Source organism: Enterobacter sp. RHBSTW-01064, assembly GCF_014103035.1.
In the GTDB taxonomy this organism is placed as follows: domain Bacteria; phylum Pseudomonadota; class Gammaproteobacteria; order Enterobacterales; family Enterobacteriaceae; genus Enterobacter; species Enterobacter mori.
Map to the genome: position 1 here is coordinate 806,250 of NZ_JABXOU010000001.1, position 230,686 is coordinate 1,036,935.

Consider the following 230,686-nt stretch of genomic DNA (forward strand, 5'->3'; position numbering starts at 1 on the left):
AACTGGTCGCCGCACTCGCGGTAGTTTTTATGGTCCGGCGCGCGCATCATGGCGGTCACTTCCGGCACCGACACGCGGTATTTTTGCTCGGTCATGATCGCGACAATATCGTCCGTTTTCAGCGAGAACGCGATGCGCAGCTTTTTCAGCACCGTGTTGTTGTTCACGCGACGCTCCAGCGCCAGCTCGGGCGCGGCCGGATCTTTGCCACGCTTATCGTAAATCAGGCCGTTCAGGAAACCCGACAGAATGATGTCGGGGCAGCGAACAAAGCCCTCTTCGTCTTCTTTGGTCATCCAGGTATCGAAACCCGCAGACGTGGCTTCCATGTCGGACAACGCAAGAATGCGCACCATGTCATTATTGTTTGCTTTCAGGGTGTAGCGCAGGCTACGAAGAATGTCATTACTAATCATGAGTGCCTTTAACTGTCGATGATGCAATGGCGCGCAGTGTACCAGTTTTACAGACCAATCGCCTCTTTCAAACTCTTCAGGTAGCGACGGCTGACGGGCACCGTATGCCCGGCACGCAGCACCAGTTCGGCCTGACCGTTATCTTCCAGGCGGATTTCCTTCAGGTGCGCCATGTTCACCAGATACTGACGATGGCAGCGGATCAGCGGCGTGCGGCTCTCCAGGGTGCGAAGCGTCAGCTCGGTAAAGCCTTCATTTCCCTCCGCGCTGGTGACATATACCCCGCTCAGACGGCTGCTGACAAAGGCCACGTCATCCATCTGCAGGAGATAAATGCGGCTGTGCCCGGTGCAGGGGATAAACTTCAGCGGCTGCTGGTTTTCCGGCAGCAGCGTCATATCCTGCACGGTGCGCTCCTGGCGTAAACGGGTGAGCGTTTTATCCAGCCGCTTCTCTTCAATCGGTTTCAGCAGATAATCAAAGGCATGTTCTTCAAATGCCTTCACGGCATATTCATCAAACGCTGTCAGAAAGACGATATAGGGGCGGTGCTCAGGATCAAGCATCCCGACCATCTCCAGCCCGCTGATGCGCGGCATCTGAATGTCGAGGAACAACACGTCCGGACGCAGTTTGTGCACCGCACCGATGGCCTCAATGGCATTTGCGCACTCACCGACCACCTCGATATCACTCTGCTCCTGCAGTAGCACGCGCAGGTTTTCCCGTGCCAGCGGCTCGTCATCCACAATCAGCACTCTCAGCATGCGTTTTCCTCCAGCGGCAGTCGTAAGGTGATACGGGTAAATCGGTCGGGTTCACAGGCGACGGTAATGCCACAGTCGTCACCGAAGTGCGCACGCAGGCGTTTATCCACCAGGCTCATCCCTAACCCGCCCGAGGCGGAAGGGACGTAGAGCCCGGCGTTATCTTCAATATCCAGCACCAGATGGTGGTTAAACTGGGTAGCAGAAATGGTGATCTCCCCGATGCCCAGCAGCTGCGATGTACCGTGCTTGATGGCATTTTCTACGATAGGCTGAAGGGTAAAAGCCGGAAGATGCTGGTACGCCAGCGCGTCCGGAACGGAGAGCGACACCTGCAGGCGAGACTGAAAGCGTGCCTGTTCAATCTGCAGGTACGCGTTAACATGCTCAATCTCGTCGGCAAGGGTCACGATTTCGGAAGGCCGTTTAAGGTTCTTGCGGAAAAAGGTCGACAAAAACTGCACCAGCTGCGCGGCCTGATCGCTGTCGCGGCGGATCACCGCCTTCAGCGTATTAAGCGCGTTAAACAGGAAATGCGGATTGACCTGGGCGTGCAGGAGTTTGATCTCTGACTGCGTCAGCAGCGCTTTCTGCCGTTCGTACTGCCCCGCCAGAATTTGCGCGGACAGCAGCTGGGCAATCCCCTCCCCCAGCGTGCGGTTGATCGAGCTGAACAGACGGTTTTTCGCTTCGTAGAGCTTAATCGTCCCCATCACCCGCTGATTTTCACCGCGTAGCGGGATCACCAGCGTCGAGCCAAGCTTGCACTGCGGATGGAGCGAACAGCGGTAGGGGATCTCATTCCCGTCCGCATACACCACTTCACCGGTTTCAATGGCGCGCAGGGTATAGGTTGATGAGATCGGTTTGCCCGGCAGATGGTGGTCGTCTCCGGTACCGGTAAACGCCAGCAGCTTTTCGCGGTCGGTAATGGCGACGGCACCGATATCCAGCTCCTTGTAGAGCACCTGCGCCACCTTCATGCTGTTTTCTTCATTGAATCCCTGACGCAGGATCCCCTCCGTTGAGGCTGCAACTTTCAGGGCCGTCGCGGAAAACGCCGAGGTGTATTTCTCAAACATGGCGCGCTTGTCGAGCAGAATACGCATAAACAGCGCCGCGCCCACGGTATTGGTCACCATCATCGGAGCTGCGATATTGCTCACCAGGTGCAGCGCATCGTCAAACGGACGGGCAATCAGCAGGATAATCGCCATCTGCGCCATCTCTGCCACGAAGGTAATCGCACCGGCGGTAAGCGGGCTAAATACCTTATCCGGACGGCCGCGTTTGATCATGTAGCTGTGGACAAGGCCACCCAGTAGCCCTTCGACGATCGTGGAGATCATACAGCTCAGCGCCGTCATGCCGCCCATAGAATAGCGGTGCAGACCGCCGGTAAGCCCCACAAGGCCGCCGACAACGGGACCGCCAAGCAGGCCGCCCATCACCGCACCGATGGCGCGCGTATTGGCAATGGAATCTTCGATATGGAGACCAAAGTAGGTCCCCATAATGCAGAAAATGGAGAAGGTCACATAGCAAAGCAGCTTGTGCGGCAGACGGACGGTGACCTGCATCAGCGGAATGAACAGGCGCGTTTTACTCATCAACCAGGCGATGACAAGAAACACACACATCTGCTGAAGCAACAACAGCACCAGATTAAACTCGTACATACAAAAAACCGCACATTCTAAAAACGCGTAACATACACTGATGCAGGTAAACTTTCTTTGAAGCGCGCCAAAAAAGCTGCAAATCGTGTCGGTCATCACAGCTTTTGCCGAACATCGCGCATGCTTCGCATTATTTGTTCAAAAAACGATCAATCCTTCCTGGTTCGGCAAAGTGGGTCTACAGTTAAGCTGGGGACGCGTAAGCCAGGGGGCGAATATGGCGCTTTACACAATAGGTGAAGTGGCACTCCTTTGTGATATCAATCCCGTTACCCTACGGGCGTGGCAGCGACGGTATGGATTACTTAAACCGCAGAGAACGGACGGTGGGCATCGTCTGTTCAACGAGGCCGATATCGACCGGATCCGCGAGATAAAAAGCTGGATCGACAACGGTGTGCAGGTCGGCAAAGTGAAATCCTTGCTTAGCCATGACGATCCGGACACCCAGCATCTCTGGCGTGAGCAACAGGAAGCACTGCTGCGGCTCCTGCAGGCGGGTAACCTGCAGCGCCTGCGCGCGTGGATAAAAGATCAAGGGCGTGATTATCCCGCGCAAACGCTGATCACCCATCTTTTCATTCCGCTCCGTCGACGCCTTCAGTGCCAACAGTCTACCCTGCAGGCGCTGCTCAGCATGCTCGACGGCGTACTGATCAACTATATTGCCGTCTGCCTTGCCTCGGCGAAGAACAAGGCCGGAAAAGATGCGCTGGTGGTTGGCTGGAACGTGCACGACACCACGCGTCTGTGGCTGGAAGCCTGGATTGCCACCCAAAAAGGCTGGCGCGTGGATGTGCTCGCGCACTCGCTGGCCCAGCTGCGGCCCGAGTTTTTTGACGGTCAGACCCTGCTGGTCTGGTGTGGCGAAGTGCCGTCCGCCTCGCAGCAACAGCTGCTGACGGAATGGCGCGAGAATGGTTATCCGGTTTATTCCCTGGGCCCGGATGAGCCATAACGGCATTTAATGGTTCATTAACAGCTGCGCTTCACCGTATAATTGTTCCGTTAACAACAGGAGCACATGATGAAGGCAACTAAACTGGCGGTAATTACCCTTTTTGTCCTGATGGCCGTAAGCGGTATCGGCGGCGTGATGCTGGCGGGTTACTCGTTTATCGTCCGTGGCGGTGTCGGCTGAGATACAGCGCCAGGCGCTCGAAAAGGCGATCGACCACAATCGCCGCCAGCGCAACCAGTAGCGCGCCCTGAATAATGTAGGCCGTATTAAATCCGCTTAAGCCGATAATAATCGGCGTCCCCAGCGTGTTTGCCCCCACCGTCGAGGCGATTGTCGCCGTACCGATGTTGATAATCACCGACGTGCGGATCCCGGCGATAATGACCGGTGCCGCGAGCGGGAGTTCAACCTTGCGCAACCGCTGCCAGGCGCTCATGCCCATCCCTTCTGCTACGCTCAGCACCGATGCGGGCACCGCTGCCATACCGGCCAGGGTTCCCTGAAGTATCGGCAATACCCCGTATAAAATCAGCGCAATAATCGCTGGCTGCTGCCCAAAGCCAATAACCGGTACCGCAATCGCCAGTACCGCCACCGGCGGAAACGTCTGACCGATCGCCGCAATCGTCTCCACCAGCGGACGAAACTCACGTCCCGATGGCCTTGTCACCGCGATCCCTGCCCCCACACCGAGGACGATGGCAATGACGCTTGAGATCGTCACCAGCCAGGCGTGCGCCAGCGCAAGGTTAATAAAACTCTCCTGCTGATAGACCGGTCGCGGCAGGCCAGGAAAGAGCGAACTGAACAGCGCCGCACTGTGCGGCATCAGAAAGAGCAGGCCGACGAAGAGCAGCGCCAGCCAGAGCAGCGGATCACGCATGACCTTCACGCGTCACCTCCCCGGCCAGCAAATCGCGAAAGTGCAATGCACCACAGGTTGTTCCCTGGCTGTTGGTCACCGGCAGGATCTCACATTGTCTGGCGACGAAAGCAGACAGCGCATCCCTCAGGCTCATCTGCTCCTGTAACGGTTCTCCGCTTAGCGGCGCATCCTGTCGGCGCATATAATCGCCAACGGTGCGCAAAGAGAGCAGCCTGACGCCCAGCTCGCTGCGGCCAAAAAATTCGCGCACAAAGTCGTTCTTCGGCTGGCTCAACAGCGCAAGCGGCGTGCCCTGCTGTACCACCTCACCGTGGTCCATCAGCACCAGATGGTCAGCCAGGCGCAGCGCCTCATCAATGTCGTGCGTCACAAGGATAATGGTGCGCCCCAGAATGCGGTGGATGCGGGTCATCTCCGCCTGCAGCGCACCGCGTGTGACCGGATCCAGCGCGCCAAAAGGTTCATCCATCAGCAACACCTGCGGATTGGCCGCCAGCGCGCGCGCGACCCCAACACGCTGCTGCTGTCCGCCGGAAAGCTGATGCGGGTAGCGGTCACGCAGTGTCGGCTCTAATCCCAGCAGGGCCATCAGCTCTTCCACCCGCGCATGGGTTTTCGCCCGCGTCCATTTTTCCAGCTGCAGCACGGTGGCGATGTTCTGCGCCACGGTCCAGTGGGGGAACAGCCCGATAGACTGAATGGCATAGCCCATACGACGGCGCAACTCCAGCACCGGCAGGCTGCGGATCTCTTCCCCGGCAAAGCGAATCATCCCGCTGTCGTGCTCAACCAGCCGGTTGATCATCTTCAGGGTAGTGGATTTTCCCGACCCCGATGTGCCGATCAATACCGAAAATGCCCCCTCGGCAAAATGCAGATTCAGGTGGCTTGCCGCCGGACGACCGGCAAAGGTTTTACTGACATCATGAAATTCAATCATTGGCTCTTCTCCCGAGCAGCGCGAGCCACAGGGCAAATAACGCATCCAAAACAACCGCCAGCGCGATAGTGGGCACAACGCCCAATAAGACCAGGTCCAGCGCGCTGCTGAGCAGCCCCTGGAATACCAGCGCACCAAAACCGCCCGCGCCAATGAGCGCTGCAATCACCGCCATCCCCACGGTTTGCACCGTCACCACCCGCAGGCTGCGAATTAACAGCGGAAGTGCAAGGGGTAACTGTATTTTCCAGAAACACTGCCGCGCGCTCATCCCCATCGCATGGGCGCTTTCCAGCACGTCCGGCGCAACCTGGCTTAAGCCCGCCACCACACCGCGCACCAGCGGCAGCAGCGCATAGAGCACCAGCGCGATCAGCGCGGGCGTGAGTCCGGTACCGGCAATGCCGATGTCCCCCAACGCGGGAAATGACCTCGCCAGACCGGCCAGCGGAGCAATGAGCAATCCAAACAGGGCCACGGAGGGGACCGTCTGAATGACGTTGAGAACGGTGAACACGCTCCCCTGTCGCGCCGGATGGCGATAGCACCAGATGCCCAGCGGGACGCCCAGAAGCAGCGCCGGGAAAAGCGTGCCAAAGAGGATCGTCAGATGTTGCGAGAGTGCATCATCAAACACCTCCTGGCGATTGGCGTACTCTTTTAACAACGAGAGATTATTCAGCTCACCGCTAAACAGGAGGACCAGCGGGATGAGCCAGATTTGCGCGTTCAGCAGCCAACGCCAGACGGGTACTGGCGTCAGGCGGCGAATGGCATCGCTACAGGCCAGCAGGCAGAGCGCCAGCCACAGCCACAGACCGCTGCCGATGGACGTACGCGCCAGCGGGCTTTCCGCAGACATCATGAGCGTCGCCGACTGCCCTGCGCTCCAGAACAACCCCAAAAAAAGGGCTTCACAGAGGAGCAGCGTCAGCCAGTGCGCGGCACGTCCTGACCAGATCGACAGGACGACGGCCGCGCCCAGCGCCACCGCCAGCAGCGCGGGCGAAAACGACCAAATCTGCCAGAGTGCGCGCCCTTCACCCGACATCAGCCGGTTAGGCGCAACGTTCACAAAAGGTAACGCGACCGCCGCGATGGCCACACAGGCCAACAGCAGCAGCACGCGGTTATGACATTGTATTGGCACAGCTTTATCCTGTTACTTCACAAGCCCTTGTTGTTTCAGGAAGTCGGCCGCCACTTTTTTGGCATCCAGTCCCTCAACGGCAATGCTGGCGTTCAGCTGCTGCAGCGTTTTTTCATCCAGTTTTTCAAAGACCGGTTTGAGCCATTCTGCAATATCCGGGTAGGCTTTCAGCACCGCTTCGCGCACTACCGGGGTCGGGGCGTAAATCGGCTGGACGCCTTTCGGGTCGGTCAGGGTTTGCAGTCCAAGGGCCGCAACCGGGCCGTCGGTGCCGTAGGCCATCGCGGCATTCACGCCGGAGGTTTGCTGCGCGGCGGCTTTGATGGTCACTGCCGTATCACCGCCGGCCAGAGAGAGCAGCTGGGCCTGGTCAAGCTTGAAGTCGTAGGCTTTTTCGAACGCAGGCAGCGCGTCAGGACGTTCGATAAATTCAGCCGACGCAGCGAGTTTGAAATCGCCCTTCTCTTTCAGGTAGCGGCTGAGATCCGCGAGCGAGGTCAGCTTGCCCTTCTCCGCCACGTCCTTACGCACCGCGATGGTCCAGGTATTGTTCGCAGGCGCAGGCGTCAACCAGACCAGCTTGTTCTGCTCCGCGTCCAGCTTTTTGACCTTCTCATAGCCCGCTTTGGCGTTTTTCCACGCCGCATCGTTCTCATCTTTGAAGAAGAATGCGCCGTTGCCGGTGTATTCCGGGTAGATATCCAGCTCGCCGGAGGTAATCGCACCGCGCACGACGGGCGTTGTACCGAGCTGAACTTTGTTGACCGTTTTGACCCCGTGGCTCTCAAGCACCTGCAAAATAATATTGCCGAGCAGCGCCCCTTCGGTATCAATCTTTGATCCCACTTTGACAGGCTCAGCCGCCTGAAGCGGCAGGCTAAGCGCGGCCAGTAACACCGCAGAGCCTAACATCCCCTTTTTAATCGTCATTCCGCTGTCCTCATTTTTTTATCGCCTTTTTCAGAGGCTTGAGAGAAAAGCGTAGCTTAAAACGGCGTGTTTAACCGTCAAAATGCCTTTTTAGCATAAGGTAAGACGCATCCCCCGTGAGGTGGGGGATGCGAAGGAAGGGACGATTACTGCAGTTCGAACTCGCCTTTATTCACCCGGGCAGAATCCACGCCGATGAATACGTTAAACTTGCCGGGTTCCACAACGTATTTCATCTGCTGGTTCCAGAACTTCAGCGCATCGACGTCAATCGGGAAGCTTACGGTTTTGGTTTCGCCAGGCTTGAGTGACACCTTGTCGAAACCGCGCAGCTGCTTCACCGGACGGCTCATGGACGCGGTAACATCCTGAACGTACATCTGGATCACCGTCGCGCCTTCACGCTTGCCGGTATTGGTCACGTCCACGCTGGCGGTGACCTTGCCGTCACGCTTCATCGTAGGCGCTGACATTTTCACGTCAGAGACCTTAAAGGTGGTGTAGCTCAGACCGTAACCAAACGGATACAGCGGGCCGTTGGCTTCGTCGAAGTAGCGCGAGGTGTACTTGTTCGGCTTGTCGGCGTTATACGGACGACCGGTGTTCAGGTGGCTGTAGTACACCGGGATCTGCCCGACGGAGCGCGGGAAGGACATCGGCAGCTTGCCCGACGGGTTGTAATCGCCAAACAGCACGTCAGCAATAGCGTTACCGCCTTCAGTACCGGCGAACCAGGTTTCCAGAATCGCATCAGCCTGCTGGTCTTCTTTCACCAGCGCCAGCGGACGGCCGTTCATCAGCACCAGCACCAGCGGTTTGCCGGTGGCCTTCAGGGCGGCGATCAGATCGCGCTGGCTTTGCGGAATGGTGATATCGGTACGGCTGGAGGCTTCGTGCGCCATCCCCTGCGCTTCCCCCACGACCGCGACAACGACGTCAGACTGTTTGGCGGTGTTAACCGCTTCATCGATCATCTCTTTCGGCGTGCGCGGATCGACCTTCACCGCTTCCTCGTACTGATTGAGGAAGGTGACGATGTCTTTATCGTCGGTGACGTTTGCGCCTTTGGCGTACACCACTTTCGCGTTTTCACCGACGGCATTTTTAATGCCGGTCAGCACGGTGACGGACTGATCCGCCACGCCAGCCGCAGACCAGCTGCCCATCACGTCGCGCTTGCTGTCGGCCAGCGGGCCCACCACGGCGATGGTGCCGGATTTTTTCAGCGGCAGCGTGTCGAGGCGGTTTTTCAGCAGCACCAGGCTTTCGCGCGCAACTTCACGCGCCTCTTTGCGGTGCAGACGGCTTTCGGCATTGGTGTCAGCCGGGTCAGAGTCCTTCGGTCCCAGATGGCTGTACGGATCGTTAAACAGCCCCATGTCATATTTCACGTTCAGCACGTGGCGCGCGGCATCGTCCAGCTCCGCCATCGTCACCTTGCCGCTCTTCACCAGCCCCGGCAGGTATTTGCTGTAGTACTCGTCGCTCATGCTCATGTTGATGCCGGACTTGAGCGCCACGCGCACCGCATCTTCCGGATCGGACGCCGTGCCGTGTTTAATCAGCTCTTTAATCGCGCCGTGGTCAGAGACGGTAATGCCCTTAAAGCCCCACTGGTCGCGCAGCACGTCTTTCAGCAGCCAGGAATCGGACGTCGCTGGCGTGCCGTTCAGCGAGTTCAGCGCCACCATCACCGCGCCGCTCCCCGCATCCAACCCTGCCTTGTACGGCGGCATGTAGTCGTTGAACAGGCGCTGCGGGCTCATGTCGACGGTGTTGTACTCTTTACCGCCTTCAACCGCGCCATACGCGGCGAAGTGCTTCACGCTGGTCATCACCGAGTAGCGGTCGGCCGGGCTTTTGCCCTGCATCGCTTCCACCATGGTTTTACCCATTGTGGCCGTTAAATACGTATCTTCACCAAAGCCTTCCGACGCGCGGCCCCAGCGCGGATCGCGGGAGACATCGACCATCGGCGCCCAGGTCATGTTCAGGCCGTCGTCCGCCGCTTCATACGCCGACACGCGCCCGACGGTTTTCACCGCGTCGAGGTTAAAGGAGGAGGCTAACCCGAGGCTAATCGGGAATACGGTACGCTGGCCGTGCAGCACGTCGTAGGCAAAGAAGAGAGGGATCTTCAGGCGGCTGAGCTCCATCACCTGATCCTGCATTTTGCGGATATCCTGACGGGTGACGGTGTTAAAAATCGCCCCCACCTGGCTCTCTTTGATCATCTCACGGATGGCCTCTTTCGGGTTATCCGGGCCGACGCTGATAAGACGCAGCTGACCGATTTTCTCATCAACCGTCATCTTTTTGAGCAATTCCGTGACAAACGCGTCGCGGGCTTCAGGCGTGAGCGGGTGATTACCAAACAAATCTTCTGCGAGCGCAGGTTGCAGCGCCAGGCTGACGGCGACACCTACAGAACATAGCCATTTCATGTCGTTATACTCTCTCATCAATAACCGCCGGACGATCTCGGCCATACCGTGCGAAAAGCGCAGTGTGCCACAAACCCTTTGAACCTTGCAGGGTTATTCTCTGATTTTTCTCGTGAATACTCGACCGCTTAACAGTTAATCGCGCTATGCTTACAGCGAGAAATTTGCCCCACCACAAGGAGTGGAAGATGTCTTCTGTTCGAACTGACGATAACAATACTTTTATTAACGAACTGTCGCGCCTGGTTGGTCACTCTCACCTGCTTACTGACCCGGCTAAAACCGCCCGCTACCGCAAGGGTTTCCGTTCCGGCCAGGGCGACGCGCTGGCGGTGGTCTTCCCCGGCACGCTGCTTGAGCTGTGGCGCGTGCTGAGCGCCTGCGTCGCCGCCGACAAGATTATTTTAATGCAGGCCGCCAATACCGGCCTGACCGAAGGCTCCACGCCGAACGGCAATGATTACGATCGTGACATCGTGATTATCAGCACCCTGCGCCTCGACAAACTTCACCTGCTGGACAAAGGCGAACAGGTACTGGCCTTCCCCGGCACCACGCTCTACTCCCTCGAAAAAGCGCTTAAGCCGCTGGGACGCGAACCGCACTCGGTGATCGGCTCCTCCTGTATTGGCGCGTCGGTGATCGGCGGGATCTGCAATAACTCCGGCGGCTCGCTGGTGCAGCGCGGCCCGGCGTATACCGAGATGTCGCTGTTTGCGCGGATCGATGAAAACGGCAAGCTGACGCTGGTGAACCATCTGGGTATCGATCTCGGCGTGACGCCGGAGCAGATCCTGAGCAAGCTTGACGATGACCGCGTGAAGGACGAAGACGTTCAGCACGATGGCCGCCACGCGCACGATCATGATTACGTCACCCGCGTGCGGGATATCGACGCCGACACCCCGGCGCGCTATAACGCTGACCCGGACCGCCTGTTTGAATCCTCCGGCTGCGCGGGCAAGCTCGCTGTTTTTGCCGTGCGTCTTGATACCTTCCCGGCAGAGAAAAAGCAGCAGGTGTTTTACATCGGCACCAATCAGCCCGAGGTGTTGACCGAAATCCGTCGTCATATTCTGGGCGAATTTACCCACCTGCCGGTCGCGGGCGAATATATGCACCGGGATATATACGATATCGCCGAGCGCTACGGGAAAGACACCTTCCTGATGATCGACAAACTCGGCACCGACAAAATGCCGTTCTTCTTCACCATGAAGGGCCGCACCGACGCGATGCTCGATAAAGTGTCGCTGTTCAAACCGCACTTCACCGACCGCTTTATGCAGAAGCTGGGCAACGTTTTTCCGGCGCATTTACCGGAGCGAATGAAAACCTGGCGCGATAAGTATGAGCACCACCTGCTGCTGAAGATGGCCGGAGACGGGATTGCTGAAGCACAAAACTGGCTGACCGAGTTCTTCAAGACGGCTGAGGGTGATTTCTTTGCCTGCACGCCGGAAGAAGGCAGCAAGGCCTTCCTGCATCGTTTCGCCGCCGCAGGCGCAGCCATCCGTTATCAGGCGGTGCATTCCGAAGAGGTGGAAGATATTCTGGCGCTGGATATCGCCCTGCGACGCAACGATACCGAATGGTTTGAGCACCTGCCGCCGGAGATCGACAGTAAGCTGGTGCACAAGCTCTATTACGGCCACTTTATGTGCTACGTCTTCCATCAGGACTACATCGTTAAAAAAGGCGTCGACGCGCACGCGCTTAAAGAGCAGATGCTCGCCCTGTTACATGAACGTGGCGCGCAATATCCTGCAGAACACAACGTCGGGCATCTTTATAAAGCGCCTGACGCACTTAAGCAGTTTTATCGCGAGAATGACCCTACAAATAGTATGAATCCCGGCATTGGTAAGACAACGCGGAAGAAATACTGGAAAGAAGAGGCAGATGCGGAGCAGCCCATAACGCAAGCATCTGATTAATTCATACAGCCATATTTGAGAGATTGTTAAGCGCTCCTTAATCGTACTAGAGTAGCGATCTGTCGCCGGAGAGACGTTTCTCCGGCATTCTACGATAAGGAGCGGGCACATCATGTCGGCTGTAGATATTTTATCCGAAACCGAACTGGAGGTGCGTGATGCCCTGCCAGATGATGCGCATGCCATCTCGGCCATCTATGCATGGCATGTACTCCATGGTCGCGCATCCTTCGAAGAAGTTCCTCCCACCGTAGACGAAATGCGTAAGCGTATGAGAAACGTCATCGATAGCGGTTTGCCGTGGCTGGTCGCGCTGTACCGCGGTATCGTCGTCGGCTATTGCTATGCCACTCCGTATCGTCCGCGACAGGCTTATCGCTATACGCTGGAAGAATCAATCTATGTGGATGCCAGCACCACGGGCCGTGGATTTGGCTCGACGATGCTGAGCGTGCTGATCGCACGCTGCGAGCAGGGCCCGTGGCGGCAGATGATTGCCGTTGTGGGTGACGGGAATAACAACTCGGGCTCGCTGCGCTTACATAAAAAGCACGGTTTTGATGTCGTGGGTCAATTGCGAAGCGTTGGGTATAAGAAAGGCGACTGGCGGGATACGTTGATAATGCAGCGCCCGCTCAACGACGGTGACTGGACGCTGCCGGAGTAAAACGCGGTGCGGTCTGGTGCCCTCACCCCGGCCCTCTCCCACAGGGAGAGGGTGCAAACACTAAAAACGGCAACCAGGTTGCCGTTTTGCTTTTATCTAATCGTTCTGCGCCGTCGCCATCTGTTCCGCTTTCTGCTTTTTATACGTCAGCGCCGCGGCCGGAACCGGCTGCACTTTCCCGGTCTCAATCCACGTCCGCAGGCGGCTGGCATCCGCGAAGTGGGTATATTTGCCAAAGGCATCCATCACCACCAGCGCAACCGGCTTGCCGTTAAACACGGTGCGCATCACCAGGCAGTGGCCTGCCGCATTGGTAAACCCGGTTTTGGTTAACTGGATATTCCAGTTCTCGCGATACACCAGATGGTTAGTGTTGCGGAACGGCAGCGTGTAGGACGGGTTAGAGAACGTCGCCATGTCCTCACGCGTGGTGCTGAGCTGGCCAAGCAGCGGGTACTGCTTGCTGGCAATCAGCATCTTCGTCAGGTCACGCGCCGTTGAGACGTTATGAATCGACAGCCCGGTCGGCTCCACATAGCGGGTATTGGTCATCCCCAGCGATTTGGCTTTGGCATTCATCGCACGAATAAACGCATCATAGCCGCCCGGATAGTGGTGCGCCAGGCTGGCTGCCGCGCGGTTTTCGGAGGACATCAGCGCCAGCAGCAGCATGTCCTTACGGCTGATTTCACTGTTCAGACGCACGCGGGAGTAGACGCCTTTCATTTCCGGCGTGTGGCTGATATCGACCTTCAGTTTTTCATCCAGCGGCAGTCGTGCATCAAGCACCACCATCGCGGTCATTAATTTGGTAATGGAGGCGATCGGACGCACCAGATCCGGGTGGCTGGCATAGATCACTTTGTTAGTGTTGAGATCGACGATCATCGCGCTGCCGGAGGCAATTTGCGGTTGTGCCGCCGCGGAGGTCACCGCAGGCGTTTTGGCGATGGCTGGCGCGGCAGCGGACGCACCCAGCAGCAGCGCCAGGCTCAGTAATGAAACTCGGAATTTCAGCATGGTGAGACTTCTGATAATTATTCACGCACGTTATGACGTACACCGCCTGCGTCAACGGATAAACGCAGGCTGGCATCGGCATCATAGCGGTCACCGTGCGTTGTCGCCAGCGGAGAATCGTGAACAGATGCTGCATTGCTGGCATTTACGCCAGCAATGCAGTGAGCTTAAAAGAGACGGTATCCATAACCCCACAGAATAACCGTCAGAGCCAGTAACGCCTCCAGGACCAGAACCCCGATGGCAAGCGTGGAGCTGGAGAAGCTCAGGCCCTCTTCTTTATTGATATTCAGGAAGGTTGGCACCCCTACATACAGCAGATAACCGGTGTAAAAGAGGGCAACAGTACCGATCAGCGCGCACAGCCAGACCAGTGGATAGAGCGCAACAATACCGCTTAAGAACAGCGGGGTCGCGACATATCCGGCAAAGACCATACAGTGGGCCAGCGACGGACGCTGCGGGTAGTTTCGCGCCATCCAGTGAATAACGCGCCCCATCACCGCCACACCCGCCAGCATCAGGCCGTAAAAGATGACGGCAAGATACAGCCCGGTAAACCAGGAGAGCTGGACCACGGTGCCATCACCAAAGTTCCAGCCGATTTGTGTTGTGCCTATAAACGCACAGATTACCGGCACCGCTGCCATCAGCAGCACATGGTGCGTGTAATGATGCGCGACCGTTTCGTTCTCGCTTCTGATCACGTGCATTTCACGATCGGGATGGGAGAAGAGTCCCCAGACATGGTTCATAGCGCCCCCTTGTTGTCGGCCCGTCAGCGATACTCTAAGTATAATGCAGGCTTTAGATTATTTTATGTACAGCGGGAAAATTCCGTTGATTGCCGCACGGTTGATTCTGGGGGTATATGATTAAAGCAGGCTCGAACAGGGAGATAACTCAGACGTAATGGATATCAACGGACTCATTGAACAATATGGATATGCCGCGCTGGTCATCGGTAGCGTGGCAGAAGGCGAAACCATCACGCTGTTAGGCGGCGTTGCGGCGCATCAGGGATTGCTGAAATTCCCGCTGGTCGTCGCCGCGGTCGCGCTGGGCGGGATGATTGGCGATCAGCTGCTCTACTTTTTGGGGCTGCGCTTCGGGCCGAGGCTGCTTAAGCGTTTCGCAAAGCATCAAAAGAAAATCCGCCGCGCTCAGCGCCTCATTCAGCGTCATCCCTATCTGTTCGTCATTGGCACCCGCTTTATGTACGGCTTTCGCATTATCGGGCCGATTCTGATCGGTGCCAGCCGTCTACCGCCCAAAATATTTCTGCCGCTCAATATTGTAGGCGCGATTGCCTGGGCGCTGATCTTCACCACGCTCGGCTACGTGGGCGGAGAGGTGATCGGACCGTGGCTGCATAATCTCGATCAGCATATTAAACACTGGGCGTGGCTGATTCTGGTGGTTGTGGCGGTGATTGGGGTCAGGCTGTGGATGCGGCACAGGGAGAAGAGGCGGGATGAGGATTAGCTTAGTGCGGTCTGTTGCCCTCTCTCACAAGCAGAGGAGGTTTTTAGTTCCCTCTCCCCTTGGGAGAGGGTTAGGGTGAGGGGGAAAACTACCCCTCCGGCTTAAACTGCGGATTCGCCAGCATAAATCCGCCGTCAACGATAAAGGATTGCCCCGTCGTGTAGCTGGCGTCGCTGTCGCACAGCCACGCCACCAGGCTGGCGATCTCTTTGGTATGCCCCGGCCTTGCCAACGGGATTTCCGGCATTGAGCCTTCTTTCACTTCGCTATCATCCATGTCGTTCATCGGCGTGGCAATCGCACCGGGCGCAACAGCGTTCACCAGAATCTTGTGCTTAACCAGCTCCAGCGCCATGGATTTGGTTAAGCCACCGAGCGCATGTTTTGCCGCAGTATAGGCGCTGGCGTCAGGCAGCGGCGTGTGCTCATGCACCGAGGTGATGTTCACTATTCGCCCCCCTTCCCCCTGCTTCACCATCTGCCGCGCGGCAATCTGCGAACAGAGAAACGCGCCGTCCACGTCGACGGTGAAAATGTTCCGCCAGTCGTCAAACGGCATATCAAGGAATGGCGCTTTGGCCATCGCCCCGGCATTGTTGACCAGTACGTCAAGCCGACCGAAACGCGCAATCAGCGTATCAATGGCCTTTGCACCGTTCGGCAACGTGCTCAGATCAAGCTGGATAGCCTCTGCACGTTGCCCCCTCGCCTCAACCTCGCGACAGGTTTCCCGCGCGCCGCTTTCATCGGAATGCCATGTGACACCGACATCAAAGCCGCGCTCTGCCAGCATCAGCGCGGTGGTTTTACCGATACCGGAATCCGATGCCGTCACAATTGCTACTCGGGTCATACTCACCTCCTGAAAATGTGCGAAGAGGTAAGTATAGATAATCACCTTTTTAGCCGTGATGATAGCCACCGCCCAGCGCGGACGTCAGCTGTAGCGTGGCATCCACGTACTGCCCTTTCAGGGTTAGCGTAGCGATATGTTCCTTGAGTGCCGGAATTTTGGCCTCGCTGACGCGGGAACCGGCAATAATCCCGGCGCTAAAGCGCGCCTGTGCCAGTGCCACCACGCGCGCAGCATCTTTCTCAACCTGCTGCTGTTGCTGGTTTTTGGCGGTCAGGGTTTCAACTTCACTGGCCGTGCGCGCCACCTGGTTAACGGCATCGACCACCGCTTTGTTGTAGTTCGCCACCGACAGGTTGTTCTGCGCCTGGGCGATATCCAGATTCGCATTCAGCCTGCCGCTGTCGAAGATCGGCAGCGTCAGCCCCGCGGTGACGCCCATTTGCTGGGCGGAGGAGCGGAACAGATCGCTCAGATGCAGGGCATCCTGCTGCAGGAATGCCATCAGGTCCACGTCGGGATAGAAGGCGGCTTTGGCGGCATCCACTTCGCTCAGGGAAGCTTCAATGTACCAGTGCGCCTCCTGCAGATCAGGGCGGCGAGCCAGCAGTTCGTATCCCAGCGTGGCGGGCAACGCCGCTTCCGCTGTCGGTAAAGCATGGCGAGTCAGCTTCATCGAGGAGGTATTGGTCAGGGCCTGCAGACGTGCCTCAACGGCTTTCATTTTGCCTTTTACCCCGGCAAGCTGCTCTTCGGTTTTGCTGGCATTGATATCGGTTTCGACACCTTCTACCGAGGAGGTGATCCCGTGCTGATACAGCTCGCGGTCGGCACCGATGATATTGTCCTGCTCGTGTTTAATCTCTGCGAGAACCTCCCCCACCGCGGCCTGGGTCTGCCACTCCCAGTAAAGCCGCGCGACGCTGCTGGCCAACAGCTGACGCGTCTGCTCCATCTCGGCTTTCTGGGCGTTGACCTTGCCGATGCGGGCTTCAACCTGCGCGCGGTTTTTGCCCCACAAATCGAGATCCCAGCCCGCTGTCAGGCCAAATGTTCCGTTGGTGTACCACGGCCCGGTCGTACCCGCAGCCGGATCGGTAATGGCGAAGGGTCCCATCAACCCTTCCGCAGACATTTTTTGCCGTTCCGCATCGGCTGAAAAATCAATCTGTGGGCCATCTGCCGCCATGGTGGCTTTCGCCTGCGCTTCCGCGAGCGTAATACGCTGTCGGGCGATTTGCATATCCGGCGCATCATTTAGCGCCTTCGCGATCAGCGAATTAAGCTGCGGATCGTTATAGTCTTTCCACCATTCGTTTTTCGGCCAGCTGGTTCGACTTAGCCGTGTATTCACCGACGCCGCAGTGGCTTGCGCGTTAATTGGCGATACGCTGGCATGTTCCGGCGCGCAGGCAGCCAGCATTAAGACAAGAGGGGCACTCAGAGATAAAATAAGAGAACGTTTCATGACGCCATAACTCAAAAAATTAAAGGCGCAAATTACGCTTGATGCCATTCTGTTTTTTAGTAACGCGTGGCAATCCGCAAATTGTCATACATTTTCATATTCGGCAATTTATTCCCAATCACAATGAATAAATTCAACATATTCATGCCAATTATGAATTGACTGCTACACTTACTCATTGTCATACACGGGCAGGAGAAGGGAATGAAAATATTACTGTGGGTTATTTTAATTATATTTTTGATAGGGCTGTTAGTGGTTACCGGCGTATTCAAAATGATTTTCTGATCTATTTGCCCGGCATTGCGCCGGGCGACGTTATTCCTGTCAGGCTTTCAGCGATGCCCCCTTCGTGGCAATCACCTCTTTATACCAGTAAAAACTCTTTTTGCGGCTGCGGGCCAGGGTGCCTTTACCGCTGTCGTCGCGGTCCACGTAAATAAAGCCATAGCGCTTGGACAGTTCCGCTTTGGACGCGCTCACCAGATCGATCGGCCCCCAGTTGGTGTAACCCATCACCTCGACGCCGTCGTCAATGGCCTCACGCACCTGCACCAGGTGGTCGTTAAGGTAGCTGATGCGGTAATCGTCCTGCACTACGCCGTCGGCGTCCGGTTTGTCCTTCGCGCCAAGGCCGTTTTCTACAATAAACAAGGGCTTCTGATAACGATCCCAGAGCACATTCAGCAGCGTGCGCAGACCCACCGGGTCAATCTGCCAGCCCCACTCGGAGCTTGCCAGATGCGGGTTTGGTACCATGCTCAGGATGTTGCCCCGCGCCTGCTGGTTCAGTTCTTCATCGGTCGTTACGCAGCCGGTCATATAGTAGCTGAACGAGATAAAATCGACGGTAGATTTTAGCGCCTCGCGGTCGGCGTCGGTGATATCAATCTGGATGCCGCTGTCGCGGAAGAAGCGCAGCATATAGCCTGGGTACGCCCCGCGGCACTGCACGTCGCCAAAGAACTGCCAGGCGCGGTTCTCCTGCAGCGCTTCCAGCACGTCTTCCGGTTTGCAGGTGAGCGGGTACATCAGGCCGCCCAGCAGCATGTTGCCAATTTTTGCATCCGGGATGATCTCGTGGCAGGCTTTCACCGCCAGCGCGCTGGCCACCAGCTGATGGTGGATCGCCTGATACACTTCCCCTTTGCTGCTGGTTTCCGGCAGGCCCACGCCGGTCATCGGCGCGTGCAGAGACATGTTGATTTCGTTGAAGGTCAGCCACAGCTTCACCTTCTCCCCGTAGCGCGCAAACACGGTGCGGGCGTAGCGCTCAAAGAAGGTAATCGTCTGACGGCTGCCCCAGCCGCCGTACTGCTTCACCAGCCCCCACGGCATCTCATAGTGCGACAGCGTGACCAGCGGGGTGATGTCGTGCGCGGCCAGCTCGTCAAACAGCCTGTCGTAAAACGCCAGCCCCGCTTCGTTTGGCGCCTGCTCATCGCCGTTCGGGAAGATACGCGTCCAGGCAATGGAGACGCGCAGGCAGCTAAAGCCCATTTCGGCAAAGAGTTTGATATCTTCCGGGTAGCGGTGATAGAAGTCGATGGCGACATCCTTAATTCCGCTGTCGCCCGCCACGCGCTCCACCACCGGGCCAAACACCCCCTGCGGCTGGACGTCTGAGGTGGACAGCCCTTTTCCATCCTCCAGATACGCGCCTTCTACCTGATTCGCGGCAACCGCGCCGCCCCATAAAAAATCGTCCGGGAAAGTCTTCATCACGTTCTCCTGTTATTGATGGCTTACGCTGAGCAGCGGTGCACCGGCGTTAACGGACGCTGCCGCCACGGTCGCCACCTCGCGATACTCGTCGCTGTTACTGATAATGATCGGCGTCGCCAGGTCGTATCCGGCATCGATAATCGCCTGACGATCAAACTCCAGCAGCAGGTCGCCCGGCTGCACCCTGTCGCCCACCTTCACGTGGGCGGTAAACGGTTTACCATCGAGCTTCACGGTGTCGATTCCCACGTGGATTAACACTTCAATCCCGCTGTCGCTGAGCAGGCCAATGGCGTGTTTGGTCTGGAAAAGAGAGGCAACAACGCCCGCAAACGGGGCAACCACCCTGTTGTCGGAGGGAATGATGGCAGCACCGCTGCCCAGCAGGCCGCTGGCAAAGGTGGTATCGGGCACCTGATCGAGCGCCAGCACGGTACCGGTCATCGGAGCCAGCACATCGTTTTCACCCGCTGGCGCAACCGCCTCGGGCGCTGAGCGTGCTGGCATGCCCGCCACAAGCGTCAGGACGCAGCTCAGCACCAGCGCCACCACGGTGCCGATGATGCCGCCCCACAACGTGGCATCTACCCCACCCGGCGGGATCATCTGGGCGATGGTAAAGACGTTGGCAAAGCCGAAGGAGTACACGTGGGTGTCGCTGAAGCCGACAACCGCGCCGCCGATTGCCCCCGCCACGCAGCCGAAAATAAAGGGTCTGCGCAGCGGCAGGTTAACGCCATAGACCGCTGGTTCGGTGATGCCGAAAATCCCCGCCGTTACGGACGACCCGGCCAGCATTTTCTGACGCGCATCGCGAGTGCGCAGGAAAATCCCCAGCGCCGCGCCGACCTGGCCGAACACCGCAGGCAGCAGCATCGGCAGCATGGAATCATGCCCCAGCACCGCCAGGTTGTTGATCATCAGCGGCACCAGCCCCCAGTGCAGGCCGAAGATGACGCAGACCTGCCACAGCGCGCCCATCGCCGCGCCCGCCAGCCACGGTGCCAGGACGTAAATCCACTGGTAGCCGTTGGCCAGCAGCTGGCTGAGCCAGGTTGCCAGCGGGCCAATCACCAGGAAGGTCAGCGGCACGGTCACGCCTAAGCAGATCAGCGGCGCGAAGAAGTTTTTCATTGAGGATGGCAGCAGCCTGGTGCTCTGTTTTTCCAGCCAGCAGCTGACCCACGCGGCAAGAATGATGGGGATCACCGACGAGCTGTAGTTGAACCAGGTCACGGGGATGCCGAGAAACGCCTCGGAAACCGCCCCCGGCTGCTGGCTGGCGTTAAACGCCGCAATCATCATTGGGTGGGTGAGTGCCCCACCGATCACCATGGTAATAAAGGGGTTGCCGCCGAATTTCTTGCCCGCGGTATAGCCCAGTACCAGCGGGAAGAAGAAGAACAGCGCGTCGCTGGCCGCGAACCAGATTTTATAGGTGCCGCTTTCAGGGGTGAGCCAGCCGCAGACAACCGCCAGCGCCAGCAGCCCTTTCAGAATACCGGAGGCTGCCAGAATGCCGATAAACGGGGTGAAAATTCCGGAGACGATGTCAATCAGGCGGCCCAGCAGGTTGCCCTTGTCGCCCTTCTCTTCCACGGCTGGCGCATCGTCAGTGAGCCCGGCCTCTTTGCGCACCGCCTGCCAGACGTCATGCACGTGGTTGCCAATCACCACCTGGAACTGGCCGCCGCTTTCGACCACCATAATCACGCCCGGATTTTTCTTCAGCCCTTCGGCATCCGCTTTCTGGTTATCTTTCAGTTTAAAGCGAAGCCGGGTCGCGCAGTGGACAAGGCTGACAATGTTCTCTTTTCCGCCAACGTGGCCGAGAATATCCGTCGCTAAAGCCTGGTATTCCATCTCGATTTCCTTACATCCGATGCCCGCAGGCACCTGTTGACTGAGTATAAAAATAAAAAAACCCGAGAACGTCCTCCTTTCGAAGGCCGCGCTCAGGTTTTGCCTGCGTTATGCAGTAACAATCCAGATTTGAGGCTTAACGCCCCTCTTTTCTCACCCGTTCAATATGAATGGCGAGGAACATAATTTCTTCGGTCGTCAGCTCGCGCTGATAGATTTTGTTCAGGTGCTGCGCGATTTTCTCGGCGCATTTCCATGCTTTCGCGTAGTTGTCCTTTACCGCGGTATGCAGCGAGACATCGTCATCGTCCACCACGGTGCGGGTCAGCATCCGCTGGGCAAAAAACTTCAGATGCGTGACAAAACGCTGATAGCTGAGCGACTCTTCGTCGTACTCCAGCTGCAGCTGATACTTCACCAGCTGCAGGATCTCCTGCATCACCCTTGTCACGTGCATCACTTCCGGCATTTCGCTGTTCAGCTGCGCGGTGACCAGATGCAGCGCGATAAACCCCGCTTCGTCCTCAGCTAGCTCGACGTTCAGGCGTTTGGCGATAATGGCCCTTGCCTCCTGCCCCAGCTCAAACTCCTTCGGATAGAGGCGCTTGATGTCCCACAGCAGCACGTTTTTGATCGCCAGCCCTTTCTTCTGGCGCTCAATCGCGAAGTAGCAGTGATCGGTCAGGGTGATATACAAACTTTCCTGCAATTTCCCCAGCCGCTGCGCCGCCAGCCCAATTATGCGGTCGCAGGTGGTCATCACCTCCAGCGGGATCTGGCTCAGCAGCTCACCGAGACGCTGCACCAGCTCATCGCTCTGTAACGCAAACACCTTTTCAATCAGCGCGGTATCCAGCGCGTCACCCACGCGCCTCTGAAAGGCCAGCCCGCGGCCCATCACCACCTGTTCGCGCCCGCGCTCATCCTGAACAACCACCACGTTATTATTGAGTATCTTGGCGATTTTCATCGGAACCCCAGAAACAAAAAAACCTGACCTCCGGCAGAAGCCAGAAAATCAGGTTTTGCCTGCCGAAGCAGTAACAATCCAGTTCTGGCACTCTATCAGTTTCATTCGTAGCCTCAATACGTCACGCATCAGAAACGTGATGCGGATCGACATTGCTAGAACGTCACAACGGTTTTCAGCTCCGTTACCCAGGCATCCTGCGTCCGGGACACACCGCCCGGATGGTGCCAGTACTGAATGCCCGGCTGCAGCTCCAGCCACGGCACCGGACGGAAGCGATAGTAAAACTCACCGTTCAGGGAGTGGCCCGGCACCGGGTGATACGCCGGATCGTTATAGTCCGACACGCCGCTCAGGCTGTTCATATAGCGCTGGTTGCGGGCGTACTGGCTACTCATATCAATCCAGGTTATCCCGAAGCCAATCCAGTCTTCCGGGCGGGCGTCAAACAGCCCGCGATAGCGCAGCGAGGCGGCATACACCTGATGCATGTAATTGCTGCGCTGATCCGCAAGACTCATGCTGACCGAGGTGCTCAGCCCACGATTCGGATCGTCCCTGTGCTGCGTGATTTGCTGGTTAAGCCCGGCGTACATGAACCACGTGCGGTTATGCTTCTCGTAACCGTCCGGATCGCTCGCCCCAGCCCCGCCGGATTTTCCGCGGTAGAGATCGGTTTGCGGCGCGTTGGTAAAGACCACGCCGAGGTTATAGGCGCCCGGCAGACCGTTAATCAGCGGACGCGCTTCGATTTCGACCGGGAGCAAGACCCCTTTGCTGCCCTTCGTCGACCAGCTCCACGCGTGGCTGCGGCTGGAGGCGTCCGGGTTTTGCTCCATCACGCCGCCTTTTAAGGTGACGGTTGGCGTGAGCTTATACTCCAGCGTGGTGCCCCAGGTGTGAACGTTCCAGTTGTTCCAGGTCAGCGAGTTGGCCGATTTCCCGCCGCACTGGGAGAGCAGCTGAAAGTCGCACGGGATGATCTGGTCGAAGGTTTGCACCTTGTTCATCATCCCGATGCGCCAGGTCAGACGCCGGTCATCAAAGCTGCGGGCAAACGTCAGCCAGCCCAGACGAGTAATGGATTGCCCGCCCCAGCTTTCCTGGGTCAAATCGTTGAAGTTCACGCGCGGATCCTGCACGCGTTTGGTGGTGAGGTCGTCGTTGTGGTTGCGGTTGACGATGTTCCCCTCGATACGCGCATCCGGGATACCCGTCCAGCGCTCCAGATCCTGGTTGAAGGTCAGCGCGAACTGGTCAATATAGGCCACGTGGGAGTCGTGGTTATATCCGCCACCGCCGTTCCAGCCAATTTCATTCAGGTATCCGAGGTTATAGGTAAAACCGTTATCGTTAAGGATTTTACGTATGCCGAGCATTTCGCCCAGAACAGGCTCCGGCGGGGCTTCAAACCCTAATACCGTTCCATTCCACTCCTGCGCCATTGTTAAAGGCGATATCATCAATAAAGCGAGGGCATAGAGATTATTTTTATTTGTCATAATAGCAACCTGTAGCTGAGTATTAGTGCGTAACCGTTCGCAGGAAATTTTTCTATTTCCCGTCGTGTTTTAATTATTCGTTCCAGCAAAAAGCGTTAGGCCAAATGGTTCTCCTGCGTGAATGACAGGCAAAAAAAAACCTAAGCGCTCCACAGCGGTTAATGCTGTGAAACGCTTAGGTTTTGCCTGTTAACCAGTAACAATCCTGCGTTGAAAACAGTGGCACCTTAACACCGTCACGCCACCTTGAAAACCTGCATCGTTTTATATTTTAAAAAAGTGTGAGCAAATTAACGCTTATTATTTTGACTGGATCACGCGTGCAATATCCGCAGAGGTCTGTAGCGTACGGATCTCCTGAAATAAACCTAACGCTTCGCTATATTCCTTGCGCAAATAACTGAGCCACTGCTTAATACGCGCAACGTGATACAAACCGGTGTCGCCCTGCTTTTCCAGACGGCTGTATTTTTGCAGCAGCGTGACCACGTCTGCCCACGGCATACGCGGTTCATTATATTTCACCACCCGGCTGAGGTTCGGCACGTTCAGCGCGCCGCGGCCTATCATCACCGCATCACAGCCCGTCTCCTTCATGCAGGCCTGCGCGCTTTCGTAGTCCCAGATTTCGCCGTTGGCGATAACCGGAATGCTGAGGCGTTTGCGGATCTCACCGATTGCCTGCCAGTTAATGCGGTCCGCTTTGTAGCCGTCCTCTTTAGTACGCCCGTGCACCACCAGCTCGGTGGCACCGGCCTGCTGCACCGCATCGGCAATTTCAAACTGACGCGCGTCGCTGTCCCAGCCCAGGCGCACTTTGACCGTCACCGGCAGATGCGACGGCACGGCCTCACGCATCGCCTTCGCGCCGCGATAAATGAGTTCAGGATCTTTCAGCAGCGTCGCCCCGCCCCCGCTGCCGTTCACCATCTTCGACGGACAGCCGCAGTTGAGATCGACGCCATAAGAGCCCAGCTCAACCGCACGGGCGGCGTTCTCCGCCAGCCATTCAGGGTACTGCCCCAGCAGCTGAATACGCACCAGCGTACCGGAGGTCGTCCGGCTCTGGTTGTGCAGCTCGGGGCACAGACGGTAGAAGGATTTTACCGGCAACAACATATCGACCACGCGCAAAAACTCCGTCACGCAGAGATCGTAATCGTTCACCTCGGTCAGAAGCTCGCGCACGAGGGAGTCGAGCACGCCTTCCATAGGGGCCAGTAAAACACGCATAGCAGTACCTGTGAAAAAAGACGCGCTATAGTAGCTGCTCTCTATATCGCTGGGAAGCGCTTCTGTTCAGGGAGAAAGTCAGCTGGCGTTGCTCCCACTACAGCACGAAACGCCTCCGCAAATGCCGCCGGGCCGGAAAATCCCAGCATCCAGGCCACCTGCTTAACGGGGTATCCGTTTGCGAGCAGGTCCAGCGAGGCACAAATCCTTGCGCGCTGTCGCCAGGTCCGGAAGCTAAAGCCTGTATCTTTGATAAACGCGCGTGAAAATGTGCGTTCAGACATAGCGGCCTGCTCCGCCAGCCTTTCCATAGAAACACCCCACAGATTGTTGGCAATAATGTCACAGGCAACACGATGTAACCGTTCATCAATAGGCATCGGCAATTCGGCCGAGATCTGCTGCGTTTCACTAAGAATGTCGAGCAGCAAAACAGCCATGCTTCGCTGACTTGCCGGCCGGTATTCCGAACTGAACAGTCCAGCAATCAACTCTTTGAACAACGCAGTCGCCTTAATCACGTGAATATCCTCTTTCCGCTTAAACGGTTTGCATTGCGTTATTAATTCCGGGCTAAACCAGACCGCGCGGAGTTCTGTTGCGGATAACACGCTGTAGGTGTGTTCCTGAAAGGGAGGGATCCACAGCGCACGCTGTGGCGGTATTACCCAGCGTTTGCTGCCGGTTTCGACCAGCATGACGCCTTTGATGGCAAACAAAAGTTGACCTTGTGAATGCTGGTGGGGCGGATCCACTTCGCCGCGCGTATAGCTAATTGCCCCTCTGGACCATCCGATAGCATCGTCGTGAATTGGCGTTTTATCGATAACGGTTGGCATTTCACATTCCTCCCTTCCTCTTATGATGCTGCTTGTACACGTAACCGGAGAGAGAAGCAATGCACATTCATTTTATCATTCATGAACATTTCGAAGCGCCAGGCGCCTATGAAATCTGGGGGAAAAGCCGCGGCTGTAGTCTGAGCTACACCCGGGTTTATCAGGATGACCCTTTACCTCAGGAACTGGAGAGCGCAGACATGCTTATCATTATGGGAGGCCCGCAATCACCTGCCACCACGCTTAAGGAGTGCCCCTGGTTTGATGCGCAAGCGGAAATGCGACTCATCGGCCGCGCAATAGAGGCGGGTAAAACGGTGATTGGCGTTTGTCTGGGCTCGCAGCTTATCGGTGAAGCGCTGGGCGCAGCGTTTTGCCACAGCCCGGAAAAAGAGATCGGTAAATTTCCCGTCAGGCTCACGGATGCAGGCCAGGCGAACCCGCTTTTTGAGGATTTTGGCGGTGGGCTGGACGTCGGTCACTGGCATAACGACATGCCAGGGTTGACGCCTCAGGCAAAGGTGCTCGCTTACAGCGAGGGCTGTCCTCGTCAGATCGTGCAGTACGGCGAACGGGTTTACGGTTTTCAGTGCCATATGGAGCTAACGTCGGATGTGGTTGAGCTGCTTATCGAACATTCGCAGAACGATCTCCGCCGTGCGGGAGAATTCCGTTTTGTCGAAACGGCTGAAAAATTACGCTCGCATGATTACCGTGAAATGAATCAAGTGCTGTTTTCTTTTCTGGATAAACTCACCGCCCAATGCAATGCCTGACTCAGAGGCATTTCTCTGGCTCGTCACTTCGCCACTGTAATTCCTTTCCTCTAAACTGTAGCCTGTCCCTGTGCGGTGATACCAGACGTTCCATTCTGGAATGTCTGGTATGCTCAAATTTCATGATGTGATCCGTGGCACATTTCTGGGTTTAATTGTATGATGAATGCGTTTCATCAAGGACTTTCACCATGAGCAAATCACTGAATACAATCTGGCAGTATCTGCGCGCATTCGTCCTGATTTACGCCTGCCTGTACGCCGGGATTTTCATCGCCTCGCTGCTGCCGATCGTCATTCCCGGCAGCATTATCGGGATGCTGATCCTGTTTGTGCTGCTGGCGTTACAGGTGCTGCCCGCGAAGTGGGTCAATCCAGGCTGCTTCGTCCTTATCCGCTACATGGCGCTGCTTTTCGTGCCCATCGGCGTAGGCGTCATGCAATATTACGACGTGCTCAAAGCGCAGTTCGGCCCGATTGTCGTCTCCTGTGCGGTCAGTACGCTGGTGGTATTCCTGGTGGTGAGCTGGAGTTCGCACATCGTGCATGGCGAACGTAAAGTGGTCGGGGAGAAAACAAAAAAATGATGGCCAATATCTGGTGGTCGCTGCCGTTAACCCTGGCGGTGTTCTTCGCTGCACGTAAACTTGCCGTACGCTTCAAAATGCCATTGCTCAACCCGCTGCTGGTGGCGATGGTGGTGATTATTCCGTTCCTGCTGCTCACCGGCATCCCCTACGAACGCTACTTCGCAGGGAGCAAAATTTTAAACGATCTGCTGCAGCCTGCCGTTGTTGCGCTGGCATTTCCTTTATATGAACAGCTGCACCAGATCCGCGCCCGCTGGAAGTCCATCATCACCATCTGCTTTATCGGTAGCCTGGTGGCGATGATCACCGGCACCTCGGTGGCCCTGTTAATGGGCGCCTCTCCGCAGATTGCCGCCTCTATTCTACCGAAGTCCGTCACCACACCGATTGCGATGGCCGTGGGCGGCAGCATCGGTGGCATTCCGGCCATCAGTGCGATGTGCGTGATTTTCGTCGGGATCCTGGGCGCGGTGTTTGGCCATACCCTGCTGAATCTGATGAAGATCCGCACCAAAGCGGCACGTGGTCTGGCGATGGGGACTGCGTCTCACGCCCTGGGCACCGCGCGCTGCGCCGAAGTGGACTATCAGGAAGGGGCGTTTAGCTCGCTGGCGCTGGTGATCTGCGGGATTATCACCTCCCTGATTGCCCCCTTTGTCTTCCCGATTATTCTGGCGGTGATGGGCTAAAATTTGCGATGCGTCGCGCAATTTTCATTTTGTTTTCATAAGTTGCATACATAATGAGAATTGGATCACATATAAAGCCCTAACGGCTCCGTACACTACCGATCCATTAACCTTTATGAGGCAAACGCCATGCACCCACGTTTTCAAGCTGCTTTCGCCCAGCTTGCCGAGAATTTGCAATCAGCCCTGGCTCCGGTTCTGGCGGATGCGCATTTCCCCGCCCAGCTGACGGCGGAGCAGGTCACGACGCTGAAACAGGCAACGGGACTGGATGAAGACGCGCTGGCTTTCGCACTGCTGCCCCTGGCTGCTGCCTGCGCGCGTGCCGACCTTTCCCACTTCAACGTCGGCGCCATTGCACGCGGCGTAAGCGGAACCTGGTACTTCGGCGGAAACATGGAGTTCCTCGGTGCAACCATGCAGCAGACCGTTCACGCCGAGCAAAGCGCCATCAGCCACGCCTGGCTGCGCGGTGAAAAAGCGTTGAGCGCCATCACCGTTAACTACACCCCTTGCGGTCACTGCCGTCAGTTTATGAACGAGCTGAACAGCGGGCTGCAGCTGCGCATTAACCTGCCGGGCCGCGCGCCGCATACGCTGGGGGATTACCTGCCGGACGCCTTCGGTCCGAAAGATCTTGAGATTAAAACGCTGCTGATGGACGAGCAGGATCACGGTTTCGCCCTGTCCGGCGATGACCTGAGCGAAGCGGCCATTCGTGCGGCGAACAAGAGCCATACGCCGTACAGTCAATCGCCAAGCGGCGTGGCGCTACAGTGCCGTGATGGCCGCATCTTTACCGGCAGCTATGCGGAGAACGCTGCGTTTAACCCTACGCTGCCTCCACTGCAGGGCGCACTTAACCTGCTGAGCCTGAACGGCTACGACTATCCGGACATTCAGCGCGCCATTCTGGCAGAAAAAGCCGATGCGCCGCTGATTCAGTGGGACGCCACCGCCGCGACGCTGAAAGCGCTGGGCTGCACCACAATCGACCGCGTGCTGCTTGCCTGAACCTTCCGGCGGGCAGAAATGCCCGCCAGTTTGCTGAAAAAGCCCTCAGTTGATTCACCGTTTCTTGCGCTAACCAGGCGGGTACAGTAGCCTGAGTGAACTTTCATCCACGAACGAGCCATCTCCATGTTAAAGCGCGTTTTTTACAGCCTGTCTGTCCTGGTCGGCATACTGCTGTTGATCGTGCTCGGTCTCGACCGCTGGATGAGCTGGAAAACCGCCCCCTACATTTTTGACGACCTCCAGGATCTTCCCTACCGTCAGGTTGGCGTGGTGCTCGGCACCGCCAAGTATTACCGCACCGGCGTGATCAACCAGTATTACCGCTACCGCATACAGGGTGCGCTGAACGCCTATAACAGCGGCAAGGTGAATTACCTGCTGCTGAGCGGCGATAACGCCCTGCAAAGCTACAACGAACCGGTGACGATGCGTAAGGACCTGATTGCCGCAGGCGTCGATCCTGCCGATATCGTGCTCGACTACGCCGGGTTCCGCACCCTGGACTCCATCGTGCGCACCCGCAAGGTGTTCGACACTAACGATTTCATCATCATCACCCAGCGCTTCCACTGCGAGCGCGCGCTGTTTATTGCGCTGCATATGGGTATCCAGGCGCAGTGCTACGCCGTGCCGTCGCCAAAAGACATGCTGAGCGTGCGCGTGCGCGAGTTCGGTGCCCGCTTCGGCGCATTAGCCGATCTCTACATCTTCAAACGTGAACCGCGCTTTTTAGGCCCGCTGGTGCCGATCCCGGCAATGCACGAAGTGCCAGAAGATGCGCAGGGTTATCCGGCGGTGACGCCAGAACAGCTGCTCGATCTGCAGAAAAAAGAGAAAAAATAGCCTCCGTTTATAGTTTCTTTACGCCGGGTGCTACGCTTTTTATCCCCTCTTTACACCTGACCTTTTACGCTGAGTTCATTGCCGCTACGGCTTCATTGAAGACTGACTATGAACTCGATAATGAACGCGTTTTTCCTGAAAAGTATCCGCCCGTACTTTACTTTCCCGGGTTTATCGCTGCCGACCGCGCTAAATTCCGGCCTCTATCTTGAGGAGAAGCTTGCCTCTCTGAAGCAGAGCCTGTCGGTGGAAGTGGCGGATTATCTCGAGCGTTACCCACAAACCAAACACATCGATGTCTGTCTCAACGATATCAACGGCATTATGCGCGGTAAGCGACTTTCCGTAGACAGCATGCTGAGTCTGGAGAAAGGCTGCTATTTTCCTCTCTCGGTCTATTCGATGGATCAAAAAGGGAAAGTCGCCGCGTCACGTGACGATGAGCCAGACCGACTTTGCATGCCGGTTGCCGGTTCCCTCCGCCCCTCTTCACACGATCCGCTGCATACCGCGCAGATCCTCCTGACGATGAAGGACAGCGACGGGCAACCTTGTCCCCTTGAGCCACGCGTCATATTGCAGAACGTTCTCGCGCGTTTTCATCAGCACGGGCTGAACCCGGTTATGGCACCGGAAATTGAGTTCTACCTGACGGGGCCTGGCACTCAGGCGCTTCAGAATCAGGGCTGCTTTCATATGGATACGTCATCAGCCCACGCTGCGCTGTTTGACGAGCTGGAACAGCTGGCACACCGGCAGCATATCCCCCTGACCGGCATTGTGGCAGAGGCTGAATCAGGTCAGTTCGAGTTAAACCTGAAGCACAGCCATCGGGTCGTGGAGGTATGTGACAATATCCTGGCACTGCGTCGGTTAACGCGGTTTGTCGCTGAAAAGCACGGCCTTCAGGCTAACTTTATGGCCAAGCCGTTCAGCCTCTTGTCCGGCAGCGGCCTGCATTTTCATTTCAGCCTGAATGATATTCACGGTGAAAACGTATTTACCTCACCGGCTGATGAACTCAATAGCATGATGCGCTTATGCATCGCAGGTCAGCTGGCGCTGATGCCCGCCTCCATCGCCATTCTGGCCCCCGGCGTTAACGCTTTCCGGCGCCTTCGTAAAAACCTTACAGAGCCATTATTCCATTCATGGGGTTATAACACCCGCACTGCCGCGCTGCGTATCCCCTGCTCTGATGAGAGCAACCGTCGTATTGAGTACCGTCTGGCGGGCGCTGATGCCAACCCGTATCTCGTTGCGGCAACCATCCTGACAGGTATGTTGTACGGTCTGGAAAATGTCGATGAGGATGATTTACCGGAACCGCAGTGTGATGAGCCAGAACTTCCACTGTTCCAGCAGCAGGCAATCGAGGCGTTTTCCCGCTGCCAGTATCTCACCGACAGCTTAGGCGAAGCCTTTTCAGAACAGTGGATAGCCTGCAAGCTTTCTGAACTTGACTGGTTCGAGAGCATAGTCACCGGACAGGAATCCACGCTAGCGTAAAAAAAAGCCCGCTCAATGAGCGGGCCGGATAATGCGAGATGCCATTATTTCTTACGTGCGTATTTCAGTGAGTCCAGCGCAACCGCGAAGATGATGATGGCGCCCTTAATGATGTACTGCCAGTAAGGGTTCACGCCGATGTAGGTCAGACCGTAGTTGATGACGGTAAAGATGATCACACCGGTGACCACGCCGAGCACGGTACCCACGCCGCCGCTGAAGGAGACGCCGCCCACCACGCAGGCCGCAATCGCATCCAGCTCGTACATGAAGCCAAGGTTGTTGGTGGCAGAGCCGATACGGCCCGCTTCCAGCATCCCGCCGAAGGCGTAGAACACACCGGACAGCGCATAAATCATCAGCAGGTTCAGGGCAACGTTAACGCCGGAGACTTTCGCCGCTTCCGGGTTACCGCCGATGGCGAAAATGTTTTTACCAAAGCGGGTTTTGTTCCAAAGCACCCAAACGAAGGCCACGGCAATCAGCGCATAGAAGGTGATATAGGACAGGCGGAAGCTGCCCAGCGCGATAAATCCTTGCGTAAAGGTCGAGAAGCCGCTGTCAAAGCCCGAGATTGGCGACGCGCCCACGAAGTCGTAGTACAGGGAGTTGATACCGTAAACGATGATCATCGTACCCAGCGTGGTGATAAATGGCGTCACGTTCAGGTAAGCAATGATGATGCCGTTGATCAGGCCGATCACCGCACCGATGGCGCAGACAATCAGGATCACCACGAAAATCGGCATGGTGGCCATTTCCGGGAACACCTTGTTGGCGTTTTCCATCGACTGCAGCAGCGTTGCCGCAATAACCGCCGCCAGCCCTACCTGACGTCCTGCTGACAGGTCAGTCCCCTGGGTGACAATCAACCCCGCCACGCCCAGTGCGATGATGATACGCACGGAGGACTGAGTCAGAATGTTACTCAAGTTCAGCAGGCTTAAGAACGTAGGGTCCTGGAAGATAATAATGGCCAGTAATACTAAAAGAACAACGTAAATACCGCCTTCTTTCAGATAAGTGAGAAAACTTTTCTTATTTAACGCACTCATGAGGAGCCCCTGATCTTAAAGGTGCAAAGACGCAAGACGCAAAATTTCGTTTTGCGTTGTCGTTTTGGTGTCAACAATACCGGCAACGAGACCATTGCTCATAACCAGAATACGGTCTGTGATCCCTAACAGTTCCGGCATTTCGGAAGAAATAATAATGATCCCTTTATTCTTTTTCGCCAGCTCAGCAATCAGCTGATAAATTTCAAATTTTGCACCCACATCAATACCGCGGGTTGGTTCATCCAGCATCAGAATTTCTGGCTGGGTTAATAACCAACGGCCGATAATGACTTTCTGCTGGTTACCGCCCGAAAGCGAACCAATCTGGGTGCGATGCCCTGGCGTTTTGACGCGCATGGAGTCAATTACCCACTGGGTATCGCTCTTCATGCGGGAATTATCCAGCAGACCGATTTTACTTTTATAGTTACGAATGTTCGAAATTAACGAGTTAAAGTTAATATCGAGATAGGCATAAATACCGGTCGAGCGACGCTCTTCCGTCACCAGCGCGAAACCGTTATTAATGGCTTCGTTGGCGTTATGGTTGTTAATTTTTTTACCGTGCAGCGTAATGGTGCCGCCCGATTTTTCCCGGATACCAAACAGGGTTTCAACGATATCGGTACGTTTGGCCCCTACCAGTCCGGCAATGCCCAGAATTTCGCCTTTGTGCAGGTCGAACGAGATATCGCGAATGGACGGCTGGCGCAGCGAGGTGAGATTGCGCACTTCCAGAATCACTTCACCCGGCTTGTTTTCTTTGTCCGGGAAGCGCTGGTTCAGGGAACGGCCGACCATCATGGCGATGATCTTGTCCATGTCCAGCCCTTCCAGCGGCTGAGTGGCAATCCACTGGCCGTCGCGCAGGATGGTAATTTCATCGCACAGCTGGAAGATTTCTTCCATTTTGTGCGAGATATAGACAATGCCACAGCCGCGATCTTTCAGCTTGCGAATAATAGTAAAAAGGTGATTAACCTCTTTTTCCGTTAATGACGACGTGGGTTCATCCATGATGACGATCTTCGCGTCATAGGAGAACGCTTTGGCAATTTCGATCATCTGCATCTGGGAAACGGATAATGTCCCCACGCGGGCGCGCGGATCGATATCAATATCCAGCTCATCGAAAATCGCTTTGGTGTCGCGATACATTTTATCCTGATCGACAAACACACCTTTGGTTGGGTAACGTCCCAACCACATGTTATCCATTACCGAGCGTTGCAGTACCAGGTTTAATTCCTGGTGAACCATCGAGATACCGTTTTCCAGTGCTTCTTTCGCTGAATGGAAATCGATCTCTTTCCCCTGAAAAAGAATGCTGCCAGAATCTTTTTGATAGATCCCAAAAAGACATTTTAATAATGTTGATTTACCCGCACCGTTCTCCCCCATCAAGGCATGAATAGAGTGAGGACGCACTTTTAAATTAACATTATCGAGTGCCTTAACACCGGGGAAAGACTTGTTAACACCGGTCATTTCCAACAAGTATTCACCGGACGACTGAGTAGTTGTGCTGACCATAATTATACCTTGTTGGCCTCGCATATCGCGTTATAAAAGGGCGCAACAAATTGCGCCCAGTGAAGACAAAACAAAGATCTTATTTACCGATAAACTCAGCCAGGTTGGACTGGTCTACGCCCACGTATGGCACGCGAACGATTTTGTTTTCAATTTTCCAGGTCGTGCCGTCAGCAGCACCTTTACCGTCGGCCAGGTTTTTCGCCAGGTCGAAGGTGGCTTTCGCCTGGTTGTTGGCATCGTTCAGAACGGTACCGGCCATCGCACCGGATTTAACCAGCGCCAGCGCTTCTGGCAGCGCATCTACGCCGAACACAGGAATGGAGGATTTGTTGTGTGCTTTCAGGGCTTCAACGGCACCCATCGCCATCGCATCGTTGTTCGCGATCACGACTTCGATTTTGTTGGCGTTCGGGCCAGACAGCCACGCGTCCATCTTATCTTTCGCCTGAGCGGTATCCCACATGGCGGTATCTAACGCCAGCTGCTGGGTTTTCAGGCCCTTGTCGTTCAGCTCTTTAATAACGTAGGTGGTACGGGCTTCAGCGTCCGGGTGGCCTGGCTCGCCTTTCAGCAGAACGAACTGAATTTGACCGTCTTTGTTCAGGTCCCAGTTCGGGTTCGCCGCCCAGTGTTTCGCGATCAGATCGCCCTGAATAATGCCGGACTCTTTGGAGTCAGTACCGACGTAAAACGCTTTGTCGTAGCTATCCAGCGCCTTACGGGAAGGTTCTTTGTTGAAGAAGACGATTGGCACGTTCTGGCCGCGCGCTTTCTCAATAACCGTGCCTGCTGCAGCCGGGTCAACCAGGTTGATCGCCAGGGCTTTCACGCCTTTCGCCAGCAGAACGTCGATCTGGTCGTTCTGTTTGGACTGGTCGTTCTGGGAGTCGTTCATCAGCAGCTGAACGTCTGGCGCTGCTTTCGCATCTTTCTCAATTGCTTTACGCACAACGGACATGAAGTTGTCGTCGTATTTATAGATGGTCACGCCAATACGGGTATCCGCAGCGTGCGCTGCTGCACCAAAAAGCATGCTTGCCATTACAGCAGACAGAGTCAACACCTTCTTATTCATGGTATCTCCGGTTTTTTTTATGCAGGGTAGTTCTTGTGAATAACGGTCGGCGGGCAGGTGTTAATAAAACGTTACTGATCGCCGAAGTTCACTTATAAAATTTCTATCTTCCGTGTTCGGTAACGCTCCAGAAATGCGTTTTATTCGTTGTTTTCGGCTCACTGGCTATAGTGAAAATGATTAATCACCGTTACATAGCGTTTCAGCCTCTAAAACGCTGACATCATAGTCAGCGGCTTGTTAAGATACTGTGAATTTACTCACAGATTGAAAACGGTTACATCACGCCACATAATTAGTTAGTGATCGGAGCCACAGTTTGCCGAATAGAGACAGAATGCCGCCTGACTAAAGTTGGCATGAAACAGTGTGTTGCCTCCGGATCCAGCAGGCCTGCGGCACCCTGTAACGCCAGTTCTGTTGCCAGTTTCGCCATCGAGGCAATGGGGTAACGCACGGTGGTTAACTGCGGGTCGGTGTAACGGGCAATCGGGATATCATCGAAGCCAATCAGCGACAAATGCTGTGGCACCGCAATTCCGTTGTCTTTCAGCGCAGTCAGCGCCCCCGCCGCCATGCTGTCGTTATAGGCAAACACGGCGGAAAGTTGCAGATTACGGCCCAGCAGCTCGACCATTGCGGCTTCCCCGCCCTGCATATCCGGCGTACCGGTTCCTACCCAGCTTTCCAGCGGGACAATGCCGTGCTCTTTCAACGCATTCTGCCACCCTTCCCGACGCATTCCGTCGTCTTCAATCTGGTGGCTGGAAGCAAGATACCCGATGCGCTGATGGCCGTTGCTGATGAGCATCCGCGTCGCCATCATCGCGCCGCTGACGTTATCCAGCCCAACGCAACGGTGCGCGTAGCCTGGGACAATCCGGTTGATTAACACCATCCCGGGGATCTGCTCCATAAACCCGGCCAGCTCTTCGTCGCTTAACGCTTTTGAATGCACAATCAGGGCATTGCAACGCTGGCGTATCAGCACCTCAATGGCATGACGCTCTTTTTCCGCCTCGTGATAGCTGTTGCCAATCAGCACGTATTTCTGGTGCTGCTGGGCGACAACATCCACCGCTTTAACCAGCGCGCCAAAGAAGGCATCCGACACATCCATCACCACGACGCCAATGGTATCGCTCACCTGCGTCGCCAGCGCCTGCGCGTTGGCATTTGGCCGGTACCCAAGCTGGGTCACGGCTTTCATTACGGTTTCACGGGTTTCAGGGCTGACCAGCGCGCTGTTATTCAGCACGCGAGAGACGGTAGCCACGGAAACGCCCGCCAGGCGGGCGACGTCACGAATGGTGATCATGTTCACCATCCTTCATAGGATTGCAGCAACTCACAGACACCCCCTGTGTTTAGCAAGGAGGCTATTTTGGCAGCGAGAAAGAGGGGACTACGTGAAGAAGCTCACACAGATGAAAACGCTTACATCCGTTTTGTTAATGATTGTGATCCAGATCGTTATCCGGATGTATTACGCAATGATACACCCGAAGCATGTGCGGTTAATTTTCGCCAGACCCACTCCAGCGGTCCCTGGCGGAAATAACGCAGCCAGATAACGGAAAACGCCAGGTTAACCATCCAGACCGGAATAACAAACGCCAGCAGCGTGAGTCGGTCGAATTTCATAAACAGGCCAAATCGGTAGAACAGCGTGGTGCAGATCAGCGTTTGCAGGATGTAATTGCTTAACGCCATGCGGCCAACGCAGGCCACGGCGCTGACAATCCACAGGCGGGAAAGCTGCGGCCAGAAGCCGTAGATCAGCGCCGCGTAGCCAATGGTCTGGAACGGGGCGCTAAGCTCACGCGGCACCTGAAGCAGGAAGGCGCACCAGCGGTAATCCCAGTGAAGATGCCACTGCATTATCACCGCCGGGAGATTAATCAGCACGCCGAGCAGGACCAGACCCGCGCCCGTGCGGCGATAGTGGCGCAGGCTGAATTCGCCCTTCAGCCAGCCGGTGCGCATCAGGGATGCCCCCATCAGCATCATCCCTGCCAGCTGCCAGCCGTACTGCGCGCCCAGCGCAAGGAGATTATCACCGAGCATATCGGCCCGATTACCGATCGCCTCAGCCCCCCCTTTCAGCTTCCAGAACTGCTCATACTGCAGGTTGGCCGCGTCGGGGATCCACGAGCGGTTTGTTGAATCGCCAGAGATAACGCCCAGCAGAAACAATACGCAAAGCCCCATGGCATAGAGCATCACGCCGGTGTTGAACAGGCTTTTTACGCTGGGCGCATCGCGGATAAGACGCCAGCAGATGAGCCCAACTAACCCGTAGGCGAGCAGAATGTCGCCATCCCAGAAAAACAAACCGTGAATAAAACCGAGGATAGCCAGCAGCGTTAAACGAGACTGGATCCAGCGCGTGCCGCGTTTGAGCAGAAGCTGCAACCCTGCGCCAAACAGCAGCGCAAACAGCGTCAGGAATTTAACCTGCGCAAAGAGATCGAGGATCGCCCATGTCCAGGCATCGCTTCGGGTGATATCGCCGTACCAGGCGGGATTGAGATAAGCGGCCTTCGGCAAACCGAAGGCGCTAATATTGAGCAGCAGGATACCGAGAATGGCGACGCCGCGAACAAAATCGAGCGTGACGTTTCGCTCCATGGTCCCTGCCCTGTCTGATTAATTGTGGTGACGCACGGCGCGCAGGAACTCCTGGCGGGTGTTCTGGCTCGATTTAAACAGACCGCCCAGCGACGTGGTGGTGGTTGCGCTGGTCGCATCACGCACGCCACGCGCTTTCACGCAATAGTGCACAGCGTCGATAGAGACCGCCACGTTACTGGTGCCCAACAGCGTTTGCAGCGCGGTCAGGATCTGCTGCGTCAGACGCTCCTGCACCTGCGGACGCTGGGAGAAGAATCGCACGATACGGTTGATTTTGGACAGGCCGATTACCGTATCTTTTGGAATATACGCCACGGTCGCTTTGCCATCGATGGTCACGAAGTGGTGCTCGCAGGTACTGGTGAGCGTGATATCACGCACCGTCACCATCTCATCGACCTTCATTTTGTTTTCAATGACGGTGATTTTCGGGAAATTGGCGTAATCAAGGCCAGAGAAGATCTCGTCTACGTACATTTTCGCGATGCGCTGAGGCGTCTCCATCAGGCTGTCATCGCTCAGATCGAGATTCAGCAGTTGCATGATCTCGGTCATATGCCCGGAAATCAGACGCTTACGGGTTTCATTATCCAGTTCCTGAACCGGTGGACGCAGTGGCGTTTCAAGACCGCGCGCAACCAGGGCTTCATGGACCAGAGCAGCTTCTTTACTGAGTGATGACATTCTTTTCTCCTGCAGGTGTGGCGTCTTTTGCCCTCGTTGTGGCAAAAGTGTGCGCTCATTGTGCGTGAGGCGGCGCACATAATCCAGTATTCACGACGATAATTATTGCAATTGCTGCTGCCTTTCAGCCTGACGGTTCCAGACCAGTGCCCCGCCGATGAACAGCGCGATGCCCGCCAGCCCCAGCGCAGGCTCCAGCCGATGCGTTAACCAGGTGGAGAGCGCGGACGTCACAGGGCCAATCAGCTGGCCGATGGCATAGCCGGTGGTGAGCAGTCCCGCCATATAGCGCGTGTGGTTCGGTGCCAGCTCGCGACCGTAGAGCAGAGAAAGCTGCACGGCACATAAGAACCCGCCGCCGACCAGCAGACCGCCCGTCAGCAAACCGCCAATGCCCGGCAGAAGCCAGGCGGCCAGCACGCCTGCACCCTGTAACCACAAAACAATCGCCAGCCTGCGGTTAGCCGTGGAGGTATGGCGCAGTAGGATGCTGAGCACAATGCCGATGACGGCAGCGAAACCGAAAATCGGCCAGACAAACTGGGCAAACAGGCTGCCGGGAAAACGCACCGCCGCCATTTGCGACAGGAAGGTCGCCGGGAGGATATAGCCAAACCCCGCGAGGCTGTAGCTCCAGACCAGGCGCTTTAAATCCGCCGTCAGCACCAGCGGTTCCGGTGCGGTGCCGGGTCGATGAAGTTGACCCGCACGCGGTAGATAGCGTGCCACCAGCGCAATCAGCACCAGCGCCAGCACGCCGTAAATCTGCCATGCCGCCCCGGCAGAGAGCGCCTTCGCCTGAATATAGACCGCGAGCAGCCCGCTCAGGGCAATGCCTGCGCCCGGCCCGGCAAAGACAGCGGCGCTAAGCCCCGGTTTGCCCAGCTGACCCAGCCGTTCGTTGGTCCAGGCGGCTATCAGCACCATAGACCAGCCGCTCATGCAGCCGATCACGAAGCGCAGTAAACCATGAACCACGGCGTTATCCGCCGCAGCCGAGAGCAGCGTCAGCGCAACCGCGCCAGTGATGCCCAACCAGAGGCGTGTTTCCACAAATCGATGGGCGCGCATGGCATCCCACGCCCCGACCAGATAGCCCAGATAGTTCATCGCCGCCACCAGACCCGCACTGGTTAGCGTGAGTTGCCCGGCGGCAATCATCAGCGGTACCTGAGGCGTAAAGGCAAAGCGCCCGATCCCCATTGCCACCACCAAAACCACAAATCCGCTGAGCGCGATACGCAGCGCCATGACCGCTCCAGTTGTTAAAGAAAAGTAAATTTATGATGCAGTATCTGAGCGTAAGGGGAAAGTGAAAGTTACTCCAGGTCAATGAAAACTCTGTATTATGGATTTTATGAATACGTATCATCATTAAGGAGCCTTGCATGGAACTGCTCGAAGAGCATCGTTGTTTTGAAGGTCGACAGCAGCGCTGGCGGCACGACTCCACCGTACTGAACTGTGCGATGACGTTCAGCATTTTCCTGCCGCCGACGGAAAAACCGCCGGTTCTGTTCTGGCTTTCTGGCCTGACCTGCAACGACGAAAACTTCACCACCAAAGCGGGTGCGCAGCGTATTGCGGCAGAGCTTGGCATTGCGCTGGTGATGCCAGACACCAGCCCGCGTGGGGATGAGGTCGCCGACGATGCCGGATACGATTTAGGCAAAGGCGCCGGATTTTATCTCAACGCGACCGAGCAGCCGTGGGCGAGCCACTACCGCATGTATGACTACATTCGTGACGAGCTGCCTGCGCTGATTCAGGCGGAGTTTGCAGTGAATGACCGTTGCGCCATCAGCGGGCACTCAATGGGTGGTCACGGTGCGCTTATCATGGCGCTGAAAAACCCTGGGAAATACACCAGCGTGTCGGCGTTTGCGCCGATTGTGAACCCAACGCAGGTACCCTGGGGGCAAAAAGCCTTTACTCACTATCTGGGCGATAATGCAGAAACCTGGCAGGAATGGGACTGCTGCGCGCTGATGCTGGCAAGCCAGACAGAGGATGCGATACCAACGCTTATCGATCAGGGTGATGCGGATCAGTTCCTCGCCGGACAGCTACAGCCTGCGGTGCTGGCTGAAGCGGCTCGCCAGAAAGACTGGCCGCTGACGCTACGCATTCAGCCGGGGTATGACCACAGCTATTACTTCATCGGGTCTTTTATTGAAGATCATCTCCGCTTCCATGCGGAGCACTTGTTCGCATAAGTGCGTGCGATTGCCGGGTGGCGGCTTCGCCTTACCCGGCCTACGTTCGCGGGTTTGTAGGCCCGGTAAGCGAAGCGCCACCGGGCATAAAGGTTACATCAGAACGTATAATCCACGCCCACAAAGTAGCGACGACCATCTTCCGTATAGCTGTAATCGTCACGGCTCAGGTCTTTATCCAGCAGGTTCTGCACGCCTGCGCGCAGCTTAACGGCTTTCGTTGCCTGCCATGCCGCACCGGTGTTCCAGATAACGTAGCCGCCCGGCGTCGGTTCACCGCTGGTAAGCGCGCGTTTCTCGCCTTTATAGTTACCCTGCACATAGAACGACCAGTCCTGAGTTGCCTTCCAGTCAACGGTTCCGTTGGCGGTGTGGAACGGCAGTTCGGAGAGCGGCTTGTTGCCGCCGTTGCTGATATCACGGCCATCGTTGTAGGTGTAGTTCAGCGTGACTTTCCAGTCTTCCGCAATCGGGAATTTCAGCTCGGTTTCCACCCCACGGATACGCGCCTTGTTGACGTTGTAATAGCGGAAAATGGGTTCGCCGTCGGCGTTCAGCCCAACATAGTTCGGGTAGCTTTGCGCCTGGTTCACGTTAGCCGTACGGCTGATGCTGATGCGGTCGTCCACGTCGTTCTGGAAGGTGGTGATGCTGGCCTGCACGCCCTCTAGCCAGCCCTCTTCCCCGCTGTAGTAAAGGCCAAGCTCGAAGCTTTCGCTGGTTTCCGGCTTCAGATCCGGGTTACCGACAATCTCGCAGGCGCCGCGGCAGGAACCGGTGATCCAGTCCGGGCTGAGCTGCAGCAGCGATGGCGCTTTAAACGCGGTGGCCCAGCCGCCTTTCACCGTGACGGTGTCGGTCGCGTTGTAGACCAGATAGGCACGCGGGCTCCAGTGGTCGCCGTAGGTTTCATGGTCATCCATACGGATGCCGGTGGTCAGCGCCAGCGGCTCGAAGATACGCCATTCATCTTCAAGGAACAGCGCGTACTGGCTTGCCGAGGTCGTGCTGCTGGTACTCCCTGTCAGGTTGACCGGATCCTTCAGCTTATCGTGACGCCACTCGCCGCCGAAGGTCAGCAGCTGATTGATTTCGCCCAGCGGCAGGACGTATTTCCCGTCAACCGCGTTGCTCTCGGAGGTAATCGGACTGCTGTTGCCCGGGTTTTTGTTGTCGACCTTCTCGCCGTACACCTTCAGTTCACTGTTGCCCACGCCCCAGCGGCCGTTGTGGCTCAGGGAGTAGTTCTGGCGCTCAAGGCGGTTTTTGTCGAGGGAGTCAGAGTCGCGATCCTGGCGGTCGAAGCCGTATCCCGCGGTAAAGTCATGATTTTCCGTCGGCGTCCAGGCGAATTCGACGTTGGCATCGCGGCTGGTGAAGCCTTCGATACGCGGCGTTTCACCGTTCGCAGAAGTAGAGGAGCGTTGCTGATCGTCTTTTTCACGTTTAGACACGCTGCCGTAGGCTTTAAGCCCCAGCACGCCGTCCACCAGCGGGCCGCTGGTGTAGAACTGACCGTTGTTGGTGTCACCGCGGTCGCGGTGTTCCTGAATGGTTGAATCCGCGCTCAGGGTTCCGGTCCATTTCTGACCGATTTTTTTAGTGATGATGTTGACCACGCCACCCAGCGCATCGGAACCGTAGAGGGAGGACATCGGGCCGCGCACCACTTCGATCCGCTCGATGGCGTCGACAGGCACCCAGTTCAGGTCAAAATCGTTGTGGCGGAATACCGCATTGCGGGAGCTAACGCGTTTGCCGTCGACCAGAATCAGCGTGTAGCTGCTGTCCAGACCGCGAATACTGACTCCTTTGCGGTTGTCCCCTTCGTTTGTGAGCTGCACGCCGGGCACATCCTGTAACACATCTTTCAGGTTCTGAACGGGCTTACGCTTCAAGTCTTCCTGAGTAATGACGCTAATGCTCGCCGGTGCGTCTTTCAGGTTTTGCTCGGTCGCGGAGGCCGTTACAACCAGTGTGTCGCCAGATTCCGCAGCGATGACAGGCAGTGCCAGGGACATTGCGGACGCACAAAGTCCTCCCCTGACGAAGGGATTCAACCTAAACATTCCATATCTCCATGAGGTAAATACAACTAAATCAACTGATTATTGCTCACAACGCCTTAGGGGCCGCCCGCATCTTCGGCAGGTCGGTGTGCTGCTTATTATTTCGTAACGATAAAGCAAACGATAATTATTATCAATTCAATTGTTAAAAATTATATCCGTTCTGCATACTGTGGAGATAAAAAAGCCCGCTCAGGTGAGCGGGCTAAAAGAGAGGAACTGCGGTTATTGTTTAAATCGTTCCGGGAAATCCATTTCACTGTAGCGAACGAAGTGGGTTCCTTTCGTCAGTTTGTAGCCAAACCAGATGATCAGGAACAGCGGAATTCCGATGTAGGTGGCCGTGACAGCGCCCCAGTCAATGGAATCCGCAAGGAAGGCTTCATAGTTCTGCCCCAGGGTAATAATCAGGCACAGAATGAAGGCGAAAATCGGCCCCAGCGGGAAGAACCCTGAGCGGTACGGCAGGTTATTCAGGTCATGGCCCTGCATCACATAGCCGCGGCGGAAGCGGTAGTGGCTGATGGCAATCCCCAGCCAGGCGATAAAGCCCGTCATCCCGGAGGTATTCAGCAGCCACAGGTAGACCGTCTGATTACCAAACATAGAGGTCAGGAAGCACAGACCGGCAATCACCGTAGTTGCATACAGCGCATTACGCGGTACGCCGCCACGTGACAGTTTGGCAAAAATACGCGGGGCTTTACCGTCGCAGGCCAGGGTGTACAGCATACGGGTGGATGCATACATGCCGGAGTTACCCGCAGACAGCACCGCCGTCAGGATCACCGCGTTCATCACCGCCGCCGCCGAGAGCAGACCCGCGTGCTGGAAGACCAGCGTGAACGGGCTGACGCTGATGTCTTTGACATCGTTACGCAGCAGGCTCGGGTCGGTATACGGAATAATCAGGCTGATAATCAGAATAGCGAACACATAGAACAGCAGAATACGCCAGAACACCTGACGCACCGCGCGCGGAATGTTCTTCTCCGGGTTTTCAGACTCGCCGGCCGCAATACCGATAAGCTCGGTTCCCTGGAAGGAGAAGCCGACAATCATCGCCACGCCAATCATCGCCGAGAAGCCCCCGGCAAACGGCGCATCGCCTATCGTCCAGTTACTCCATCCGGCAGGCTGAGCGCCTTTAAAAATACCCACGATCATCGCCACGCCGACAACGATAAAGATGATGACGGTAGCCACTTTAATTAAAGAGAACCAGTATTCTGCTTCGCCGAAACCGCGCACGGAGATGTAGTTCAGCAGGAAGATGACGGCCAGGAACAGGGCGCTCCAGATCCAGCCCGGCGTATCCGGGAACCACCAGTTCATCACCAGCTGTGCGGCGACCAGGTCAACGGCGATAGTGACCGCCCAGTTGTACCAGTAGTTCCAGCCCAGCGCGAAGCCGAAACCTTCTTCAACGTATTTTTGCCCGTAGGTTGAAAACGAGCCGGACACCGGCATGTAAGCCGCCAGTTCGCCCAAACTGGTCATCAGGAAGTAGACCATCAGGCCAATCAGGATATAAGAGAAGAGTGCCCCACCCGGGCCTGCTGCCGAAATCGTTGCGCCAGAGGCAACGAAAAGACCTGTACCGATTGAACCGCCGATAGCGATCATCGTCAGGTGACGCGCCTTAAGTTCGCGACGTAGCGCGGGCGCTTCTGTGGTTTTAGTTTCTGAAACCATGTGAAAATGCTGTCCATTTATTAAATGAGGCGCGATTGTAGCAGACGATCTCCGTTCCTTCCGGCAGAAATACCCAGTTATAAGAGAGCTTCATGACTCGGCCAGGATTATAAGTAAAGCATAAAAATGTGGGGTGACGGGCGCGCGTAGCCCCGGTAAGCGAAGCGCCACCGGGGAACGTTAAATGGCGCAGTAGCGCAGAAAACGCTGCAGCGAGCTGGAAAGGTGTTTCTGGCGATGGTGAATGCACCACAGCGTGCGCACCAGCTTCGGCAGAGGAATGGGAATTTCGACCAGCGATCCGACCTCAAGCTGTTCAGCGATCACGCGCCGCGAAAGACAGCTGATGCCCAGTCCATGACGCACCGCGTGCTTAATGGCCTCTGAGTTGCCCAGCTCCATCCCCAGCTGGAACTGCGGCAGATGGGAGAGCAGCAGGTAATCGACGATTTCACGCGTGCCGGAACCCTGCTCGCGCAGGATCCACTGCGCCTGCGCCAGACGTTCCAGCGTCACCTCGCCCTGTAATAAAGAAGAGGCCGGGGAGGCAAACACCACCAGTTCATCTTCCAGCCAGGGTTCGGCAATGATATCCACGTTGTGGCACGGCCCTTCAATCAGGCCGATATCGACGCGGAAATCGATCACCGCGTTAATCACGTCCTGGCTATTGCCCACGCTCATCTCCAGCGGCAGCGTCGGGAAATCACGGCGGTAGCGGGCTATCACCTCCGGCAGGATGTAGTTACCAATGGTGCTGCTGGCAAACACGCGGATCGCGCCGTTGTCTTCGCGAAACAGCTGTTCAATTTCGATGGCCTGTTCCAGTAATGCCAACGCGCGCGGGTAAAGCAGACGGCCATGTTCGTTGACCACCAGCCGCTTCCCTACCCTGTCGAACAGCTGCACGCCCAGCTGCCCTTCGAGATCGGTCAGCGCCGCACTGACTGCAGACTGCGAGAGCGCCAGCATCTGCGAGGCCTGGGTCGTCGATCCACTCTTCAGCACTTCAGCGAAGACTTCCAGTTGACGCAATGTAATGTGCATGGTTGTTTACCACTTATATAGATTAATTATAAATATATAATCAATTTTATTTTTAAGCCAGTGCGCCGTAACCTTTAAGCCAGACAAAGGAGAAGGTTATGTCAGAACTCGCCTTACAACATCATCGTACAGTGTGGCACTTCGTGCCGGGTCTTGCGCTTAGCGCCGTGATAACCGGCGCAGCATTATGGGGCGGCAGCATTCCCGCTGTTGCGGGCGCAGGTTTCAGCGCCCTAACGCTGGCCATTTTGCTCGGCATGGTCGTGGGAAATACCGTTTACCCGCATATCTGGAAATCCTGCGACGGCGGCGTGATCTTTGCCAAACAGCACCTGCTGCGTCTCGGGATCATTCTTTACGGCTTTCGCCTCACCTTTTCGCAGATTGCGGATGTGGGTGTGAGCGGGATTGCCATTGACGTCCTGACCCTGACCAGCACCTTTTTACTGGCCTGCTTTATCGGCCAGAAAGTCTTTGGGCTGGACAAGCACACCAGCTGGTTGATCGGTGCCGGGAGCAGTATCTGTGGGGCAGCGGCGGTGCTGGCAACAGAACCGGTGGTCAAAGCAGAAGCCAGCAAGGTAACCGTGGCGGTGGCGACGGTGGTGATCTTCGGTACGCTGGCGATCTTCCTCTACCCGGCGATGTATCCCCTGGTCGCCCACTGGTTTAGCCCGGAAACCTACGGCATCTATATCGGTTCGACCATGCACGAAGTGGCTCAGGTAGTCGCAGCAGGACACGCCATTAACCCGGAAGCCGAAAACGCGGCGGTGATTGCCAAAATGCTGCGCGTGATGATGCTGGCCCCGTTCCTGATTTTCCTGGCCGCGCGGGTTAAACAGCTGGCTCCGGCTGGCGGCAGCGAGAAGAGCAAAATCACCATTCCGTGGTTTGCGATCCTGTTCATCGTGGTGGCAATCTTTAACTCCTTCCACCTGCTGCCGAAAGCGGTGGTGGATATGCTGGTGACGCTGGACACCGTGCTGCTGGCGATGGCGATGGCGGCGCTGGGTGTGACCACTCACGTCAGCGCGCTGAAAAAAGCCGGTGCGAAACCGCTGCTGATGGCGCTGGTGCTCTTCATCTGGCTAATTATCGGCGGTGGCGCGATTAACCTCGCCGTGCACAGCCTGATGGCATAAACCACTACATCCTTCTCCTGTTAACCCGCTATCATAAGCATTTCGGGTTAACAGGAGTCCCTTTATGAAATACGTTGGAGCGCACGTTAGCGCCGCCGGTGGCCTTGCGAATGCCGCCATTCGCGCCGCCGAAATCGAGGCAACCGCTTTCGCCCTGTTCACCAAGAACCAGCGCCAGTGGCGCGCCGCCCCACTCACTACAGGCGTGATTGATGATTTCAAAGCCGCCTGTGAGAAATACCACTACGGGCCTGGCCAAATCCTTCCCCACGACAGCTACCTGATTAACCTCGGGCACCCGGTTCAGGAAGCGCTGGATAAATCACGCGAGGCGTTTCTTGATGAAGTGCAGCGCTGCGAACAGCTGGGGCTGACGCTGCTGAACTTCCATCCCGGCAGCCATCTGATGCAGATTGACGAAGATGCCTGTCTGGCGCGCATTGCCGAGTCCATCAACATGACGCTGGACAAGACCCAAGGCGTCACCGCGGTGATTGAGAACACCGCCGGTCAGGGCAGCAACCTCGGCTTTAGGTTCGAACATCTGGCGGCCATTATTGACGGCGTGGAAGATAAATCCCGCGTCGGCGTGTGCATTGATACCTGCCACGCGTTTGCGGCCGGGTATGACCTGCGCACCACCGAGGCAACGAAAAACACCTTCGAAGAGTTCGAGCGCATCGTGGGCTTTCAGTACCTGTGCGGCATGCACCTGAACGATGCAAAAAGTGCGTTCGGCAGCCGCGTTGACCGCCACCACAGCCTGGGCGAAGGCAACATCGGCCATGATGCGTTCCGCTTTATTATGCAGGACGCCCGCTTCGACGGTATTCCGATGGTGCTCGAAACCATTAACCCGGATATCTGGGCGGAAGAGATTGCCTGGCTGAAGGCGCAGCAAACCGCTGAACAGGCGGCATAAAAAAAGCCGGGAGCGTAACGCAACCCGGCTTTTTTGTTGTTTATCGCTTACGCTGCTTTTGCCACAACTTCCGCTTCCGGACGCTTCAGCACCGCATAAGACAGCCCCGCCACCAGCGTACCGGCAATAATCGCCAGCAGATAGCCCAGTACCGGAGTGATTGCGCCTGGGATCAGCAGCACGAACAGACCGCCGTGTGGTGCCATCAGCTTAGCGCCAATCGCCATAGAGATTGCCCCCGTTACCGCGCCACCGACGATACAGCATGGCAGAACGCGCATTGGGTCACGTGCTGCGAACGGAATCGCGCCTTCGGTAATGAAGCAGAGGCCCAGAACCAGCGCCGCTTTGCCGCCTTCCTGCTGTGCTTTGTCGAACTTACGACGGGCAACGATCGTTGCCAGACCGAGCGCCAGCGGTGGCACCATTCCTGCCGCCATGATCGCCGCCATCGGCGCGTAGGTCTGGGTACTCAGCAGGCCAACGCCAAAGGCGTACGCCGCTTTGTTCACCGGGCCACCCATGTCGGTACACATCATGCCGCCGAGGATCGCGCCCAGCAGAACCGCGTTAGCGGTGCCCATGGTTTGCAGCCAGTGGGTCAGACCCGCCAGGATGCCCGCAACCGGCTTACCAATCAGGTAAATCATCGCCAGACCGACTACCAGGCTGGAGATCAGCGGGATAATCAGGATCGGCTTCAGCGCTTCCATACTCTGCGGCAGCTTCAGCTTAGAACTGATGAGCTTCGCGACGTAACCCGCCAGGAAACCGGCAATAATACCGCCGATAAAGCCAGAACCGGTGCTCACCGCCAGCATACCGCCGATAAGACCCGGCGTCAGACCCGGACGGTCAGCAATGGAGAAGGCGATAAAACCTGCCAGTACCGGTACCATCAAGGCGAACGCGGAGCCGCCGCCGATCTGCATTAACGCAGCCGCCAGCGTGCCTTCTTCTTTAAACGCGGTAATACCAAACGCGAAGGAGAGCGCGATACACAGACCGCCAGCCACCACCATCGGCAGCATGTAGGACACGCCAGTCAGCAGGTGGCGATATGCGCCAGCAGACTCTTTTTTCCCTTCGGTCGGGGTTTTCGCTGCACCGGTCGCCTGATACGGCCTGGCTTCCACCAGCGCCTTATCAAATTCCTGAGCGGTCTTTTTCAGCGCCAGACCGGTAGAGGTGCGGTACATTGGCTTACCGGCAAATTTCGCCAGATCCACTTCGATATCCGCCGCCACGATCACCAGATCGGCTTCCGCCACTTCTTCAGGGGTAATCGCATTGCCCGCGCCAACCGAGCCGCGCGTTTCAACTTTCACCCACCAGCCGCGTTTTTTCGCTTCGGTTTCAATGGCTTCAGCCGCCATAAAGGTGTGCGCAACGCCTGTCGGACAGGCCGTAACCGCGACAACGCGTTTCGGACCGGTAGCCGCAGCCGGGGCCGCCGCCACAGGCGCACTGTACACAGTGGCGTGACCTTTCGCTTCGCTCAGGAACAGCTCAGGATGTGCCACCGCGCGATTAATATCGCCTAGCCACACTTTTTTGCCGTTCAGCGCGCTGTCTGCGGGGATTTTATCACCCAGGACAATCGCCAGTTCGGCATCGCCCGGGTTATCAATGATGTCCAGGTGTGCTTTTTGTGCCGCCGCGCCCAGCAGGGTCTTCGCCATGTAGGCGCGAGCCTGTCCGAGACCGGAGTCAATGATCAGCAGCGTTTTCATTATTCCTCTCCTGCTGTTAGTTAAAAGGTTTTAAGTCAACGCGCGCCATCATCGCGGCTAACTGGGTACGATCGGTAATACCGACATTGCTCTGGCTCACGGCCAGGGCAGCAACGGCGGTGGCAAGACGTAACGTATGTTCACTGGATTCACGCATCAGCAGACCGTAGATCAGGCCACCAACCATGGAATCCCCCGCGCCAACGGTACTCACGACTTCCATTGACGGCGGTTTGGCAATCCATTCACCTGAAGCGTTAACCCACAACGCCCCTTCTGCACCCAGCGAAATCACCACATGAGCGATACCCTGCTCGCGCAGCGCATGGGCAGCTTCAATCACATCCTTTAATTCTGGCAGCTTACGGCCTGCCCAGATCTCCAGTTCGCGACGATTTGGTTTCACCAGCCACGGAGAGGCTTTAAGACCCGCCACCAGCGCATCGCGGCTGCTGTCAAAAATAATGCACGGGCACTGGCTGCGCAGGCGCGTCATCCAGTCGGTGAAGGCCTCCGGGCTCACGCCGGACGGCAGGCTGCCGCTGACGCACACCATGTCGAACTGGCCAAGCCAGGTCAGGGAATCGGTGACGAAGCGTTCCCAGTCAGCAGGCGTCACTTCGAAGCCAGAGAAGTTGAGATCGGTGACTTCGCCGTCTTTCTCCGTCAGCTTAACGTTGATGCGGGTACGGCCCTGAACGACCTGGAAACGGTTGGCAATGCCCAGCTCGCTGAATAGCTGCTGGAAACCGTCCTGGTTATCTTTTCCGAGGAAGCCGCCGACGGTGACGTCGATACCGAGGTCTTTCAGCACCTTCGCGACGTTAATCCCTTTACCTGCCGCATGCAGGCCCGTGGTACGCACGAGGTTCACTTCGCCGCGTTCAATTTCCGGGCAAAAGCCTACCAGGTCGTAAGCCGGGTTCAGCGTAATAGTCGCAACACGTCTGCTCATTATGCGCCCTCCCCCAGACCTGCCGCGATGGCATCGCCAATCGCTTTCAGCGCCTGTTCAGCATCGGCACCCTGTGCGGTGAAGCGCAGACGGTGGCCTTTCTTCACGCCCAGCGCGACAACTTTCATCAGGCTACGGCCATTCGCCGGTTTGCCTGAGCCATCCAGGTTGGTCACGGTAATCTCGCTTTCAAATTGTTTAATGGTGTTCACCAGCATGGTGCCCGGACGAGCGTGCAGACCGTGTTCATTACGCACCACGAACTCTGCGTTCAGCACGTCCTCGGTCAGCGCATCGTCGCTGGTCAGCAGCGCAAGTACGGTGGCTGCATCAGCGTTCAGCAGTTTTTCAGCTTTGTTGTTCAGCAGCAGATCGCTCAGGCGCTTCAGTACCGCAACCGGCTGGTCATCGACCATTGCCACGGTGACCAGCATCGCGGCGCGCTCGCCATCTACGTCAAACGCAGTAGCGGCGCGGCTGACAGCAACTGCGCTGCGCAGGTTGCCTTCAGCACTGTCGTTCAGCCAGACACCCTGGCCCAGATTCAGCGGCTTATCATTGATAGCGCGCGTAACGAATGTCGCATCGGCCGCTCCGGCTTCCTTCAGGCGACCCGCGTTCAGCGCTTGCAGGGTCACCAGGTCAGAGGCTGCAACATCCAGCGTCAGGGTTTCATTATCCAGTTTCAGCGCTTCGCTCTGTTTTTCACCCATCAGCAAGGCGCGCAGCTCTTCAGCCGTGGTGACAGACTTCAGCTGTTCCGCCACCGAGTCATCGCTCAGCACGTGCGTCAGCTGGCGCAGCAGGCCCAGGTGTTCGTCGCTGCTGGCGGCGATACCGATAGCCACATAGGCCACCTGACCGTCACCCCAGAGCACGCCCTGCGGGAACTGATAAACCTGCACGCCCGTTTTCAGCACCTGGTCGCGGGTGTCGGTGGTACCGTGTGGAATAGCGATGCCATTGCCGAGGAACGTTGAGGTCTGCTGCTCGCGGGCCAGCATGCCGTTAACGTAACCCTCTGCCACGTTACCTGCCTGCACGAGGGCAACGGCAACCTGGCGAATAGCCTCTTCTTTCGTCCCGGCCTGTGCGCCCGGGTGAATATCCTGAACAGATAACTGGAACATGGTTCTCCTCTCCTGCTGAACTTGAATCGTTTCAGCCTTAATGAGAAAAAATGCGCTAACCTGCTCCGTCAGTTAAAACAAGATAGCGCTGAAACGTTTCAAAAAGTCTTGCTCTTTCTGTATAGCGTTGCAAGGAAAGTTACATTTGGCTGTTCAGAATTTAGAGTTACAGCACATTTCTCCTTTCTTCAGCTGAATATTGCTGACGTTCAGCACATCAGTTTCAGCTAAGTTCAGCAACCATTTTCAAATTGAAATGCCATTTTGATTTTTTGTAGCAAAAGTGACCGCACCCTCTGTTTATTTAATGACTGGCGGCGTAAACTCCGCGTCTTTCTGACCCACGCTGATCCTGATACGAAAACATGCATAACACCCCCGCTGCCGCCTCACCAAAGCCCCTTGATTTGACGTCAACGGCGTTTTTGATCGTTGCTTTCCTTACCGGGATCGCCGGGGCCTTACAAACGCCCACGCTGAGTTTATTTCTGACCAATGAAGTCCACGTCCGTCCGGCGATGGTCGGCTTCTTCTTTACCGGCAGCGCCATCATCGGCATCCTGGTCAGCCAGTTTCTGGCAGGACGTTCCGACAGAAAGGGCGATCGCAAAAGCCTGATTGTCTTTTGTTGCCTGCTGGGGGTATTCGCCTGCGTGCTGTTTGCCTGGAACCGTAACTATTTCATTTTGCTTTTTGTTGGGGTATTTCTGAGCAGTTTTGGCTCTACCGCCAACCCGCAGATGTTTGCCCTTGCCCGTGAGCATGCCGACCAGACCGGACGCGAGGCGGTGATGTTCAGTTCAATCCTGCGCGCTCAGGTATCGCTGGCATGGGTTATTGGTCCGCCGCTGGCATACGCGCTGGCGATGGGCTTTGGCTTTACGGTGATGTATCTGAGCGCGGCGGTGGCCTTTGTCGTGTGCGGCACAACGGTGTGGTTCTTCCTGCCCTCAATGCGTAAAGAGCCGAAACTGGCGACAGGCGCTCTGGAAGCACCGCGTCGTAACCGCCGCGATGCCCTGCTCCTCTTCATCATCTGTACGCTGATGTGGGGCACTAACAGCCTTTATATCATCAACATGCCGCTGTTTATTATTGATGAACTGCACCTGCCGGAGAAGCTGGCAGGCATCATGATGGGGACGGCCGCTGGCCTTGAGATCCCGACCATGCTGATTGCTGGCTATTACGCAAAGCGCTTTGGGAAACGTTTTTTGATGCGCATCGCGGCGGTCGCCGGGCTGCTGTTCTATGTCGGGATGCTGACGGTGCATACGCCCGCGCTGCTGCTGGCTTTACAGCTGCTGAACGCCATCTATATCGGCATTCTCGCCGGGATTGGCATGCTCTACTTCCAGGATTTAATGCCGGGTCAGGCAGGCTCTGCCACCACCCTTTATACTAATACCACCCGCGTGGGCTGGATTATTGCGGGCTCGATGGCCGGTGTCGTGGCGGAGATCTGGAACTACCACACGGTATTCTGGATTGCCCTGGTGATGTGCGTCCTGACAATCACCTGTCTGACGCGGATCAAAGACGTTTAGGGCGCGGTGAGCGCTTCCAGCTCAAGCAGGTACGTCATCGCCTGCGCTCGCGTACTGCCGCACATGTCCGCGGAAGGCTGAAGCCCGGAGCACACCTTCGGGCGCAGGGGCGACCCAAAGATCATACAGAGATTAGCGTCAGAAAGCTGAACGCAGCGGGTATTGGCAGGCTTGCCCTCCGGCATTCCTGGAATGGGGCTTGAAATGGACGGTGCAGTACAGCACGCGCCACAATCTGAACGACAATCCATAAATGCTCTCAGTCAGTGATGAACGCCCGCGCAGTCGGGCATTGGGCGCACAGTAACACCTTTTTTGTATTGATAGCAAAAGCCACGAATTCCGCTTGCCTGAAAGGCCGCGCGCGAGTAATTTGGCGCGATATTTTTTACCTCCCGTAAACAGGATTACTGCAATGCCAAGAGCGAACGAAATTAAGAAAGGTATGGTACTGAATTACAACGGCAAACTGCTGATTGTGAAAGATATCGATATTCAGGCACCTAGCGCCCGTGGAGCAGCGACGCTGTATAAAATGCGTTTCGCCGATGTGCGTACCGGCCTCAAAGTGGAAGAACGCTTTAAAGGTGACGATATCGTCGATACCGTGACCCTGACCCGTCGCTATGTTGATTTCTCCTACATCGACGGCAACGAATACGTGTTCATGGACAAAGAAGATTACACCCCGTACATCTTCACTAAAGATCAGATCGAAGAAGAACTGCTGTTTATCCCTGAAGGCGGTATGCCGGATATGCAGGTGCTGACCTGGGACGGCGTGCTGCTGGCGCTGGAGCTGCCTCAGACAGTGGATCTGGAAATCGTGGAAACCGCACCGGGCATCAAAGGCGCGTCAGCCAGTGCGCGTAACAAACCGGCTACCCTGACTACCGGTCTGGTTGTGCAGGTGCCAGAATACCTGTCTGCTGGCGAGAAGATCCGCATCCATATCGAAGAAAAACGCTATATGGGTCGCGCTGACTGATTGCGGCGTTTGTCGGGTGGCGGCTTCGCCTTACCCGACCAACAAAAACACAAAAACCGGCCCTCAGGCCGGTTTTTTATTGTAGGCCCGGTAAGCGCAGCGCCTCCGGGCAACAGAGCTTACAGAAGCTCCGGATACTTCGTCATCTTCAGCGCCAGCTCAACGCCGCGCACTTCTGCCATCCCTTTCAGGCGACCAATCGCCGAATAGCCTGGGTTGGTTTTCTTACGCAGATCGTCCAGCATCTGGTGTCCGTGATCCGGACGGAACGGAATGGGACGCACATCGCCCGCGTGCTTACGGCGCACTTCTTCCGCCAGAATGGCGTCCACCACCGCCACCATATTCACGTCACCGTTCAGGTGCGCGGCTTCGTGGAAGGTTTTTGGGTTCTCTTCGCGGCAGGTTGCACGCAAATGCGTGAAGTGAATACGATCGCCAAAGGTTTCAATCATCCGTACCAGGTCATTATCCGCACGCACGCCGTAAGAACCGGTACACATCGTAAAGCCGTTATAGATACTGTCTACCGTCTCTTTCAGCCACTGCATATCTTCAATCGTCGACACGATACGCGGCAGGCCGAGGATAGGACGCGGAGGATCGTCCGGGTGAACAGCAAGACGCACGCCGGACTCTTCTGCCACAGGTACTATCGCGCGCAGGAAGTACGCCATGTTTTCGCGCAGCTGGTTCTTATCGATATCACCGTATTCCGCCAGACGCGCGCGGAACTGGTCCAGCGTGTAGCCTTCTTCAGCACCCGGCAGCCCGGCAATGATGTTGCGGGTCAGCTTTTCAATATCCGCTTCACTTGCCGCGTGGAACCACGCGAGCGCCTGCTGCTGCTCTTCTGCGGTGTAATCCGCTTCAGCACCCGGACGCTTCAGAATGTGCAGTTCAAACGCCGCAAACGCGATCTGGTCGAAACGCAGCGCTTTTGAACCATCCGCCATCTGATATTCAAGATCGGTACGCGTCCAGTCCAGAATCGGCATAAAGTTATAGCAGACCGTATCAATGCCGCAGGCCGCCAGATTACGGATACTCTGCTGATAGTTGGCAATCCAGGTCTGGTATTCACCCGAATGGGTTTTGATATCCTCGTGGACCGGAATACTTTCCACGACTGACCAGGTTAACCCCTTCTCCGCCAGCAACGCCTGACGCTTTTGAATTTCCTCAACCGGCCACACTTGCCCGTTAGGAATATGATGCAGTGCCGTGACAACGCCTGTCGCGCCAGCCTGACGTACATCATCAAGAGAAACCGGATCGTTCGGCCCGTACCAACGCCAGGTTTGTTCCATTGCCTCACCCTCTCAAGTTGTTATACCAATATGGTTTACTGCAATGACGACTACCATACATGTTTACCGCGAAGGGTCAACACAGCGCCACACATTGATTGATCAAACTCACAGAACGGGGATATTTACGGCTTACCAATTCAATTTGTTGTCATATAACTTTACACTACCATTGTTAATTAATGGTTAATCAGGTGTGTATTTCATGAAGACAATTGCTTCCACCTCGCTTCCTGCCCGCGTGCAGCAGCCTCGCTACGATCGCCAGCAATTACGCTCGCGCATTGTCCATTTTGGCTTCGGCGCATTTCACCGCGCGCATCAGGCGTTGTTAACAAACCGGGTGCTGAATGAGAAAGGAGGCGACTGGGGTATTTGTGAAATTAGCCTCTTCAGCGGTGATGTGCTGATGAGCCAGCTGCGCGCGCAGGATCATCTCTTTACCGTGCTGGAGAAAGGTGCGGAGGGGAACCAGGCTATTGTTGTCGGCGCGGTACATGAATGTCTGAATGCCAAACTCGATTCGCTGGCGGCCATTATTGAGAAATTTTGCGAACCGCAGGTTGCGATTGTCTCCCTCACCATCACGGAAAAAGGCTATTGCATCGATCCGGCGACCGGCAAGCTGGATATGCACAATACCCGCATCCTGCACGATCTGGAAAACCCGACCGAGCCGCATTCCGCGCCGGGGATCCTGGTCGAAGCCCTTCACCGCCGTCGCGAGCGCGGCCTGCCGCCGTTTACCGTTCTCTCCTGCGACAATATCCCGGACAACGGCCACGTCGTAAAAAATGCCGTGCTCGGGATGGCGCAAAAACGTTCTGCTGAGCTGGCCGGGTGGATTGATGCTCACGTGAGTTTCCCGGGCACGATGGTCGACAGAATTGTCCCCGCCGCAACGGAGACCTCGCTTGCGGAAATCACGCAGGAACTTGGCGTTGAAGATCCCTGCGCCATCAGCTGCGAGCCGTTTATCCAGTGGGTGGTCGAAGATAACTTTGTCGCCGGACGCCCTGAGTGGGAAGCTGCAGGCGTGCAGATGGTGAAGGATGTTCTACCGTGGGAACAAATGAAGTTGCGGATGCTTAACGGTAGCCACTCTTTTCTGGCTTATCTGGGATACCTCGCCGGATACGCGCATATCAATGAATGCATGGAGGACGCGAGCTTCCGCGAAGCCGCCCGCCGCGTAATGCTGAACGAGCAGGCTCCCACTTTGCGCATCACAGACGTGGATCTCACGGCCTATGCCGACAGCCTGATCGACCGTTTTGCCAATCCCGCATTGCAGCATCGAACCTGGCAAATCGCGATGGACGGCAGCCAGAAGCTACCTCAGCGCATGCTGGATGGGATCCGTGTCCATCTCGAACGTAACAGCGCTTGGCCGCTGCTGGCGCTGGGGGTTGCAGGCTGGATCCGCTACGTCAGCGGCACGGATGAGCGCGGAGACGCGATTGATGTTCGCGACCCGCTTAGTGATAAAATCCAGTCAATCGTCAAGGCCAGCAGTGAAGCGGAGCGCGTGAACGCCCTGCTGACGCTGAGCGAAGTCTTTGGACAGGATCTGCCTCATAACAGCGTCTTTGTAGATGCGGTAAACGAAGCCTATCAGCGCCTCACCCGCTACGGTGCGCGTCAGGCTGTTATTGAAACGTTAAAAATTTAACCATTCTTGCCCTTAAGGCGAACGGAAAACCTCTCCGTTCGCCCTTCCCCCTTCTCATGACGCTTTTTTTTCGCCAGGATGATGACTAATTGTTATAGCATCACAGTCAGTCATGGGAGCGCATGTGACCAAAACCAACCTCATCACCGGTTTTCTCGGCAGCGGAAAAACCACCTCAATTTTGCACCTGCTCGCGAATAAAGATCCGGCAGAAAAGTGGGCCGTACTGGTCAACGAATTCGGCGAAGTGGGCATCGATGGCGCATTGCTGTCTGACAGCGGGGCAATGATCAAAGAGATCCCGGGCGGCTGTATGTGTTGCGTGAATGGTTTACCCATGCAGGTCGGGCTGAACACGCTGCTGCGCCAGGGTAAACCGGACCGTCTGCTGATAGAGCCGACCGGGCTGGGCCACCCTAAGCAGATCCTCGATTTGCTGACCGCCCCGGTTTACGAGCCGTGGATTGACCTGCGCGCCACGCTGTGTCTTCTGGATCCGCGCCTGCTTCTGGACGAGAAGGCCGTGGCCAATGAAAACTTCCGCGATCAGCTCGCCGCAGCAGATATCATCGTGGCGAATAAAGAGGATCGTGCAACGGCTGAAAGCCAGGCCGCGTTCGATGCCTGGTGGCAACATTTCGGCGGCGATCGTCAACGGGTTCACACCACTCAGGGCAAAATTGACAATGCCCTGCTCGATCTCCCCCGTCTGAACCTGGCGGAACTGCCCGTCAGCGCGGAACACGCGCATAGCCACGCGGTGAAGCAGGGTCTGGCTGCCCTGAGCCTGCCGGCACATCAGCGCTGGCGTCGTAATCTCAACAGCGGTCAGGGCTACCAGGCTTGCGGATGGATTTTCGATGCCGATACCGTTTTCGACACCATCGGGATTCTGGAATGGGCCAGACTTGCTCCGGTCGATCGCGTCAAAGGCATTATGCGAACCCCGGACGGGCTGGTACGCATCAATCGCCAGGGCGCAGATTTCTTTATCGAAACGCAAAATGTTGCCCCCCCGGACAGCCGGATAGAGTTAATTAGTGCGGTTAACGCCGACTGGAACGCGCTGCAGACCAACCTGTTGAAGCTTCGTTTAAGTTCCGACGGCTAACGTTGCCCCAGATTTCAAACGATGCTGAACGTTATGACGACTCGATTTCCCTTAATACTGCTGCTGAATGCTGCCGGTCTGGCACTCTTTTTATCCTGGTATCTGCCGGTGAACCATGGTTTCTGGTTCCCGCTGGATTCCGGTATTTTCCACTTCTTCAACCAGGCGCTGGTGAAGAGTGAAACCTTCCTGTGGCTGGTCGCGATTACCAACAATCGCGCCTTCGACGGCTGTTCACTGCTGGCCATGGGCTGCCTGATGCTCTCTTTCTGGCTGAAAGAAGATAAAACAGGACGTCGCCGCATTGTGATCACAGGCCTGGTCATGCTGCTGACTGCGGTAGTGATTAACCAGCTGGCGCAACATTTGATGCCGGTAAAACGCGCAAGTCCTTCGCTCTATTTCCCGGATATTCACCGCGTAAGCGAATTACTGCATATCCCGACTAAAGATGCGTCAAAGGACAGTTTCCCCGGCGATCACGGTATGATGCTGCTTATTTTTTCAGCATTCATGCTGCGCTATTTTGGCAAAAAAGCCTTTGCGACGGCGCTGGTAATTGTGGTGGTGTTTGCTTTCCCGCGCGTCATGATCGGCGCTCACTGGCTGACGGATATTGTTGTGGGTTCGCTCTCTGCGGTGCTGATTGGTTTGCCATGGGTGCTGATGACGCCGTTAAGCGATCGATTAATAGCCATTTTTAATCGTTACCTGCCTGGCGATAAGTAACAAGTTCTAAACAAATAACCCATCGTAATTAACGCAAACTATCGGGGATCATTTCGTTCCCTGATAGTCCCCTCTCTTCAATTGCCCCGCGCCGTCATATTCTTGTCATCTCATTCATGTTGAAAATGAAGCAATTGCCTGAGTTGGAGCCGCTTCTGACGGCATTTTGGGGCATTTACGTTTTTTTACTCTCGGTATCACAATTTCTTATAAAAAATCGGACTTTTTTGCTCGCAATGCCCCTTGCAATCGGTTAATCTCGAACTCGTTTTGCCCCACTGAGATAATTATTATCATGGTGAATAAATTTGTGCACTGCGCCACAAATCTGACCAGAAAGAATTGTCTCAATGTGAACAGCTAATTAGTCTCGTCACGTTTGGCATTTTTATAACGATATTTATCGTTAAGGACTTCAAGGGAAAATAAACAAAATGGTCAAATCTCAACCGATTTTGAGATATTTCATGCGGGGGATCCCGGCGATAGCAGTAGCGGTTCTGCTTTCGGCATGTAGTACATCGAACACCGCTAAGAATATGCATCCTGAGACGCGTGTTGTGGGAACAGAAGATTCCTCGTCACTGCAAGCCTCTCAGGATGAATTTGAGAATATGGTGCGTAATCTGGACGTGAAGTCCCGTATTATGGACCAGTATGCTGACTGGAAAGGCGTGCGTTATCGTCTTGGCGGCAGCACGAAAAAAGGCATTGATTGTTCCAGTTTCGTACAACGAACCTTCCGCGAACAATTTGGGTTAGATCTTCCGCGTTCAACCTATGAACAGCAGGAGACGGGCAAGTCGATTTCACGTTCCAAACTGCGTACCGGTGATTTAGTTCTGTTCCGTGCGGGTTCTACGGGTCGACATGTTGGCATCTACATTGGCAACGACCAGTTCGTTCATGCTTCCACCAGCAGCGGTGTGACCATTTCCAGCATGAATGAACCATACTGGAAGAAGCGCTACAACGAAGCGCGCCGTGTATTGACCCGCAGTTAATATGATGATTGTATCGTTGGTTATCCCTTGGCTGGCGATATAATAAAAAAAAGCACTGCTTCGGCGGTGTTTTTTTTTGCCCGTTACACTGAATACATTCAGCGGCTACTCAGGAATCACGATCTCTATGTTCACCCGCTACTTTTCCAGTCATCGCAAGATACTGTTTCTCAGTATTGTCACAGGGCTGTTTGTCGCCCTGCTCCTGGGCTCATTGCAGTTTTTCTGGAGTTACCACAAGCGGGAAGTCAGATTCGATACCCTGATTGAAGATGTGAGCATCTACATGGAGAGCTACTTCGGGGAGCTAAAAGAGTCTATCGATCTCCTCCAGCCGCTTACGCTGAACAATTGCCATGAGGTTAACGCTGAACTGACTTCACGCGCTGCCTTCAGTATTAATGTGCGCGCCTTCCTGCTGGTCAGAGACAAAATAGCGTTCTGCTCTTCCGCCACAGGGCCAATGAATTCCCCGATGGAAGCGCTTATACCCGAGCTGCACATCAACAAACCGATCGATATTGCCCTGCTGTCCGGCACGCCCATGCTGCCGAATAAACCGGCCATTGCCATCTGGTACCGTAATCCGTTGGTTAAGGACGGCGGCGTCTTTACCTCGGTGAATCTCAATCTGACACCGTACCTGCTCTATGCCGCGCGTCAGGACGAGTTCGCGGGTATTGCCATCATCATTGGCGACAACGCGTTGTCGACAATGTCCAGCACGCTGGTTAAGGCGGAAGATCTCCATGAACACGCCGCCCGCACCGCCACGCTGAAAGACATTCCGCTGACCATCAAGATCTATGCCGAAGCCTGGACCAGCGAGGAAATCCTCTTCGCCCTCTTCTTCGGGCTGGTGTGCGGCATAGCCGCCGGAACGCTCAATTTTTATATCCTGACCATACGTCTGAATCCGGGTAAAGAAATTTTAACCGCGATTAAGCACAATCAGTTCTATGTGGTGTATCAGCCCGTGGTCGATGCTAAAGAGCTGAAAATGCGCGGTGTGGAAGTGCTGATGCGCTGGAAGCACCCGACGATGGGCGAAATCCCACCGGATGCGTTTATTAACTTTGCTGAAGCGCAAAAGCTGATTGTTCCTCTGACGCTGCATCTTTTTGATCTCATTATTCGTGACGCACCGGTATTACAAAGCGTATTGCCTGCGGGAGCCAAGCTGGGGATAAACATTGCGCCAGGGCATTTGCATGCGGAGAGTTTTAAAGAAGATATGCAAAGCTTCAACGCCTCGCTGCCGCCCGATCATTTCCAGACGGTACTGGAAATCACCGAGCGCGACATGATTAATCAGCGCGAGGCCAACCAGCTTTTTGAATGGCTGCACAATGAAGGCTTTGAAATCGCGATTGATGATTTCGGGACCGGCCACAGCGCCCTGATTTATCTCGAGCATTTCACAATGGACTACATCAAAATCGACCGGGGTTTTGTCAATGCCATTGGAACCGAAACCGTTACATCGCCCGTACTTGATGCCGTATTGACCCTCGCAAGGCGACTGAACATGTCCACCGTCGCCGAAGGGGTGGAAACGCCTGAGCAGGCGGCCTGGCTGCGCGAGCATGGCGTTAACTTCCTGCAGGGATACTGGATCAGCCGCCCTATGCCGCTGGCGCAGTTTCGCACATGGCAACCCGATATGATGTCCGGTGAATAATTTCACAATGGCGGCGACGTCACTTATTATTCAGTTTTAATGTGAACGAAGGATCCGCCACGAGATGTTTATGCGCGTCGTAGTGATGTTAATGGCGGTGGTGAGCCTGTCCAGCCAGGCGCAGACCATCAAAGAGAGCACGGCATTCGCGGTGATTGGCGAACCTAAATACGCGGTTAATTTTACCCACTACGATTACGTCAACCCCGCCGCGCCTAAAGGCGGAAACGTGACGCTCTCGGCCACGGGCACCTTCGATAACTTTAACCGCTTTGCCCTGCGCGGCGTGGCGGCGGCGCGTACGGAGTCCCTCTATGACACGCTGTTTGTGACGTCAGACGATGAACCGGGCAGCTACTACCCGCTGGTGGCGGAAAACGTACGTTACGCGGATAACTTCGCGTGGGCCGAAATTTCACTCAACCCGCAGGCGCGTTTTCATGATGGCACGCCGGTTAGCGCCCGCGACGTGGCCTTCACGTTTCACAAGTTTATGACCGAAGGGGTCCCGCAGTTCCGTCTGGTGTACAAAGGCACCACCGTAAAAGCTATCGCCCCGCTGACCGTGCGTATCGAACTGAGCGAACCTAACAAAGAGAATATGCTGAGCCTGTTCTCCTTGCCCGTCATGCCTGAGTCCTTCTGGAAAAACCACAAGCTGAGCGACCCGCTCTCCACGCCGCCGCTGGCGGGTGGCCCGTATCGCATTACCGACTGGCGTATGGGGCAGTATGTGGTCTATTCCCGGGTCAAAGATTACTGGGCTGCAAATCTTCCGGTAAACCGTGGCCGCTGGAACTTTGACACCCTTCGCTATGATTATTACCTTGACGATAACGTGGCGTTTGAGGCGTTCAAGGCGGGTGCGTTTGATTTGCGCGTGGAGAGCAGCGCTAAAAACTGGGCTACGCGCTATATCGGGAAAAACTTTGCCAACGGTTACATCGTTAAAGACGAGCATAAAAATGAATCTGCCCAGGATACCCGCTGGCTGGCGTTTAACATCCAGCGCCCGGTATTCAGCGACCGTCGGGTACGCGAGGCAATTACCCTGGCGTTTGATTTCGAGTGGATGAACAAGGCGCTGTTTTACGGCGCCTACAGCCGCGCTAACAGCTATTTCCAGAACACTGAATATGCCGCTCGTGACTATCCTGATGCCGATGAGCTGGTCTTGCTGGCTCCGCTGAAGGCGGAACTCCCGCCAGAGGTCTTTACGAGCGTGTTTGAACCGCCTAAATCCGACGGTAAGGGTTTTGACCGTGACAACCTTCTGAAAGCCAGCGCGCTGCTGGATGAGGCGGGATGGCACCTGAAAGATCAAAAACGGGTGAACGTGCAAACGGGCAAACCGCTGAGTTTCGAGCTCCTGCTCGCTTCAGGGGCAAATGACCAGTGGGTACTGCCGTTTAAGCAGAATCTCGCCCGGCTGGGGATTACTCTGAATATCCGCCAGGTGGATATCGCTCAGCTCACCAACCGCAAGCGCAGCCGGGATTACGATATGATGCAGAGCCTGTGGGCCGCGCAGCCGTGGCCCAGCGGCGATTTGCAAATTTCATGGGCCTCCAGCTATATCAACTCCTCCTACAATGCCCCCGGCGTTAAGAGCCCGGCGATCGACGCGCTGATTGAGAAAATCGTGGCCGCGCAGGGCGATAAAGAAAAATTGCTTCCGCTTGGCCGCGCGCTCGACAGGGTGTTAACCTGGAACTACTACATGCTGCCAATGTGGTACATGGGCGAAGATCGCCTTGCCCGTTGGGACAAATTCTCGCTGCCCTCTGTACGCCCTGTCTATACGCTGGGTTTCGATACCTGGTGGTATGACGTGAACAAAGCCGCCAAACTGCCCGCAGAGCGGCGTTAAGGAATAACAATGGGTGCTTATCTGATCCGCCGCTTGCTGCTGGTTATCCCGACGCTGTGGGCCATCATCACGATTAACTTTTTCATCGTCCAGATTGCCCCTGGCGGACCGGTGGATCAGGCTATCGCCGCCGTGGAATTTGGCCACAGCGGGGGAATGCCCGGCGGCGGCGGTGAAGGGATGGGCGCAAGTCACGCAAGGACCGGCGTGGGTAATATCAGCGAAAGCCACTACCGCGGCGGGCGCGGGTTGGATCCCGAGGTGATCGCCGAGATCACCCATCGCTACGGCTTTGATAAACCGCTGCATGAGCGTTATTTCAAGATGCTCTGGGATTACGTCCGCTTTGATTTTGGCGATAGCCTGTTTCGCAGCGCATCCGTGCTGACGTTAATTAAGCAAAGCCTGCCGGTTTCCGTCACCTTGGGTCTGTGGGGAACGTTGATTATCTATCTGGTCTCCATTCCGTTGGGCATTCGAAAAGCGGTCTACAATGGCAGCCGCTTTGATATCTGGAGTAGCACCTTCATCATCATCGGCTATGCGATTCCGGCGTTTCTGTTTGCGGTTCTGCTTATCGTCTTTTTCGCCGGGGGGAGTTATTTCGATATTTTCCCGCTCCGAGGATTGGTGTCAGCTGATTTCAGCACCCTGCCGTGGTATCAAAAAATCACCGATTATTTCTGGCACATCACGCTGCCGGTGCTCGCGACGGTCATTGGCGGTTTTGCCGCGCTGACGATGCTGACCAAAAACGCCTTTCTTGATGAAATCCGCAAACAGTATGTTGTCACCGCGCGCGCAAAGGGCGTGGGTGAAAAACAGATCATGTGGAAGCACGTTTTCCGCAACGCGATGCTGCTGGTGATTGCCGGATTCCCGGCCACCTTCATCAGTATGTTTTTTACCGGCTCGCTGCTGATAGAGGTGATGTTCTCCCTGAACGGTCTGGGACTGCTGGGCTATGAGGCCACCGTCTCGCGCGATTACCCGGTCATGTTTGGCACACTCTATATTTTCACCCTGATTGGCCTGCTGCTGAATATCATCAGTGATATCAGCTATACGCTGGTCGATCCCCGAATCGATTTTGAGGGCCGCTGATGCCGCGTTTAAGCCCCGTCAACCAGGCCCGCTGGGCACGCTTTCGCCACAACCGCCGCGGTTACTGGTCGCTGTGGATCTTCGCCGTGCTGTTTATCTTAAGCATGTGCGCCGAGCTGATTGCGAACGATAAGCCGCTGCTGGTGCATTTTAACGACCGCTGGTATGTGCCTGTGTTGAACAACTACAGCGAGAGTGATTTTGGCGGCCCGTTTGCGACGCCGGCTGAATATCAGGATCCGTGGCTTCGCGATCAAATCGACAGGCACGGCTGGGCGCTCTGGGCCCCCATTCGCTTTGGCGCAAACAGCATAAACTTTGCTACCTCAACTCCCTTTCCTTCGCCTCCCTCCGCGCAGAACTGGCTGGGAACCGACGCGAACGGCGGTGACGTGCTGGCGCGCATTCTTTACGGCACGCGGATCTCTCTGCTCTTCGGGCTGATGCTGACGCTCTTTTCCAGCGTCATGGGCGTCGTCGCGGGTGCCGTTCAGGGCTATTACGGCGGAAAGCTCGATCTCTGGGGGCAACGCATCATTGAAGTCTGGTCGGGAATGCCAACGCTGTTTCTGATCATCCTGCTGTCCAGCGTAGTGCAGCCTGGCTTCTGGTGGCTGCTGGGGATCACCGTCCTGTTTGGCTGGATGGCGCTGGTGGGCGTAGTGCGCGCGGAATTTCTGCGCACGCGGAACTTTGACTATATCCGTGCCGCACAGGCGCTGGGGGTCAGCGATCGGGCGATTATTTTCCGCCATATGCTCCCCAACGCCGTAGTCGCAACCCTGACCTTTCTGCCCTTTATTTTGTGCAGTTCCATCACCACCCTCACCTCGCTTGATTTCCTTGGTTTTGGGCTGCCGCTCGGCTCGCCATCGCTCGGAGAACTGCTGCTGCAAGGCAAGAACAATCTTCAGGCGCCGTGGCTTGGCATCACTGCGTTTCTCTCAGTGGCCGTGCTGCTTTCGCTGCTGATCTTTATTGGCGAAGCCGTGCGCGATGCCTTTGATCCCGACAAGGCGGTATAGATGACGCAACCTCTTCTGAGCATTGAAAACCTGTCTATTGCCTTTTCGAAGCAGGGCGAAACCCGCACGGTGGTGAATGACCTGTCACTGCAGATCCAGCGCGGCGAAACGCTGGCGCTGGTGGGGGAATCGGGTTCCGGTAAGAGCGTTTCAGCCCTCTCCATCCTGCGTCTGCTCCCTTCCCCGCCGGTCAGCTATCCGCAGGGTGACATTCTGTTCCATGGCAGTTCGCTGCTGCATGCGGATGAGCAAACCCTGCGCGGGATCCGCGGCAATAAGATTGCCATGATTTTTCAGGAGCCGATGGTCTCACTCAACCCGCTGCATACGCTGGAAAAACAGCTCTACGAAGTGCTGTCACTTCACCGGGGCATGCGCAAAGAGGCGGCGCGGGGTGAAATTCTCGATTGCCTTGAGCGCACGGGCATTCGCAATGCCGCCAAACGACTGACCGATTTTCCGCACCAGCTCTCTGGCGGAGAACGTCAGCGCGTGATGATCGCCATGGCGCTGCTGACGCGTCCTGAACTGCTGATCGCCGATGAACCGACGACGGCACTGGACGTGACGGTTCAGGCGCAGATATTGACGCTGCTGCGGGAACTGCGTGACGAGCTGAACATGAGCCTGCTGTTTATTACGCACAACCTGAGCATCGTAAGAAAGCTGGCTGACAGCGTGGCGGTGATGCAAAACGGACGATGTGTTGAGCAAAATACGGCAGCCTCGCTGCTGACGGCACCTCAACACCCCTATACGCAGCGCCTGCTCAACAGCGAACCCTCCGGCGATCCCGTTCCCCTGGATGCCGACAGCGAGCCGCTGCTGCGCGTTGAGGGGCTGGGCGTTTCATTTCCCGTTCGTAAAGGCATTTTACGGCGCGTTGTCGATCGGAACCCGGTTCTGAAAGATATTCGCTTCTCTCTGCGTCCCGGTGAATCGCTGGGGCTGGTTGGTGAGTCGGGTTCTGGCAAGAGCACCACCGGTCTGGCGCTGCTGCGCTTAATCGCCTCGCAGGGTGAGATCCTCTTTGACGGCATGCCGCTGCACACCCGGAACCGTCGCCAGATGTTGCCCGTGCGTCCACGCATGCAGGTTGTTTTTCAGGATCCCAACTCCTCGCTTAACCCAAGACTGAGTATTTTGCAGATTGTTGAAGAGGGTTTACGCGTTCATCGCCCCACGCTGAGCGCTCAGCAACGTGAAGAAGAGGTGATGCTTGTCATGGCTGAAGTGGGATTAGATCCCGCCACGCGCCACCGCTATCCTGCGGAATTTTCTGGCGGCCAGCGCCAGCGCATCGCGATTGCCCGTGCGCTGATCCTGAAACCTGAGTTGATCATTCTTGATGAACCCACCTCTTCACTGGACAGAACCGTACAGGCGCAGATCCTGACGCTGTTAAAAGGGTTACAGGAGAAACATCGGCTGGCCTATATCTTCATCAGCCACGATTTACAGGTAGTGCGGGCGTTGTGCCATCAGGTGATTGTGTTGCGGCAGGGAGAAGTCGTCGAACAGGGAGAGTGCCAGCGCGTATTCACTGCGCCGACGCAGAGCTACACGCGCCAGCTACTGTCAGCAGACTAGCGCTCAGAAAGGATATTGACCAGAGAAAGGCTCGGCAATCGCCACGCCGAAGTTTTTCAGACGGCAGGTGGCAGCGAATTCATCCTGGCTGTTCACAAACAGGCAAGGCTCGCCTTCGCATTCCAGCACGGAGCTATCCACTTCGATATCCGTCAGCGCCTGACTGAGGCGCTCCATCACCGGCCATGCATTTTCGTCGCTCGGACTCAGCAGTTTGAGCGCAACCAGACAATTCTCGCACCCTGCGCCGCTTTGCGGAATCGGTTCAACTTTCGAACCTGCAAAACCCGCCGACCAGCGATAGCTCTGGGGCAAGCGATGGACAATGGAGAGTTGTAATGTATTCACGTTCGTTCCCCGGAAGCAAAATTACTTCACAATTTATTTACATTTATAGTATCACATGATTGCAAACCTGCACTATTTAGCGGTTTTTATAGGCATTGCAGGCTCGCGTGGGCGCTATATGTACCCGTTTCTGCGATCTAACTCAACCTTTTTAAATACAATGATGTGACTTTTTACATAAATAGATTTTACATAAAAGAAACAAACACAGGGTAAACGAACAGCGCTTTGGTTGATATGCATCAACAAAAAAGGCCCGAATCGGGCCTTCAGCGTGCTTTAGTGAGCGGCTTTACGCGGCCGACTGGCATAAAGATAGAAAAGAATGGAGCTGGTTGCGCAGAAAGCGATAGCCCACAGCATCGGCCATGCGGTGTTAAACGTGGCCATCGAGAGCAGCGCCCCAACGACAGCGCCAATCCCAAAGCGGAACGTCCCCGCCAGTGACGACGCCGTGCCTGCCATATGCGGGAATTCGTCGAGGATGACCGCCATCGCGTTGGAAGAGATCATCGACACGCAGCCGACAAACGCCGCCACGCCCACCACCAGCGCCCAGAAGCCAATCCCCAGAAACGCGCTCACCACCATCCAGATAGCCATAACGAACTGGATCCACAGCCCGGCGCGGAACATATTGATCGCCCCTACCCGCCGTACAAAGCGGCTGTTGATGATGGTCATAACAAACAGAAACACGATGTTCAGCGCAAAGTAATAGCCAAAGTGCTGCGGTGAAACGTGGTTCAGTTCGATATAAACAAACGGCCCGGCGCTCAGGAAGGAGAACATCCCGGCAAAGCTGAATCCGCTCGCCAGCATGTAGCTCAGCACGCGCTTATGGCGAAACAGCGAGGCGAAATTCCCCATTGTGGTACGGATGTGAAACTTCTGCCGACGCTCGACGGGCAGCGTTTCATCAATAAAGAAGAAGATCATCGCCGACGCCAGCAGCGCGGCAACCGCCAGGATCCAGAAAATGGCGTGCCAGCTGAACCACACCAGCACGGCACCACCGACCATCGGGGCCACCAGCGGCGCAATGGTGGTGACCAGCATGACGAACGACATCATGCGGGAGAACTCTTCTTTCGGGTAGACATCGCGCATCAGGGCGTTGATCACCACGCTCGCGGCGGCGGCGGCCAGACCGTGGAAAAAGCGCATGATAATCAGCTGATCGATACTCTGCGCCAGCGCACAGGCGACGGCTGCGCCCGCAAAGACCAGCGTTCCGCCCAGGATAACAGGCTTGCGCCCAAGGCTATCCGCCATCGGCCCATACAGAAGCTGACCGATAGCAAAACCGAGAATATAGGTACTGAGCGTCATCTGCGCGCTGCCCGCCGGTACGCCAAACTGCGCGGAAATCACCGGCAACGCGGGCAGATACATATCGATGGAGAGCGGCATCAGCATCGCCAGCAGGCCAAGGATGAAAACGATCTTGAAAGACGAGTGTGGCCTGGTGGTCACAGAGTTCTCCTGAAATTTAGCGTGAAGGCAGACCGACGCTGGCGATCTCTTCTTCCGTTAACGGGCGGTATTCGCCTGGCTCGAGTTCCGGGTCAAGCTCAATCGCACCAATACGTTCACGATGCAGGCCCACAACGTGGTTGCCCACTGCGGCGAACATCCGTTTCACCTGATGATAGCGACCTTCGCTGATGGTCAGACGCACTTCCGTCGGGGTGATCACCTCAAGCACCGCCGGTTTGGTCAGATCTTTTTCATTATGCAGCTGAACGCCTTTGGTGAATTGCTCTGCCGTGTCATCCGATACCGGCGACTCCAGCGTGACCAGATAGGTTTTCTCGCAGTGATGGCGCGGAGAGGTGATGCGGTGAGACCACTGACCGTCATCGGTCATCAGCACCAGACCGGTAGTATCGATATCCAGACGACCCGCGGCATGCAGCTTGTGCGCCACTGGCTCATCGAGGAAATAGAGCACCGTCGGGTGATCCGGATCGTCTGTTGAACAGACGTAGCCTTCCGGTTTGTTGAGCATGAAATAGCGCGGACCGTGCTGCTGGGTCAGCGGATTGCCGTCATACTCCACCTGATGTTCAGGCTGGAGTTTGAAAGCGGTGTCTTTCACAATGTCGCCATCCACGGTAACGCGGCTGGCGCGAATCTCACGCCCGGCAATAGCGCGGCTTACGCCGAGTTGCTGAGCGATAAACTTATCAAGTCGCATGAAATCTTTTTAGCCTTAATGGTGCTGGAAGTCGGACAACGCGCCCGAAAAAGAAGCAGTCAAGAACGGTTCAGTATAATGGTCTGGTTGCGCCACTCAAGGGAAAAAGTTTCGTGGCATACTATCTATACCCTAAATAATTCGAGTTGCATGAAGGCGGCAAAGGAGTGAATCCCCGGGAGCTTACATAAGTAAGTGACCGGGGTGAACGAGTGCAGCCAACGCACAGGCAACTTGAAGTATGACGGGTATATGTGCGGAATAACGAAACCGAGACACCATGACTTTTACACTTCGCCCCTATCAGCAAGAAGCCGTCGACGCCACCCTCGCCTGGTTCCGTAAACATCGGGAACCGGCAGCCATCGTGCTCCCGACAGGTGCAGGCAAAAGCCTTGTCATCGCCGAGCTGGCGCGTCTGGCACGCGGGCGCGTGCTGGTGCTGGCGCACGTTAAAGAGTTGGTAGCGCAAAACCATGCCAAATATTGTGCGCTTGGACTTGAGGCCGATATTTTCGCCGCCGGGCTGAAGCGCAAAGAGAGTCACGGCAAAGTGGTGTTTGGCAGCGTGCAGTCGGTCGCCCGTAACCTGGACCTGTTTCGCAGCGAGTTTTCACTGTTGATTGTCGACGAGTGCCACCGCATCAGCGATGACGACGACAGCCAGTATCAGCAAATCCTGACTCATTTGAAGGAAGTGAACCCTCACATTCGCCTTCTCGGCCTGACGGCCACGCCGTTTCGTCTGGGGAAAGGCTGGATTTATCACTTCCATTATCACGGCATGGTGCGCGGGGATGCGAAAGCCCTGTTCAGCGACTGCATTTATGAGCTTCCGCTGCGCTACATGATTAAACATGGCTACCTGACGCCGCCGGAGCGGCTGGATATGCCGGTGGTGCAGTACGACTTCAGCCGCCTGCAGGCGCAAAGCAACGGATTATTCAGCGAGGCCGATCTTAATCAGGAGCTGAAAAAACAAAAGCGCATTACCCCGCACATCATCAGCCAGATTGAAGAGTTTGCGCAGACGCGCAAAGGGGTGATGATCTTTGCGGCCACCGTTGAGCATGCCCGAGAAATTACCGGGTTGCTGCCCGCTGACGACGCGGCGCTGATCACCGGCGAAACGCCCGGACCGGAGCGCGACAGCCTGATCGACGCTTTCAAAGCGCAGCGGTTTCGCTATCTGGTCAACGTGTCGGTATTAACCACCGGGTTTGATGCGCCGCACGTTGACCTGATTGCTATTTTACGCCCGACCGAATCGGTGAGTCTCTATCAGCAGATTGTGGGCCGCGGCCTGCGCCTCTCGCCGGGCAAAACCGACTGCCTGATTCTGGATTACGCCGGAAATCCGCACGATCTGTACTCCCCTGAGGTCGGCACACCGAAAGGCAAAAGTGACAACGTGCCGGTCCAGGTGTTTTGTCCCGCCTGCGGGTTTGCGAATACCTTTTGGGGGAAAACGACCGCTGACGGTACGCTGATCGAACACTTTGGCCGCCGCTGTCAGGGCTGGTTTGAAGACGATGAAGGCCATCGCGAGCAGTGCGATTTTCGTTTCCGCTTTAAAAACTGTCCGCAGTGCAATGCCGAAAACGATATTGCCGCCCGTCGCTGCCGGGAGTGTGACACGATCCTGGTCGACCCTGATGACATGCTTAAGGCTGCGCTGAAGCTGAAAGATGCCCTGGTGCTACGTTGTTCCGGCATGGCCCTGCAGCCCGGTGCGGATGAAAAAGGCGAATGGCTGAAAATCACCTACTACGATGAGGATGGCGCAGACGTCAGCGAGCGTTTCCGGGTGCACACACCTGCGCAGAGAACGGCTTTTGAGCAGCTCTTTATCCGCCCGCACACCCGTACGCCGGGGGTGCCGTTGCGCTGGATAACCGTTGCCGATATCGTTCATCAGCAGGCGCTGCTGCGCCACCCGGATTTTGTTGTCGCCCGCAGGAAAGGCCAGTTCTGGCAGGTGCGTGAGAAGGTCTTCGACTACGAAGGACGCTTCCGCCGGGCAAATGAATTGCGCGGTTAACGGGACTTTTCGTTGATGTGAGGGGCATTTGAGTATAAAATGCCGCCCGCTTCACATCCGTGAGGCAGAACACTCACCTGCTGCTGGGTCGCCTGTAGTAGGGTTTTAAATACAGAGAGAAATCAATGTTCACTATCGAAGCAGAAGTACGTAACGTGCAGGGTAAGGGTGCGAGCCGCCGCCTGCGTAACGCCAACAAGTTCCCAGCTATCGTTTACGGTGGCGAAGCTGCTCCAGTTGCAATCGAACTGGACCACGACAAAGTATGGAACCTGCAGACCAAAGCTGAATTCTACAGCGAAGTTCTGACCATCGTTGTTGGCGGTAAAGAAGAAAAAGTGAAGGTTCAGGCTGTACAGCGTCACCCGTTCAAGCCAAAACTGTCTCACATCGACTTCGTTCGCGCGTAATCGCAAACTCGTCGAATAAAAACCCCGCTTCTGCGGGGTTTTTTTATGGCTGCTATTTACCGCCAGAGGTGCGGCGCTGCAGCTGATCGCGCAGGTTCGGCGGCGTGCCTTTGATGGTCAGCGTGTCGGTGGCCGGATCCCAGAAGATGCGTTCCCCCAACAGCATGGCGTCAAAGTTGATGGTTAATCCACCGCCGCTACCGGCAAATTTGGTGAGCTGACGCAGCGTACTGCGGTCCGCCGGGAAGCTCTCTTCCAGTTCATAGCCTTTTTCAGCCGTAAATTCCTGGAAGCTGACTTCACTCACACCTGCCAACTCTTTTGACAGTGATTCCAGCTCAATCTCTTCGCCTGCCTGCAGCTGCTCGTTGCAGTAGCTGTAAACCTGCTGACGCACGGTCTGACGCTCGGATTTATCGAGCTGCGCTTCTGCCGTAAAATCATCAACCGCCTGCAGCAGACCTTTGTTCTGCGCTTTGGCATTCAGACCTTCGCTGGCGCCGAGGAAGTCCATAAAGAAATCGGCGACTTTGCGCCCCACGCGCCCTTTCAGGAAAGTCAGATAGCGGGTCGATTCAGGATTGGTTTCCCACTCGGTCAAATCAATACGCGCCACGATATCCGCATGGTTGATATCCAGATAGTGCGTCGAGCTGATGTCCAGCTGCTCGTTCACGCGCATGCTGCTTAAGTTGTTCAGCACGGTCACCAGCAGGTATTCCACCGCCAGGTAACGGTAATGGCAGAACAGGACGATACCGCCATCGGCGAACGGGTATTTTGCCAGCTCGTCACGCAGACGCCCGGTTGCGGCACGGCTGAATGCCAGGAAATCTTCTTCGCCCTGACGCTGAAGACGCAGGCTATCCGCCAGTTCGCTCTCTTCGCTGAACAGACCATAGGCTTTATTTTTAGCACTGTAGACGCGGTGCAACTCCGCCATCATTTCCACAACGGTCGCCGTGGGTTCAAGTAACGAATCGCGCAGCACCACTTCAAGGGTTTGCTCATCACGCTTGATAAGCTGGTGCAAGGCAATCTGGTTGATTTCCAGACTCATGATAAACTCTCCTTTTAGACCGGGCGGTATTCAACCACCACCAGCGCATGTGTGCAACAGAAGATAAAAAAGGGGAAAAAAAGCTGTTGCTACGGTAATATGTCGCCCTTCTCTCAACAAACTGATTTTGATTTATGCCACAACATTCCCGCTACAGTGACGAACACGTTGAACAACTGCTCAGTGAGCTGGTCAACGTACTGGAAAAACATAAAACGCCAACCGATCTCTCCCTGATGGTTTTGGGAAATATGGTTACCAACCTTATCAACACCAGCGTTGCTCCGGCTCAACGTCAGGCGATTGCCAAATCTTTCGCCCAGGCACTGCAGTCCTCGGTTAGCGACGACCAGGCACACTAAGGGAAACGAACAACAGTTTATGGTGACGAATCGTCAGCGCTACCGTGAAAAAGTCTCCCAGATGGTCAGCTGGGGGCACTGGTTTGCCCTGTTCAACATTCTGTTGGCGATGGTTCTCGGCTGCCGTTATCTGTTTGTGGCGGACTGGCCCACCACGCTTATCGGACGTGTTTACTCCTGGATAAGCCTGGTCGGTCACTTTAGCTTTCTGGTCTTCGCCACCTATCTGCTCATCCTGTTCCCTCTGACGTTTATCGTCATGTCGCAGCGTCTGATGCGGTTCTTGTCCGCCATCCTTGCGACCGCGGGCATGACGCTTTTGCTGATCGACAGCGAAGTCTTTACCCGTTTCCACCTGCATCTCAACCCTATTGTCTGGGAGCTGGTCATTAACCCCGATCAGAACGAGACCGCACGTGACTGGCAGCTGATGTTTATCAGCGTGCCCATTATTCTTCTGATTGAGATGCTGTTCGCCACCTGGAGCTGGCAGAAGCTGCGAAGCCTCACCCGGCGGCGCCATTACGCGAAGCCCGTTGCCGCGCTCTTTTTCGTCTCATTCATCAGTTCGCACCTCATGTATATCTGGGCGGATGCGAACTTCTATCGTCCTATCACCATGCAGCGCGCAAACCTGCCGCTCTCGTATCCGATGACGGCACGTCGTTTCCTTGAGAAACACGGTCTGCTGGATGCGCAGGAGTATCAGCGCCGCCTGGTCGAGCAAGGTAATCCGGAAGCGGTCAGCGTGCAGTATCCGCTGAGCGATTTGCGCTATCGCGACATGGGCCGCGGGCAAAACGTTCTGCTGATCACCGTTGATGGTCTGAACTATTCGCGCTACGAGAAGCAGATGCCCGCACTGGCGGCGTTCGCGGATAAGAACATCACCTTTACGCAGCATATGAGCTCGGGCAACTCAACCGACGCGGGTATTTTCGGCCTGTTCTATGGGATATCGCCGAGCTACATGGATGGCGTACTGTCTTCACGCACGCCAGCAGCATTGATTACCGGGCTTAACCAGCAAGGTTATCAGCTGGGGCTGTTCGCGTCCGATGGCTTCAACAGTTCGCTGTACCGTCAGGCTCTGCTCTCTGATTTCTCTCTGCCTGCCGCGCAGAGCCAGTCTGACACCCAGACGGCAAACCAGTGGATTAACTGGCTGCAGCGCTACGCTCAGGAAGATAACCGCTGGTTCTCCTGGGTTGCGTTTAACGGCACAACGGATGACAGCAATCAGAAAGGCTTCACCCGTCGTTACACGCGTGCGGCAGGTGATGTTGATGCACAAATTGCGCGCGTGCTGACCGCCCTGAACGACTCGGGCAAGCTGGACAATACGGTGGTGATTATCACTGCAGGCCATGGCGTGCCGCTGGGCGACGACATGGAGAGCATGGCCTGGTCACGTCCGAACCTGCATGTGCCACTGATCGTTCACTGGCCGGGTACCCCTGCGCAGCGCATCAATATGCTTACCGATCATAAAGATGTGATGACCACATTGATGCAGCGCTTGTTGCACGTCAGCACGCCGGCTAACGAGTACTCTCAGGGGCAAGATCTCTTTAGCGCCACTCGTCGTCATAACTGGGTGACTGCCGCAGGTGGCAATACGCTGGCGGTGACGACACCTGAGCTGACGCTGGTACTGAACAGTAACGGGAGTTATCAGACCTATAACCTGAAGGGCGAGAAGCTGAAGGATCAAAAACCACAGCTCAGCCTGCTGTTGCAGGTCCTGACGGACGAGAAACGGTTTATCGCTAACTGATTAATAATAAACCAGTTAGCGCGTTCTTCCCCTTGCATTCAAAAAGGAATCGAGTAGTATTCCTTTCATGCGTCGGCACGTAGCGCAGCCTGGTAGCGCACCGTCATGGGGTGTCGGGGGTCGGAGGTTCAAATCCTCTCGTGCCGACCAAAACTTTTAAAACCAGCCTTTTACGGCTGGTTTTTTTATTGCAGCGCGTCCGGCGTTTTACGCAAGTAAACCAGCGTAGCCAGGCAAATCACCGCCCCGGCATAAAACGTATATTCTGCGCCTGCCGCTTCCCAGATCGCTCCTGCCCCCATGCTGGCAATAAGCAAGCCAACGCCACTGACCATGCTGAAAATGCCGTAGGCGGTGCCGCGTAAATCCGCTGGTGCAGTTTTCGCAATCATTGCCGCCAACAGTCCCTGCGTCATACCCATGTGCAAGCCCCACAGCGCGACGCCTAAAATAATCCCGCCCCAGTGGGTACTCAGCGCCAGCACAACGTCGGCACCTATCAATACCACCAATCCCCACTGCAGCAGCCGGGTGTGGCTCATTGCGTCTGAGAGCTTGCCAAAAGGATAGGCTGACAGGAAATAGAGCAGGTTCATGGCCACCATCACCAGTGGGATCAACGCCAGCGGGACGCCCGACTGCTGCGCGCGAAGCACCAGAAACGCTTCACTAAAGCGAGCCAGAGTGAAGACGGCCCCCAGTCCAATGACCCACCAGCAGCCTTTGCCCAGCCGCTTCAGGTTCTCTTTTTTAATCGGATTGGTTCGCTTATGTTCGACAGGGGTTTTCGGTTCACGAAGTCCGAAGAAAAGTAACGCTACCGCGAGCAGGCCGGGGATCACTGCGATCCAGAATATGGTGCGAAAATCGTCGTTCCACAGCAGCATTAACCCGACGGCCAGCAAGGGGCCAAGAAATGCGCCGATGGTATCCATAGACTGACGCAGCCCGAACGCCGCACCGCGCAGTTCGGGCGGCGTCACGTCAGCGACCAGCGCGTCCCGCGGTGCGCCGCGGATGCCCTTCCCCACCCGGTCGATGAGTCGTGCCCCCAGAATCATGCCGGATGACGAGGCGATGGCGAACAGCGGTTTACTCAGCGCGCCCAGCCCGTAGCCCAACACCGCCAGCCCTTTTCGCTTGCCGAGGTAGTCGCTGATTGCACCGGAAAAGACTTTAATAAACAGCGCCGTGGCTTCTGCCAAACCTTCAATAAGACCGATGAAAATCACGCTGGCACCGAGCGTTGTGACCATAAACAACGGCAGCAGGCTGTGAATGATCTCCGAGGAGATATCCATCAACATGCTAACGCCACCTACAACCCAGACTCCTTTCGGGATCCGGCTGAGCGTTGCAAACCGGGATAACATTGAGCATCTCCTGCTTTCTGTAGAACCATCTCGTTCGACACAGAATATCCTGGAAATGCGAATAAATATCATCAGACATAAAAAAAGCCAGCCCAAGAGGCTGGCTTGATTCTCGCCGATAAACGATCAGTGCTTATCGCGTCCGCCCAGGAAGAAAATGCCCAGCGGAATGGCAAGCAGAACGGTGAACACCAGGCTGTAAACAAAGATCATCGCCGATTGCAGAACGTACATGCTGGTCGTCCATGCAGAGAGGGGAATGTTGTACTGTTCAATGACGCCAACAATGGTTGCCCGTCCAACGCATGCAGCAGCAATCATAAACACAACCAGCAGCGCCAGCAGGAATTTACGGCCTTCAGGTGTTTTCAGTTTTGCGCGAACCATCTCTCTTCCCTTTACAGATGAATAACATTATCTGACGCTTAAAATAACACGATCTCCCCACCGACTCCACACTAGCATTAAAAACCATTTTTAACGCAAAAGTGCAGTTCATTACACTGCACTTAATGAAAATATAAGTAAATCACTCCAGTCATTCATGGTAGTTATGTTAATCTCGGCAGGATCGTTTTGACTGAAGGGAATGACTGTGAAAAACGCACCTAAATTTGCTATCGCTCTTATCGCCGCCTGTGTCAGCACCGGGGCTTTCGCCAGTAACACGCAAAGTGAACAGCCGCTTGAAAAAGTCGCGCCGTATCCGCAAGCGGAAAAAGGGATGAAGCGTCAGGTAATTCAGTTACCGGCGCAGCAGGAAGAAGCGAACTTTAAAGTCGAGCTGTTAATCGGCAAGACGCTGGAAGTGGACTGCAACCAGCACCGTCTGGGCGGTCAGCTGGAAAGCAAAACCCTGGAAGGCTGGGGTTACGACTACTATGTCTTCGACAAAGTGACGTCGCCGGTTTCCACCATGATGGCGTGTCCGGACGGCAAAAAAGAGAAGAAATTTGTCACCGCGTATCTGGGTGATAACAGCCTGCTGCGCTATAATAGCAAGTTGCCGATCGTGGTCTATACGCCTGAAAACGTGGAAGTGAAGTATCGCGTGTGGAAGGCAGATGAAACTGTCGGACAAGCGGTCGTACGTTAAAAATAAGTCGGGTGGCGGCTTCGCCTTACCCGACCTACAAAACAACATCGAACGTAGGCCGGGTAAGCGTCAGCGCCACCCGGCTTTTTTACACTACAGCGCGATATCCGCAACCGGCTTGTTTTCCGCCTGAGGCTTCAGCTCCGCTTTTGGCGCAGCATCCGCCGCCTGTGGCTTCACGTATTGCAACTGCAGTACACGGCTGGTGTACTCCAGCTCCTGCTCCGTCGCATCCACGTTACCGTTCAGCTTCGTACCGTAAGATGGAATAATGGTTTTCAGCTTCGCCTGCCATTCTGGGCTGGCGACTTTATCTTTAAACACTTTTTCCATCAGGTGCAGCATGATTGGCGCAGCGGTAGACGCACCCGGTGACGCACCCAGCAGCGCGGCAATGGTGCCATCTTTATCGCTCACCACTTCGGTACCCAGACGCAGCACGCCGCCTTCTTTAGGATCGCGCTTGATGATTTGTACGCGCTGACCCGCCTGCCATAAACGCCAGTCTTCTTTCTTCGCCTGCGGGTAGTACTCTTTCAGCGCCTCGAAACGATCGTCATCAGAGAGCATCACCTGGCTAATCAGGTATTTCACCAGATCGAAGTTATCCAGCCCCACGTCCATCATTGGCTTCACGTTAGAGGTGGTGGTTGCGCTGAGCAGATCCCACAGGGAGCCATTTTTCAGGAACTTGGTGGAGAACGTCGCGAACGGCCCGAACAGTACGACGCGTTTACCATCAAGCATACGGGTGTCGATGTGCGGAACGGACATCGGTGGCGCGCCCACGGAAGCCTGACCGTACACTTTCGCCAGATGACGGTTCACTACTTCCGGGTTTTCAGAGACCAGGAACTGGCCGCCGACCGGGAAGCCCGCATAGTCGTCAGCTTCAGGAATACCGGACTCCTGCAGCAACTTCAGCGCCGCACCGCCGGCACCGATGAAGACAAATTTCGCCTTGATCACGTGTTCGGCTTCATTGTTTTTCAGATCGGCAACGGTCACGCTCCAGCTGTTGTCCGCGTTGCGCTTAAAGCCGCGCACTTCGGTGCTGAGCTGCAGATTGAAGTTCTCTTTTTTCTTCAGTGACGCGACCAGCTGACGGGTAATTTCACCGTAGTTGACGTCAGTACCAATTTCGGTACGGGTCGCTGCTACTTTCTGATTCGGGTCACGACCTTCCATCACCAGCGGCGCCCACTCTTTGATCTGGGCATGATCTTCAGAGTATTTCATCCCGCGGAACAAGGTGCTCTGCTGCAGAGCGGCATAGCGCGCGCGCAGGAAGTTGACGTTCTGGTCGCCCCACACAAAGCTCATGTGCGGTACGGTGTTAATGAAGGAGTGCGGATCGTGCATCACGCCGCTGTTGACCTGGTGTGACCAGAACTGGCGTGAGATCTGGAACGCTTCGTTGATCTCTACCGCCTTCTCGATACTAATGGAACCGTCCTTTTTCTGCGGCGTATAGTTCAGTTCCATGAGTGCCGAGTGTCCGGTACCGGCGTTGTTCCAGCCGTTAGAGCTCTCCTGCGCCACGCCATCGAGGCGTTCAACCATGGTCATGGACCAGTCCGGCTGCAGTTCGTGCAGATAAGTTCCCAGCGTGGCGCTCATGATACCGCCACCAATTAATAGGACGTCCGTTTCCTGCTCTTTTGGTGCGTCTGCTTTCGCCGCCATTGAGACGGTGTTAAGCCCCACGGCCAGAGAAAAGAGCATGGCAGTCATTTTTTTCATAATTTATGCCTTAGTGTAAAAGTGCTTGATGCGTGGAAATTGCAGGTGAAAAAAGCTGCGGAGGCACGGTAACAACTTTTAAATATTGTTTAAAGGTTACGAAATTATTGTAATTGTGAAATTTAATGATGGATTGTTTGTAGGGGATTACGCTGGCAACTGGCAATCACTGAATTTTGTGGATACTATGCTGCACTTTGTGATCGCGCGCACGGAAGCCTGCCCTAACCAGCGAACTGTTATGTCCTTACCCCATTCAGCTGTATCTCCCGAAGACCGCGTAGCCAACGTGCTGCGTTCCCCTAAGCTGCTGACGCGTGAAATGCTGGCGGGCGTGATCACCGCTCTGGCGCTGATCCCCGAGGTCATCTCATTTTCCGTGGTGGCGGGCGTTGACCCGAAGGTCAGCCTGATCGCCTCCGTGGTGTTGTGTCTTGCCCTGTCTGTACTCGGTGGTCGTCCGGCGATGGTCACAGCCGCGGCCGGTTCCGTGGCGCTGGTCATTGGCCCAATGGTGCATCAGCATGGCGTACAGTACATTCTTCCCGCCGTGCTGATGGCTGGCGTGATTCAGATTCTGTTTGGCGTACTGGGCATGGCAAGACTGATGCGCTTTATTCCCCAGTCGGTCATGACCGGGTTTGTTAACGCCCTGGGCATTTTGATCTTCTTCGCACAGGTGCCGCATTTCTGGAGCCGAAGCCCGCTGATTGTGGGCCTGTTCGTGCTGACGCTGCTGATCGTGCTGTGGGTGCCGCGCTATTTCAAAAGCATCCCTTCCCCGCTGATTGCGATTGTGCTGTTAACCTTGTTCACCGTTTCAACCGGCCAAATCCTGCCGACCGTGGGCGATGAAGGCTCCATGAGCGGCGGTTTGCCGGGGCTTACCGAGCTGTTGGTCCCGCTCAATGTGCAGACGCTGAGCATTATCTGGCCGTGCGCGTTGAGCATCGCGTTTGTCGGCCTGCTGGAATCCCTGCTGACGGCAAAGCTGGTGGATGAGCTGACCGCAACGCCATCAAGTAAACGCCGCGAAAGCATTGGATTAGGCGTCGGCAATATTCTGTCTGGTTTTTATGGCGGCATTGCGGGCTGCGCGATGATCGGACAGACCATCGTCAACGTGGAGATGGGCAAGGGCCGAAGCCGTATTTCAACGCTTGCGGCGGGCATCGTGCTGCTGATTCTGGTGACGGCGCTCAGCGACGTGATGGCCAAAATCCCGATGGCGGTGCTCGCGGGGATCATGGCGATTGTCGCCGTTAAAACCTTCAGCTGGCACAGCCTTCAGCCTGCAACGGTAAAAAATGCCCCGATAGCGGAAACGGTGGTCATGCTGGTCACCGTTGCCGCCACGGTATCAACCGGGAATCTGGCGATTGGCGTACTGGGCGGGATTATCGTCATGGCACTGCTTCCCGCTCGCATTAAACGTCGGGCTACAGAAGAAAAATCGTCGCCAGCCCAAGAAAAATAAAGAAACCACCGGTATCGGTGATGGCGGTAATCATCACGCTCGACCCCACCGCGGGGTCGCGCCCCAGTTTGGTCATCGTCAGCGGGATAATCACGCCCATTATCGACGCCACCAGCAGGTTCAGCACCATCGCCAGCATCATCACGCCGCCCAGCGCCATATCGTCGTACAACCACCAGGTGATGCCGCCCATAATCCCGCCCCACACCAGGCCGTTAATGAGCGCGACGCCCATCTCTCTAAAAATGAGCCACGAAAAGTTACCCGGCTGAATATTTTCCAGCGCCAGGGCGCGAACGATCATGGTTATCGTCTGGTTTCCGGTGTTACCACCAATCCCTGCGACGATCGGCATCAGCGAGGCGAGCGCCACCAGCTGTGAAATGGTGTGCTCAAAGCCGTCAATCACCCGGGAGGCGATAAACGCGGTACAGAGGTTAATGGCCAGCCACGCCCAGCGGGTTTTGACCGCTTTGCCCACGGACGCATGGACGTCATCTTCCGCGCTGATCCCACCGAGAGCACGTAAATCGTTATCGGTCTCTTCATAAACCACGTCAATGATTTCATCGATGGTCAGACGCCCCATCAGCTTGCCGACGGAATCCACTACCGCCGCGCTCACAAGGTCGTCACGTTCGAAGGTTCGTGCCGCTTTTTCCGCATCGTCTTCCGGAGAGAAGACCATCGGCTCGGTTTCCATCACCTCGCTCACCCGCCGCTGGGTACTGTTCAGAAGGATGGTTTTCAGCTCCAGCTCGCCGAGCAGAGTTTTGTCCCGGGAGGTAACGAACAGTTTATCGGTGTTGTCCGGCATGCTGCCCAGACGTCGCAAATAGCGCTGCACCGTACCGAGCGTGACGTCAGGACGCACCATGATGACGCCGAACTCCATGATCGCGCCGACGCTGTTTTTCTCGTAGTGCATCACCTGACGCACGCGCGCCCGCTCCTCCGCAGGCAGTGACGCCAGCAGGCGACCGGTCAGGTTTCGCGGCAGGTGCTGAACGAGGTAAATCTGCTCGTCGATATCCAGCGTTTGCAGGGCATCCAGGATATCGCGGTCACTCATCTCATCGATCAGGTCGTCCCAGACGTTTTCCGACGCCTCAAGCAACACCTGTCCGCGCTCGTGATCCTGCACCAGCCGCCACAGGGCGTGACGTTCTTCCGAGGGAAGCGCTTCGAGAGTATCCGCCAGATCCGGTGGGGGTAAATGAGCAACCAGCGCACCTACCTCAGCAATATCGTCGGCTAAGGTGCCGACATCATATTGCTCAGCCAGGGTCAGTTTGCCTAATAACGCAGAAGTGACCGCTTTATCGGTCGTGAGAAGCCAGATAAGTCGCGCACGCTCCTGGTCACGCTGTCTGGCGCTGTTTTTCTTTAATACCGACATCAATCATAAATCCATTAAATGAGTTGGCATTAAGCATAGCGCGGGGATATGTAAATAAGAATAAACAACGGGGCGGGATGGGTAAAAAAACAGCGAGGGTGGTTAAAAAAAGTAGGCCGGGTAAGGCGAAGCCGCCACCCGGCACAATCGCACTCAGGCCGTGCGTGCCACAGCGTCACGCGATGCTGCATCGCGTTCTTCACCGGTCAGCTCGCTCAGCGTGCCGTCGCGCATCTCCAGCAGACGGTCGGCGTGAATGAAGTAATGATCGTCGTGGCTGATGGCGAAAATGGTTTTGCCCATCTCCTGCATCAGCGGCAGCAGCACCTGATAAAACTCGCGGCGGAAATGCGGGTCCTGATCGGCCGCCCATTCATCCAGCAGGATGATGTCACGCTCTTCCGCCAGGGCCAGCAGCAGCGCCACGCGCTTTTTCTGCCCTTTCGAGAGCTTAAGGTTCAGGATCTTGCCGTCCTGAAGCTCAAGCTTGTGCGACATCTGCAGATGCCCAAGCCACTTCTCCACCAGCGCCGGATTGGCCTGCTGGCCTTCCGGCCCCAGCAGCCGATCAAACAGCCAGACGTCGGTAAATACCGCCGAGAAAAGCTTACGGTAATCCTCCGGTTTCTCTGCGCTCAGCGCCTTACCGTCCAGCAAAATCTCGCCCGACTGCGGTTGATAAAGCCCGGTCAGCAACATCGCCAGCGTGGATTTACCGCTGCCGTTGCCGCCAATCAGGAACAGCAGCTCGCCACGGTGAATCGTCAGGTTAACCGGCCCCACGGAGAAGGCGTTATCCTGATAGCGGAACGTGACGTTACGCAGCTCCAGCGTCTGCCAGTTCGGGAAAGCCTGCGGGCGCGGGAATTCAGCCTTAAACGGCGCGAGATCGAACTTCTTAAGCTTGTTAAACGCCACCTGCGCACTCAGCAAGGTGGGCAACGCACCGACGGCCGAGAGCAGCGGCGTGCGCAAAAACAGCAGCGTCAGCGAGTAGGTTGCCGCCACGTTGGTGTCCGCCCAGCCCAGGCTGTTCGCCATCCAGAACACCAGGCCAATGGCACCCAGCATCATGATGTTCGACCAGTTCACCGCGCTCAGGTGGAAGGTATCGGCGCGAATGATGTGATGCCGGTATTCGCGCGCGTCCGGGATATAGAGATTATTGAAAATATGCTCGGCGCGCTCGCGGTTCAGGGTCAGCTCTTTGCGCCCTTCCAGCACCGTCTGGTAATCGTTGTAAAGTTTATCTTCGGTTTCGCGAAGTACCGCCATGTGTTTGTAGACGCGCGACACCAGCAGGAACCCGCCCCAGATGGTGATGACAATCCACAGCGCGGTAACCGCCAGCATTTTGGTGGAGAGCCAGGCAAGGTAGGCCGCCGAACCGAAGGTCAAAATGATACCTTGCACCAGCTCAGGCAGACGCACAAAGGCGATGGTAATGGCGCGCACGTCGCTGGTCAGCCCTGCAAGCAGGGAGGCACTGCCGAGTTGCTCCACGCGCTCAACCTGCGTATCGAGGATCCGCTTGATAAATTCGCTGCGCAGACGGAAAACGAAGTGGTGGCCGAGCGCGGTCAGGGCCAGCTGTGAACCCAGCGTGACCGCCATCAGCAGCAGCAATAAACCCAGGAATTCCGGCAGAACGGCCAGCGAGGTGTCGACCATTTCAATCAAACGGACGTTGATAAAGGCGATCAGGCCGATACCCAGCGCGGCGCTGGCAAGGCTTAACGCTATCACCGCAATAAAAGGCCAGCGATACTGACGCCAGACAAGAAGAAGTAGTTGCATGCAGAGCAATCCGGACAAGAAAATCAGCCCGCAGTGTAAACTGCCTTGCGTTTACATCAAGAATAATTCTTATTTTTATTCGCTATAAGCCGCCTGACGGAACGTCAGGTTAAAGCGAAACGCCCCCGTTTGCGGGTGAACGCCGGGTTTAAGCGGTTGAATGCCGTGATAAAAGAGCCGCGACTCGCCGCCCCAGACCACTACATCACCGTGCTCCAGCATCAGACGCTTAAGCGGATCGTTACGACGTAATCCACCAAACTGAAAGACCGCGGGCAGACCCAGAGAGACCGAAACGATTGGTGCGCGCAGATCCGGCTCATCCTTATCCTGATGCAGCGACAGTTTTGCCCCGACGGCATAGCGGTTGATCAGACAGGCATCCGGCTGAAAATCGGCATACCCGGCGGCAACCGCAGCCTCGTGGCAGAGTCGCTGAAACGCATCCGGCATCGGCGGCCACGGCCTGCCGGTGGAGGGATCATTCGGTGCATACAGATAGCCGCGTTCGTTGGTCGCCCAGCCGAGTTGACCGCAGTTGGTCATCGCCACCGACATGGTATACCCGCCCGGCGTCACCATATGGCGAAATGGCGAGACGGCCGCCACCTCATCAATGCCAGTCAGTAACGCCGCTGCGCGGGAAAGCGCAAAGCGGCGCAGGATCACCGCCCCCGGCGCGAGCGGCTCCTGCCAGGGCTCCGCATCGGCAAAAAGATCGAGCATTAATCCTCCCGGCGACTCGCCTCACGTTTAAGCAATATCGCTTTTCGTGCCGTCCCCCAACGATAACCCGAAAGCGCCCCGTCGTTTCGCACTACGCGATGGCAGGGAATGACGATCGCCAGTTTGTTTGCGGCACAGGCACCTGCCACGGCGCGTACGGCATTGGGTTTACCCATCGCCTTTGCCACCTGTTGGTAGCTTGCCGTTTCACCACAGGGAATGTTGCGAAGGGCCTGCCAGACCTGCTGCTGAAAAGCCGTTCCGCGGATATCCAGCGGAAGCGCCAGCGGCACCGAGCGGCTGTCAATAGTGCTCATCACCTGCTGGATGCGCTGCGCGAACGGACCTTCAAGCACTTCTCGCTCCGCGCGGGGAAACAGCGTCAACAGCTCCCCTTCTAAAGTCGCATCGTCATCACCCAGCAGGATTGCGCAGATCCCGCGCTCGCTTTCGCCAACCAGACAACGCCCCAGGGAACAGTCGCTGATGGCGTAACGAACCGCGACATCCCCGCTGCGGTACTGCTTTGCCGTCATCCCCAACGCCTCATCGGCTTTCCGATAATAACTGCTGCTATCGGGAAACCCTGCCGCCAGTACAGCGTCGGTAATTTTATCCCCCTGCGCCAGCGCGCTGCGCAGACGGTGTTCCCGCGCGGCCTGCTGCCAGGCTTTAGGCGTCATGCCGGTCACGGATTTAAACAGACGGTGGAAATGGAAAGGACTGCTGGAGACCTTCTGCGCCAACGCCTCCAGCGTTAACGCCGGATCCTGCTCCAGCAGGCGGCAGGCCTGTTCAACTTTCGCCAGCGTCTGCTGATGTGGGTTGAGCTTGTCCGGCATACAGCGTTTGCAGGGGCGAAAGCCGTCCTGAACAGCGTGCTGAGCATCAGGATAGAAGCGGACATTTTTACGCAGCGCGTGGCGGGCACGGCAGGACGGACGGCAATAAATCCCCGTCGTCTGTACCGCAAAGACAAACTGATTATCGGCGCGAGGATCGCGGCCAAGCACGGCTTGCCAGCGATCTTCATCGGTAGTAAAGGTTACGTTTTTCATCATCAGCTCCTCTTACAAGCATAATCCTACCTTGCCCGAGTGCCACCGAACAAAAACCCGCAACCTTGCTTTTTAATTTTTTTCGCTCACCAGGAAGCCCGTAAACTGCGGCGAGCTCCAGGTTTTGAACCCGTCGCCCTCTTTGGTGATCATGTAGACCGCGAGCTGTTCCTGCCGCGCCACCTCTTTGGCCTTTTCCGGGCCGAGCACCATCAGGCCGGTATCCCAGGCGTCCGCTTCCAGTGCCGTCGGCGCGATCACCGTAACGGAAACCAGATTATGGGTAATCGGACGGCCGGTCTGGGGATCGATGACATGCGAAATGCGTTTACCGTCGAGCTCATAATAGTTGCGATAGCTTCCCGAGGTGCTGATCCCGTGGCCGTTGATATCCACAATCGCCTGCACCGCGTTTTGCCGATCGGTGGGTTTTTGAATGGCCACCCGCCACGGTTTGCCGCTGGCGTTCATCCCCCGGCTGACGAGCGCACCGCCTACCGAGACCAGATAGCGGGAAATGCCTTCACGCTCCATCAGCGCCGCAAGATGATCTGCCGCATACCCCTCGCCTACCGTTGAGAGATCGACAAAGAGATCGGGAATGTCTTTTTGCAGATATTGTTGACCGTACTGGTTAATGACCGTCAGGTGTTGCAGCCCGGTGCGCGCGCGGGCGTCATCAATCGCCGCCTGGTCAGGCGTGGTCACCGGCTGCTTGTTGGGGCCAAATCCCCACAGATTCACCAGCGGCCCGACGGTCACGTCCATCGCGCCGTTGGTTTTATACCCCACGCGCATCGACTCCGTCACAATATCGGCCATGGCTTCACTCACCGGCCACAAAGAGGTGCTGGTTGAGAGGTTAAAACGCATGAGCGCTGAGTCGTTTTTATAGGTTGAAAGCAGCTGGTCGTCAGCGTCGAGCTGGGACTGAATTTTGCCGCGAAGTTCGTCAGCCCGCGCCGTGTCGAGATGCATGACGCTCACGCGCCAGAAGGTGCCCATCGTTTTCCCTTCCAGCACCGTCGCCGCTGGCGCGTCAGTTTGTGCTGAGGGTGCAGGCGCGTCACACGCTGTCAGGAAAAAAAGCGTAGCCAGAACGCTGGCGCGTAAAAAAGTCATATCCATTCATTAATATCCTCATGCCAGGGCGGCAAGAGTACACCAAAATGGTCTCGTTGTAAGACCCAAAAAAAGGGGCCAGAAGGCCCCTTAGTCACGCAATGAAGCGATTAGAACTGGTAAACCAGACCCAGCGCGACGACATCGTCAGTGCTGATGCCAGCGCTACGAGTGAAGTCGTTCTCGTCCAGCAGGTTGATTTTGTAATCAACATAGGTGGACATGTTTTTGTTGAAGTAGTAAGTCGCGCCCACGTCAACATATTTCAGGATATCCTGGTCGCCGTAGCCGTTTTCCAGATCCTTACCTTTAGACTGCAGGTAAGCCACGGATGGACGCAGACCGAAGTCGAACTGGTACTGTGCAACCACTTCGAAGTTCTGTGCTTTGTTAGCCCAGCCCAGATCGCCCGCGCGGGTCGCGTTGTAGGTCTGGGTGTACTGTGCAGCCAGGTAGAGGTTGTTCGCGTCGTATTTCAGACCACCGGTATAGGTGTCAGCACGATCGCCGGTACCGAAATCCATGTCGTTCTGGGAGTTGGTACGTTTAGAGCTGGTGAGAGCAGTACCGATACCGAAGCCTTCGCCCAGATCGTAAGTGATAGAACCACCGTAGCCATCACCGTTCTGACGGAGTGCAGAACGACCGTTGTTGGTCTGATCTTCACCGCTTACGCTACCGTTTTTACCCTGATACTGCAGCGCGAAGTTCAGGCCATCAACCAGACCGAAGAAGTCCTGGTTACGGTAGGTCGCGAAGCCATTACCACGCTGCTGCATGAAGTTGTCAGAACCGTAGGTGTCGCCGCCGAATTCTGGCAGTACGTCAGTCCAGGAGGTGACATCGTAAACAACACCGTAGTTACGACCGTAATCGAAAGAACCCGCGTCAGCAAATTTCAGACCCGCGAACGCCACACGCGTCCAGGAGTTGTTTTCGTTTTCGCCGGAGTTACCCTGAATCTGGTATTCCCACTGGCCGTAACCGGTCAGTTGGTCATTAACCTGCGTTTCGCCCTTGAAGCCAAGACGCATGTAGGTCTGGTCGCCGTCAACGCTGTCGTCATCAGAGAAATAGTGCAGACCATCAACTTTACCGTACAGATCTAATTTGTTGCCGTCTTTGTTATAAATTTCAGCCGCATTTGCTGCGCCTGCTACCAGCAGTGCTGGTACCAGGAGGGACAGTACTTTAACTTTCATTTTATTAACCCTCTGTTATATGCCTTATTATTACCACTGCTTACTGATTAACCCTCTTAACCAGTCGGCAACTTCATTCTCCTCAAAAATACAGAATAATCCAACGGGAATATGATACGAAAACTTTTAAGATGTTTCATTTATCTATCAAGATGTTTCAATTTGTAAATATCAAGGAACTTTTACAAAGCACGCAAGGGTCAAAAATATAGCACCAATAATCAAAATGAAAAAAAAGAAGCTTAAAATCATACTATTACATAAAAACCCATGACAGCACTGAATGATAAAACAAAACAAGCCAATATCACTAAAATAACTCTCGCTATCATCATTAACTTTATTTATTACCGTCATTCAGTTTTGAATGTCTGTTTATCCCTAATTGAACCGAATGCCGAGCGTTCGGTTTTTTTTTACCTTTCTTTACGCAATTATATTTTTCTTGTGCTACCACCCCGAAATCGTAACGACTATTAACTAAATCGCCCACTGACCCTTCGCGGACCCGCATCATTTCTACAAAACTCAATTTCTTGTTTATTCGTGCTATTCCCGGAAAGATGTCGATTTATATTTATACACCCCGCCGTCATTTGTACATATTTTACGCACCAAGCACTGCCGACATTCTTCGTGGAAAAAGTCCGTCATTCTCAGACCATGACGCTGGAAATTCAGGTTTTACCCTTTATACTGCCGTATCCCCTTAAAGCACGGCCATCACGGGTTAAAGATATCAATGAGTCAGACTGAAACTACCGCCCTGAGCAAATTCTCCCTCCTTCCCGGGAGCATCACCCGTTTCTTTCTTCTATTGATCGTTGTGCTGTTGGTCACGATGGGGGTCATGGTTCAAAGTGCGGTCAATGCCTGGCTGAAGGACAAGAGTTACCAGATCGTTGATATCACTCATGCGGTCCACAAACGGATCGACACATGGCGCTATGCGACCTGGCAGATCTACGACAACATTGCCGCCGCGCCCGCAACCACCACCGGGGAAGGATTACAGGAGACACGCCTTAAGCAGGATGTGTATTACCTGGAAAAACCTCAGCGTAAGACAGAAGCCCTGATTTTCGGTTCGCATGACAGCGCGACGCTTGAGATGACGCAGCGCATTTCAACCTATCTTGATACTCTCTGGGGCGCAGAGACCGTGCCCTGGTCGATGTACTACCTGAACGGTCAGGACAACAGCATGATCCTGATCTCTACCCTGCCGCTAAAAGACCTCTCATCCGGATTTAAAGAGACGACGGTAGGCAGCATTGTGGATTCACGCCGCGCAGAAATGTTGCAGCAAGCCAACGCCCTGGATGAGCGCGAGAGTTTCTCCTCATTGCGCCGTCTGGCCTGGCAAAATGGGCATTACTTTACGCTGCGCACGACGTTTAACCAGCCGGGACACCTCGCAACCGTGGTGGCGTTCGATCTGCCGATCAATGACCTGATCCCCCCGGACATGCCGCTGGACAGCTTCCGTCTGGAGCCTGACAACAGCACGCAAAACCTGCGCAACCCGCCGGATAAAGAAGGGGCCGAGAGCGTCTCTATTTCATTTAACGGCTCAAAAATTGAAATTGCGTCATCGTTAAATTCAACCGGCATGCGTCTGGTGTGGCAGGTACCGTTTGGCACCTTGCTGCTGGATACATTGCAAAACATCCTGCTGCCGCTGCTGCTGAACATCGGTCTGCTGGCGCTGGCGCTGTTTGGCTACAGCACGTTCCGCTTCCAGCCGGGACGTCAGAGTGACACTTCTGCTGTCTCTGCGGGCACCAGTAATGAACTTCGCGTATTGCGCGCCCTGAATGAAGAGATTATTTCGGTGCTGCCGCTCGGGGTGCTTGTTCACGATCAGGAAGCCAACCGCACGGTGATGAGCAACAAGATTGCCGATCACCTTCTGCCCCACCTCAACCTGCAGAACATCACGGCGATGGCGGACCAGCACCAGGGGGTGATTCAGGCGACCATTAATAACGAGCTGTATGAGATCCGTCAGTTCAGCAGCCAGGTTGCATCCCGTACGCAAATCTTTGTTATTCGCGATCAGGACCGTGAAGTGCTGGTCAACAAAAAGCTCAAGCAGGCGCAGCGGCTTTACGAGAAAAACCAGCATGGCCGCACGGCGTTTATGCAAAATATTGGTGATGCGTTCAAACAACCGTTAAAAACGCTGGCCGCTCAGGCTGCGGGTCTGAATACGCCAGAAGGCCAGCAGTTGACGAGCCAGGCCGAGTCGCTGGTGCGTATGGTGGACGAAATCCAGCTTGCAAACATGCTGGAAAATGACATCTGGAAAGGCACCCCAACGCTCTTTTCTATCCAGGATCTGATCGATGAAGTGGTTCCGGAGGTGCTCCCGGTCATTAAGCGCAAAGGGCTGCAGCTGCTGATCAACAACCACCTCCCGGCGAATGACGAGCGTCATGGCGATCGCGAAGCGCTGCGCCGGATCCTGCTGATGCTGATCCAGTATTCGGTCACCACCACCCAGATCGGCAAGATCACGCTCGAAGTCAGCACTGACGAATCGACGGAGGATCGCCTGACGTTCCGTATTCTGGACACGGGTGAAGGCGTCACCGTAAGTGAAATTGATAATCTGCACTTCCCGTTCCTGAACGATACCCAGAGTGATCACTACGGCAAAGCGAACGCCCTCACCTTCTGGCTGTGCGATCAGCTGGCACGTAAACTGGGCGGTCACCTGAATATCAAGGCGCGTGAATCCCTCGGCACACGCTACTCATTGCATGTCAAAATGGCGGCGAATCCACAGGAAGAAGATGAAGAACGTCTGCTGGATGATGTGGTGGTGATGGTTGATGTGACCTCAAACGAGATCCGCAATATCGTGGTTCGCCAGTTAGAAAACTGGGGTGCGGCCTGCATCACGCCGGACGAAAGGCTTGCGAGTCAAGAATTTGATCTATTTTTAACTGATAATCCGTCTAATCTTACTGCCACAGGCTTGCTTTTAAGCGATGATGAGTCAGGCGTGCGAAAAATCGGCCCAGGCCAACTGCGCGTCAACTTTAATATAAGCAATGCGATGCAGGAAGCTGTACTACAACTTATAGAAGAGCAACTGGCGCAGGAAGAGATAGCGGAATCACCGTTAGGCGGCAATGAAAATGCCGAGCTCCACGCCAGCGGATACTATTCACTCTTTGTTGATACAGTACCAGATGATGTTAAGCGGTTGTATACTGAGTCCGCTGCGAATGATTTTGCAGCGCTGGCACAGACAGCACACCGGCTTAAAGGGGTGTTTGCCATGCTTAATCTGGTTCCCGGCAAGCAGTTATGTGAAACGCTGGAACATCTAATTCGTGAGAAAGATGCCTCTGGCATTGAAAAATACATCAGCGACATTGACACCTATGTCAAGAGCTTGCTGTAGCAAGGTAGCCTTATACATGAACAATATGAACGTAATTATTGCCGATGACCATCCGATTGTACTGTTCGGTATTCGCAAATCACTTGAACAGATCGAGTGGGTGAATGTAGTCGGTGAATTTGAAGACTCTACAGCACTGATCAATAACCTTCCTAAACTTGATGCACACGTGCTCATTACCGACCTGTCCATGCCTGGAGACAAATACGGTGATGGGATCACGCTCATCAAATACATTAAACGTCACTTCCCGGACATCTCGATCATCGTTCTGACCATGAACAACAACCCGGCGATTCTGAGCGCAGTGTTGGATCTGGATATCGAAGGGATTGTGCTGAAGCAAGGTGCACCAACCGACCTGCCAAAAGCGCTGGCAGCGCTGCAAAAAGGCAAGAAATTCACGCCTGAAAGCGTCTCCCGCCTGCTGGAGAAAATCAGCGCGGGTGGCTATGGCGACAAGCGCCTGTCTCCAAAAGAGAGCGAAGTTCTGCGTCTCTTCGCAGAAGGTTTCCTGGTAACCGAGATTGCCAAGAAGCTGAACCGCAGTATTAAAACCATCAGCAGCCAGAAGAAATCAGCAATGATGAAGCTGGGTGTGGACAATGATATTGCGCTGCTCAACTATCTCTCCTCCGTGACGCTGAGCGCAACGGACAAGGATTGATCCCCACTGTAAATGCCGGGTGGCGCTCACGCTTACCCGGCCTACAAAACCCGTAGGCCCGCGCAAGCGCAGCGCCGCCGGGCAAATAAAAAGGCCCTCGCGGGCCTTTTTTTATATTCTGGTTTTTCTCACGCGGTCCGCATAAACAGACAACGTCTGCTTCAATACGTCCAGCGTCACCGGCTTCGACAGGCAGCTGTCCATGCCAGACTCCAGGCAGCGCTGCTTCTCTTCCGCCAGGGCGTTCGCCGTCACGCCAACGACCGGCAGCGTCAGGCCAAGCTGGCGAATGCGCTGCGTCAGACGGTAGCCGTCCATGTTTGGCATATTCACATCGCTCAGCACGATATCAATATGGTTTTTACTCAGCACGTTCAGCGCATCGACGCCGTCGTTGGCGGTTTTACACTGATATCCGAGCGAGCCAAGCTGGTCGGCCAGCAGGCGGCGGTTGATCGGATGGTCGTCCACCACCAGAATCATCATATCGTCATTCACCGACGCCAGCGCATCCAGTGACGGCAGTGCCGTTGCACCATCGCTGTCTTCAAGCTGTACGCTGTATATGCGCGCCAGTAGCCCTAACAGCTCATGCGGGGTCGCCACGCTGTGCACCCATTCCCCCGGCGCGCGCTCCAGCGGAATACCAATGTGGCGACGGCAGAACATGATCACCCCTCTTCCCGGCCACGCCTGTTCCGGCATGTCGTCAGCGATCAGCATATCGTCCACGTCCGGAGTCTGCCCTTCATATCGGCATACCCGTACGCCACTGTGGTTAAGCAGCGCCGTCAGATAATCATTGAGCGAAGCGTTATGCACCGCCAGCCAGCAGCGCTTGTCGCTCAGCCCATCGACCGTCGTTTTAGCCGGATACTGCGCCGAATAGAGCGGAATACGGATGGTGAACTGGCTTCCCATGCCTGGTTCAGTATCGACGGAGATATCCCCGTCCATCATGCTGATGAGCTTTTCACAAATCGCCAGCCCCAGCCCGGTACCCTGGAAGTTGCGCTGCACGCCCGTCCCGACCTGGAAGAACGGGTCGAACAGACGGACCACCTCCTTCGCCGGGATGCCCACGCCCGTATCACGCACGCGGATAGTCAGATAGTCCCCTACGCGGCATACGTGCAGCACAATACAGCCGATATCGGTGAATTTGATGGCGTTGCTCAGCAGGTTGGAGATGACCTGCTGCAGGCGCATCGGATCGCCGTGCAGCGTCAGCGGCACGTCCGGTTCGATAAAGCAGTACAATCCCAGCTGTTTACGCACCACCAGCGGCAGATAGTTGGCGCTAATATGGTTCATGACCTCGCGCGGGGAAAACTCGCGCGGCTCGATTTTCAGCTGCTCTGACTCAATTTTTGAGAAATCGAGAATATCGCTAATGATTTTCAGCAGCAGGCTTGAAGAGTTGTTCATCGCCGTGACCAGGCGATCAACCCCTTTCGGCAGCTCTTTCGTCTGCAGCAGATCGAGGTTACCGATGATCCCGTAAAGCGGCGTGCGCAGCTCGTGGCTGACGGTAGCAAGGAACATCGATTTCGACTGACTGGCCTGTTCGGCCGCCTGCGCCATCTCCTGAAGCGACTCTTCCATTTTCACACGCGCGGAGACATCCACCAGCACACAAATGGCCACGTTTTCATTGCGATAGCGCGAATGGACGAAGCTGATTTGCAGGTTGGTGTGGGTGCTGGTCAGCACGTCCACAAAGTTAACCTGCTGCCCGCAGATAATCTGCGTCAGCCGCTGCCTGTCCTCATGCGTCAGCATGTTCAGGTAGTTATGCGCCAGCTCGTTACTGAGGATATTGGTGCCGTCCTGGGTGCGCAGGATACAGATCCCCACCGGCGCAGAGGCGACAATCTTACGGTTAAACTGCTCATGTTCTTCGAGACGCTGGGCGTCTGCCTCAGCCGGAATAAATATCCGCCGCTCATACATGCGCGCCAGCATAAACAGCGCCACGCCCACCGCGATATTCAGCAAAATGGCGTTGAGGATCAGGATGCGAATGCGTTCAAGCACCATATCCACCGGCACCGAATAGACAATGCTGAGCGACGAAGGCGGCAGACTTTTCTTCAACACCAGCTCGCGGAAACCGGAGGTGTAGCCAAACCACGACCGCTCCTGCATCCAGTGTGGATCAACGTTCAAACGGTTATCCGGCCCGGCGAGGGAGATCAGGGAATGACCGTTTTCATCGAGAATGGTCACCCCCATCGGCAGGCTGCCCGGCGTGAAGAAGTTTTCCATGCGGATGGTTTGTTCAATGCCCAGCAGCGCCTGCAGGCGGTTGCCCAGATACACCGGCGTCAGGGCATAGAAATAGCCCACGCCCGTGCGCGGGCCCTGGCTAATCCAGAAGATGTTATTCCCGCGCTCGTCCTGCGGCGCATTGCGGTATTTCACAATACGCTCATGCAGGCTTTTCAGCGCGTCATCACGCTCTACGGGCATGTCGCGCAGGCCAAAATCGGCCATGCAGAGATTTTCGCTGCCAATAAGATAGACGCGGTTCAGGTCATAGGCCGCGGAGAAGTTGTCACGCCAGTAGCGCATAAACCACGCCAGCGATTCCAGCGAGCCGCGCCAGGTACTGCCCATTGCGGAGCAGTCAGAGTCCGGGAACAGGGGCTCAAAGTCGGGTACTTCGGTTTTATCATTGCGCCCACGAATGGCAAGAATACCGTTTTCCGCCGTCAGGCGATTCTCGGCAATGTACTTCAGCTCCTTCATGACGTCAGAGGTGCGCTGAATGTAGCGCTGGGCCTGATCGGAGCTGAGGTTAAACTCCTGGCGGATCTCCGCTTCTTTCTGGTGTAGCGCATTAACGATGAAAAACACCGAGAACAGAGCCACCAGCAACCAAAGCAGTAGCGCCAGCGCCCGGAACAGATAGCGAGAGACTTTCAGCGTGGTACGAAAGGAGACGAGGTATTTCAAAGGGGCGAGGCTCCGCCATCGGGGTCAAAAAGAATGTGGTTAAGGTAGCGGTAAACGCGGCTTGTCGCAACGTTCACTTGTCTGCTTGTGCAAAAGAAAAGGGCCGGAAACCGGCCCTTTTTGCGTCAGGAGACATTACTCGTCAGCGTCATCCGCTGCATCTTCGTCGGTGTCCGCTTCCGGCGCGATTTCATCATCGCCTTCCGCTACCGTACCATCGATGGAGTCGAGTTCTTCGTCATCCACAGGCTCAGCAACACGCTGCAGACCCACCACGTTTTCATCTTCCGCTGTACGGATGAGGATCACGCCCTGGGTGTTACGACCCACCACGCTGATCTCAGATACGCGAGTACGCACCAGCGTACCGGCATCGGTGATCATCATGATCTGGTCGGCGTCGTCCACCTGCACCGCGCCGACAACGGAACCGTTGCGCTCGGTCACTTTGATAGAGATAACGCCCTGCGTACCACGGGACTTAGTCGGATATTCGCTTTCCGCCGTACGTTTACCGTAGCCGTTCTGCGTGACGGTCAGGATAGCCCCTTCGCCGCGTGGAACGATCAGGGAAACAACGGAGTCTTCACCCGCCAGTTTGATCCCACGAACGCCTGTTGCCGTACGGCCCATTGCGCGGACCGCGTTCTCTTTGAAACGCACCACTTTACCGGCGGCGGAGAACAGCATCACTTCATCGGAACCGGAGGTCAGATCCACACCGATCAGTTCGTCGCCTTCGTTCAGGTTCACGGCGATAATACCGGCCGAACGCGGACGGCTGAATTCGGTCAGCGCGGTTTTCTTCACGGTACCGCTCGCGGTCGCCATAAAGACGTTCACGCCCTCTTCGTACTCACGTACCGGCAGGATAGCGGTGATACGTTCATTCGCTTCCAGCGGCAGCAGGTTGACGATTGGACGGCCACGCGCGCCACGGCTTGCTTCCGGCAGCTGATAGACTTTCATCCAGTAGAGACGACCACGGCTTGAGAAGCAGAGGATCGTGTCATGGGTGTTCGCCACCAGCAGACGGTCAATAAAGTCTTCTTCTTTAATACGTGCCGCAGATTTCCCTTTACCGCCACGACGCTGTGCTTCGTAGTCGGTCAGCGGCTGATACTTCACATAGCCCTGGTGAGACAGGGTGACCACCACATCTTCGCGGTTGATCAGATCTTCAATGTTGATATCAGAGCTGTTTGCGGTGATTTCGGTGCGACGCGCATCACCGAACTGATCGCGAACCAGCTCCAGCTCTTCGCGGATCACTTCCATCAGGCGGTCTGCGCTACCCAGGATATGCAGCAGTTCAGCAATCTGTTCCAGCAGCTCTTTGTATTCGTCGAGCAGTTTTTCGTGCTCAAGGCCGGTCAGTTTCTGCAGACGCAGATCCAGAATCGCCTGTGCCTGCTGCTCGGTCAGATAGTACTGACCGTCGCGCACGCCGAATTCAGGCTCCAGCCACTCAGGACGTGCCGCGTCGTCGCCCGCACGTTCGAGCATCGCAGAAACGTTACCCAGCGCCCAAGGACGGGCCACTAATGCCGCTTTCGCTTCCGCCGGCGTCGGCGCACGGCGAATCAACTCGATAATCGGGTCGATGTTAGCCAAGGCAACGGCCAGCGCTTCAAGGATGTGGGCACGGTCGCGCGCTTTACGCAGCTCGAAGATAGTACGGCGGGTCACCACTTCACGGCGGTGACGCACGAACGCGCTCAGGATCTCTTTCAGGTTCATGATCTTCGGCTGACCATGGTGCAGTGCAACCATGTTGATACCGAAGGAAACCTGGAGCTGAGTCTGGGAGTACAGGTTGTTCAGCACAACCTCACCCACCGCGTCACGTTTGATCTCAATCACGATGCGCATACCGTCTTTGTCAGACTCGTCACGCAGCGCGCTGATACCTTCAACACGTTTTTCTTTTACCAGCTCGGCGATTTTTTCAATCAGACGCGCTTTGTTCACCTGATACGGGATCTCGTGAACGATAATGGTTTCACGACCCGTTTTGGCGTCCGCTTCCACTTCGGCGCGGGCACGGATATAAATCTTGCCGCGACCAGTGCGGTAGGCTTCTTCAATACCGCGACGACCGTTGATGATCGCCGCCGTCGGGAAGTCCGGGCCCGGGATGTGTTCCATCAGCCCTTCAATGCTGATCTCTTCATCGTCGATATAGGCCAGGCAGCCGTTGATCACTTCGGTGATGTTGTGTGGCGGAATGTTGGTAGCCATACCGACCGCGATACCGGACGAACCGTTCACTAACAGGTTCGGGATCTTGGTTGGCATAACATCAGGAATGCGCTCGGTGCCGTCGTAGTTATCGACGAAATCAACGGTCTCTTTTTCCAGGTCGGCCATCAGCTCGTGGGCGATTTTCGACATACGGATTTCCGTATAACGCATCGCCGCTGCGGAGTCGCCGTCAACAGAACCAAAGTTACCCTGACCATCTACCAGCATGTAGCGCAAGGAGAATGGCTGCGCCATACGGACGATGGTGTCATAAACGGCGGTATCACCATGCGGGTGATATTTACCGATGACGTCACCCACGACGCGGGCAGATTTTTTATAGGCTTTATTCCAGTCATTGCCCAATACGTTCATGGCGTATAGTACGCGACGGTGTACCGGCTTAAGGCCATCGCGGACGTCCGGCAGCGCACGGCCAACAATGACCGACATCGCATAGTCCAGATAGGAGCTCTTCAGCTCTTCCTCGATGTTAACCGGTGTAATTTCTCTCGCAAGGTCGCTCATCTAACCGCTATCCCTCTACTGTATCCCGGATTCAAAGGTCGCAAATTATAACACAGCCGCGGTGATTGAGGTAAACCAATAAGCTTTATTCACCCGCGCGGGCTGATATACTCCTTTGTCTTGCTAAATAAGGAGTAAAAGCGCCCATGAATGCCGAAAAATCCCCGGTGGCTCACAACGTTGACCACGAAGAGATTGCCAAATTTGAAGCGGTGGCGTCCCGCTGGTGGGATCTCGAAGGTGAGTTCAAACCTCTGCATCGCATTAACCCGCTGCGTCTGGGCTATATCGCGGAGCGTTCCGGCGGTCTGTTCGGTAAGAAAGTGCTCGACGTCGGCTGCGGCGGCGGCATCCTGGCTGAAAGCATGGCGCGCGAAGGGGCCACCGTTACCGGCCTGGATATGGGCTTTGAACCGCTGCAGGTTGCCCGCCTTCACGCGCTGGAGTCCGGCATTCAGGTGGAATACGTGCAGGAAACCGTGGAAGAGCACGCGGCAAAACATGCTCATCAGTACGATGTGGTGACCTGCATGGAGATGCTGGAGCACGTTCCCGATCCGCAGTCCGTGGTGCACGCCTGTGCAAAACTGGTGAAACCGGGCGGACAGGTCTTCTTCTCGACCATCAATCGCAACGGCAAAGCCTGGCTGATGGCCGTCGTCGGCGCGGAGTACGTGCTGCGCATGGTGCCGAAAGGGACACACGACGTGAAGAAATTCATCAAGCCTGCGGAGCTGTTAAGCTGGGTTGACCAGACGTGGCTCAAAGAGCAACACATCACCGGCCTGCACTACAATCCGCTGACCGATAAATTCAAGCTCGCACCGGGCGTAGATGTTAACTATATGTTGCATACCACCGCCAAAAACGACTAACGTCATTCGTTATTCTTATAAAGATTGCGCGACATCATGTTGCGCAATTCTGACCTCCCGTTGAAGAAATCAGCACTCGATCAAATTTTGAATTTTTTTTCTTAATTATTGACATGTCTTCCAGGCCTTACGGTACGAGGACTTAGCCTTTTTTACCCTTTCACAACCTCAATTTAACGTCAAAATCAACCCTTGTGCTGAAAAGATTCGATACTAGAATACTCACCATATAGCGTTTTTCTTATCGCAAACCCCCTATATGTAGTATTTATCCACAGAGTTAGTCACAAGACGGATCTGTGGATAAGCGGGGGATATTTTTTTATTTCACGGACAGGTAAACCCCACATGAATCAGAGTCTGCTGGTGACAAAGCGCGACGGTACCACCGAGCGTATCAATCTGGACAAAATCCATCGAGTTCTCGACTGGGCAGCAGAAGGACTGAACAACGTATCTATCTCCCAGGTTGAACTGCGTTCCCACATCCAGTTCTACGACGGCATCAAAACGTCTGATATCCATGAAACCATCATCAAGGCAGCGGCGGATCTGATCTCCCGTGAAGCACCGGATTATCAGTACCTCGCTGCACGTCTGGCGATTTTCCACCTGCGTAAAAAAGCCTACGGCCAGTTTGAGCCGCCTAAGCTGTACGATCACGTGGTGAAAATGGTCGAGCTGGGCAAATACGACACGCATCTGCTGGAAGACTATACGGAAGAAGAGTTCGAGCAGATGAACGGGTTTATCGATCACTGGCGCGACATGAACTTCTCCTATGCGGCGGTGAAGCAGCTCGAAGGCAAATACCTGGTTCAGAACCGCGTAACCGGTGAGATCTACGAAAGCGCCCAGTTCCTCTATATTCTGGTGGCTGCCTGCCTGTTCTCTAACTACCCGCGCGACACCCGTCTGGAATACGTGAAGCGTTTCTACGATGCGGTATCGACGTTCAAGATTTCTCTGCCGACGCCAATCATGTCTGGCGTGCGCACCCCAACCCGTCAGTTCAGCTCCTGCGTACTGATCGAGTGTGGTGACAGCCTGGATTCCATCAACGCCACCTCCAGCGCCATCGTGAAATACGTTTCCCAGCGCGCCGGTATCGGCATTAATGCCGGTCGCATCCGTGCGCTGGGCAGCCCGATTCGCGGCGGTGAAGCGTTCCACACCGGCTGTATTCCGTTCTATAAGCACTTCCAGACGGCAGTGAAATCCTGCTCTCAGGGCGGCGTGCGCGGCGGTGCAGCGACCCTGTTCTACCCGATGTGGCACCTGGAAGTGGAAAGCCTGCTGGTTCTGAAGAACAACCGCGGCGTGGAAGGCAACCGCGTGCGTCACATGGACTACGGCGTGCAGATCAACAAGCTGATGTACACCCGTCTGCTGAAGGGTGAAGACATCACCCTGTTCAGCCCGTCCGACGTGCCGGGCCTGTATGACGCGTTCTTCGCCGATCAGGACGAGTTCGAGCGTCTGTACACCAAATACGAAAAAGACGACAGCATCCGCAAACAGCGCGTGAAGGCGGTAGACCTGTTCTCCCTGATGATGCAGGAACGTGCTTCTACCGGCCGTATCTACATCCAGAACGTGGACCACTGCAACACCCACAGCCCGTTTGACCCGGTTGTTGCGCCAGTGCGCCAGTCTAACCTGTGCCTGGAGATCGCCCTGCCGACCAAACCGCTGGAAGACGTGAACGACGAAAACGGCGAAATCGCGCTGTGTACGCTGTCCGCGTTCAACCTGGGTGCGATTAAGAGCCTGGACGAGCTGGAAGAGCTGGCCGTGCTGGCGGTTCGCGCGCTCGACGCCCTGCTGGACTACCAGGATTACCCAATCCCGGCCGCTAAACGCGGTGCAATGGGCCGTCGCACCCTGGGTATCGGCGTGATCAACTTCGCCTACTGGCTGGCGAAAAACGGTAAACGCTACTCCGACGGCAGCGCCAACAACCTGACGCACCAGACGTTCGAAGCCATTCAGTACTACCTGATGAAAGCCTCCAACGAGCTGGCGAAAGAGCAAGGCGCGTGCCCGTGGTTCAACGAAACCACCTACGCGAAAGGCATTCTGCCAATCGACACCTACAAGAAAGACCTGGACGCGATTGTCAGCGAGCCGCTGCACCTCGACTGGGAAGGCCTGCGCGAGTCCATCAAGACCCACGGCCTGCGTAACTCCACGCTCTCTGCCCTGATGCCGTCCGAGACCTCTTCGCAGATCTCCAACGCCACCAACGGCATTGAACCACCGCGCGGCCACGTCAGCATCAAAGCGTCGAAAGACGGCGTGCTGCGTCAGGTGGTACCGGATTACGAAACGCTGGGTAACAACTACGAGTTGCTGTGGGAAATGCCAAACAACGACGGCTATCTGCAGCTGGTGGGTATCATGCAGAAGTTTATCGACCAGTCGATCTCTGCCAATACCAACTATGACCCGACGCGCTTCCCGTCCGGCAAGGTTCCGATGCAGCAACTGCTGAAAGACCTGCTGACCGCGTATAAGTTTGGCGTGAAAACCCTGTACTATCACAACACCCGTGACGGTGCGGAAGACGCGCAGGACGACATGGTGCCGTCAATTCAGGACGATGGCTGCGAAAGCGGCGCATGTAAGATCTAATAAATCCCCTCACCCTAACCCTCTCCCACAGGGAGAGGGAACTCTTTCCCCCTCTCCCTGTGGGAGAGGGCCGGGGTGAGGGAAATAACACCACAGGACACATTCATGGCATACACCACCTTTTCACAGACGAAAAACGACCAGCTCAAAGAGCCGATGTTCTTCGGCCAGCCGGTCAACGTGGCACGCTACGATCAGCAAAAATATGACATCTTCGAAAAGCTGATTGAAAAGCAACTCTCCTTCTTCTGGCGCCCGGAAGAAGTGGACGTTTCCCGCGACCGTATCGATTTCCAGGCGTTGCCGGATCACGAAAAACATATCTTCCTCAGCAACCTGAAGTACCAGACGCTGCTGGACTCCATTCAGGGTCGTAGCCCGAACGTGGCGCTGCTGCCGCTGATCTCGATTCCTGAGCTGGAAACCTGGGTAGAAACCTGGGCGTTCTCCGAGACGATCCACTCCCGCTCTTACACCCACATCATCCGCAACATCGTGAACGATCCGGCGGTGGTGTTTGACGATATCGTCACCAACGAGCAGATCCAGAAGCGCGCGGAAGGCATTGCGCACTACTACGACGAGCTGATCGAGATGACCAGCTACTGGCATCTGCTGGGCGAAGGCACGCATAACGTGAACGGCAAAACCATTACCGTGAACTTGCGCGCGCTGAAAAAGCAGCTGTACCTGTGCCTGATGAGCGTTAACGCGCTGGAAGCGATCCGCTTCTACGTGAGCTTCGCCTGCTCCTTCGCCTTTGCCGAGCGCAAGCTGATGGAAGGCAACGCCAAAATCATCCGCCTGATCGCCCGTGACGAAGCCCTGCACCTGACCGGGACTCAGCACATGCTGAACCTGCTGCGCAGCGGCGCGGACGACCCGGAAATGGCTGCGATTGCCGAAGAGTGCAAGCAGGAATGCTACGATCTGTTCGTGCTGGCGGCCCAGCAGGAGAAAGAGTGGGCAGACTACCTGTTCCGCGACGGCTCCATGATTGGCCTGAACAAAGACATCCTGTGCCAGTACGTTGAGTACATCACCAACATCCGCATGCAGGCGGTCGGTCTCGACCTGCCGTTCCAGACGCGCTCCAACCCAATCCCGTGGATCAACACCTGGCTGGTGTCCGATAACGTGCAGGTGGCGCCGCAGGAAGTGGAAGTGAGTTCTTACCTGGTCGGTCAGATTGATTCTGAAGTCAACACCGACGACCTGAGCGACTTCCAGCTCTGATGTCACGCGTCACGTTAAGTCTTTCCGGCACTGAGGTACTGTGTCGGGAGGAGCACCCTTCTCTGCTGGTGGCGCTTGAGGCGCATCAGGTAGAAGTAGAGTACCAGTGTCGTTCCGGCTACTGCGGCTCGTGCCGCTGCCGTCTGGTTGCCGGCCAGGTGGACTGGCTGACCGAGCCGCTGGCCTTTATCAACGAAGGGGAAATTTTGCCCTGCTGCTGCCGGGCAAAAGGCGATATTGAGATCGAGATGTGATGTTGTCCTTATCCCCTCTCCCGGTGGGAGAGGGTTAGGGTGAGGGCATCAGGCCGCAGAGCCTGATTGTCGGGTGGCGGCTTCGCCTTACCCGACCTACAAATCCTACTTCCGGTGAATGAATTCGACTGCTTTATCCGGGAAATCCGTAAACAGTCCGTCCACGCCCGCCTGGTTATACAACACCTCATAAAGCTGATTCACGTCCGTTGCGTACTCCGGCAGCTGGTCTGCACGCACGGTATACGGATGCACCTGCATCTTGCTGGCATGCGCATCTTTCACCATCGCCGTCAGCTTCACGTGGCCCGGCGTGGAGCCTTCCGCCACCAGCATGTGGTAATCCGGCCCGATGCCATCGGCGTACTGCGCAATCTGCTTCATCGCGCCCGGCTTAAACATCCAGTCGTAGTTGTAGTTCACCCACTTCCCGTCCGGCTGCTTCTCCTGGGTTTCATTCCAGTCGGTATAGGCAATCAGCTGTACCAGATTGAGATCCATCCCCATCTTCGGCTCCAGCTCGGTTTTGATGCGCTTTAGCTCGGCGGCGTCAAAACACTGCAGGTAAACTTTGTCCTTCTTGCTGATATAGCCGTACTGTTTCAGCACCTCCAGCGTCTTCGCGGCAATGTCTTTCCCTTCCTGATGGTGGAACCACGGCGCTTTGATCTCAGGGTAGATACCGATGTTTTTACCGGTGGAGTGGTTCAGCCCCTGAACAAACTCAATCTCTTCCTGGAAGGTATGAATGCGGAAGTCGGACTTGCCCATCGGGAAACGTCCCGGATAGACCTGCACCTTCTTGCCATTTTCAATCTCGAAGCCTTCGGTAAACTTCAGCGAGCGGATCTCCGCCAGCGTGAAGTCGATGGCGTAGTAGCGCCCATCTTTTCGCGCGCGGTCCGGAAAACGCTCGGCCACGTCCGTCACGCGGTCAAGATAATGGTCATGCAGGACAACCAGCTGGTCATCCTTGGTCATCACCAGATCCTGCTCAAGATAATCCGCGCCTTGCGCATAGGCCATCGCTTTTGCCGGGAGCGTATGCTCCGGCAGATAGCCGCTGGCACCGCGGTGGGCAATAACGATTTTGTCCGCCGCCAGCGCGGAGCCGGTCATTAAACCGGCCAGCAGCAGGCCGGTTGCAAGTTGGGTTAATTTCATCGCATTGCTCCTTATTGACGACGCGCCAGCACTTCCGCGTGGTGACGTTTTTCACCGATCATGACGACAATCAGCAGCAGTACCGCCAGCACGCTACCGCCAATCATCACCATAAAACCGCCGTCCCAGCCGAAGAAGTCAACGGTGTAGCCCACAATGGCGCTCGCCGCGACCGAACCGCCGAGATAGCCGAACAGACCGGTAAAGCCCGCCGCCGTGCCTGCCGCTTTTTTCGGGGCCAGCTCCAGGGCATGCAGGCCAATCAGCATCACCGGACCGTAAATCAGGAAACCGATAACGATCATGCAGGCCATATCTACTGACGGGTTGCCCGGCGGGTTGAGCCAGTAAACGACGGTGGCAATGGTCACCAGGGTCATAAAGAACACGCCCGTCGCACCGCGGTTGCCCTTGAACACTTTGTCTGACATCCAGCCGCAAAGCAGCGTGCCCGGGATCCCGGCATATTCATACAGGAAATAGGCCCAGGAGGATTTATCCAGCGCGAAGTGCTTCACCTCTTTCAGGTAGGTTGGCGACCAGTCGAGGATGCCGTAGCGCAGCAGGTAAACGAACACGTTGGCGACCGCGATGTACCACAGTAGCTTGTTGGGCAGCACGTACTTCATGAAGATCTGTTTTGCGGTCAGCTCTTCTTCGTGCTCCTTGCTGTAATCATCCGGATAGTCGTTTTTGTACTCTTCAATCGGTGGCAGGCCGCAGGACTGCGGCGTGTCGCGCATCAGCGCAAAGGCAATAATTGCCACCACGATGGCACCAAAGGCGGGCATATACAGCGCGGCTTTCCAGTCGTTGAACCAGGCCATACCGAGCAGGAACAGCAGAGGCGGAAGCCCACCGCCGACGTTATGGGCACAGTTCCACACCGACACGATGCCGCCGCGCTCTTTCTGCGACCACCAGTGCACCATGGTACGTCCGCACGGCGGCCACCCCATTCCCTGGAACCAGCCGCAGAGGAACAGCAGCACGAACATAATCGCAATACTGGACGTCGCCCACGGCACGAAGCCCATGAACAACATCACCGCAGCGGCCAGAATCAGGCCGGCAGGCAGGAACACGCGCGGATTCGAGCGATCCGACACCGAACCCATAATGAATTTGGAAAAACCGTAGGCGATGGAGATCCCCGACAGCGCGAACCCCAGATCGCCGCGGGAGAAGCCCTGCTCCACCAGATACGGCATGGCGAGCGCAAAGTTTTTACGTACAAGGTAGTACGCCGCGTACCCGAAGAAGATCCCCAGGAAAATTTGCCAACGCAGACGGCGGTAAAGCGGATCAATTTCTGCCTCTGGCAGACGCGCCCGATGCGGCGCGGGTTTGAAGATACTGAGCATAACAGCCTCCGTGGCCTTGAATTAAATGGGCAGGTGGCTCGCACCTGAATTCCAGTGGCGGGGATGTTAAGAAATCGCAGTGATTGTTACTGTGAATCAACGCACAGATTGTTACAGAAATATGACAGAATGCGCAAAAAAGCGCATGAAATCACGTTTCACTTTCGAATTTCGCGCGTTTATGTTCGAAATCAAACAAACCACACGATTAATATGGCTAAATGATAAAAAAACGAACATAGAGGGTAAACAATGACCATTCACGATCCTCGTTATAGCGATGTGATAATCATTGGTGGTGGTGCAACTGGCGCCGGGATCGCGCGCGACTGCGCTCTGCGCGGCCTCAGCGTAACGCTTCTGGAGCGTCATGACATCGCCACGGGCGCAACCGGGCGTAACCATGGCCTGCTGCACAGCGGCGCGCGGTATGCGGTTACAGACGGTGAATCCGCGCGCGAATGCATTGCTGAAAACCAGATCCTCAAGCGTATCGCCCGGCACTGCATAGAGCCGACCGACGGCTTCTTTATTACCCTTCCTGAAGATGACCTCGCCTTTCAGAAGACCTTTATTACCGCCTGCAATACTGCGGGCATTCAGGCGGAGGCCATGGATCCGGCGCTGGCGAGGCGGCTGGAACCGTCGGTTAACCCGGCGCTTATCGGCGCGGTGAAGGTGCCTGACGGTACCGTCGACCCCTTCCGCCTGACGGCCGCCAATATGCTGGACGCCCGCGAGCATGGCGCGCATATCCTGACCGGGCACGAAGTGACCGGGCTTATCCGCGAAGGTCATCGCATCTGCGGCGTGCGGATCCTAGATACGCAATATAACGAACACAGCGAGCTGTATGCCGCCGTAGTGGTCAACGCGGCGGGGATCTGGGGGCAGCGCATTGCGGAATACGCCGACCTGTCGGTGCGCATGTTCCCGGCGAAAGGATCGCTGCTGATCCTCGACCACCGCATCAACAACCACGTGATCAACCGCTGCCGCAAACCGTCCGACGCCGATATCCTCGTCCCGGGCGACACCATTTCGTTAATCGGTACCACCTCAACCCACGTCGACTACAGCGAGATTGACTACAACCGCGTGACCGCTGAAGAGGTCGACATTTTGCTGCGGGAAGGGGAAAAACTGGCCCCGGTGATGGCGCAGACGCGTATTCTGCGCGCCTACGCGGGCGTGCGTCCGCTCGTCGCCAGCGACAACGACCCGAGCGGACGCAACGTCAGCCGGGGCATCGTGCTGCTCGATCACGCCGAGCGCGACGGCATGGACGGATTTATCACCATCACAGGCGGCAAGCTGATGACCTACCGCCTGATGGCCGAGTGGGCGACCGATGCCGTCTGCCGCAAGCTGGGGAATACCGAAGCCTGCGTGACGGCAGACCAGCCGCTGCCCGGCTCGCGACAGTCCACCGAAAAAACCCTGCAAAAAATCATCTCCCTGCCCGCGCCGCTGCGCGGATCCGCGATTTACCGCCACGGCGACAGAACGCCACAGTGGCTCGGTGAAGGACGGCTGAGCCGCAGCCTGGTGTGCGAGTGCGAAGCCGTCACCGCCGGTGAGGTGCAGTACGCGGTGGAGAGCCTGACGGTCAATAGCCTGCTCGACCTTCGCCGCCGTACCCGCGTCGGAATGGGGACCTGTCAGGGCGAGCTGTGCGCCTGTCGTGCCGCCGGGCTGCTGCAGCGTTTTCACACCACCACCGCCACCCAGTCGCTCGATCAGCTCAGCGCGTTTTTAAACGAGCGCTGGAAAGGCATTCAACCTGTCGCCTGGGGGGACGCCCTGCGCGAAAGCGAATTTACCCGCTGGGTCTACCAGGGACTTTGCGGTCTTGAGAAGGAGCAACACGATGAAATTTGATACCGTGATTGTCGGCGGCGGGCTGGCAGGCTTGCTCTGCGGCATCAAACTCACGAAGCGGGGGCTGCGCTGCGCCATTATCACCCGCGGCCAGAGCGCCCTGCACTTCTCGTCGGGATCGCTGGATCTGGTGGATGAAGCGTACCGCGATACGCTGCCGCCGGAGCACCCGTATCACCTGATTGGCGCGCAGCATATTGACCGCTTTGCCCTGGAAACCGAAGCGCTGCTGGCGGACTGCGGCGCGCGTCTGAAGGGAAGCGCCAGGCAAAATCACCAGCGCGTCACGCCGCTCGGCACCCTGCGATCCGCGTGGCTCAGCCCGGAAGAGGTGCCCGTCGCCCCCATTCACGCCGCGCGCGTGCGGGTGGTGGGCATTAGCGGCTTTCTGGATTTTCAGCCCCATCTCGCGGCGGCGTCACTTTGTCGTCAGGGCGTTAACGCCGAGACGGCAGAGATAGAACTGCCTGAACTGGATGTCCTGCGCGATAGCCCGAGCGAGTTTCGCGCGGTGAATATTGCCCGTTTTCTGGATAACGAGGACAAATGGCCGCTGCTGTATGACGCGCTCAGGCCGCTCGGCGAAACCTGCGATGCCCTGCTGATGCCCGCCTGCTTTGGTTTAAACGACAACCGGCTCTGGCGCTGGCTGTCCGATCGTCTGCCCTGCTCGCTCGGCCTGCTGCCTACGCTTCCCCCTTCCGTGCCGGGCATTCGTCTGCACACCCAGCTTCAGCGTCAGTTTGTTGCGCAGGGCGGCGTGTGGATGGCGGGGGATGAGGTGAAAAAAATTACCCTGACCGACGGCGCGGTGAGCGAAATCTGGACGCGGAACCATGATGATATTCCGCTCCGCGCGCGCTACGCGGTACTGGCAAGCGGCAGTTTCTTCAGCAACGGGCTGCTGAGCACACGCAACGGCATTCGGGAAGCCATTATGGGGCTGGATGTCCGGCAGAGCGCTTCCCGCGCGGACTGGTATCAGAGTGATTTCTTCACGCCGCAGCCCTGGCAGCAGTTCGGCGTCATCGCCGATACGCATCTGCACCCGCAGCTTTCCGGTAAATCGATCGGCAATCTCTTCGCCATCGGCTCCGTACTGGGCGGATACGATCCCATCGCACAGGGCTGCGGCGGCGGGGTTTGCGCCGTCACGGCGCTCCACGTTGCAGAGCAGATTATTCAGCGCACGGAGGCTGCACAATGAACGACACCCGTTTCGAAAGCTGCATCAAATGCACGGTCTGCACCACCGTCTGCCCGGTCAGCGGCGTGAACCCGCGCTACCCCGGTCCGAAGCAGGCCGGGCCGGACGGCGAGCGTCTTCGCCTGAAGGACGGCAAGCTGTACGACGAGGCGCTGAAATACTGCATCAACTGCAAACGCTGCGAAGTCGCCTGCCCGTCGGATGTTAAAATCGGCGATATCATCCAGCGCGCGCGCGCGCGCTACAGCACGCAGAAACCCACACTGCGCGATGCGATCCTGAGCCATACCGATCTCATGGGCAGCGTCTCGACGCCCTTTGCCCCGCTGGTGAATGCCGCGACCTCACTCAAGCCGGTGCGTCAGCTGCTGGATGCCACGCTTAAAATCGACCATCACCGCAGCCTGCCGAAATATTCCCACGGCACCTTCCGCCGCTGGTACAAGTCCGTCGCGGCGGAACAGGCCCAGTACGCCGACCAGGTGGCCTTTTTCCACGGCTGCTATGTGAATTACAACCATCCGCAGCTGGGTAAAGATCTGCTGAAAGTGCTGAACGCCATGGGAACCGGCGTACAGCTCCTTAGCAAGGAGAAGTGCTGCGGCGTCCCGCTGATTGCCAACGGATTTACCGATAAAGCGCGTAAGCAGGCGAAAAGCAACGTCTCGTCGCTGCGCGAGGCCATCGTCGACAAGGGGTTCCCGGTACTGGCCACCTCGTCCACCTGTACCTTTACGCTGCGCGATGAGTATCCGCACCTGCTGGATGTCGATAATACCGGACTGCGCGAGCATATTGAGCTGGCGACACGCTTCCTGTGGCGCAAGCTGGACGGCGGACAGACGCTTCCGCTGAAGGCATTACCGCTGAAGGTGGTCTATCACACGCCGTGTCACATGGAGAAAATGGGCTGGTCGCTCTATACGCTGGAGCTATTGCGGCTTATACCGGGGCTGGAGCTGACGGTGCTGGACTCACGCTGCTGCGGGATTGCGGGCACCTACGGCTTTAAGCGTGAAAACTACGAAACGTCACAGGCGATTGGCGCCCCGCTGTTCCGCCAGATTGAAGAGAGCGGCGCGGATATCGTAGTAACGGACTGCGAAACCTGCAAGTGGCAGATTGAGATGTCCACCAGCAAACGCTGTGAACATCCCATTACCCTGCTGGCGAAAGCGCTGGGGTAAGCATTGCCGGGGCGAGAGACCCCGGCAAACGCATCATTCGATGAACAGCGACTCCACGACGTTAATCCAGCCGTGTTCGCTGGCGACTTCTTTACCGTTCAGCCAGCGGCGCAGCATGTTCAGCGCCATCATCGCGCAGACCTCCTGACGCACCGCCAGGCTGTGGCGCGTGATGCTCATTTTCACTCGCAGCGCATGCGTGCCTTCCGGCGTTGCCAGCGCAAAATTGAGATGTTCCTCATCCAGCCCGCCCACAAACATCGCCAGACCGGCAAAGTGTTTCACCCTGCGCTCTGACGCCCAGCGTGCGGTCTGCGCCAGCGTCTCCTGCTGGAACGGCACCACTTCACTGGCGAGCAGCGGCGCATTCACGCGAGAAAGCTGCAGCGCCAGCAGGCCGCCGGTGAACTGTTCGCTGAGGGTGACGCTCAGCTGACGGGACTGAAGGCTCTGGGCAATCTGTGCGGGCAGCCCTTCCGTGCCTTCAAAGATCAGGCTCTCGCCCGCGACGCGTTGCACTTCAGGCCACAGCGCTAGCATGGCGGCTTTTTCCGTCGCCGGGCCGGTCAGCTTGAGTTCGATAATGGGCATCGACGAGCGATAGCCCATCGAGACGCCCGGCGGCAGCTGGAGATGATCCAGGCTCTGGGCCAGATCGCTTTCCGAGCGGCCAAAGGTGGTCAGGCGCAGACACAGCGGCGGCTCTGGCAGCGTAAAACGCGCACGCAGGCGCGGCAGGATTTGCTGCTCGACCATCACTTTAAATTCAGAAGGTACGCCGGGAGTGAAGAACATCAGGCAGCGGTTGAGCTGTACGGCAAACCCGCAGGCGGTGCCGACCGGGTTATCAACCAGCTCTGCGCTGGCGGGTATTTCAGCCTGCTTGCGGTTGCTGGGTGCCATCACGCGACCACGATCGGAGAAGAAGCGTTCCATCTGCGCCAGCCACGCCTCGTGCAATACCAGCCCCTCGCCTTTAGCGGTCGCGGCAGCCAGCGCGCTGAGATCGTCGCTGGTAGGGCCGAGCCCGCCGTTCACAATCAACACGTCGCAGTGCTCGCTGCGCTCGCGAAGAACGTTCACCAGTGACTCAAGATTGTCGCCCACGGTGTTGCGGCGCGTTAACGGTAATCCTTGCTCAAAGAATAAATCGGCAAGCCAGGCGGCATTGGTGTCAATAATTTGCCCATGCAGCACTTCGTCGCCGGTGGATAACATCTCCACGTTAATCATTGTGTTCTCCCGCTTATATGGTCGAAACACTATAGCGCAATTGAATGGGGGGAGCAGAGAGAAACTGGCGCGACAGAACGCCGCGCCGAAGAGATTAGAAGCCTGCGCTCACGCCCACGTAAGGGCCATCAGCCAGCGCGTTGTCGCGGTTGCCGTCTTTACCTGCCAGGTTCAGATAGCGATAACCCGCTTCGATAGTGATCGGACGCATGATAGTCCAGCGCGCACCGGCGTTGGCTTCTTCGTAGCTTTCGATACCGCTGGAGAGCGAATCCGGAGAGTAGTAGTACTCGCCGAACAGACCGAAGCTGTCGCCAATTTTCCACTGCAGGCCGCCGCCGACCGCCGCCGCGTAGCCTTCGTCGCCGTCGTTCGGGTTGGTGTAGATCCCTTTGCCGCCGATGGTCGCCAGGAATGGACCAAGAGGAACGTTGAAGCCGAGCCCAAGGCTTGCCGCATCGCCGTCGTCATCGTTATGCGTCCAGCCGCCGGTCATTGCCAGACCGGCGCTATCCGTGCCAAGACCAAAGCCCAGATGGGTGTAATCCTCACCCGCCGAGCCGTTGAAGCTGATGGCGTTAGCCGCCGAAGAGATAACCATCAGGCCTAAGCCCATTAATGCCACTTTTTTCATTGTCGTGATCCCGCACAATTTATAGATAATAAGTCCCAAAACCGCGAGATTTTAACCTGCCTCACTGCGGGATCAAGCACTCTGCGTGCGTCAGACAATTAGTTTGTAACGATTTGATAATATCTGCCTTTATCCCATCAGCAGAAAACGCATTTTCACACTCAGCCCGCCTAAGTGTTCACTGCGGGAAAGTTGAAGATGGCTGCGATGCAGCCGGGCAATATCACTCGCCAGCGCCAGCCCGATGCCGGATCCTGCCGAGTCGCCGACGTTATCCAGACGGCGAAACGGCAGCATCGCCTGCGGGATCAGATTTTCCGCAATCCCCGGCCCACTGTCTTCCACGCTCAGGTCAACCGCGCCGTTATCCACGCGCAGGTAAACCGTTACGATCCCCTGCTCAGGCGTGTATTTGATGGCGTTCTCCAGCAGGTTTGCGCATAGCTCGCCCAGCAAAACCTCATCGCCTTCGATGATCGTCGGCTGCAGCTCACCGTCGTACCCCAGGTCAATCGCTTTGCTGCGCGCCTGCGCCAGCCGTGAAAAGCAACAATTCTGCACGACCTGCACCAGATCCACCGGGGTAAACTGCCGCTCCCCCTGCTCTTTTCGCTTCACCGCCGAAAGCTGAAGCAGGCGTTCAGTCAGCACAATGGTGTTATCCAGCGTCACATTCATCGCCCGTAAACTCTCCTGCCACAGCGCAGGATCGTCCCGCGTCAGGGCCACCGAGACCTGCGTTTTGAGCACCGCCAGCGGGGTTTTAAGCTGGTGAGAGGCATCGGCATTAAAGCGCTCCTGCCGCGACAGCACGCCACGCAGCCGGTCAATATAGCGGTTGAAGGCCACAATCAGCAGGCGCGTTTCTGACCAGGGCAGCAGCTCGGGCAGCGGAGACAGCAGCCCCGGCTCCCGGCGCACCATGAGCGAGGACAGCTGGCGCATCGGGCGCAGCACGCGACGCAACAGCCAGGCGGTTAAGATCAGCGTCAGCAGGACCAGCAGCCCCTGAGATACCCAGGACGAAAAAAGCAGCTGGCTGGCAAGATAGCGACGGGACTGCAGCGTTTCAGCGACATAGATCTCCGCCATCCCGACGACGTTATCTTCGTTGATCGGCTGAAGCAGCTTCGCCACGCGAATCGCCTGCCCGCGATACTCGGTGTGATAAAACCAGGCCAGCGCCGGGTAGAGCGTGGTGCGCGAGGTTGAAGGGGGCATCTTCGGCAGGTCGCCGTAGCCGGAGATCACCCGCCCGGCGGGGTCGACCACCTTGTAATACAGCCTGTCATTCATGTTGAGCTCAAAGCTGTCGAGCACCACCCAGGGCACATTCACCTGCAGCTTGCCGTTATGCACTTCAAGCCGCTCAGAGACCGTACGCGCCGACGATAACAGCGTGCGGTCATAAGCCTGCGTCGCCGCTTGCAGGGCGCTGACGTAGCTATTAAACGCTGATAATCCCCATAACAGCAGCAGCGGTAACCCCAGAAACAGCAGAAGTTGCAGATAAAGGGACTGCGGTTTAGCCCACTTCATCGCCACACTCCAGCACGTAACCCAGCCCGCGCAGGGTGGTAATCTTCACCCCGCTGCCGCTCAGTTTTTTGCGCAAGCGGTGAATGTAAAGATCGATGCTCTCCGGGCTCACGTCGTCGTTCAGGCTAAACACCTGGTCGAACAGCTGCTGGCGGGAGACGGGCCGGGTACGGCGGTGCATCAGCACCTTCAGCAGGGAAAGCTCGCGCGGCGTCAGGGAGAGCGGTTCATCGTGCAGCAGAAAAAAACCGTCATCGTCGTATTCCAGCTCGCCCAAAAGCTGACGCTCCTGGGTTCGCCCTTCGCTTCTGCGCAGCAGCGCGCGCAGCCGCGCATCAAGTTCTTCCAGCTCAAACGGCTTCGGCAGATAGTCATCCGCCCCGGCGTTCAGTCCTTTCACCCTGTCCGCCACGTTGCTGCGGGCGGTGAGAAACAGCACCGGAAGCGTCTGCCCGCGCTTTCTCAAACGATGGACGACCTCAAGGCCGTCGAAACCGGGCATACCGATGTCCAGAATAGCGACGGCATAGTTTTCACCCTGTAACAGATGGTCGGCTGCCCGCCCGTCGTTAACGCAGTCCACGGCAAAGCCTCCCTGCACCAGCGCTTTCTCCAGCCAGTGAGCCAGCTCACGATTATCTTCCGCGAGTAAGAGACGCATATCACATCCTGTAAAGTTCGTGTCGCAGTGAAAGGGAAATGAAAGGTTAATGTTTTAACAATCACGCAACGGAACCGCTACAAGGTGGTTCACATAATCAGAAAAAAAGCCCCGTACCCGTACTCCCGGTTCTCCGGCGTGAGGATAAACGATGAAAAAACAATTACTTTCGACCCTTGCTGCAAGCGTATTGATGTTGAGTGCCTCTGTCGTCCAGGCGCAGGATGTCCCGTCCCGCACCGAATGTATCGCCCCGGCCAAACCGGGCGGCGGCTTTGACCTGACCTGCAAGCTGATTCAGGTCAGCCTGATGGAGACAAAAGCCATCGAAAAACCGATGCGCGTCACCTACATGCCCGGTGGCGTGGGCGCGGTGGCTTACAACGCCATTGTGGCGCAGCGTCCTGCCGAAGCGGGCACCGTGGTGGCTTTCTCCGGCGGCTCGCTGCTGAACCTGTCGCAGGGCAAGTTTGGCCGCTACGGCGTGGACGATGTGCGCTGGCTCGCGACCGTCGGCACGGATTACGGCATGATCGCCGTTCGCGCTGATTCCCCGTGGAAATCGCTGAAAGACCTGCTGACTGCGATGGAAAAAGACCCGAACAGCGTGGTGATTGGCGCCGGTGCGTCGATCGGCAGCCAGGACTGGATGAAAGCCGCCCTGCTGGCGCAGCAGGCAAAAGTGGACCCACACAAGATGCGCTACGTCGCCTTTGAAGGCGGCGGCGAGCCGGTCACGGCGCTGATGGGTAATCACGTGCAGGCCGTCTCCGGCGATCTCAGTGAAATGGTGCCTTACCTGAGCGGGGATAAAATCCGCGTGCTGGCGGTCTTCTCGGAAAACCGTCTGCCGGGCCAGCTGGCGAACGTCCCTACCGCCAAAGAGCAAGGCTACAACCTGGTCTGGCCGATTATTCGCGGCTTCTTCGTTGGGCCGAAAGTGACCGACGCTGAATACCAGTGGTGGGTGGATGCCTTCGCCAAACTCCAGCAAACCGATGAGTTCAAAAAGCAGCGCGATCTGCGCGGCCTGTTCGAGTTCAACCTCAACGGCAAGCAGCTGGACGAGTATGTCAAAAAACAGGTGAATGACTACCGCGAACAGGCGAAAGCCTTCGGTCTGGCGAAGTAAACGGAGGCGCTATGAGCGATCGTATTTTTGCCGGGATATGGCTGCTGCTCTGCATTGGCGGGTTGTTCGTCGCCTGGCAGATCCACAGCGAATACAGCTATGAACCGGTGGGGCCACGCCCCTTTCCGATGGGCATCGTCGGACTGATGCTGCTCTGCTCAGTGGCCCTGCTGCTGCGCCATCCGGATACCGTGGAGTGGCCGCCCAGACGCATTCTGCAACGTCTGCTGGTGATGGTAATTGTGTTGCTGATGTACGCGTGGGGCTTTGAGTGGCTCGGCTTCCCGGTTGCTACCGCTATTCTGACGATGGTGATTGGCATGCTGTTCAACGCCACGCTGCCCGCGGCGGGGCTGTCAGGTGCGGTGCTGGGCATTTTGCTCTGGTACGCCTTCGACCGCCTGCTGGACGTGACCTTACCCCTTGGCGCATGGTTTAACTAACGGAGCACGCTATGGATACCTGGATTTACCTCTCTCAGGGGTTCGCGGTAGCGATGACCCCGGAAAACCTGGTGATCGCCCTGATCGGCTGCTTCGTGGGCACGATCGTCGGCCTGCTGCCCGGTCTTGGCCCGATTAACGGCGTGGCGATACTTCTGCCGCTGGCCTTTGCCCTGCATCTGCCGGCTGAATCCGCCCTGATCTTACTGGCGACGGTGTATATCGGCTGCGAGTACGGCGGACGCATCTCCTCCATACTGCTGAACGTGCCCGGCGATGCCGCCGCCATTATGACCGCGCTCGACGGTTATCCCATGGCGCAACAGGGACGCGGCGGCGTGGCGCTCTCCATTTCTGCCGTCAGCTCGTTCTTCGGTTCGCTGATTGCCATTGGCGGTATCATTCTGTTCGCCCCTGCGCTGGCCCAGTGGTCGCTGGCGTTTGGCCCGGCGGAGTATTTTGCACTGATGGTGTTCGCTATCGCCTGCCTCGGCAGCATGATGGCGCAAAACCCGCTCAAATCGTTTTTGTCTGCGCTGATTGGCTTAGGGTTGGCCACCGTCGGTGTGGATGCCAACACCGGGGTTTATCGCTTTACCTTCGACAGCGTTCACCTGTCCGACGGCGTGCAGTTTATCGTCGTCGTGATTGGCCTGTTCTCTGTCTCAGAAATCTTACTGATGCTGGAACATACCAGCAGCGGGCAGACGCTGGTGCGCAAAACCGGCCGCATGCTCTTTAATGCCAAAGAGGGGGCGCAGTGTGTGGGTGCTACCCTGCGTTCGTCGGTGATTGGTTTCTTCGTCGGCATCCTGCCCGGCGCGGGGGCGACCATCGCCAGCGCCATCACCTACATGACCGAGAAAAAGCTGAGCGGCAACAGCGACAGCTTCGGTAAGGGCGATATACGCGGCGTGGCGGCGCCAGAGGCGGCCAATAACGCCTCGGCCTGCGGCTCGTTTATCCCGATGCTGACGCTCGGCGTGCCGGGCTCCGGCACCACGGCGGTGATGATGGGCGCGCTGACGCTCTATAACATCACCCCGGGTCCGGCGATGTTTACCGAGCAGCCGGACATCGTGTGGGGCCTGATTGCGGCACTGCTGATCGCCAACGTGATGCTGCTGGTGATGAACATCCCGCTGATCGGTCTGTTTACCCGCATGCTGACCATTCCCCTGTGGTTCCTGGTGCCCGCCATTGCGGCGGTCTCTGCGGTTGGGGTGTACGCGGTGCACAGCACCACCTTCGACCTGGTGCTGATGGTGCTGCTTGGCGTGCTGGGATACATCTTACGCAAGATGCACTTCCCGATGTCACCGCTGATTTTAGGCTTTGTGCTGGGTGAGATGCTGGAGCAGAACCTGCGCCGCGCCCTCTCCATCAGCAACGGCAATATGTCGATACTGTGGGAGAGCAGCGTAACGAAGATCCTGCTGGCCATGGCGATCATGGTGATTGTGGTGCCGCCGGTCCTGCGCCTGCTGCGTCGACGCCAGCGCAAGCCTCAGCCGGACGTCGGCTGATTAGCCCCTCAGCAGGGCATTGACCCACTGTTTTAACGCCTGGCGGGAGATTTTTATTCCGCCATTTTTTAGCTCTGCGGGCAGCACCAGCCAGTGTACCGGCTGTTCAAAACGCGCCAGCCTGCCCTGGATCCAGTCAGGGAATTGCGCGATATCCATTCCCGGCTCGCACTCCACCACCGCCACCGGACGCTGTCCGAACTCGGCGTCGTCCAGCGGGACGATAAACACCTGGCTTATCTGCGGATGCGTGGCGATAACACGCTCCAGCGATTCGGGTTGGATCCCCTCTCCTCCGCTGAAAAAGAGGTTGTCCATACGGCCTAAAATTGTCAGACGACCGTTGCGCCATTCCCCGCGATCGCGGGTGGCAAACCAGCCCTGCGCGTTAGTAAGCGGAAGAAGCGCACCGTCTCGCCAGTAGCCCGCCGCCATGCTTTGCGCTTTGATCCAGATTTCCCCCTCGACCAGCTTCACTTCCCGACCCGGCAGGGCGGTTCCCACATCCGGCTCGCCGTCCGCCGCTTTCGCGCAAACGGTAGAGGCGAACTCCGTCAGGCCGTAACCGCAGAAGGTACGAATGCCCTGCTCCCGCGCCTTCTTGGTCAGTTCAACGGGAATTGCCGCGCCGCCGAGCAGAACGGCTTTAAGCGCAACGTGGTGTTGAGTATGAAGCAAACGCCACAGCTGGGTCGGCACCAGCGACGCGTGCGAGCAGCCCTCCAGCGCCTGCTCCAGCGGCTGCTTCTTGCGCACGGTCAAGCGACCGCCCGCCAGCAGCCAGCGCCACAGAATCCCCTGACCAGAAACGTGAAACAGCGGCAGCGACAACAGCCAGTCGTCGTCCCCGCCGTAGGGCATCAGCGCCAGCACGCCTTGCGCGCTCGCAAGATGCGCCGCGCAGGTGTGAACCGCCGCTTTTGGCAACCCCGTCGAGCCAGAGGTTAACGTCATGGAAGCCAGGCGATCCGGCTGCCACGCGGCCGCATATTCCCCTGCGAGTTCTGACAGGCTAAGGGCAGAGAGCCCGTCAAACGCGCCGTCCAGTACCAGCGCATGGCGCAGCGTCATCTGCGGGAGGAGGACGTCCAGCAAGGGGCGCGGAAGCTGGGGATTGACCGGCAGGATGCGCGCACCGCACTGCAGCAGCGCAAGCCACGCAAGCAGCGTTTGCGGGTGGTTATGGGCGAGCAGCATAACGCCGTCGCCCTCCTGCACACCCTGACGATGGAACCCGGCGGCAAGGCTATCGATGCGTGCACAAAGCTGTTGCCAGGTGAGAACATCGTCGTCCAGGCGCAGCGCGGGTTTTTCCGCACGCTGCGTGCGCCAGTGCCGCCACGGCCAGTCGGTAAAACTCATAGCAGCGGCTCCAGCGCCTCAACGTCGAGGCACGGCAGTATGCTGTCCGGCCACTGACGAATAAGCTGCGTTTGCATCAAGCTTAACGTGTCGAGGCCAGGAATGGTCTGCGGCGTGAGCCAGGCCGCAATGCGCGCCAGCTGCGTCAGCCCAAGGCTGGACTCAATGGACGAACTGATCACCGCCGTCAGCCCCAGGGCGTGCGCAGCCGAGACCTGCGCACGCACCTTGTCCAGGCTGCCGGTCAGCGTCGGCTTAATGACCACCGCACTCACGCCCGGCTCGGCGACAAATTCAAAATCGGCTTCGCGCAGGCTTTCATCCCAGGCAATCGCGATGCCCGTTTCACGGGCAAAGGCGCGGGAGTCATCCCGCGTTTTGCACGGTTCTTCCAGAAACGCGATGCGGTTGCGGTAGGCCGGGTTGACGTACTTCGCGAACTGCTGCGCCTTAAGCGGCGTCCAGGCGCGGTTGGCATCCAGCCGCAGGCGCAGGTCCGGAATCGCTTCCAGCAGCAGATTCGCCACCATCCCGTCGCGCACCGCTTCGTACAGGCCAACTTTGATTTTCGCCACTTTCTCGCCGGGCATGGCGGAGAGCAGCGCGAACAGTTCGTCCGGATCGCCGGTACAGAGCGGCGCCGCACGGTAGTTGGCTTCCTGAGGCAAGCTGCCGTCAAGCTCCGCCAGCGCACAGCTGATGCCGAATGCAGCGGAAGGCAGGTCCGGCAGGGCCGGATTAGCGCCTTCCCGCCACGCGCGCGCCCAGGCCATCAGCGCCGCCTGCGCGTCATCCAGCGACTCCAGGCTAAAGCCCGGCAGAGGTGAAATCTCGCCCCAGCCTTCCCGCTCGCCCTGCCGGAGATGCACGAAGAGTCCGTTACGGGTTTTTAACCGCCGCTCGCGCAGCACCACGCCCGCGTCCATCGGTATCTGCCAGCGGTAAACCTGAGCGCGACGCATTACGGGTTCCGTTTGTATTTGCTGAAGTCCGGCTGGCGTTTTTCGTTAAACGCGTTGCGTCCTTCCTGACCCTCTTCGGTCATGTAGAACAGCATGGTGGCGTTACCCGCCAGCTCCTGCAGACCCGCCTGTCCGTCACAGTCGGCGTTGAGGGCCGCCTTCAGGCAGCGCAGCGCCATCGGGCTGTTTTGCAGCATTTCGCGGCACCAGCGCACGGTCTCTTTTTCAAGATCGGCAATTGGCACCACGGTATTCACCAGGCCCATATCCAGCGCTTCCTGCGCGTTGTACTGACGGCACAGGAACCAGATTTCACGCGCTTTTTTCTGCCCAACGATGCGTGCCATGTAGGACGCACCCCAGCCGCCGTCGAAGGAGCCGACTTTCGGGCCAGTCTGGCCGAAGATAGCGTTTTCAGCGGCAATGGTCAGGTCGCACATCATGTGCAGCACGTGGCCGCCGCCGATGGAGTAACCCGCCACCATCGCGACAACCGGTTTTGGACAGGTACGGATCTGGCGCTGGAAATCGAGGACATTAAGGTGGTGCGTACCCGCATCATCCTGGTATCCGCCGTAGTCGCCACGCACTTTCTGATCGCCGCCGGAGCAGAACGCTTTGTCACCTTCACCGGTCAGGACAATCACACCGATGTTGTCGTCATAGCGCGCGTCGGCCAGCGCCTGAATCATCTCTTTCACGGTCAGCGGACGGAACGCGTTGCGTACCTGCGGACGATTGATGGTGATTTTGGCGATGCCGTCGGTGGACTTGTGGTAACGAATGTCGGTGTAGCCTTCGGAGCAGTCCTGCCATTCAACCGGGGCGTAGAGCATGTGTTCATCAGGATAGATCATAGAGTGTCCTTTGTTCGAAGACGCAGTATCTGAGCCAGACTCGCGGCGACCGCGCCGGGGTTTTCCCGGTGGGCGTTGTGTCCGGCGTGAGGAATAACGTGGCGTTCGGCGTTCAGTTCGGCGGCGATGGCCGCAAACTTCTCGTCACGTTCGCCATAGAGATAATAAAAAGGGGCGTTGTACGCGCTCAGCGCAGAACGCAGGTCGGGCTGCACGGCCAGCGACGTGACCTCAAGCATTGCCGACAGATTCGCGCCGTTGTTCCGGCTACGCAGGGCAATCAGTTCGCCGCGCTGCGCATCCGTAAGAGAGGCAAACACCGGCTGCTGATACCAGTCGGCAAAGACGTCAGGGAGCGGTTCAGCACGAAAACGCGTCGCCCAGCGGCGATCGGACACCAGCCGCGCCTCTCGCGAGCCCGCATCCTGCAGCCCAGGATGACCGCCTTCTACGACAATGCCGCATAAGCCCTTTGGCTGCTGGCAAGCCTGAAACATCGCAATGCGGCCGCCGAGAGAGTACCCCACCAGCCAGTAGTTAAGTATGTTGTAACTAAGTAAGGTGCTGGCGAGTAAATCGCTGAGATCGTTAAACCCGGCGACGCTGACACTGGCTGATTCGCCGTGTCCCGGCAGGTCGAGATACAGCCGGGGATAATCGCGCAAAGACTCCCCGACAGCCTGCCACTCGCGGCAATCGCCGGAAAACCCGTGCAGAAAGACAAGCCAGGGGTAACCCGGCTTACCGTTATGCTGCACGCCAGCCAGGGTCACAGGTGGCTCACCTGCGCCAGCAGATTTTGCAGCTTCTGCGCGCCGTCAGCATCGTGCACCACCAACTCAATAAGCGTGGTGCCCGGCTGCCGCCAGGCGCTGCTTAACGCCGTCTCCAGCTGTTCCCAGTTTTCAGGACGATGATACTTGAGGCTGAACATGGCGGCGGCATGCTCGAACTGCACGTTTTGCGGCATCAGGTAGAAGCGTTCGCGCTCGCTCTGCGGCGTCGGCAGCAGGGAGAAAATCTGCCCGCCGTTGTTGTTCACCACAATCAGCACAAAGGGCGCGGAGACCTGACGCAGCAGCGCCAGCGCGTTGAGGTCATACAGTGCAGAGAGGTCGCCCACAATCGCCAGCGTCGATTTCGCACTGGCGCGCTGCACGCCTGCCGCCGTGGAAATCAGCCCGTCGATGCCGCTGGCTCCGCGGTTGCTGTAAACCGGATAGCCTGCGGGCAGCTTAGAGAAGGCATCAATGAGGCGGACTACCAGGCTGTTGCCGACAAACAGCTGCCCCTGCTCGGGAAGATAGTGGCGAATACGGTGCGCCAGCTCGGCTTCACCAAAACCTTCGCACTGCGCGTTGGTGAGCTCCCACGCCTGGCGCGAGAGTTCCGGGATCGCCACCGCCCAGGGTTTACGCTTTTCTGCCGGATGCAGTTCCAGCCAGCTATCAATCTCGCTCACCAGACGACGACCGCGATGGTGCGCCGGGTCGAGCCGCCCCTCCAGCGGATCCACCAGCCAGTACTCTTCCGGTGTGCAGGTTGCCTGCCACTGCAAGAGACGCTTCCCGGTGAGGCTGGAGCCAATCTGGACCACAATCTGCGCCTGCGCCAGCTCGGTCACCGCTTTGGCATTACCCAGCCAGAGATCGGCGCACGGCAGCGGCTGACCGGTCTGGGAAAGCACGTCGCCAATCAACGGCCAGCCGAGAGTTTGCGCCCATTCGGCGACCAGCTTGCCTTCAGCCGCGCTCATGCGACCGGCAATCACCACGCCGCGCTTCTGTCGCCAGAAGAACCAGTCGCGCTGTTTCGCGCTTTCCAGGTGCGTCTGCTCGCGCAGCCAGGGTTTTTCGCTCTCCCACCAGTCGCCGAGCTGCTGCTGCCAGGTCAAACCGGTGTCATTCAGTTCACCGTAGAGCGGCTCGGCAAACGGGCAGTTGATATGCAGCGCACCGCTGCGCAGCGAGCCCATCGCGTGGTCAAGGGTGGAAACCAGCCAGCTTGCGGGAATATCCTGAGTTGGACGCGGCAACGAGACCGTCTGGGAAGAATGAGATGCGAAAATACCCGGCTGGCGGATCGCCTGATTGGCACCGCAGTCGATAAGTTCAGGGGGACGGTCGGCCGTCAGCAGGATCAGTTTTTCACCGGTTAACCCGGCTTCAATCAGAGCCGGATAGAGGTTCGCTACCGCGGTTCCGGAGGTGACAATCACCGCGACGGGGGCGTTGCTGGCTTTCGCCAGCCCTAACGCCAGATGACCCAGACCGCGCTCGTCAAAATGGGTGTGGTGAATAAAGGCCCGGTTTTCAGCCGCCGCCAGCGTCAGCGGCGTGGAGCGGGAGCCCGGTGCAATACACACGTGCCTGACGCCATGGCGGGTCAGGGCTTCGAGGATCACCGTCGCCCAGCGTCGGTTAAAAGAACTTACTGACATGAGTTTGTCCGGTATCAAGAATGCGACACAGTATAAATAATAGAAAAATTTGGAATTTTGATATGAATCGGGAATGCGCGAATCAGTATTAATCCCTAAGGAGCAGAGAGCGCAGCCCGGCGGCTTTGTTTTCTATCTCCTGCCACTCCTGTTCCGGGTCAGATCCGCTGACGATCCCCGCCCCGGCGTAGAGCCGCAGCGCTGCGCCCTGGACGCGTGCAGAGCGCAGCGCCACGCAGAATTCACTTTGCTCAGGCGATAAATAACCGGCCGATCCGGCATACCACTCGCGGTCAAAAGGTTCCACATTCTGGATAAACGCACGCGCCGCCTGGCGCGGTAGCCCGGCCACCGCCGCCGTCGGCTGCAGAACATGCAGACACTGTTCATCGTCAGCGTGTTTGAGCTCGGTCCAGATGCAGCGCCGCAGATGCTGCACCTTCCGCAACCGCACGACCTGCGCGGGCAGCACCTCCAGGGTTTGAGTGTGATGCTGCAAGCGTTCGCAGATGTCCTCTACAACCAGCATATTCTCACGCTGATTTTTATCGTCTTTCATCAGCCAGTCGCCCAGACGCCGGGCCTGAGCGTCATCCGCGTGGCTGGCGACGGTGCCTGCCAGCGCTTCGGTGCGCAGCAACGTGCCGCGCCGACGCCACAGACGCTCGGGCGTAGAGCCCAGAAACGCGTTGCTGGCATCGAAAACCATGCAGAAGTGGTAACAGTTCAGGTTGAGCGCGCGGCTGGCTGCCATCAGGGCAACGGCATTTACCGGCTTATGGCATTGCAGATCGGTGGCGCGAGCGAGGACCACTTTTTCAAACTCACCGTGCGCGATAGTCTCCGTTGCCTGCCGTATAAGGCGCAGCCATTCCGGTTTTTGCGGCTGGTGCGTTTCGCGCTCCACCTGAACGGACAGCGGACGGATCGGTTTGGCGTCCTGAAGACTGCCTAAAAAACGCTGTGCCACCTGTGCATCGTCCTGAAGGGAACATTCACTCCACAGCTGCAGGCGCAGGGTGGCAACGCCGCCTGAACGTCGCCAGAGCAGGCGCGGTAAAAACAGGCTGCCCTTTTCCGGGGTAAAGGCGTTCAGGCCGCAGATGCGGGTGTCACTGGCTGCATGCTGCGTATGCAAAAACTCCGAGGCCAACGCGAGAGAAGAAAAATGGATAACAGCACCCAGCGCGGCCAGCTCTTCATCGCCGCTACGCTGCTGCCAGTAAAATTGGGGATAGCATTGCTGGGCACCCAGCCAGGCCAGGGGATCGAATGCATCGTTTAACGGGAAAGAGACGTCGAAATGACGTAAACCGGGTGTTGCGGGTAACGCTTGCGCCAGCCGTGTGCGCAGTTGCTCCAGCGCGAGGAATATCGAATGCACGCGAACCTCTCCCTGTTAAAACCTCGTATTATACGGGGTACCATAAGAAATATCAGTACCCACGTATAGGGAGTGGTTAACCGTTTAAAACGCTGTTAACGACGGGCTAAGAGCAGCCCCAGTACCAGCCCAACGGCAGCACCGGCGCCAATGCCTTGCCACGGTTTTTCATGCACGTAATCATCGGCACGATATACCGCTTTTTTCGCGCGGTAGTAGTAATTATCAGACGCATGGCTGACGCGGTTTTTAACTTCATGCAGTGCCTTTTCGGCACGCGCTTTAAGCTCAATATATTTCTGATCGGCAGGGTCGCCGGACGAACGTAACACCTCTTCCAGCGTCTCGCTCAGCAAGGCCAGGTCGTCGTCGATACGGGTATCCCAGGATTGAAATGACATATTTTTCTCCATGTTGTTACACCAGTCCGCTAACTATAGCCAACGACTCGCCATTACGCCTGCTTCGTTTCCCTCGCCATCCCGATATGCGGAATGCCATCTTCGTCATACACATCCGTCACTGGTGCAAAGCCAAAGTGCCCGTAAAAGGATTGAAGATGCGCCTGCGCGCCGAGGTATAACGCCTTGTCTGGCCACTGTTTTTCGCACGATGCCAGGGTTTTCTCCATCAGCTGATAGCCCAGTTTTTCACCGCGCGCTTTATCGCTGATGATGACGCGGCCAATCACCACCGGCTCGAAATCGTCGTCGCTTTTCAGAATCCTCGCATACGCCACCAGCTCGTTTTCGCGCCAGCCGAGGATATGACGGTTCTCGCCGACGAGGTCATCGCCATCGATGTCCTGATACGGGCAGGTTTGCTCAACAACAAAGACTTCGCAACGCAGCTTCAACAGGGCATACAGTGAATGAACGGTGAGTTCGCTATGGTGTAAATCTTGCCACTGGATCATGTCTGTCTCCTTACTGGGGTTCATCACGTTATACTAGACCCCTCCCCGTTCGGCAAAGGGCTGATTGCGTTATGGAACTGATTTTTCTGGGTACGTCCGCTGGCGTGCCAACCCGCTCACGAAACGTGACGGCGATCCTGCTGGATCTTCATCACCCCACCCGCGGCGGTCTGTGGCTGTTTGACTGCGGTGAAGGCACGCAGCACCAGCTGCTGCGTACCGTTTATCATCCGGGCAAGCTGGATAAAATTTTTATTACCCATCTGCACGGTGACCACCTTTTCGGCCTGCCCGGCCTGCTCTGCAGCCGCTCGATGGCCGGTAATGCCAACCCGCTGACGATTTACGGGCCGGCGGGTATCCGGGAATTTGTTGAAACGACGCTGCGCCTGAGCGGCTCGTGGACGGATTATCCGCTCGACGTGGTGGAGATCGCCGAAGGTCTGGTCTTCGACGATGGCGCGTATACCGTCACCGCTCAGCCGCTTAATCACCCGGTTGAGTGTTACGGCTATCGCATTGAAGAGCACGACAAACCCGGCGCGCTCGACGCCGCGGCCCTCATCGCTGACGGTATAAAACCCGGCCCGCTGTTCCAGCGTCTTAAGCAGGGAGAGACCGTCACGCTGGAAGACGGGCGCGTGGTGAACGGTCAGGACTACCTCGCGGCGCCGCAGCCGGGGAAAAAGCTGGCGATCTTTGGCGATACCGCGCCGTGCCCTTCCGCCCATCTGCTTGCACAGGGTGTAGATGTGATGGTACATGAAGCGACGCTTGAAACGGCGATGGAAGAGAAAGCCAACAGCCGGGGCCATAGCTCGACGCGTCAGGCGGCGCAGCTTGCCCGTGACGCGGGTGTCGGGAGATTGATCGTCACTCACGTTAGCTCGCGCTACGACGCGCGGGGATGTGCAAGCCTGCTGGCAGAGTGCCGTCACCTGTTCCCGGCGTGTGAGCTGGCGGAAGATTTCACTCAGGTCAGCGTTTAGTCCTTCATTTTTCCCTCAGGATGCCGATAACGATTAAAAGGTCAGCATTTCTCTTGAGGGTAGAATGGATAATTTCCAGAAAGATATTGATGACAGGGCGAATCTGACCCTGTCGAACCGTTTTGAACTGTTGCTGTTCCGTCTTGGCACCTCTCTGAACGAAAATAAGTCCGAGCTGTTTGGCATTAACGTGTTCAAGCTGCGCGAAATTGTGCCGATGCCGGCGTTCACCAAACCTGCGGGCATGAAGTCTCCGCTGATGGGGATGGTGAACATTCGCGACCAGGTGATCCCGGTGATTGACCTGGCCGCCGTGGCCGGATGCAAGCCGACGACCGGACTGAACATTCTGCTGATCACCGAATACGCCCGCAGCGTGCAGGCGTTTGCCGTGGAGTCCGTTGAGAACATCATGCGTCTGGACTGGAAACAGGTTCATGCGGCCGAAACCGCCGTCAGCGGGCGCTACATCACCAGCATCGCCTGTCTTGACGAGAAGACCGATACCAACGATCTGGCGATGGTGCTGGACGTTGAGCAGATCTTGTACGACATCACCCCGGCTAACCACGATCTGCACGCGACCAATCTGAAAACCACCAAATTCAATATCAAGCCGGGCTCGGTCGCGATTGTTGCGGAAGATTCCAAAGTGGCGCGCTCGATGCTGGAGAAAGGCCTGCAGGCGATGGAAATCCCCGCGCAGTTGCACATTACCGGTAAAGACGCATGGGAGAAAATTGGCATACTGGCGGCACAGGCGCAGGCTGAAGGGGTTCCCATCACCGATAAAATTGCACTGGTGCTGACCGACCTCGAAATGCCGGAGATGGACGGCTTTACGCTGACGCGCAAAATCAAAACCGATCCGTTCCTGAAGGATATTCCGGTGGTGATCCACTCGTCTCTGTCCGGCAACGCCAACGAAGACCATATTCGCAAAGTGAAGGCCGACGGGTATGTGGCGAAGTTTGAGCTGAACGAGCTGTCGTCGGTGATTGAGGAAGTGCTGGACCGCTCGATGAAGAAAATTGACGGGCCGTTGATTAGCCGGAAGCAGCTGGCTTAGTCGGGTGGCGCTTCGCTTACCCGACCTACAGAACCCGTAGGCCCTGCAAGCGTAGCGCCGCTGGGCAATAAAAAAACCCGCCGAGGCGGGTTTTTTGTTTTTACATTAATGGCATCGCTCGCTGCACGATATCAATCAGCGGCTGCGGATAGATACCGAAGATCAGCACCAGCAGCGCAGAGATAAGCACCACGATACCCCCGGCGCTGTACTGCCAGTTGGACGGTGCATCGCGGTTAAGCTGCTGAGGCGCGCTCAGGTACAGGCTCACGGCCACGCGCAGGTAGTAGTAGAGACCAATCGCGGAGCCGATAACGACACCCGCCGTCAGCCACCACAGACCCGCATGAACACCGACTGCCAGCACGTAGAACTTACCGATAAAGCCCAGCGTCATCGGGATACCCGCCAGCGAGAGCATCATTACGGTCATCACAGCAGACAGAATCGGACGGTGCCAGAACAGACCACGGTAGGAGAACAGTGAATCCGCATCCGGGCCACGGTACGGGCTGGACATCAGGCTCACCACGCCGAATGCGCCGAGGCTGCTGAACAGGTAACCCGCCAGATACACGCCCACGGCTTCCATCGACATCTCGCCGCTCTGCAGCGCAATCAGCGCCACCAGCAGGTAACCCAGGTGTGAGATAGACGAGTAGCCCAGCAGACGCTTGATGTTGGTCTGGCTCAGCGCCATCAGGTTACCGAAGATGATAGAGACGAAGGCGATAATGCCCAGCACCACGCGAACCGCTTCGCTGTCACCTACCGGTGCGTACAGGAACAGACGCATCACCACACCGAAGATAGCGATTTTGCTCGCTGTCGCCAGGAAGGTCGACACCGGAGCCGGTGCACCCTGGTATACGTCTGGCGTCCACAGGTGGAACGGCACCAGAGAGAGCTTGAAGCCGAGGCCAACAATCATCATGCCCAGACCCGCCAGCAGCAGCGGCTCGTGCAGCATGCCGTCGCCGAGGCTCTTGCCGATGGCCAAGAAGGAGAGATTACCCGTCTGTGCGTACAGCAGCGCGATACCGAACAGCAGGAACGACGAGGCAGCAGCGGACAAGATGGTGTACTTGATCGCCGCTTCCAGAGAGCGTTTCTGGCGGAAGGCGTAACCAATCAGGCCGAACAGCGGGAGTGAGATCAGCTCAATACCGAGGAACAGCGCGGCCAGATGGTTCGCGTTCGCCAGCAGAATGCCGCCCAGTGCGGCAATCAGTACCAGCAGGTAAAACTCTTCTTTGTTGTCGTTGTAGCCTTCAAGCCACGGGTACGCAAAGGTGCAGGTTGCCAGGCTCGCCAGCAGAACCAGACCGGTGTACAGCATGGCGTAACCGTCAACGCGCATCAGCGGCGTGACGTCCATCGCGCCCGCCTGGCCAACAAACCAGAGGGAGACTAACGCAGCGTTCAGACCCAAAACGGACAGGGTCGCATTCAGGAAGTGATTGCGTCGCCACGCAATGGAGAGCATCACAACCACCACCGTCAATCCGACGATCAGCAGCGGTAGCAGCGCGATCAGTTGTTGTGGAGTTATTGTCATGGCGAATTACGGCCTTGTAGTAGAAGCAGAATTAACAAACCACTGCTGGATGTTGCCCATCGCGCTATGCGAGGTATCCAGTATCGGCTGCGGATAGAAGCCCAACAGCACCAGCAGTACGACCAGCAGCAGGATGATGAACAGCTCACGCAGCGACATCCCCGGCAGTTCTTGTGCAGCAATTTCGCTCTTCGCTTTACCGAAGTAAGCGCGGTGCAGCATCGCCAGCGAGTACACGGAAGCGAACACCAGGCCAAAGGTGGAGATGACGGTAATCATCGGAACCACTTTGAAGCTGCCGAACAGAATCATAAATTCGCCGACGAAGTTACCGGTGCCCGGCATACCCAGGGTGGCAACCGCGAAGAACATGGAGAGCGCTGGCAGCCATTTCATTTTGCCCCACAGGCCGCCCATCATGCGCATGTCGCGAGTGTGCAGACGTTCATACAGCTGACCGCACAGGATGAAGAGACCCGCGGCGGACAGGCCGTGCGCAATCATCTGAATGACCGCGCCCTGGTACGCCAGCTGGCTGCCGGTGTAGATCGCAATCAGCACGAAGCCCATGTGGGAAACGGAGGTGTAGGCAATCAGACGCTTGATGTCGTACTGCGTGAAGGCCATCCACGCGCCGTAGAAGATACCGATCACGCCGAGCCACATGGCAATGGGTGCGAATTCAGCGGAGGCATTCGGGAACAGCGGCAGTGCGAAACGCAGCAGACCGTAGGCCGCCGTTTTAAGCAAGATGCCCGCCAGGTCAACGGAACCCGCCGTCGGTGCCTGAGAGTGCGCGTCTGGCAGCCAGCCGTGCAGCGGAACCACCGGCATTTTCACCGCGAAGGCAATGAAGAAGCCCAGCATCAGCAGGTATTCCACGCCGTGAGACATCGGGGTCTTCAGCAGCTCTTCATAGTTGAAGGTCCAAACACCGGTCGCATTGTAATGCACGAACACCAGCGCCAGGATGGCAATCAGCATCACCAGACCGCTCGCCTGGGTATAGATGAAGAACTTGGTTGCCGCCGTGATACGCGTTTTACCGTCGGACGCCTTATGGCCCCACAGCGCGATCAGGAAATACATCGGCACCAGCATCATCTCCCAGAAGAAGAAGAACAGGAACATGTCGATGGCAAGGAACACGCCGATCACGCCGCCCAGGATCCACATCAGGTTCAGGTGGAAGAAGCCCTGGTATTTTTCGATTTCTCGCCAGGAGCAAAGTACCGCCAGAACGCCGAGCAGGCCGGTCAGCACCACCATCAGCAGCGACAAACCATCAATCGCGAGGTGGATCGTAATGCCGAAACGCGGGATCCACGGCAGGATAAACTCAGACTGCCACTGCGGAATGCCCGCAGACTGGGTCAGAGAGTAGCCACCCTGCAACCAGAGTTGCAGGCCAAGTGCGAGCGTTAATCCCATGGTGATCAGCGCGATCCAGCGCGGCATCTTCACGCCAAAGCGTTCAGTCTGCCAGCACAGGAAGCCGCCGATGAAGGGAATTAATATTAGCCAGGGTAGTAACATGGCGATTTTTATTCCTTGTTAAAGTCCCTAAGGGACCGATTTTCAACAAATTCGACAAAATTCACGCGTTAGTGCGGTTTGTTGTGTCGGGTGGCGCTCACGCTTACCCGACCTACGCTCTCGTAGGCCCGGTAAGCGCAGCGCCACCGGGCAAAACCACTATCGCAACACCATCAGCAGCGCCAGCACGACAACCGCACCGATGCTCATGGATGCCACATACCAGCGCAGATAACCGTTCTCGCTGTACAGCAGGCCTTTACCTGCAAAGCGGGAGAGGATCGCCGGGATATTCATCAGGCTGTTCAGCGGGTCGCGTTTTACCAGCCACGCGATGCCCAGGAACGGCTTAACGAAGATCATGTCGTACAGCCAGTCGAAGCCCCACGCGTTGTACCACCAGGTGCCCAGCAGACGGCCCGGCGCACTGTTGGCAACGGCAGTCACCAGCGTGCGTTTACCCAGCCACAGCCATGCAGCAATCAGGATGCCCGCGATAGCAACCACGCCGGAGGTGATTTCAAGCGTCAGAACGCGACCGTGCTCAAGCTCGGTTGTCGCCGGGAGTACGCCCTGCAGCGGTGGCACAATCATCGCGCCAACGAAGGTGGAGAGTACCAGCAGCACAATCAGCGGCAGGTGATGGGTGATCCCCTTCCCTGCGTGAGCGTGAATTTGTTCTTTACCGTGGAATACGATGAAAATCATACGGAAGGTATACAGGGAGGTCATGAACGCACCGACCAGACCCGCAACCATCAGATTGATATGACCATTCGCCATGGCACCCGCAAGGATTTCGTCCTTACTGAAGAAGCCCGCGGTGATCAGCGGCAGTGCCGCCAGCGCCGCGCCGCCCACCAGGAAGCAGACATACACCAGCGGGATAGACTTACGCAGTCCGCCCATCTTGAAGATATTCTGCTCGTGGTGGCAGGCCAGGATCACCGAACCGGATGAAAGGAACAGCAGCGCTTTAAAGAACGCGTGCGTCATCAGGTGGAAAATAGCTGCGTCCCACGCCTGAACGCCCAGCGCCAGGAACATGTAACCAATCTGGCTCATGGTGGAGTACGCGAGAACGCGTTTGATGTCGGTCTGCACCAGTGCGGCAAAGCCTGCCAGCACCAGCGTGACCGCACCGACGATACCCACCAGATGCAGAATTTCCGGGGTCATCAGGAACAGGCCATGGGTACGCGCAATCAGGTAAACACCCGCGGTTACCATGGTCGCGGCGTGGATCAGCGCGGAGACAGGCGTTGGACCCGCCATCGCGTCGGCCAGCCATGTCTGCAGCGGCAGCTGCGCGGATTTACCCACAGCGCCACCCAGCAGCATCAGCGTTGCCCACCACAGCATGTTGTTGCCTGCTTCGAAGTGCGCCGGCGCCAGTTCCACCATTTCGCGGAAGTTCAGCGTGCCCAGTTCGTTATAGAGAATGAACAGCGCGAAAGCGAGGAACACGTCACCCACGCGGGTCACGACGAACGCTTTCATGGCCGCTGCGCCATTCTTCGGATCGGTGTAGTAGAAACCGATCAGCAGGTAAGAACACAGACCCACGCCTTCCCAGCCCAGGTACATCAGCAACAGGTTATCGGCCAGCACCAGAACAACCATGCTGGCGATAAACAGGTTGGTGTAGGCGAAGAAGCGGGAGTAGCCCTCTTCACCGCGCATATACCAGGAGGCGAACATGTGGATCAGGAAGCCCACGCCGGTGACAACGGAGAGCATGGTCAGAGACAGACCATCCAGCACCAGGTTGAAACCGATGTTGAAATCACCGACCGACATCCACGTCCACAGCGGCACGCTGAAAGGCTGACGTCCGTTGTTAAAGAAGTCGATACCCGCATACGCTGTAACCAGCGCAGCCAGACCGATTGAGCCGATACCCACGGTCGCAGACAGATTCTCAGACCAGCGGCCGCGAGAAAACGCCAGCAGCACGAAGCCAATCAGCGGAAAAATAATGGTTAAGGCAAGCATGTTCATCCACGCAACTCACTTACTGAATCGATGTTCAGGTTCTGGCGGCGACGATGGAGCTGCAGCAACAGCGCCAGGCCAATACTCGCTTCGGCAGCCGCAAGGCTGATGGCGAGAATGTACATCACCTGACCGTCGGCCTGGCCCCAGTAGCTCCCGGCGACAACGAAGGCCAGCGCGGAGGCGTTAATCATGATTTCCAGACCAATCAGCATAAACAGCAGATTGCGGCGGATAACCAGACCGGTTAAGCCCAGAACGAACAAAATCGCAGCGAGGATCAGTCCATGTGTTAAGGGGATCATGCGCGCTCCTCCGTTTTTCTTTTCGCGCGGTCATCAGTGCGGTTGCTCAGCACCTCGCCAACACGCTCTTCGCGGCCGACGTGGAAGGCAACAACCAGACCTGCCAGCAGCAGCATTGACGCCAGTTCAACCGCCAGAACGTAAGGGCCAAACAGAGCAATACCCACTGTCTTAGCGCTGATTGGCGTACCGTCGATGCCCTGATCGTTCACGCCCAGAATGGCGTAAACAATCACCACCAGCATGATGGCCGACAGAATTGCCGGACCAATCCACACCTGCGGTTTTAACCACTGACGTTCCTGCTCAATTTCAGAGCCGCCCAGGTTCAGCATCATCACCACGAACACGAACAGCACCATGATGGCACCGGCGTAGACGATGATTTCCAGCGCACCGGCGAAGTGCGCGCCCAGCGCAAAGAACACCCCGGAAATGGCCAGCAGCGAAATGATTAAGTACAGCAGCGCATGCACCGGATTGGTGTGCGTGATCACTCGCAGCGTAGCCAGGATGGCGATAAGGCCACAGATATAAAAAGCGAATTCCATTGCCCTCTCCTTACGGTAACAGGCTCTTGACGTCGATAGGCTTAGCTTCGTTCTCTGCTTCGCCCTTATCTTTGCCGTCGATTGCCATACCCGCCATCCGGTAGAAGTTATATTCCGGGTATTTGCCCGGACCGGAAATCAGCAGATCCTCTTTCTCGTACACCAGGTCCTGACGCTTGTACTCACCCAGTTCGAAGTCTGGAGTCAGCTGAATCGCCGTGGTTGGGCACGCTTCTTCACACAGACCGCAGAAGATGCAGCGTGAGAAGTTGATGCGGAAGAACTCAGGGTACCAGCGGCCATCTACCGTCTCGGCTTTTTGCAGAGAGATACAGCCTACCGGGCACGCTACCGCACACAGGTTACAGGCAACGCAGCGCTCAGAACCGTCCGGATCGCGCGTCAGCACGATACGGCCACGGTAGCGCGGCGGCAGATATACCGGCTCTTCCGGGTACATCTGGGTTTCGCGTTTGGCAAACGCGTGCAGGCCGATCATCCAGATACTGCGTACCTGGGTGCCGAAACCTACTAATAATTCTTTTAAGGTCATGGTCTAAAGCCCCTTATGGCTGCTGCCAGAGAATGACAGCCGCCGTTACCAACAAGTTGACGAGCGTCAGCGGCAGGCACACTTTCCAGCCGAAGGACATTACCTGGTCATAACGCGGACGCGGTAAGGACGCACGAATCAAAATGAACATCATCATAAAGAACGCGGTTTTCAGCGCGAACCAGATGAACGGCGGTAAGAACGGGCCATGCCAGCCACCAAAGAACAGCGTTACCATCAACGCGGAAATGGTGACGATACCGATGTACTCGCCCACGAAGAACAGACCGAATTTCATACCGGAATATTCAATGTGGTAACCGTCGGCCAGTTCCTGTTCGGCTTCTGGCTGGTCAAACGGGTGACGGTGACACACCGCCACGCCCGCGATAGCAAAGGTAATAAACCCAAAGAACTGCGGGATAACGTTCCAGATGTCGGCCTGGTTGTTGACGATGTCGGTCATGTTAAATGAACCGGCCTGCGCCACCACGCCCATCAGGGAGAGACCCAGGAACACTTCGTAGCTCAGCGTCTGCGCGGAAGCACGCATTGCACCCAGCAGCGAGTATTTGTTGTTACTGGACCAGCCTGCGAACAGCACCGCGTAAACCGCGAGGCCTGCCATCATCAGGAAGAACAGAATGCCGATGTTCAGGTCAGCGACCACCCAGGTCGGGCTGACCGGAACGATAGCAAACGCCAGCAGCAGCGAGGTGAAGGCGATCATCGGTGCCAGAGTAAAGATCACGCGGTCCGAGAAGCGCGGGATCCAGTCCTCTTTAAAGAACATCTTGATCATGTCCGCGACCAGCTGGAGTGAACCACCCCAGCCCACGCGGTTCGGTCCGTAACGGTTCTGGAACAGACCGAGCAGACGACGTTCACCAAAGCTCATGAACGCGCCGCAGGTGACCACCACCAGCAGAATCACAACCGCTTTCAGAATGCTCAGCAGGATGTCGATAAGATCCGGCGTTAACCAACTCATGCTTTTGCCTCCTGCAGGTTATCAAGACGCGCACCCGCCAGTACCGGCGCGATGCCAGGCATACCCATTGGCAGACCCACCTGCCCTGCTGTCAGACCTTCAGAGATAATCAGCGGCAGGCTGATTGTCTGGCCGTCATAGCTAAAGGCAATGTTTGCGCCCGCGTTAACGCCAAGCTTCGCGGCATCCGCCGGGTTGAGCTTGATGTACGGCTGCGGCATGCGGGTCTGGAAGACCGGTGAACGCTGGGACAGCTCGTCGCTACCGAACAGATGGTAGTACGGCGCGATACGCCAGTTGCCATCCTGGGCCTGGAAGCTCGCCGGTACGGTGGTGAAGAAGTCCAGACCGGTTTCGGAGGCTTCAATCAGACGCACGCCCGGATCGCCGTGACGCAGGGAGCCACCCACTTCAGCCTGGAACTTGTTCCATGCCTGCGGGGAGTTCCAGCCCGGAGCCCATGCGAATGGGATTTGCGAACGCGGCGCAGACGGCTGGTTGTTCCCTTCCATGGAGAAGGCGAACATGGTGTCTTTATCCTGCGGCTGGCGCGGTTCGTGCACGCTGATATTGGCACGCATCGCAGTACGACCGCTGTAACGGTGCGGTTCACGCGCCAGTTTCTGGCCGCGAATGCGGAAGCTTGCTTCAGGCGCGGCATCTTTAATGCCTGCCAGCTGAGGCAGTTTTTCGACTACCGCGTCGATAACGTGGTCGAGCTGCGTCCAGTCCACTTCACGGCTCTGCACGGTGCTGTGCAGGGAGTGCAGCCAGCGCCAGCTTTCCAACATCACGGTGTTGCTGTCGTAGTAGGCAGGGTCATAAACCTGGAAGAAACGCTGTGCGCGGCCTTCGTTGTTGATAACGGTACCGTCGCTTTCTGCGAAGCTTGCCGCAGAGAGCACCAGGTGCGCTTTATCCATAATCGCCGTGCGCTGATGGTCAATCACCATCACCAGCGGCGCTTTGGAGAGCGCGGCGTCAACGCGAGCAGCAGAGGCATGGCGATGCAGATCGTTTTCCAGCACCACAACGGCATCTGCAGAACCGGATTCCAGTTCGCTTAACGCTGCTTCCAGCGAGCCGCCGCCGATCATACCCAGACCGATGCTGTTCACCGCACGGGCAATCATGGTCACACCGACGTCCGCACCGCGGCCTTTCAGGGCTTTGGCAACGTTGGCTGCCGCCTGAATGATCTCGGCGCTACCGGCGTTGGTCCCGGAAATAATCAGCGGTTTTTTCGCACCGGCCAGGGCCTGAACAATCACGTCGACCTTGTTCTGCAGGTCGCGATCCAGCTCAACGGCCGGTGAGCTGTTGTCCAGCGCGTGGGCAATCGCAAAGCCGAGGCGCGCCTGATCTTCAACCGGTGCGCAGTAGGTCCACGCGGCGATGTCGTCCAGACGGGTATTGTCAACGTTGGTCACAAACAGAGGATGCTTCGCGCGCTGACCGATGTTCAGGATTGCCGCAATCTGCCAGTCGGCCACTTTCTGCGCCGCTGCCATTTCACGTGCTTTCCCCTTCACCGCCTGACGAACCGCCAGTGCCGCGCGTGCGCCGGTCTGCGTCAGGTCTTCACCCAGCACCAGAACCGCATCATAAGATTCAATTTCGCGCAGCGCAGGGGTGTGGACACCGCCTTCACGCAGCACTTTCAGTACCAGCTGCAGACGTTCCTGCTCGCCCTGAGCGATACCGGTATAGAAGTTTTCCGCCCCAACCAGCTCGCGCAACGCAAAGTTGCTTTCGATACTGGCGCGCGGGGAGCCGATACCGATCACTTTCTTCGACTGGCGCAGAATATCTGCCGCGCCCTGCATCGCCTGTTCAGCGTTCAGGGTAATGAAGTCGTCGCCACGGCGCTGAACCGGCTGACGCGGACGGTCTTTCAGGTTGACATAGCCATAGCCGAAACGACCGCGGTCGCAGAGGAAGTAGTGGTTAACGGTACCGTTATAACGGTTTTCGATACGGCGCAGTTCGCCGTAACGCTCACCCGGACTGGTGTTACAGCCGAGGGAACACTGCTGGCAGATGCTTGGCGCAAACTGCATGTCCCATTTACGGTTGTAACGCTCGGAGTGGGTTTTATCCGTGAATACGCCGGTCGGGCAGATTTCTACCAGGTTACCGGAGAATTCGCTTTCAAGCGTACCGTCTTCCGGACGACCGAAGTAGACGTTGTCATGTGCGCCATACACGCCCAGATCCTGACCGTCTGCGTAGTCTTTGTAGTAACGCACGCAGCGGTAGCAGGCGATGCAGCGGTTCATTTCGTGAGAGATGAACGGCCCCAGATCCTGATTACGGTGGGTACGCTTGGTAAAGCGATAGCGACGGAAGCTGTGACCGGTCATGACAGTCATATCCTGAAGGTGGCAGTTACCGCCCTCTTCACAAACCGGACAGTCGTGCGGGTGGTTGGTCATCAACCATTCCACCACGCTTTCGCGGAACTGTTTGGCTTCTTCGTCATCAATCGAAATAAAGGTGCCTTCGGTGGCTGGCGTCATACAGGACATCACCAGGCGACCACGCGTGTCTTCCGCGTTTTGATATTGCTTCACCGCACACTGGCGGCAAGCACCGACGCTGCCCAGCGCCGGATGCCAGCAAAAGTACGGAATATCGAGGCCAAGAGACAGACAAGCTTCCAGCAGGTTGTCCGCCCCGTTGACTTCGTATTCTTTGCCGTCTACATGAATCGTAGCCATTAGCATGCTTCCAGTTGTCTCGGTCGAAACCGAGCGTTAATCAAAATTCTGTTTTTACCAGCGCGCTTTCAGCAGGTTCGGCTGAATCCCATTGATTGAATGGGTATTGCTGAACGGCTGCTTGATGCCTGCTTCGAATTCGTCGCGGAAATATTTAATCGCGCTCTGCAGCGGCTCGACGGCACCCGGTGCGTGGGCACAGAAGGTTTTGCCTGGGCCTAAGAATCGACACAGTTGCTCAAGTGTCTCGATATCGCCAGGCTGGCCTTCGCCACGTTCGATTGCACGCAGGATCTTCACGCTCCACGGCAGACCGTCACGGCACGGTGTACACCAGCCGCAGGACTCGCGGGCGAAGAACTCTTCCAGGTTACGCACCAGCGAGACCATGCCGATCTCGTGGTCGACGGCCATCGCCAGCGCCGTACCCAGACGGCTGCCTGCTTTACCAATGCTTTCGAATTCCATCGGCAGATCGAGGTGGGCTTCGGTCAGGAAGTCAGTCCCTGCCCCACCCGGCTGCCAGGCTTTAAATTTCAGGCCATCGCGCATGCCGCCGGCGTAGTCTTCAAGAATTTCGCGCGCGGTGGTACCGAACGGCAGTTCCCAGACGCCAGGATTTTTAACGCGACCGGAGAAGCCCATCAGCTTGGTACCGGCATCTTTGCTTGAAGAGATGCCCTGATACCATTCAACGCCGTTGGCGAGAATCGCAGGAACGTTACACAGGGTTTCGACGTTGTTTACGCAGGTCGGTTTACCCCATACGCCGGAGCTTGCCGGGAACGGTGGCTTAGAGCGCGGGTTCGCACGGCGACCTTCCAGGGAGTTAATCAGCGCGGTTTCTTCACCGCAGATATAACGCCCAGCACCGGTGTGCACGAACAGTTCGAAGTCAAAGCCGGTGCCCAGGATGTTTTTCCCAAGCAGACCCGCTTCGGTGGCTTCCGCAATCGCGCGACGCAGGTTTTCTGCCGCTTCGATGTACTCACCGCGCAGGAAGATGTAGCCACGGTACGCTTTCAGCGCAAACGCGGAAATCAGCATGCCTTCCACCAGCAGGTGCGGCAGCTGCTCCATCAGCAGGCGGTCTTTATAAGTGCCCGGCTCCATTTCATCGGCGTTACACAGCAGGTAACGGATGTTCATGGATTCGTCTTTCGGCATCAGGCTCCACTTCAGACCGGTGGAGAAGCCCGCACCGCCGCGCCCTTTCAGGCCAGAGTCTTTTACCGCGTTAACGATGTCGTCCGGCGCCATGCCGCCAAGGGCTTTACGCGCGCCGGCATAGCCGTTTTTGCTTTCGTATTCTTCAAGCCATACCGGCTGTTTGTCATCGCGCAGACGCCAGGTCAGCGGATGCGTCTCAGCAGTACGAATTACAGTTTTCATTTGTACTGCTCCAGCAGGTCAGGAATCGCTTCCGGCGTCAGATGGCTGTGAGTGTCCTCATCAATCATCATGGTCGGCCCCTTGTCGCAGTTACCCAGGCAGCAGGTCGGCAGCAGAGTAAAGCGTCCATCGAACGTGGTCTGGCCCGGCTTGATATTGAGCTTCTTCTCAATCGCAGCCTGAATACCCTGATAACCGGTGATGTGGCAGACAACGCTGTCACAGTAGCGGATCACATGGCGGCCAACCGGCTGACGGAAGATCTGGCTGTAGAACGTGGCTACGCCTTCTACGTCACTCGCCGGAATACCCAGCACTTTTGCGATCTCGTAGATCGCCCCATCCGGCACCCAGCCACGCTGTTTCTGTACGATTTTCAGCGCTTCAATGGACGCCGCACGCGGGTCTTCGTAGTGGTGCATCTCATGCTCAATGGCGGCACGTTCTGCTTCACTCAGCTCAAAAGCCTCGGTCTGTGGTTGTTGATTCTCGTGCATAATTAGCGGTCCACATCTGACATAACAAAATCGATACTACCCAGATACACAATCAGGTCGGAGACCAGACTGCCGCGAATGGCGGCCGGGATCTGCTGCAGGTGCGCGAAGCTTGGCGTACGCACGCGGGTACGGTAGCTCATGGTGCTGCCGTCGCTGGTCAGGTAGTAACTGTTGATACCCTTGGTCGCTTCAATCATCTGGAAGGATTCTTGCGCCGGCATGACCGGACCCCAGGAAACCTGCAGGAAGTGGGTGATCAGGGTTTCGATATGTTGCAGCGTGCGCTCTTTTGGCGGCGGCGTCGTCAGCGGGTGATCCGCTTTGAACGGGCCTTCCGGCATGTTGTTGAGGCACTGCTCAAGGATGCGCAGACTCTGGCGCAGCTCTTCCACTTTCAGCATCACGCGGGTATAGCAGTCGGAAACACCGCCGCCCACCGGGACTTCAAAGTCGAAGTTCTCGTAGCCAGAGTAAGGACGGGCTTTACGCACGTCGAAATCAATACCGGTCGCACGCAGACCTGCACCTGTCGTCCCCCACTCCAGCGCTTCTTTCGCGCCGTAGGCTGCAACGCCCTGAGAACGACCTTTCAGGATGGTGTTACGCAGCGCGGCTTTCTCGTAAGACGCCAGACGTTTTGGCATCCAGTCGAGGAATTCACGCAGCAGACGGTCCCAGCCGCGCGGCAGATCGTGAGCCACACCGCCGATGCGGAACCAGGCCGGGTGCATACGGAAACCGGTAATCGCTTCCACCAGATCGTAGATTTTCTGACGGTCGGTAAAGGCGAAGAATACCGGGGTCATCGCGCCGACGTCCTGAATGAACGTGGAGATGTACAGCAGGTGGCTGTTGATACGGAACAGTTCTGACAACATGACGCGAATCACGTTAACGCGATCCGGCGTGGTGATACCCGCCAGTTTCTCAACGGCCAGCACGTATGGCATTTCGTTGACGCAGCCGCCGAGGTACTCGATACGGTCGGTATACGGAATGTAGCTGTGCCAGGACTGACGCTCGCCCATCTTCTCGGCACCACGGTGGTGGTAGCCGATGTCAGGCACGCAGTCGACAATCTCTTCGCCGTCAAGCTGAAGAATGATACGGAATGCACCGTGCGCAGACGGGTGGTTCGGACCGAGGTTGAGGAACATGAAGTCCTCGTTTTCAGTACCGCGCTTCATGCCCCAGTCTTCCGGCTTGAAGGTCAGCGCTTCCATCTCCAGATCCTGCTTGGCTTTGGTCAGCTCAAACGGGTCGAATTCGGTTGCACGTGCCGGGTAGTCTTTACGCAGCGGGTGGCCGGTCCAGGTCTGCGGCATCATGATGCGCGTCAGGTGCGGGTGGCCGTCAAAGGTCATGCCGAACATTTCCCAGGTTTCACGCTCGTACCAGTTCGCGTTCGGGAAAAGTTTGGTGATCGTCGGCAGATGCATGTCGTTTTCAGACAATGCCACCTTGAGCATGATATCCGTATTACGGTCTATTGAGATCAGGTGGTAGAAAACGGAAAAATCCGCAGCAGGGAGACCCTGGCGGTGAGTACGCAGACGTTCATCCATGCCGTGTAAGTCAAACAGCATGACGTAAGGTTTCGGCAATTTCTTGAGGAAATCGACCACTTCCAGTAATTGTTCACGCTTCACCCAAACAACGGGTACCCCGGTGCGGGTGGCCTGAACAGTAAAGGCATCCGGCCCAAAACGGTTGCGCAGTTCGCCAACGACTGGGTCATCGAGATGATCCCGTGTCTGCCAGGCGGCTTCTTGCGCGGTTAAGTCGGTCATATTGTTCACCATTGCAAATGGTCCGTGGTGACTGTTAAGCCTGGCTTCGCGCTATTTGAGTAGTGATATGCGAAGGTGTTCTCCAGGCCCACAGGCGCAAATTAAATTTCGTCAGGCGTACGTAGGTTGGTGACGGCAATACGTTCACCACGTTTACGCTCGCGCTCGGACTGCATGTTCGCGCGATACACACCCTGATCGCCAACAACCCACGACAGTGGGCGACGTTCTTTACCGATAGACTCCTGCAGCAGCATCAGCGCCTGCATGTAAGCTTCCGGACGCGGCGGGCAGCCCGGAATGTAGACATCCACCGGGATAAACTTATCTACGCCCTGCACGACGGAATAAATGTCGTACATACCGCCAGAGTTTGCACATGCGCCCATGGAGATAACCCATTTTGGCTCCAGCATCTGGTCATAAAGACGCTGAATAACCGGGGCCATCTTGGTAAAGCACGTACCGGCCACCACCATCAGGTCAGCCTGACGTGGGGAAGCACGCAGTACCTCTGCCCCAAAACGCGCAACGTCATGCACCGCAGTGAATGACGTCACCATTTCAACGTAGCAGCAAGAAAGGCCAAAGTTGTAAGGCCAGATGGAGTTCTTACGACCCCAGTTGACCATATCGTGCATGGCATGTTCGAGCTTGCCCATGTACACGCTTTTATTGACTTCTTGCTCCAGGGGGTCGGTTACGATCTCCTGTTTTTGCAGGGGGTAACGGTCATTCTCACCGTTAGGATCTATGCGGGTGAGCGTATAATCCATCTTATTGCCTCGCTGTTACTGCTGACGATTAGAGATACTGTTTTCCGGGTTGATCTGCTCACGGCGTGAACGCGCAGGCGTCCAGTCCAGCGCGCCAATACGCACCAGATAAACCAGACCGGCCAGTAACACTAAAATGAAAATTGCGGCCTCGACAAAGCCCACCCAACCACTTTCGCGAATGGAGGTCGACCATGCGAAAAGGTAAAGCGCTTCCACGTCGAAGATGACGAAGAACATGGCTACCAGATAGAACTTGGCAGACAGGCGTAAGCGAGCGGTACCTACGGAATCAATACCTGATTCGAAAGGTGTGTTTTTGTGCCTTGCGCGGGCGCGACCGCCCAGGAACCAGCCGCCGACTAACATCAGGCAGCACAGGCCAATGGCTACAATAAGAAAGATTGCGAATGCCCAGTGATGAGCGATGACTTCTGTGGATGTTGACATACTCATTGCTTACTCATCAAAAGTGATACCGACGACACTGCTCTTGCTGGCAGATGGGCATCACATCGATTCATGGGGAGGAACAAATAACCTTACACTAACTGTCAGAAATGAGACATAGACAGCAAAATGATGGGGTTTTTTACTCCTTTCTATAACCTTTTGTCAACTTTAACAAAGGTTTCTTCACATTAAATGACATCAAGCGATTCTCATTAACATTTCATGCCCTTTTAACCCTGGTGGGTACCTGACTTTACGTCAAATGCATGTTGTTGAATCGTGTCCGTTTTGGAAGTAAAAAAAATAACCCTCCTATTTTGACAGGATTTGCCAACGATTCCTCCCCCCAAATAGGAGTATTTTCTTGATCTGAGACACGCTTTTGTTAATTCAATCAAGAAACCGGCAACATATTTCCTGTTTTTTTAACATTGAACGGGGAAGCGGCAAGTCAGAACGGAAAACGAACACGATTTAACCAAAAGCATTTAGCTCATTGATATTCAAAGCTTACCTGATGAAACCCTGTATTCGGAAAGGGTATTTTTACCAAAAAAAAACCACTTCACGCGAAAATCGCGCGAGTGGCTCTTTTTTACACTTACAATTTGTTACGAGAATTTTGAGTGTTTGATCACTCAAAGTCCCCTTCAACGATCAGGGAGTCATCCCCCCCTTCCGGAGTAACATGCTCGTATTGCCAGGGGTTATGGTAGTTTTCCATCGCCTCAAACACGACTTTCGCCAGCTCGTTATTGCTGGTTGCGTTGTGGCATAACAGATACTCCGTATCCGGCAACGCAGGAAGACCATCACTTTTACCCAACACGCGGAGGTCCGGACTCATCATTTCCACCGGACGCGCTGTTACGCCGAGCCCCGCTTTCACGGCAGCTCGAACAGCGGGTAGCGTTGAGGCCACATAGGCCAAACGCCACGGAATGTTGGCCTCGTTGAGCGCCGACAGCACCATATCCCGGAACGGACTTGGATCATCCAGTAAGACCAATGGAATGGGCTCACCTTGTTGCAGTACATATTCAGCCGCGCAATACCAATGCGTTGGAGAAGTCCGCAGCGTCAGGCAATCAAATTGCCCAGGACGATGCGTCGTGACCACCAGATCCACTTCATTCTCTTTGAGCATCTCAATCATAAAGGCATTACGCTTTACGCTAACATCCAGCGCAAGCTTCGGATAAACCGAACTGATACGATTGAGAAGAAACGGCAATATCGTATCCGCTGACTCATCAGATGCCCCTAATGTTAACACCCCCTGGAGGTTGCTAAACATTAAAGACATACATGCTTCATCATTAAAGCGAAGTATTTTCCTGGCATAACCCAGTAGCTGGATACCGTGTTCCGTTAAGAGCTTATTACGTCCATGACGTGCAAAAAGCTCTTTACCGACAAGTTGCTCCAGCCGCTGCATTTGCTGGCTAACGGCAGACTGGGTTCGGCAAACTGCGGCAGCAGCTGCTGCAAAAGTGTTGAGATCGGCGACCGCAACAAACGTTCTCAGCAGATCGAGGTCGAGATTCATTATCGGACGATTTGCATTTATCATATCTATTCACTTTCAGGTTGCTCGTGCGGAGCTGCCCGGGTTGAAGCTGTGTGTAACAGTTAAGCAATTCCCTCTGAAGGTTTCCCTCGCATCCCGGCCCGGCAGACTGCCTGACAGATAGTTATTGTGCTGCTGTATATCAACAGTCAGAAAGCACGTTTCATGACGTTATTTTTATTCTCTTAAACGTTCAGAATATTTAGATGTTCGCAGGTTTCTGTAAATTACATTAAAGGTATGACACCTTTACGGCCATCTTTATCGCAGCGCGGTTAACGTAGCAGGATGTGTTCGGCACACACCAGCCAGAGATAAATCCAACAATAACAATCAATTAATTTAGAAGAGCGGATCCAGATATACAAAACATAGGGCTCTGGTACCCGCTTTCCTGAAAGACATCTTAACCCAAATCCACTTTATTTATAAGTCTTATTGCAATATTAAGGATTAAGAGGGGCTGTTAAGCCTCTCAACTAATTTTATTAAAATTAACTAAAGTTGCATTTTGTTGGTTAATAATAAATAAATTTTAATTTAGATTAAGACCATTCATTAATAACACTTAACATTAATTTCACATGAGTAACTTTTAGCCTAAGCATACTATTCCAACAGTCTGTCTCGAAGCATCTGATTTTACGAAAAGTCACTTAGGGGAACTTCTTACTGCGTATTGGGCATGTTTTTTATTTTTATCAGCACAATATACAATCCAATTCAAAATAAACAGCACAATAAACTTCAGAACATATCTATCACATTACTTTAGCACAACAGAACCTACTGCAAGCAGTGAAATAGATTCCACAGGAATTGACGCGTTGTACAAAATCTTCTCCTGTACACCCTTCAAAACGAAGCGAGGGGGGAGTACATTGTTCCGTGCAGACTTCCACGGCAGGGAGTGGCAATACTAGCGAAAAGGTTAAAGGTTCATGTCCCCTATCGAAAAATCCAGCAAACTAGATAACGTCTGTTACGACATCCGCGGCCCGGTTCTGAAAGAGGCCAAACGCCTTGAAGAAGAAGGCAATAAGGTTCTGAAACTCAACATTGGTAACCCTGCGCCATTTGGTTTTGAAGCGCCGGATGAAATTCTGGTTGATGTGATCCGCAACCTTCCTACTGCACAAGGCTACTGCGATTCAAAAGGACTCTATTCCGCGCGTAAAGCCATCATGCAGCACTATCAGGCGCGCGGTATGCGTGACGTTACCGTTGAAGATATCTATATCGGCAACGGCGTCTCTGAACTGATTGTGCAAGCGATGCAGGCGCTGCTGAACAGCGGCGACGAAATGCTGGTACCTGCGCCGGACTACCCGCTGTGGACGGCGGCCGTGTCGCTGTCGAGCGGTAAAGCTGTTCATTATCTCTGTGACGAGTCCTCTGACTGGTTCCCGGACCTTGATGATATTCGCGCGAAAATTACGCCTCGCACGCGTGGCATCGTGATCATTAACCCGAACAACCCGACGGGTGCGGTCTATTCGAAAGAACTGCTGATGGAGATCGTCGAGCTCGCCCGCCAGCACAACCTGATCATTTTTGCCGACGAAATCTACGACAAAATCCTGTACGACGCGGCACAACACCACTCGATCGCTGCGCTGGCCCCGGATCTGCTGACCGTCACCTTTAACGGCCTGTCTAAAACTTACCGCGTAGCCGGTTTCCGTCAGGGTTGGATGGTACTGAACGGTCCGAAAAAGCACGCCAAAGGCTACATTGAAGGGCTGGAAATGCTGGCGTCGATGCGTTTATGTGCCAACGTTCCTGCACAGCACGCGATCCAGACGGCGCTCGGCGGCTACCAAAGCATTAGCGAGTTTATCGTTCCCGGTGGTCGCCTGTATGAACAGCGTAACCGCGCGTGGGAATTGATCAACGATATTCCTGGCGTCTCCTGCGTGAAACCTAACGGCGCGCTCTATATGTTCCCGAAAATTGACGCTAAGCGCTTCAATATTCACGACGACCAGAAGATGGTGCTCGACTTCCTGCTGCAGGAAAAAGTGCTGCTGGTTCAGGGTACGGCGTTTAACTGGCCGTGGCCGGATCACGTGCGCATTGTGACCCTGCCGCGCGAAGATGACCTCGAAATGGCCATCAGCCGCTTCGGGCGCTTCCTCTCTGGATACCATCAGTAACGTTGCCTTTCTGCCGGGTGGCGCTGCGCTTGCCCGGCCTACAAAATCCGCAAATTTGCATCTTGCCTCCCCTCCCCGCACAATGAACGCCTGTCGCAGTAAAGACAAAAGGTAACCTATGAGTCAGAGTCATTTCTTTGCCCACCTCTCCCGCCTGAAGCTGATCAACCGCTGGCCGCTGATGCGCAACGTCCGCACGGAAAATGTTTCAGAGCACAGTCTGCAGGTTGCGATGGTCGCTCATGCGCTGGCCGCCATAAAGAACCGCAAATTTAACGGGCAGGTCAACGCTGAACGTATTGCCCTGCTGGCGATGTACCATGATGCCTCGGAAGTACTGACCGGCGATCTGCCGACGCCAGTGAAATATTTCAACTCGCAGATTGCGCAGGAATATAAGGCGATTGAGAAGATTGCTCAGCAGAAGCTGATCGATATGGTGCCGGATGAATTACGCGATATCTTTGAGCCGCTTATCGATGAACATCAGTACACGGAAGATGAAAAGTCGCTGGTGAAGCAGGCCGACGCGCTTTGTGCCTACCTGAAATGTCTGGAAGAGCTGTCTGCAGGGAATAACGAGTTTTTACTGGCGAAAACGCGTCTGGAAAAAACGCTGGAGTCCCGCCGCAGCGAAGAGATGGATTATTTTATGCAGGTATTTGTGCCGAGCTTCCATCTGTCGCTGGATGAGATTAGCCAGGATTCCCCCCTCTGACTGTCGCCCAGCGGCGCTGCGCTTGCAGGGCCTACGGTTTGTAGGCCGGGTAAGGCGCAGCCGCCACCCGGCAATATTCTCAGAACGGGAACAGGACCGGAATTAACACCACGCATACCATCATCACCAGCACGGTGAACGGCACGCCAATCTTCACGAAATCACTGAACCTGTAATTCCCGGGCCCCAGCACCAGCGTATTCACCGGTGAAGATACCGGCGTCATAAATGCCGCGGAGGCCGCCATCGCTACCATCATCGCGAATGGATACGGCGACACGCCCATGGATTTCGCCATCGCCAGCGCAATAGGCGCCATCAGTACCGCCGTCGCGGTATTGGAGATAAACAGGCCGATGGAGGCGCACATGATAAACAGACAGACCATCATCATGTACGGCCCATACCCGCCGCCAACGTCCATTAAGCCTTTAACGATCAAATCCACCCCGCCGGTTTTTTGCAACGCCAGCGCAAAGGGCATCATCCCGACAATCAGAATAATGCTCGGCCAGTGAATGGCTTTATACGCGCTTTCGGCGTCAATGCAGCGGAATTTCCCCATCAGCAGGCAGGCAATGATGGCCGCGACCGGATTGGGGATTTCATCGGTCAGCATGAGTGCGACCATCAGCACCAGACAGAAAATCGCGTGAGGTGCCTGGCTGTGCGCCGGGGACGCATCGCTCTCTTCAACCGGCATATTGAGCACCACAAAATCACGCCCTTTTTGCCCGAGCTGGCTAATCAGCTTCCAGTTACCGACGACGAGAAAGATGTCACCCAGCAGGATCGGCTCATCCACCACTGCGCCTTCCATCGCCACGCCATCGCGCTTCAGTCCCACGACGTTCAAGCCATAGCGGGTTCGGAACCCCATTTCCCGCACGGTTTTCCCCAACAGCTCCGATTCCGGGATCAGCGATACTTCGGCCATACCGACGTCCAGCGCCTGGTCGGAGAAATACTCGCCGCGCAGCACCATCGGCTCCAGCAGCTGTTCGCTGCAAAACTCACGCAGGTCTACCTCTGCGGTGGACATATCAATCAGCAGAACGTCCCGCGCGCGGAATTCCGACACCCCGTTAACGTTGACAATCACCCGGCGGAAACGACGCCAGCGCTCCACGCCGATGACGTTCGCACCGTAGCGTTCACGGAGCTTAAGATCGTCCAGCCGCTGGCCAATCATCGGTGAGCCGGGGCGAATAGCCAGACGTCGTGCACGCCCGGTGAGACGGTACTCTTTAATCAAATCGCGAAAGGTGCGTCGCTTCCAGCCCTCTTTGCTTTTATCCTGATTTTCGCCTTTCAGGGCAAAACGGGTCAGCAGCATGTAGACCACGCCCATCACCAGAACGACCAGCCCAATCGGGGTAACGCTGAAAAAACTGAAGCCCTGGAATCCTTCGCGGATCAGTTCACTGTTGACGACCAGGTTTGGCGGCGTCGCCACCAGCGTCATCATGCCGCTGATCAAACCGGCAAAGCTCAGGGGCATCATCAGGCGCGATGGCGAGATCTGCATCCGCATGGAGACGCTCAGCACCACCGGAATAAAGATGGCGACCACGCCCGTTGAGCTCATAAACGCCCCCAGTCCGGCAACCGTCACCATCAGGTAGATCAGCATTTTGGTTTCACTGCTGCCCGCCACCTTCACCAGCCACGTTCCCATAATGGTCGCCACGCCGGTGCGCACCAGCCCGTCACCAATGATAAACAGGGCGGCGATAAGAATAACGTTGGGGTCGCTAAACCCGGAGAATGCCTCGGGTAGCGTGAGCGTGCCGCTCAGCACAAACGCGACGATGACAAACAGGGCGACGGCATCCATGCGCACCTTGCCTGTAGCGAAAAGAATGATGGCGATTAACAGCAGGCTCAGGACCCAAATCAGTTCACCGTTCACAACCTATCCTTGTCAGTGGAAGATAACGAATTCTGCCATAAAAAAGCCCCAACAATGTGGGGCTATATCATGGGATTACATTTTTAGCGAGACGGTTACAACTCCGCCGGGTCCCTTCGTGACGTTAATCGCGGTCAGTGTATTCAGCACAAAATCCGCCTCACTCAACCGGGGAGAGTCCGCCGGGACGTTAACGGCGATCACGCGGCTTCCTGCGTTAAGCCCGGCCAGCACGCCGGCTGCTGCATCTTCCACCACCACGCAGTCCGCCGGTGCAAGGCCCAGCAGCTCTGCCCCAAGCAAGAACGCATCCGGCTCTGGCTTGCCGCGCTTGACGCGCTCTGCAGTAATGAACACCTCTGGCTTCGGTAAACCCGCCGCCTTATGGCGAGCATGGGCTACGGGAATGGAGCCGGAGGTCACAATGGCCCACGGAATATGTGCTTCATTCAGATGTTCAAGCAGCTCGCGCGCGCCCGGCAGCGCGGTGATGCCTTCCGTATCGGTAGCCTCAATGTTCTCGAGGTATTTGAACTCTGCCTGAATCTCTTCCTCAGTACGTCCCGCTAAGAAGTGTCGCAAGGAGGTAATGGCCTGTTTGCCATGGATGAAATTCAGTACGTCCTGATGGTCGATGCCGTGCCTGTCGGCCCAATGGCACCATGAACGCTCCACTACCGGCAGCGAATCAACCAGCGTACCGTCCAGATCAAACAGAAAACCTTTACACTGCACACGCACCTCCGTCAGGCATTAATGATTTGTTGAATTTCGTTGCTGCTTAAATGGTACTGGCGCGGGCAGGAATGCCATACGCCCAGCATGCGCTGGTATTTTTCCCACATTGGGGTTTGCGCGTTAAAGCCGTGAGTACCCGCATCAAAATGGGTATAGCGCCCTTCGGTGTTCACCATAAAGCGAACGTAGCTCAGGTAGCGCGCTTCCGTTGCGGCATCAAAGCCTAAGAAGGTTACGCGGCGCTCGTCAATGGACTCGCGATCTTTGAGATTCGTCCAGGACACATGCAGCGCATGATACATCTCCATGATGTCGATCACGATGCGGCAGGTTTCTTCTTTCAGTTCGCCAAACTCGCGATCCAGTTCGCGCATCTGTAAACCAAACCCGCGTTCGACGATAGTTTGCAAGCGGCTGTAGCGTTCTGCGTTATCGGGATCAAGCATAGTCATCATCTTGTACTGGTTAGACAAAATCAGACGTTGGGCATGGGTCATTTCCATCTTTCGACTCCTGTAGCGCATTGCACTTTAAAAAAAAGACACGGTAACAGTTTGTTACTGTGCCTTCTTTTATTAGTCGTTTCGATGATCAATCACAAGTCATCAAGGAATGTTTTATCAAGTTGCTTAAAAGCGCGCTTGAGCGTGTCAGCCAGCGCCTGGTAATCCGGCTTGCCTTCGACCGGTGCCAGCGCCTGACCGGCTTCCTCAAGTTTTCCACGGACTTCATAAAACCAGTGTAAAATTGTAGGCGGCAGCGGCGTAATTGAGCGTTTCCCCAGCCACCATAGCCCCTGCATCGGCAGGCTCAGCGCAAAGAGCGCGGTGGCGACGGCGGGTCCAAGCTGGCCGCCGAGGGCAATTTGCCAGCACAAGGTAAAGATGGCGACAGGGGGCATAAAGCGAATCGCAAAGCGCGTGGCGCGGATAGTGCGGTTCTCTATAAACATCGGCGCGAGGCGCTTTTCCAGTGGCCACGTCTTCGCGTAATGCTGCCCCCGACGAAACAGACTAAAGAAATTCACGGATGGATTTTCGGGTGTCGACATGGCTGTACCTCAACTTCACATATAAAAATTAAAATTTTTGTGCAAAACCACAACAGGCTATGACAACGTTCAAAATATTTTGTCATCGCTACCCCGTATCGGGTATCCTGTGCCAGCCTGATAAGGCCGTAGACGAGAACCGTTAACTCGTCAAATTATCGCATATTATGCCATTGTCTGAAAAATGTTCAAAATGGCATAAAATCATAGGTATTTCTTTCATCATGCCGGAATGTTCGCCTGGCATGATGTTAATCATAAATGTCTGGGTCATCATGCGTTACGCTTTTAGACTCACTGACGTTTTTTTAGCCACGTATCAATAATAGGTACTTCCATGTCGAGTAAGTTAGTACTGGTTCTGAACTGCGGTAGCTCCTCACTGAAATTCGCCATCATCGATGCGCTCAACGGTGACGAGTACCTCTCTGGTTTGGCCGAATGTTTCCATCTGCCTGAAGCACGTATCAAGTGGAAGATGGACGGCAGCAAACAAGAAGCGGCTTTAGGTGCAGGCGCCGCTCACAGTGAAGCGCTGAACTTTATCGTTAACACTATTCTGGCACAAAAACCAGAACTGTCTGCTCAGCTGACTGCGATTGGTCACCGTATCGTCCACGGCGGCGAAAAATACACCAGCTCCGTCGTGATCGACGAATCTGTGATTCAGGGCATCAAGGACTCTGCGTCCTTCGCGCCGCTGCACAACCCGGCTCACCTGATCGGTATCGCTGAAGCGCTGAAATCCTTCCCGAATCTGAAAGACAAAAACGTGGCCGTGTTTGACACCGCGTTCCATCAGACCATGCCGGAAGAGTCTTACCTGTATGCCCTGCCGTACAGCCTGTACAAAGAGCATGGCGTTCGTCGTTACGGCGCACACGGCACCAGCCACTTCTATGTGACTCAGGAAGCCGCAAAAGTTCTGAACAAGCCGGTTGAAGAAGTCAACATTATCACCTGTCACCTGGGCAACGGTGGTTCTGTTTCTGCTATCCGCAACGGTAAATGTGTTGATACCTCTATGGGTCTGACCCCGCTGGAAGGTCTGGTGATGGGTACCCGTTCCGGCGACATCGACCCGGCGATCATCTTCCACCTGCACGACACCCTGGGCATGAGCGTTGACGACATCAACAAAATGCTGACCAAAGAGTCTGGCCTGCTGGGTCTGACCGAAGTGACCAGCGACTGCCGTTACGTTGAAGACAACTACGCAGAGAAAGCAGACGCTAAACGTGCAATGGACGTTTACTGCCACCGTCTGGCGAAGTACATCGGTTCTTACACTGCACTGATGGAAGGCCGTCTGGACGCGGTAATCTTCACCGGTGGTATTGGTGAGAACGCGGCGATGGTTCGTGAACTGTCCCTGGGCAAACTGGGCGTTCTTGGCTTCGAGGTTGATCACGAGCGTAACCTGGCTGCCCGCTTCGGCAAGTCTGGCTTCATCAACAAAGAAGGTACCCGCCCTGCTATCGTTATTCCAACTAACGAAGAGCTGGTCATCGCGCAAGACGCGAACCGTCTGACTGCCTGATTCCACACCGCCAGCAATGCTGGCGGTGCTGTTTTGTAACCCGCCCAATCGCGGCGGTAACGAAAGAGGATAAACCGTGTCCCGTACTATTATGCTGATCCCTACCGGAACCAGCGTCGGCCTGACCAGCGTCAGCCTTGGCGTGATCCGTGCTATGGAACGCAAAGGCGTTCGTCTGAGCGTCTTTAAGCCTATCGCCCAGCCGCGTGCCGGTGGCGATGCGCCAGACCAGACCACCACCATCGTTCGCAAGAACTCCAATCTGCCAGCGGCTGAACCGCTGAAGATGAGCCACGTTGAATCTCTGCTGTCAAGCAACCAGAAAGACGTGCTGATGGAAGAGATCATCGCCAACTACCACGCTAACGCGCAAGACGCGGAAGTGGTGCTGGTTGAAGGTCTGGTCCCGACGCGCAAACACCAGTTTGCCCAGTCTCTGAACTTTGAAATCGCGAAAACCCTGAACGCAGAGATCGTTTTCGTGATGTCTCAGGGCACTGACACCCCAGAGCAGCTGAACGAGCGTATAGAACTGACGCGCAGCAGCTTCGGCGGCGCGAAAAACACCAACATCACCGGCGTGATCGTGAACAAACTGAATGCGCCAGTGGATGAACAGGGCCGTACTCGCCCTGACCTGTCCGAGATCTTCGACGACTCTTCTAAAGCGAAAGTCATCAAGATTGATCCGGCTAAGCTGCAGGGATCCAGCCCGCTGCCAGTACTGGGCGCGGTGCCATGGAGCTTCGATCTGATTGCCACCCGTGCAATCGATATGGCGCGCCACCTGAACGCCACCGTGGTTAACGAAGGCGACATCAACACCCGCCGCGTGAAGTCCGTGACCTTCTGTGCGCGCAGCATTCCGCACATGCTGGAGCACTTCCGCGCAGGTTCCCTGCTGGTGACCTCCGCAGACCGTCCAGACGTGCTGGTTGCAGCCTGCCTGGCCGCGATGAACGGCGTGGAAATCGGTGCGATCCTGCTGACCGGTGCCTACGAAATGGACCCACGCGTCAGCAAGCTGTGCGAACGCGCGTTCGCCACCGGCCTGCCGGTCTTCATGGTGAACACCAACACCTGGCAGACCTCCCTGAGCCTGCAGAGCTTCAACCTTGAAGTACCGGTTGATGACCACGAGCGTATCGAGAAAGTTCAGGAATACGTTGCGGGCTACATCAACGCAGACTGGATCGAATCCCTGACGGCGACCTCCGAGCGCAGCCGCCGTCTGTCTCCTCCAGCATTCCGTTACCAGCTGACCGAGCTGGCGCGTAAAGCGGGCAAACGCGTTGTTCTGCCAGAAGGCGACGAACCACGTACCGTTAAAGCCGCTGCTATCTGTGCAGAGCGCGGCATCGCGACCTGTGTGCTGCTGGGTAACCCGGATGAGATCACCCGCGTGGCGGCGTCTCAGGGCGTTGAGCTGGGCGCTGGCATCGAAATCGTTGACCCTGAAGTGGTTCGCGAAAGCTACGTAGCCCGTCTGGTGGAGCTGCGTAAGAGCAAAGGTATGACCGAAGCCGTTGCGCGCGAACAGCTGGAAGACAACGTGGTGCTGGGCACGCTGATGCTGGAGCAGGACGAAGTTGACGGTCTGGTTTCCGGTGCGGTTCACACCACGGCGAACACCATCCGTCCACCGCTGCAGCTGATCAAAACTGCACCGGGTAGCTCCCTGGTTTCTTCCGTATTCTTCATGCTGCTGCCTGAACAGGTTTACGTTTACGGCGACTGCGCGATCAACCCGGATCCAACCGCAGAACAGCTGGCGGAAATCGCTATCCAGTCCGCGGACTCTGCGATTGCCTTCGGTATCGAACCGCGCGTAGCAATGCTCTCCTACTCCACCGGTACCTCTGGTGCAGGTAGCGACGTAGAGAAAGTGCGTGAAGCGACCCGTCTGGCGCAGGAAAAACGTCCTGACCTGATGATCGACGGCCCGCTGCAGTACGATGCTGCGGTAATGGCTGACGTTGCGAAATCCAAAGCGCCGAACTCGCCGGTTGCAGGTCGCGCTACCGTGTTCATCTTCCCGGATTTGAACACCGGTAACACCACCTACAAAGCAGTACAGCGTTCTGCAGACCTGATCTCCATCGGGCCAATGCTGCAGGGCATGCGCAAACCTGTGAACGACCTGTCCCGTGGCGCGCTGGTTGACGATATCGTCTACACCATCGCTCTGACCGCGATCCAGTCTTCGCAGCAGCAGTAATTGTAAGGTCTTGCCGGATGGCGCTTCGCTTATCCGGCCTACAGGACCGTAGGCCCGGTAAGCGTGAGCCCCACCGGGCAACAAAAAGGCGACCACAAAGGGTCGCCTTTTTTATTTACAGCAGCTCTCTCGCCGCCGACACAATGTCATGTGCCGTCAGGCCATACTCCTTCTGCAGGAAATCCTGCGTACCCACCTGGCCGTAACGCTCCTTGACGCCCACCCGCCGCATCGGTACCGGGCAGGTTTCCACCAGCACTTCCGCCACCGCCGATCCCAGCCCGTTGTGAATGCTGTGGTTTTCACAGGTGACGATGCGCCCGGTTTTCTCGGCGTAGTTTTTCACCACCATCCGGTCGATGGGCTTCAGGGTAAACATGTCGATAACCGCCGCGCTTACCCCCTCCTGCTCAAGCTGGCGAGCCGCCTCCAGCGCTTCCGCCACCATGATGCCGTTGGCAATCAGGGTAATATCGCTTCCTTCGCGCAGCACGTTGCCTTTGCCAATGGTGAAGGTTGAGCCCGGGGCGTACACGCTCGGCGCCTGTTTACGAATGGTCCGCACCCAGTAGAAGCCTTCGAGGTCGATAAGCTGGCGCAGCACGTCCTCGAACATCACCGCGTCGGTCACCTCCAGCACCACCGAGTGCGCCAGGCCGCGTACGATGCCCATATCCTCAAATGACATATGTGTCCCGCCGTTGTGGCAGGCCGTCACGCCCGCGTCCGACGCAATCACCTTCACGTTGTTACGCTGGTAGTCCAGGGACATAAACAGCTGATCGAAGCAGCGGCGGCTGGCAAACGCGGTAAAGGTGTGCACGAACGGCTTACGTCCGGTAAGCGACAGCCCCGCCGCGGTGCCGATGACGTTGGCCTCCATAATCCCGCAGTTAATCACGTGCTGCGGATAATCGCGCGCCACGCCGTCCATCGCCATCGAGCTCATCAGATCCGCTTCCAGGGCGATAATCTCGCTTCCTGCCTCAATCTGCTTTGCCACAAAGCCCGCGTAGACCTTACGCATCTCAACGGCGTCTTTCTCTCCTGCCGGTGCAACCTTAATCATGTGAAGCCTCCAGTTGGCGAATCGTCTCGTTGAGGGCCGCTTTGCTCTCTGCGGTCAATCGCAGGTGGTGCGAATTGCTGAGCTGCTCCAGATACGGCACCCCCTGCCCTTTGATGCTGTCGAGGATGACAACTAATGGACGCGCTTCGGCCTCGGGGGCCCGCGACGTTACCGCCAGCAGACCCGGAATGTCGTCGCCCTTCACCGTCGCCACGTCAAAGCCAAAGGCGCGGAATTTCCCCTCCAGGTCGAACGCGCTGATGATCTCGTCCAGCTCGCCGTCGAGCTGCTGCTTGTTCCAGTCCACGAACACCGTCAGATTGTTCAGGCGATGGTGGGCGATAAACTGGAAGGCTTCCCAGCATTGTCCCTCGTTCAGCTCGCCGTCACCGACGATGCAAAACACCCGATTCGGTCGCCCCGCCAGCTTGTGCGACAGCGCCATACCGCCCGCAATGGAGATACCCTGCCCCAGCGAGCCGGTGGTGGCATCCACGCCGCGCGTTTTCAGGCGGTCCGGATGGCTTGGCAGCCGCGTGCCGTTTTGGTTGAGCGTCCTCAGCTCTTCAACGGGGAAGTAGCCCTTGATCGCCAGCGTACTGTAGAGCGCCGGGCCCGCGTGTCCTTTCGACAGGACAAAATAGTCTCGCTCCGGCCAGTCCGGATCCGCCGGGTCGATTTTCATCACCGAGCCGTACAGCACGGCCAGGGTTTCAACCACCGACATACTGCCGCCGTAGTGGCCAAAGCCCAGCTGCGTCAGGGATTTCAGCGTCTCAAGACGGATCTGACGCGCGAGTTCGGTTATCTCTTTCTCATTCATGATTTGGCTCCGGTGTTTTCCTGCGCGTTACCGCCTGCAGGTTTGTTTTTCGCGAAGACGTTGTACGCCACCAGCAGCGCGAACAACGCCACAACCAGCCCGGTAATGGCAAGCGGCGACAGGAAGCGCGCCAGGTTGCCGAGCACAATCCCGACCGCACCGAAATCAGCGTCCGAGAAGGTGGTGTTGGCAAAACCAATTGCGCCCAGCACCGGCAGTAGCAGAACCGGCAGGAAGGTGATCAGCAGGCCGTTAGCAAAGGCACCAATCATTGCCCCGCGACGTCCGCCGGTAGCATTACCGAACACGCCCGCCGTTGCGCCGGTGAAGAAGTGCGGTACCACGCCCGGGAGGATCAACACCCAGCTGAACTGGCCGCAGATGAACAACCCCACAATCCCGCCGAGGAAGCTGAACAGGAAGCCAATCAGCACCGCGTTTGGCGCATACGGATACACCACCGGGCAGTCCAGCGCGGGGCGCGCGTTGGGCACCAGTTTTTCCGAGAAGCCGGTAAAGGCCGGGACGATTTCCGCCAGTATCAGGCGCACGCCCTGCAGGATGATGAACACACCTGCCGCAAAGGTGATCGCCATGATGATGGCGTAGACCAGGTAGTTCTGGCCGCCGCTGAAGGTCGCCTCTACGTACTCACGTCCGGCGCTCACCGCCAGGATGAGGTAGATAATCATCATGGTCAGGGAGATGGAGATCGAACTGTCGCGCAGGAAGCTCAGGTTCTTCGGCAGGTTCATCTCTTCCGTTGAGCGGGAGCCCTTACCGACCTTGCTGCCAATCCAGCCAGACAGCACGTAGCCCAGCGTGCCGAAGTGGCCGAAGGCAATCTCATCGTTGCCGGTTATGCGCTTCATGTAGCGCTGCGCAATCGCCGGGAAGAAGGCCATGATCAGGCCGAGGATTAGCGAGCCGGTAAAGACCAGACCCACGCCCTCAAAGCCCGCCACCGTCAGGATCACGCCAATCATGCACGCCATGTAGAAAGTGTGGTGACCTGTCAGGAAGATGTATTTCAGGCGGGTAAAGCGCGCGACGATAATATTCGCCACCATCCCAAAGGCCATAATCAGCGCGGTCGAGGCACCGTATTTTTCCAGCGCAATCGACACAATCGCTTCATTGTTTGGAATAATGCCCTGAATAGTAAAGGCGTGCTCAAACATTCCGCCCAAAGGATTTAACGACCCCACCAGCACCGTGGCGCCGCCGCCCAGCACAATAAAGCCGAGAATAGTTTTAATAGTTCCTTTCACCACGTCTGAAAACGCTTTTTTCTGCGCAACCAGACCGATTAAGGCAATTAATCCCACCAGCACCGAAGGAACTTTTAAAATATCAACAACGAAATTCAGCGTTTCAAGGATAAACATATCCACCTCGCCTAATCAGGGTTATTGTCTTTCGAACCAGGCACGCAGCTGCGCTTCAAGTTCGTTGATGTCGATGATGTTGTTGATCACCACCAGCTGGCTTTCCGGCACGCTGGCGCTGGCCGCGATATCTTTTGCCATCACGAACAGGTCGGCTGCGCCAGGCGTTGCAGACGAGAGATCGGAGTGTTCAACCTCTGCCTCAATTTCCAACTTTTTAAGTACCTTTTTGATATTCATTTCGACCATAAAACTGCTGCCAAGGCCGGACCCGCAAATAGCCATGATTTTCATTGTTGTTCCCTTATTTTGAGTAGAGTACGCCCCACCACGCTGACGCGTAATGTTGTGAATAATCGGATTAAAGAATTAAATCAGAAGCGGTCAATAATGGTTTTTATCTCCTCCCGCGTATTCGCCTGATGTAATTCAGCCATATCCTCATCGCTGGAAAATAATTCTGCTAGCGCCGAGATCATTTCGATATGGCTATGTTTGTCCGGTGCCGCCAGCATGACTATTACGTCGACGGGGTCAAACTCACCGGCACCGAAAGAGACACCTTTTTTCAGTTTTAATAATGACAGGCCGAGTCCTTTCGCCCCTTCTTCCGGCCGCGCATGCGGCATCGCCAGCCCTGGTGCCAGCACGTAATAAGGACCCAAAGTATGATGCTGCTCGATGATGGCCGTGATGTATTCCGGCGAAATCACCTGCAAATCCAGCAGCGGCTTCGCGCACAGCTCCAGCGCCTGCGGCCAGTCCTCTACGCTCTCCTGCAACGTGATGGTTGTATCATATATCCATTTTTTGAGCACTTTGCCCTCCGGCTACAACGCTAAAGATGAGCAAACTTTATTCAACACCTCAATGAATGACTGCGATCAGGATCACAAAGATAGCGCTACCAATAGTTAACATGCAGAAATGTGATAGCGCTATCAAATTGCAATCACGGTGCTAAATCACAGCAAAAAAAGGGATTTAAGGCGTATACTGCCTTTCACGTGAAGCGAAGGATGAAAGTAGTCGCGCCCTGTTAGCAGGAAGGTGTATGTCTCTAACCCGAAAACGACGCAGTACCGGTAAGGTGACGCTGGCCGATGTCGCACTGCTTGCCGGTGTGGGCACAATGACCGTGTCCCGTGCGCTCCGCACGCCCGAACAGGTTTCCGATAAACTGCGAGAAAAAATAGACGCTGCGGTGCAGGAGCTGGGCTACATGCCTAATCTTGCGGCCAGCGCGCTGGCGTCAGCCTCTTCATGGACGATCGCAATGGTTGTTCCTAACCTCTCCGAAGCTGGTTGCTCAGAGATGTTCGCCGGGCTACAGCAGGTGCTGCAACCCGCCGGATATCAGATCATGCTGGCAGAGTCCCAGCACCGTCTTGAACAGGAAGAGAAATTACTGGAAACGCTGCTGGCGTCAAATATCGCCGCCGCCATTTTGCTCAGCGTCGAGCACACGGACACCGTGCGCCACTGGCTGAAAAATGCCTCCATTCCGGTGATGGAAATGGGGGCGATGCGCGCCGATCCGATTGATATGAATATCGGCATTGATAACGTCGCCGCTATGTATGAACTGACGGAAATGGTGATTCAGCGCGGCTATCAAAATATCGGCCTGCTGTGCGCAAACCAGGAGCAGTGGATTTTCCAGCAGCATTTGCAGGGCTGGTACAAAGCCATGCTTCGCCACCATTTGTCGCCGAACAGAGTGATTAACGCCGCCATGCCGCCAAATTTCTCCACGGGCGCGGCACAGTTGCCGGAATTCCTGCTGGCCTGGCCGGAGCTGGATGCGCTGGTGTGCGTCTCGGACGAACTGGCCTGCGGGGCACTCTATGAATGCCAGCGTCGACGCATTAAAGTGCCGGACGATTTAGCAGTGGTAGGCTTTGGCGATAGCGACGTGAGCCGCGTCTGTCAGCCGCCGCTGACGACCATGGCGGTACCGCATCGTAAGATTGGAATTGAGGCCGGGAAAGCGTTGCTGGAACGTCTGAATGATGGAGACTGGCGCGACCATAAACCTATCGCGTCCAGCCTCTGTCTGCGGGAAAGCTGTTAAGGCTTACTCAGCCTCTTCCTCTTTTTCCGCTTTGCTTTCTGGCTTAGCGGATTCGTTTTTGGCGTTGCGGGTCATCCACAGCGCCAGTGCTTTTAAGGAGTCCGGGGTGAATTCGTCGCAACGCGCGGTGATCTCTTCCGGCGTCATCCAGCAGACTTCGCTCACTTCCTCTTCCTGCAGGGCGAAAGGCCCGTGAGAGACACAGCTGAACAGCCCGCCCCAGACGCGACAGTTTTCGTCCTCGAAATAGAACTGGCCGTGCTCGGCAAACGGCACACCGGCGATACCTAACTCTTCTTCTGCTTCGCGACGCGCGGAATCCAGCAGCACTTCATCTGCCTGCACAACGCCGCCCGCCGTGGCATCCAGCATACCGGGGAGAAAATCTTTGGTGTCCGTGCGGCGCTGGACCAGAATCTTGCCCATGCCGTCATGCACAACGATGTATGTTGCACGGTGACGCAGACGCTCCGCGCGCATTTGTTCGCGGCTGGCCTGCGCGATCACTTCGTTCTCTTCGCTGACAATGTCAACCCACTCAGTACTTGCCAAATGATTCTGCTCCACCATCGGGAAACCTTCTCGTCTAAGCGCTCTTTCGGCGCGTTTGCAGTTGAGGTGTAACTTACGGATTAATCGCTATCTGCGCAATAACTTGCTGATCATTAAGTGCGATAACGCGCAGGGTATTTCCATCCAGCATGCCATAGCTCGCCGGATTACCGCCTTTCGGAATGCTGACCGAACCGGGGTTAAAGTGATAAATCTCACCGCGTTTTTCCGCTACCGGAATATGAGTATGACCATAAACCAGGACATCGCCAGCGGCGAGTGCCGGTAGGTTATCCGGGCTAAAAAGATGACCGTGAGTCAAAAAAAGACGGCTCTTTTCCAGCAGGACCTGCTGCCAGGGCGCGGTGATGGGAAAATGCAGCAGCATCTGGTCAACTTCACTGTCGCAGTTACCGCGCACCGCGATAATACGCGAGGCATGCTCATTCAGTTTTTCCGCCACCTGCGCGGGTGCATACCCTTCCGGCAGCGCATTTCGCGGGCCATGGTTTAACACATCGCCCAGCACCACCAGCCACTGTGCCCCGCTTTCGGCAAACAGAGAAAGAACGCGCTCGGTAGCGGGCAGCGATCCATGGATATCCGACGCAAACATCAGTTTCATCAGTCACTCCTCAGGAAAACAGACTGCCCCTATCATACCTGAAGCGCCAGGGCTTATCAGCCCGCACGCTTAGCGGAGAGTGCCACATAGCGCTGTACGGAAGCGCGCTGCCACTGGAATGCAGCATAATCCACCAGCAGTTGCGGAACCTCGTCGCCGTTGAGGATCAGACGGTTCAGCATCAGCGCCAGATCGGTATCCGCAATGCACCACTCGCCGAAGAGATTCGGGTTACCGTGCGCCAGCAATGCAGACGCGGTCTCAATCAGCTTATGCGCACTGGCGCTGCCCTCCGCGCTCAACGCAGGCTTTTTCACGGCGGCGAAAACCACGTCAGTGGAACGTTCAACGCGGATCGGCACCAGATCGCTGCGCAACCACGCCTGGATCTGCCGTGCTCGGGCGCGCTTTTGCAGATCGTGAGGATAAATGCGCTCCCACTCCGGCGGCGCAAAGCGATCTTCAAGGTATTCATCGATCGCCGAGGATTCGCTCAAGGCAAAACCGTCAATCTCCAGCATCGGCACGCGTCGGGTCAGGTCGTAACCCTGCCACTGCGGCTTCAGATGTTCGCCACTGTCCAGATCGATGGTCTTCAGGGTGAAAGACAATCCTTTTTCCGCCAGAGCGACGTAAACGCTCATCACATAGGGTGAAAAATAACAGGCATCGGACCACAATGTTATCGCAGGCTGGTTCATAACTTCCTCATTGGCTGAACGGTTTTCACTCAACATATAATCTCTTTGGCTCGCTGTCACTTGACGAAAACTCACGATTTACAACAGGCACCTATACTGATTTTTATGGCATCACTTTTCACACTAACAGGAGTTGAGAATGATCGACCTTTACTATGCCCCTACCCCAAACGGCCATAAGATCACCCTTTTTCTGGAAGAAGCCGAACTGGAGTACCGGATCATTCGCGTGGATATCAGCAAAGGCGATCAGTTCAGGCCGGTCTTTCTGGCGATATCGCCCAACAATAAAATTCCGGCCATTATTGATAATCTGCCCGCCGACGGCGGCAGGCCGTTAAGTCTGTTTGAATCCGGGGAGATTTTGCTCTACCTGGCGGAGAAATCCGGCAAGCTGCTGAGCGGTGAACTGCGTGAGCGTCACCACACCCTGCAATGGCTTTTCTGGCAGTCGAGCGGTCTCGGGCCGATGCTCGGGCAAAATCATCACTTTACCGCCTACGCCCCGCAGCCTATTCCTTATGCTATAGAACGCTATCAGGTTGAAACCCAACGATTATATGGCGTGCTAAATCGTCGGCTGGAGAAAACGCCGTGGCTTGGCGGCGATCATTACAGCATTGCCGACATCGCCTGCTGGCCGTGGATCAACACCCATGAAAAACACCGAATTGACCTGGCGGCATACCCTGCCGTGAATAACTGGTTTGAACGGATTCGGACCCGCCCTGCGACCGAGCGCGCCATGCAAATAATCCAGCAGATTTAGACCACTGCCCCGCTGGGTGCATGACGCGCTCTCATGTATTATGGGCAGCAAATACTGACACGGAGAAGACCTGCAATGTCACAGCATGACGCGATTATACGTATAAAAAATTTACGCTTACGGACGTTCATCGGTATCAAAGAGGAAGAGATTGCCAACCGGCAGGACATTGTCATCAATGTGGTTATTCACTACCCCGCAGACAAAGCGCGGGCCAGCGAAGATATCAATGACGCGCTGAACTATCGCACAATCACCAAAAACATTATCCAGTACGTGGAGAACAACCGCTTCTCTTTGCTGGAAAAATTAACTCAGGATGTGCTCGATATCGCACGCGAACATCACTGGGTCACTTATGCTGAAGTCGAGATCGATAAACTTCACGCCCTGCGTTACGCCGACTCCGTCTCCATGACGTTAAGCTGGCGACGCCAGGCATAAACCTGGAGGTTGTATGAAGATTCTGCTGACCGGCGGTACAGGCCTGATTGGCCGTCATCTCATTCCCCGTCTGCACGCGCTGCATCACGAGATTACCGTGGTGACGCGCAGCCCGGAGAAAGCACGTCAGGTGCTGGGGGCAGGAGTCGACATCTGGAAAGGACTGGCTGAGCAGCAGAATCTGGACGGCTTTGACGCCGTCATCAACCTCGCGGGTGAACCCATTGCCGACAGGCGCTGGACCGAAGAGCAGAAGCAGCGGTTGTGCAGCAGCCGCTGGACTATCACCGAGAAGCTGGTCGAGCTGATTCGCAACAGCCATACGCCGCCATCGGTGCTCATTTCAGGCTCTGCGACGGGCTATTACGGCGATCTCGGCGAAGTGGTGGTGACCGAAGAGGAGCCACCGCATAACGAATTTACCCATAAACTCTGCGCCCAGTGGGAGCGTATCGCCTGCGCGGCGCAGAGCGATCGTACCCGCGTCTGCCTGCTGCGTACCGGCGTGGTGCTTGCGCCGAAAGGCGGCATTCTGGGTAAAATGCTTCCTCCCTTCAAGCTGGGGCTCGGCGGGCCAATTGGCAACGGGCGTCAGTATCTGGCGTGGATCCACATCGACGATATGGTCAATGGCATTATCTGGCTGCTGGATAACGATCTGCGCGGGCCGTTTAATATGGTTGCGCCCTATCCGGTGCGTAATGAACAGTTTGCCCACGCGCTGGGGCATGCCCTGCATCGTCCGGCGATTTTACGCGTGCCTGCGACGGCGATCCGGCTGTTGATGGGAGAATCATCGGTGCTGGTGCTCGGCGGACAGCGCGCCCTGCCAAAACGTCTGGAAGCGGCCGGCTTTGCCTTCCGCTGGTATGATTTAGAAGAGGCGCTGGGGGATGTGGTGCGCTGAATATGTTACAGTGATACGCCATGTTCCGATGAAATGGCGTAACAATGGCAACCATCACCACTCCCCGGCTTCACCTCACCCCTTTCGAACCCTCTGACTGGGCGTTCTTCCGCTCGCTGCGCGAAAACCGCGACGTCATGCGCTATATGGCCGCTATTGCACCCGAAAAAGAGACCCGACGCGTGTTTGCTGCACGCCTGATGGCGGAGCATGTTTTCGTGATTCGTTTTCAGGATGACGATACGCCGCTGGGCGATATCGGCCTGCAAATCAGCCCTGAGAACCGTGAAGAGGCGGATATCGGCTACACGGTTGTGCCTGCCGCGCAGGGAAAAGGCATCGCCAGCGAGGCGCTGCGCGCGGTATGTGACTATGCGTTTAGCCAGACCAGCGTAAAAGCGATTAACGCGTACGTGCTGGCGGACAACGCCGGGTCTGTGCGGGTGCTGGAGAAAGCGGGGTTTGTGCGTACGCAGGTGCTGGAAAAGGCGTATGAGATTGACGGCGTACGTTATGACGACTGGGTGTACCGGCTGGAGTGTGCCGGACGGCAACGGAATTTGTAGGCCCGGTAAGCGAAGCGCCACCGGGCGATTGGGCGGCACTGCGGCCTGATGCCCTCACCCCAACCCTCTCCCACGGGGAGAGGGAGAAAGGCAAAACCTACTTCAACGATCCCTTCAGGAACTGCTGCAAACGCGGGCTTTGCGGGTTCGCTAACACCTCGTCCGGATGCCCCTGCTCTTCAATTTTCCCCTGATGCAGGAAAATAACGTGGTTGGAGACGTTACGGGCAAAGCCCATCTCGTGCGTCACCACCACCATCGTTTTGCCCTCTTCGGCCAGCTTCTGCATGATGCGCAGCACTTCGCCAACGAGTTCCGGGTCCAGCGCGGAGGTCGGTTCGTCGAACAGCAGCACCTCAGGCTCCATCGCCAGCGCGCGGGCGATGGAGACACGCTGCTGCTGGCCGCCGGAGAGATGCACCGGGTACTTCATCTGCTGGCGCTCGTCGATACCCACTTTCGCAAGGTATTTCACCGCGCGTTCGCGGGCTTCCTGCTTGTTCAGCCCCAGTACCTGAACCGGCGCTTCCATCACGTTCTCCAGCACCGTCATGTGGCTCCAGAGGTTGAAGTGCTGGAACACCATCGTCAGGCGCGTACGCAGCAGGCGCAACTGATGCTTATCTGCCACCTTCAGCTGGCCATCTTTATCGCGCACCAGATTGATATTCTGTCCGCTCACCACGATCGAGCCTTCGCTCGGCTTTTCGAGGAAGTTAATGCAGCGCAGGAAGGTACTTTTACCCGAGCCGGATGAGCCGATAATACTGATCACATCGCCTGCGTTAGCCTGCAGCGACACCCCTTTCAGCACTTCATGTTCGCCGTAGCGTTTGTGCAAATCAATAACGTTTAATTTGTTCTCAGCCATCATCTTTCTCAGTGCGTCGAAGGTTTTATATGCTGCAACCAGCGTTTTTCAGCCTTACGGAACAGGCTAATCAGAACATAAGAGATAATTAAATAGAGCACGGCCGCAATGCCAAACGCAGTAAACGGCTGATAGGTCGCGGAGTTAATATCGCGCGCAATTTTGAGCAGGTCCGGCACCGTCGCGGTAAAGGCGAGCGCGGTGGAGTGCAGCATCAGAATCACTTCGTTGCTGTACGCAGGCAGCGCAATGCGCAGCGCCGACGGCAGAATGATGCAGCGATAGAGCTTCACCGACGAAAAGCCGTACGCCCGCGCCGCTTCGATTTCACCGTAAGGGACAGAGCGGATCGCCCCCGCAAAGATCTCAGTGGTATAGGCGCAGGTATTGAGCGTCAACGCCAGCACCGTACAGTTCAGGCCGCTGCGGAAGAACGCATTGAGCATCTCTGTGCCTTTCACGATCTCCAGCGTGTACATTCCCGAATAGAACACCAGCAGTTGCACGTACAGGGGCGTACCGCGAAACACGTAGGTGAACAGCCAGATCGGGAACTGGATAAATTTGTTGTTCGACACGCGGCCAATGGCAAGAAACACCGCCAGAATACCGCCCATCACCACGGAAGAAATCAGCAGCCAGAGCGTAATCGCCACGCCGGTAAAGCGGTAGCCATCCGTCCACAGCAGGGATTTCCAGTATTCCTGAATAATCTCAATCACAGGTCAGCCCTCTTCACACCCACGGAGTAGCGGCGCTCGAGCAGAAGCAGCACACCATTGGAGACCGTCGTAAACACCAGATAAATCACGCCACAGACTACCGCAAAGTAGAAGGGCTCCCAGGTACTCTTGCCCGCCAGCTGAGTCGCTTTGACGACGTCTTCCAGACCAAGCAGCGAGACCAGCGCTGTCGCTTTGAGGATAACCTGCCAGTTGTTTCCGATGCCCGGAAGCGCATAGCGCATCATGGCCGGGAACATGATCCGGCGAAACGTTTGTGAGGAGGTAAAACCAAATGCGGTTGCCGCTTCAATGTGCCCTCTCGGGACGGCCATGTAAGCGCCACGGAAGGTTTCCGTGAAGTAAGCACCGTAGATAAAGCCGAGGGTAATAATACCGGCTACCATCGGGTCGATATCGATCTGTTCCATGCCGACGGCGTCGGTAATACCGTTCAGCGCGATCTGCAGTCCGTAAAAAATCAGCAGCATCAGCACCAGATCGGGTACGCCGCGAATAAGCGTGGTATAGCCTTCGAATATGAGCGCCAGGGGTTTATTCGCCGACAGCTTTGCCCCTGCGCCCGCCAGACCTATCAGCACCGCCAGTACCACGGAGCTGATAGCCAGCTCAAGGGTGACAAGCGCGCCTTGTAAAATAACGCCAGAAAATCCGTACAGCATACCGCGTGCCCTGTCGTGTCGTGAGTAGTGGAACCGTGTCTTTTCCCCTCCCTGAGTGGGAGGGGCCGCACGTTATTTGACGGGGCGATTAGCCGCCGTAAACATTAAAATCAAAGTACTTTTTCGCCAGCTTGTCGTAGGTGCCATCAGCACGCATTTCGGCGAAGGCTTTGTTCAGCGCTTCACGCAGCTCGTTATCTTCTTTGCGCAGGCCCATACCGGTGCCCACACCAAACAGCTTCACGTCCTTAATGGACGGGCCGCCAAATTTGTAATCTTTACCCACCGGCGTTTTCAGGAAGCCTTCGCTTGCCGCGACTTCATCCTGGAATGCCGCATCAATTCGGCCTGCCGTCAGGTCTGCGTAGATATTTTCCTGGCCCTGATAAGAGACGATTTCGATCCCCTTCGGCGCCCAGTGTTCGTTGCCGTAGGTTTCCTGCGTGGTGCCCTGCAGCACGCCGACGCGTTTGCCCTTCAGCGACTCAAGGGTAGGCTGAATGTCTGAAGACTTAGCCACCACCAGACGAGAATCCGCTGCGTAGAGTTTGTCGGTGAAGGCAATCTCCTGCTGGCGTTTTTCGGTGATGGAAAGAGAGGACATGATGACGTCGATTTTTTTCGCTTTCAGCGACGGGATCAGGGCATCCAGCGGGTTCTCAACGTAGGTACATTGCGCTTTAATACGTTTGCACAGCTCATTGGCCAGATCGATGTCAAAACCCACCAGTTCACCCTTCGCATTTTTCGATTCAAAGGGGGCATAGGTAGGGTCAGTACCAATACGAATTTTTTGCGGAGCGGCTGCGAAAGCCGCGGTGGCGCTGGAAAAGGCCAGTACCAGAGAGAGTGACAACACGAGTTTTTTCATATCTATCCTCAACAAACTGTCTTCATACGGTTTTTTACGACGACGGGGTGCGGTTAATGTGCCATTAATCCACGCTGTCAGGCAAAGAATAATGCCTTTGGGGCGGGATTTTTTGCATTATAAATGCGTAAGTATGCACACGACGACCCAATATGGTGCACAAGCTGCACCATATCGGATCACCCACACCAGCGACGCACCAGGTCAGTGCATCACCGTTATGCGTCAGTCACCGTAGACGTTGAAGTCGAAGTATTTCTTCGCCAGTTTGTCATAGGTACCGTCTTTACGCAGCTCAGCGAAGGCTTTGTCAAAGGCGGCTTTCAGCTCGGTATCGTCCTTACGCAGGCCGATACCGGTGCCGTCACCAAAGTATTTTTTGTCTTTCACGGACGGGCCCGCAAAGGCGTACTCTTTACCGGCTGGCTGCTTCAGGAAGCCTTCGCTCGCGGCGACTTCATCCTGGAATGCGGCATCCAGACGGCCTGCTGCCAGGTCAGAGTAAATCAGATCCTGGTTCTGGTAAGCCACCACATCTACGCCCTTCTCACGCCAGTTGGCATTAGCAAAACCTTCCTGCGTCGATCCCTGAAGCACGCCGACCTGCTTGCCTTTCAGCGAGTCGATGGTCGGTTGGATCGGGGAGCCTTTGGCGGCAATCAGACGAGAATCCGCAGCGTAGAGCTTGTCAGAGAAGGCGATCTCCTGCTGACGTTTTTCGGTGATGGAGAGAGAAGAGATAATGGCGTCGATTTTTTTGGCTTTCAGCGACGGGATTAACGCGTCAAAGTCGCTGCCCACCCATGTGCATTTCACCGCGATGCGTTTGCACATTTCATTTCCCAGATCGATATCAAACCCCACGAAATCGCCTTTCGCATCCTTGGAAGAGAATGGCGCGTAGGTTGCGTCTGTACCGATACGAACCGTCTGTGGCAGTGCTGCATAGCTACCTGCTGCTGCACTTAACCCCACGAGCAAAGACAGAGCCAGAACCGTCTTCTTCATACATTTACCCTCAAGTACCGTGATTTTATTATGTATTGTGTAGTGTGTTGTGTTGTGTTGCAGGCTTCTCTTGCAGGTCTTATGCCACATTCCCGTCTGGTCAAAAATTCGACGTTAAATATGTTAATAAAACGTTGCGATATTGCCTTAGTGGTGAAAGATAGCAGGTCTGCCGAACGAACCGGAGAGGGAAGAAGGGAAAAAACGAATTAAATGTCGAGGATATGATCGCCGTTGCATAATTGCCCTGAAACAGGGCAACTTGTCTTTTCATGCACCTTGTTTGTGCACAAATTCAGGCACCCTGCCAGCGGGTGAAGAGGTCTTCCGGCAGGTCAATATCAAACTGGTCCAGCACGCGGTTAACGGTCTGGTTGATGATGTCATCCAGCGTTTGCGGGCGATGGTAGAACGCGGGGACCGGTGGCATGATGACAGCCCCAAGTTCAGCCGCCTGCGTCATTAAGCGTAGATGCCCCAGATGCAGCGGTGTTTCCCGCACACAGAGTACCAGAGGACGACGCTCTTTCAGCACCACATCCGCCGCGCGCGTCACCAGGGTATCGGTATAGCTGTTCACAATGCCGGAGAGCGTTTTTATTGAACAGGGCAGGATAACCATACCCGCCGTTTTAAACGAGCCTGAAGAGATACTGGCCGCGATATCGCGGGCATCGTGGACGACATCCGCCAGCGCCTGAACGTCACGCAGGGAAAGGTCGGTTTCAAGGGAGAGGGTCTGGCGCGCCGCCTGGCTCATCACCAGATGGGTTTCCACATCTGCTACGTCACGCAGCACCTGCAACAGACGTACGCCGTAAATCGCGCCGCTGGCACCGCTGATCCCAATAATGAGTCGTTTCATGATTTTTGCCCTTACTGATTCAGGGCAGACTGTGCAGGATTTTGCGGGGAGTTGCAAGTGAGGGCGTCTGCCCTCACCTGCAGAAACATCAACCTTCGTTGTGCATCTCTAAGCTTTCAAGATCGTTCTGCAGCTGGACGGCTTTCGCATCGTCGTTACGCAGGGAATCCAGGTAGTCGAGATACTGCTGGTCAACGTCTTTGGTCACGTACACGCCGTTAAACACTGAGCATTCGAACTGCTGAATGTCCGGGTTCTCGGCACGCACCGCGTCGATCAGATCGTTCAGATCCTGGAAAATCAGGCCGTCAGCACCGATGATCTGGCGAATTTCGTCCACTTCACGACCGTGAGCGATCAGCTCCGTCGCGGTTGGCATGTCGATGCCATACACGTTCGGGAAGCGAATTTCTGGTGCCGCAGACGCCAGGTACACTTTCTTCGCACCGGCTTCGCGTGCCATTTCGATAATCTGCTCAGACGTCGTACCGCGAACGATGGAGTCATCCACCAGCAGTACATTCTTGTCGCGGAACTCGGCGCGGTTGGCGTTCAGCTTACGACGCACGGACTTACGGCGCAGATGCTGGCCCGGCATGATAAAGGTGCGGCCAACGTAGCGGTTCTTCACGAAGCCCTGGCGGTAAGGCTTATCCAGAATACGCGCGATTTCCAGCGCGATATCGCAGGAGGTTTCCGGGATAGGGATCACGACGTCGATATCGAGATCGTCCCACTCGCGGGCAATCTTCTCGCCGAGCTTCGTACCCATGTTCACGCGCGCACTGTAGACGGAAATCTTGTCGATGAAGGAATCCGGACGGGCGAAGTAAACGTATTCGAACAGGCACGGGTTGCTGACCGGATTGTCAGCACACTGGCGGGTAAACAGCTGGCCCTTCTCAGTGATGTAGACCGCTTCACCGGGCGCAACGTCACGCAGGAATTCAAAGCCCAGCGTGTCCAGCGCCACGCTTTCAGAGGCAACCATATACTCCGTACGACCATCGCCGAGCTCACGTTTGCCGAGCACCAGAGGACGAATGCCGTTTGGATCGCGGAAGGCGACCATGCCGTGACCGATAATCATCGCCACGCAGGCATACGCGCCGCGGATCTGACGATTTGTTGCGGCAATGGCAGCAAAGATGTTGTCTGCTTCCAGCGGGTAGTGACGGAAGTTATCCAGCTCGCTGGCGAACACATTGAGCAGGATTTCAGAATCAGAGGTGGTGTTAATGTGGCGACGTTTCTCTTCGAACAGCTTTTTACGCAGCTCGTGCGCGTTGGTCAGGTTGCCGTTATGAGCAAGGGTGATGCCATACGGTGAGTTGACGTAGAAAGGCTGTGCCTCAGAGGCGCTGGAACTGCCAGCAGTAGGATAACGAACGTGACCGATCCCCATATTACCTTGCAGACGCTGCATATGGCGGGCTTCAAACACATCGTTTACCAGGCCATTCGCCTTGCGTAAACGGAAGCAGTTGTTTGCATCAATGGTGATGATACCCGCAGCATCCTGCCCACGGTGCTGAAGCACCGTTAACGCGTCATAAATCGACTGGTTTACCGGCATGAAACCGGCGATACCGACAATACCGCACATTCGTCTTTTCCTCGTTAAGCCACATCTCAGGGTTTATGCCCTGGGCAAAAAACTCGACGAGCTTTGCAGATAGTCAAAGAACCATCTGATGATGAAGCTGAACTCTGGAATGAGCTGCGATTTCTGCCAGTCTTCGCTTTTGGAGAACCCGGTGAAGGTATCCAGGAAGAACAGTATCGCGGCCACAATCAGCACGCCTCGCAACGCACCGAAACAGATCCCGAGCACCCTGTCCGTTCCTGACAGACCGGTTTTCTCGACCAGCTGACCTATCACGTAATTGACGATAGCGCCAACAATCAGCGTCGCGATAAACAGCACCGCGATGGCGATTCCGTTTCGGACCAGTTCATCTTCAAAGCCCGTGAACCAGACAGACAGGTAAGTGTAGTAATGACTGGCAACAAAGAAAGCACAACCCCATGTCACCAGCGATAACGCTTCACGAACAAAGCCACGGATCAGGCTAACCAGACAGGAAAAACCAATCACCGCAATGATGGCGTAATCAATCCAGACCATATGTGTCCCACGATTTAACGCCCTGTCATCCAGTTCGGGGCGAATTCTAACAGAAAAAGAAAACGTTTGCGTAGGGATTTCCTTCCCGCGCGTAAATAAAAAAGGCGCTGAAAAAACGCTCAACGCCATGGGCCTTTTGACGCCTCTGTGGACGTCTGCTTCCCCTCACCCTAACCCTCTCCCCAAAGGGGAGAGGGGACTATTTACACCCTCTCCCCTTTGGGGAGAGGGCCGGGGTGAGGGGTAATTCTTGTCAGTTCGCGCTGTAGTTCATCACCACACCGCTCAGCCCGGAGATCTGCTTCAGCTCACCCAGCGACCCTTTCAGCTTATCTTTCGACGCTTCCGGCCCCACCAGGATACGGGTAATTTTACCCTGCACCGGCGTGGAAGGTGAAGTGTAAACACGGTATCCCGCACCGCGCAGTTTACTCACCACCTCGTTGACTTTATCGGCATTTTTCAATGCGCCAAGCTGAACAACGTAGGCTTTACCCGTCGGTGCCGCGTCCTGTTTCGCCGGTGGTGGGGTTTCTGACGCTGCAGCCAGCTGCTCTGCCGCTTTATCCCGCTGCGGCTTCGGCTGCGGTTTCTCGACAGGCTTCGGTTTTTCAACAGCCTTAGGCTGTTCCACCGGAACCGGATCGATTTCAATATTGTTATTCGCAGCCAGGCGAGAAGGATCGAGCGACGGTGCGGCAGCATCGCCTGCGCGCACCTCTTCTGCCGCGCCCTCCGGCGGCTGAGCAGGTAGCGCCTGCGTCGCGGCGGGCAGCATGTCTGGCTCATCGCGATCGCCCGGTTTCGGCACCAGCGGAATGGCCGCAAATTCGTCCTGATAATGCTTTTTCTGCCCGTCGAGCAGTCCCGGAAGAATAATCACTCCGAGCGCGACCAGCACAATGGTTCCTGTTAAACGGTTCTGAAACTTACTCGCCACCGGTTCTCCCCGCGTCCATCACTTCCATGACATGTGCCACCGTGTGGAATGAACCACACACCAGCACGGTATCTTCTGGTTTAGCATCCGCCATCGCAGCATGCCAGGCCTGCGCCACGCTACTATAGATTGCGCCTGTGCCGAGATGTTCCATCAACTGCTCAGCCGTCGCGCCGCGTGGCCCCTCCAGAGGAGCACAATACCAGCTATCGACCATACTCTCCATGCAGGCCAGCGTCCCGCCGATATCTTTATCATGAAGCATACCGATAACCGCCAGCACGCGCCCGGTTTTTGGTAACGATTTGAGACGTCCTGCCAGATACGCCGCCGCGTGCGGGTTGTGGGCCACGTCCAGAATAAGACGCGGCGACTCGCTGACAATCTGGAAACGCCCCGGAAGGATCGCGTTCTGGATACCGTCGCGGATCGCCTGCTCGCTCACCGTCAATCCACTGGCACGCAGTGCCGCCAGCGCGGTGGCGGCGTTCGGCTGCGGTACCTGCGGCAGCGGCAGGTCGTCCAGCGCACCCTGCGCATCGCTAAAGCGCCAGCCGTTGTCCTGAACCTCATAGTGCCAGTCTACGTCGCGGCGCATTAAATGAGCGCCCTTCTCATTCGCCACGTCGGCGATGGTATGCGGCATGTCCGGCTCGCCGACCACGGCGGGCTTATTCGCCCGGAAGATACCGGCCTTTTCACGGCCAATGCTTTCACGGTCTGGCCCCAGCCAGTCGGTATGATCCAGCGCGATGCTGGTGACGACGGCGACATCCGCATCCACCATATTGGTGGCGTCAAGACGACCACCGAGCCCAACTTCCAGAATTACCACGTCAAGCTGCGCCTGTTTGAACAGCCACAGCGCTGAAAGCGTACCGTATTCAAAATAGGTTAATGAGATCTCACCGCGTGCCGCTTCAATTTCCGCGAATGACGCCGTATGGGCAGATTCCGGCAGTTCGCGGTTCTGCACGCGCACCCGCTCGGTGTAGCGCACCAGATGTGGAGAGCTGTAAACGCCTACCTTGTAACCCGCCGCCATCAGGACAGATTCCAGCGTGCGGCAGGTCGTGCCTTTCCCGTTGGTGCCCGCGACGGTGAACACGAACGGAGCCGGTTTGAGCACATCAAGACGCGCGGCGACCTGGCTTACGCGTTCAAGCCCCATATCGATGGTTTTACTGTGCAGGTTTTCCAGATAAGAAAGCCACGCGGCCAGGGGCGACGTGGCTTGGGGAATGCTTTTATTTTCCATAATGCCCGGTTGTCATTAACAGATTAGAAAGCAAAAGGGCAGCGCCAACCGGCCCTGCCCTTTTCAGTTATCAGGCCTCGGGTTCCTGATCCGGTACGATCACGCCTTCGCGTGGCTCATCCGGGTTCGGCGCGGGCAGATTCATCAGCTTCGCCAGGACGCTTGCCAGTTTCAGGCGCATTTCCGGGCGGCGAACGATCATGTCGATAGCGCCTTTCTCGATGAGGAACTCACTGCGCTGGAAGCCCGGCGGCAGTTTTTCACGTACGGTTTGTTCGATAACGCGAGGACCGGCAAAGCCAATCAGCGCTTTTGGCTCAGCGATGTTCAGATCGCCCAGCATCGCGAAGCTTGCAGAGACGCCGCCCATGGTTGGGTCGGTCAGTACAGAAATGTACGGCAGACCGCGCTCCTGCATTTTCGCCAGCGCTGCAGAGGTTTTCGCCATCTGCATCAGGGACATCAGCGCTTCCTGCATACGTGCGCCACCTGAAGCGGAGAAGCAGATCAGCGGGCAGTTGTCTTCCAGCGCCTGCTCAACGGCACGCACGAAGCGCGCACCGACCACAGAGCCCATTGAGCCGCCCATAAAGGAGAACTCAAATGCGGCGGCAACAACCGGCATCTCATGCAGGGTGCCCTTCATGACGATCAGCGCGTCTTTCTCGCCGGTCTCTTTCTGTGCAGAGGCCAGACGATCTTTATATTTTTTGGAATCGCGGAACTTCAGCACGTCTTTTGGCTCAAGTTCGCTTCCCAGTTCTACCAGAGAACCTTCGTCCAGCAGGCTATGCAGGCGGTTGCGCGCCGACATACGCATGTGGTGGTCACATTTCGGACACACTTCAAGATTGCGTTCCAGTTCTGCACGATACAGAACCTGGCCGCAGCTATCACACTTCGTCCATACCCCTTCAGGAATGCTCGCTTTACGCGTTGGGGTAATGTTGCTTTTAATTCGTTCAATCCAGCTCATTGATAACCTTTCTGCCTGAACCTGGTCGTATGCCAGTTTTGCTATAAGAGGCGAATAATGCCATTTTTGCCTCCAACAGACCATGAATGTTGCACATTAAAACATAACAGCCCGAAACTTTGGATAAAAAAGTGGTCGAACCGCCAGCGTGCATTTACTTCGCTTGTTTAGCTGCCGCCCGTTTGTGACGGATGATTTCGATAACGCCCGGCAGTACGGAAAGCACAATAATCGCTACAATCAGCAACTTAAGGTTTTCCTGAACCACTGGCAGATCGCCAAACAGGTAGCCTGCGTAAGTAAAGAGCAGTACCCACAGCAGCGCACCGACAACGTTATACATCGCAAAATGACGATAGGACATATGCCCCATTCCTGCCACAAACGGTGCAAAGGTACGAACGATGGGGACAAAACGGGCAAGAATAATGGTTTTGCCGCCGTGACGCTCGTAGAAGGCATGCGTTTTATCTAAATAGCTGCGGCGGAAAATTTTGGAATCCGGATTACTGAATAACCGTTCTCCAAACACGCGCCCGATGGTGTAATTGACCGCGTCTCCCACAATGGCGGCGATGATCATCAGCACAACCATTAGATGGACATTCAGGTCATTGGTCGGCAGCGCGGATAACGCACCCGCCACAAACAACAGCGAATCTCCGGGCAGGAACGGCGTCACCACCAGACCGGTTTCACAGAACAGGATCAGGAACAGAATGGCATATACCCAGACGCCATACTGCGCGACCAGTTCCGCCAGGTGAACATCAATATGCAGAATGAAATCAATCAGAAAACGTATTACGTCCATATTGTCTAAGCCTTAATTGCACCTTTGTTTAGTCCGCTAAAAACAGCGGGCCCATTGGCGGTTTTGGCAGGTCAAACCGATCCGGATAATCCACCGAGACCAGATACAGCCCTTCCGCTTTCGCCGTTGCTGCCGCAAGCGTTCTGTCCTTCGCTGCCAGCAGTTCTGCAATCCAGCTCTCCGGCTGGTGTCCGGCACCCACTTCCATCAGGCTGCCAACAATATTCCGCACCATATGATGTACAAAGGCATTGGCTTTGATATCGACCACCACATACGCGCCATAACGACTGACGTTAATGTGCATGACGTTACGCCACGGCGTACGGGACTGACACTGCACCGCACGAAACGACGTAAAGTCATTTTCTCCAATCAAACACTGCGCCGCACGCTGCATACGTTCTGCATCAAGCGGCTCATAAAAATGCGTCACGCCCTGGCTTAACACTGCCGGACGCAGACGCTGGTTGTAGATGACGTAGCGGTAACGGCGCGCAGTGGCGCTGAAACGCGCATGAAAATCATCCGGCACAGCTTTCACCCAACGCACGGCAATGTCACCAGGTAAATTCGCATTTACACCCAGCGTCCAGGCAGCATCCTTGCGCACGGCGGTGGTTTCAAAGTGCACCACCTGCCCTGTGCCGTGAACACCGGCGTCGGTTCGGCCTGCGCATAAGACGTTAATCGGCTCATTCGCTACCTGAGAAAGCGCTTTCTCCAGCTTTTCCTGAACGCTGCGCACTTCGTTCTGACGCTGCCAGCCATAATATTTACTGCCATCGTACTCAATGCCGAGGGCAATTCTATGGACCGGCTTTTGTTCCACTTCTGACATCAGTACAGGTACTCCTGCACCAGCTTCTCGGCGATTTTAACTGCCATCAGCGCGCCGCCAAAGCGTACGTTATCGGCAACGGACCAGAACTGAACCTGCTCGGGCATGCCGTAATCGTTGCGCACGCAGCCAATAGAAAGATGCGCGCTACCGGTGGCATCGCCCACCTGGGTCGGGAATTCACTCTCTTCGGAAAGGACGATATCTTCACCGCCGCTAAACGCATCGCGCGCTTCTTCCGCCGCCAGCGGGCGCAGGGCTTCAAAACCAACCATCTGCGCGTGGCCGTAGAAGACAGGCGACTGCACAACGTTGGCGGAGATCATCAGGCCATCGTCCTGCAGAATTTTACGCACTTCATCGACGATACGACGCTCTTCGCGCACGGAACCTTCACGATCCGGCAGCAGTGGCAGCATGTTGAATGCCAGCTGACGACCAAAATAATCGTCTTCATCAATCGGGATACCGTTCAGCAGCTTCGCACTCTGCCCGGCCAGCGCATCGACCGCTTTTTTACCGTTAGCGGAGGCCGACAGCAGGCTGGTCACATTAATACGAGACAGGCCGCCGTCGTCGATCAGCGGTTTCAGCGCAGTCAGCAGCTGGCTGGTCAGGCTGTTCGGTACCGCGATGACGTTGCGGTTGCGGTAGTCAGCCAGCACGAACGGGTTCACGTCCGGCACCACCAGCGGCACATCCGGCTCCATTGAGAACAGGCCGCTCAGGTCGATCACCAGGCAGCCTGCGTTAGTCGCCTCTTCAACGTACGCAGCAGTCGCTTCAGCGCCCGCGGCGAAAAACGCCAGCTGCGCCTGCGTCCAGTCGAACGCGGCCGCGTCCTGGACCATGACGGATTTACCGTTAAAACGCAGATGCTCACCTGCGCTGTCGGTACGTGCCAGCGCAAAGATGTCGCCCACCGGGAACTGACGCTCAGCAAGGGTTTCGAGCAGGGCTTCGCCCACGGCACCCGTGGCACCTAAAATGGCAATGTTCCAGCCTTCAGACATGGTGGTTTACTCCAGAAATAAAAAAGCGTCCCTGTCGGAGTATCCGACAGGGAGCATTAAGAAGACATTAATGCGCCGGGTGATGAACGGCGTTAAACCCAAGTTTATGCAGCAGCGTCGCCGCCGAAGCGTCGTCGCACATCACATACAGGGAAGACCACTCGCGGCGCTCAACGTAGTTCTTGCGCAGCTTATCAAACTCACCCGGGATCCCCGCCACTTTACGCAGCAGCGCATCATCGCGGCGCACATCATACACCAAATGCACCAGCCTTTTCAGCGTTGCCTGATCGAGCGGGCCGTGCAGAGTGATGCGACCAAATTCTGGCGCGGGGAGTAAGGTATCCAGCGCTACCTGCTGCGGATGACCGATAAAGGCGCTGTAGGCTTCAAACACCTGCGTCGTGCCGCGCGCTTTGCCTTCAAGCGTGTAGCCAGCGATATGCGCGGTGCCCACGTCCACCTTGTTGAGTAGCTCAACGTTGAGTTCCGGCTCGGGTTCCCAGACGTCCAGCACCACGCTGAGGTTTTGTCCTTCGTTCAGACATGTCAGCAGCGCGGCGTTGTCCACGACCGGGCCACGGCAGGCATTTATCAGAATAGTGCCAGCCTTCAGACGACGGATCAGCGTTTCATCGGCCAGATGAAGAGACTTATACGGCCCCTCTTTAAACAGCGGCGTGTGGAAGGTGATCACATCACACTGTTCAACCAGCTCATCCAGCGAGCGGAAGTCGCCTTCATCGCCGTTATCTTTGCGCGGCGGGTCGCACAGCAGTGTGCGGATCCCTAACGCTTCAAAACGCTTTTGCAGGCGACCGCCCACGTTACCCACGCCGACAATCCCCACGGTGCGGTCTTTCAGCGCAAAACCATCGCGCTCGGCCAGCATCAGCAGCGAGGAGAAAACGTATTCCACAACGGCAATGGCGTTACAGCCCGGCGCGGCGGAAAAACCGATCCCCGCCTGCTTAAGCCACTTGTCATCCACATGATCGGTCCCTGCCGTTGCGGTCCCGACAAATTTCACCGTTTTGCCGGAGAGCAACGTCTCATTTACTTTGGTCACCGAGCGCACCATCAGGGCATCGGCATCATCCAGTTCGTTCACCGGAATCGGGCGACCAGGGACAGCCTTAACATCGCCAAGGCGGCTAAAGAGCTCGCGGGCGTAAGGCATATTTTCATCAACGAGGATTTTCACGTCTGAGTACCTGTTTGAGAGGAAGAAAACCTGCCAAGTGTGCCATAATCTCGCCGCCAGGCATATATGTCCGCCGGGTTAACGCTGAGTTTTGACTTTAAGGATTCCGACGATGCAGCCTATTTCAGGTACGCCGCCGCGCCCTCCGGGTGAAGGCCCCTTAACGCCGCCGAGTGTCGCAGGCGAACAGCCGCTCTCCACGCAACAGCGCACCGTGCTGGAGCGACTGATCACGCGCCTGATTGCGCTGACGTCGCAACAAAACGCGGAAGTCTGGGCCGGGGTGAAGCATGACCTGGGCGTGAAGAACGACGTACCGCTGCAGTCGCGCCACTTCCCTGCCGCCGAGCAGAACCTGAACCAGCGAATCAACGCTGCGCAACAAAATCACACCACTCGCCAGATTGTGTCGCAGTTGACCGAGCTACTGGGCCAGGGGAACAATCGCCAGGCGGTCAGTGATTTTATTCGCCAACAGTATGGCCAGACTGCCCTGAGCCAGCTCACGCCCGATCAGCTCAAAACGGTGCTGACGCTGTTGCAAACCAATCAGCTGTCGATTCCACAGCCTCAGCTGCGCCCGGCGACCGAACGCCCGCTGCTGCCTGCTGAGCACAACACGCTTAATCAGATGGTGACCAAACTGGCCGCCGCCACCGGCGAGTCGACAAAGCTCATCTGGCAATCCATGCTGGAGCTGTCCGACGTGAAAAGCGGCGAGTTGATCCCGGCCAGACAGTTTACGCATCTGGTCACCTGGCTGCAGGCGCGCCAGACGCTCAGCACGCAAACTGCCCCGACCCTGCACACGGTGCAGGCTGCACTGAAGCAGCCGCTCGAACCGCACGAGTTTGAGGCGGTGCGGGATTATGCCCAGCAGACCTGGCAGGCCACGCCGCAAACGGTGCTGACCACCGCGCAGGTGCAGGATATATTGAATCAGATCTTTGTTCGTCGCGCCGAGCGCGAAGGCGGCATTCCTGAAGCACGGAACATTCAGCCGATTTACAGTCCGCTGTTTGCGCCCGTCGTGGAAACCTTCAAAACGCTGTCCGCTCGTCCGGGGCTGATGTTCATTGCGCTGCTGATTGCGCTGGCGATTTTCTGGCTAGTTGCTTGAAACTGCCGGGTGGCGGCTACACCTTACCCGGCCTACGTTTCGTACGGTTGTAGGCCCGGTAAGCGAAGCGCCACCGGGCATAAAACTACGATCTGCGAAACGCCACCAGCGTCACCACAATTCCCACCACCGCTGAAACGGCCCCGGCAAGAAATACTGACGGATAGCCAAAGGATGTCGCCAACAGCCCCGCCAGCGGCGCAGTAACCCCATAGGAGATATCCTGAAACGCGGCATACCCACCGAGCGCCGTGCCGCGTACCTGCGGGGCCACGCGTTTCACCACCTCAACACCCAGCGCCGGGAAGATCAGTGAGCAACCGCAGCCGGTCAGCGCCGCCCCCAGCAGCGCAACGTAGGCATTGGGTGCCTGCCAGAGCAGCAGCAGACCAATGGTCTCAATAACCAGCGAGGCCACCGCCACCTTCACGCCGCCTAAGCGATCCGGCATCCAGCCAAAAAGCACGCGCATCAGTACGAACGCGCCGCCAAACGCGGTGAGCGTAAAGCCCGCCATTGCCCAGCCACGGCTCATAAAGTACAGGGAGACGAAGGTACCAATCACCGCGAAGCCAACGCCCTGTAGCGCCAGGCCGAGACCCGGCTGCCAGATTTGACCGACGACGCTCCACAGGGATGGGCGTTCGCCTTTATGGGCCGGGACTTTTCGCACCGAACCATTAAATGCCCACGCCAGCAGCGGCAGCACCATGGTGGTACCCGCCAGTGCCGCAAAACCAAACTGGCTGTGGATCAGCAGACCCAGCGGAGCACCTGCTGCCAGGGCCCCGTAGATGGCCATCCCGTTCCAGGACATGACCTTGCCCGAACGCGCAGGGCCAACCAGCCCCATCCCCCAGGTCAGGGTCCCGGTCAGCAGCTGACTTTCACCGAATCCAAGGATTAAGCGCCCCACCACCAGCAGCGCAAATTTATACACGGCGTCTACCGGCAGAAGCGCGGCCAGCAGCCATGCGCCGCCCGCCAGACCGCAGGCAAACATGCCCTGCAAAGCTGACCGTTTTGCACCGTGCTGATCCGCCAGGCGTCCGGCGTAGCCACGCGTTAACACCGTCGCTAAAAACTGAATACCCACGGCGATGCCAACCAGGGTATTGCCATAGCCCAACTCCTGGTGAACAAACAGCGGGATCACCGGCAGCGGCAGGCCGACGGTCATGTAGGTAAGAAATACCGCAAAAGCGATGCGGAACAGCGAGGTGTTCCCGGACGTGGCGTTTATATCTGATGTAGCGGCCGTCATGCATAACTCCGAATTCAGGCATAAAAAAAGGGAGCCATCAGGCTCCCTTCTACTATACATTCAAACGCTTATGCTTTCAGCTTACGCATTACCAGCGTGGCGTTGGTGCCGCCGAAACCGAAGCTGTTAGACATAACGGTCGTCAGCGTCGCATCCATTGGTTTGGTTACGATGTTCAGACCAGCAGCCTGCTCATCCAGCTCTTCCACGTTGATGCTTGGCGCGATAAAGCCATGTTCGAGCATCAGCAGAGAGTAGATCGCTTCCTGCACGCCAGCCGCACCCAGAGAGTGACCGGTCATGGCTTTGGTTGCAGAGATCGCCGGGCTCTTATCCGCAAAGACTTCGCGGATCGCACCCAGTTCTTTCACGTCGCCTACTGGAGTAGAGGTACCGTGGGAGTTCAGGTAGTCGATTGGGGTATCAACACCGTGCATCGCCATCTTCATGCAGCGCACTGCGCCTTCGCCGGATGGAGCAACCATGTCAGCACCATCGGACGTTGCGCCGTAACCCACGATCTCAGCGTAGATGTGAGCGCCGCGAGCCAGAGCGTGTTCCAGCTCTTCAACCACAACCATACCGCCGCCGCCCGCGATAACGAAACCGTCGCGGTGTGCGTCATAGGTACGGGATGCTTTATCTGGCGTCTCGTTGTATTTGGTGGACAGTGCGCCCATTGCGTCGAACTCACAGGCCATTTCCCAGCCCAGCTCTTCGCCGCCGCCAGCAAACACGATGTCCTGTTTGCCCAGTTGGATTTGCTCAACCGCGTTACCGATACAGTGCGCGGAAGTCGCACAGGCAGAGCTGATGGAGTAGTTCACACCGTGAATTTTGAACGGTGTCGCCAGGCAGGCAGAAACGGCTGAACCCATGGCTTTGGTCACAACGTATGGACCTACCGCTTTCAGGCCGCGCGGGCTACGCATTGCGTCCGCACCGAATACCTGCGCTTTAGACGAACCGCCGGAACCGGCAATCAGACCCACGCGCGGGTTGTTCTGATAAACGTCTTCGCTCAGGCCAGCATCTGCAATCGCTTCCTGCATGGAAAGATAGGCGTAAATAGAGGCATCGTTCATGAAACGAACCACTTTACGGTCGATCAAACCGGTGGTGTCCAGTTTGACGTTACCCCATACGTGGCTACGCATTCCCGAATCTTTAAACTCTTCAGAGAAAGTGATCCCGGAGCGTCCTTCACGCAGAGATGCCAGGACTTCCTGCTGGTTATTACCGATGCTGGAAACGATGCCCAGGCCAGTAATCACTGCACGTTTCATTCAATACCTCTGTAAGTCGCACTATAGTAAGTTTCGAGTCGCACAATAGCGTACACTTGTACGCCGAACAAGTCCGATCAGACAATTTCTGAGGAAATTTGCACCGATGGGCTCACATCGTTAAGATCGTGCCACTGCCTGTCGGACGAGTAACTTACGTGAAACAAAACGCTATACAACCCGCCAACCTCGAATTCAACGCTGAGGGTACACCTGTTTCCCGAGATTTTGATGACGTCTATTTTTCTAATGATAACGGACTTAAAGAGACACGTTATGTTTTTCTCGACGGAAACCAGCTCGGCGCCCGATTCCCCGCGCATCCGCGCAGCCTGTTCGTGGTGGCGGAAAGCGGATTCGGTACCGGCCTCAATTTTCTGACCCTCTGGCAGGCGTTTGATCGGTTTCACGCTGCCCATTCCGAGGCTACGCTCCAAAGATTACATTTCGTCAGTTTTGAAAAATTCCCGCTCACTTTGCACGATTTACAGCTCGCACATCAGCACTGGCCGGAGCTGGCAGCCTGGGCAGAGCAGCTTCAGGCGCAATGGCCACCGGCCGTGGGTGGCTGCCATCGTCTGATTCTGGACGGCGGACGCGTTACCCTGGATTTATGGCTGGGCGACATTAACGAACTGACCGATCAGCTCGACGATTCGATGAATCAGAAAGTGGATGCCTGGTTCCTGGACGGTTTTGCCCCTGCCAAAAACCCGGACATGTGGAGTCAGCATTTGTTTTGCGCAATGGCGCGCCTGGCCCGCCCGGGCGCAACGCTCGCCACCTTCACCTCGGCAGGTTTTGTCCGCCGCGGGCTGCAGGAAGCGGGCTTTACCATGCGTAAAACCAAGGGGTTTGGCCGCAAGCGCGACATGCTGGTCGGGACGATGGAACAGACGTTAAATGTCCCCGCTCAGGCACCGTGGTTTTCCCGTCGCGCCAGTGCATCACGAGAGGTAGCACTCATTGGCGGCGGCATTGCCAGCGCCCTGCTCTCGCTCGCGCTTCTCCACCGTGGCTGGCAGGTCACGCTCTACTGCGCCGATGAGGCACCGGCGACGGGTGCCTCAGGCAACCGTCAGGGCGCGCTTTATCCTCTGCTGAGCGCGCACGACCCGGCGCTGTTCCAGTTTTTCCCGGCGGCATTTACGTTTGCTCGTCGTCTGTACGATCTTCTGCCTGTTGATTTTGACCACGACTGGTGCGGCGTGACGCAGCTCGGCTGGGATGAGAAGAGCCAGCAAAAAATCGCGCAAATGCTGTCGCTGGGTCTGCCGGAGGCGATCGCCCGTGCGGTCACTGCGCAGCAGGTTACTGAAACCGCGGGCGTCGACACGCGCTGTGACGGTATACAGTATCCGCTCGGCGGCTGGCTGTGCCCGGCCGACCTGACGGCGGCGGTGATGACCCTGGCCCAGTCTCGCGGGCTGATGGTGCACTATGCCCACACCGTTGAATCGCTTAGCCGGACAGAACGCTGGAATCTGCGTTTCGCTGATGGCAAAGCGGCGCAGCACGCCAGCGTTGTGCTGGCAAACGGACATAACATCAGCCAGTTTATCCAGACAGAAACATTGCCGGTGTATCCGGTCGGCGGCCAGGTAAGCCATATCCCAACCGCGCCAGAACTGAGCAAATTACGTCAGGTGCTGTGCTATGACGGCTATCTGACGCCGCAAAATCCGTCTAACGGCCATCACTGCATCGGGGCGAGCTATCATCGTGGCGAAACGGAAATGCGCTACAGCGACGCGGACCAGCAGCAGAACCGCCAGCGTCTGGTTGACTGTTTCCCGGATGCGGCGTGGGCGAAAGAGGTTGACGTCAGCGAGGGTGAAGCCCGCTGCGGCGTACGCTGCGCCACGCGTGACCATCTGCCGATGGCGGGGAGCGTGCCGGACTATGAGGCAACGCTTGCGGCCTATCAGGATCTGGCTGATAACCGGGACACGGCGGTAAGCGCACCGGTGTATCCGGAGCTGTTTATGCTCGGCGGGCTGGGCTCGAGGGGATTGTGCTCTGCGCCGCTGCTGGCAGAGGTGTTAGCCGCGCAGATGAGCGATGAGCCGATTCCGCTGGACAGAATTACGCTTGCGGGACTCAACCCAAATCGACTGTGGGTACGGAAACTGCTGAAGGGGAAGAAGGTTAAGTAGAGAGCGGTCTGGTGCCCTCACCCCGTCCCTCTCCCTGTGGGCTGAGGAATCCCCAGTAATTTTTTAACCGGAAGCGATAAATATTGCTTCCGGAAAATTAATGGCTTACAGCGATGCCCTGGTCCGGCTGTAAATCGCCGAGGCGTTTCCGTAAGGCCGGGGCGAGGCGCATGGATGCGCCGAGAGGGCGTGGCCTGCAGGGATGCAGGCTCATGCCCGACCCGATAGCCTGAAGGAATAAGCTGAGGGAACCGCGAAGCGGCGATTTACCGCCGGGAGCCCGGGTCGCCAGGGCGGCGGCGATTGAGCCGCCATGGCACGTTCACAGGCCATGCCGTTACAGAGTAGCAAGGAACATGAAGTGAACGGAATGACCACCAGAGCCGTATGTTCCCCCTCACCCCAGCCCTCTCCCTCAAGGGAGAGGGGGTCGTCTGTGCAGGCATTATTTTGTGGGGATCCCTCAGCCCTGTGGGAGAGGGTGGTGAAACACTTACTTCGCTTTCGCCTGCTGGAACAAATTGTCCCACATGCCCAGCACCAGAGACTGATCGCGCGGAGAGAGTTCTCCGGCCTGAATGGCTTTTTCCAGGCTGCGAGTCACTTCTTCGTGAACTGCGTCGGCAGAGTGATCGTCACCTGCCTCCAGCTCGGCTACGGCAAGCGTCAGGTGACCACGCAGATAACCGCTGGCGAACAGCTCATCATCACTGGCGTGTTCCACCATGTCATCAATTAACGCCAGAATGCGTGATTCAAATTCTGCGATCATCTTCTTTCCTCTGTTAAAGATCTTCCGGCCAAGGGAAGCATTCCGCCGTGATCTCCGGCGTGTGGTAATAATTCTGTAAAGCCTCGATCAGGCGCGCCGGACGTTCCGGGATGCCCTTCTCAAGATATTCCATCACCTGCTTGTGAACGCGGCGCTGGAAGACGATACGATCCGGCTCGAAGTCGCCTTCCAGGTTGTCGCAGCTCACGTTGAACGGGAAACCCGCCGCCACGCAGAACAGCCACTCCAGCGCCTGGGGTTTGACTTCAACATCTTCAAACTGGCCCTGAGTTGCGGCGTCACGCCCGTCCGGGCAATACCAGTAACCGAAGTCCACCAGCTCGCGACGTGCTTTCCCCGCAATGCACCAGTGCGAAATCTCGTGCAAACCGCTGGCGTAAAAGCCATGTGCGAAAACGATCCGGTTATACGGAACCTCTGCATCAGCAGGAAGATAGATCGGTTCGTCGTCGCCTTTAATCAGACGGGTATTAAAATCATCAGCAAAACAGCCGTCGAAAATCTCAATCAGCTGTTCGTAGTTATGCGTACTGTTCATTAGTGCATCCCCAACCAGGTGAGGATCTCCTGTCCATGGCTGTCATAAAGCAGTTTGGCGCTCATCACCGCCGAGACCACAACAATCATCGGGCGGATCAGCTTTTGCCCCTTGCTCAATACCAGACGCGAGCCCACGCGCGCGCCTAAAAATTGGCCCACCATCATTACAAAGCCGGTTGCCCAGATAACCTTGCCGCCAATGATAAACAGCAGCAGGCCGCCGACGTTTGAGGTCGCGTTGAGCACTTTGGCATGGGCGGTGGATTTGGCGAGGTTGAACCCGGCCAGCGTCACGAAAGCCAGCGCGTAAAACGAGCCTGCGCCCGGGCCGAAGAAACCGTCATAAAAACCTACACAGCCCCCGGCAACCAGCGCAAACGGCAGGCCGTGCAGGCGACGCTGGCGATCCTCTTCACCGAGCTTTGGCATCAGCAAAAAGTACAGGCCAATGCAGATAACCAGAATCGGCAGGATCTGACGCAAAATATCAGACTGCACGTGCTGAACCAGCAGCGCGCCCGACGTCGAGCCAATAAAGGTCATCAGAATATTGAGCTTCTGATCGGCCAGGCTCACCACCTTGCGGCGGATAAAATAGAGCGACGCCGAGAGCGACCCACCGCAGGCCTGCAGCTTGTTAGTAGCCAGCGCCTGAGCCGGGCTCATGCCCGCCGCCAGCAGCGCCGGAACCGTCAGCAAACCGCCCCCACCCGCCAGCGCATCGATAAACCCGGCGAGCATCGCAACAAAAAAGAGCACCGCCAGCAGCAGCGGTGACACCATAAACAGATCGACGAAATTATCCATTAAAGTACATGCTCATCCAGTAGCGCCTGGCAGGAAGGCGGCAACGGAGGCGGTGTCTTCTTCTCAGGCTTAGAGGTTCCAGGCTTCGCCGGTTCAAACCAGCTTTGCAGTTCATAACCACAGCCATCGCCAGGCGGTGGAAGCGGCTGATCTTCACATTCCAGGCTGTTCGCCGGGCAGCGCAGACGAACGTGCATATGTGCACGGTGCTGGAACCACGGACGCACTTTGCGCAGCCAGTCGCGATCCGTTCCGGCATCCAGACAGAGCTGTTGCTTGATGGCCGGGTTAACGAAAATCCGCGTGACGTCGTTATCTTCTGCCGCCAGCTTGATCATGCTGGAGACTTCCTGCGTCCACAGGGACGGCACTACGTGCTTACCGTCGCTCGCGACCAGATCCAGCGCCTGCGGTTTCAGCAACTGCAAAGACGTCCAGCGCGTTTTCGGCAGCTGTAAGAAGATATCGACATCCAGTCCGGTCTGGTGGCTGGCGTGACCGCCGTTGAAGCGGCCCCCGGCAGGCATCCCCATATCACCGATCAGCATCGTGCCCAGCCCCAGGTTATGCACCTGATTACCAAGGCGCTGTATAAACAGCACCAGATCCGGATGGCCGAAATAGCGGCGCTGATCGGTGCGCATCACCTGATAGGTGTCCGACTGCAGCGGAAGTTCCTGCGCGCCCACGATGCAGCCGTTAGAGAAGGCACCGATGGACTGCGCACTCCCCGCCACCGGATGGGTGATTTTTTGCCACGGCGTGGCGGCCAGAGAGGCTCCACTGGCGAGCAGCGCCAGCAGAGCAATTGCGGTTTTTTTCATGTTTACCAGCGTGGAATGGTGGTCGTCACATCCGCATTCTGCGCGCGCTGGCGCAGGAAGTGATCCATCAACACGATCGCCAGCATCGCTTCTGCGATCGGCACCGCGCGGATCCCCACGCACGGATCGTGACGTCCTTTGGTGATCATCTCAACTTCTTCACCAGAGCGGTTAATCGTGTGGCCCGGCACGGTAATGCTGGAAGTCGGCTTCAGTGCGATGTTGGCAACAATCTGCTGCCCGCTGCTGATACCGCCCAGAATGCCGCCCGCATGGTTGCTCTGGAAGCCCGCTTTCGTGATTTCGTCGCGGTTCTGGCTACCGCGAAGCTGAACCACGTCAAAACCGTCGCCAATCTCGACGCCCTTCACCGCGTTGATGCTCATCAGCGCGTGGGCGATGTCAGCGTCGAGACGGTCAAATACCGGCTCGCCCCAGCCAGCCGGAACGCCGTCAGCCACCACGGTGACTTTCGCACCGATGGAGTCGCCCTCTTTTTTCAGGCCGCGCATCAGTTCGTCGAGCGCCTCTAGCTTGTCGGCATCCGCGCAAAAGAACGGGTTTTGCTCGACCTGATCCCAGTCTTTGATCGCCAGAGGAATGTCGCCCATCTGGGTCAGACAGCCGCGGATAACGATGCCAAATTTCTGCTGCAGGTATTTCTTGGCAATCGCCCCTGCCGCCACGCGCATCGCGGTTTCACGCGCGGAAGAACGCCCGCCGCCGCGATAGTCACGGAAGCCGTACTTTTGTTCGTAGGTGTAGTCGGCGTGGCCCGGACGGAAAACGTCTTTGATGGCGCCGTAGTCCTGGGAGCGCTGATCGGTATTTTCGATCAGCAGACCAATGCTGGTCCCGGTGGTGCGCCCTTCAAAGACGCCGGAAAGAATTTTGACCTGGTCCGGCTCGCGACGCTGCGTGGTGTAGCGAGAGGTGCCCGGACGTCGACGGTCGAGGTCGTGCTGTAAATCTGCTTCGGTCAGTTCGATGCCCGGCGGTACGCCGTCGACGATGCAACCGAGTGCCAACCCGTGCGACTCCCCAAAGGTGGTCACGCGGAATACCTGTCCAATACTGTTTCCTGCCATCACGGCTCCGATGTTGTTGTTTGTGTTTGAGCGTTGTGAAACGGGCCGAAGCCCGCTGGATTAATCTTTATAGATGCTGAAGTGTTCGCGCGCGTCGAGCAGCTGCGCTTTGGTCAGCATAAAGACGCCGTCACCGCCGTTGTCGAACTCGAGCCAGGTGAACGGCACATCCGGGTACTGCTCTATCAGATGTACCATGCTGTTGCCTACTTCACAAATCAGAACGCCGTCATCGGTCAGGTAATCCGGTGCACAGGCCAGAATGCGGCGGGTCAGCTTCAGGCCGTCAGAGCCTGATGCCAGGCCCAGCTCCGGCTCATGGCGATATTCGTTTGGCAGATCGGACATGTCTTCTGCATCGACGTACGGCGGATTGGTGACGATCAGATCGTACTGCAGCGTCGGCAGATCGCGGAACAGATCGGAGCGAATTGGCGTAACGTGATGGATCAGGCCGTGCTCTTCAATGTTGTGCTCGGTTACGGCCAGCGCGTCGGTGGAAATATCGACCGCGTCCACTTCTGCTTCCGGGAAGGCATAGGCACAGGCAATCGCAATGCAGCCGCTGCCGGTACACATATCCAGAATGTGCTGCGGCTGATGGTTAATCAGCCCTTCAAAGTGGTTGTTGATCAGCTCACCAATCGGCGAGCGCGGCACCAGCACGCGTTCATCAACATAGAACTCGTGGCCGCAGAACCAGGCTTTATTGGTCAGGTAGGCGACCGGAATACGCTCGTTCACGCGGCGGATCACGCGCTCAACGATGCGGTGCTTCTCGCTGGAGGTCAGGCGCGCGGTACGCATGTCTTCCGGAATATCCAGTGGCAGGTAGAGGGACGGCAGCACCAGCTGAACGGCCTCATCCCACGGGTTATCGGTACCGTGACCGTACCAGATATTGGCGGCGCTGAAGCGGCTAACCGACCAGCGCAACATGTCCTGTATGGTATGCAGCTCGTTTACTGCTTCATCGACAAAAATTTTATCCACTCTTTCCTCCAGGGCATGCTCGCATAATTTTCGGCGGCTAGTTTGCCATGAAGACGGCGATAAATCAGCAATGACGCGTACCGCTTGAGGTTAAAAAATGCGTTTAGTCGGGTACACTATCGGAAATACGAGATGAGAATGCCAAATGAAAAAGAAAACATCGCTCAGCGAGGAGGATCAGACACTCTTCCGACAGCTGATGACCGGGACGCGTAGAATCACGCAGGACACCATCGTTCATCGTCCTCAGCGCAAAAAAATCAGCGAAGTGCCGGTCAAGCGACTGCTCCAGGAGCAGGCCGATAACAGCCACTATTTTTCAGATGAATTTCAGCCTCTGCTCAACACGCAGGGGGCTGTGAAGTACGTACGTGAAGACGTCAGCCATTTTGAGCTGAAAAAGTTACGCCGTGGGGACTATTCACCGGAGCTGTTTCTCGATCTGCACGGGTTAACCCAGATGCAGGCGAAACAGGAGCTGGGGGCATTGATTGCGGCATGTCGTCGCGAACACGTTTTTTGCGCCTGCGTGATGCACGGTCACGGCAAACATATTCTCAAGCAACAGACGCCGCTGTGGCTGGCTCAGCATCCACACGTGATGGCGTTTCATCAGGCACCCAAAGAGTACGGCGGAGATGCCGCATTGCTGGTGTTGATTGAAGTCGAGGAATGGCAGCCGCCAGAGTTACCCTGACAGGATGGCGGGAAGCACATTGCACCCCGCCATATCGCACGTCACGTCAGATCGCTTTTGCCATCTTCAGGTTGCACGGACTCATTTGCCAGTTAAAGACACCTTTGCCGGTTTCGTCCAGGGTGACGTTGGCAATGGCGGAGGTCGTGAACATAGGCGGCGTTTCGCCAGGGCACAGCTCAGATACCAGATAGCCGACCAGCGGCAGGTGGGAAATGACCAGTGCGGAAGCGACACCTTCATTGCATAGCGCCTGAAGATAGGCACTCACAAGACCCACATCGCCACACGGCGTGAGTTCAGGAAGAACATCCACACTGGAAGGCAGGTTCATACACTCCCCTACCACATCCAGCGTCTGTTCTGCACGCAGGAACGGACTCACCAGAACGCGTTCAATGTCCACTTTTTGACCTTTAAGCCAGGTAGCCATTTGACGGGATTCGTCGCAGCCACAGACTGTCAAAGGACGTACTGAGTCACTGGCGGCATCGAGTGCCGCGTCGCCGTGACGCATGATAAAAACTTGCATATTGCACCGCTTTTGTTAACCAGAATCACCGGCGTTGACTACCCGCGATTAAAGCTGGGAGGTAGAAAACCCGATGGCCGGGCATTGTGCCTGATCCATTCGGTGAATGAAACGCTGTTTTTTACCTCAATGGCGTAAGTATAGTCAATCTCTGTTTACAAATTCGCCAAAACAGGTCTCTTCACCGAAGGATTTACCCTTCTTTGACCTCAGCTTACGAGGACAGTTTCCCTTGCAGGCCAAAATGTCTGGCCCCGTTCCGCCATCTGCAATAATTCGTCACAGGGTGTAAACCGTGGACCATATTGCGAAGCCAGACGTTGCAGAATTGCAACCACTTCACCCGCCCCGAGGGTGTCCATATACCGGAACGGGCCGCCAAGGAACGGCGGGAAACCAATACCAAATACGGCACCGATGTCACCATCGCGTGCGCTTTTGATCACCTGTTCGCCGAAACAGCGCGCCGCTTCGTTGAGCATCATCATCACACAACGCTCAGCACACTGCGCTGACGACAGTTTTCCCTGACCGGTAACAGAAAAAAGCCCATAAACCGCAGGGTCGACCTGTTTCTTGCTTTTACGCCCTTTTGCCCCGTAAAGATAGAAACCGCGTTCATTTTTTCTGCCTTTGCGATCGTCCTTCAAAATTGCAGAAACAATGTTTGCAGGGGGGCTAAAACGGTCTCCGTAAGCAGCCTCCAGTACAGGTATAATTTTAGTGCCGGTATCTATTCCTACCTCATCCAAAAGTTGGATTGGACCGACAGGGAAACCAAACTTCACCAGCGCCTCATCGACGTGCTCAATCTTCTCCCCTTCCGTCAGCAACCGCATTGCTTCATTAATGTAGGGAGCCAGAATGCGATTGACGTAGAAGCCTGCTTTATCTGCCACGACAATCGGCGTTTTGCCCTGCTTTTTCGCGAGCTTGACCACCGTGGCAACGGTTTGCGGACTGGTGGTCGCGTGTGGAATAACCTCCACCAGCGGCATTTTTTCAACCGGGCTAAAGAAGTGCAGACCAATCACCTGCTCCGGTCGTGCGGCTTTCGCCGCGATGTCGCCAATCGGCAATGACGAGGTGTTTGAAGCAAAGATGGTATGCGGGGCGCAATGCTGTTCAACGTCTGCCACCATTTGCTGCTTGAGCGCCAGATCTTCAAACACGGCTTCTATCACCAGATCGCGATGTGCAAAACCGCGGTAGTCCGTGGTGCCAGTGATCATCGCGAGTGTTTTATCGCGCTCGCTTGCTTTGATATGGCGGCGTTTAACCTTCTGATCAAGGTTCTGCCAGCTGTACTGAAGCGCGTGGTTGATTCCCTTAGGATTAATGTCTTTGATACGCACCGGCAATTTGCCTTTGCTGGCAGTGACAAACGCAATTCCACCGCCCATCAGCCCGCCCCCCAGCACGCCAATGGCGCGCAGCGGCGCAGGCTCAGCTTCGCTTCCCGGATCTTTTTTGACGTCAGTGCTGGCAAAGAAGATGCTGCGCAGCGCCTGAGACTGCGGCGTCATCGCCAGTTCACCAAAGGCTTTTGCCTCGGCGGCATAACCGCTGCTGCTGCCCTGTGACAAGCCGGTTTCAATCACTTCAAGAATACGCTTCGCCGCCGGGTAGTTGCCTTTGGTTTTTTGCTCGGTCTTTTTGCTTACCATGCTGAACAGGAGCGCGCGCCCCAGTGGCCCTGCCAGCACGCGCTCACGCACAGGCAGAGGACGTTTTGCCTGACGCCCTTTCAGGGCCAACTCAACGGCGGCCTCCAGCAAAATCGAGTGGGCAACCACTTCATCGACCAGTCCCACTTTCAGCGCCTGACGGGCGCGCAGCTGCTTGCCGGTTAAGATCATCTCCAGCGCGGTACTCACCCCCACCAGACGCGGTAAACGCTGCGTTCCACCCGAGCCAGGTAACAGGCCTAACTGCACTTCCGGCAGGCCTAACACCGTTTTTGCATCATCGGTACAAATGCGGCTATGGCAGGCCAGCGCCAGCTCTAAACCGCCCCCCAGACAAGCGCCGTGAATGGCAGCAATCACCGGGAACGACAGGGCGTGGATCTCAGCCATCACCTGCTGCCCCTGACGCGCCAGCTCTTCGGCTTCCTGAGCGCTTTGCGCGCGGGCAATCATGTTGATATCAGCCCCGGCAATAAAGTTATCCGGCTTGGCCGAGATAAACACCAGGCCGCGAATGGCTTTGTTTTCGCGGAGCTGTTTTAGCATCGCGCGCACCTGAACGCCAAATTCGGCCTTCAGGGTATTCATCTTTTCATCAGGCACATCAATAGTGATAACGGCCACGTTATCGAGGCGAACCGTCAGATTGAATGCAGATGGCATGTCCATTATTCAGCCTCCAGAACCATTGCTGCGCCAAGACCACCTGCCGCGCAGGCGGTAATGAGACCAAACCCACCGCCGCGGCGACGTAGTTCATGTAATGTTTGTGTGATCATCCTCGCCCCTGTGGCGGCAAAGGGATGACCATAGGCGATGGATCCGCCAAGCACGTTAAACTTACTCTGATCCACTTCGCCGGTCGCGTGGGCGCGGCCCAGTACATCGCGCGCGAAGCGCTCGCTTGCCAGCAGCTGGATGTTTGCCAGGGTTTGTGCGGCAAAGGCTTCGTGCATATCGATCAGGGTTAAGTCAGCCAGCGTCAGCCCCGCGCGCTCCAGCGCCAGCGGCGTGGACCAGGCTGGACCTAACAACATGTCCTGCCAGACATCAATCGCCGTAAACGCATAGCTTCGTAAATAACCCAGCGGGGTGATGCCAAGCTCCTTCGCACGGGATTCGGTCATCAGGATCACGGCCGCAGCACCGTCCGTCAGAGGCGTACTGTTGGCCGCCGTAACGGTGCCATGTTTACGATCAAACGCCGGGCGCAGTTTTGCGTAATCCGCCAGCGTCGAGGTGCCGCGAATATTGTTATCTTCCACCAGAGGTTCTCGGAAAGGCGGGATATAAGCCGTCATCACCTCGTCGGCAAGTTTGCCTTCCGACCAGGCCTTCGCAGCGAGCTGGTGCGAACGATGCGCCAGGGCATCCTGCTGTTCGCGGGTGATGCCGTATGTTTTCGCCATCTGCTCAGCGGTATCGCCCATGCGCAGGCCGGTTGAATATTCAGCCACCGCGGGCGGAACAGGCATCAGATCGCGCAGGCGTAAACGCGAGAAGAGTTTAAGTTTCTGGCCAGTAGTGCGAGCCTTGTTAGCATCCACGAGGATACGTGCCAGCTTTTTGCTGACCCCAATCGGCAGCACTGAAGAGGAGTCCGCCCCGCCCGCGATACCCGCGCGAATAGTCCCCGCCATCAGGCTTTCGGCCACGTTAGCCACCGCCTGAAAGCTGGTCGCGCAGGCGCGACTGACGCTGTAGGCATCGGTGTGCACATTCATTCCCGTGCCGAGAACAATTTCACGTGCAATGTTGGGGGCTTCAGGCATCTGCACGACCTGGCCGAAGACCAGCTGTTCGATGACCTCAGGCGGAATTTCGCTGCGAGCCAGCATCTCGCCTACGACCATTTTCCCCAGATCGACGGCCGGTATACCGTGAAAGGCGGTTGCCTGACGCGCAAACGGCGTTCGCAGCCCGCTAACAATGGCAATGCGTTCACCTTGTCGGGTGATAAGCGGTAATGCCTGACTCATAACATTCCCCTGTAAAAACTTTACACAAATATAAAGTGGTCTGACCTGATAACAGTCTTAACCATTTTTTTACATTCAGCCAATCGGGGAAACGAAAAAGTGCGAGCTAAGGCACAGAGAAGAAAAAGAAAATGCCCCTGCATGGCAGAGGCATTTGTGCGGTTTTGTTGCCGGGTGGCGGCGTTGCCTTACCCGGCCTACACGATCGTAGGCCCGTGCAAGCGAAGCGCCGCCGGGCAAAAGGATTAACGCAGGCCCAGCTGGAAAATCAGCGTTTCAGCTTCACACGCAAAAACAAAATCGATGTCCAGCTTCACGCCACCGTCCACTTCGGTAAAGGTCGACTTGATTTCGCACGGATCGGATTCGACTTCACGCGCACGTTGACTCAGCGCGGCCAGGGTTTCTTCCGCTTCGGCACGGCTAGTGAATACACGGCTGTAAGACGCGGTGCAATCGGTGTTGTCCATGATGGTGCCAACATCCATACAGCAGCAAACCGGGGTTTCATCAGCACTGCATTTACTCATAGCTCAATTTCCTCTGTATTCGCGCAAAGCGCGAGATAAACACGATGCTGATATTTTACGCCCCGCCGTTGGCTCTCTCCAGCCGTTAATGACGCAAAATCGGATAAGTGAGCAATATCACACTAAAAAATGATCTAAAACAAAATTCACCCTTTCGGGGGAGTCTCGCTGGTCACAATTTTGCCAACCAGATCTCGTTTCAAGAAACATGTTTGAAAATATTAATAAACAAACTTGCAACATATTAGCTGGTCAGACCTATACTCACGCCACTGGTCTGATTTGTATGTCATACCTCAGACCCTACACTTCGCGCTCCTGTTACGGTATGTAACAATTATTGAATAAAAATAACTCAATGAGGTTATGGTCATGAGCCAGAAAACCCTGTTCAAAAAGACTGCGCTGGCAGTCGCAGTGGCAATCGTCTCAACGTCCGCCTGGTCAGCGGGCTTCCAGTTAAACGAATTTTCTTCCTCTGGCCTTGGCCGTGCATATTCCGGGGAAGGCGCTATTGCTGATGACGCAGGTAACGCAAGTCGTAACCCTGCGCTTATCATGATGTTCGATCGTCCGACCTTCTCTGCTGGTGCGGTTTACATCGATCCTGATGTCAATATTTCCGGCAAATCGCCTTTCACCGGCGCGAGCCTGAAAGCGGATAACATTGCGCCGACAGCGTGGGTACCTAACCTGCACTTCGTTGCGCCGATTAATGAACAATTTGGTTGGGGTGCGTCAGTCACCTCTAACTATGGTCTGGCAACCGAGTTCAATAACAATTACCCGGCAGGCGAATATGGGGGCAAAACCGATTTAACTACCCTCAACCTGAACCTGAGCGGCGCGTATCGTCTCAATGACAACTGGAGCTTCGGCCTGGGCTTTGATGCCGTCTACGCTGATGCCAAAATTGAGCGTTATACCGGTGAACAAACTGCCGCTCTGCCGAAGAACAGCAACAAGATCGCCAGCCTGAAGGGCGATGAGTGGGGCTACGGCTGGAACGCGGGTATTCTGTATGAGCTGGACAAAAATAACCGCTGGGGTCTGACCTATCGCTCAGAAGTGAAAATTGATTTCGATGGCGATTACAAAAGCGGCATCCTGAGCCCTGTAAACGGCATGGTTCCGGGTGCAGGCACCACCATCCCGTGGGGCACGTCAAACCAGACCGTACCAGGTTCACTGTCACTGCATCTGCCAGAAATGTGGGAAGTCTCCGGTTACAACCGCGTCGCACCACAGTGGGCTATTCACTATAGCCTGGCATACACCAGCTGGAGTCAGTTCGAAGAGTTGAAAGCGACCGGCAGCAATGGTCAGACGCTGTTCTATAAGGACGAAAGCTTCCACGACGCATACCGTATTGCGCTGGGTACAACCTACTATATGGACGACAACTGGACGTTCCGTACCGGTATCGCGTTTGATGATAGCCCGGTTCCGGCTGATAAACGCTCCATCTCCATCCCGGATCAGGACCGCTTCTGGCTGAGTGCTGGTGCAACCTATGCATTCAACGAGAATGCGTCAGTTGACGCTGGCGTCTCTTATATGCACGGTCAGAAAGTGACGTTCCAGGAAGGCCCTTACGAGTTCACCTCTGAAGGTAAAGCCTGGCTGTTCGGTACCAACTTCAACTACGCGTTCTAATCGCGCAGGGATCAAAAAAGGTGAGCATCGCTCACCTTTTTTATTTATTCCGAATCGATATCTTTGAGTTCGTTCTCGATGGCTTTCGCGTTCGGATTATCTTCCGGCTTCAGCTTGCCGCCATTGGCGATGAAGTCATGGTTCTGGAAGTACGCCTCACGCACCATGATATACGGATCGGAAGACTGGCGCAGCAGACCGTCAGAGTCCAGCAGTTGCGCACGCGTTTCAATCCCTTCCACCGTCCACTTACCAATCGACAGCGGCCAGGTCAGCCATGACAGCACAGGATACAGCGTATCCACCATATCGCCGCCATCATCACGCACGGTGAAACTGCCATAGAACGGCAGATGCACATACGGACCATAACCTACACCGTAATGCCCCAGCGTGCTGCCGAAACGGTGCGGCTGTTCACGCTGCAGTTTTGTGTTTGCCATGCCAGCGACATCAATGAAGCCGCCCATACCCAGCAGGGAGTTCAGGAAGAAGCGCGTAAAGTGCACCATCCCCTGATACGGGTCACCTTGCAGGAAATAGTTCACCATCACCGCAGGCTCTTCCAGGTTACTGGTGAAATTGCTTAATCCATTACGCGCAGGTTGTGGAACATAATCGCGCCATGCCACCGCTACCGGGCGAACCACATACGGATCCAGCACGTTATAGTTGAAGCTGTACATCGAGCGGTTAAATCCTTCAAGAGGATCGGAGCGTCCCGTTTGCTCCCCGGAGCTGGCGCAGCCCACAAGCATCGTCGCGCCCAGCGCAAGCGCCGACAGCCGAAGTTTCATAATTATCTCCCTGTTCAGTATGGCTATCGTTGATTGCCATCCGTAACGGAGCATCTGGCGCTCCGTATGAAAACGTGCAAGTGATTGTAACAGCACGTTTCCCGATGTCTATGAGCACAATTACGGGCAGTAACCACCGTCACTCTGATCTCAGCATAGCCTGGCTTTAGGAATTCGTTTCGCTGGCAATTTTATAATGTCTTTGAAAGAGATGTATCACCTTTGTTGCCATTGCCACCAATTTAAGAGCATCCCCACAGGCATCACGATAAAAGCCGCTACGCTTTAAAGAAAGTTCATCCTCCAGGAGCGGTTATGAAAGAAGTGGGCGAAGAAAAAATTGGCGAGAACAATGAGGACGTAGAAATTGAGAGTGAGGAAAAAGAGCGTGGCGAGAAGATAGAAATTGACGAAGATCGCCTGCCCTCCCGTGCGATGGCGATCCACGAACATATACGCCAGGATGGTGAAAAGGAGATGGAACGCGATGCCATGGCCCTGTTCTGGTCGGCGATTGCTGCGGGTCTCTCGATGGGTGCGTCACTGCTGGCCAAAGGCATATTTCATGTCCAGCTGGAGGGCGTGCCAGGTGGCTTTTTACTGGAAAATCTTGGCTACACCTTCGGCTTTATCATCGTCATCATGGCGCGCCAGCAGCTCTTTACTGAAAACACCGTCACCGCCGTGCTGCCCGTGATGCAAAACCCTACCCTGGGCAATTTCGGCTTGCTGATGCGGCTCTGGAGCGTGGTCTTGCTTGGGAATATCATTGGTACAGGCATCGCGGCCTGGGCCTTTGAGTATATGCCGATATTTGATGAGCCCACCCGGGATGCGTTTGTAAAAATTGGCATGGATGTGATGAAAAACACGCCCTTAGAGATGTTCTCGAATGCGATTATCTCCGGCTGGATCATCGCCACCATGGTGTGGATGTTCCCCTCGGCAGGCAGCGCAAAAATTGTGGTGATCATTCTGATGACCTGGCTGATTGCGCTCGCCGATACCACGCACATCGTGGTGGGTACCGTTGAAATTCTCTATCTGGTTTTTAATGGCACGCTACACTGGAGCGATTTCTTCTGGCCGTTCGCCCTGCCGACGCTGGCGGGCAATATTTGCGGCGGGACCTTTATCTTCGCGCTGTTGAGCCATGCGCAAATCCGCAATGATATGTCGAACAAGCGTAAGGCCGAGCTCAAGGCGCAGGAAGATAATGAAAAATCGGCAAAAAAATCGGCCTGAATGGTGACTCTTTGAGCAGTCAGGCGGCAATGCGCTTAACGCAAAGTGTAAATAACGCTATACTCGTGCCGCCTCGTCCCCTTAGTTAAATGGATATAACGAGCCCCTCCTAAGGGCTAGTTGCAGGTTCGATTCCTGCAGGGGACACTTTCGTTCTTCCTGACTTCATAAAATCACTGCATTTTCCACAACTCCACACAGTTCCGCCCGCGTCGTTTTGCACCATACAGCGCTTCATCCGCTGCCTGTATCAGACGTTCGTAGTCAGGATGCCCATTGAACATCGCCGCCCCGATTGAAAGGGAAAGAGAGATCGTCTCGCCGGTCGGGGAGCTAACCTTAATTTTTTCTACGCGCTTGCGGATCCGTTCTGCAATACGCAGGGCGTCAGCTTCGGTGATTTCCGTCAGCACAATTAAAAACTCATCGCCACCGTAGCGAAATACGTAGTCGCAGGTGCGAACGTTGTCATAAAACGCACCCGCCACTTTTCGCAGGATTTCGTCACCCGTATTGTGGCCCCAGGTATCATTGATTTGCTTGAATTTATCAACATCGATCAGTAGCGCCGACAGCGGCGTACCGGCGCGGGTGGCATGGGTGATTTCACGTTTAAAAATGGTCGGCAGGAAGCGACGGTTCAGCAGTCGGGTGAGCACGTCCATTCCCACCTCATGGCGGGAAACCTCATCAAACAGCTCACGCAGCAGGGTAACGATTTGTGAGAGGGTGTTACGCACCTGCCGCAAAAATTTGACCTGCCGTGACCTGTCATGAAGCGCATCGTCAGCCTGGCGAACCTCATTAAACGCCTCGTCAAACTCCTGAATAAGACGGGAGATATGCCCTGCTTCGGCAATACCGCTGAAATAGTGACGTCCTTTATGGCTAAACCACAGCCCAAAATCTGATTGCCCGAGCGGTCGGCTGTTGCCTATGCTGGAATCTAACATCACCTTATAGAGCAGCGTCATTTCCCAGGTCAGCAGCGCAGCGGTCTGACGCTCCTTCTCTTCTTCCGCATTCTCCATCAGCGAGAAAATCCGGTAGTTTTCATCCTCTTTCGCCGCATTGTTCTCGCTGAAGACATACGCACGCGACATCACCTCCATCGCCAGATCGATACTGTTAATGGCGTAGTGATAAACGCTGAGCTTCACGTCAGAGGGATGGGGCGTGGCGTTAATGATGGGTAACAGCAATTTTTTCAGCACCCTGAAACCCATTTCGACCAGGTCGACAGAGATGCCGATACGGGCATGCACATCTGCGGCACGCTGCTGGGCGCGTATCTGCTCCTCAACCTGCCCAACCTGACAGGAGAGAACCTCAACCAGCCACCGACGCAGCGCTTCCTGCAATTGCCTTTCCACCTGTTCAGTGGTCAAAAACTCAGCAACAATAGGATCGGCCAGAACAACACGATAGAACTCAGCAATCAGAGCAGTGGCATGATCGCTGGCAAGTTGGGCGGTAACTTGATGAATGTGTGGCTCAGTTTCATTGATCAGTTGCACCCACTCATCTTTCACCGTTTGCAGATATGTATCCATCGTAACGCCCTCAAAAGAGTGACTTTCGCTCATTTATAACAATAGCAAAATCAAGCCTCTCCGTAATCGCCGCTTTTTTAATCAAAAACGAGTAATAGCACATAACATATAAGGGTGCTACATTATGCCGCCCATCCAATGTCAGCTATGGCCAGGTAACGCCGTAAAGATCGGTAAAGCCTGCAACCATGACCTTGCACTACGGTCTAATAGGCACGTGGTATCGCTAAGCGCGTTACTTTTACCGGTTTTACAAAGGTTCCTCTAATTTGTCTGAATCCTCATTCAAACGCGCGTTCTTGCACCCGCGTTACTGGTTTACATGGTTTGGTCTTGGCGTACTTTGGTTGCTGGTCCAGCTTCCTTACCCGGTGATCCGCATACTGGGCTCAAGACTCGGCAGCGCATCGCGCTATTTCCTTAAACGTCGCGAGTCTATCGCACGTAAAAATCTTGAACTTTGCTTCCCGCACTACAATGCGCAGCAGCGCGAAAAGCTGATCGCTGAGAACTTTAAATCTATCGGCATGGCATTGCTGGAAACCGGTATGGCCTGGTTCTGGCCTGATGAACGCGTGCGTAAATGGTTTGATGTAGAAGGTCTGGATAACCTGAAGCGTGCCCAGGCGCAGAATCGGGGCGTGATGGTCGTCGGAGTTCACTTTATGTCCCTCGAACTCGGTGGACGCGTGATGGGGCTTTGCCAGCCGATGATGGCAACCTACCGTCCGCACAACAGCGCGCTGATGGAGTGGGTTCAGACTCGCGGCCGTATGCGCTCAAACAAGGCGATGATCAGCCGTAACAATCTGCGCGGCATGGTCGGTGCGCTGAAAAAAGGTGAGGCCGTCTGGTTTGCACCCGATCAGGATTATGGCCGTAAAGGCAGCAGCTTCGCGCCTTTCTTCGCCGTTAAAGACGTTGCTACGACCAATGGCACCTTTGTGATTTCACGCCTTTCTGGTGCCGCTATGCTCACCGTAACGATGGTCAGAAAAGCGGATAAATCAGGTTATCGCTTGCACATCTCCCCGGAAATGGCGAATTACCCGGAAAATGAGTGTGAAGCCGCGACCTTTATCAACAAGGTTATCGAGTTCGAGATCATGCGTGCACCTGAGCAGTATTTGTGGATGCACCGCCGCTTCAAAACCCGTCCGCTGGGCGAAGCCTCTCTCTATATCTAAGCCTTCCAGAAGGTTAGTTTCGCTAAGAAACTAACCTTTTCAATCACCTGTAATTACCCTGAGTAACCGTCTTTTTTCTGCGTCGCTCAACGGGAATTTATTGCGTACTGAAATCAAACTGTCGCCGTTCCACGACACTCGTAAGTGTCGGAAAGTATTTAGAAAAATCCCACTTGTCACCCCCTATTTTTAGGCGTACATTAGCGCCGTCTGACAATGGGAAGCGCAGAATTCTGAGGTGGAGTCTGAGGCGTAGCGGGATAATTCCGATTTCCGTTTTAGCCCGATTTCAACTCTCTATAATCAGGTGGACTCTGTTTTTGAATGCGTACCACAAGATACGCGGAGTGATGAAACGTGAAATATTTCTTTATGGGCATTTCGGTGATTGTTTTAGTCTGGGCCGGAACCTTTGCCCTGATGATCTAGTAAAGAACATGCAGTCAAAAAAACAGGCGCTCAAGGCGCCTGTTTTTTTTGTGTCGTCAGGTTTCGGGCTGTTCAGCCACATTTTTTGATGAGAGAAGCCCGTCAGCCCGGAACATGCTCTTAATTCCCCTGACCGCCTGACGAATGCGGTCGCTGTTTTCAATCAACGCAAACCGCACGTGGGTATCGCCATAATCGCCAAACCCGATGCCCGGCGAGACGCACACCTTCGCATCCTGCAGGAGCTTCTTGGCAAACTCCAGCGAACCCATTGCCGCATAGGGCTCAGGAATTTTAGCCCAGACGTACATGGACGCCTTCGGCATTTCCACCATCCAGCCCGCTTCATGCAGGCCTTTCACCAGCACATCGCGACGCCGCTTATACTGGGCAGCAATATCCTGTACACACTGCTGATCGCCTTCGAGCGCAGCAATTGCAGCAACCTGTAGCGGCGTAAATGTGCCGTAGTCGTGGTAACTCTTAATACGCGCCAGCGCATTTACCAGCGTCTTGTTACCCACCATAAAGCCAATGCGCCAACCCGCCATGTTGTAACTTTTCGACAGCGTGAAGAATTCGACCGCCACATCGCGTGCGCCCGGCACCTGCATAATGGAAGGCGCCTTCCATCCGTCGTAGACAATATCCGCATAGGCGAGATCGTGAACCACCAGCACGTCGTAACGTTTTGCCAGGGCGACCACTTTCTCAAAGAATTCGAGCTCAACGCACTGGGCCGTTGGGTTCGACGGGAAACCGAGGATCATCATCTTTGGTTTCGGGTAGCTTTCACGAATCGCGCGTTCCAGTTCGTTAAAGAAGTCTACGCCTTCCACCAGCGGCACAGAGCGAACCTGCGCGCCAGCAATCACCGCACCGTAGATATGGATCGGATAGCTGGGGTTTGGCACCAGCACGGTATCACCGTGATCCAGCGTCGCCAGCATCAGGTGTGCCAGCCCTTCTTTCGAGCCAATGGTGACAATGGCTTCACTTTCAGGATCGATGTCCACCTGGTAGCGATCCTGGTACCAGCGGGAAATGGCACGACGTAATCGAGGAATACCGCGAGACGTTGAGTAACCATGCGTATCCGGGCGCTGGGCAACTGTACAGAGTTTCTCAACAATATGCGGCGGCGTTGGGCCGTCAGGGTTACCCATGCTGAAATCGATGATATCTTCGCCGCGCCGACGCGCAGCCATCTTCAGCTCAGCAGTGATATTGAAAACATAAGGGGGGAGACGATCGATACGCGTGAAACGGCGTTCAGGACTGAATTCAGCCATAGATTCCTCAGATTAACGTTAGCGCCCGGACCGTCCGAGCGACGCTGCCACCGATGTGGCGTGCTTAGAAAATAACCTGAAAAAAAACATGCTGTCGAGAGGGAAAGTAAAAAAAAGATATCGCGTTAAAACAGGAACCCTGCTGTCGCTAAAAGCGGAAGGCGGATGACGTAAAAGGGTATTTTAATACCTGTTATTTAACATGACGTTATCATAACCATTACCTCGCTGCGCTTCGTTCAGAAAAATTCAGCCGGACTGAAGAACTTTCCGAACAATCCCCTTTGTAAACTATGGTTTTTCCTCATTTGATAAACCTGACGGATAGCTGGTCAATACGCGCCAGGTTTTTTATCATGGTTCTTTACCGATTCTCCAGGTTCACTTGTGCACGAAATATTCGATATGCTGCTGGCGGTATTTGATCGCGCAGCGCTACTGCTGATTTGTCTGTTTTTCCTCATTCGCATTCGCCTGTTCCGCGAGCTTCTGCACAAGTCAGCGCATTCGCCAAAAGAGCTGCTGGCCGTAACCGCCATCTTTTCGATGTTTGCCCTTTTCAGCACCTGGTCCGGAGTACCTGTCGAAGGGTCGCTGGTCAACGTGCGCATTATCGCCGTGATGTCAGGCGGGATACTGTTTGGCCCCTGGGTTGGGGTGATCACTGGATTGATTGCCGGCACACACCGCTATTTGATTGATATCGGCGGCGTGACGGCTATTCCGTGCTTTATTACCAGCATTATCGCCGGGATACTGTCCGGCTGGATTAACCGCAAATTCCCCAAAAAGCAGCACTGGCGCGCCGGGATCATCGCGGGCATGGTGTGTGAAACCTTGACCATGATTTTGGTTGTGGTGTGGGCACCCACGACCGCTCTTGGGCTGGATATTGTTTCGAAAATCGGTATTCCGATGATCCTCGGCAGCGTCTGCATAGGCTTTATTGTCCTGCTGGTGCAGAGTGTGGAAGGAGAAAAAGAGGCCAGCGCCGCACGTCAGGCCAAGCTGGCACTCGATATTGCCAACAAAACGCTGCCGCTGTTCCGCCACGTTAACGTTGAGTCTTTACGCCAGGTCTGCGATATCATCCGTCGTGATATTCACGCCGATGCCGTCGCCATCACCAATATCGACCACGTGCTGGCCTACGTGGGCGTCGGGGAGCACAACTATCGTGACAACGACGACACCATCAGCCCAACCACCCGACAGGCGATCAACTACGGTAAAATCATCATCAAAAACAATGATGAAGCCCACAGGACGCCCGAAATACACTCCATGCTGGTGATCCCATTGTGGGAGAAAGGTGTCGTCACGGGCACGCTGAAGATTTACTATTGCCATGCGCACCAGATCACCTCTTCATTACAGGAAATGGCGATTGGTCTGTCGCAAATCATCTCAACTCAGCTGGAAGTCTCGCGCGCGGAGCAGTTGCGCGAAATGGCAAATAAGGCAGAGCTACGCGCGCTGCAAAGTAAAATTAATCCTCATTTCCTGTTTAACGCGCTGAACGCCATCTCATCTTCCATTCGCCTTAATCCGGACACCGCCCGCCAGCTGATTTTCAACCTGTCACGCTATCTGCGCTACAACATTGAATTGAAAGATGACGAGCAGATCGACATCAAAAAAGAGCTTTATCAGATCAAAGATTACATCGCGATCGAGCAGGCCCGCTTTGGCGATAAGCTCACCGTCATTTACGATATTGATGAAGAGGTCAACTGCGTGATCCCAAGCCTGCTGATCCAGCCGCTGGTGGAAAACGCCATTGTCCACGGAATTCAGCCGTGCAAAGGCAAAGGCGTAGTGACCATTAGCGTGACCGAGAGCGGGAATCGCGTGCGCATTGCGGTGCGCGATACCGGCCACGGTATCGACCCAAAGGTTATTGAACGCGTGGAATCCAACGAAATGCCGGGCAATAAGATTGGCCTTTTGAATGTCCACCACCGGGTCAAACTGCTGTACGGCGACGGGCTGCACATTCATCGCCTGGAGCCGGGCACAGAAATCGCGTTTTACGTGCCGAATGAACGCACCCCCGTTCATGCACCGATATCCCTGATGCCATAGGCCGGAGTTACAGATGAAAGTCATCATTGTGGAAGATGAGGTTCTGGCTCAACAGGAGCTGAGCTGGCTCATCAAAACGCACAGCCAGATGGAGATTGTAGGCACCTTCGAAGATGGCCTGGACGTGCTGAAGTTCCTCCAGCACAACCGGGTCGATGCCATTTTTCTCGATATTAATATTCCGTCGCTGGATGGCGTGCTGCTGGCGCAAAATATTAATCAGTTTGCCCACAAGCCCTTTATTGTCTTTGTTACCGCGTGGAAAGAGCACGCCGTGGAGGCCTTCGAGCTGGAAGCGTTTGACTACATCCTCAAGCCTTATCAGGAGTCGCGTATTATCAGCATGCTGCAAAAGCTGGAAGCGGCATGGAAACAGCAAGCCGCGCCTGCGACCGCAAGCCCTGCTATCCGGGAGAATGACACCATTAATCTGGTGAAGGATGAAAGGATCATCGTCACGCCTATCGACGATATTTATTACGCCGAAGCACATGAAAAGATGACGTTTGTCTATACGCGACGTGAATCGTACGTGATGGCGATGAACATCACCGAGTTTTGCAGCAAGCTACCTGCGGCGCACTTCTTCCGCTGCCACCGATCGTTTTGCGTCAATTTGAACAAGATCCGCGAGATCGAACCCTGGTTTAACAACACGTATATTTTGCGACTGAAGGATCTCGACTTCCAGGTGCCCGTGAGCCGCAGCAAGGTAAAAGAGTTTCGCCAGCTGATGCACCTGTGAACGTTCCCCTCCCCCGATGGAGAGGGGAATGACCATCAGAGAATTTGTCCCAGAACCTGACGCAAATGCGCACCCGATCCCAGCAGCCCTGGATTATCGTGCACAATCAGGTAAACAGGGATGTCCTGCACGTAGCTTCTGAAGCGCCCTTTATCTTCAAACCCGCCGCGGAAACCGGAGGCTTTAAAGAACTCGAGGAAGCGCGGCATGATACCGCCCGCAATATAGACGCCGCCAAAGGTGCCCAGCGTCAGCGCCAGGTTGCCGCCGAAGCGCCCCATAATCACGCAGAACAGGGACAAGGCACGACGGCAATCGATGCAGCTGTCCGCCAGGGCGCGCTCGGTCACGTCTTTAGGCTGCAGATTTTCAGGCAGACGACCATCAGATTTCACAATCGCACGGTACAAATTGACCAGCCCGGGACCCGACAGCACGCGTTCGGCAGAAACGTGGCCGATCTCAGCACGTAATTCTTCGAGGATAATGCCCTCTTCTTCACTGTTCGGCGCGAAATCCACGTGACCGCCTTCGCCCGGCAGACTGACCCAGCGCTTATCGACGTGGACAAGGTGAGAGACGCCCAGCCCGGTTCCCGCACCGTAAACCGCAATCGGCTTGCCTTCGACCGGCGCCGTGCCGCCAAACTGGATCAGGTGTTCCGGCTTCAGCATCGGGATCGCCATCGATACCGCCGTGAAGTCATTGATGATTTCAAGATGCGCAAAACCGAGGTTTTTTTTCATTTCGGCAATGGAGAAGGCCCAGGTGTGGTTGGTCATCGCCACCCAGTCACCGGTAATCGGGCACGCAATAGCGATACAGCCGTCTTCGACGCTGACCTTATGCTCTTCAAGATATACGCGAACCACGGCTTCCAGACTTGGATAATCCAGCCCTGAATAGGTTTTCGCCTGGGAAATGTCACCGCTATTTACATCGCAGAGTGCAAGGCGCGCGTTCGTGCCGCCCACATCACCTACCAAAGCATACTTTGTCATTCTTCTACTGCTCCGCTAAAGTCAGAATAAATCTTTGGAACACTGTAAATTCAAGGCGTGATAACAACAACGACCAGAAAGTGAATGCCCCAGGATTATCGATCTTCGTCACAGAATAACTTTACCGTTTCAGCACCTTTTGCACTATTGCCATAAAGCTGATTGTGCAAAGTAACGTTATACCGTTTTGTACAAGGAAATCATCATGCTCCACCCGCGAGCCAGAACCATGCTGTTATTAGCAATACCGGCGCTCGTTATTGGCGTTGCTTCAAGCCTGGTGCTCATCGTCGTGATGAAAGTCGCGTCGGTACTGCAAACGATGTTATGGACCGCCCTGCCTGCCAATATGGGCTTCAGCCCTGATTCTCCTGTATGGATTATCGTCATGCTGACGCTCACCGGTATTGCGGTGGGTTTGGTGATTCGTTTCAGTCCGGACCATGCCGGGCCCGATCCCGCGCAGGAACCGTTGATCGGCGCGCCCGTCAGCCCGGCAGCGCTGCCGGGACTGATCGTTGCGCTGATCGTGGGTCTGGCGGGCGGCGTCAGCCTGGGGCCTGAACATCCGATCATGGCGGTCAATATCGCGCTGGCGGTTTTCCTGGGTTCGCGCATTTTACCGCGCGTCAACGCGCTGGACTGGACGATCCTGGCCTCTGCAGGCACCATCGGCGCGCTGTTCGGCACTCCCGTCGCCGCCGCGCTGATCTTCTCCCAGACGCTGAGCGGTAATAATGACGTCCCGCTCTGGGACAAACTTTTTGCGCCGCTGATGGCCGCCGCTGCCGGTGCGTTGACCACCAGCCTGTTTTTCCATCCCCACTTCTCTCTCCCTCTCCCCCACTATGGCCAGATGCAGGTCGCGGACATTTTCAGCGGCGCAATTGTGGTCGCCATCGCCATTGCGCTGGGCATGGTCGCAGTATGGTGTCTTCCGCGCCTGCATCGGCTGATGCATAAGCTCAAACATCCGGTGCTGATTCTGGGCGTCGGGGGGCTGCTTCTCGGCATTCTGGGCGCTATCGGCGGAAAAGTGACGCTGTTTAAAGGCCTGGACGAAATGCAGCAGCTAGCATTCAGTCAGGTGTTTAGCGTGTCGGATTATCTGCTGTTTGCGGTGATAAAGCTGGCGGCGCTGGTCGTGGCCGCCGCGTGCGGTTTTCGAGGCGGACGCATCTTCCCGGCGGTGTTTGTCGGGGTAGCGTTAGGTCTGATGTTGCACGAGCATGTGGACGCCGTACCGGCTGCGATAACCGTTTCTTGCTCGATTCTCGGGCTGGTACTGGTAGTGACGCGGGATGCATGGCTGAGCCTGTTTATGGCCGCCGTCGTGGTGCCTGACTCTACCCTCTTCCCTCTGCTTTGTATCGTGATGTTGCCCGCCTGGCTCCTGCTGGCGGGCAAACCGATGATGATGGCCTGGCGAAACGATAAGTGATCAGGCGTTATTTCGCGCCTCCAGCGCTTTGGTTATCGCGCCCAACAGCGGAGGAATATCCGCTTTGGGCAGCATGACCTCAATGAGCGAAAGCCGCTCATGGTGCGCCACTTTTTCCAGCACGTCCGCCAGCTGATCGACTTCACTGACCCGCCAGCATTCGGCCTGAGGATCCAGGCTCAGTGCCTGCGGGATCTGCGTCCAGTTCCACAGCGCGATATCGTTGTACCGCTGTTCAGGTCCGTGTATGGCCCTCTCAACCGTGTACCCTTCGTTGTTGAGCACCAGGATAATCGGGTGCTGCTTATCGCGCAGCATTGAGCCCATTTCCTGAATCGTCAGCTGTGCGGCACCATCCCCGGTCAGGACAATCACGCGCCGGTCCGGGCATGCCGTCTGCGCGCCAAAGGCCGCTGCCAGCGTATAGCCTATCGACCCCCAGAGTGGCTGAACGATAAAATTCACGTCCGCAGGTAAGCGAAGATCGATCGCGCCAAACGCCGAGGTGCCCTGATCGGCAAGAATAATGTCGCCGGGGCGAATGAAGGTTTGCAGCGTGCTCCAAAAGTTCTCCTGCGTGAGCGAAGCGCCCTCTGCAGGCCAGGAGAAACCACTGTGCGTCGAGGGTGCAGGGCTTTCATGCACATGTTGTTTGCATAACTCTGCCAGCGTCTCAATCGCCTGCAGCATGGGAATGCCCGTAAACCAGACGTCGCCCACGCGGGAAGCATGAGGCTGCACTTCGATGGTCTGAGCGGGAGTGAGCTGGTGAGTGAACCCGGCGGTCAGGGTATCGGTAAACCGCGTTCCAATGCACAGCACCGTGTCAGCTCTTTCAATCGCCTCTTTGACCGGCTCCGCGCTCGCTGAACCACTGTAAGTGCCGTAAAAACCCGCCTGACGCTCATCAAAAATCCCTTTCCCCATCAACATGGTGGCGTGTGCCATCGGCACCTCTTTCACCCATTTCTGCAGCGCAGGTTTTAGCCCATGGCGGAGCACCAGAAAATCGGCCAGCAGCGCGGTCCGTTTGCTCATGGCCAGGCGACTCCGGGCGGCATCACGAAACGCTTTGAGACAGGCATTGTCCGCGTGAACAGGCTTAACGGTGAGAGCGCTTACAGGTGGTGTCGCGGCTTTTTTTGCCACATCCGCAGGCAACATCAAATAGCCAGGACGGCGTTCGCGCAGCATGGTGGTCAGCACGCGGTCAATTTCGTAGCAGGCATTTTGTTCGGTCAGGATCGCCTGCGCGACGGTGATGGGTTCGCTCATATGGTAAAAATGACGGAACTCACCGTCACCTAAGGTATGGTGCAATAACTCGCCTTTTTGCTGCGCTGCCATTCCCGGCGCCCCCACAATATGCAACACGGGAACGTGTTCGGCAAAGCTACCCGCCACCCCGTTCATGGCGCTTAGCTCTCCGACGCCGAATGTGGTTAACAGCGCGGCAAAGCCCTTACATCGGGCATAGCCGTCGGCGGCATATGACGCGTTAAGCTCGTTGGCACAACCTACCCAACAGATATCCGGGCTGTCTATTACATGGTCGAGAAACTGCAGGTTATAGTCGCCCGGCACGCCAAACAGATGATCGGTTCCACAATCAGTCAGACGGTCCAGCAGGTAATCAGCGACGCAGTATGGGGTACGCATAAACAGGTATCCTTCTAATGTTGTTCTCACCTTGAGTATTAAATAAGCGTGATGACTGTCCAGAAAAGGCAGTAAGAAGGAGTTGGAAAGAATGCTTTACAAAAAATGCTGCGCTATTCTCTCTTTCTTCGCGTTAGTGTAACCGTATACACACGTTTTTATTATCAGCGTCAGAGGTCACGATCATGCGTTATCAGCCGGATAAAAATCGTTATCAGACAATGCAGTATCGCCGCTGCGGACAAAGCGGGCTGAAATTGCCCGCCATCTCGCTTGGGCTTTGGCATAACTTTGGCGATGCCACGCTCATCGAAAACAGCCGTCAACTTTTACAGCACGCGTTCGATTTGGGGATTACGCATTTCGACCTTGCCAACAACTATGGTCCTCCTCCCGGTTCAGCCGAACGTAATTTCGGGCGCATTTTGCTGGAAGATTTTCTCCCCTGGCGCGATGAGTTAATTATCTCGACGAAAGCAGGATATACCATGTGGGACGGTCCCTACGGCGACTGGGGCTCGCGTAAATACCTGATATCGAGTCTGGATCAGAGCCTGAAACGCATGGGGCTGGAGTATGTCGACATCTTCTATCATCACCGCCCGGACCCGGAAACACCGCTTCAGGAAACAATGAAAGCGCTCGACCATCTGGTGCGACAGGGCAAGGCACTGTACGTCGGGTTATCCAACTACCCTGCGGAACTGGCGCGCCAGGCAATTGAAATCCTTCACGACCTCGGTACGCCTTGTCTTATCCACCAGCCTAAATATTCGATGTTTGAGCGTGCCCCTGAAGCGGGCTTGCTGGATGTACTGCAGCAGACAGGAGTGGGGTGTATTCCCTTCTCTCCTCTCGCGGGCGGTCAATTAACCAACCGTTATCTGAACGGCATTCCAGCGGACTCCCGTGCGGCCAGCGGCAGTAAGTTCCTGAACCCGGCTCAGCTCACCGAAGAAAAGCTGGAAAAAGTGCGCAAGTTAAACGCCCTTGCCGAAAGCCGCGGTCAGAAGCTGTCGCAGATGGCTCTGGCCTGGATTTTACGCCACGATACTGTGACTTCTGTACTGATTGGGGCCAGTAAAACCGCGCAAATCGATGACGCGGTGGGCATGCTGGACAATCGCCATTTCTCGGAAGATGAACTGACGCGGATCGAAGATATTCTGGCCTGAACAAATTAAAGCCGGTTTTAGCAAAAAGTGCTCTTATCCAGGAATTCGGAGTTGAGGCGATGAAACGAGGCTTTACCAACTCGTAATATTGCGTTAACAGGCCCACAAGGCCCCGATCGTGAAGGAGAAGAGTATGTTCAGGTCACTGATTTTAGCAGCGGTATTAATGGCTTCTGCCCCGCTGGTCGCCAATGCTGGCGAGATCACCCTGTTGCCATCAGTAAAATTACAAATTGGCGATCGTGATGACTACGGCAGATACTGGGACGGTGGCTACTGGCGCGACCGTGATTACTGGAACCGTCATTATGAATGGCGTGGTGACCGCTGGCGCAGGCATGATAATGGCCTGCATCGCGGCTGGTATAAAAACAACGCCTATGAACGCGGCTACCGTGAAGGCTGGAACGATCGCGATGACCGTCGTGGCGGCTGGGGCGGACGCGGTGGTAAAGGTCATGGTCACGGTGGTCACGGCCATCGTCACTAACGTAAAAAGGAGCCTTTTGGCTCCTTTTTTTATTTTAAAGACCCAGCGCGGTTCCGACTAACAACCACAGATTCAGCGCCACCACCACGACCACAATCGCCCACCCGGTCCTTTTCACCAGCGTCGAGTTCACGAGATCGCCCATCAGTGTTTTATCGCTGGTAAAAATCAGCAACGGCACCAGCGCAAGGGCAATACCAAAACTCAGCAGGACCTGGCTCATTACCAAAATGCGGGTAGGATCCAGCCCCATCAGAATCACAATAAACGACGGCAGCATGGTGACGGCGCGACGCACCCACAGCGGAATATGAAAACGCACGAATCCCTGCATCACCACTTGCCCCGCCAGCGTACCTACCACCGTGGAAGAGAGGCCAGCAGCCACCAGGCTCAGGCCAAATATCGTTGCTGCGGCATGGCTCAGTAACGGTTCCAGCGTCAGATAAGCCTGATCGAGATCGGCAATCCCCGTGTGACCATTAAAGTGGAAAGCGGCAGCGGCGGTCGCCATCATCGCCAGATTCACGAAACCGGCAATCGTCATGGCAAACGCGACATCCCATTTTGTCGCGGAATAGCGTTCCTTACGGGTGCCACCGTGCAGATGTTGTGTCAGGGAGGAGTGCAGGTAAATCACATGCGGCATAATGGTCGCCCCGAGGACGCCAGCTGCCAGGAATACCGCTTCAGAGGTGGGCAGACTTGGGATCACCATCCCTTTACTCAGCTGCACCAGATTCGGCTGGGAGAAGATCAGCTCCACAATATAGGCTGCAGCAACAAACAGCAGCAGACCGCCGATGACTTTTTCCAGCGGCTTCTGTCCTCGGCGCTGCAGCATCAGAATAAGGAAAGTCGCAATCCCGGTCAGCACAGCCCCCTGCAACAGCGACACGCCGAGGATCAGTTTAAATCCAATCGCAGCCCCAATGAATTCGGCAAGGTCGGTTGCCATGGCGATGATTTCAGCCTGGACCCAGTACAGCCAAACCGCCGGACGCGGGTAGTGGTCGCGGATCTGCTCGGCCAGGTTTTTGCTCGTGGCAATGCCGAGCTTCGCTGAGAGCATCTGGATCAGCATGGCCATCAGGTTTGCCCAGACGACCACCCACAGCAATGTGTAGCCAAAGCTGGCCCCGGCCTGAATGTTGGTCGCAAAATTGCCCGGATCGATATAGCCAATGGCAGCAATGAACGCAGGTCCCATTAATGCGAACCGCAACTTGCGCGCTGCTCTGCCACTGCTACCCTCTACGCGACTGTTTGTCATTTCTGCCTCTGAAATATAGCCTTTGCTATGTTTAATGCTATCAAAATGAGAATGATTATCAAGATCATTTGTAAGGTTTGTAATGATTTCTCTGATAGCTTTTGACGATAGATGGGCAGGTGAGATGCGGGTGCTCTAAATGAAGCAGAGTTAGCGCACACTTTTGTGAAGCCTAGCACACAAACTTAACTTTTCACTCATTTACCTAACATAACAAAAATGTATTGTTGATCACTATTTTTGAGACTCGTCACAGGATGTAACTATAGTGTGTTCTTGATCTCGTTTTCTTTTCGCTTGTTACATAGAATGTGCACGAAAATTAAACCTGCCTCATATTTGGAGCAAATATGGACCGCGTCCTTCATTTTGTCCTGGCACTCGTTGTCGTTACTGCACTCGCATTGCTGGTCAGCACAGACCGCAAAAATATTCGTATTCGCTATGTTGTCCAACTGCTGGTCATTGAAGTATTACTTGCGTGGTTCTTCCTGAACTCCAACGTGGGCCTCGGCTTCGTGAAAGGCTTCTCCGAGATGTTCGAAAAACTGCTCGGGTTTGCTAACGAAGGGACTAACTTCGTCTTTGGCAGCATGAACGATCAAGGTCTGGCCTTCTTCTTCCTGAAGGTGCTGTGCCCTATCGTCTTCATCTCTGCACTGATTGGTATTCTGCAACACATCCGCGTTCTGCCAGTGGTTATCCGCGCGATTGGCTTCCTGCTGTCCAAGGTGAACGGCATGGGCAAACTGGAATCCTTTAACGCCGTGAGCTCACTGATCCTCGGTCAGTCTGAGAACTTCATCGCGTACAAAGATATTCTGGGCAAAATGTCGCGTAACCGCATGTACACCATGGCGGCAACCGCAATGTCTACCGTATCCATGTCTATCGTGGGCGCATACATGACCATGCTGGAGCCAAAATACGTGGTGGCGGCGCTGGTCCTGAACATGTTCAGCACCTTTATTGTGCTGTCGCTGATCAACCCTTACCGTGTTGATGCAAGCGAAGAGAACATCCAGATGTCAAACCTGCATGAAGGGCAGAGCTTCTTCGAAATGCTGGGTGAATACATTCTGGCAGGCTTCAAGGTCGCCATTATTGTTGCCGCTATGCTGATTGGTTTTATCGCGCTGATCGCCGCCCTGAACGCCCTGTTCGCAGCGGTGCTCGGTATCTCCTTCCAGGGCATCCTGGGCTACATCTTCTATCCAATCGCATGGGTGATGGGTGTTCCGGCTCATGAAGCACTGCAGGTTGGCAGCATCATGGCAACCAAACTGGTTTCTAACGAGTTCGTGGCAATGATGGATCTGCAGAAAATTGCCAGCACGCTCTCTCCACGTGCGGAAGGCATTCTGTCCGTGTTCCTGGTTTCCTTCGCAAACTTCTCTTCCATCGGTATTATCGCCGGTGCGATTAAAGGCCTGAACGAAGAGCAGGGTAACGTGGTTTCTCGCTTCGGCCTGAAGCTGGTGTACGGTTCTACGCTGGTGAGCGTACTGTCTGCCTCTATCGCAGCGCTGGTACTCTAACTCGCAGAGTGAAAAAAAACCGGGAGCATGAAAGCTCCCGGTTTTTTTATGCCCGTAATTCGGCAAGCGGTCTGGGTTTACCTAACAGGTAGCCCTGCAGATAATCGACACCAAGGTGCAGCAACATATCCCGCTGCGCCGGGGTTTCCACATATTCCGCAACCACGCAGAGCGATTTTGTTTTCGCCAGATTACATATCGACTGCACAATCATCGCATCCATGTTGTCGCTGCAAATATCCTTTACGAAACAACCATCAATCTTGATGATGTCGGCCTGCAGGCGCTTCAGACGCTCAAAGTTGGCATAGCCTGTTCCAAAGTCGTCAATAGCAATACGGAAGCCATGCTCCCTCAGCTGCTGGATATTGTTAATGCTACTGCCCGAATTGGAGAAAGCCTGTTCTTCGGTAATCTCGATGACCACAGCCTGGGGCGGGACGGTATAGCGAGCGAAGAGCGCGATAATCTCCGTGGCGACCTCTTTTTGCATCAAGGTCATCGGCATCAAATTGACGGAGAAACGGGTGCCAGCATGTGTGGCGGGATTATCCCGCAGCCAGACCAGTAACTTCTCAACCACATTCAGATCAAAGCGATGGCTCAGGTTAAACTGGGCAATCAGCGGAATAAAGCGATCGGGGGTGATCATCTCTCCCTCGCTCTCCAGGCGCGAGAGGATTTCGTAATATCCTTTCCCCTCGGCATTCTGAATCGACTGGGCATACAGCTGGAGCCCGTCAGCATCAAGCGCACGTTTAATACGCCCTAACATCAGCACCCTGTCGGTGGTTTGCCCGGAGACGTCCTCAATGCTGTTCGTCAGAGCAAGCACATTATGCGCAGCACATGACTGCTCCGCCAACCAGCTAAGCTGCCCAAGCGTATGGTGCAGGTTCTCACCATCTTCAACCTCACCCCAGGACGCCCCAAACTCTACATCCAGCCCAGTGTTGTTCCAGTAAATCTTGCGGCTATTCAGTTGGTCGACCATATGTTGCAGGCGCTCTGACGTTCCCGGCCCCAGCAATACCAACACCAGCTCACTGCCGGGCAACTGGAAAAGCTGCTCATCTTTTTGCAGTAAGGGCTGGAGCGACGCGGTAATCATCCGCTTGCAGTGAACCCGCATCAGAATGCCGTAGTGGCGGCTAAGAAACTCCAGATTATCCATTCGCAGACAACACACCTTGGCGTCAGGGTGGATCAGGAGAAAGTCATCCAGCGCGCGAATGTTAGGCAAACCGGTCAACGGATCGGTTAACGCCCTGTCCTGCCAGCCCTTCTTCATCCATTCGCTTCGCCGGTAAATCCGCGACATATAAAGCAAACAGATGGCGAAAGAGATGAGTACAGACAGGATAAAGGAGAGCGAATGACCCGACTCCACCCCGTTCAAAAAGTTATCGTTGTAGGTCAGTAGCAGGAGTGCGGATGCCGCCCAGAGCAATGACATAAGCGCATAACTTAAACAGCTGATGCCCAACGTAAAAAGAATAAAAATAATGGGCACAAGATATCCTGCAATTATAGGTGACTCTAGCGGTGCACATAAAATTGCCATGAGGGCGATCAGAAGCGTTAGCCAGACAAATATAAACAATGATTTCTTGTGAAAAAACACCGGCTTCACGCTCCGCAGCCAGAAGGTTCTGGCGTAGCGAGGATTAATAATCATTCTTAATGGATAATAGAACATCATGGTGAAAATCAACGCCGCGCAGATCAGGCTTTGAATATCCACAACGCTGTAAATAAGGGTGCCTTCACCGAAGTAAGTGGAGATTGTTACCGGGAAATCGAATAAATAGCCTGCCAGATACATTGATATTTTGATACCTATCGGCACCATAAAACCCAGCCAGAAAATACGGATCCCGATGTATTTATTCGGCACGCTGTGGCGCCAGCGCCTGCCCAGCACAAGACGGATAATGCCACACACAGCGAAAACTGAAAAAGTCTGACAAAACAGGAGAACTGCATATTGTAGCGGCGCTAAATCAACAACGAATATATTAGTAATAGTAAAACCTAACAGAACGGGAATAATTGCTCGGCGGCCAAACAACAAAATAACGGCCAGCATAACGCTTAATGGTAGCCATGCTAAATAGACGTCATGCCCGTTAACAATAGCGCGCGGGGAGATATAACGGGAAAATGGCACCGCAATCAGGCATAGCGCGAGGGCAATCATAAATATTTTTACGTTATTGTAAGTTTTTCTATTCATTCAGTCAGGGAATCTATTTTACCAACGTATCATTGACCGGATGGATAATAGGTTTATTAATTGCTCGAATCAAGTTCAAGTCTATTTATAGACTCGTTTATTGATTTGAATTGAGGTGAGGTATAGAAAAAGCGTTTTATCGCAACAAAAGCAGTATAAACATTTTACAAAGGCATAAAAAAAACCCTCGTCTTTCGACGAGGGTTCAAATTTTGGTGGAGCTAAGCGGGATCGAACCGCTGACCTCTTGCATGCCATGCAAGCGCTCTCCCAGCTGAGCTATAGCCCCACATGTTACTTTACTTACCGCACTCTGTTGGGTTCAGAGTTTGGTGGAGCTAAGCGGGATCGAACCGCTGACCTCCTGCATGCCATGCAGGCGCTCTCCCAGCTGAGCTATAGCCCCGTCGTAAAGCTGTCATGTTGACGGGCGGCATAATATGAATTCCGCCGCTGAGTGTCAACGGCAAAATCAGTCCCCACCTTTCAATCGCTGAAAAATCATGCAAATGAATCACTTTACGAGCCTGCTCGCAGTCAGGAGTTAAGCCTGTCACGTTTTCGCGTAAAACGGTGCTATAAGATGAACCACTAATTAACCCTACGAACACTCAGGAAATTGCATGATCAAGGAACGAATGACGCCAGAAGAGTTAGCCGTGCTCACTGGCTATAGCCGTCAGACCATCAATAAATGGGTACGTAAAGAAGGTTGGATTACATCGCCAAAACCAGGCGTTCAGGGCGGCAAGGCGCGTCTGGTGCATGTGAATGAAAAGGTAAGGGAGTTTATCCGCAGTGCCCGCAGGGCGTCTGAGACGCCTGAAGTGCCAGACAGCGCTGGCTACGAGGGTTCACTTCATACTTTACTTCTGACACTGGCAAATGAAATGACGCCGGATGAGCAAAAGCAGCTGACATCGCTGTTACTGCGGGAAGGGATTACCGGATTGTTGCAACGTTTAGGGATTCGCGACCAGAACTAATATGAAAAGATTACGCTGCAAAATGACCACGGATGAACTGGCTGACTGTCTGGGCGTCGCCAGGCAAACCGTTAACCGCTGGATACGCCAGAAGGGATGGAAGACGGAGGGTGTTAACGGTGTAAAAGGTGGAAGAGCAAGACTGATCCATGTCGATGCGCGAGTGAAGGAACATATTATTAGCCTTCCTGCCATCCGTCACCGGCAGGCGATTTACCAGGTGGCCGAAACGCCCTCTCTTTATGGGATACCGTCATCGTCTACCCTGATCCCACAAATCATCGACTCGCTGGAGAACATGACGCAGGTTGAACAGGAGCGTCTTCTCGTATTGCTGAAGCGCGAGGGGGTAAAAGGATTTCTCTCACGTCTCGGTATTGCTGAATAGCAGACAAAAAAAACGGCAGGTTCCCCTGCCGTTTGATTTACTGGCGATTGATTACTGCTGGCTTTCACGCTCAGCAATAAAACCCAGTGCCTTATTGATACGCGCCACGCTACGAGACTTACCAATAGCATGAACGGTAACGTCCAGCGCTGGAGACTGGCCTGCACCGGTCACGGCGACGCGCAGCGGCATCCCCACTTTGCCCATACCGACTTCAAGCTCATCTGCGGTTGCCTGAATCGCGTGATGCACATTCTCCGCGGTCCATTCCGTGATAGCGGCGATTTTGTCACGCACCACTTCCAGCGGCTGGCGGGCAACCGGACGCAGGTGTTTCTTCGCCGCGTCGGCATCAAACTCATCGAATTCTTCGTAGAAGTAACGGCAGCTTTCGGCGATCTCTTTCAGCGTTTTGCAACGCTCACCGAGCAGTTTCACCAGATCGGCCAGTTCAGGACCGGTACGGGTATCGATATTCGCCTGCTCAATGTGCCACTGCAGATACGTCGCGACATATTCTGGCTGCATGGTATTGATGTAATGATGGTTCAGCCACAGCAGCTTATCGGTATTGAATGCGCTCGCTGATTTGCTCACAGAGTTCAGAGAGAACAGTTCGATCATCTCTTCGCGGCTGAAGATCTCCTGGTCTCCGTGGGCCCAGCCCAGACGCACCAGATAGTTCAGCAGCGCTTCCGGCAGATAACCGTCGTCGCGATACTGCATCACGCTCACGGCACCATGACGTTTAGACAGTTTTTTACCGTCGTCACCGTTGATCATGGACACGTGCGCATACACCGGCACGGGCGCATTCAGCGCCTTCAGGATGTTGATTTGACGTGGCGTGTTGTTGATATGGTCTTCACCACGGACAACGTGGGTGATCTCCATATCCCAGTCGTCCACCACCACACAGAAGTTGTAGGTTGGTGAGCCGTCGGTACGGCGAATGATCAGATCGTCCAGCTCCTGGTTGCTGAATTCAATCGGGCCACGGATCTGGTCATCAAAGATGACAGAACCCTCTTGCGGGTTAGCAAAACGCACAACGCAAGGCTCATCAGCCGCATGCTCGCTATGGTCGTGGCGGCAACGACCGTCATAACGCGGCTTGTCACCGTTCGCCATCTGCTCTTCACGCAAGGCATCCAGACGCTCTTTGGAGCAGTAGCACTTATACGCCGTGCCCGCGACCAGCATTTCATCAATGACAGCGTTATAGCGGTCAAAACGTTTGGTCTGGAAATACGGGCCTTCGTCCCATTCCAGATTCAGCCAGTTCATACCATCCATAATGGCTTCGATTGCTTCCGGCGTGGAGCGCTCAAGATCGGTGTCTTCAATACGCAGCACGAACTCACCTTTGTTGTGGCGTGCAAAAAGCCAGGAATAAAGAGCGGTACGTGCACCACCGACGTGCAGATAGCCTGTCGGGCTCGGCGCGAAGCGAGTTTTGATTTTCATGAAATGGCCTTACGTTATAAAGATGCCGGCAATCGGCAAATCCTGGGGAAAAAACAATGGGCAATATTCTATCACTGTGCGGCGATTCCTCAATGTTGTTCCCTGAATCGGGCCTGAGTTTACTGTTTTTGTTTAGAAATCATGCGCCACCGCCCGTTTCGCGATCGTTTTGTCTAATTTTACGACGAACGAATAAAAACTTTAGAAAATGCGTTGACTCATTTTCAACTCTCCCTATAATGCGACTCCACACAGCGGGGGTGATTAGCTCAGTTGGTAGAGCATCTCCTTTACACGGAGGGGGTCGGCGGTTCGAGCCCGTCATCACCCACCATCTACTTTAAGTAGACTCGCAGTGTAGATAAGAATTGAGATTGGGCGATTAGCTCAGTTGGTAGAGCATCTCCTTTACACGGAGGGGGTCGGCGGTTCGAGCCCGTCATCGCCCACCATTCTCACCTTATCGCAGCAGTTCCGAAATGGGCGATTAGCTCAGTTGGTAGAGCATCTCCTTTACACGGAGGGGGTCGGCGGTTCGAGCCCGTCATCGCCCACCATTTCGGGTCGTTAGCTCAGTTGGTAGAGCAGTTGACTTTTAATCAATTGGTCGCAGGTTCGAATCCTGCACGACCCACCAATGTAAAAAAGCGCCCTAAAGGCGCTTTTTTGCTATCTGCGATTTAATCAATTCGAACCTGCCAGATATGGCAGTTTTGCTCAAGCTAATCCTTTCCTTGCCGATACCTCTGTTTTATGGCGAAAAGGATCTCATGATGACAACCCTCAATGCAGTTTCTCTGTCGGCGATGGAAATCGGCAGTGCTGATAACAGTTCTGGTAGCAATGACATTGCCTCCCAGATCAATCGGCTGATGAAACAGATAACAAAAGCCACTCAGCAACTCAAAGAAGTGGCACTGAGTGATGCAACAACAGAAGAAAAACAAAAGCAGCAGGAGTTACTCGAATCTCAGTTGACTATGCTGCAGGCACAGCTGGCGCAATTGCAGCGTCAGCAGGCAGAAGAAGAGATGCCAAAACAGGAAAGCAGTCAGTCAGTGGCGGAAGGCGTCAACAACCCTTCCGCTGAGCACAAGATTGATATCTATATTTGATCGTTAAACAGGGGATCGCGCGTGCGGGCTTCCATTAAGCGCTGAGCCTGCATGCGCACCACGTCCCAGCAGGCGTGAGCCGCCCCCGAGAGAGAACGGTTTTTACGTCGAACCAGCATCAGCTGGCGTTGAACGCAGGGCGTAAAACGCCTCACCGTTAAGCGACTCCCCTGCGGCAACGGCAGCGCAAGCGCCGGTAGTACGCTTATCCCAATCCCGGCTTCGACCATGGGGAACAGCGTGGCCGGGTGCCCTATCTCCTGCACAATGGTTGCCTTCACACCTTGAGCGACAAGCGCGGCATCAATCAACGGGCGGCTTCCTGAAGCATAATCCTGTAGCACTAAATTTGCCCCTTGCAACGCCTGCCATGTCACGTGCGGCAGCGATGCCAGCGCGTCGTCATCGCGACAAAGCAACAAAAAGGGTTCAGAGAGCACCGCTTCACATTCCAGGTCGCTTACCGCACCAGGGTCAATAACAATGCCGAAATCCACATCCCCCTGACGGATACTCTCCAGCACCCACTGCTGCGGCCTGTCATGCAAAACAAAATCAATATCCGGATAGCGATGATTACTTTCGGCAATACACTGAGGAATAAGATGCGCAGAGATGGTCTGGCTCGCCGCCACCCTCACCGTGCCGGAAAGCTGTTGTCCGAGTCGCCCCACATCCCTGAGCGTGCTGTTCAGCTCGTCCAGCAGCCTCTCCAGACGCGTCGCCAGCTGCTGCCCCGCTTCGGTAAGCACCACCTCACGCGTCGTTCGGTCAAGCAGTTTCACTCCCGTCTGCGTTTCCAGCTCCTTAACGCTATGGCTGACGGCCGACTGGCTGAGGCCGATCATCTCCCCCGCCCGGCTAAAACTGCGAGCCTGCGCCACGGTGACAAAAACACGAAGCTGACGTAATGAATAATTCATCTGTTTAATTCATGAATGGATGCAATAAATCAATTTTATTTCTCAAACGGAAGAAAGCACAATAGCGACATCTGCTTTCAGGAGTGATTATGAAACTTTTTCGTATCCTTGATCCGTTCACGCTTACCCTGGTGGTGACCGTTCTACTGGCCTCGTTTTTCCCGGCTCGCGGCGGTTTCGTCCCCTTCTTTGAAGGGCTGACCACGGCGGCCATCGCCCTGCTGTTCTTTATGCATGGCGCCAAACTCTCCCGCGAAGCCATCATTGCAGGCGGCGGACACTGGCGACTGCATCTGTGGGTGATGTGTAGCACCTTTATCCTCTTCCCTGTATTGGGCGTACTGTTTGCCTGGTGGGCTCCGGTGAATGTCGATCCAGCCCTGTATACCGGTTTCCTGTATCTGTGCATTCTTCCCGCTACCGTGCAGTCTGCTATCGCCTTTACCTCGCTGGCAGGCGGCAACGTGGCGGCGGCAGTTTGTTCAGCATCCGCCTCCAGCCTGTTAGGGATTTTCGTCTCGCCGCTGCTGGTGGGGCTGCTGATGAACATGCACGGTGCAGAGGGCAACCTGGAGCAGGTCGGAAGAATTTGTCTGCAGTTGCTGCTGCCGTTTGTGCTTGGGCATCTTTCCCGACCGTGGACCGGCGCGTTTGTGGCAAAGCATAAAAAATGGATTTCAAAAACCGACCAGACGTCGATTCTGCTGGTGGTTTACTCCGCCTTCAGTGAAGCTGTGGTCAACGGCATCTGGCATAAGGTTGGCGCAGGTTCACTGCTGTTTATCGTGGTCGTCAGCATTATCCTGCTGGCGATAGTGATTGCGGTGAATGTGTTTGTGGCGCGCAAATGCGGCTTTAATAAAGCGGATGAAATCACGATTGTCTTCTGCGGCTCGAAAAAGAGCCTGGCGAACGGCATCCCGATGGCGAACATTCTGTTCCCGACCTCGGTGATTGGGATGATGGTGCTGCCGCTGATGATTTTCCACCAAATCCAGCTGATGGTCTGTGCGGTGCTGGCGCGTCGTTACAAACGCCAGACCGAAAAGCTGGCGCAGAAAGAGACCCGCGCCGCGAAGGCTTAAGGACGTTTGAGGGGCTGAACCAGCTGGGTCAGCCCCTCGGTTTTAATCAGTAACGTGATAGCCATCAGCTCACCCAATCGCCCGGCCGGGAATTCATCCTTACGGGCAAACCACAGCAGATACTCCTCCGGCAAATCAATCAGTCTGCGGCCCTTGTATTTACCGAACGGCATCTCGGTATTGGCGATCTCAACGAGCTGCTCTTTCTCCACGTTACTCTCCTAACAGGCGCATCATTTCGGCTTCGTCGATAACGGCAATGCCAAGCTCCTGGGCTTTAGCCAGCTTCGAGCCCGCCGCTTCCCCGGCGATCACCAGGTCGGTTTTCTTCGATACGCTGCCTGCCACTTTGGCCCCCAGCGCCACCAGACGCGCTTTAGCGTCGTCGCGGGAAAGCTGGCTCAGGCTGCCGGTTAGCACCACGGTTTTACCGGCAAACGGACTGTCGATCTCTTCGGCGTTAACCACCACCGGCGCGGGCCACCTGATGCCCTCTTCCAGCAGCTTGCCGATGACTTCGCGGTTGCTCTCTTCGGCAAAGAAGTTAAAGACGTGCGTGGCAACCACAATGCCGACGTCCGGGACTTTTTGCAGTTCGTCAATGCTCGCTTTCTCCAGCGCATCAAGCGTGCCGAAGTACGCCGCCAGCCCTGCCGCGGTCGCTTCGCCGACTTCACGAATGCCCAGCGCGTACAGGAAACGGGCGAAGGTGGTCTCTTTCGCCGCTTCCAGCGCGTTAACAACATTCTGCGCTGACTTCGGTCCCATGCGATCCAGGCCGGTCAGTTTACCCGCGGTCAGTTTGAACAGATCCGCCGGCGTGTGAACGTACTCTTTCTCAACCAGCTGATCGATAATTTTATCGCCCATGCCGTCGACGTCCATCGCCCGACGAGAGACGAAGTGCTTCAGTGACTCTTTACGCTGCGCGCCACAAATTAAGCCGCCCGTACAGCGCGCCACCGCTTCGCCTTCCACACGCTCAACGTCCGAGTCGCACACCGGGCAGTGGGTCGGGAAGACGATCTCGCGCGTTTCGGCAGGGCGTTCTGACTCCACAACGTTAACCACCTGCGGGATCACATCGCCCGCGCGGCGGATCACCACTTTGTCCCCAATGCGCAGGCCCAGGCGTTCGATTTCATCAGCGTTATGCAGCGTGGCGTTACTCACCAGTACACCAGCAACATGTACCGGCTCCAGACGCGCAACGGGAGTAATTGCCCCCGTACGGCCGACCTGGAACTCTACGTCACGAACAAAGGTCATCTGCTCCTGAGCAGGGAACTTAAACGCCACCGCCCAGCGCGGCGCGCGCGCCACAAAGCCCAGCTGTTCCTGCAGCGCCAGTGAATTGACCTTGATGACAACGCCATCAATATCAAAGCCGAGCGTTGGGCGATCCTCTTCCACTTTGTGGTAGAACGTCAGGACCTCCTCCGGAGAGTCGCAGAGCTGAACGCGGTTACTGACCGGCAGACCCCACGCCTTAAACTGCAGCAGGCGTCCGAGGTGCGTGTCCGGCAGCTCGCCGCCCTCCAGAATACCCACGCCGTAGCAGAAGAAAGTAAGCGGTCGCTTCGCGGTGATACGCGGGTCAAGCTGGCGCAGAGAGCCTGCCGCCGCATTGCGTGGGTTAGCAAACACCTTCCCGCCGGTGCGGCGTGCCTCTTCGTTTATTTTCTCGAAGCCCGCCTGAGGCAGGAACACTTCACCGCGCACTTCCAGACGCGCAGGAATATTCTCGCCGTGCAGCTTGAGCGGGATTGCGCGGATGGTACGCACATTGGTGGTGATGTCTTCGCCCGTCGTACCGTCACCACGCGTCGCGGCACGCACCAGCACGCCGTTTTCATAAAGAATGCTGACCGCCAGACCGTCCAGCTTCAGCTCGCAGCACCAGCTCAGCGAATCACTGCTTTTCAGACGATCCTGGACGCGCTTGTTAAACGCCAGGAAACTTTCTTCATCAAAGACGTTATCCAGTGACAGCATCGGGACTTCGTGGCGTACCTGACTGAAAGCACCCAGCGGTTCCGCACCGACGCGCTGCGTCGGGGAGTCCGGCGTGATTAACTCCGGATGCTGAGTTTCCAGCTCGCGCAGCTCGCGCATCAGGCGGTCGTACTCCGCATCCGGAACTTCCGGCGCGTCCATAACATGATAGAGGTATTCATGATGGCGAAGCGTGGTTCGCAGTTCAGTGAGTTGTTGTTCGATTGAGTCCATATCGCACCATCAATGAGAAAAAACCCCCGACAGGCGGGGGTTGAGGAGGAGTTGAAGTAAACGCGACGATTACGCGTTGGCTTCCTTAACTTCGCGGATGCGGTCCTGATACTCGCGCAATTTCTGCGGGGTCATCATTCGACGCTGATCGTCGAGCACCACACCACCCACTTCGTCGGCAATGTGCTGAGCGGACTGCAGCATCAGCTTGAAGTTTTGCAGCTCGTCACCATAGGACGGAACCTGCATAAAGATCGTCACACCCGGCGTCACGAAATCACCGGTCATTTCCGGGTCAAAGGTGCCTGGGTTGACCATATTTGCCAGACTGAACAGCGCCGGGCCGCTCCCGTCAGGGCTCAGGTGACGATGGAAAATATTCATGTCGCCAAATTTGAAACCTGCCTGCTCAATGCTGTTGAGCAGCACGTCACCATTAAGGTGGCTACCATGATGGGCGCCAACGTTCATGATGATCACCGCTTCTTTACGCTGCGGTTTTTCGACAACCGGTTCCGGCTCTACAACGGGCTCTGGCTCAACGTGTGGCGCGGGAGCTGGCTGAGGCGCAGGCTGCACGTGGACAGGCTGCTGTTGCGGTTGCTGAATCGGCTGCACTGGCTGCTGTACAGGCTGTTGAGGCACAGGTTGCGGCGCAGCGGGCTGCTGATGAACCGGCTGTTGCGGCGGCTGACGCACCGGCTCTTCCACAGGCTGTGGCGCTGACTGGCGCGGCTGTGCGGAAGCATACGGCGGTTGATACTGGTGCTGCGAAGGACGAGGCGCTTCTTGCTCCCCATGTCCTGCGCCGGGCGCAGTATTGACCCGATGAACACGAACTTCACCCACGCCGTCGTCGTCGCTACCGTCGATGTCATCTTCAACGTCATCGTCATCACGACTGGACTTCATGCGCTTCAGTGGGCGATCGCGAAACATAGAAGAACGCTCTTTACGGCTGGTCCAGAAACCATGTACCAGTAAAGCGATTATGGCGATCGCGCCAACAATGATTAATATCAGACGCAAATCCTGCATCATTATATTCTCTGTTGTTCTAACACCTTGCCACCACGGCAAACATTTACTCACTAAGAGTATTTGCCGTTTAACTCAAGTGCAAGTGTATGCAGAGCATTCACAGCATAAAGATGCGCTAAAACGTGCTTTTTGCTGTTTTTTCGAACATTTCCGAACTGGTCATTGGTCCGTAACTGGATAATATAGGCGGGCAATTCCACTGGTTGTGTAAAAAGGAGTACAGCCTGGTTATGGTTTCAACATCTTCTTCATCCCCGCGCAGCGGTGTCTGGTATTTTTCTCAGGGCTGGAAACTGGTCTCTCTGCCGGGTATTCGCCGCTTCGTCATACTGCCCCTGCTCATCAACATTGTGCTGATGGGCGGCGCGTTCTGGTGGCTGTTCACAAAGCTCGAGAGCTGGATCCCGTCGTTGATGAGTTACGTGCCAGACTGGCTGCAGTGGCTTAACTACCTTCTCTGGCCGGTGGCGGTGATCTCCGTGCTGCTGGTGTTTGGCTATTTCTTCTCGACGATTGCGAACTGGATAGCCGCACCGTTTAACGGCCTGCTGGCAGAACAACTCGAAGCACGGCTCACCGGTGCGACACCGCCGGATACGGGCGTAGTGGGGATTATGAAAGATCTCCCGCGCATCATGAAACGCGAATGGCAGAAGTTTGCCTGGTACCTTCCCCGCGCGATTGTGTTGCTTATTCTGTATTTCGTGCCCGGTATCGGCCAGACGGTAGCGCCCGTGCTGTGGTTCCTGTTCAGCGCCTGGATGCTGGCTATTCAGTACTGCGACTACCCGTTCGATAACCATAAGGTGCCGTTTAAAGAAATGCGCACCGCCCTGCGCACGCGGAAAGTGACCAATATGCAGTTTGGCGCGCTGACCAGCCTGTTCACCATGATCCCGTTCCTGAATCTGTTCATCATGCCCGTCGCCGTTTGCGGCGCGACAGCAATGTGGGTGGACTGCTACCGTACTAAGCACGCGTTATGGAAATAATGCAAAAATGTGTAAAGCAGGGGTGGCTTATGCCGCCCCTTATTCCATACTGATCCCCATTATTTCCATGCAGTATATAGATATGCGAATTCCTTACTTCCCCCTACCTGTTCAACAGGTATGCTGGGTCGGTATCCCAATTTCATACAGTTAAGGACAGGCCATGAGTAAGATTTATGAAGACAACTCGCTGACTATCGGTCACACACCCCTGGTTCGACTGAACCGTATCGGTAATGGACGCATTCTGGCGAAGGTCGAATCACGTAACCCAAGCTTCAGCGTAAAATGCCGCATCGGTGCAAACATGATTTGGGATGCGGAAAAACGTGGTGTGCTGAAACCAGGCGTAGAGTTGGTTGAGCCAACCAGCGGCAACACCGGTATCGCTCTGGCCTATGTCGCTGCGGCGCGTGGCTACAAGCTGACGCTCACCATGCCTGAAACCATGAGTATTGAACGTCGCAAGCTGCTGAAAGCGCTGGGTGCAAACCTGGTTCTGACCGAAGGCGCGAAAGGCATGAAAGGTGCCATTCAGAAGGCCGAAGAGATTGTGGCCAGCGATCCGGCGAAATATCTGCTGCTGCAGCAGTTTAGCAACCCGGCTAACCCGGAAATCCATGAGAAAACAACCGGCCCGGAAATCTGGGAAGATACAGACGGTCAGGTTGACGTGTTTATCTCCGGCGTAGGTACCGGCGGAACGCTAACCGGCGTGTCCCGCTATATTAAAGGCACGAAAGGTAAAAAAGACCTGATTACCGTTGCCGTTGAACCGACTGACTCACCGGTTATCACTCAGGCTCTGGCAGGTGAGGAGCTGAAACCAGGCCCGCATAAAATTCAGGGTATCGGCGCAGGCTTCATTCCAGGCAACCTGGATCTGAAGTTGATTGATAAAGTCGTGACCATTACCAACGAAGAAGCGATCTCAACCGCACGTCGTCTGATGGATGAAGAAGGCATTCTGGCGGGGATCTCTTCCGGTGCTGCCGTTGCGGCCGCGCTCAAACTTCAGGAAGATGAGACCTTTACCAATAAGAATATTGTGGTTATCCTTCCTTCTTCGGGTGAGCGTTACTTGAGCACTGCACTGTTTGCCGATCTCTTCACTGAGAAAGAACTGCAACAGTGATGCCAGCATGTTAAAAACGCGTAAAAAAGCACCTTTTTAGGTGCTTTTTTGTGGCCTGCTTCAAAGTTTTACCCCTCCTGGCATTGCTTCACCCCGTTGTGTCTGGTATTTAAACCAGCAATTATTTTGAAGCGTGAAATTAATCAGTGAACGAAATAGCCTTGCTGAATCGATTTTATGATTTGGTTCAAGTCTTGCTTTCGCTGCATAATGTTTAATGACGATTGAAACGTCAGCGCTAACAATACAGGCTAAAGTTAAGCCGCCAGGCTAGACTTTAGTTCCACAACACTAAACCTATAAGTTGGGGAAATACAATGTTCCAGCAAGAAGTTACCATTACCGCTCCGAACGGTCTGCACACCCGCCCTGCTGCTCAGTTTGTTAAAGAAGCGAAAGGCTTCACTTCTGAAATCACTGTAACTTCCAACGGCAAAAGCGCTAGCGCAAAAAGCCTGTTCAAACTGCAGACTCTGGGCCTGACTCAGGGCACCGTGGTCACCATCTCTGCGGAAGGTGAAGACGAGCAGAAAGCAGTTGAGCATCTGGTTAAACTGATGGCTGAGCTCGAGTAAGTTTACGGGTTCTTTTCAATATCAGTCACAAGTAAGGTAGGGTTATGATTTCAGGCATTTTAGCATCCCCGGGTATCGCTTTCGGCAAAGCACTGCTGCTGAAAGAAGACGAAATCGTCATTGACCGGAAAAAAATTTCTGCCGACAAGGTTGATCAGGAAGTTGAACGTTTTCTGAGCGGTCGTGCCAAGGCATCTGCGCAACTGGAAGCGATCAAAACTAAAGCTGGCGAAACTTTCGGTGAAGAAAAAGAAGCCATCTTCGAAGGGCACATCATGCTGCTCGAAGATGAGGAGCTGGAGCAGGAAATCATAGCCCTGATTAAAGATAAAGGCATGACGGCCGACGCGGCTGCGCATGAAGTTATCGAAGGTCAGGCAACTGCCCTGGAAGAACTGGATGATGAATACCTGAAAGAGCGTGCGGCTGACGTACGTGACATCGGTAAGCGCCTGCTGCGCAACATCCTGGGTCTGGCCATTATCGATCTGAGCGCGATTCAGGACGAAGTTATCCTGGTTGCCGCCGACCTGACCCCGTCCGAAACCGCACAGCTGAACCTGAACAAAGTGCTGGGTTTCATCACTGATGCAGGTGGCCGTACCTCCCACACCTCTATCATGGCGCGTTCTCTGGAACTGCCTGCCATCGTGGGTACCGGTAGCGTCACTGCTCAGGTGAAAAACGACGACTATCTGATTCTGGATGCCGTAAACAACCAGGTTTACGTCAACCCAACTAACGAAGAGATCGAGCAGCTGCGCGCCGTTCAGGAGCAAGTTGCAACCGAGAAAGCGGAACTCGCTAAACTGAAAGACCTGCCAGCCATTACGCTGGACGGCCATCAGGTAGAAGTGTGCGCGAACATCGGTACCGTACGCGACGTTGAAGGCGCTGAGCGCAACGGTGCGGAAGGTGTAGGTCTGTATCGTACAGAATTCCTGTTCATGGACCGTGACGCGCTGCCAACTGAAGAAGAACAGTTCGCTGCGTACAAAGCCGTGGCTGAAGCCTGTGGCTCTCAGGCGGTTATCGTCCGTACCATGGACATCGGTGGCGACAAAGAGCTGCCGTACATGAACTTCCCGAAAGAAGAGAACCCGTTCCTGGGCTGGCGCGCAGTGCGTATCGCCATGGATCGTAAAGAGATCCTGCGTGACCAGGTTCGCGCTATCCTGCGTGCATCCGCTTTCGGTAAACTGCGTATCATGTTCCCGATGATCATCTCTGTTGAAGAAGTGCGTGCACTGAAGAAAGAGATCGAAATCTACAAACAGGAACTGCGCGACGAAGGTAAAGCGTTTGACGAGTCAATCGAAGTGGGTGTGATGGTGGAAACACCAGCAGCCGCAACAATTGCGCGTCATTTAGCCAAAGAAGTTGATTTCTTTAGTATCGGCACCAATGATTTAACGCAGTACACCCTGGCAGTTGACCGTGGTAATGATATGATTTCACATCTCTACCAGCCAATGTCACCGTCCGTACTGACGCTTATTAAGCAAGTAATTGATGCTTCTCATGCAGAAGGTAAATGGACTGGCATGTGTGGTGAGCTTGCAGGCGACGAACGTGCTACACTTCTGTTGCTGGGTATGGGTCTGGACGAATTCTCTATGAGCGCCATTTCCATCCCGCGCATTAAGAAGATTATCCGTAACACGAACTTCGAAGATGCGAAGGTGTTAGCAGAGCAGGCTCTTGCTCAACCGACAACGGACGAGTTAATGACGCTGGTTAACAAGTTCATTGAAGAAAAAACAATCTGCTAATCCACGAGATGCGGCCCAATTTACTGCTTAGGAGAAGATCATGGGTTTGTTCGATAAACTGAAATCTCTGGTTTCTGATGATAAGAAAGACTCCGGAACTATTGAGATTGTTGCTCCGCTCTCCGGCGAGATCGTCAACATCGAAGACGTGCCGGATGTAGTGTTTGCTGAGAAAATCGTTGGTGATGGCATTGCTATCAAACCAACTGGCAACAAAATGGTTGCTCCAGTTGACGGCACCATCGGTAAAATTTTTGAAACCAACCATGCGTTCTCTATCGAATCTGATAGCGGTATCGAACTGTTCGTTCACTTCGGTATCGACACCGTTGAACTGAAAGGCGAAGGCTTCAAGCGTATCGCAGAAGAAGGCCAGCGCGTTAAAGTTGGCGACCCGGTGATTGAATTCGATCTGCCACTGCTGGAAGAAAAAGCGAAGTCTACCCTGACTCCGGTTGTTATCTCCAACATGGACGAAATCAAAGAACTGATCAAACTGTCCGGCAGCGTGACCGTGGGCGAAACCCCGGTTATCCGCATCAAGAAGTAATTCTTGCCGCACAAAGAAATGGCGCCTTCGGGCGCCATTTTTGTTTATGCGGGGAGAATAAGCTCGTCGTAACCTTTCGACTGGGTATAAACCATCACGTCCGTCACCCGATCCCCTGCTTTGCGAATCGCCTCAGCAATGGTTTTGCCTTCGACAATTCCGCTGACCAGCTCCGAACAGAACAGATCGCCCGTCCCTTTCAGATCGGTTTCGACACGAGGGTGCGCGCTCACGGTCACGCTTTCTTTACTCACCAGCACCACGTGGATATTTTCCGGGTCATCGGCCACCGGCGCACTGGTGATCGCAACCCATTTCAACGTATCTGAGAGCAACCCCTGTGCGGCGACAATCGCGCATTCAGGAGTACGGCACGGTTTGCCGCTTAACACTTCCAGCTCAAAGACGTTCGGCGTAATCCCCTGCGCCAGCGGCAGCAGATGCTCGCGATAGGCTTCAGGGATATCCGGTTTCACGTACATCCCGCTGTCGATATCGCCGATAACCGGGTCGACCAGCACCAGCAGATCGGGATGCTGCACTTTGATGGTCT

The 230,686-nt window shown here is 55.8% G+C and carries 203 protein-coding genes, 8 tRNA genes and 1 pseudogene (2 of these 212 only partly in view); 82 read left to right on the forward strand and 130 right to left on the reverse strand.

All coding sequences use genetic code 11. The features are described 5' to 3' along the window. The 3 genes in view from HV355_RS03745 to HV355_RS03755 are tightly spaced (at most 47 nt apart) and all read right to left on the reverse strand, a layout consistent with a single transcriptional unit that may run on beyond the window. On the reverse strand, positions 1 to 416 hold the 5' portion of the coding sequence (locus tag HV355_RS03745; protein ID WP_010433625.1) for a DUF1456 family protein. It extends 55 nt beyond the left edge of the window; 416 of the gene's 471 nt are visible here — the first part of the coding sequence; the start codon lies at positions 414 to 416; its stop codon lies beyond the left edge, outside the window. A 47-nt stretch (positions 417 to 463) separates the two neighbouring features. Continuing rightward, on the reverse strand, positions 464 to 1,183 hold the full coding sequence (gene btsR, locus HV355_RS03750; RefSeq protein ID WP_010433622.1) for a two-component system response regulator BtsR: 720 nt from the start codon (positions 1,181 to 1,183) through the stop codon (positions 464 to 466). Further along, positions 1,177 to 2,862 carry a sensor histidine kinase gene (locus HV355_RS03755; RefSeq protein WP_042718811.1) on the reverse strand — a complete coding sequence of 562 codons (1,686 nt, stop codon included), beginning with the start codon at positions 2,860 to 2,862 and terminating at the stop codon, positions 1,177 to 1,179. The genes btsR and HV355_RS03755 overlap by 7 nt, the downstream gene beginning before the upstream one ends. Before the next feature lie 217 nt (positions 2,863 to 3,079). Between HV355_RS03755 and mlrA the strand changes: the two genes are divergently transcribed. Both mlrA and HV355_RS03765 read left to right on the forward strand, forming a co-directional pair. Beyond that, positions 3,080 to 3,820 (forward strand): HTH-type transcriptional regulator MlrA, encoded by a 741-nt coding sequence (gene mlrA, locus HV355_RS03760; protein WP_010433616.1) that lies wholly within the window; start codon positions 3,080 to 3,082, stop codon positions 3,818 to 3,820. Positions 3,821 to 3,889: 69 nt separating this feature from the next. Next, entirely contained in the window at positions 3,890 to 4,003 is a 114-nt protein-coding gene (locus HV355_RS03765) for a protein YohO (protein ID WP_010433613.1), read from the forward strand. Here the strand turns inward: HV355_RS03765 and HV355_RS03770 are convergent. From HV355_RS03770 to bglX, 5 genes are all read right to left on the reverse strand, one after another. After that, a complete protein-coding gene (locus HV355_RS03770; protein ID WP_120157833.1) occupies positions 3,978 to 4,715 on the reverse strand; it encodes an ABC transporter permease in 738 nt (245 codons plus the stop codon). The two genes, HV355_RS03765 and HV355_RS03770, sit on opposite strands and share 26 nt — an antisense overlap. Beyond that, positions 4,699 to 5,649 carry an ABC transporter ATP-binding protein gene (locus HV355_RS03775; RefSeq protein ID WP_148400404.1) on the reverse strand — a complete coding sequence of 317 codons (951 nt, stop codon included), beginning with the start codon at positions 5,647 to 5,649 and terminating at the stop codon, positions 4,699 to 4,701. Before HV355_RS03775 ends, HV355_RS03770 begins: the two co-directional genes overlap by 17 nt. Then, positions 5,642 to 6,799: an ABC transporter permease gene (locus HV355_RS03780; protein WP_182400954.1), complete on the reverse strand. Its 1,158-nt coding sequence runs from the start codon at positions 6,797 to 6,799 to the stop codon at positions 5,642 to 5,644. Before HV355_RS03780 ends, HV355_RS03775 begins: the two co-directional genes overlap by 8 nt. A 12-nt stretch (positions 6,800 to 6,811) precedes the next feature. After that, positions 6,812 to 7,729: an ABC transporter substrate-binding protein gene (locus tag HV355_RS03785; RefSeq protein ID WP_108416581.1), complete on the reverse strand. Its 918-nt coding sequence runs from the start codon at positions 7,727 to 7,729 to the stop codon at positions 6,812 to 6,814. Between the two features lie 146 nt (positions 7,730 to 7,875). Further along, positions 7,876 to 10,173, reverse strand: coding sequence for a beta-glucosidase BglX (gene bglX / locus HV355_RS03790; protein ID WP_182400956.1), 2,298 nt, complete (start codon positions 10,171 to 10,173; stop codon positions 7,876 to 7,878). A 188-nt stretch (positions 10,174 to 10,361) separates the two neighbouring features. Here bglX and dld point away from each other — a divergent pair, with 188 nt between their 5' ends. Together dld and HV355_RS03800 are read left to right on the forward strand one after the other, a co-directional pair. Then, positions 10,362 to 12,110: a D-lactate dehydrogenase gene (dld, locus tag HV355_RS03795; protein ID WP_182400958.1), complete on the forward strand. Its 1,749-nt coding sequence runs from the start codon at positions 10,362 to 10,364 to the stop codon at positions 12,108 to 12,110. Between the two features lie 112 nt (positions 12,111 to 12,222). After that, positions 12,223 to 12,777, forward strand: a complete 555-nt coding sequence (locus HV355_RS03800) for a GNAT family N-acetyltransferase (protein WP_182400960.1) — start codon at positions 12,223 to 12,225, stop codon at positions 12,775 to 12,777. A gap of 96 nt (positions 12,778 to 12,873) precedes the next feature. Here the strand turns inward: HV355_RS03800 and pbpG are convergent, their stop codons facing one another. Then, the gene (gene pbpG, locus HV355_RS03805; RefSeq protein ID WP_010433590.1) at positions 12,874 to 13,797 is read right to left on the reverse strand and encodes a D-alanyl-D-alanine endopeptidase; all 924 of its coding nucleotides are present in this window, start codon (positions 13,795 to 13,797) and stop codon (positions 12,874 to 12,876) included. A 167-nt stretch (positions 13,798 to 13,964) separates the two neighbouring features. Next, positions 13,965 to 14,552: a Yip1 family protein gene (locus HV355_RS03810; RefSeq protein WP_010433589.1), complete on the reverse strand. Its 588-nt coding sequence runs from the start codon at positions 14,550 to 14,552 to the stop codon at positions 13,965 to 13,967. 157 nt (positions 14,553 to 14,709) lie between these two features. Between HV355_RS03810 and HV355_RS03815 the strand changes: the two genes are divergently transcribed. Next, positions 14,710 to 15,282 carry a DedA family protein gene (locus HV355_RS03815; RefSeq protein ID WP_108416585.1) on the forward strand — a complete coding sequence of 191 codons (573 nt, stop codon included), beginning with the start codon at positions 14,710 to 14,712 and terminating at the stop codon, positions 15,280 to 15,282. A gap of 88 nt (positions 15,283 to 15,370) precedes the next feature. Here HV355_RS03815 and HV355_RS03820 read toward each other — a convergent pair whose 3' ends face one another. The 8 genes and pseudogenes from HV355_RS03820 to HV355_RS03855 form a co-directional block, all read right to left on the reverse strand. After that, on the reverse strand, positions 15,371 to 16,135 hold the full coding sequence (locus tag HV355_RS03820) for an SDR family oxidoreductase (RefSeq protein WP_182400962.1): 765 nt from the start codon (positions 16,133 to 16,135) through the stop codon (positions 15,371 to 15,373). Between the two features lie 49 nt (positions 16,136 to 16,184). After that, positions 16,185 to 17,603, reverse strand: a complete 1,419-nt coding sequence (mdtQ, locus tag HV355_RS03825; RefSeq protein ID WP_182400964.1) for a multidrug resistance outer membrane protein MdtQ — start codon at positions 17,601 to 17,603, stop codon at positions 16,185 to 16,187. 327 nt (positions 17,604 to 17,930) lie between these two features. Beyond that, positions 17,931 to 19,325, reverse strand: a complete 1,395-nt coding sequence (gene ascB / locus HV355_RS03830; protein WP_182400966.1) for a 6-phospho-beta-glucosidase — start codon at positions 19,323 to 19,325, stop codon at positions 17,931 to 17,933. A gap of 12 nt (positions 19,326 to 19,337) precedes the next feature. Then, positions 19,338 to 21,303, reverse strand: a pseudogene (gene bglF, locus HV355_RS03835) (PTS beta-glucoside transporter subunit IIABC). 24 nt (positions 21,304 to 21,327) lie between these two features. After that, positions 21,328 to 22,161: a transcriptional antiterminator BglG gene (gene bglG, locus HV355_RS03840; RefSeq protein ID WP_182400968.1), complete on the reverse strand. Its 834-nt coding sequence runs from the start codon at positions 22,159 to 22,161 to the stop codon at positions 21,328 to 21,330. Between the two features lie 155 nt (positions 22,162 to 22,316). After that, positions 22,317 to 23,663: a carbohydrate porin gene (locus HV355_RS03845; protein ID WP_182400970.1), complete on the reverse strand. Its 1,347-nt coding sequence runs from the start codon at positions 23,661 to 23,663 to the stop codon at positions 22,317 to 22,319. Between the two features lie 300 nt (positions 23,664 to 23,963). After that, positions 23,964 to 24,896: a tRNA dihydrouridine(16) synthase DusC gene (dusC, locus tag HV355_RS03850; RefSeq protein ID WP_108416591.1), complete on the reverse strand. Its 933-nt coding sequence runs from the start codon at positions 24,894 to 24,896 to the stop codon at positions 23,964 to 23,966. A gap of 41 nt (positions 24,897 to 24,937) precedes the next feature. Then, positions 24,938 to 25,735, reverse strand: coding sequence for a helix-turn-helix transcriptional regulator (locus tag HV355_RS03855; RefSeq protein ID WP_108416592.1), 798 nt, complete (start codon positions 25,733 to 25,735; stop codon positions 24,938 to 24,940). Positions 25,736 to 25,794: 59 nt separating this feature from the next. On the opposite strand from HV355_RS03855, the gene HV355_RS03860 reads away from it, so the two are divergent. From HV355_RS03860 to HV355_RS03885, 6 genes are all read left to right on the forward strand, one after another. After that, positions 25,795 to 26,511, forward strand: coding sequence for a type 1 glutamine amidotransferase (locus HV355_RS03860; RefSeq protein WP_182400972.1), 717 nt, complete (start codon positions 25,795 to 25,797; stop codon positions 26,509 to 26,511). Positions 26,512 to 26,702: 191 nt separating this feature from the next. Next, the gene (locus HV355_RS03865; protein WP_042715956.1) at positions 26,703 to 27,098 is read left to right on the forward strand and encodes a CidA/LrgA family protein; all 396 of its coding nucleotides are present in this window, start codon (positions 26,703 to 26,705) and stop codon (positions 27,096 to 27,098) included. Continuing rightward, positions 27,095 to 27,790 (forward strand): CidB/LrgB family autolysis modulator, encoded by a 696-nt coding sequence (locus HV355_RS03870; RefSeq protein ID WP_042715955.1) that lies wholly within the window; start codon positions 27,095 to 27,097, stop codon positions 27,788 to 27,790. Before HV355_RS03865 ends, HV355_RS03870 begins: the two co-directional genes overlap by 4 nt. A 129-nt stretch (positions 27,791 to 27,919) precedes the next feature. Further along, entirely contained in the window at positions 27,920 to 28,804 is an 885-nt protein-coding gene (gene cdd, locus HV355_RS03875; RefSeq protein WP_126817484.1) for a cytidine deaminase, read from the forward strand. Between the two features lie 126 nt (positions 28,805 to 28,930). Beyond that, the gene (sanA, locus tag HV355_RS03880) at positions 28,931 to 29,650 is read left to right on the forward strand and encodes an outer membrane permeability protein SanA (protein ID WP_010433553.1); all 720 of its coding nucleotides are present in this window, start codon (positions 28,931 to 28,933) and stop codon (positions 29,648 to 29,650) included. Positions 29,651 to 29,770: 120 nt separating this feature from the next. Then, positions 29,771 to 31,159 (forward strand): glutamine synthetase family protein, encoded by a 1,389-nt coding sequence (locus HV355_RS03885; protein WP_182400974.1) that lies wholly within the window; start codon positions 29,771 to 29,773, stop codon positions 31,157 to 31,159. 44 nt (positions 31,160 to 31,203) lie between these two features. On the opposite strand, the gene mglC is transcribed toward HV355_RS03885, so the two are convergent. From mglC to HV355_RS03920, 7 genes are all read right to left on the reverse strand, one after another. Next, positions 31,204 to 32,214, reverse strand: a complete 1,011-nt coding sequence (mglC, locus tag HV355_RS03890) for a galactose/methyl galactoside ABC transporter permease MglC (protein ID WP_010433547.1) — start codon at positions 32,212 to 32,214, stop codon at positions 31,204 to 31,206. Between the two features lie 15 nt (positions 32,215 to 32,229). Then, the gene (gene mglA, locus HV355_RS03895) at positions 32,230 to 33,750 is read right to left on the reverse strand and encodes a galactose/methyl galactoside ABC transporter ATP-binding protein MglA (RefSeq protein WP_010433543.1); all 1,521 of its coding nucleotides are present in this window, start codon (positions 33,748 to 33,750) and stop codon (positions 32,230 to 32,232) included. Between the two features lie 79 nt (positions 33,751 to 33,829). Then, a complete protein-coding gene (gene mglB / locus HV355_RS03900; protein ID WP_010433541.1) occupies positions 33,830 to 34,828 on the reverse strand; it encodes a galactose/glucose ABC transporter substrate-binding protein MglB in 999 nt (332 codons plus the stop codon). Between the two features lie 295 nt (positions 34,829 to 35,123). Next, a complete protein-coding gene (gene galS / locus HV355_RS03905) occupies positions 35,124 to 36,146 on the reverse strand; it encodes an HTH-type transcriptional regulator GalS (protein ID WP_108416596.1) in 1,023 nt (340 codons plus the stop codon). Positions 36,147 to 36,301: 155 nt separating this feature from the next. Further along, positions 36,302 to 37,459, reverse strand: a complete 1,158-nt coding sequence (yeiB, locus tag HV355_RS03910) for a DUF418 domain-containing protein YeiB (protein WP_182400976.1) — start codon at positions 37,457 to 37,459, stop codon at positions 36,302 to 36,304. A gap of 18 nt (positions 37,460 to 37,477) precedes the next feature. Then, positions 37,478 to 38,146: a GTP cyclohydrolase I FolE gene (folE, locus tag HV355_RS03915; RefSeq protein WP_010433535.1), complete on the reverse strand. Its 669-nt coding sequence runs from the start codon at positions 38,144 to 38,146 to the stop codon at positions 37,478 to 37,480. A gap of 102 nt (positions 38,147 to 38,248) precedes the next feature. Next, positions 38,249 to 39,397: a YbfB/YjiJ family MFS transporter gene (locus HV355_RS03920; protein WP_174339852.1), complete on the reverse strand. Its 1,149-nt coding sequence runs from the start codon at positions 39,395 to 39,397 to the stop codon at positions 38,249 to 38,251. A gap of 137 nt (positions 39,398 to 39,534) precedes the next feature. Between HV355_RS03920 and fghA the strand changes: the two genes are divergently transcribed. Next, positions 39,535 to 40,362 (forward strand): S-formylglutathione hydrolase, encoded by an 828-nt coding sequence (gene fghA, locus HV355_RS03925; protein WP_182400978.1) that lies wholly within the window; start codon positions 39,535 to 39,537, stop codon positions 40,360 to 40,362. 98 nt (positions 40,363 to 40,460) lie between these two features. On the opposite strand, the gene cirA is transcribed toward fghA, so the two are convergent. The 3 genes from cirA to yieE form a co-directional block, all read right to left on the reverse strand. Next, positions 40,461 to 42,431: a catecholate siderophore receptor CirA gene (cirA, locus tag HV355_RS03930; protein WP_182400980.1), complete on the reverse strand. Its 1,971-nt coding sequence runs from the start codon at positions 42,429 to 42,431 to the stop codon at positions 40,461 to 40,463. Positions 42,432 to 42,656: 225 nt separating this feature from the next. Then, positions 42,657 to 44,126, reverse strand: a complete 1,470-nt coding sequence (locus tag HV355_RS03935; protein ID WP_108416602.1) for an amino acid permease — start codon at positions 44,124 to 44,126, stop codon at positions 42,657 to 42,659. A 180-nt stretch (positions 44,127 to 44,306) separates the two neighbouring features. Beyond that, entirely contained in the window at positions 44,307 to 45,173 is an 867-nt protein-coding gene (gene yieE / locus HV355_RS03940; protein WP_126817496.1) for a DNA-binding transcriptional regulator YeiE, read from the reverse strand. Positions 45,174 to 45,271: 98 nt separating this feature from the next. Between yieE and HV355_RS03945 the strand changes: the two genes are divergently transcribed. Beyond that, on the forward strand, positions 45,272 to 46,318 hold the full coding sequence (locus HV355_RS03945) for a YeiH family protein (protein ID WP_148400419.1): 1,047 nt from the start codon (positions 45,272 to 45,274) through the stop codon (positions 46,316 to 46,318). A gap of 64 nt (positions 46,319 to 46,382) precedes the next feature. Next, positions 46,383 to 47,240: a deoxyribonuclease IV gene (gene nfo, locus HV355_RS03950; RefSeq protein ID WP_182400982.1), complete on the forward strand. Its 858-nt coding sequence runs from the start codon at positions 46,383 to 46,385 to the stop codon at positions 47,238 to 47,240. A gap of 47 nt (positions 47,241 to 47,287) precedes the next feature. On the opposite strand, the gene fruA is transcribed toward nfo, so the two are convergent. The 3 genes from fruA to fruB are packed head-to-tail and all read right to left on the reverse strand — an operon-like array spanning position 47,288 to position 51,058. Continuing rightward, positions 47,288 to 48,973, reverse strand: a complete 1,686-nt coding sequence (fruA, locus tag HV355_RS03955) for a PTS fructose transporter subunit IIBC (RefSeq protein ID WP_108416605.1) — start codon at positions 48,971 to 48,973, stop codon at positions 47,288 to 47,290. Between the two features lie 16 nt (positions 48,974 to 48,989). Further along, complete coding sequence (gene fruK, locus HV355_RS03960; RefSeq protein ID WP_010433510.1) at positions 48,990 to 49,928, reverse strand: 1-phosphofructokinase; 939 nt, start codon at positions 49,926 to 49,928, stop codon at positions 48,990 to 48,992. Beyond that, the gene (fruB, locus tag HV355_RS03965; protein WP_182400985.1) at positions 49,928 to 51,058 is read right to left on the reverse strand and encodes a fused PTS fructose transporter subunit IIA/HPr protein; all 1,131 of its coding nucleotides are present in this window, start codon (positions 51,056 to 51,058) and stop codon (positions 49,928 to 49,930) included. Before fruB ends, fruK begins: the two co-directional genes overlap by 1 nt. A gap of 365 nt (positions 51,059 to 51,423) precedes the next feature. Here fruB and setB point away from each other — a divergent pair, with 365 nt between their 5' ends. Continuing rightward, the gene (setB, locus tag HV355_RS03970) at positions 51,424 to 52,605 is read left to right on the forward strand and encodes a sugar efflux transporter SetB (protein WP_182400987.1); all 1,182 of its coding nucleotides are present in this window, start codon (positions 51,424 to 51,426) and stop codon (positions 52,603 to 52,605) included. Here setB and HV355_RS03975 read toward each other — a convergent pair. Then, positions 52,602 to 52,856 carry a YkgJ family cysteine cluster protein gene (locus HV355_RS03975; RefSeq protein WP_108416608.1) on the reverse strand — a complete coding sequence of 85 codons (255 nt, stop codon included), beginning with the start codon at positions 52,854 to 52,856 and terminating at the stop codon, positions 52,602 to 52,604. The genes setB and HV355_RS03975 overlap by 4 nt on opposite strands. A gap of 164 nt (positions 52,857 to 53,020) precedes the next feature. Here HV355_RS03975 and yeiP point away from each other — a divergent pair, with 164 nt between their 5' ends. Then, positions 53,021 to 53,593 carry an elongation factor P-like protein YeiP gene (gene yeiP, locus HV355_RS03980; RefSeq protein WP_008500940.1) on the forward strand — a complete coding sequence of 191 codons (573 nt, stop codon included), beginning with the start codon at positions 53,021 to 53,023 and terminating at the stop codon, positions 53,591 to 53,593. Positions 53,594 to 53,712: 119 nt separating this feature from the next. Here yeiP and uxuA read toward each other — a convergent pair whose 3' ends face one another. After that, positions 53,713 to 54,903, reverse strand: coding sequence for a mannonate dehydratase (uxuA, locus tag HV355_RS03985; RefSeq protein ID WP_042715826.1), 1,191 nt, complete (start codon positions 54,901 to 54,903; stop codon positions 53,713 to 53,715). A gap of 205 nt (positions 54,904 to 55,108) precedes the next feature. On the opposite strand from uxuA, the gene HV355_RS03990 reads away from it, so the two are divergent. From HV355_RS03990 to yejF, 9 genes are all read left to right on the forward strand, one after another. After that, positions 55,109 to 56,575: a fructuronate reductase gene (locus tag HV355_RS03990; RefSeq protein WP_182400989.1), complete on the forward strand. Its 1,467-nt coding sequence runs from the start codon at positions 55,109 to 55,111 to the stop codon at positions 56,573 to 56,575. Positions 56,576 to 56,699: 124 nt separating this feature from the next. Beyond that, positions 56,700 to 57,686, forward strand: a complete 987-nt coding sequence (locus HV355_RS03995) for a GTP-binding protein (RefSeq protein WP_174339860.1) — start codon at positions 56,700 to 56,702, stop codon at positions 57,684 to 57,686. Between the two features lie 33 nt (positions 57,687 to 57,719). Beyond that, positions 57,720 to 58,415 (forward strand): phosphatase PAP2 family protein, encoded by a 696-nt coding sequence (locus tag HV355_RS04000; RefSeq protein ID WP_089597986.1) that lies wholly within the window; start codon positions 57,720 to 57,722, stop codon positions 58,413 to 58,415. Between the two features lie 434 nt (positions 58,416 to 58,849). After that, positions 58,850 to 59,419, forward strand: a complete 570-nt coding sequence (gene mepS, locus HV355_RS04005; protein ID WP_010433488.1) for a bifunctional murein DD-endopeptidase/murein LD-carboxypeptidase — start codon at positions 58,850 to 58,852, stop codon at positions 59,417 to 59,419. A 127-nt stretch (positions 59,420 to 59,546) separates the two neighbouring features. After that, a complete protein-coding gene (locus HV355_RS04010; protein ID WP_126817746.1) occupies positions 59,547 to 61,100 on the forward strand; it encodes a cyclic di-GMP phosphodiesterase in 1,554 nt (517 codons plus the stop codon). 64 nt (positions 61,101 to 61,164) lie between these two features. Continuing rightward, positions 61,165 to 62,970 (forward strand): extracellular solute-binding protein, encoded by a 1,806-nt coding sequence (locus HV355_RS04015; protein WP_182400991.1) that lies wholly within the window; start codon positions 61,165 to 61,167, stop codon positions 62,968 to 62,970. 9 nt (positions 62,971 to 62,979) lie between these two features. Beyond that, positions 62,980 to 64,074, forward strand: a complete 1,095-nt coding sequence (locus tag HV355_RS04020; RefSeq protein ID WP_042714263.1) for a microcin C ABC transporter permease YejB — start codon at positions 62,980 to 62,982, stop codon at positions 64,072 to 64,074. Then, positions 64,074 to 65,099, forward strand: a complete 1,026-nt coding sequence (locus HV355_RS04025; protein ID WP_010433477.1) for an ABC transporter permease — start codon at positions 64,074 to 64,076, stop codon at positions 65,097 to 65,099. The genes HV355_RS04020 and HV355_RS04025 overlap by 1 nt, the downstream gene beginning before the upstream one ends. Then, positions 65,100 to 66,689, forward strand: coding sequence for a microcin C ABC transporter ATP-binding protein YejF (yejF, locus tag HV355_RS04030; protein WP_182400993.1), 1,590 nt, complete (start codon positions 65,100 to 65,102; stop codon positions 66,687 to 66,689). It abuts the gene before it with no gap. Positions 66,690 to 66,692: 3 nt separating this feature from the next. Here the strand turns inward: yejF and HV355_RS04035 are convergent, their stop codons facing one another. The 3 genes from HV355_RS04035 to rsuA all read right to left on the reverse strand — a co-directional run bounded on the left by HV355_RS04035 (position 66,693) and on the right by rsuA (position 69,237). Further along, a complete protein-coding gene (locus HV355_RS04035) occupies positions 66,693 to 67,037 on the reverse strand; it encodes a YejG family protein (RefSeq protein WP_010433471.1) in 345 nt (114 codons plus the stop codon). Between the two features lie 279 nt (positions 67,038 to 67,316). Then, the gene (locus HV355_RS04040) at positions 67,317 to 68,513 is read right to left on the reverse strand and encodes a Bcr/CflA family multidrug efflux MFS transporter (RefSeq protein ID WP_042714271.1); all 1,197 of its coding nucleotides are present in this window, start codon (positions 68,511 to 68,513) and stop codon (positions 67,317 to 67,319) included. A 16-nt stretch (positions 68,514 to 68,529) separates the two neighbouring features. Next, entirely contained in the window at positions 68,530 to 69,237 is a 708-nt protein-coding gene (rsuA, locus tag HV355_RS04045; RefSeq protein WP_108416614.1) for a 16S rRNA pseudouridine(516) synthase RsuA, read from the reverse strand. Positions 69,238 to 69,517: 280 nt separating this feature from the next. On the opposite strand from rsuA, the gene HV355_RS04050 reads away from it, so the two are divergent. Beyond that, positions 69,518 to 71,278: a DEAD/DEAH box helicase gene (locus HV355_RS04050; RefSeq protein ID WP_126817753.1), complete on the forward strand. Its 1,761-nt coding sequence runs from the start codon at positions 69,518 to 69,520 to the stop codon at positions 71,276 to 71,278. Positions 71,279 to 71,403: 125 nt separating this feature from the next. Next, complete coding sequence (rplY, locus tag HV355_RS04055) at positions 71,404 to 71,688, forward strand: 50S ribosomal protein L25 (protein WP_010433464.1); 285 nt, start codon at positions 71,404 to 71,406, stop codon at positions 71,686 to 71,688. A 52-nt stretch (positions 71,689 to 71,740) separates the two neighbouring features. On the opposite strand, the gene yejK is transcribed toward rplY, so the two are convergent. Then, the gene (yejK, locus tag HV355_RS04060; protein WP_008500957.1) at positions 71,741 to 72,748 is read right to left on the reverse strand and encodes a nucleoid-associated protein YejK; all 1,008 of its coding nucleotides are present in this window, start codon (positions 72,746 to 72,748) and stop codon (positions 71,741 to 71,743) included. A 134-nt stretch (positions 72,749 to 72,882) separates the two neighbouring features. On the opposite strand from yejK, the gene HV355_RS04065 reads away from it, so the two are divergent. The 3 genes from HV355_RS04065 (at position 72,883) to HV355_RS04075 (ending at position 75,037) form a co-directional block, all read left to right on the forward strand. Then, the gene (locus HV355_RS04065; RefSeq protein WP_001135586.1) at positions 72,883 to 73,110 is read left to right on the forward strand and encodes a YejL family protein; all 228 of its coding nucleotides are present in this window, start codon (positions 72,883 to 72,885) and stop codon (positions 73,108 to 73,110) included. Positions 73,111 to 73,129: 19 nt separating this feature from the next. Next, a complete protein-coding gene (gene yejM / locus HV355_RS04070; RefSeq protein ID WP_148400431.1) occupies positions 73,130 to 74,887 on the forward strand; it encodes an LPS biosynthesis-modulating metalloenzyme YejM in 1,758 nt (585 codons plus the stop codon). 73 nt (positions 74,888 to 74,960) lie between these two features. After that, positions 74,961 to 75,037, forward strand: a tRNA-Pro gene (locus tag HV355_RS04075). A gap of 35 nt (positions 75,038 to 75,072) precedes the next feature. Here HV355_RS04075 and HV355_RS04080 read toward each other — a convergent pair. Both HV355_RS04080 and HV355_RS04085 read right to left on the reverse strand, forming a co-directional pair. After that, positions 75,073 to 76,260, reverse strand: coding sequence for an MFS transporter (locus HV355_RS04080; protein ID WP_182400995.1), 1,188 nt, complete (start codon positions 76,258 to 76,260; stop codon positions 75,073 to 75,075). Between the two features lie 126 nt (positions 76,261 to 76,386). Continuing rightward, the gene (locus tag HV355_RS04085; protein ID WP_010433451.1) at positions 76,387 to 76,647 is read right to left on the reverse strand and encodes a DUF2534 family protein; all 261 of its coding nucleotides are present in this window, start codon (positions 76,645 to 76,647) and stop codon (positions 76,387 to 76,389) included. 202 nt (positions 76,648 to 76,849) lie between these two features. Between HV355_RS04085 and eco the strand changes: the two genes are divergently transcribed. Further along, positions 76,850 to 77,356 carry a serine protease inhibitor ecotin gene (gene eco / locus HV355_RS04090; protein ID WP_108416617.1) on the forward strand — a complete coding sequence of 169 codons (507 nt, stop codon included), beginning with the start codon at positions 76,850 to 76,852 and terminating at the stop codon, positions 77,354 to 77,356. 93 nt (positions 77,357 to 77,449) lie between these two features. Here the strand turns inward: eco and mqo are convergent, their stop codons facing one another. Next, complete coding sequence (gene mqo, locus HV355_RS04095; protein WP_089597942.1) at positions 77,450 to 79,099, reverse strand: malate dehydrogenase (quinone); 1,650 nt, start codon at positions 79,097 to 79,099, stop codon at positions 77,450 to 77,452. 187 nt (positions 79,100 to 79,286) lie between these two features. Here mqo and HV355_RS04100 point away from each other — a divergent pair, with 187 nt between their 5' ends. Next, positions 79,287 to 80,576 (forward strand): SulP family inorganic anion transporter, encoded by a 1,290-nt coding sequence (locus HV355_RS04100; RefSeq protein WP_182401237.1) that lies wholly within the window; start codon positions 79,287 to 79,289, stop codon positions 80,574 to 80,576. On the opposite strand, the gene mgtE is transcribed toward HV355_RS04100, so the two are convergent. From mgtE to HV355_RS04130, 6 genes are all read right to left on the reverse strand, one after another. Further along, positions 80,539 to 81,975, reverse strand: coding sequence for a magnesium transporter (gene mgtE / locus HV355_RS04105; RefSeq protein ID WP_042716638.1), 1,437 nt, complete (start codon positions 81,973 to 81,975; stop codon positions 80,539 to 80,541). The genes HV355_RS04100 and mgtE overlap by 38 nt on opposite strands. 153 nt (positions 81,976 to 82,128) lie before the next feature. Further along, positions 82,129 to 83,772 carry a multidrug ABC transporter permease/ATP-binding protein gene (locus HV355_RS04110; RefSeq protein WP_182400997.1) on the reverse strand — a complete coding sequence of 548 codons (1,644 nt, stop codon included), beginning with the start codon at positions 83,770 to 83,772 and terminating at the stop codon, positions 82,129 to 82,131. A gap of 75 nt (positions 83,773 to 83,847) precedes the next feature. Beyond that, complete coding sequence (gene alkB, locus HV355_RS04115) at positions 83,848 to 84,498, reverse strand: DNA oxidative demethylase AlkB (protein ID WP_182400999.1); 651 nt, start codon at positions 84,496 to 84,498, stop codon at positions 83,848 to 83,850. Next, positions 84,498 to 85,556: a bifunctional DNA-binding transcriptional regulator/O6-methylguanine-DNA methyltransferase Ada gene (gene ada / locus HV355_RS04120; protein ID WP_182401239.1), complete on the reverse strand. Its 1,059-nt coding sequence runs from the start codon at positions 85,554 to 85,556 to the stop codon at positions 84,498 to 84,500. Before ada ends, alkB begins: the two co-directional genes overlap by 1 nt. Positions 85,557 to 85,628: 72 nt before the next feature. Continuing rightward, positions 85,629 to 86,684 (reverse strand): FAD:protein FMN transferase ApbE, encoded by a 1,056-nt coding sequence (gene apbE, locus HV355_RS04125; protein ID WP_089597938.1) that lies wholly within the window; start codon positions 86,682 to 86,684, stop codon positions 85,629 to 85,631. Between the two features lie 104 nt (positions 86,685 to 86,788). Next, on the reverse strand, positions 86,789 to 87,880 hold the full coding sequence (locus HV355_RS04130; RefSeq protein WP_182401001.1) for a porin OmpC: 1,092 nt from the start codon (positions 87,878 to 87,880) through the stop codon (positions 86,789 to 86,791). 742 nt (positions 87,881 to 88,622) lie between these two features. Here HV355_RS04130 and rcsD point away from each other — a divergent pair. Then, the gene (rcsD, locus tag HV355_RS04135) at positions 88,623 to 91,295 is read left to right on the forward strand and encodes a phosphotransferase RcsD (protein WP_108416622.1); all 2,673 of its coding nucleotides are present in this window, start codon (positions 88,623 to 88,625) and stop codon (positions 91,293 to 91,295) included. Between the two features lie 16 nt (positions 91,296 to 91,311). Then, complete coding sequence (gene rcsB / locus HV355_RS04140; protein WP_003859405.1) at positions 91,312 to 91,962, forward strand: response regulator transcription factor RcsB; 651 nt, start codon at positions 91,312 to 91,314, stop codon at positions 91,960 to 91,962. A 111-nt stretch (positions 91,963 to 92,073) separates the two neighbouring features. Here rcsB and rcsC read toward each other — a convergent pair whose 3' ends face one another. Continuing rightward, a complete protein-coding gene (rcsC, locus tag HV355_RS04145) occupies positions 92,074 to 94,920 on the reverse strand; it encodes a two-component system sensor histidine kinase RcsC (RefSeq protein WP_182401004.1) in 2,847 nt (948 codons plus the stop codon). A 135-nt stretch (positions 94,921 to 95,055) separates the two neighbouring features. Further along, positions 95,056 to 97,692 (reverse strand): DNA topoisomerase (ATP-hydrolyzing) subunit A, encoded by a 2,637-nt coding sequence (gene gyrA, locus HV355_RS04150; protein WP_089597934.1) that lies wholly within the window; start codon positions 97,690 to 97,692, stop codon positions 95,056 to 95,058. A 146-nt stretch (positions 97,693 to 97,838) separates the two neighbouring features. Between gyrA and ubiG the strand changes: the two genes are divergently transcribed. The 4 genes from ubiG to yfaE all read left to right on the forward strand — a co-directional run bounded on the left by ubiG (position 97,839) and on the right by yfaE (position 102,691). After that, entirely contained in the window at positions 97,839 to 98,567 is a 729-nt protein-coding gene (gene ubiG / locus HV355_RS04155; RefSeq protein ID WP_023336386.1) for a bifunctional 2-polyprenyl-6-hydroxyphenol methylase/3-demethylubiquinol 3-O-methyltransferase UbiG, read from the forward strand. Between the two features lie 348 nt (positions 98,568 to 98,915). Then, the gene (gene nrdA, locus HV355_RS04160; protein WP_023312513.1) at positions 98,916 to 101,201 is read left to right on the forward strand and encodes a class 1a ribonucleoside-diphosphate reductase subunit alpha; all 2,286 of its coding nucleotides are present in this window, start codon (positions 98,916 to 98,918) and stop codon (positions 101,199 to 101,201) included. A 105-nt stretch (positions 101,202 to 101,306) separates the two neighbouring features. Then, complete coding sequence (gene nrdB / locus HV355_RS04165; RefSeq protein ID WP_010433416.1) at positions 101,307 to 102,437, forward strand: class Ia ribonucleoside-diphosphate reductase subunit beta; 1,131 nt, start codon at positions 101,307 to 101,309, stop codon at positions 102,435 to 102,437. Beyond that, positions 102,437 to 102,691, forward strand: a complete 255-nt coding sequence (gene yfaE / locus HV355_RS04170; protein WP_008500234.1) for a class I ribonucleotide reductase maintenance protein YfaE — start codon at positions 102,437 to 102,439, stop codon at positions 102,689 to 102,691. Before nrdB ends, yfaE begins: the two co-directional genes overlap by 1 nt. Before the next feature lie 105 nt (positions 102,692 to 102,796). On the opposite strand, the gene glpQ is transcribed toward yfaE, so the two are convergent. Next, a complete protein-coding gene (glpQ, locus tag HV355_RS04175) occupies positions 102,797 to 103,855 on the reverse strand; it encodes a glycerophosphodiester phosphodiesterase (protein ID WP_182401006.1) in 1,059 nt (352 codons plus the stop codon). A gap of 11 nt (positions 103,856 to 103,866) precedes the next feature. Beyond that, a complete protein-coding gene (gene glpT / locus HV355_RS04180; protein WP_089597932.1) occupies positions 103,867 to 105,219 on the reverse strand; it encodes a glycerol-3-phosphate transporter in 1,353 nt (450 codons plus the stop codon). Between the two features lie 252 nt (positions 105,220 to 105,471). Here glpT and glpA point away from each other — a divergent pair, with 252 nt between their 5' ends. The 3 genes from glpA to glpC are packed head-to-tail and all read left to right on the forward strand — an operon-like array spanning position 105,472 to position 109,494. Continuing rightward, on the forward strand, positions 105,472 to 107,100 hold the full coding sequence (glpA, locus tag HV355_RS04185) for an anaerobic glycerol-3-phosphate dehydrogenase subunit A (protein ID WP_182401007.1): 1,629 nt from the start codon (positions 105,472 to 105,474) through the stop codon (positions 107,098 to 107,100). After that, positions 107,090 to 108,307 (forward strand): glycerol-3-phosphate dehydrogenase subunit GlpB, encoded by a 1,218-nt coding sequence (glpB, locus tag HV355_RS04190; protein ID WP_182401009.1) that lies wholly within the window; start codon positions 107,090 to 107,092, stop codon positions 108,305 to 108,307. The genes glpA and glpB overlap by 11 nt, the downstream gene beginning before the upstream one ends. Beyond that, entirely contained in the window at positions 108,304 to 109,494 is a 1,191-nt protein-coding gene (gene glpC, locus HV355_RS04195) for an anaerobic glycerol-3-phosphate dehydrogenase subunit GlpC (protein WP_182401011.1), read from the forward strand. The genes glpB and glpC overlap by 4 nt, the downstream gene beginning before the upstream one ends. A gap of 33 nt (positions 109,495 to 109,527) precedes the next feature. On the opposite strand, the gene HV355_RS04200 is transcribed toward glpC, so the two are convergent. The 4 genes from HV355_RS04200 to tctD form a co-directional block, all read right to left on the reverse strand. Further along, positions 109,528 to 110,727, reverse strand: coding sequence for a nicotinamide mononucleotide deamidase-related protein YfaY (locus tag HV355_RS04200; protein WP_089597928.1), 1,200 nt, complete (start codon positions 110,725 to 110,727; stop codon positions 109,528 to 109,530). A gap of 94 nt (positions 110,728 to 110,821) precedes the next feature. Next, a complete protein-coding gene (locus HV355_RS04205; RefSeq protein ID WP_108416628.1) occupies positions 110,822 to 111,361 on the reverse strand; it encodes a YfaZ family outer membrane protein in 540 nt (179 codons plus the stop codon). 129 nt (positions 111,362 to 111,490) lie between these two features. Further along, positions 111,491 to 112,900 carry a sensor histidine kinase gene (locus HV355_RS04210; protein WP_182401013.1) on the reverse strand — a complete coding sequence of 470 codons (1,410 nt, stop codon included), beginning with the start codon at positions 112,898 to 112,900 and terminating at the stop codon, positions 111,491 to 111,493. Next, the gene (gene tctD, locus HV355_RS04215) at positions 112,887 to 113,561 is read right to left on the reverse strand and encodes a transcriptional regulator TctD (protein WP_042716616.1); all 675 of its coding nucleotides are present in this window, start codon (positions 113,559 to 113,561) and stop codon (positions 112,887 to 112,889) included. Before tctD ends, HV355_RS04210 begins: the two co-directional genes overlap by 14 nt. 151 nt (positions 113,562 to 113,712) lie before the next feature. Between tctD and HV355_RS04220 the strand changes: the two genes are divergently transcribed. The 3 genes from HV355_RS04220 to HV355_RS04230 are packed head-to-tail and all read left to right on the forward strand — an operon-like array spanning position 113,713 to position 116,662. Next, positions 113,713 to 114,693, forward strand: coding sequence for a tripartite tricarboxylate transporter substrate binding protein (locus HV355_RS04220; protein ID WP_148400442.1), 981 nt, complete (start codon positions 113,713 to 113,715; stop codon positions 114,691 to 114,693). A gap of 11 nt (positions 114,694 to 114,704) precedes the next feature. Continuing rightward, positions 114,705 to 115,136 (forward strand): tripartite tricarboxylate transporter TctB family protein, encoded by a 432-nt coding sequence (locus tag HV355_RS04225; protein ID WP_108416631.1) that lies wholly within the window; start codon positions 114,705 to 114,707, stop codon positions 115,134 to 115,136. An 11-nt stretch (positions 115,137 to 115,147) separates the two neighbouring features. After that, on the forward strand, positions 115,148 to 116,662 hold the full coding sequence (locus tag HV355_RS04230; RefSeq protein ID WP_100165837.1) for a tripartite tricarboxylate transporter permease: 1,515 nt from the start codon (positions 115,148 to 115,150) through the stop codon (positions 116,660 to 116,662). Here HV355_RS04230 and menE read toward each other — a convergent pair whose 3' ends face one another. The 8 genes from menE to HV355_RS04270 form a co-directional block, all read right to left on the reverse strand. Beyond that, the gene (gene menE, locus HV355_RS04235; RefSeq protein ID WP_148400443.1) at positions 116,663 to 118,024 is read right to left on the reverse strand and encodes an o-succinylbenzoate--CoA ligase; all 1,362 of its coding nucleotides are present in this window, start codon (positions 118,022 to 118,024) and stop codon (positions 116,663 to 116,665) included. It abuts the gene before it with no gap. Next, complete coding sequence (gene menC, locus HV355_RS04240; protein ID WP_182401015.1) at positions 118,021 to 118,986, reverse strand: o-succinylbenzoate synthase; 966 nt, start codon at positions 118,984 to 118,986, stop codon at positions 118,021 to 118,023. The genes menE and menC overlap by 4 nt, the downstream gene beginning before the upstream one ends. Then, positions 118,986 to 119,843, reverse strand: coding sequence for a 1,4-dihydroxy-2-naphthoyl-CoA synthase (gene menB / locus HV355_RS04245; protein WP_010433380.1), 858 nt, complete (start codon positions 119,841 to 119,843; stop codon positions 118,986 to 118,988). The genes menC and menB overlap by 1 nt, the downstream gene beginning before the upstream one ends. Next, positions 119,840 to 120,616 carry a 2-succinyl-6-hydroxy-2,4-cyclohexadiene-1-carboxylate synthase gene (gene menH, locus HV355_RS04250; protein ID WP_182401017.1) on the reverse strand — a complete coding sequence of 259 codons (777 nt, stop codon included), beginning with the start codon at positions 120,614 to 120,616 and terminating at the stop codon, positions 119,840 to 119,842. Before menH ends, menB begins: the two co-directional genes overlap by 4 nt. Next, a complete protein-coding gene (gene menD / locus HV355_RS04255; protein ID WP_182401019.1) occupies positions 120,613 to 122,283 on the reverse strand; it encodes a 2-succinyl-5-enolpyruvyl-6-hydroxy-3-cyclohexene-1-carboxylic-acid synthase in 1,671 nt (556 codons plus the stop codon). Before menD ends, menH begins: the two co-directional genes overlap by 4 nt. Before the next feature lie 88 nt (positions 122,284 to 122,371). Continuing rightward, entirely contained in the window at positions 122,372 to 123,667 is a 1,296-nt protein-coding gene (gene menF / locus HV355_RS04260) for an isochorismate synthase MenF (RefSeq protein ID WP_182401021.1), read from the reverse strand. A gap of 95 nt (positions 123,668 to 123,762) precedes the next feature. After that, positions 123,763 to 124,068: a stress response protein ElaB gene (gene elaB / locus HV355_RS04265; protein ID WP_029485146.1), complete on the reverse strand. Its 306-nt coding sequence runs from the start codon at positions 124,066 to 124,068 to the stop codon at positions 123,763 to 123,765. Between the two features lie 53 nt (positions 124,069 to 124,121). After that, positions 124,122 to 124,583 (reverse strand): GNAT family N-acetyltransferase, encoded by a 462-nt coding sequence (locus HV355_RS04270; RefSeq protein ID WP_010433368.1) that lies wholly within the window; start codon positions 124,581 to 124,583, stop codon positions 124,122 to 124,124. Positions 124,584 to 124,654: 71 nt separating this feature from the next. On the opposite strand from HV355_RS04270, the gene rnz reads away from it, so the two are divergent. Both rnz and HV355_RS04280 read left to right on the forward strand, forming a co-directional pair. Further along, entirely contained in the window at positions 124,655 to 125,572 is a 918-nt protein-coding gene (gene rnz / locus HV355_RS04275) for a ribonuclease Z (RefSeq protein ID WP_182401023.1), read from the forward strand. A 64-nt stretch (positions 125,573 to 125,636) separates the two neighbouring features. Beyond that, entirely contained in the window at positions 125,637 to 126,641 is a 1,005-nt protein-coding gene (locus HV355_RS04280) for a chemotaxis protein (RefSeq protein WP_182401025.1), read from the forward strand. Between the two features lie 100 nt (positions 126,642 to 126,741). On the opposite strand, the gene nuoN is transcribed toward HV355_RS04280, so the two are convergent. The 14 genes from nuoN to lrhA all read right to left on the reverse strand — a co-directional run bounded on the left by nuoN (position 126,742) and on the right by lrhA (position 143,334). Next, the gene (gene nuoN / locus HV355_RS04285) at positions 126,742 to 128,199 is read right to left on the reverse strand and encodes an NADH-quinone oxidoreductase subunit NuoN (protein ID WP_174339886.1); all 1,458 of its coding nucleotides are present in this window, start codon (positions 128,197 to 128,199) and stop codon (positions 126,742 to 126,744) included. A gap of 6 nt (positions 128,200 to 128,205) precedes the next feature. Continuing rightward, positions 128,206 to 129,735: an NADH-quinone oxidoreductase subunit M gene (gene nuoM / locus HV355_RS04290; protein WP_089597916.1), complete on the reverse strand. Its 1,530-nt coding sequence runs from the start codon at positions 129,733 to 129,735 to the stop codon at positions 128,206 to 128,208. A 159-nt stretch (positions 129,736 to 129,894) separates the two neighbouring features. Continuing rightward, on the reverse strand, positions 129,895 to 131,736 hold the full coding sequence (nuoL, locus tag HV355_RS04295; RefSeq protein WP_089597915.1) for an NADH-quinone oxidoreductase subunit L: 1,842 nt from the start codon (positions 131,734 to 131,736) through the stop codon (positions 129,895 to 129,897). Next, entirely contained in the window at positions 131,733 to 132,035 is a 303-nt protein-coding gene (gene nuoK / locus HV355_RS04300; protein WP_006176506.1) for an NADH-quinone oxidoreductase subunit NuoK, read from the reverse strand. Before nuoK ends, nuoL begins: the two co-directional genes overlap by 4 nt. Beyond that, positions 132,032 to 132,586 carry an NADH-quinone oxidoreductase subunit J gene (gene nuoJ, locus HV355_RS04305; RefSeq protein ID WP_010433354.1) on the reverse strand — a complete coding sequence of 185 codons (555 nt, stop codon included), beginning with the start codon at positions 132,584 to 132,586 and terminating at the stop codon, positions 132,032 to 132,034. The genes nuoK and nuoJ overlap by 4 nt, the downstream gene beginning before the upstream one ends. Positions 132,587 to 132,596: 10 nt before the next feature. Continuing rightward, entirely contained in the window at positions 132,597 to 133,139 is a 543-nt protein-coding gene (gene nuoI, locus HV355_RS04310; RefSeq protein WP_010433353.1) for an NADH-quinone oxidoreductase subunit NuoI, read from the reverse strand. 13 nt (positions 133,140 to 133,152) lie between these two features. Then, positions 133,153 to 134,130, reverse strand: a complete 978-nt coding sequence (gene nuoH, locus HV355_RS04315; RefSeq protein WP_010433351.1) for an NADH-quinone oxidoreductase subunit NuoH — start codon at positions 134,128 to 134,130, stop codon at positions 133,153 to 133,155. Then, positions 134,127 to 136,850: an NADH-quinone oxidoreductase subunit NuoG gene (nuoG, locus tag HV355_RS04320; RefSeq protein ID WP_182401027.1), complete on the reverse strand. Its 2,724-nt coding sequence runs from the start codon at positions 136,848 to 136,850 to the stop codon at positions 134,127 to 134,129. Before nuoG ends, nuoH begins: the two co-directional genes overlap by 4 nt. 54 nt (positions 136,851 to 136,904) lie before the next feature. Beyond that, a complete protein-coding gene (gene nuoF, locus HV355_RS04325) occupies positions 136,905 to 138,242 on the reverse strand; it encodes an NADH-quinone oxidoreductase subunit NuoF (protein WP_089597913.1) in 1,338 nt (445 codons plus the stop codon). Then, on the reverse strand, positions 138,239 to 138,739 hold the full coding sequence (nuoE, locus tag HV355_RS04330; RefSeq protein WP_006176513.1) for an NADH-quinone oxidoreductase subunit NuoE: 501 nt from the start codon (positions 138,737 to 138,739) through the stop codon (positions 138,239 to 138,241). The genes nuoF and nuoE overlap by 4 nt, the downstream gene beginning before the upstream one ends. Positions 138,740 to 138,741: 2 nt before the next feature. Next, positions 138,742 to 140,544: an NADH-quinone oxidoreductase subunit C/D gene (nuoC, locus tag HV355_RS04335; RefSeq protein WP_089597912.1), complete on the reverse strand. Its 1,803-nt coding sequence runs from the start codon at positions 140,542 to 140,544 to the stop codon at positions 138,742 to 138,744. An 89-nt stretch (positions 140,545 to 140,633) separates the two neighbouring features. Then, positions 140,634 to 141,308, reverse strand: a complete 675-nt coding sequence (gene nuoB / locus HV355_RS04340; protein WP_003861482.1) for an NADH-quinone oxidoreductase subunit NuoB — start codon at positions 141,306 to 141,308, stop codon at positions 140,634 to 140,636. Between the two features lie 15 nt (positions 141,309 to 141,323). Next, on the reverse strand, positions 141,324 to 141,764 hold the full coding sequence (gene nuoA, locus HV355_RS04345) for an NADH-quinone oxidoreductase subunit NuoA (protein ID WP_010433335.1): 441 nt from the start codon (positions 141,762 to 141,764) through the stop codon (positions 141,324 to 141,326). A gap of 631 nt (positions 141,765 to 142,395) precedes the next feature. Beyond that, entirely contained in the window at positions 142,396 to 143,334 is a 939-nt protein-coding gene (gene lrhA / locus HV355_RS04350; protein WP_089597911.1) for a transcriptional regulator LrhA, read from the reverse strand. A 938-nt stretch (positions 143,335 to 144,272) separates the two neighbouring features. On the opposite strand from lrhA, the gene alaA reads away from it, so the two are divergent. Next, positions 144,273 to 145,487 (forward strand): alanine transaminase AlaA, encoded by a 1,215-nt coding sequence (gene alaA / locus HV355_RS04355; RefSeq protein WP_008500204.1) that lies wholly within the window; start codon positions 144,273 to 144,275, stop codon positions 145,485 to 145,487. 118 nt (positions 145,488 to 145,605) lie between these two features. Beyond that, positions 145,606 to 146,205: a 5'-deoxynucleotidase gene (gene yfbR, locus HV355_RS04360; RefSeq protein WP_010433329.1), complete on the forward strand. Its 600-nt coding sequence runs from the start codon at positions 145,606 to 145,608 to the stop codon at positions 146,203 to 146,205. Between the two features lie 79 nt (positions 146,206 to 146,284). Here the strand turns inward: yfbR and HV355_RS04365 are convergent, their stop codons facing one another. The 4 genes from HV355_RS04365 to yfbV form a co-directional block, all read right to left on the reverse strand. Further along, positions 146,285 to 148,117 (reverse strand): SLC13 family permease, encoded by a 1,833-nt coding sequence (locus tag HV355_RS04365; protein WP_108416641.1) that lies wholly within the window; start codon positions 148,115 to 148,117, stop codon positions 146,285 to 146,287. Between the two features lie 75 nt (positions 148,118 to 148,192). Then, positions 148,193 to 148,852 carry a sugar phosphatase gene (locus HV355_RS04370; RefSeq protein ID WP_182401029.1) on the reverse strand — a complete coding sequence of 220 codons (660 nt, stop codon included), beginning with the start codon at positions 148,850 to 148,852 and terminating at the stop codon, positions 148,193 to 148,195. Positions 148,853 to 148,863: 11 nt separating this feature from the next. Then, positions 148,864 to 149,358, reverse strand: coding sequence for a YfbU family protein (locus tag HV355_RS04375; RefSeq protein ID WP_126816635.1), 495 nt, complete (start codon positions 149,356 to 149,358; stop codon positions 148,864 to 148,866). A 92-nt stretch (positions 149,359 to 149,450) separates the two neighbouring features. Then, a complete protein-coding gene (gene yfbV / locus HV355_RS04380) occupies positions 149,451 to 149,906 on the reverse strand; it encodes a terminus macrodomain insulation protein YfbV (RefSeq protein WP_010433317.1) in 456 nt (151 codons plus the stop codon). 337 nt (positions 149,907 to 150,243) lie between these two features. On the opposite strand from yfbV, the gene ackA reads away from it, so the two are divergent. Beyond that, on the forward strand, positions 150,244 to 151,446 hold the full coding sequence (gene ackA, locus HV355_RS04385; protein WP_010433314.1) for an acetate kinase: 1,203 nt from the start codon (positions 150,244 to 150,246) through the stop codon (positions 151,444 to 151,446). A gap of 76 nt (positions 151,447 to 151,522) precedes the next feature. Then, on the forward strand, positions 151,523 to 153,664 hold the full coding sequence (gene pta / locus HV355_RS04390; protein WP_010433310.1) for a phosphate acetyltransferase: 2,142 nt from the start codon (positions 151,523 to 151,525) through the stop codon (positions 153,662 to 153,664). Between the two features lie 115 nt (positions 153,665 to 153,779). On the opposite strand, the gene HV355_RS04395 is transcribed toward pta, so the two are convergent. From HV355_RS04395 to HV355_RS04415, 5 genes are all read right to left on the reverse strand, one after another. Then, positions 153,780 to 154,733 (reverse strand): transketolase family protein, encoded by a 954-nt coding sequence (locus HV355_RS04395; RefSeq protein ID WP_182401031.1) that lies wholly within the window; start codon positions 154,731 to 154,733, stop codon positions 153,780 to 153,782. Further along, the gene (locus HV355_RS04400) at positions 154,726 to 155,556 is read right to left on the reverse strand and encodes a transketolase (RefSeq protein ID WP_182401033.1); all 831 of its coding nucleotides are present in this window, start codon (positions 155,554 to 155,556) and stop codon (positions 154,726 to 154,728) included. The genes HV355_RS04395 and HV355_RS04400 overlap by 8 nt, the downstream gene beginning before the upstream one ends. Continuing rightward, entirely contained in the window at positions 155,553 to 156,944 is a 1,392-nt protein-coding gene (locus HV355_RS04405) for a PTS ascorbate transporter subunit IIC (protein WP_089597908.1), read from the reverse strand. Before HV355_RS04405 ends, HV355_RS04400 begins: the two co-directional genes overlap by 4 nt. Before the next feature lie 21 nt (positions 156,945 to 156,965). After that, complete coding sequence (locus tag HV355_RS04410; RefSeq protein WP_003861447.1) at positions 156,966 to 157,238, reverse strand: PTS sugar transporter subunit IIB; 273 nt, start codon at positions 157,236 to 157,238, stop codon at positions 156,966 to 156,968. A gap of 80 nt (positions 157,239 to 157,318) precedes the next feature. Then, the gene (locus HV355_RS04415) at positions 157,319 to 157,762 is read right to left on the reverse strand and encodes a PTS sugar transporter subunit IIA (RefSeq protein ID WP_010433295.1); all 444 of its coding nucleotides are present in this window, start codon (positions 157,760 to 157,762) and stop codon (positions 157,319 to 157,321) included. 236 nt (positions 157,763 to 157,998) lie between these two features. Here HV355_RS04415 and HV355_RS04420 point away from each other — a divergent pair, with 236 nt between their 5' ends. Then, positions 157,999 to 159,018: a LacI family DNA-binding transcriptional regulator gene (locus HV355_RS04420; protein ID WP_010433293.1), complete on the forward strand. Its 1,020-nt coding sequence runs from the start codon at positions 157,999 to 158,001 to the stop codon at positions 159,016 to 159,018. Positions 159,019 to 159,021: 3 nt separating this feature from the next. On the opposite strand, the gene yfcD is transcribed toward HV355_RS04420, so the two are convergent. The 3 genes from yfcD to yfcF are packed head-to-tail and all read right to left on the reverse strand — an operon-like array spanning position 159,022 to position 160,896. Beyond that, positions 159,022 to 159,588: an NUDIX hydrolase YfcD gene (gene yfcD / locus HV355_RS04425; RefSeq protein WP_010433290.1), complete on the reverse strand. Its 567-nt coding sequence runs from the start codon at positions 159,586 to 159,588 to the stop codon at positions 159,022 to 159,024. Between the two features lie 55 nt (positions 159,589 to 159,643). Further along, positions 159,644 to 160,195 (reverse strand): phosphodiesterase, encoded by a 552-nt coding sequence (gene yfcE / locus HV355_RS04430; RefSeq protein WP_159077882.1) that lies wholly within the window; start codon positions 160,193 to 160,195, stop codon positions 159,644 to 159,646. 56 nt (positions 160,196 to 160,251) lie between these two features. Further along, positions 160,252 to 160,896, reverse strand: coding sequence for a glutathione transferase (gene yfcF, locus HV355_RS04435; protein WP_182401241.1), 645 nt, complete (start codon positions 160,894 to 160,896; stop codon positions 160,252 to 160,254). Between the two features lie 139 nt (positions 160,897 to 161,035). Here yfcF and yfcG point away from each other — a divergent pair, with 139 nt between their 5' ends. The 4 genes from yfcG (at position 161,036) to HV355_RS04455 (ending at position 163,582) form a co-directional block, all read left to right on the forward strand. After that, entirely contained in the window at positions 161,036 to 161,665 is a 630-nt protein-coding gene (yfcG, locus tag HV355_RS04440; protein ID WP_100165823.1) for a GSH-dependent disulfide bond oxidoreductase, read from the forward strand. A 75-nt stretch (positions 161,666 to 161,740) separates the two neighbouring features. After that, the gene (gene folX, locus HV355_RS04445) at positions 161,741 to 162,109 is read left to right on the forward strand and encodes a dihydroneopterin triphosphate 2'-epimerase (protein ID WP_010433280.1); all 369 of its coding nucleotides are present in this window, start codon (positions 161,741 to 161,743) and stop codon (positions 162,107 to 162,109) included. Positions 162,110 to 162,122: 13 nt separating this feature from the next. Beyond that, positions 162,123 to 163,016, forward strand: a complete 894-nt coding sequence (locus HV355_RS04450; RefSeq protein WP_108416646.1) for a TIGR01777 family oxidoreductase — start codon at positions 162,123 to 162,125, stop codon at positions 163,014 to 163,016. Between the two features lie 44 nt (positions 163,017 to 163,060). Beyond that, on the forward strand, positions 163,061 to 163,582 hold the full coding sequence (locus HV355_RS04455) for a GNAT family N-acetyltransferase (RefSeq protein WP_174339892.1): 522 nt from the start codon (positions 163,061 to 163,063) through the stop codon (positions 163,580 to 163,582). A gap of 97 nt (positions 163,583 to 163,679) precedes the next feature. Here the strand turns inward: HV355_RS04455 and hisP are convergent, their stop codons facing one another. The 15 genes from hisP to pdxB form a co-directional block, all read right to left on the reverse strand. Continuing rightward, a complete protein-coding gene (gene hisP / locus HV355_RS04460; protein WP_108416648.1) occupies positions 163,680 to 164,453 on the reverse strand; it encodes a histidine ABC transporter ATP-binding protein HisP in 774 nt (257 codons plus the stop codon). 8 nt (positions 164,454 to 164,461) lie between these two features. Next, positions 164,462 to 165,175: an ABC transporter permease gene (locus HV355_RS04465; RefSeq protein WP_010433272.1), complete on the reverse strand. Its 714-nt coding sequence runs from the start codon at positions 165,173 to 165,175 to the stop codon at positions 164,462 to 164,464. Further along, on the reverse strand, positions 165,172 to 165,858 hold the full coding sequence (locus HV355_RS04470; RefSeq protein WP_089597903.1) for a histidine ABC transporter permease HisQ: 687 nt from the start codon (positions 165,856 to 165,858) through the stop codon (positions 165,172 to 165,174). Before HV355_RS04470 ends, HV355_RS04465 begins: the two co-directional genes overlap by 4 nt. 88 nt (positions 165,859 to 165,946) lie before the next feature. Beyond that, complete coding sequence (hisJ, locus tag HV355_RS04475; RefSeq protein WP_182401035.1) at positions 165,947 to 166,729, reverse strand: histidine ABC transporter substrate-binding protein HisJ; 783 nt, start codon at positions 166,727 to 166,729, stop codon at positions 165,947 to 165,949. 225 nt (positions 166,730 to 166,954) lie between these two features. Next, positions 166,955 to 167,737, reverse strand: coding sequence for a lysine/arginine/ornithine ABC transporter substrate-binding protein ArgT (gene argT, locus HV355_RS04480; protein WP_182401037.1), 783 nt, complete (start codon positions 167,735 to 167,737; stop codon positions 166,955 to 166,957). Between the two features lie 295 nt (positions 167,738 to 168,032). Continuing rightward, positions 168,033 to 168,602: a UbiX family flavin prenyltransferase gene (locus tag HV355_RS04485; RefSeq protein ID WP_010433259.1), complete on the reverse strand. Its 570-nt coding sequence runs from the start codon at positions 168,600 to 168,602 to the stop codon at positions 168,033 to 168,035. Between the two features lie 88 nt (positions 168,603 to 168,690). Continuing rightward, positions 168,691 to 170,208, reverse strand: a complete 1,518-nt coding sequence (gene purF, locus HV355_RS04490) for an amidophosphoribosyltransferase (RefSeq protein WP_010433256.1) — start codon at positions 170,206 to 170,208, stop codon at positions 168,691 to 168,693. Between the two features lie 33 nt (positions 170,209 to 170,241). After that, the gene (gene cvpA, locus HV355_RS04495) at positions 170,242 to 170,730 is read right to left on the reverse strand and encodes a colicin V production protein (RefSeq protein ID WP_000262116.1); all 489 of its coding nucleotides are present in this window, start codon (positions 170,728 to 170,730) and stop codon (positions 170,242 to 170,244) included. A gap of 253 nt (positions 170,731 to 170,983) precedes the next feature. After that, complete coding sequence (gene dedD / locus HV355_RS04500) at positions 170,984 to 171,670, reverse strand: cell division protein DedD (protein WP_126544345.1); 687 nt, start codon at positions 171,668 to 171,670, stop codon at positions 170,984 to 170,986. After that, entirely contained in the window at positions 171,660 to 172,928 is a 1,269-nt protein-coding gene (folC, locus tag HV355_RS04505) for a bifunctional tetrahydrofolate synthase/dihydrofolate synthase (protein ID WP_182401039.1), read from the reverse strand. The genes dedD and folC overlap by 11 nt, the downstream gene beginning before the upstream one ends. Positions 172,929 to 172,998: 70 nt before the next feature. After that, on the reverse strand, positions 172,999 to 173,904 hold the full coding sequence (gene accD / locus HV355_RS04510) for an acetyl-CoA carboxylase, carboxyltransferase subunit beta (protein WP_010433245.1): 906 nt from the start codon (positions 173,902 to 173,904) through the stop codon (positions 172,999 to 173,001). A gap of 154 nt (positions 173,905 to 174,058) precedes the next feature. Beyond that, complete coding sequence (locus tag HV355_RS04515; protein ID WP_003861406.1) at positions 174,059 to 174,718, reverse strand: DedA family protein; 660 nt, start codon at positions 174,716 to 174,718, stop codon at positions 174,059 to 174,061. A gap of 28 nt (positions 174,719 to 174,746) precedes the next feature. Continuing rightward, the gene (gene truA / locus HV355_RS04520; RefSeq protein ID WP_042716992.1) at positions 174,747 to 175,559 is read right to left on the reverse strand and encodes a tRNA pseudouridine(38-40) synthase TruA; all 813 of its coding nucleotides are present in this window, start codon (positions 175,557 to 175,559) and stop codon (positions 174,747 to 174,749) included. Further along, on the reverse strand, positions 175,559 to 176,572 hold the full coding sequence (locus tag HV355_RS04525) for an aspartate-semialdehyde dehydrogenase (RefSeq protein WP_182401041.1): 1,014 nt from the start codon (positions 176,570 to 176,572) through the stop codon (positions 175,559 to 175,561). The genes truA and HV355_RS04525 overlap by 1 nt, the downstream gene beginning before the upstream one ends. 67 nt (positions 176,573 to 176,639) lie before the next feature. Then, complete coding sequence (gene pdxB / locus HV355_RS04530) at positions 176,640 to 177,776, reverse strand: 4-phosphoerythronate dehydrogenase PdxB (protein ID WP_174339896.1); 1,137 nt, start codon at positions 177,774 to 177,776, stop codon at positions 176,640 to 176,642. Positions 177,777 to 177,888: 112 nt separating this feature from the next. Between pdxB and flk the strand changes: the two genes are divergently transcribed. Continuing rightward, complete coding sequence (gene flk, locus HV355_RS04535; RefSeq protein WP_100165815.1) at positions 177,889 to 178,896, forward strand: flagella biosynthesis regulator Flk; 1,008 nt, start codon at positions 177,889 to 177,891, stop codon at positions 178,894 to 178,896. Positions 178,897 to 178,981: 85 nt separating this feature from the next. On the opposite strand, the gene HV355_RS04540 is transcribed toward flk, so the two are convergent. Then, positions 178,982 to 180,160 carry an MFS transporter gene (locus HV355_RS04540; protein WP_148400464.1) on the reverse strand — a complete coding sequence of 393 codons (1,179 nt, stop codon included), beginning with the start codon at positions 180,158 to 180,160 and terminating at the stop codon, positions 178,982 to 178,984. 68 nt (positions 180,161 to 180,228) lie between these two features. Next, on the reverse strand, positions 180,229 to 181,446 hold the full coding sequence (fabB, locus tag HV355_RS04545) for a beta-ketoacyl-ACP synthase I (protein ID WP_089597894.1): 1,218 nt from the start codon (positions 181,444 to 181,446) through the stop codon (positions 180,229 to 180,231). A gap of 158 nt (positions 181,447 to 181,604) precedes the next feature. On the opposite strand from fabB, the gene mnmC reads away from it, so the two are divergent. After that, the gene (gene mnmC, locus HV355_RS04550; protein ID WP_182401043.1) at positions 181,605 to 183,602 is read left to right on the forward strand and encodes a bifunctional tRNA (5-methylaminomethyl-2-thiouridine)(34)-methyltransferase MnmD/FAD-dependent 5-carboxymethylaminomethyl-2-thiouridine(34) oxidoreductase MnmC; all 1,998 of its coding nucleotides are present in this window, start codon (positions 181,605 to 181,607) and stop codon (positions 183,600 to 183,602) included. 493 nt (positions 183,603 to 184,095) lie between these two features. Here the strand turns inward: mnmC and HV355_RS04555 are convergent, their stop codons facing one another. From HV355_RS04555 to prmB, 6 genes are read right to left on the reverse strand one after another with little or no spacing between them, the layout of a single operon-like run. Continuing rightward, positions 184,096 to 184,374, reverse strand: coding sequence for a YfcL family protein (locus HV355_RS04555; protein ID WP_048029667.1), 279 nt, complete (start codon positions 184,372 to 184,374; stop codon positions 184,096 to 184,098). A gap of 13 nt (positions 184,375 to 184,387) precedes the next feature. Then, the gene (locus tag HV355_RS04560) at positions 184,388 to 184,933 is read right to left on the reverse strand and encodes an elongation factor P hydroxylase (RefSeq protein ID WP_010433224.1); all 546 of its coding nucleotides are present in this window, start codon (positions 184,931 to 184,933) and stop codon (positions 184,388 to 184,390) included. Further along, entirely contained in the window at positions 184,933 to 185,742 is an 810-nt protein-coding gene (locus HV355_RS04565) for a sulfite exporter TauE/SafE family protein (RefSeq protein WP_089597892.1), read from the reverse strand. The genes HV355_RS04560 and HV355_RS04565 overlap by 1 nt, the downstream gene beginning before the upstream one ends. Continuing rightward, positions 185,742 to 186,566, reverse strand: coding sequence for a penicillin-insensitive murein endopeptidase (gene mepA / locus HV355_RS04570; protein WP_182401045.1), 825 nt, complete (start codon positions 186,564 to 186,566; stop codon positions 185,742 to 185,744). Before mepA ends, HV355_RS04565 begins: the two co-directional genes overlap by 1 nt. 2 nt (positions 186,567 to 186,568) lie before the next feature. After that, the gene (gene aroC, locus HV355_RS04575; protein ID WP_010433219.1) at positions 186,569 to 187,654 is read right to left on the reverse strand and encodes a chorismate synthase; all 1,086 of its coding nucleotides are present in this window, start codon (positions 187,652 to 187,654) and stop codon (positions 186,569 to 186,571) included. Positions 187,655 to 187,714: 60 nt separating this feature from the next. Continuing rightward, on the reverse strand, positions 187,715 to 188,647 hold the full coding sequence (gene prmB, locus HV355_RS04580) for a 50S ribosomal protein L3 N(5)-glutamine methyltransferase (protein WP_023312578.1): 933 nt from the start codon (positions 188,645 to 188,647) through the stop codon (positions 187,715 to 187,717). A 145-nt stretch (positions 188,648 to 188,792) separates the two neighbouring features. Between prmB and smrB the strand changes: the two genes are divergently transcribed. Continuing rightward, the gene (smrB, locus tag HV355_RS04585) at positions 188,793 to 189,344 is read left to right on the forward strand and encodes an endonuclease SmrB (protein ID WP_108416659.1); all 552 of its coding nucleotides are present in this window, start codon (positions 188,793 to 188,795) and stop codon (positions 189,342 to 189,344) included. 46 nt (positions 189,345 to 189,390) lie between these two features. Here the strand turns inward: smrB and sixA are convergent, their stop codons facing one another. The 4 genes from sixA to HV355_RS04605 all read right to left on the reverse strand — a co-directional run bounded on the left by sixA (position 189,391) and on the right by HV355_RS04605 (position 194,073). After that, positions 189,391 to 189,876, reverse strand: a complete 486-nt coding sequence (gene sixA, locus HV355_RS04590; RefSeq protein WP_003861375.1) for a phosphohistidine phosphatase SixA — start codon at positions 189,874 to 189,876, stop codon at positions 189,391 to 189,393. Between the two features lie 209 nt (positions 189,877 to 190,085). Beyond that, positions 190,086 to 192,233, reverse strand: a complete 2,148-nt coding sequence (fadJ, locus tag HV355_RS04595) for a fatty acid oxidation complex subunit alpha FadJ (RefSeq protein ID WP_182401047.1) — start codon at positions 192,231 to 192,233, stop codon at positions 190,086 to 190,088. Beyond that, positions 192,233 to 193,543 carry an acetyl-CoA C-acyltransferase FadI gene (fadI, locus tag HV355_RS04600; protein WP_182401049.1) on the reverse strand — a complete coding sequence of 437 codons (1,311 nt, stop codon included), beginning with the start codon at positions 193,541 to 193,543 and terminating at the stop codon, positions 192,233 to 192,235. The genes fadJ and fadI overlap by 1 nt, the downstream gene beginning before the upstream one ends. Positions 193,544 to 193,788: 245 nt before the next feature. Further along, a complete protein-coding gene (locus HV355_RS04605) occupies positions 193,789 to 194,073 on the reverse strand; it encodes a YfcZ/YiiS family protein (protein ID WP_126544333.1) in 285 nt (94 codons plus the stop codon). A 372-nt stretch (positions 194,074 to 194,445) separates the two neighbouring features. On the opposite strand from HV355_RS04605, the gene fadL reads away from it, so the two are divergent. Continuing rightward, on the forward strand, positions 194,446 to 195,729 hold the full coding sequence (fadL, locus tag HV355_RS04610; protein WP_120157765.1) for a long-chain fatty acid transporter FadL: 1,284 nt from the start codon (positions 194,446 to 194,448) through the stop codon (positions 195,727 to 195,729). Between the two features lie 44 nt (positions 195,730 to 195,773). On the opposite strand, the gene mlaA is transcribed toward fadL, so the two are convergent. Beyond that, positions 195,774 to 196,526 (reverse strand): phospholipid-binding lipoprotein MlaA, encoded by a 753-nt coding sequence (gene mlaA, locus HV355_RS04615; protein WP_010433199.1) that lies wholly within the window; start codon positions 196,524 to 196,526, stop codon positions 195,774 to 195,776. A gap of 315 nt (positions 196,527 to 196,841) precedes the next feature. Here mlaA and HV355_RS04620 point away from each other — a divergent pair, with 315 nt between their 5' ends. Further along, complete coding sequence (locus tag HV355_RS04620; RefSeq protein ID WP_100165808.1) at positions 196,842 to 197,771, forward strand: formate/nitrite transporter family protein; 930 nt, start codon at positions 196,842 to 196,844, stop codon at positions 197,769 to 197,771. A 75-nt stretch (positions 197,772 to 197,846) separates the two neighbouring features. Beyond that, positions 197,847 to 197,918, forward strand: a tRNA-Arg gene (locus tag HV355_RS04625). A gap of 26 nt (positions 197,919 to 197,944) precedes the next feature. Here the strand turns inward: HV355_RS04625 and HV355_RS04630 are convergent. Further along, a complete protein-coding gene (locus HV355_RS04630) occupies positions 197,945 to 199,324 on the reverse strand; it encodes a diguanylate cyclase (RefSeq protein WP_182401051.1) in 1,380 nt (459 codons plus the stop codon). A 269-nt stretch (positions 199,325 to 199,593) separates the two neighbouring features. Here HV355_RS04630 and lpxP point away from each other — a divergent pair, with 269 nt between their 5' ends. Further along, on the forward strand, positions 199,594 to 200,511 hold the full coding sequence (gene lpxP / locus HV355_RS04635) for a kdo(2)-lipid IV(A) palmitoleoyltransferase (protein WP_010433190.1): 918 nt from the start codon (positions 199,594 to 199,596) through the stop codon (positions 200,509 to 200,511). Between the two features lie 357 nt (positions 200,512 to 200,868). Beyond that, positions 200,869 to 200,940: a membrane protein YpdK gene (gene ypdK, locus HV355_RS24435; RefSeq protein ID WP_099458937.1), complete on the forward strand. Its 72-nt coding sequence runs from the start codon at positions 200,869 to 200,871 to the stop codon at positions 200,938 to 200,940. A 56-nt stretch (positions 200,941 to 200,996) separates the two neighbouring features. Here ypdK and alaC read toward each other — a convergent pair whose 3' ends face one another. Beyond that, positions 200,997 to 202,232: an alanine transaminase gene (gene alaC / locus HV355_RS04645; protein ID WP_108416665.1), complete on the reverse strand. Its 1,236-nt coding sequence runs from the start codon at positions 202,230 to 202,232 to the stop codon at positions 200,997 to 200,999. Between the two features lie 387 nt (positions 202,233 to 202,619). On the opposite strand from alaC, the gene HV355_RS04650 reads away from it, so the two are divergent. Together HV355_RS04650 and HV355_RS04655 are read left to right on the forward strand one after the other, a co-directional pair. Next, positions 202,620 to 204,317 (forward strand): sensor histidine kinase, encoded by a 1,698-nt coding sequence (locus tag HV355_RS04650; protein ID WP_126816123.1) that lies wholly within the window; start codon positions 202,620 to 202,622, stop codon positions 204,315 to 204,317. A 13-nt stretch (positions 204,318 to 204,330) separates the two neighbouring features. Continuing rightward, on the forward strand, positions 204,331 to 205,062 hold the full coding sequence (locus HV355_RS04655) for a LytTR family DNA-binding domain-containing protein (protein WP_010433183.1): 732 nt from the start codon (positions 204,331 to 204,333) through the stop codon (positions 205,060 to 205,062). A gap of 35 nt (positions 205,063 to 205,097) precedes the next feature. Here HV355_RS04655 and glk read toward each other — a convergent pair whose 3' ends face one another. Then, positions 205,098 to 206,063, reverse strand: a complete 966-nt coding sequence (gene glk, locus HV355_RS04660) for a glucokinase (protein WP_089597886.1) — start codon at positions 206,061 to 206,063, stop codon at positions 205,098 to 205,100. A gap of 205 nt (positions 206,064 to 206,268) precedes the next feature. Between glk and HV355_RS04665 the strand changes: the two genes are divergently transcribed. Beyond that, positions 206,269 to 207,504 carry an ion channel protein gene (locus HV355_RS04665; RefSeq protein WP_108416669.1) on the forward strand — a complete coding sequence of 412 codons (1,236 nt, stop codon included), beginning with the start codon at positions 206,269 to 206,271 and terminating at the stop codon, positions 207,502 to 207,504. Here HV355_RS04665 and ipdC read toward each other — a convergent pair whose 3' ends face one another. After that, positions 207,505 to 209,163 carry an indolepyruvate decarboxylase gene (gene ipdC / locus HV355_RS04670; protein ID WP_120157762.1) on the reverse strand — a complete coding sequence of 553 codons (1,659 nt, stop codon included), beginning with the start codon at positions 209,161 to 209,163 and terminating at the stop codon, positions 207,505 to 207,507. It lies immediately after the preceding gene. Between the two features lie 185 nt (positions 209,164 to 209,348). On the opposite strand from ipdC, the gene mgrA reads away from it, so the two are divergent. Then, positions 209,349 to 210,338, forward strand: a complete 990-nt coding sequence (mgrA, locus tag HV355_RS04675; protein WP_182401053.1) for an L-glyceraldehyde 3-phosphate reductase — start codon at positions 209,349 to 209,351, stop codon at positions 210,336 to 210,338. A 133-nt stretch (positions 210,339 to 210,471) separates the two neighbouring features. Beyond that, positions 210,472 to 210,828, forward strand: a complete 357-nt coding sequence (locus tag HV355_RS04680) for a DUF2502 domain-containing protein (RefSeq protein WP_100165803.1) — start codon at positions 210,472 to 210,474, stop codon at positions 210,826 to 210,828. A 34-nt stretch (positions 210,829 to 210,862) separates the two neighbouring features. On the opposite strand, the gene HV355_RS04685 is transcribed toward HV355_RS04680, so the two are convergent. Continuing rightward, positions 210,863 to 212,101: an Nramp family divalent metal transporter gene (locus HV355_RS04685; protein ID WP_108416672.1), complete on the reverse strand. Its 1,239-nt coding sequence runs from the start codon at positions 212,099 to 212,101 to the stop codon at positions 210,863 to 210,865. A 350-nt stretch (positions 212,102 to 212,451) separates the two neighbouring features. Between HV355_RS04685 and nupC the strand changes: the two genes are divergently transcribed. Then, positions 212,452 to 213,639: a nucleoside permease NupC gene (gene nupC, locus HV355_RS04690; protein ID WP_010433166.1), complete on the forward strand. Its 1,188-nt coding sequence runs from the start codon at positions 212,452 to 212,454 to the stop codon at positions 213,637 to 213,639. Between the two features lie 46 nt (positions 213,640 to 213,685). On the opposite strand, the gene HV355_RS04695 is transcribed toward nupC, so the two are convergent. From HV355_RS04695 to HV355_RS04705, 3 genes are all read right to left on the reverse strand, one after another. Further along, positions 213,686 to 215,875 carry an EAL domain-containing protein gene (locus HV355_RS04695; RefSeq protein WP_182401055.1) on the reverse strand — a complete coding sequence of 730 codons (2,190 nt, stop codon included), beginning with the start codon at positions 215,873 to 215,875 and terminating at the stop codon, positions 213,686 to 213,688. 213 nt (positions 215,876 to 216,088) lie between these two features. After that, positions 216,089 to 216,164: transfer RNA gene (locus tag HV355_RS04700), tRNA-Ala, on the reverse strand. A 41-nt stretch (positions 216,165 to 216,205) separates the two neighbouring features. Continuing rightward, positions 216,206 to 216,281, reverse strand: a tRNA-Ala gene (locus HV355_RS04705). 217 nt (positions 216,282 to 216,498) lie between these two features. On the opposite strand from HV355_RS04705, the gene HV355_RS04710 reads away from it, so the two are divergent. Further along, on the forward strand, positions 216,499 to 216,861 hold the full coding sequence (locus HV355_RS04710) for a YfeC-like transcriptional regulator (RefSeq protein ID WP_100165800.1): 363 nt from the start codon (positions 216,499 to 216,501) through the stop codon (positions 216,859 to 216,861). 1 nt (position 216,862) lies between these two features. Further along, positions 216,863 to 217,249, forward strand: coding sequence for a YfeC-like transcriptional regulator (locus tag HV355_RS04715; protein WP_182401057.1), 387 nt, complete (start codon positions 216,863 to 216,865; stop codon positions 217,247 to 217,249). A 51-nt stretch (positions 217,250 to 217,300) separates the two neighbouring features. Here HV355_RS04715 and gltX read toward each other — a convergent pair whose 3' ends face one another. Further along, positions 217,301 to 218,716, reverse strand: a complete 1,416-nt coding sequence (gene gltX / locus HV355_RS04720) for a glutamate--tRNA ligase (protein WP_089597878.1) — start codon at positions 218,714 to 218,716, stop codon at positions 217,301 to 217,303. Positions 218,717 to 218,974: 258 nt separating this feature from the next. On the opposite strand from gltX, the gene HV355_RS04725 reads away from it, so the two are divergent. The 5 genes from HV355_RS04725 to HV355_RS04745 all read left to right on the forward strand — a co-directional run bounded on the left by HV355_RS04725 (position 218,975) and on the right by HV355_RS04745 (position 219,831). Continuing rightward, a tRNA-Val gene (locus HV355_RS04725) sits at positions 218,975 to 219,050 on the forward strand. 42 nt (positions 219,051 to 219,092) lie between these two features. After that, positions 219,093 to 219,168, forward strand: a tRNA-Val gene (locus HV355_RS04730). A 29-nt stretch (positions 219,169 to 219,197) separates the two neighbouring features. Beyond that, positions 219,198 to 219,273, forward strand: a tRNA-Val gene (locus HV355_RS04735). 4 nt (positions 219,274 to 219,277) lie between these two features. Further along, positions 219,278 to 219,353, forward strand: a tRNA-Lys gene (locus HV355_RS04740). 136 nt (positions 219,354 to 219,489) lie between these two features. Continuing rightward, a complete protein-coding gene (locus HV355_RS04745; RefSeq protein WP_108416674.1) occupies positions 219,490 to 219,831 on the forward strand; it encodes a FlxA-like family protein in 342 nt (113 codons plus the stop codon). On the opposite strand, the gene HV355_RS04750 is transcribed toward HV355_RS04745, so the two are convergent. Continuing rightward, positions 219,822 to 220,754: a LysR family transcriptional regulator gene (locus HV355_RS04750; RefSeq protein WP_089597876.1), complete on the reverse strand. Its 933-nt coding sequence runs from the start codon at positions 220,752 to 220,754 to the stop codon at positions 219,822 to 219,824. The two genes, HV355_RS04745 and HV355_RS04750, sit on opposite strands and share 10 nt — an antisense overlap. A gap of 89 nt (positions 220,755 to 220,843) precedes the next feature. On the opposite strand from HV355_RS04750, the gene HV355_RS04755 reads away from it, so the two are divergent. After that, positions 220,844 to 221,839, forward strand: a complete 996-nt coding sequence (locus HV355_RS04755; RefSeq protein WP_182401059.1) for a bile acid:sodium symporter family protein — start codon at positions 220,844 to 220,846, stop codon at positions 221,837 to 221,839. Here HV355_RS04755 and HV355_RS04760 read toward each other — a convergent pair. The 3 genes from HV355_RS04760 to zipA all read right to left on the reverse strand — a co-directional run bounded on the left by HV355_RS04760 (position 221,836) and on the right by zipA (position 225,109). After that, positions 221,836 to 222,051 carry a DUF3820 family protein gene (locus HV355_RS04760; protein ID WP_003861328.1) on the reverse strand — a complete coding sequence of 72 codons (216 nt, stop codon included), beginning with the start codon at positions 222,049 to 222,051 and terminating at the stop codon, positions 221,836 to 221,838. The two genes, HV355_RS04755 and HV355_RS04760, sit on opposite strands and share 4 nt — an antisense overlap. Before the next feature lies 1 nt (position 222,052). Further along, positions 222,053 to 224,068 carry an NAD-dependent DNA ligase LigA gene (gene ligA, locus HV355_RS04765; RefSeq protein WP_108416675.1) on the reverse strand — a complete coding sequence of 672 codons (2,016 nt, stop codon included), beginning with the start codon at positions 224,066 to 224,068 and terminating at the stop codon, positions 222,053 to 222,055. Between the two features lie 69 nt (positions 224,069 to 224,137). Then, entirely contained in the window at positions 224,138 to 225,109 is a 972-nt protein-coding gene (gene zipA, locus HV355_RS04770; RefSeq protein WP_174340872.1) for a cell division protein ZipA, read from the reverse strand. Between the two features lie 230 nt (positions 225,110 to 225,339). Between zipA and cysZ the strand changes: the two genes are divergently transcribed. The 5 genes from cysZ to crr all read left to right on the forward strand — a co-directional run bounded on the left by cysZ (position 225,340) and on the right by crr (position 230,133). Continuing rightward, a complete protein-coding gene (cysZ, locus tag HV355_RS04775) occupies positions 225,340 to 226,101 on the forward strand; it encodes a sulfate transporter CysZ (protein WP_182401061.1) in 762 nt (253 codons plus the stop codon). Positions 226,102 to 226,264: 163 nt separating this feature from the next. Continuing rightward, a complete protein-coding gene (cysK, locus tag HV355_RS04780; protein ID WP_010433759.1) occupies positions 226,265 to 227,236 on the forward strand; it encodes a cysteine synthase A in 972 nt (323 codons plus the stop codon). A 317-nt stretch (positions 227,237 to 227,553) separates the two neighbouring features. Continuing rightward, positions 227,554 to 227,811, forward strand: a complete 258-nt coding sequence (gene ptsH, locus HV355_RS04785; protein WP_000487600.1) for a phosphocarrier protein Hpr — start codon at positions 227,554 to 227,556, stop codon at positions 227,809 to 227,811. A 44-nt stretch (positions 227,812 to 227,855) separates the two neighbouring features. Then, positions 227,856 to 229,583: a phosphoenolpyruvate-protein phosphotransferase PtsI gene (gene ptsI / locus HV355_RS04790; RefSeq protein WP_010433760.1), complete on the forward strand. Its 1,728-nt coding sequence runs from the start codon at positions 227,856 to 227,858 to the stop codon at positions 229,581 to 229,583. Between the two features lie 40 nt (positions 229,584 to 229,623). Next, a complete protein-coding gene (gene crr, locus HV355_RS04795) occupies positions 229,624 to 230,133 on the forward strand; it encodes a PTS glucose transporter subunit IIA (RefSeq protein ID WP_003861316.1) in 510 nt (169 codons plus the stop codon). A 44-nt stretch (positions 230,134 to 230,177) separates the two neighbouring features. Here crr and pdxK read toward each other — a convergent pair whose 3' ends face one another. Continuing rightward, a protein-coding gene (gene pdxK / locus HV355_RS04800) for a pyridoxine/pyridoxal/pyridoxamine kinase (RefSeq protein ID WP_182401063.1) crosses the window boundary here: on the reverse strand, positions 230,178 to 230,686 show its 3' portion. Its footprint extends 328 nt past the window's final position; 509 of the gene's 837 nt are visible here — the last part of the coding sequence; its start codon lies off the right edge, out of view; the stop codon is at positions 230,178 to 230,180.

What these genes read in the sequence shown, in the direction of transcription:
- HV355_RS04405 (WP_089597908.1), bottom strand. Translation starts at nt 156,944, where the DNA reads ATGTTTATCCTTGAAACGCTGAATTTCGTTGTTGATATTTTAAAAGTT.
- alaC (WP_108416665.1), bottom strand. Translation starts at nt 202,232, where the DNA reads ATGGCTGAATTCAGTCCTGAACGCCGTTTCACGCGTATCGATCGTCTC.
- galS (WP_108416596.1), bottom strand. Translation starts at nt 36,146, where the DNA reads ATGATCACCATTCGTGACGTCGCCCGCCTGGCGGGCGTTTCCGTGGCT.
- HV355_RS04745 (WP_108416674.1), top strand. Translation starts at nt 219,490, where the DNA reads ATGACAACCCTCAATGCAGTTTCTCTGTCGGCGATGGAAATCGGCAGT.
- ptsH (WP_000487600.1), top strand. Translation starts at nt 227,554, where the DNA reads ATGTTCCAGCAAGAAGTTACCATTACCGCTCCGAACGGTCTGCACACC.
- mglB (WP_010433541.1), bottom strand. Translation starts at nt 34,828, where the DNA reads ATGAATAAGAAGGTGTTGACTCTGTCTGCTGTAATGGCAAGCATGCTT.
- folC (WP_182401039.1), bottom strand. Translation starts at nt 172,928, where the DNA reads ATGGAAAATAAAAGCATTCCCCAAGCCACGTCGCCCCTGGCCGCGTGG.
- HV355_RS03810 (WP_010433589.1), bottom strand. Translation starts at nt 14,552, where the DNA reads ATGAACCATGTCTGGGGACTCTTCTCCCATCCCGATCGTGAAATGCAC.
- HV355_RS03860 (WP_182400972.1), top strand. Translation starts at nt 25,795, where the DNA reads ATGCACATTCATTTTATCATTCATGAACATTTCGAAGCGCCAGGCGCC.
- purF (WP_010433256.1), bottom strand. Translation starts at nt 170,208, where the DNA reads ATGTGCGGTATTGTCGGTATCGCCGGTTTCATGCCGGTAAACCAGTCG.
- HV355_RS04085 (WP_010433451.1), bottom strand. Translation starts at nt 76,647, where the DNA reads ATGGTTCGCGCAAAACTGAAAACACCTGAAGGCCGTAAATTCCTGCTG.
- mlrA (WP_010433616.1), top strand. Translation starts at nt 3,080, where the DNA reads ATGGCGCTTTACACAATAGGTGAAGTGGCACTCCTTTGTGATATCAAT.
- HV355_RS04685 (WP_108416672.1), bottom strand. Translation starts at nt 212,101, where the DNA reads ATGACAAACAGTCGCGTAGAGGGTAGCAGTGGCAGAGCAGCGCGCAAG.
- pbpG (WP_010433590.1), bottom strand. Translation starts at nt 13,797, where the DNA reads ATGCTGAAATTCCGAGTTTCATTACTGAGCCTGGCGCTGCTGCTGGGT.
- ligA (WP_108416675.1), bottom strand. Translation starts at nt 224,068, where the DNA reads ATGGACTCAATCGAACAACAACTCACTGAACTGCGAACCACGCTTCGC.
- nuoE (WP_006176513.1), bottom strand. Translation starts at nt 138,739, where the DNA reads ATGCACGAGAATCAACAACCACAGACCGAGGCTTTTGAGCTGAGTGAA.
- HV355_RS04555 (WP_048029667.1), bottom strand. Translation starts at nt 184,374, where the DNA reads ATGATCGCAGAATTTGAATCACGCATTCTGGCGTTAATTGATGACATG.
- fruB (WP_182400985.1), bottom strand. Translation starts at nt 51,058, where the DNA reads ATGTTCCAGTTATCTGTTCAGGATATTCACCCGGGCGCACAGGCCGGG.
- argT (WP_182401037.1), bottom strand. Translation starts at nt 167,737, where the DNA reads ATGAAGAAGACGGTTCTGGCTCTGTCTTTGCTCGTGGGGTTAAGTGCA.
- nuoJ (WP_010433354.1), bottom strand. Translation starts at nt 132,586, where the DNA reads ATGGAATTCGCTTTTTATATCTGTGGCCTTATCGCCATCCTGGCTACG.
- HV355_RS03845 (WP_182400970.1), bottom strand. Translation starts at nt 23,663, where the DNA reads ATGACAAATAAAAATAATCTCTATGCCCTCGCTTTATTGATGATATCG.
- folE (WP_010433535.1), bottom strand. Translation starts at nt 38,146, where the DNA reads ATGTCATCACTCAGTAAAGAAGCTGCTCTGGTCCATGAAGCCCTGGTT.
- cysZ (WP_182401061.1), top strand. Translation starts at nt 225,340, where the DNA reads ATGGTTTCAACATCTTCTTCATCCCCGCGCAGCGGTGTCTGGTATTTT.
- HV355_RS04230 (WP_100165837.1), top strand. Translation starts at nt 115,148, where the DNA reads ATGGATACCTGGATTTACCTCTCTCAGGGGTTCGCGGTAGCGATGACC.
- HV355_RS04410 (WP_003861447.1), bottom strand. Translation starts at nt 157,238, where the DNA reads ATGAAAATCATGGCTATTTGCGGGTCCGGCCTTGGCAGCAGTTTTATG.
- HV355_RS04525 (WP_182401041.1), bottom strand. Translation starts at nt 176,572, where the DNA reads ATGTCTGAAGGCTGGAACATTGCCATTTTAGGTGCCACGGGTGCCGTG.
- yfcD (WP_010433290.1), bottom strand. Translation starts at nt 159,588, where the DNA reads ATGGTGGAGCAGAATCATTTGGCAAGTACTGAGTGGGTTGACATTGTC.
- HV355_RS03800 (WP_182400960.1), top strand. Translation starts at nt 12,223, where the DNA reads ATGTCGGCTGTAGATATTTTATCCGAAACCGAACTGGAGGTGCGTGAT.
- HV355_RS04015 (WP_182400991.1), top strand. Translation starts at nt 61,165, where the DNA reads ATGTTTATGCGCGTCGTAGTGATGTTAATGGCGGTGGTGAGCCTGTCC.
- ipdC (WP_120157762.1), bottom strand. Translation starts at nt 209,163, where the DNA reads ATGCGTACCCCATACTGCGTCGCTGATTACCTGCTGGACCGTCTGACT.
- btsR (WP_010433622.1), bottom strand. Translation starts at nt 1,183, where the DNA reads ATGCTGAGAGTGCTGATTGTGGATGACGAGCCGCTGGCACGGGAAAAC.
- fruK (WP_010433510.1), bottom strand. Translation starts at nt 49,928, where the DNA reads ATGAGCAGACGTGTTGCGACTATTACGCTGAACCCGGCTTACGACCTG.
- HV355_RS04205 (WP_108416628.1), bottom strand. Translation starts at nt 111,361, where the DNA reads ATGAAAAAAGTGGCATTAATGGGCTTAGGCCTGATGGTTATCTCTTCG.
- uxuA (WP_042715826.1), bottom strand. Translation starts at nt 54,903, where the DNA reads ATGGAACAAACCTGGCGTTGGTACGGGCCGAACGATCCGGTTTCTCTT.
- hisP (WP_108416648.1), bottom strand. Translation starts at nt 164,453, where the DNA reads ATGGCTGAGAACAAATTAAACGTTATTGATTTGCACAAACGCTACGGC.
- nuoH (WP_010433351.1), bottom strand. Translation starts at nt 134,130, where the DNA reads ATGAGTTGGTTAACGCCGGATCTTATCGACATCCTGCTGAGCATTCTG.
- glpC (WP_182401011.1), top strand. Translation starts at nt 108,304, where the DNA reads ATGAACGACACCCGTTTCGAAAGCTGCATCAAATGCACGGTCTGCACC.
- fadJ (WP_182401047.1), bottom strand. Translation starts at nt 192,233, where the DNA reads ATGGACATGCCATCTGCATTCAATCTGACGGTTCGCCTCGATAACGTG.
- HV355_RS04080 (WP_182400995.1), bottom strand. Translation starts at nt 76,260, where the DNA reads ATGTTATCCCGGTTTGCAACGCTCAGCCGGATCCCGAAAGGAGTCTGG.
- HV355_RS04540 (WP_148400464.1), bottom strand. Translation starts at nt 180,160, where the DNA reads ATGACGGCCGCTACATCAGATATAAACGCCACGTCCGGGAACACCTCG.
- rcsD (WP_108416622.1), top strand. Translation starts at nt 88,623, where the DNA reads ATGAGTCAGACTGAAACTACCGCCCTGAGCAAATTCTCCCTCCTTCCC.
- yfcF (WP_182401241.1), bottom strand. Translation starts at nt 160,896, where the DNA reads ATGAACCAGCCTGCGATAACATTGTGGTCCGATGCCTGTTATTTTTCA.
- nuoA (WP_010433335.1), bottom strand. Translation starts at nt 141,764, where the DNA reads ATGAGTATGTCAACATCCACAGAAGTCATCGCTCATCACTGGGCATTC.
- rnz (WP_182401023.1), top strand. Translation starts at nt 124,655, where the DNA reads ATGGAACTGATTTTTCTGGGTACGTCCGCTGGCGTGCCAACCCGCTCA.
- HV355_RS03785 (WP_108416581.1), bottom strand. Translation starts at nt 7,729, where the DNA reads ATGACGATTAAAAAGGGGATGTTAGGCTCTGCGGTGTTACTGGCCGCG.
- sixA (WP_003861375.1), bottom strand. Translation starts at nt 189,876, where the DNA reads ATGCAAGTTTTTATCATGCGTCACGGCGACGCGGCACTCGATGCCGCC.
- menE (WP_148400443.1), bottom strand. Translation starts at nt 118,024, where the DNA reads ATGAGTTTTACCGACTGGCCGTGGCGGCACTGGCGCACGCAGCGTGCG.
- nuoK (WP_006176506.1), bottom strand. Translation starts at nt 132,035, where the DNA reads ATGATCCCCTTAACACATGGACTGATCCTCGCTGCGATTTTGTTCGTT.
- smrB (WP_108416659.1), top strand. Translation starts at nt 188,793, where the DNA reads ATGAAAAAGAAAACATCGCTCAGCGAGGAGGATCAGACACTCTTCCGA.
- nuoB (WP_003861482.1), bottom strand. Translation starts at nt 141,308, where the DNA reads ATGGATTATACGCTCACCCGCATAGATCCTAACGGTGAGAATGACCGT.
- HV355_RS04695 (WP_182401055.1), bottom strand. Translation starts at nt 215,875, where the DNA reads ATGAATAGAAAAACTTACAATAACGTAAAAATATTTATGATTGCCCTC.
- ptsI (WP_010433760.1), top strand. Translation starts at nt 227,856, where the DNA reads ATGATTTCAGGCATTTTAGCATCCCCGGGTATCGCTTTCGGCAAAGCA.
- HV355_RS03945 (WP_148400419.1), top strand. Translation starts at nt 45,272, where the DNA reads ATGTCAGAACTCGCCTTACAACATCATCGTACAGTGTGGCACTTCGTG.
- hisJ (WP_182401035.1), bottom strand. Translation starts at nt 166,729, where the DNA reads ATGAAAAAACTCGTGTTGTCACTCTCTCTGGTACTGGCCTTTTCCAGC.
- HV355_RS03820 (WP_182400962.1), bottom strand. Translation starts at nt 16,135, where the DNA reads ATGACCCGAGTAGCAATTGTGACGGCATCGGATTCCGGTATCGGTAAA.
- zipA (WP_174340872.1), bottom strand. Translation starts at nt 225,109, where the DNA reads ATGATGCAGGATTTGCGTCTGATATTAATCATTGTTGGCGCGATCGCC.
- nuoF (WP_089597913.1), bottom strand. Translation starts at nt 138,242, where the DNA reads ATGAAAACTGTAATTCGTACTGCTGAGACGCATCCGCTGACCTGGCGT.
- yeiP (WP_008500940.1), top strand. Translation starts at nt 53,021, where the DNA reads ATGCCAAGAGCGAACGAAATTAAGAAAGGTATGGTACTGAATTACAAC.
- HV355_RS04455 (WP_174339892.1), top strand. Translation starts at nt 163,061, where the DNA reads ATGGCAACCATCACCACTCCCCGGCTTCACCTCACCCCTTTCGAACCC.
- HV355_RS04200 (WP_089597928.1), bottom strand. Translation starts at nt 110,727, where the DNA reads ATGATTAACGTGGAGATGTTATCCACCGGCGACGAAGTGCTGCATGGG.
- mglC (WP_010433547.1), bottom strand. Translation starts at nt 32,214, where the DNA reads ATGAGTGCGTTAAATAAGAAAAGTTTTCTCACTTATCTGAAAGAAGGC.
- rplY (WP_010433464.1), top strand. Translation starts at nt 71,404, where the DNA reads ATGTTCACTATCGAAGCAGAAGTACGTAACGTGCAGGGTAAGGGTGCG.
- nupC (WP_010433166.1), top strand. Translation starts at nt 212,452, where the DNA reads ATGGACCGCGTCCTTCATTTTGTCCTGGCACTCGTTGTCGTTACTGCA.
- gyrA (WP_089597934.1), bottom strand. Translation starts at nt 97,692, where the DNA reads ATGAGCGACCTTGCGAGAGAAATTACACCGGTTAACATCGAGGAAGAG.
- nrdA (WP_023312513.1), top strand. Translation starts at nt 98,916, where the DNA reads ATGAATCAGAGTCTGCTGGTGACAAAGCGCGACGGTACCACCGAGCGT.
- mepA (WP_182401045.1), bottom strand. Translation starts at nt 186,566, where the DNA reads ATGAAAAAAACCGCAATTGCTCTGCTGGCGCTGCTCGCCAGTGGAGCC.
- dld (WP_182400958.1), top strand. Translation starts at nt 10,362, where the DNA reads ATGTCTTCTGTTCGAACTGACGATAACAATACTTTTATTAACGAACTG.
- glk (WP_089597886.1), bottom strand. Translation starts at nt 206,063, where the DNA reads ATGACAAAGTATGCTTTGGTAGGTGATGTGGGCGGCACGAACGCGCGC.
- nuoC (WP_089597912.1), bottom strand. Translation starts at nt 140,544, where the DNA reads ATGGTGAACAATATGACCGACTTAACCGCGCAAGAAGCCGCCTGGCAG.
- HV355_RS04270 (WP_010433368.1), bottom strand. Translation starts at nt 124,583, where the DNA reads ATGATCCAGTGGCAAGATTTACACCATAGCGAACTCACCGTTCATTCA.
- nuoM (WP_089597916.1), bottom strand. Translation starts at nt 129,735, where the DNA reads ATGTTACTACCCTGGCTAATATTAATTCCCTTCATCGGCGGCTTCCTG.
- cdd (WP_126817484.1), top strand. Translation starts at nt 27,920, where the DNA reads ATGCACCCACGTTTTCAAGCTGCTTTCGCCCAGCTTGCCGAGAATTTG.
- truA (WP_042716992.1), bottom strand. Translation starts at nt 175,559, where the DNA reads ATGTCAGAAGTGGAACAAAAGCCGGTCCATAGAATTGCCCTCGGCATT.
- HV355_RS04130 (WP_182401001.1), bottom strand. Translation starts at nt 87,880, where the DNA reads ATGAAAGTTAAAGTACTGTCCCTCCTGGTACCAGCACTGCTGGTAGCA.
- HV355_RS04280 (WP_182401025.1), top strand. Translation starts at nt 125,637, where the DNA reads ATGGATAATTTCCAGAAAGATATTGATGACAGGGCGAATCTGACCCTG.
- fghA (WP_182400978.1), top strand. Translation starts at nt 39,535, where the DNA reads ATGGAACTGCTCGAAGAGCATCGTTGTTTTGAAGGTCGACAGCAGCGC.
- menD (WP_182401019.1), bottom strand. Translation starts at nt 122,283, where the DNA reads ATGTCAGTAAGTTCTTTTAACCGACGCTGGGCGACGGTGATCCTCGAA.
- bglG (WP_182400968.1), bottom strand. Translation starts at nt 22,161, where the DNA reads ATGAAAATCGCCAAGATACTCAATAATAACGTGGTGGTTGTTCAGGAT.
- HV355_RS04100 (WP_182401237.1), top strand. Translation starts at nt 79,287, where the DNA reads ATGCTGCACTTTGTGATCGCGCGCACGGAAGCCTGCCCTAACCAGCGA.
- HV355_RS04110 (WP_182400997.1), bottom strand. Translation starts at nt 83,772, where the DNA reads ATGCAACTACTTCTTCTTGTCTGGCGTCAGTATCGCTGGCCTTTTATT.
- HV355_RS04000 (WP_089597986.1), top strand. Translation starts at nt 57,720, where the DNA reads ATGACGACTCGATTTCCCTTAATACTGCTGCTGAATGCTGCCGGTCTG.
- HV355_RS04620 (WP_100165808.1), top strand. Translation starts at nt 196,842, where the DNA reads ATGAAAGAAGTGGGCGAAGAAAAAATTGGCGAGAACAATGAGGACGTA.
- HV355_RS03885 (WP_182400974.1), top strand. Translation starts at nt 29,771, where the DNA reads ATGAACGCGTTTTTCCTGAAAAGTATCCGCCCGTACTTTACTTTCCCG.
- HV355_RS03865 (WP_042715956.1), top strand. Translation starts at nt 26,703, where the DNA reads ATGAGCAAATCACTGAATACAATCTGGCAGTATCTGCGCGCATTCGTC.
- lrhA (WP_089597911.1), bottom strand. Translation starts at nt 143,334, where the DNA reads ATGATAAATGCAAATCGTCCGATAATGAATCTCGACCTCGATCTGCTG.
- glpA (WP_182401007.1), top strand. Translation starts at nt 105,472, where the DNA reads ATGACCATTCACGATCCTCGTTATAGCGATGTGATAATCATTGGTGGT.
- HV355_RS04565 (WP_089597892.1), bottom strand. Translation starts at nt 185,742, where the DNA reads ATGGATAATTTCGTCGATCTGTTTATGGTGTCACCGCTGCTGCTGGCG.
- HV355_RS03755 (WP_042718811.1), bottom strand. Translation starts at nt 2,862, where the DNA reads ATGTACGAGTTTAATCTGGTGCTGTTGTTGCTTCAGCAGATGTGTGTG.
- nrdB (WP_010433416.1), top strand. Translation starts at nt 101,307, where the DNA reads ATGGCATACACCACCTTTTCACAGACGAAAAACGACCAGCTCAAAGAG.
- cirA (WP_182400980.1), bottom strand. Translation starts at nt 42,431, where the DNA reads ATGTTTAGGTTGAATCCCTTCGTCAGGGGAGGACTTTGTGCGTCCGCA.
- HV355_RS04025 (WP_010433477.1), top strand. Translation starts at nt 64,074, where the DNA reads ATGCCGCGTTTAAGCCCCGTCAACCAGGCCCGCTGGGCACGCTTTCGC.
- HV355_RS03990 (WP_182400989.1), top strand. Translation starts at nt 55,109, where the DNA reads ATGAAGACAATTGCTTCCACCTCGCTTCCTGCCCGCGTGCAGCAGCCT.
- yejK (WP_008500957.1), bottom strand. Translation starts at nt 72,748, where the DNA reads ATGAGTCTGGAAATCAACCAGATTGCCTTGCACCAGCTTATCAAGCGT.
- yieE (WP_126817496.1), bottom strand. Translation starts at nt 45,173, where the DNA reads ATGCACATTACATTGCGTCAACTGGAAGTCTTCGCTGAAGTGCTGAAG.
- HV355_RS04400 (WP_182401033.1), bottom strand. Translation starts at nt 155,556, where the DNA reads ATGAATGAGAAAGAGATAACCGAACTCGCGCGTCAGATCCGTCTTGAG.
- nuoN (WP_174339886.1), bottom strand. Translation starts at nt 128,199, where the DNA reads ATGACAATAACTCCACAACAACTGATCGCGCTGCTACCGCTGCTGATC.
- mlaA (WP_010433199.1), bottom strand. Translation starts at nt 196,526, where the DNA reads ATGAAACTTCGGCTGTCGGCGCTTGCGCTGGGCGCGACGATGCTTGTG.
- HV355_RS04560 (WP_010433224.1), bottom strand. Translation starts at nt 184,933, where the DNA reads ATGAACAGTACGCATAACTACGAACAGCTGATTGAGATTTTCGACGGC.
- fadI (WP_182401049.1), bottom strand. Translation starts at nt 193,543, where the DNA reads ATGAGTCAGGCATTACCGCTTATCACCCGACAAGGTGAACGCATTGCC.
- HV355_RS04515 (WP_003861406.1), bottom strand. Translation starts at nt 174,718, where the DNA reads ATGGACGTAATACGTTTTCTGATTGATTTCATTCTGCATATTGATGTT.
- HV355_RS04420 (WP_010433293.1), top strand. Translation starts at nt 157,999, where the DNA reads ATGTCTCTAACCCGAAAACGACGCAGTACCGGTAAGGTGACGCTGGCC.
- accD (WP_010433245.1), bottom strand. Translation starts at nt 173,904, where the DNA reads ATGAGCTGGATTGAACGAATTAAAAGCAACATTACCCCAACGCGTAAA.
- HV355_RS03870 (WP_042715955.1), top strand. Translation starts at nt 27,095, where the DNA reads ATGATGGCCAATATCTGGTGGTCGCTGCCGTTAACCCTGGCGGTGTTC.
- mgrA (WP_182401053.1), top strand. Translation starts at nt 209,349, where the DNA reads ATGCGTTATCAGCCGGATAAAAATCGTTATCAGACAATGCAGTATCGC.
- yejM (WP_148400431.1), top strand. Translation starts at nt 73,130, where the DNA reads ATGGTGACGAATCGTCAGCGCTACCGTGAAAAAGTCTCCCAGATGGTC.
- nuoI (WP_010433353.1), bottom strand. Translation starts at nt 133,139, where the DNA reads ATGACCTTAAAAGAATTATTAGTAGGTTTCGGCACCCAGGTACGCAGT.
- fabB (WP_089597894.1), bottom strand. Translation starts at nt 181,446, where the DNA reads ATGAAACGTGCAGTGATTACTGGCCTGGGCATCGTTTCCAGCATCGGT.
- alkB (WP_182400999.1), bottom strand. Translation starts at nt 84,498, where the DNA reads ATGCTCGATCTTTTTGCCGATGCGGAGCCCTGGCAGGAGCCGCTCGCG.
- rcsB (WP_003859405.1), top strand. Translation starts at nt 91,312, where the DNA reads ATGAACAATATGAACGTAATTATTGCCGATGACCATCCGATTGTACTG.
- HV355_RS03815 (WP_108416585.1), top strand. Translation starts at nt 14,710, where the DNA reads ATGGATATCAACGGACTCATTGAACAATATGGATATGCCGCGCTGGTC.
- HV355_RS04010 (WP_126817746.1), top strand. Translation starts at nt 59,547, where the DNA reads ATGTTCACCCGCTACTTTTCCAGTCATCGCAAGATACTGTTTCTCAGT.
- yfcE (WP_159077882.1), bottom strand. Translation starts at nt 160,195, where the DNA reads ATGAAACTGATGTTTGCGTCGGATATCCATGGATCGCTGCCCGCTACC.
- yfbV (WP_010433317.1), bottom strand. Translation starts at nt 149,906, where the DNA reads ATGTCGACACCCGAAAATCCATCCGTGAATTTCTTTAGTCTGTTTCGT.
- HV355_RS04470 (WP_089597903.1), bottom strand. Translation starts at nt 165,858, where the DNA reads ATGCTGTACGGATTTTCTGGCGTTATTTTACAAGGCGCGCTTGTCACC.
- HV355_RS04050 (WP_126817753.1), top strand. Translation starts at nt 69,518, where the DNA reads ATGACTTTTACACTTCGCCCCTATCAGCAAGAAGCCGTCGACGCCACC.
- HV355_RS03775 (WP_148400404.1), bottom strand. Translation starts at nt 5,649, where the DNA reads ATGATTGAATTTCATGATGTCAGTAAAACCTTTGCCGGTCGTCCGGCG.
- mdtQ (WP_182400964.1), bottom strand. Translation starts at nt 17,603, where the DNA reads ATGAAACGTTCTCTTATTTTATCTCTGAGTGCCCCTCTTGTCTTAATG.
- ackA (WP_010433314.1), top strand. Translation starts at nt 150,244, where the DNA reads ATGTCGAGTAAGTTAGTACTGGTTCTGAACTGCGGTAGCTCCTCACTG.
- HV355_RS04710 (WP_100165800.1), top strand. Translation starts at nt 216,499, where the DNA reads ATGATCAAGGAACGAATGACGCCAGAAGAGTTAGCCGTGCTCACTGGC.
- HV355_RS04715 (WP_182401057.1), top strand. Translation starts at nt 216,863, where the DNA reads ATGAAAAGATTACGCTGCAAAATGACCACGGATGAACTGGCTGACTGT.
- alaA (WP_008500204.1), top strand. Translation starts at nt 144,273, where the DNA reads ATGTCCCCTATCGAAAAATCCAGCAAACTAGATAACGTCTGTTACGAC.
- mglA (WP_010433543.1), bottom strand. Translation starts at nt 33,750, where the DNA reads ATGGTCAGCACAACTACTCAGTCGTCCGGTGAATACTTGTTGGAAATG.
- HV355_RS03975 (WP_108416608.1), bottom strand. Translation starts at nt 52,856, where the DNA reads ATGGATTGTCGTTCAGATTGTGGCGCGTGCTGTACTGCACCGTCCATT.
- ubiG (WP_023336386.1), top strand. Translation starts at nt 97,839, where the DNA reads ATGAATGCCGAAAAATCCCCGGTGGCTCACAACGTTGACCACGAAGAG.
- gltX (WP_089597878.1), bottom strand. Translation starts at nt 218,716, where the DNA reads ATGAAAATCAAAACTCGCTTCGCGCCGAGCCCGACAGGCTATCTGCAC.
- HV355_RS04450 (WP_108416646.1), top strand. Translation starts at nt 162,123, where the DNA reads ATGAAGATTCTGCTGACCGGCGGTACAGGCCTGATTGGCCGTCATCTC.
- setB (WP_182400987.1), top strand. Translation starts at nt 51,424, where the DNA reads ATGCATAACACCCCCGCTGCCGCCTCACCAAAGCCCCTTGATTTGACG.
- HV355_RS03855 (WP_108416592.1), bottom strand. Translation starts at nt 25,735, where the DNA reads ATGCCAACCGTTATCGATAAAACGCCAATTCACGACGATGCTATCGGA.
- yfcG (WP_100165823.1), top strand. Translation starts at nt 161,036, where the DNA reads ATGATCGACCTTTACTATGCCCCTACCCCAAACGGCCATAAGATCACC.
- HV355_RS03765 (WP_010433613.1), top strand. Translation starts at nt 3,890, where the DNA reads ATGAAGGCAACTAAACTGGCGGTAATTACCCTTTTTGTCCTGATGGCC.
- yfbR (WP_010433329.1), top strand. Translation starts at nt 145,606, where the DNA reads ATGAGTCAGAGTCATTTCTTTGCCCACCTCTCCCGCCTGAAGCTGATC.
- ascB (WP_182400966.1), bottom strand. Translation starts at nt 19,325, where the DNA reads ATGAAGACTTTCCCGGACGATTTTTTATGGGGCGGCGCGGTTGCCGCG.
- fruA (WP_108416605.1), bottom strand. Translation starts at nt 48,973, where the DNA reads ATGAAAACGCTGCTGATCATTGACTCCGGTCTCGGACAGGCTCGCGCC.
- nfo (WP_182400982.1), top strand. Translation starts at nt 46,383, where the DNA reads ATGAAATACGTTGGAGCGCACGTTAGCGCCGCCGGTGGCCTTGCGAAT.
- HV355_RS04665 (WP_108416669.1), top strand. Translation starts at nt 206,269, where the DNA reads ATGCTCCACCCGCGAGCCAGAACCATGCTGTTATTAGCAATACCGGCG.
- HV355_RS04220 (WP_148400442.1), top strand. Translation starts at nt 113,713, where the DNA reads ATGAAAAAACAATTACTTTCGACCCTTGCTGCAAGCGTATTGATGTTG.
- mgtE (WP_042716638.1), bottom strand. Translation starts at nt 81,975, where the DNA reads ATGTCGGTATTAAAGAAAAACAGCGCCAGACAGCGTGACCAGGAGCGT.
- HV355_RS04020 (WP_042714263.1), top strand. Translation starts at nt 62,980, where the DNA reads ATGGGTGCTTATCTGATCCGCCGCTTGCTGCTGGTTATCCCGACGCTG.
- HV355_RS04630 (WP_182401051.1), bottom strand. Translation starts at nt 199,324, where the DNA reads ATGGATACATATCTGCAAACGGTGAAAGATGAGTGGGTGCAACTGATC.
- glpT (WP_089597932.1), bottom strand. Translation starts at nt 105,219, where the DNA reads ATGCTCAGTATCTTCAAACCCGCGCCGCATCGGGCGCGTCTGCCAGAG.
- folX (WP_010433280.1), top strand. Translation starts at nt 161,741, where the DNA reads ATGTCACAGCATGACGCGATTATACGTATAAAAAATTTACGCTTACGG.
- elaB (WP_029485146.1), bottom strand. Translation starts at nt 124,068, where the DNA reads ATGTCATTTCAATCCTGGGATACCCGTATCGACGACGACCTGGCCTTG.
- menB (WP_010433380.1), bottom strand. Translation starts at nt 119,843, where the DNA reads ATGATCTATCCTGATGAACACATGCTCTACGCCCCGGTTGAATGGCAG.
- HV355_RS04605 (WP_126544333.1), bottom strand. Translation starts at nt 194,073, where the DNA reads ATGAGTAAATGCAGTGCTGATGAAACCCCGGTTTGCTGCTGTATGGAT.
- yejF (WP_182400993.1), top strand. Translation starts at nt 65,100, where the DNA reads ATGACGCAACCTCTTCTGAGCATTGAAAACCTGTCTATTGCCTTTTCG.
- apbE (WP_089597938.1), bottom strand. Translation starts at nt 86,684, where the DNA reads ATGGATATGACTTTTTTACGCGCCAGCGTTCTGGCTACGCTTTTTTTC.
- tctD (WP_042716616.1), bottom strand. Translation starts at nt 113,561, where the DNA reads ATGCGTCTCTTACTCGCGGAAGATAATCGTGAGCTGGCTCACTGGCTG.
- HV355_RS04225 (WP_108416631.1), top strand. Translation starts at nt 114,705, where the DNA reads ATGAGCGATCGTATTTTTGCCGGGATATGGCTGCTGCTCTGCATTGGC.
- HV355_RS04395 (WP_182401031.1), bottom strand. Translation starts at nt 154,733, where the DNA reads ATGATTAAGGTTGCACCGGCAGGAGAGAAAGACGCCGTTGAGATGCGT.
- aroC (WP_010433219.1), bottom strand. Translation starts at nt 187,654, where the DNA reads ATGGCAGGAAACAGTATTGGACAGGTATTCCGCGTGACCACCTTTGGG.
- HV355_RS04750 (WP_089597876.1), bottom strand. Translation starts at nt 220,754, where the DNA reads ATGAATTATTCATTACGTCAGCTTCGTGTTTTTGTCACCGTGGCGCAG.
- cysK (WP_010433759.1), top strand. Translation starts at nt 226,265, where the DNA reads ATGAGTAAGATTTATGAAGACAACTCGCTGACTATCGGTCACACACCC.
- fadL (WP_120157765.1), top strand. Translation starts at nt 194,446, where the DNA reads ATGAGCCAGAAAACCCTGTTCAAAAAGACTGCGCTGGCAGTCGCAGTG.
- crr (WP_003861316.1), top strand. Translation starts at nt 229,624, where the DNA reads ATGGGTTTGTTCGATAAACTGAAATCTCTGGTTTCTGATGATAAGAAA.
- dusC (WP_108416591.1), bottom strand. Translation starts at nt 24,896, where the DNA reads ATGCGTGTTTTACTGGCCCCTATGGAAGGCGTGCTCGACTCCCTCGTG.
- HV355_RS04375 (WP_126816635.1), bottom strand. Translation starts at nt 149,358, where the DNA reads ATGGAAATGACCCATGCCCAACGTCTGATTTTGTCTAACCAGTACAAG.
- HV355_RS04485 (WP_010433259.1), bottom strand. Translation starts at nt 168,602, where the DNA reads ATGAAACGACTCATTATTGGGATCAGCGGTGCCAGCGGCGCGATTTAC.
- HV355_RS04680 (WP_100165803.1), top strand. Translation starts at nt 210,472, where the DNA reads ATGTTCAGGTCACTGATTTTAGCAGCGGTATTAATGGCTTCTGCCCCG.
- glpQ (WP_182401006.1), bottom strand. Translation starts at nt 103,855, where the DNA reads ATGAAATTAACCCAACTTGCAACCGGCCTGCTGCTGGCCGGTTTAATG.
- HV355_RS04655 (WP_010433183.1), top strand. Translation starts at nt 204,331, where the DNA reads ATGAAAGTCATCATTGTGGAAGATGAGGTTCTGGCTCAACAGGAGCTG.
- mqo (WP_089597942.1), bottom strand. Translation starts at nt 79,099, where the DNA reads ATGAAAAAAATGACTGCCATGCTCTTTTCTCTGGCCGTGGGGCTTAAC.
- HV355_RS04755 (WP_182401059.1), top strand. Translation starts at nt 220,844, where the DNA reads ATGAAACTTTTTCGTATCCTTGATCCGTTCACGCTTACCCTGGTGGTG.
- HV355_RS03920 (WP_174339852.1), bottom strand. Translation starts at nt 39,397, where the DNA reads ATGGCGCTGCGTATCGCGCTCAGCGGATTTGTGGTTTTGGTGGTGGCA.
- yeiB (WP_182400976.1), bottom strand. Translation starts at nt 37,459, where the DNA reads ATGGAGCGAAACGTCACGCTCGATTTTGTTCGCGGCGTCGCCATTCTC.
- flk (WP_100165815.1), top strand. Translation starts at nt 177,889, where the DNA reads ATGCAGCCTATTTCAGGTACGCCGCCGCGCCCTCCGGGTGAAGGCCCC.
- cvpA (WP_000262116.1), bottom strand. Translation starts at nt 170,730, where the DNA reads ATGGTCTGGATTGATTACGCCATCATTGCGGTGATTGGTTTTTCCTGT.
- HV355_RS04210 (WP_182401013.1), bottom strand. Translation starts at nt 112,900, where the DNA reads ATGAAGTGGGCTAAACCGCAGTCCCTTTATCTGCAACTTCTGCTGTTT.
- sanA (WP_010433553.1), top strand. Translation starts at nt 28,931, where the DNA reads ATGTTAAAGCGCGTTTTTTACAGCCTGTCTGTCCTGGTCGGCATACTG.
- HV355_RS03935 (WP_108416602.1), bottom strand. Translation starts at nt 44,126, where the DNA reads ATGGTTTCAGAAACTAAAACCACAGAAGCGCCCGCGCTACGTCGCGAA.
- ada (WP_182401239.1), bottom strand. Translation starts at nt 85,556, where the DNA reads ATGAAAAACGTAACCTTTACTACCGATGAAGATCGCTGGCAAGCCGTG.
- nuoL (WP_089597915.1), bottom strand. Translation starts at nt 131,736, where the DNA reads ATGAACATGCTTGCCTTAACCATTATTTTTCCGCTGATTGGCTTCGTG.
- yfaE (WP_008500234.1), top strand. Translation starts at nt 102,437, where the DNA reads ATGTCACGCGTCACGTTAAGTCTTTCCGGCACTGAGGTACTGTGTCGG.
- eco (WP_108416617.1), top strand. Translation starts at nt 76,850, where the DNA reads ATGACTGTGAAAAACGCACCTAAATTTGCTATCGCTCTTATCGCCGCC.
- HV355_RS04065 (WP_001135586.1), top strand. Translation starts at nt 72,883, where the DNA reads ATGCCACAACATTCCCGCTACAGTGACGAACACGTTGAACAACTGCTC.
- menC (WP_182401015.1), bottom strand. Translation starts at nt 118,986, where the DNA reads ATGCGTCGCGCTCAGGTTTACCGCTGGCAGATACCGATGGACGCGGGC.
- mepS (WP_010433488.1), top strand. Translation starts at nt 58,850, where the DNA reads ATGGTCAAATCTCAACCGATTTTGAGATATTTCATGCGGGGGATCCCG.
- rsuA (WP_108416614.1), bottom strand. Translation starts at nt 69,237, where the DNA reads ATGCGACTTGATAAGTTTATCGCTCAGCAACTCGGCGTAAGCCGCGCT.
- bglX (WP_182400956.1), bottom strand. Translation starts at nt 10,173, where the DNA reads ATGAAATGGCTATGTTCTGTAGGTGTCGCCGTCAGCCTGGCGCTGCAA.
- glpB (WP_182401009.1), top strand. Translation starts at nt 107,090, where the DNA reads ATGAAATTTGATACCGTGATTGTCGGCGGCGGGCTGGCAGGCTTGCTC.
- nuoG (WP_182401027.1), bottom strand. Translation starts at nt 136,850, where the DNA reads ATGGCTACGATTCATGTAGACGGCAAAGAATACGAAGTCAACGGGGCG.